This window comes from Pandoraea eparura (assembly GCF_902459725.1).
Classification (GTDB): domain Bacteria; phylum Pseudomonadota; class Gammaproteobacteria; order Burkholderiales; family Burkholderiaceae; genus Pandoraea; species Pandoraea eparura.
In genome coordinates this window covers 345889-572381 of record NZ_CABPSH010000001.1, presented here as the reverse complement: position 1 = coordinate 572381, position 226493 = coordinate 345889, and the positions used below count along the sequence as shown (strand labels likewise).

The window sequence follows — 226493 nt, the reverse complement described above, 5'->3', positions numbered from 1 at the left end:
CCCAATCACGTTTCCCGCATGATTTCCCACCGTGCCTTGCGCCTGGCACTTGCCAGCGTACTCAGTGTTTGCGCCTTGATCTCCGGCGCCGCGCATGCGTTCTCGTTCGACGACGTCGCCAAGCAGGCGCGCACGCTCGCGAACAATCGCTATAAGCCGAAGGATCCGAATCTGCCCAAGGCGTTGCAGAATCTGACTTACGACCGCTATCGCAATATCCGTTTCAAACCCGAAAAGGCGTTGTGGCGTGCGCAGAAGCTGCCGTTCGAGCTGATGTTCTTCCATGAGGGCTCGTATTACGACCGTCCGGTGAAGATCAACGAACTGGCCGGCAACCGGGTGCATGAACTGCGCTACAGCCCGGACATGTTTGATTTCGGTGCGCTGAAGGTCGATCCGAAGCAGTTGCGCGGCCTTGGCTTCGCGGGTTTTCGCATCCACTTCCCTGTGAACACCCCGAAATACAAGGACGAAGTGATGGTGTTCCTCGGCGCGAGCTATTTCCGCGCGCTGGGCAAGAACCAGACGTATGGCCTGTCCGCGCGCGGGCTGGCGCTCGACACCGCGCTCAATTCCGGCGAGGAGTTTCCGCGCTTCACCGAGTTCTGGATCCAGCGCCCGGCGCCCGGCGCCAAGGAACTGACAATCTACGCGTTGCTCGATTCGCCGCGCGCGACGGGCGCGTATCGCTTCACGCTGCGCCCGGGCGTCGATACGACGGTCGATGTGAAGGCCGAGCTGTTCCTGCGGGAGAACGTCACCAAGCTGGGCATCGCGCCGCTCACGAGCATGTTCTTCTATGGGGAGAACCAGCCGGCGGCGGTACCCGACTATCGTCCTGAAGTGCATGACTCGGATGGCCTGTCCATCCAGTCCGGCACCGGTGAGTGGATCTGGCGCCCGCTGGTCAATCCGAAGCGTCTGCTCGTGTCCTCGTTCGCCCTGTCGAATCCGGCCGGGTTCGGGCTGCAGCAGCGCGACCGCGACTTCGGCGACTACCAGGACCTGGACGATCGCTACGAATCGCGCCCGAGCGCGTGGGTCGAGCCCAAGGGCAAGTGGGGGGCGGGTCGCGTGGAGTTGGTGCAGATTCCCACGCCCGACGAGACCAACGACAATATCGTGGCGTATTGGGTGCCCGATGCGCCGCCCAAGCCCAAGCAAGCGTATTCGATCGAATACCGGCTATCGTGGCAGAAGGAAAATGACAAGCGTCCGCCAATGGCGTGGGTGTCGCAAAGCCGACGGGGACACGGCTACCGGGGCAAACCCGACGACAGTCTGCTGTTCGCGCTGGATTTCGAGGGCCCCGCGCTCAAGAAACTGCCGGAGGATGCCAAGGTCGAAGGGAACGTATCCATCGACGGCAATGGCAAGATCCTTGAAGTGCAGACGCAACGCAATGACGTCACGGGCGGCTATCGCGTCATGCTCCGCATGCGCCGTGTCGATGCCGAAAAACCCGTCGAAATGCGCGCTTATTTGCGCAACGGCAGTAATACCCTATCCGAAACGTGGAGCTACCTGTTACCCCCCGAATGAGCGACCGTTCCGATATTCCGGTCGATGAACTGTACGTCGACCGGCTACCTCTGCCCGCCGAGAAACGTCGTGCCCTGCTGGCTCAAGCCAGGCGTGACGGTGGCGATTCGCTTGACGTCCTCACGCGCTTGCAGCGCCTGCTCGCCGCGCGCGCCATGAACGGCGCGGGCGATGTGTCGCCCGGCGCCGGCGAGACGACAGCGGACGCCGTCAATGCGATGTCCGACGCGGCTGCCGGGCTGGCCGGCGCGCCCGTCACCACTGCAGCCACGACCACCGCGACCACTGCGACCACTGCGACCACTGCGACCACTGCGACAACTGCGGCTAACGCGACTAACGCGACTAACGCGACCGCAACGGCAGCAACGACCACCACGACCGCCACGACCGCCACCGTGGCGAGCGCCGCATGGCGCGCACACGATATTGCCGAGATCGAATCCGGCAGCGACGCGGTGCTGGCCTCGCAACCGGTGCGTCTCGCGCTCACGGACGGCGGCTCGCTCGCCGCCGCGGCCGGATTGCGCGACGTGCGCGGCGTACAGACCCTGCGCATCGCGCCGCCGGTGCGCCGCACGTCGCTCATTCCGCGCGTCTGGTCGCTCAATCCGCTCGCGCGGCTTTGGCGCAAACTGACCGGCCGCCCAGATCCCGATCCGCTCATGCGCGACGCCCCCGATCCGAAGGGCCGATGGTCGCAAGCGGGGCGTCGTCGTCGCTGGATGCTGCTCGCGCTGATGATCGCGCAGACCGCGCTGGCGACGCATTTCATGGCGTCGGTGCTGCCGTATCACGGGGCCGATCCGCTGGAATTCTCCGTCCTGGTGCTGTTCGTGCTTCTCTTCGGCTGGGTCTCGGCCGGGTTCTGGACGGCGATCTTCGGCTTCTTCGTGTTGCTGTTCGGTGGCGAACGTCACATGATCTCGAAGATGGCCGCCGGCGATGCGCCGATCGCGCCCGACGCGCGCACCGCGCTCGTCATGCCGATTTGCAATGAAGATGTCGGCCGCGTTTTCGCGGGGTTGCGCGCGACCTACGAATCGCTTGCCAAGACCGATTCGCTCGAACGCTTCGATTTCTTCATCCTGTCCGATTCGAACGAGGCCGACAACTGCACGGCCGAAGTCGACGCGTGGCAGGCGCTGTGTCGCGAGGTCGACGGCTTCGGCCGCATCTTCTATCGCCGTCGTCAGCGCCGCGTGAAGCGCAAGAGCGGTAACCTCGACGACTTCTGCCGCCGCTGGGGCAGCGATTATCGCTACATGCTCGTGCTCGACGCCGACAGCGTGATGAGCGGGGAATGCCTGACGAAGCTGGTGCGCATGATGGAGGCGCATCCGAGTGCCGGCCTGATTCAGACCGCGCCGCTCGCGGCCGGCCGCGAAACGTTTTACGCGCGCCTGCAGCAGTTCGCCGGTCGCGTGTACGGCCCGCTGTTCACGGCCGGCCTGCACTATTGGCAATTGGGCGAATCGCACTACTGGGGGCACAACGCGATCATTCGCATGGCGCCGTTCATGGCCCATTGCGCGCTCGCCCCGCTGCCGGGCAAGGGCGCGATGTCCGGCGCGATTCTGTCGCACGACTTCGTTGAGGCGGCCCTGATGCGGCGGGCCGGCTGGGGCGTGTGGATTGCCTACGACCTGCCCGGCAGCTACGAGGAAATGCCGCCGAATCTGCTCGACGAACTCAAGCGCGACCGTCGCTGGTGTCAGGGCAACCTGATGAATTTCCGGCTGTTCCTCGCCGAGGGCATGCATCCGGTGCACCGCGCGGTGTTCGTCACCGGCGCGATGGCGTACGTGTCCGCGCCGCTGTGGTTCATCTTCCTGATTCTCTCGACCTGCCTGCTCGCCAAGCACACGCTCGTCGTGCCCGAATATTTCACGGCGCCGCGACAACTGTTCCCGGTCTGGCCGGAGTGGCATCCCGAGCGCGCGCTCGCGCTGTTCTCGGCCACGGCAACGCTGCTCTTCCTGCCGAAGATACTGGCCGTGGTGCTGATCTGGGCCAAGGGGGCGAAGCGTTTCGGCGGTGCGTTCGCGGTAACCGTGAGCATGCTGATCGAATTGGTGTTCTCGGCCGTGCTCGCGCCGGTGCGCATGCTGTTTCACACGCAGTTCGTGCTGGCGGCGCTCACCGGCATCGCGATTCAATGGAAGTCGCCGCCGCGCGAAGACGCCGAGACGCACTGGGGCGAAGCGATTCGCCGCCACGGCCTGCATACGTTGATCGGACTGGGGTGGGGCGGCGTCGTCTACTGGCTCAATCCAGACTTCATCTGGTGGCTGATGCCCATCGTCGGCTCGATGGCGATCTCGATTCCCGTGTCGGTATTCTCCAGCCGGGTGTCGCTGGGGCGCGCGCTCAAGCGGGCACGGCTGTTCCTGATCCCGGAAGAGTCGTGGCCGCCCAAGGAGCTGCGCATGACGCAGAAGTACACCGAGGCGTCGGGCAAGTACGTCGATTTCGTCGACGCCGTGGTCGATCCGATGGCCAACGCCCTCGTGGCCGCAAGTGTCGTGCCGACCCTCGACGACGCGAAGCGTGACGCCCGGCGTGCCGGTCGTGTCGAGACCGCGCTGCTCAAGGGGCCGGCGAAGCTGACGAACACGCAGAAGTGGGAGTTGCTCAACGATCCGCGCGCGCTGGCCGCCCTTCATCTGCTCGTGTGGACGGATCCGCGGGCGCATCGCGATTGGCGCGACGCGCGCACCAACGGACTGTCGCAGGGCTTTCTCGCGTCGGCCTGAGGGCCAAACGACGTCAGACGGACAATGTCATGAGAAAACGGCAAGGCGAGGCGCCTTGCCGTTTTTGCTTTTGCGGTGCTCGCCCGCGGCGACCGACGCGGCGATGAGCGCCGCGGGTCAACGCGAAGGCAGGAAGTCGCGCGGATTGAACGGCGTGCCCTTCTGACGCACCTCGAAGTGCAGCTTGACGGTGCCATGCGAATCGGTGTCGCCCATCTCGGCAATCTTCTGGCCCTTGCTGACCGACGCCCCTTCCTTGACCAGAATGGCGCGGTTGTGCGCGTAGGCGGTGAGGTACCCGTTTTCGTGCTGCAGCATCACCAGGTTGCCGTATCCACGCAAGCCGCTGCCAGCATAGACCACCTTGCCGGCAGCCGCTGCGTAGATGGGATCGCCGGACTTGCCGCCAATGTCGACGCCCTTGTTGCTGCTGCCGTTGTAATTTGCCAGCACCGGGCCGTTGGCGGGCCAGACCATCGGAATCTTGTTGGTTGCGGCGCGCGGTGCGGGCTCGACCTTCGGGGCGGGCCGGGCTGGTTGCGGTCGGGGTCTGGCGGCGCCGGACGAGGTAACCGCAGCGCCCGATGCCCCGGCGGGCGGCGCGACGCGCAGCACCTGGCCAACTTCGATCTTGTCGGGATCGGCCAGGGTGTTCCAGCGCACCAGATCGGCGGTACTGGCATTGTTGGCGCGCGCAATACCATAGAGCGTGTCGCCGGACTGCACGCGATAGCTGCCGGCGGGCACCGGGCCATAGGTCGGCGAGCCGGCGCAGGCGGCAAGCGTCAGGCAAACGGCCAGGCCGAGCGCATGCGTGCGGCAACGGGTGAGCCAAGCCGATGGGCTTGACGGACGAACGTCAGACGGCGACGGCGAGGGTCGCATGAGGCGAATAGGCTCCATCCGTAGGCAGGGGGTGGGGTAAGTGGCGCGCGATCGGATGCCTGACATGGCGGCAGGGGTATGCACCGGACAATGCGCGTTGACTAGGGGAAAATCACCTGAAAACGGCGTTGGGCAGTACAAAACACGAGCCGGATGTGCGGCAAGGGTACGAGCGCGGGACAAAACGCCCATTGTACGGGCAGCGACCCCGGCGCGAACAGCCGAAGCGTGCCCAAATTCCGCGTCGCGCTAAGAAATGGTGACTGGATTTGCCGTATTTACCCTGTTGACAAGCGACGTATCTACACGTATAAAACCAACTGCAGATTGTCAAGCCGCGAAGTTGTTGTCAGACGTAGTTTTCCTGCTTCTCGCTGGTTTCTAGTCCTTCATTTTCCCTTGATTGTCAGCGTTCACGGGGTCATTCCGACTCCAAGCTATTGTTTTATTAGGAAAAAACATGGAAACCGGTATTGTTAAGTGGTTCAACGACGCAAAGGGCTTCGGCTTCATCACCCCGGACGCCGGCGGTGAAGACCTGTTCGCTCACTTCTCGGAAGTGAAGGTTGACGGCTTCAAGTCGCTGCAAGAAAACCAACGCGTGTCGTTCGAAGTCAAGACTGGCCCGAAGGGCAAGCAAGCTGCGAACATCAAGCCCATCTAATTGGCTTGACCGCATTCCCGTGATGCCGCGCCAGCCTTAGGGCGAGGCGGCGTCCCGAGATCAACAGGCCCGATGACGAGAGTCATCGGGCCTGTTTGTTTTTGCCGTCCGTTTATTTGCCCTCCGTTTTGATTCGCAGGAGACGTGCACGCAGGCGATGCGACCGCCACGGTTCAACGCTACAATGCCTGATCGAATTCGCGTGAGCCCTCGCGTGAGTCTTTTTTCGAGGCAATCATGAGCCTGCAAACGTGGTGGCTTTACGTCGTCACCGTCTTTTTCGTCTCGGCGACGCCGGGACCGAACATGCTGCTCGTCATGACGCATGGCGCGCGTCACGGGCTGCGTCCGTCGCTCGGGACGATGGCCGGTTGCATGACGGCACTCATCGCCATGATGTCGATTTCCGCGGCCGGACTCGGCGCGGTGCTCAGGGCGTGGCCGATGGTGTTCGATACGCTGCGCTATGTCGGCGCGGCGTATCTCGTTTATCTCGGCTACAAGAGCTGGCGCTCGCCCGTGGATACGAACGCCGCCGCGGCCTCGCTCGGTGAGTCGGCCATTGCGGTTGATTCGAGCTTCGGCAAGCTCTTCAAATCGGGCTTCCTGGTGGCAGCCAGCAACCCGAAGGCCATTCTCTTCGCCGCTGCCTTCCTGCCCCAGTTCATCGATCCGACGGCTGCCAAGCTGCCGCAGTTCGCGATGCTGCTCGGCACGTTCGCCGTGATCGAGGTGAGCTGGTACCTGGTCTACGCCACGGGCGGTCTGCGCATCGCACCGTACTTGCGCGAAGCGCGTGTGCTCAAGGCATTCAACCGCATCAGCGGCGGCGTGTTCATGGGCTTCGGCGCGTTGATGGCCGCGGTGCATCGCTGAGTTGACCGTGGCATGCGGCAAAGGCCCGAGGGCGTGTCCGGGGTGTGGCGCGCGATACGGGTGGCCGCAGGTTTGTGTGCCGGAGCCCTCAATATTTCCGCCGCGCGACCGTTAACGATTCTGACCAGATACATGAGACGGTGCGCGAGCGCCGACAGGCACGCATTCGCGCAGTGACGTTCCGAGACGTCACGCGTTGCAAAGGCTTTATTACGTACGGCTTGCGCCGCCCGGCGCGGTCGTCACGGGGACAATTAGAAGATCAGGTATGGAAACGACAGAACCGCAGGTGACACCGGCGCCCACGGACAACGAAACGCAACTGCATGACTCGTATCGCATCAGCAATCCGCTGGAGATTGGCGGCGTGCTGCGCCATCTGGCGACCCGCGGCGATTTCATGACAGTCTACTTCTCGAACGGCCAGCGTCAGCTCGTCACGCGCCTGCTCAAGGTCGAGCCGCAAGCGCGCGGCTTCTATTTCGATTGGGGCGGGGTGGAGGCGGAGAACCGGGCGCTGTTGGCCAACAAGCGTGCGTTATTCGTTGGCGTGCCCGAAGGCATTCAGGTGCATTTCCCCATCGGCGATGTCGAAGAGCGCGAGTACGAAGGTTATCCCGCGTTTTATGCCTCGTATCCGGAAACGCTCGTGCGTTTGCAGCGCCGCGATTACTTCCGCGTGAAGACGCCGATTCTCGATCCGTACCCGTGCACGGTCAAATTCCCCGACGACACGCCGATGCGCCTATCGGTGTTCGACCTCTCGCTTGGCGGCGTCGGCTTGCGCACGAAGGCCGAAGCCGCAGCCGAGATCCCGAAGGGCTCGATGCTCATGCACGTCGAGATCGAATTGCGCGACTACGGCACTGTCCAGGTGGATCTCGAAGTCTGTGCCATTCGCACCGTACCGCTGGCGAAGGACGTCGAGTATCACATCGGCTGCCGCTTCATCGCCCTCTCGCGTACGGCCGAGTCGCGCCTGCAAAAGCTCATCACACAACTCGAACTCAATCGCAAGGCATTCGCGCGCGGGTGAGCGTTCGGTGTGATGCAATCAACCCGGCACGGGGATCCGCAGCGCCGGGATCGTTGCCGACACGCCCGTGGCCGCCGGTGCCTGCAAATGGCGCGTGCGGGCAGCGATGCCGCGAACATCAATCGCGCATCAATCGTCGCGTCGCTGCGCGGCAGCGTGAGGCGGTTCGCCACGGGCTTCGCGCACGCCGTCGGGATAGATGCGCACCAGCACGATGCGCGGCCCCTGCATCTTCTTGACGACGACCGAGAAGCCTTCGAAGTCGACCTTCTGGCCCTCGTGCGGCAGATAGCCCAGCGCGTTCATGATCAGGCCCCCCACCGATTCCGCATGCTCGCTCGGAATCTCGATGCCCAGCGAGCGTTCCAGCGTCAGGATGGGCAAGCTGCCGCGGCCGATAAGCGTGCCATCTTCCATGCGCGTCCAATCGTCTTCCGTCTGACGGAATTCGTCGCGGATCTTGCCGACCAGCGCTGAGAGCAGGTTGTCGAGCGTCAGGAAACCGATGGGCTTCTGGTCTGGCCATCCCACCACGGCAAAGTGCGGCGCGCCCCGGCGAAATCGACGGAACAGCTCGCGCGCCGGCATGTCGGGCTTCACGCGTTCCACCGGCCGCGCCATGGCGCCCAGATCCTCGATCGACTGGCCGTGGTGCTCCGCGAGGAACAGGTCTTTCAGGTGCACCACGCCAAGCAGGGTTTCGCCGTCGTTGTCGAAGAACGGATAACGGCTGTAGCGGTGACGGTAGGCGGTATCCATGTTCTGCGCGAAGGTCGCATTGCGGCGAAAGGCGGCGACTTCGCTCATCGGATGCATGAGATCGGAGACGCTCAGATCGCTGAAGTCGATGGCATAAGCGACCACGTTCCAGTCGTCGCGCGACAGTTTTTCGCTCGATGCCCCGCGGCGCATGATCAGCTTGATTTCATCGGCGGAATAATGCGCATCGTTGCCGTGCGACGGGTCGAGTCCGGTCCAGCGCAGCAGGCGGTTGGCGCTGTGGTTGAGGATCCAGATCGCCGGATACATCAGCCAGTAAAAACCGTAGAGCGGGGCGGCCGTCCAGACGGAGATGGCTTCCGGCATGCGCAGCGCCATCGACTTTGGCGCGAGCTCGCCCACGACGATGTGTAGATAGGAAATCGTGAAGAAGGCGATGAAGAAGGCCAGCGCGTGGATCAACTCCGCCGAGCTGACGCCCAGCGCGGCGAACAGCGGCGTGAGAATGCGCGCGAACGCAGGCTCACCGATCCAGCCCAGACCGAGCGAGGCGAGGGTGATGCCGAGCTGGCACGCCGAGAGGTAGGTATCGAGCTGACCGTGCACCCTGGCCAGGATACGGCCGCGCCAACCGCGTTGGCGGGCAATGACATGAACGCGCGTCTGGCGCAGTTTGACGAGGCCGAATTCCGCCGCCACGAAGAAGCCGTTGAGCAACACCAGCAGCATCGCGGCGACGATCAGTAAAAGGTTTTCCAAAATAAATGAAATGAGACATCAGGCCCGTCAGTATAAGTGACATTCGCCCGAGACCAGAAATCACGGAGACGTTCCGGTGTTTTGTCTGCCGGTTGCCGGGGATTCGCGGGGCTTTCGCGGCGGATGCAGGTAAGCCCGTTCCGCTCAGCGGCGGTCGATGGCCCGCCAGCCAGGCATGGCGAAGGCGTCGACGAGAAAGTCGATAAGGGCGCGGACCTTGGCGCTCAGGTATTTGCGGGTGGGATAGACAACATAGACACCCATCTCGCCCTGCGTGTACTCGGGCAGAAACTCGACGAGCTGGCCGTCGCGCAGGGCATCCTGAACGAGAAACGCCGGTTGCAGGACGATGCCCGATCCAGCCACGGCGGCGGCCAGACAGGTATCGCCGTTATCGGCGATGAGTCGCGCACGGGTACGCACGGACACGGGGCCGTCAGGACCGTCGAAGCGCCATTCGCGCCGGTGCGAGAAATAGCTGTAGCCGACCGTCTCATGATGCGCGAGTTCGCTGGGGTGCTGCGGCGTGCCGTGCTGCGCGAGGTAGTCGGGCGAGGCGCACAGCACCAGCCGCGTCCCCGCGAGTCGGCGATGCACGAGCGACGAATCGGGCAGACGCGTGATTCGGATGGCCAGGTCGTAGCCTTCGTCGACGATATCGACGAGACGATCGCTCAGCGTGATATCGAGCGAGACTTGCGGATGCCGCGCGAGAAACGTCGGCCAGAGCGGCGCGAGGTGCAGCACGCCGAAGGTGTGCGGGGCATTGATGCGCAGCGGCCCGGCGGGCAGTCCATCCTGCTCGCCCGCCATGGCGTCGGCCTCGTCGAGTTCCGTGAGGATCTGACGGCATCGCTCGACATATCGCTGACCCGGCTCGGTGAGCGACAGGCGCCGGGTGGTGCGCTGGAGCAAACGCGTACCCAGACGTGCCTCGAGATCGGCGACATAACGCGAGATGGCGGTCTTGGAGATGCCCAGCGTCGAGGCGGCCTTCACGAAGCTGCCCGACTCGACCACGGCGATGAAGCTTTCGATCTCGCGAAGTTTGTTCATGCCGGGGCGTTGCTCCTCAGGAATGCGCCGTGCGATGCGCGAACAGGCCGGTGGCCCGACTAACGTCTAACGTCTGCGACGACTGCGATCACTGCGATCACTGCGTCGAGGGGGATGCGGCGGCCTTCCCGCCGCGTCACCCCCGGTGCCAATGTCGTTATTGTGCCAGCGCGTTCACGTCGGCGAGCGACGGGGCGGCATTGCCGAACGCGAAGGCGTCCATGCGCAGCGCGCCGTAGGTGGCGCCGGTGTCGAAGTGCGTCTGGCGCCCGGCGTTGTCGGCCGCCCCCAGCGCAATGTAGAGCGGCAGCAGATGCTCGTCGGTCGGATGGGCGCGTTCGGCATACGGGGCGCGAGCACGATAGTCGAACAAGGCATCCAGATCCATCGCCGCGAGATGCTCGGTGAACCACGCGACAAACTCGGCCAGATAAGGCGCTTCGGCCCGGTCTTCCGACGGGGCGCGAAACACTTCATGCAGGTTGTGCGTAAAGCTGCCCGACGCAATGATAAGTGTGCCTTCCTGAGCGAGCGGCGCCAGAAGCTGTCCGAGTCGATATTGCGTCTCGGGACGCGCATGCCGTTGCAGCGATAACTGGGTGACCGGCACATCGGCGTCCGGATACAGATAGCGCAGCGGTACCCACGCGCCGTGATCGAGGCCCCACTGGTCGTCGGTGGCCGCGGGCAGGCCCGCGTCGCGCAGGATTTGCACCGTGCGCTCGGCGAGTTCCGGCGCGCCGGCGGCCGGGTATTCCAGCGTATACAACTCGCGCGGGAAGCCGCCGAAATCGTGGATTGTGCGCTGTTGCACCAGGTTGCCCACGCGCGGTGTCGGCGTCGACCAATGCGGCGAGATCACAAGGATCTCCCGCGGACGCGGCACCGCGCGCCCCAACGCCGTCAACAGCGGGCCGGTGCGGCCCGGATCGACCGCGAGCAACGGTGAGCCGTGAGAGACGAACAGGGTCGGCAGGGCAGACATGGCGATGACTCCGGCAAAAGAACGCTAACGAGAAACCGATGGGGCGATCAGGCGGTGCGCGCGCGGCGAATCGCGCAGGCGCCGTCGCCGAGCAGGGCCACGACGAGCAGCGCCACCAGCCAGAACGCCGGGAATTCCCAGCCGCCGCCCTTGTTGGCGAACATCCAGCCGTTGTGGCCATGCACCGAGACAATGGTGCCGAGCATCAGCGCAGCCAGCGGCAGCGCCGCCCAGCGCGCGTAGAAGCCCGTGATCAGCATCAGGCCGCCAATGAGTTCCAACGCCATCGTGACATAAGCCACGAACGGCGGCAGACCCAGCGAGCCCATGAAGCCCACGAAGCCGGGGACGGTAAACACGAACACCTTGAGCGACAGGTGCGCGAGGAAGAGGATACCCAGCGACACGCGCAGCAGCAGTGCGGCGTAGGGGGCGGTTTTGGTGTCGATCATGACAGGCTCCGGTGAAGGAATCGAAGTAAGGGGCGGCTCAGCCGTCGATGCGACGACTGACTTGACCTCGATTCTAGGGAGCGCCATCGTTTAGATAAACGGGCAGATCGGGGATTGATTGTCCCTTTTATCAGGACAATCAATCGGATTCGCGGACGTGCGTGCGGTGACCGGTGTTCTCGCTCAGGTCGACGCAATCATGCGGTCGAGCAGTTCGATCCAGTGGTGAACCGGGGCGTGATCGCGTGCGTGCTCGCCCTTGGCAGTGGCCTGCAAATGGCAGATGCAACCGACATTGGCCGAGACGACCAATTCGGGTTCGAGGGCGTCGAGCGACTTCCACTTGGCATCGCGCAGTTGATGCGACAGCGCCGGCTGTGTGACGGAATAGGTGCCGGCGGAGCCGCAGCAGATATGGCTGTCCTGCGGCAGCACGACGTTCACGCCCACGCCGGCGAGCACCTTCTCCACCACGCCCTTGAGCTGCTGCCCGTGCTGCAGCGTGCACGGCGGATGGTAGGCGACCTTGCCGGTCTTGCGGCTGGGCACGCGTTGCTGCAAGGCTTCCAGGTTGTCGAGCAGCACTTCGGACAGATCGCGTGCGAGTTCCGAGACGCGTTGCGCCTTGCCGGCGTATTGCGAATCGTGACGCAGCAGATGGCCATACTCCTTGACCGTCGCGCCGCAGCCCGACGCGTTGATCACGATCGCTTGCGCGCCTGCTTCGATCTCGGGCCACCAGGCGTCGATGTTGCGACGCGCGTCGTCGAGGCCACCATCCTGATAGTTCAGGTGCAGTCGGATAGCGCCGCAGCAGCCGGCCGCTGCCGGGCGCACCATTTCGATGCCGAGGGCGTCGAGCACGCGCGCGGTGGCCTTGTTGACGTTCGGCAGCATGGCCGGCTGTACGCAGCCTTCGAGCATCAGCATGCGACGCGTGTGCGTGCCTTGTGGCCAACTGCCCGAGCGCTGGCGATGCGGCACCTTCTCGCGCAGCGCGCGCGGAAGCACCGACCGGAATTGCTGCCCAAGACGAAGGGCGGGCGAGAACAGTGTGCGATTGGGCAGCACGCGGGCGAGCGTCCAGCGCAGCGCACGCTCGCCGGCGGGGCGACCGACCTTGGCGTCGACATGACGACGGCCGATCTCGACCAACCGGCCATATTGCACCCCCGACGGGCAGGTCGACTCACAACTGCGGCAGGTCAGGCACCGATCCAGGTGACGCTGCGTTTCGCGCGTCACGGGTTGGCCCTCGACCATCTGCTTGATCAGATAGATCCGGCCGCGCGGCCCGTCGAGTTCATCGCCCAGTAACTGATAGGTCGGGCACGTGGCAGTGCAAAAACCGCAATGCACGCATTTGCGGAGGATGGCTTCGGCTTCGTCGCCGTCCGGCGTCTGACGGAGAAAGTCTGCGAGGTTGGTTTGCATCGTCGTCTTTAGCGGTACAGCCGTTGGCGGTTGAAGATGCGGCTCGGGTCGAACGCGTGCTGCAAACGCTCGCCGATAGCGCGCAGCGCGGCCGGTGGCGGGGTAAATACGCCGGCCAACTTGTCGCCATGGCGAAACAGCGTAGCATGCCCGCCCGCCGCTGCGGCAATCGCGCGCACATCGGCGGCGGCGCGCGGCGTGATCCACCAGCGTTGCGCACCCCCCCATTCGATCAGGTGCTCGTCGCTGTGGGCGAGCGGCGGCGTGGTCGGGGGTACCGACAAGCGCCAAAGGGGTTGGCCGTCTCCCATGAGCGGCGCATTCGCGAAGAACGGGTGCGACTGCTCGCGCAGCGACTGCCAGAACGCGTGGGCCTCCATGGCATCGACGGGCTCGCCGCCCAACGTGGCGCGTGCAGCGGCGACGGCCGCCGCGGCACCACCAAGGCGCACGTGCAGCACGCCGTCATGCCAGGCCGAACCCATGAGCGGCAGCGGCTGCCCGCCCCAGCGGTTGAGCTGCTCGATCGCTTGCGCCTGCGGCAGCGCGAAGCGCAGCGTCGCCTCAGCCACCGGACAGGGCAGCACCTTGATCGAGAGTTCGAGCAGCACGCCCAGCGTGCCGAGCGCGCCCGCCAGCACGCGAGAGACGTCGTAACCCGCGACGTTCTTCATGACTTGCCCGCCGAAATGCAGCACTTGTCCCTGACCGTTCATGATGACGGCGCCAAGGACGAAGTCGCGCGGTGCGCCGACGTGTGGCCGGCGAGGGCCGGCCAGGCCGGCCGCAATGCAGCCGCCAAGCGTTGCGCCAGGGCCGAAGTGCGGTGGCTCGAACGGCAGGATCTGACCGCGCTCGGCCAGGGTGGCTTCGATTTCCGCGAGCGGCGTGCCCGCGCGGGCGGTGATGACAAGTTCGGCCGGATCGTACGACACAATGCCCCGATACATGCGCATGTCGAGCGGCTCGCCGGCGGGCGTCTGCCCGTACCAGCGCTTGGTGTTGCCGCCCTGGATATCCAGGGGCGTGCCGCGGGCGGTGGCGGCGAGCACACGCTCGCGAATCGTGGCGAGCGCCTGGGCGGCCGCTGGCGTATCCGCGTCGGGCGAAGCGAGGAAGACGGTAGAGGAGGGGGCTGACGACATCAGAACCTCGGCAAATCGGGGTGAGGCAGCAGGCCGCCGCGCACGTGCATCTTGCCGTACTCGGCGCAGCGCGCACGCGTGGGAATGCCCTTGTCGGCGTTGAGCAGGCCGGCGGGGTCGAAGGCGCGCTTCACGCCAAAGAACGCATCGCGCTCCTCGGGGGAGAATTGCACGCACATCGCGTTGATCTTTTCGATCCCGACGCCATGCTCGCCAGTCACCGTGCCCCCCAGCGCCACGCAAGCTTCGAGGATGTCGCTGCCGAACGCTTCGGCGCGGTGCCACTCGTCCAGATCGTTGCCGTTGAAGAGAATGAGCGGGTGCATGTTGCCGTCGCCGGCGTGGAAGACGTTGATGCAGCGCAGACCGTATTGCACTTCCATCGCCTCGATGCGCTTGAGCAGCGTGCCGATGGTCCGGCGCGGGATCGTGCCGTCCATACAGTAGTAGTCCGGCGAGAGGCGTCCGGCGGCGGGGAAGGCGTTCTTGCGTCCGGACCAGAAGCGCAGACGTTCGGCTTCCGATGCGGACACCTGGATGCGGGTGGCGCCCGACGCGCGCAGCACGGCCGAGACCCGGGCGATTTCTTCCGCGACTTCTTCGGGCGTGCCATCGGACTCGCACAGCAGGATGGCGGCGGCGTCCAGGTCGTAGCCTGCGTGAACGAACGCTTCCACCGCCTGAGTGGCCGGCTTGTCCATCATCTCGAGTCCGGCGGGGATGATGCCCGCGGCGATGATCGCCGCGACGGCGTCGCCGCCGGCCTCGACGTCGTCGAAGCTCGCCATGATGACCTGCTGTACTTGCGGCTTCGGCACGAGCTTCACGGTAATTTCCGTGACCACGCAGAACATCCCTTCGCTACCGATGAACACGGACAGCAGGTCGAGGCCCGCGGCATCGAGGGCGTGCGAGCCGAATTCCACGATCTCGCCGTCCATCGTCACGGCGCGCACCCGCAGGACGTTGTGCACCGTCAGGCCATATTTCAGGCAATGGACGCCGCCCGAGTTCTCGGAGACGTTGCCGCCGATGGTGCAGGCGATCTGCGAAGAGGGGTCGGGGGCGTAGTAAAGCCCGTAAGGCGCAGCCGCTTCAGAGACGGCGAGGTTGCGCACGCCGGGCTGCACGGTGGCGGTGCGGGCGTAAGCGTCGACGTCGAGAATGCGTTTGAATCGGGCGAGCGAGAGCACGATGCCGTCGGTGATCGGCATGGCCCCGCCGGACAGCCCGGTGCCCGCCCCGCGTGGCACGACGGGCACGTTGTGCGCGTGGCAGGCCCGCAGGATGCGGCACACCTGGTCCTCGTCGGCCGGCAGTACCACGGCAAGCGGCAGCTTGCGATAGGCGGCAAGGCCATCGCATTCGTATGGCGTGATCTGTTCGCGGTCGGTCAGCCACTGGGCGTCAGGCACGGCGGCACGCAGTGCCGCAAGCCGGGCGGCGCGCGTGGCGTCGTCAATCGTCTCGAAGACGGGCTCGTCGGCAACGCGCACGGGCGTCGGCGGCGAGGATGACGGCGACGACGGGACCGGGTGCGGCGGACTCAGCGACGCGGCGGAGGAGGGGGTCGGAGAAGCGGCCGGAGAAGGGGGCAACGCATTCGATGTCATCAGGTGGCCTCTCGGACAATCGTTGACGTGTCGTGGTGTTTCACTGATCGGTGGTCTACTGGTAGACTGGTCGACCAGATGTCGAATGATGCTATCGTAAAGGGAATGATCCGATTTGGGTTACCGGGTTAACCCGTGTTCCGAGGGGAATCCCCTGACGATGGTGGGCATCGGGGCATGCGTCTGCCCTGAGCGGGGCGTCATCCTGTATCGTCGTACCTGTGATTTTTTCGTCGAGAACCGAAGCCGACATGTCGTCCAACGAGTCGTCCTTGCCTATGTCTTCCTTACCCACCAGCGAATCTCCGGGCGCCGTCGCGAGTTTTGCGCCGGTCACGCCGCCGCCGCGTCTGCGCCTGTCCGACATGGTGTACGAGCAACTGGAGACGATGGTCGTCGAAGGCCGGCTCGCTCCGGGCTCGGCGCTGCCGTCCGAGCGCGATCTGGCGCAGCAGATGGGGGTGTCGCGTCCATCCCTTCGCGAAGCGTTGCTGCGGCTGGAGTCGCGCGGTCTGATCGTCGGCCGCGCCGGGGGCGGGTACTTGGTCGCCAATGCCAGCCAGCCGCTGCTCGCCGAGCCGCTGTCGCAATTGATGTCGCGCCACAGCAAAACCGTTGACGATGTTCTGGAGATGCGCGAAGTGCTCGAAGCCAAGGCCGTGGAACTGGCGGCCGCGCGCGCAACGCCAGAGGACATCGCACGCCTTGCGCAGGCGCTCGAAGCGCTCGAGCTCGCCTACGCCGCAGGACGGGACGGTCTGGATGGCGAGGGCGACGCGCGGGGGCAGTCACTGCTCACCCGAGTGCCCGAGCTCGACGCGCATTTCCATCTGGCGCTGGCGGAAGCGACGCACAACCTCGTGCTGGTACACCTGATGCACGCGATCTTCGAGCTGTTGCGCGGCTCGGTGGTCGACAACTATCGCGCCATCGTCGGCCATGGTGCCGATCTGGCCGAGCTGATTGACCAGCACCGCCGCATCTTCACGGCCGTGGCATCGCACGACGCCACCCTCGCGCAACGCTCGCTGCGTGAACATCTGACCTTCATCCGCAACCACTCAGGCGACGTCGAGCCAGTCTGACCGGATTTTTCCGGTCAACGAAGGCCCCTGCTGACGGCCAACAATCTCTGCGTGAAACGTCATCGTTTTCCCTGAGCCGGCCCCCGGCGGCGAGAGGCCGCTGGCGCACGCCTGGCATTCCGTTCTGGTGCAAAACATCCCGCAATGGCCTGATTTCCTTACGTTTGCCGGTTATCGGACGCTTACCTCGATCCCGATCCGGCGGTCTTCCCGTCGCCGACGTCAACTGGAATGCGGGCGCTCTCGGGTTGACAGTGACCCGGTCATGGACTAATTTTGGAACCATAAAAATACTTAATTCGATATATTGAATCTTGTATATCAGAAGAAAAGCGGCGAGCCGACCTTAACAAGACCTGCGAATTTGCGCGGGCAAAGGCCGAGTCGACGCAGTATTTACTGGAGACATTCGTTGGGTAAGCACGCATTTCCTTTCGGGCAGCATTCGTGCGACGGTTCATCAGTACCGGCTGCCCTGTCGTATCCGCCGTTGGCGTCTGAGGTTGTGGGTCAGCGCTGCGGTGTTCCTCATCTCCCTGCCGCCTGTTGCGGGCGGGCGATCCGGCGATCACGCGTCTGCGAGGCGCGCTCGCCTGAGTGATGGGATATGGCCTGCGATGAGACTCAAGGGAATCCATCGCGACCCTCTGACAGCGCAAGCCGTTCCCCACTCGAATCGATTTACCCGTCACCCTTCGGCAGCCGGCAACTTGCCGGCGCGGGCCTAAAGCCTGCGTCGCCGCGCCGAAGCGGGGGCCGGAAGTGTCCTTTGGCGCTTCCGAAAGTCAGTCAGCCGGGGCTCGAGCCCTGCGAGCGCGCCGCCAGGCAGCGTTCCGTGATCAAGCGGCCACGCATGAGCCGCATGTAACGCCAGGAGGCGTGCCGTATGCGCGATTCCCCCACGGTGGGGCGCGAGTCGACACGCGATGACGGCGGGTACCGCACAACGAAGCGCGGACCGGCGTCAATCGTCTGACAGGAACAGGAGGCAAGTCATGCAAGCAAATGGACAACCGGAGGAGAAGACCTCTTTTCTGGGAGGGCGCTGGTCACAACTGGTGATCGGCATCATCTGTATGGGCCTGGTGGCCAATCTGCAGTATTCGTGGACGTTGTTCGTCGAGCCGATGCAGGCGAAGCACCACTGGGGCATCGCCGCCATTCAGGTGGCGTTCTCGATCTTCATCGTGGTGGAAACCTGGCTCGTGCCCATCGAAGGTTGGCTGGTCGACCGCTTCGGGCCGCGGCCGGTGGTGGCAGGGGGCGCGATTTGCGTCGGGTTGTCGTGGATCATGTATTCGTATGCCGAAACGCTCGCGGTGCTTTACACGGCGGCCGTGATCGCCGGTGTCGGCGCCGGTTGCGTGTACGGCACCTGTGTGGGTAACGCACTCAAGTGGTTCCCGGACAAGCGCGGTCTGGCTGCCGGTCTGACGGCTGCCGGCTTCGGTGCCGGTGCCGCGATCACCGTGATTCCGATTGCCAACATGATCCGCGGGTCGGGTTACGAGGCTGCGTTCTTCAACTTCGGCATTGTGCAGGGCGTCGCGATCTTCATCCTGGCGCTGTTGCTCGTGAAGCCGCGTACCCCGAAGGGTGTGACCGTGTCGCGTCGCAATCTGGCGACGAAGGTGGACTACACCTCGGGTCAGATGGTGCGTACGCCGGTGTTCTGGGTGATCTACGTGTGCTTTGTCGCCGTGGCCGCGGGTGGTCTGATGGCAACGGCGCAGATCGGGCCGATCGCAAAGGACTATGGCATTGCTTCGATGCCGATGACGCTCTTCGGTGCGACGTTGCCGCTGCTCACGATGACGCTGTCGATCGACAACCTGTGCAACGGCTTCACGCGCCCGCTGTGCGGATTCGTCTCGGACAAGATCGGTCGTGAGAACGCCATGTTCATCATCTTCCTGGGTGAAGGACTGGCAATGCTGGGTCTGATGCACTTCGGCCAGAACCCGTACATGTTCGTGTTCTTCGCTGCGATGACCTTCCTGTGCTGGGGCGAGATCTTCTCGATCTTCCCGGCGCTGTGTGCGGATACGTTCGGCAGCAAGAATGCCGCGTCCAACGCGGGCACGCTGTACACGGCCAAGGGCACGGCATCGTTGCTGGTTCCGCTGGCATCGGTACTCGCCGTTGGCGGTCACTGGGATCGTGTGTTCATCGCGGCGGCCGTAATCAGCATTGCGGCGGCGATCGCTGCGAAGTTCGTGCTCGCGCCGATGCGTCGCCGCTGGATCGAGAGCGTGAACAGCAACGAGGGGCAAGCGTCTGTGAGCCGTTCGGTCGCGATGGGGGCACCCGCCAGCGAGTAAGCCAGCGAATGGGCAAGTGGTTCAAGAGGTAACAGAGCGGGGTGCTGGCGACGGCACCCCGTTTTGGTTTGTACGTACGGTGGGACGGGGACGGGGCACGGAAGCGGCGGGAACGTTCGACGTGATGTCGTGGCCGGAAACAAAAAAGCCTCGCCGATTGGCGAGGCTTTTTGCGTTTTGGCTCCTCGACCTGGGCTCGAACCAGGGACCTACGGATTAACAGTCCGGCGCTCTACCAACTGAGCTATCGAGGATCAAACTTGGGTGCCGCGCATCGCTGTTACGATGCACCGACGAAAACAAAAGCCTCGCGTGCGCGAGGCCATCGCTTTGAAATGCTTGGCTCCCCGACCTGGGCTCGAACCAGGGACCTACGGATTAACAGTCCGGCGCTCTACCAACTGAGCTATCGGGGATCAAAAGAGAAAGCGATTATAGGGGTGGCTTTCGCACACTGTCAACACTCGGGTGTATTTTTTCTACGCCCAGCGCGCGACATTCGCCCCTCGCGTCCGACGCTCAGCGCTCGAGCAGGTGAAGCTTTTCGGTGACGTCCTTCCACTGATCCGCGTCGGGCAGCGACGGCTTGGTCTTCGTGATGCTCGGCCAGTTCGGGGACAGTTCGGCGTTCAGGGCAATGAAGGCTTGCTGGTCGCCCGGCACGTCCTCTTCGGCATAAATGGCGTTCACCGGGCACTCGGCCACGCAGACGGCGCAATCGATGCACTCGTCCGGATCGATCGACAGAAAGTTCGGGCCTTCGCGGAAGCAGTCCACGGGGCAAACGTCCACGCAATCGGTGAATTTACATTTGATGCAGCTTTCGGTGACAACGTGCGTCATGCCAACAACTCCAGAGTAGGGCGCGAAACGGCTTCGAGCGGCCGTTAAAGCCGCTATTGTAACGCAGCCCGCGGCGCCCGGTGCGAGCGCCGAAGCGCATCCCCCACACCCCGCGCACACCCCAGGCACAGCCCAAGCTCACCCCGCGCACACCTCACGCACACCTCACGCACACCTCACGCACACCTCACGCATGCCCTGGCGGCACCCGGTGGCACCCGGCATCCGGCACAGTTGTCATGCGTGACGCCGCTTTGCGGTACGATGATCGCTCTTCCCGTGCGCTGCCGCGTGGCTGCCTGGCCGATTGGTAGCGTGCGCTGCTTACCGTTGCGTGTTCCTCGCGAAGTCTGCCGTCATGATCATCACGTCGCTGCTCGATACCGATCTCTACAAGTTCACGATGATGCAGGTGGTGCTGCATCATTTTCCCGCAGCGCAGGTCGAGTATCGCTTCAAGTGCCGCACCGAAGGCGTGGACCTCACGCCGTATGTCGATGAGATTCGCGACGAAATCCGCCTGCTGTGCGGGCTGCGCTTTACCGACTCCGAGCTGCGTTATCTCGGTGCGATGCGCTTCATCAAGAGCGATTTCGTCGACTTTCTCGACCTCTTTCATCTCAACGAGAAGTACATCACGGTGCAGCCCTCGCCCAAGGCCAACGGCGAAATCGACATCACCATTCGCGGGCCGTGGCTGCATACGATCCTCTTCGAGATTCCGGTGCTCGCCATCGTCAACGAAGTGTATTTCCGCAATACGCAGCGCAAGCCGGCCTATGAGGAAGGTCGGCAACGGCTCAAGGACAAGATCGGCATGCTCGCCGGTCGCGCCGATTATCGCGACTGCAAGATCGCCGATTACGGCACGCGGCGCCGCTTCTCGAAGGAGTGGCACGAGGAAGTCATTCTTACGCTGCGCGACGAACTGGGCGAGCAGTTCGCGGGTACCAGCAACGTGTACTACGCGTTGAAGCTCGGTCTCACGCCGCTCGGCACGATGGCCCACGAGTATCTTCAGGCGTGTCAGGCGCTCGGGCCGCGCCTGCGCGACTCGCAGATCTTCGGCTTCGAGACGTGGGCGAAGGAATATCGTGGCGACCTCGGTATCGCGCTCTCGGATGTCTACGGCATGTCCGCCTTCCTGCGCGACTTCGATATGTATTTCTGCAAGCTCTTCGACGGTGCGCGCCATGATTCCGGCGATCCGTTCGCCTGGGGCGAGCGCCTGCTGGCGCATTACGCGCAAAACCGTGTCGACGCGCATACGAAGACCATGATCTTCTCCGATGGCCTGGACATTCCCAAGGTGCTTCAGCTTTTCGAACGGTTTCGCGACCGTTGCAAGCTTGCCTTTGGCGTGGGAACGAACCTCACCAACGACCTGGGCTATCAGCCACTGCAGATCGTCATCAAGATGGTGCGCTGCAACGGTCAGCCGGTGGCGAAGCTCTCGGATTCGCCGGGCAAGAACATGTGCGAAGACGATGCCTATCTGGCCTATCTGCGTCAGGTATTCGAGATCGCACCGGAGCCGGCGGCCGGCGCTTGATCGCGTGATGCCCGCCGCCGGCGACGTCGTCCGAGCGGCAGGGCAGACCATTCCGATAGTGCGCGAACGTGCGTCGCGCCCGTGGGGGCAGCCGCTATAATTGCGCATCGCCCGCCGGATTTGCACTGGCGGCCTTTCGAGAGACGATCAGCGACGACGTCGGCCGTAGACCGGCACGTCGGCCTCACAGGACAGCCCATGGATACCTCCGACGCCCGCAAGCGCATCTTTGCCCGCATTCGCCATGCCCAGCATCGTCCCGATGCCGCGCGCGCGAATGAGCTGGCGGCGGCCGAGGACTACCTGGCACGGCATCCGCAGGGGCCGCGTCCGGCCATGTCGGCCGATCTCATCGCCACGTTCATCGACAAGGCGCAGGCGCTCTCGACCACGATCGCGCGCGTGCCGGGCATGACTGACGTGCCGTCTGCGGCAGCGACCTATCTGCAGGCCAACGGTCTCACCGTTCAGGCGGTGGCATGGCCCACATTGCGCGAACTCGACTGGGTGGGGGCGGGGTGTCGCGTGGAATTCCGCAAGCCGCAGGGCGACGATCTGGTCGGCATCACCGGTTGTTTCTGCGCCATTGCCGAGACCGGCGCGCTGATGATGATGTCGGGGCCGGAGACCTTTGCCTCGGCCACCCTGCTGCCCGAGACACACATTGCGGTGGTGCCCGCGTCGCGCATCGTGGCCGGGCATGAGGACGGCTTCGCGCTCATGCGCAGCGAACGCGGTCAACTCGCTCGCGCGACCAACTTCATTGCCGGGCCATCCCGTACTGCCGATATCGAACAGACGCTGGTACTGGGTGCCCATGGCCCGTACCGCGTGCACCTCATCATCGTCGACGGCGTCTGAAGCAAGACGCTGTCAAGTCGACCCGCGAGCGCGGGTCATCACCGAAAGACGCCTGGCACCAGCGCGTATTCCGATTCGCGATGGCGGGAAGGCTTTCGAGAATCGACTGCGGGCTTCGGTATTTGATCTTCCAGGCGGTGTGCGGCCTTGGTTTGAGATATTTCCCAAGGTTGCATGACTTCGGGCACTCCTGCGCCGGGGACGACTCGTAAGTCGTCGACTATCAATCAACAGGAATCAAGAACAATGCACAAGGGGATTTTGGGCGCGTTGGGGGCGGTAGGGTTGACATTGGCAAGCCCTGCGGCGTTCGCGGCCGGACCGGACGGCGCACAACTCGTCGCCTGGTGGGGCGTGCCGTTTGCCGGGTTGCTGCTTTCGATCGCCGTCGGGCCGCTGCTGGCACCGGCCTTCTGGCATCACCATTTCGGCAAGATCGCGGCGTTCTGGGGGGCGGCGTTCCTGCTGCCGTTCGCGCTGGTGTTTGGGGTGGGCGCGGCCTGGTACGGCGCGGTGCATGCCGTTGTTGCGGAGTACATTCCGTTCGTCGTTCTGCTCACCGCGTTGTTTACCGCCGCCGGCGGCATCTGCGTGCATGGCAACCTGCGCGGCGGGCCTTGGCTGAACACCGGGCTGCTGGCGCTGGGCACCGTGCTCGCGAGCATCATGGGCACGACGGGCGCGGCGATGTTGCTGATCCGCCCGCTCATCCGCGCCAACGACAACCGCAAACACAACGTGCACGTCGTCGTGTTCTTCATCTTCCTCGTGGCGAACGCCGGGGGCTCGCTGACGCCCCTGGGCGATCCGCCGCTCTTCCTCGGCTTCCTGCAAGGGGTCGACTTCTTCTGGACGACAGCCCACCTCTGGCCCGAGACGCTGTTTGTCTGCTCGTTGCTGCTGGTAACGTTCTTCCTGATTGATGCTTACTATTTCTGGCAGAAGGAGGAGCGTCGGATCGACGCGCTGGACCCGACCCCACATGCCGTGCCGCTGCGACTCGAAGGCAAGCGCAACTTTGTGCTGCTCGCCGCCGCTGTGGGGCTTGTGCTGATGAGCGGGGTCTGGAAGCCGGGCGTCGAGTTCGATGTTTTCGGCACGCCGGTTGCCTTGCAGAACCTGGCACGCGACGTGGGACTGATCGTGGTGACACTGATGTCGCTGGCCATCACGCCGCGCACGGCGCGTGAGGGTAACAGTTTCAATTGGGAGCCGATGAAGGAGGTCGCCAAGCTGTTCGCCGGCATTTTCCTGACGATCATTCCGGTGGTCGCCATTCTGCGCGCGGGCGAAGCCGGGGCGCTTGGCTGGGTGATTCGTCTGGTCACGGGGCCGGGCGGGGTGCCGGACAACGTCATGTATTTCTGGGCGACGGGTCTGCTCTCGTCATTCCTCGACAATGCGCCGACCTACCTGGTGTTCTTCAATACGGCCGGCGGCGACGCCACCACGCTGATGACCAGCGGTGCCGCAACGCTGGCGGCGATTTCGGCCGGCGCGGTGTTCATGGGCGCGAACACTTACATCGGTAACGCGCCGAACTTCATGGTCAAAGCCATCGCGGAGCAACGCGGCATTCGCATGCCGAGCTTCTTTGGCTATATGCTGTGGTCGGGCGCTATTCTGCTGCCGCTGTTCGTAGTGATGACGCTGATATTCTTCTGAGCCGCGAAATCGTGACGCGGTCAACCTTTGCGAGACAACTGGTGAAACCGAAGATCCTGGTAGCCCGAGCCATTTTCCCCGACGTGATCGAGCGTCTGGCGCAGTATTTCGATGTCGAGCGCAACGACGCCGATACGGTGTATTCGAGCGACGAACTGCGTGCGCGTCTGGCTGACAAGGCCGGCGCAATCACCACGGCGAGCGAGCGCATCGATGCGTCGGTGCTCGCCGGCGCGCCGCATTTGCGCGTGGTGGCCAACATGGCCGTGGGCTACAACAATTTCGATATCGAGGCGATGACCGCCGCCGGCGTCATGGCGACGAACACGCCCGATGTGCTCAACGAGACGACCGCCGACTTCGGCTGGGCGCTGTTGATGGCGACGGCGCGTCGCGTGACCGAGTCGGAACGTTGGTTGCGCGAAGGGCATTGGGATAAGTGGGCGTACGATGGGTTTCTCGGCGCCGACGTACATGGCAGCACGTTGGGCGTTGTCGGCATGGGGCGTATCGGACAAGCGATTGCGCGCCGTGCGATGGGCTTCAACATGCGCGTCGTGTATCACAACCGCTCGCGTCTCGATGCGGCAACGGAAGCGGCCTGCCAGGCGAGCTACGTCGACAAGGACACGCTGCTGCGTACAGCGGATCATGTGATCCTCGTGTTGCCCTACTCGAACGCAACGCATCACACAATCGGCGCCGCCGAGCTGGCCGTCATGAAGTCGACGGCAACGCTGGTCAATCTGGCGCGCGGCGGCATTGTCGACGACGCGGCGCTCGCGGTTGCACTTGCGAACCGGCAGATTGCGGCGGCCGGTCTCGACGTCTTCGAGGGCGAGCCGAAGGTGCATCCCGATTTGCTCAAGGTGCCGAACGCCGTGCTGACGCCGCATATCGCGAGTGCGTCCGTGGCGACGCGTCGCGGCATGGCCAGTCTGGCAGCCGACAATCTGATTGCGGCCTTGGGATTCGGGGCGGCGGCGGGCAAGCCGCCCTGTCTGCTGAATCCGGCCGCGCGCCAGTCGTAGCGGCACAGGGCCGGTACAAGGCAGGTACAAGGTGGGCACAAGGTGGGCGCAAGGTGAGCACAAGGTGAGCACAAGGTGAGCACAAGGTGGGCACAAGGTGGGCGCAAGGTGAGCACAAGGTGAGCACAAGGTGAGCACAAGGTGAGCACAAGGCCGGCACAAGGCCGGTACAAGGCCGATACAACGCGGGCGCGAGCCCGGCGCAAGGCGGGCGTCGGTAGGCGCAGCCAGCAGGATCAAAAGGTGTCAACGGGAGTCGCAACGCGATGGTAGAGATGGGACTGGTGGCGCTGGCAGCGCTGAATTTGTTGGTGTTGATCGCGATTGCGGTGAAGGTCTGGCAGCGTGGCGGCGACACGATGTTGCGCGAGACGCTCGTCGACACGCTGACCCACGTCCGGGACGACTTGCTGCAGGCCGCGGATCGTAGCGAGCGCGGCCTGCGCCAGGAGTTCGCGGAAACGGCACGCGCCGGGCGCGGGGAACAAAGCGCCCAGATGGCGCAGTTCCAGCAGACGCTGGCCGCGCAGATGACGAGCGTGGCCACGGTGCAGAACACCCAGATCGACGGGTTTGCGCAGCAACTGGCAAAGCTGACCGAGACGAACGCGGCCCAACTCGACGCGGTGCGTCAGAGCCTGGTGCTCAACGGCCAGCAGATGCGCGAAGAGCAGTCGTCGACGTTGCGCCGCTTCGGTGAGGCGCAGCACCAGCAACTCACGCAACTGGCCGAGGGCAACGAACGGCGGTTGGCCGAAGTGCGCGCCACGCTCGAACAGAAGCTCAAGGACATCGAGGTCAACAACGCAGCGAAGCTCGAAGAGATGCGCCGCACGGTTGACGAGAAGCTCCATGCCACGCTGGAGCAGCGACTCGGCGAGTCGTTCAAGCTGGTCTCGGACCGCCTGGAGCAGGTGCATCGCGGCCTGGGTGAGATGCAGACGCTCGCCGCCGGCGTGGGCGATCTCAAGCGCGTGCTGACCAATGTGAAGACGCGAGGCATCTGGGGCGAAGTGCAATTGCAGGCGTTGCTCGAGCAACTGCTCACGCCCGACCAATTTGCCAAGAACGTTGCGACCAAACCGGGCAGTGCCGAGCGGGTGGAGTTCGCGATTGCGCTGCCAGGTCAGAATGGCGACAGCAATACGCCGGTCTGGCTGCCCATCGACGCCAAGTTCCCGCGGGAGGATTACGAGCGTCTGCTCGACGCGCAGGAGCGTGCCGATCCGGCAGCGGTGGAGGAGGCATCGAAGGCGCTGGAGACGCGCATCCGCCTGGAGGCCAAGACCATCGCAGACAAGTATCTCGCGCCGCCGCACACGACCGACTTCGCGCTGCTGTTCCTGCCGACGGAAGGGTTATACGCCGAAGTGCTGCGGCGTCCGGGACTCTCTGACCTGCTGCAACGCGAGTATCGCGTGACGGTGGCGGGCCCGACAACGTTGACTGCCTTGCTCAACAGCCTGCAGATGGGTTTTCGCACGCTTGCCATCGAACGCCGTTCCAGCGAGGTGTGGCAGGTGCTTGGTGCCGTAAAAACGGAGTTCACCAAATTCGGTGACGTACTCGCCAAGACCAAGGCGCAACTGGAGACGGTGACCCGTTCGATCGACAAGGCCGAGGTGCGCACGCGCGCGATGGCGCGTCAGCTCAAGTCCGTGGAAGCCCTGCCCGGTGAGCAGGCGGTCGAACTGCTCGGTGTGGAGATGGAGACCGACGACGAGGCGTGAGTGCCGGTGGGGGTAGTCGCTTACGGGAACTTGGGGACTCAGGACGCGCCTGACCGTCCCGACGTAAAGGGCGTTCGTTGCGCTCCCGAATGTCCTGCCCCGTTGCATGCTCAAGGCACTCAAGGCACTCAAGGCACTCAAGGCACTCAAGGCACTCAAGGCACTCAAGGCGCTCGGAAAGCTCAGAACGCTCAGAACGCTCAGAACGCTCAGGGCGCCGGGGAGTCGTCGCGATTGGCGAACCGTTTGAGTGCCTCGCCAGTCATGCGAACCACACGCCAGTCGGGCAGCACCGTCGCGCCCTGCGACGTATAGAAGTCGATTGCCGGCTGGTTCCAGTCGAGCACGGTCCACTCGAAGCGTCCGCAGCGCCGTTCGACGGCGATGCCGGCCAATTCACGCAAAAGCGCCTGCCCCACGCCCTTGCCGCGCATCGACGGTTGCACGTAGACGTCTTCGAGATACAGGCCACGCCGACCGAGGAACGTCGAGAAATTGTGAAAGTACAGCGCGTAGCCGACTGCCGCGCCGTCCCATTTCGCCATCAGGCACTCGGCTGCCGGGGTAGGCCCGAACAGCGCCTCGTGCACGCTGTGAGGCGTCGCTTCGAAAATATCGAGCAGCTTTTCATAAACGGCCAGTTCTCGCATCAGGCCGTAAATCGCGCCGACGTCGTCAGCCTTGGCGGCACACAGGGTCAGGGACATGGGGGACAAGATAATTAGGAGACAGTAAGGTTGAGGGCTGGTGGCGCTGGGTGCAGCATATGCATTAGATGCACCCGATGCACCCTACGCACCCGATACAGCCGATACAGCCGATGCACTCAATGCAGCCGATGCAGCCGATGCAGCCGATACACCCGATACACTCAATGCAGCCGATGCGCTAAATGCCCGGGCTCAAGCGATCGCTGGTGCGAACGTCAGCACTCTTCTTCGGGGACGTCGCCCAGTGCGACTTCGATGCCGCCAAAGCGCTCGGCGACCCAATTGTAGGCATGGCAGGCGATCCAAAGCAGCACGAAACCGACGATGGCGTTCAGGACCAGCGCGGAAATGAACGCGAGACCCGGCAACTCGCCGTAACGCAAAAACGCGGCCAGGAAGGCGAGCAACACCAGCGGAATACTGAAAGTGAGATAGACCAGCACCAGCGCTTTGGCCGTCTGGCCGGGACTGATATACGTGATCTGTTTTCTTGTTGTCATTGACGTGTGTTTTCGGTTGGGTGCCGATGTCGTCGAAGCGCCAACGCCGGCTATATTTTGCAACTTCGCTGCTTCGCTTTGGGGGGAATCCAGTAGGGCTCGCGCTACACCAGTCCGTCGAAGGCAATGACGTCGACCAGTTCACCTGCCGCGACATCGCCGCGCGCCGTGCCGAGCGTGACAAAGCAGTTCGCTTCGCTCATCGTGCGCAGAATACCGGCACCTTGCGCATCGGCCACCGTCACCCGCCAGCAGCCCTGTGCGTCCGCCGCAAGAATCCCACGCAGGAATTCGGTGCGGCCGGGGCGCTTGGCAATGGCTGTCGTCGTCGGCACGGGCAGGCTCGGCGTGACTTGCGGTTCGGCGCCCATCAGTGCGAACAGGCCGTCGCGCACCAGATGGTAGAACGACGCCATCACGGCGGCCGGGTTGCCCGGCAAGCCAAAGAGCAGCGCGCGATGACCGTCGGCCTCGAGTTCGCCGAAGGCGAACGGGCGGCCCGGGCGCATCGCCATCTTCCAGAAGACGACGTTGCCCAGGCGCGTCATCATCTCGCGCGTGAAATCGGCTTCGCCGACGGAGACGCCGCCGGACGTGATCACGGCATCGGCGTCGCGGCAAGCAGTGCGCAGGGTGTCCTCGATTGCTTGCGGGTCGTCGCGCACGACGCCCAGATCGAGCACCTCGGCGCCCAGCCGTTGCAGCATGCCGAACAGCGTGTAGCGGTTGCTGTCGTAGAGGTTGCCCGGCGCGAGCGACTCGCCGACCGAGCGAAGTTCGTCGCCCGTCGAGAAGAACGCGACGCGGATGCGACGACGCACCGGCACTTCGCCGATGCCCAGCGAGGCGAGCAGGCCAAGCGCGGCCGGACGCAGCCGCTTGCCCGCGTGCAGTGCCGTCTGGCCGGCGGCCAGATCCTCGCCGATGTGGCGCACATGGCGGCCGGGCGAGACGGCGTTGGCCGCAAAGGTGACAATCTCGGTGTCGCCTTCGCGCTGCACCTGTTCCTGCGGGATGACGGTGTCGCAGCCCGCGGGCAGCAGGGCGCCGGTCATGATGCGCACGCACTCGCCGGGTGCTGCCGCGCGCTGGAACGGATGGCCGGCGAACGAGCGGCCTGCCACGCGCAAACGCACGTCGCCACCGGTGGCCAGGGCGCTGCCTGCGAAGGCATAGCCGTCCATGGCGGCGTTGTCGAAAGCGGGAACATCGAGCGCAGAGATGACGTCGCGACCAAGCACCCGGCCCAGCGCGCTGCGCACAGCAATCTGCTCGACGGCGGATACCGGCCGCGCGGTGCGCGCAATGATGGCGCGCGCCAATTCGACCGTCATGTGGTCGGGGTCGTAGTCCGGCAAGCCGGCCAGGGCTTCGTCAAGTGTTGTCATCGGTGTGGCGTCGTCATCCGGCATGTCCCCGGCGTGAATCCCGTAACAGCGGTGGCGACGGATCGGGCCGCGTCGGTGCCCGGAAGCTCAGGGCACGCGCGGCGTATCGGATATCTCGGATGTATCGGGTTGGAGGTCGTCCAGCGTGTTGATATTGTAAAACGGACGCTCGTCACCGAAGTGAACTTGTACTGCCCTGTGGCGCGCCAACCACGCCCGCACGCGATGTTCCCCGGCCGCGAGCGTGGCGGCAAGATCGTCGGCGAGCGAGCGATGCAAGAGGGCGAAGACCGGATGCGGCCCCTGTGCCGTGACGGCATAGGCCGCGAGCGGCGGGCAGGCGGCGTCGCCGATCGCCGCGGCCAGGGCCGCCGCCAGCCGCTCGCCAAGGTCCTCGGGGAGGTAGGGCGAGTCGCACGGTGCCGTGAGGAGGTAGTCCGTGTGCGTCACCCGAAGACCCGCCAGCATGCCGGCAAGCGGGCCGGCGAACGCCTGCGTCTCGTCGCTCACCACGGGCGCGCCGAAGGCCGCATAGGCATCGCGATTCCGATTGGCACTGATGAGCAGCGTCTCGACCTGCGGCCGCATCCGTTCCATGACGTGTTCGGCAAGCGCTCGTCCGGCCAGGCGCTGCAAGCCTTTGTCACGTCCGCCCATGCGCTGGCCCCGGCCCCCCGCGAGCACCAGGCCGGTCATGGCACTACGCGGGATCGGCAAGGCAGTCATGAGCGCTGGGTTCCAGGTCGGTAGGCGGGCAAGAGACAGGCTAGGAGCGGTTCAGCGCGATGACCCGGCCAGACGCATCGAACCAGACGGCGCCCTCGCCGAGCATCACGCCCTGGTCGCGTGCGAACATCAGTCGGGGCACGGCAGCGCCAATGGTGCGCACGTACGCATCGGTGAATATCTCGTTGTATCGCGCGAGCAGCGACTTCGGGTTCCGAAGCATCAAGGTTTTGCCGTGCAACGATACGCGCAGCGGATAACGCATCGACTGCGCGACAACGTCGCGACGGTCGTCGAGTACGCCCTTGCGGAACTGGGTGGCCGCTCGGTTGAGCGTGTCGTCGTCGCTCACGCCGGCAACGCCGTAAAGATGATCGATCTTCCCAGACTGGATGCTGGCGAGCGCCAGCTCGAACGGCACCGAGCGGCCATTGCGCAGGTCCTTCCACTGACCGGAAATGACTTCGCAACTCGACGCTGCACCACGCTGACGGTTGACGTCGTCGTTGGCGGTGAAATCGCCTTCGAAGGTCGCCCGCGGCATGCCGCCCGCATCGAATTCGGTCAAATGCAGGCGCGACTTGTTCTCCAGCTTGCCCGTGAGGTACGTATCACTCAGCGATGAGGCATTGGCATAGCGGCCTTCGAGTTTGCCGCCCGACGACGGGCGCAGCACCAGCCGCAACGGATTGCGCTCGCCGAGCTGGCCGGTGTAGGTCATCAGACGGTTCGCGATATCGCGGCCGGCGGGATCGCAATCGGCACGCGCCATCGACGGGGCGAGGGCGGTCAACAGCAGCGTCAGGGTGCTCAGGCTGGCGACAATAACGCTCCGCGCGACAAGGCGCGAGCGCAGGGGCGAGACACGCCGGGAAGTCTTCAGGGAGTCTCGGACGCCATCAACGTCCGGGGCGGTAAAAATCATGAGTCGAGTGAGAATTCGATAGTACGAAAGCGTACGGACGAGTGTTCGGGCAGCGCGCCCGGAACGCTCAACCGCCGATGTAGGACATCTCCACTTTCGGGGGGGCGTTTTCGGGCAGGCCGGTGGCCGCCGTGCGCATGGCGGAGTAACGGTCGGTGCGACCCTGCCAGATGTCGCCGATGACGGTCGAGATCTGTGCGTCGCTCGCGCCGTTGCGCAACAACGTGCGCAAGTCGTACCCGGCGCTCGCGAACAGGCACAGATACAGCTTGCCTTCCGTAGACAGGCGGGCGCGTGAACAAGTGCCGCAAAAAGCGCGCGTGACCGACGAAATGACACCGACTTCGCCGCCACCGTCGCGATACCGCCAGCGCTGCGCCGTCTCGCCGGGATAGTTCGGTTCGAGCGGTTCGAGCGGCAGGGCCTCGTTCAGCCGGGCGATGACGTCCGCCGACGGCAGCACTTCGTCCATCCGCCAGCCGTTCGACGTGCCGACGTCCATGTATTCGATGAACCGCAACATGACACCGCTGCCGTGAAAATGCCGCGCCATGGGCACGATGTCGGCATCATTGGTGCCACGTTTGACCACCATGTTGACCTTCACGGGGCCAAGGCCGACGTGTTGGGCTTGCGCAATGCCTTCGAGCACCGTGTCGACTGGGAAGTCGACATCGTTCATCTGTCGGAAGATCGTGTCGTCGAGGCTGTCCAGGCTGACCGTCACGCGCGTGAGCCCGGCGTCCTTGAGCGATTGCGCCCGGCGCGCCAGCAGCGACCCATTGGTCGTGAGCGTGATGTCGAGCGGTTTGCCCGACGGCGTGCGCAGGCGGGCCAGCATCTCGATCAGACGTTCGATGTGCTTGCGCAGCAGCGGTTCGCCCCCCGTGAGTCGCAACTTCTCCACGCCGTGTTCGACGAACAGGCGCGCCGCGCGCTCGATTTCTTCGAACGACAACAGGGACGATTGCGGGAGGAAGGTGTAGTCCTTGCCGAACACGTCTTTCGGCATGCAGTAGACGCAGCGGAAGTTGCAACGATCCGTCACCGAAATCCGCAGGTCGTGCAGCGGCCGTGCCAACGCATCTTCGAGATGGCCGGTGGCGGTGCGCACCTGTGCGGGCGCCTGCGGGGAATACGTCGCATATCGTGCGTCGCTACGCAGATCAGTCAGTCGGATGATCGTTTCGGTCATGGTGGGGTCTTGGCTTGCGTCTCCATTCTAACGAATTGGCCGGTTGGCCGCCCACGCCGACGAAACAGGCATCGGATATCGGTACCCAAACCTTCGTTGCGGGACGTCAAACCCGTACTTAGCGACACGTTACGGGGTGGGCCGGGGGGGACACAAGTCGGGACAACGCGGGGTTCGATGCGAAACACGCGGTGCCTATTGGCAAAAAAGGAGGCCGGAGCCTCCTTTTTCGACGTCATGTCAGGCGGATGGTCTGGGCCCGCCGCCTGAGCGTCACGTTATGCCACGCTGTCGCGCTCAAGCCGTGTGATTCGATGAATCGCGCGTTTCCACTTGCTCCATCGGCCCACTGTTGAGAGGCGTCGACGGACGGCGCTCACGCGCCACGCGCGGTGCCGGGGCGACCTGCGCGGCCGCTTCCTTGGCGGCGCGGTGTTTGTCGGCGTCCGTGTGGACCCAGACCAGACCGGCGCTTGCCAGCGTCGACTCAAGCGCGCTGCTTTCCAGCGTCGGCGCGGGGGGCGTGGCAGGTTGCGACGTCACGACTTCCGTTGCGGCCGGCACGGCTTGCGCCGCAACGACCTGGGCCGGGGCCGGTGCATGCACCGGTGTCGCCGTTTCCACCCTCTGGGCCGGCGTCGCCGACGCGGCAGTCGCCGGCGCCGGGCTGACTTCGGCCGGGGTGCTGGCGATCACGGCCGTGGCGGCAATCTCGGTCAGCGCTTCGGCCGGCACGACGGGCTGCGCCGGAATTTGCGTGGCCGCAGGTAGCGGTGCGCTGACCGGCGGGACCACCGGAGCGGCGACTTCGGCGGCGGGCAGCGGTGCCACGTTCACCGGGGCGACCGGCTCGGCGATCACCGGCGACGGAATTTCCGGCAGTGCTGCCGGTGCCGCTTCGGTCACGCTTGCGATCGGGGCTTCGCTGACCGGGGCTTCCGCCGGCTCGGCGTGAACCGGGACGGGCGTCGACTCGACGCCCACGGCGGGGGCTTGGGCCACCGTCGTGGCGGTTTCCGGAGCGGCCGGCGCTGCTGCATAGGCCTGGTCATCGGCGGCTACGGTGTCGACGGCTTCGTTCGTCGGCACTTGGGCATGCGCGATTTCCCCATCGGTCGACGTCGCGCCTTCGGCCGGCTCGCCTTCGACATGGAGTTGCTGCTCATTGGCTTCACGCTCGCGACGGCCACCGCGACGACCGCGACGACGGCTGCGGCGGCGCTCTTCACCCCCTTGCTCGCCTTCTTCGCCTGCCAGAACCGGGGCGCCTTCGACCTGCGCGGTCAGACGATCCTGCTCAAGATCCTCCGACTCGGCGACGAGCGGTGCCGCGGCCTGGGCGACACGCTGCGGCACGGCTTGCTGGCCGTCTGCCCCCTCGGGTTGACGACGCTCACGACGCTCGTTGCGATCGCGACGGCCACCGCGTTCGCGGCCTTCGCGCGGCTCGCGACCTTCTTCTGCGCGGACGTCCTGCGCCGGCTGACGCTGCTGCGCCTCGTCGCGCTCACGCTTGTCGCGACCTTCCTGACGCTCATTGCGATCGCCACGTTCGCCGCGTTCGGCCCGCTCACCACGATCCGCACGCTCGGCGCGTTCCGGACGGGCGGCACGACCCTCACGACCCTCGCGCGCCGGTTGGCCGGCGGTGTCCTTGCCCGCCTTGTTCTCGTCACGGGCATTGCCGCGACGATTACGGTTTTGCTGATGCGGACGTTCGTGGCGCTCACGCGGCGGGCGTGCGGTCGGCTTGGCCGGCGCTTCCTCCTTGACCGGTGCCGGTGCCGCGGGCTCGAGACCCAGCAGGCGCTTCACGAAGCCGATGAAGCCACCGCTGCGTGCAGGGGCTGCGACGGCCGGTGCGGCGGCGACGGGTTCCGGGCGCGGTTGCGCGGCCGGTGCCGGCTGCTCGGGCGTGATGCCCTTGACGGCGGCTTCCTGGCGCGGACGGGCGTCTTCCTTCTTCTTGCTGTAAGCCGCCGGATCTTCTTCCAGGGCACGCGCGGCTTCTTCCGCGAGGGCGTAGCTGGCTTTCGGGGTATCCAGGCGCGGATCGTCGAAGCGCAGGCGCTCGAGCTTGTAGTGCGGCGTCTCGAGGTGCTTGTTCGGGATCAGCAGCACGCCGACCTTGAAGCGAGCCTCGATCTTGTTGATTTCCTGGCGCTTTTCGTTGAGGAGGAACGCGGAGACTTCGACCGGCACCTGGCAGTGGATGGCTGCCGTGTGCTCCTTCATCGCCTCTTCCTGGATGATACGCAGGACTTGCAGCGCCGACGATTCGGCGTCGCGGATATGGCCGGTGCCGTTACAGCGCGGGCAGGTCACGTGCGTGCCTTCCGAGAGCGACGGGCGCAGGCGCTGGCGCGACAGCTCCATCAGGCCGAAGCGCGAGATCTTGCCCATCTGGACGCGGGCGCGATCGTGCTTGAGCGAATCCTTGACGCGTTGTTCGACTTCACGCTGGCTCTTGGCCGACTCCATGTCGATGAAGTCGATCACGATCAGGCCGCCGAGGTCGCGCAGACGCAGCTGGCGCGCAACTTCGTCCGCCGCTTCCAGGTTGGTGCGAAGGGCCGTTTCCTCGATGTCGGCGCCCTTGGTAGCGCGCGCCGAGTTCACGTCGATCGACACCAGCGCTTCGGTGTGATCGATCACGATCGCGCCGCCCGAGGGCAGCGGCACCTGACGCGAGTATGCCGTTTCGATCTGATGTTCGATCTGGAAACGCGAGAACAGCGGCACGTCGTCGCGATATTGCTTCACGCGATTGAGGTGATCGGGCATGACCACCTGCATGAAGTTACGTGCCTGCTCGGAAATTTCTTCCGTATCGATGAGGATTTCACCGATATCGGGTTGGAAATAGTCTCGGATCGCGCGAATGACGAGACTCGACTCGAGATAGATCAGCGCCGAGTCACGCGGCAGTTCGATATTGGCAGCGGCGCTTTCGACGGCGTGCCAGAGTTGCAGCAGGTAGTTCAGGTCCCACTGCAGTTCTTCGGCCGAGCGGCCGATGCCGGCGGTGCGGGCAATGATGCTCATGCCTTCCGGCAGTTCGAGCTGGCCCATCGTCTCGCGCAGTTCCTGGCGGTCTTCACCCTCGATGCGGCGCGACACGCCACCGCCACGCGGGTTGTTCGGCATCAGCACGAGGTAACGGCCGGCCAGGGAAATGAAGGTCGTGAGGGCGGCGCCCTTGTTGCCGCGCTCTTCCTTTTCGACCTGAACGATGAGTTCCTGGCCTTCGGAGAGGGCGTCCTGAATGCGCGCATTGCGCACATCGGCGCCTTCGCGGAAGTACGCACGGGCGACTTCCTTGAACGGCAGGAAGCCGTGGCGGCCTTCGCCGTAGTTGACGAAGCAGGCTTCGAGGGAAGGTTCGATACGGGTAATAATACCCTTGTAGATATTGCCTTTACGCTGTTCGCGGCCGGCCGTCTCGATATCGATATCGATGAGTTTCTGCCCATCGACAATTGCCACGCGCAGTTCTTCCTGCTGCGTGGCGTTGAACAACATGCGTTTCATGAAAACGACTCCCACCCGCCGCAGTTGCCAATGTGCAGTGCGTCGGGCACGTATCACTCGAGTTATCCAACACGCGAGGTTCGAGCCGGGGGTGGAAGAATTGCCGGGGGGTCCGGGCGATGAGGCCGACGGACGCAATGGCGCCAGCGAATACGTTATCGCGCTCACCCGAATCCGCCGAGACACCGGAAAATTCCGGCCCGGCGCGGATCACTTCGGGCTTGCAGTCCCTACCAAGAGATACTGGACGAGAAACTTCATCAGTGTTTTCTCGGGGCGCCTGCCGACACTTTTTCTTCTTGTGACGGCGCCTCACCAAGACTCTTGCGCGAACGATATTCAGCAAAGCGATCAGCCCGGACAATCGAACCCGGGCTGACCGCCAAAAAATTCTATAACCACCAACTCTATCCGCATCCCGCGCGCTGCGACCGAAGCGGCCTGTGGGCCCACTTCCTGCCGACGCTGCGTGATGTGCGTGCGCTCGCTGCTCCAGGGTCACCGGACGAGCAGCCTGTCCGGGGTGCAAGTAAAATACCGTTTTGAGGTAAGCACCGACAGAGGCGCGGATTTGGCATGATTCCCGCTACCGCCACCTCTGTAGGGCAAATTATATTCATAATGAATGAGTTAGGCAAAAATCGGCAGAAAATGGTTTCGCCGGCGTCCGCGCCGCAGGTTCGACTCGTCGAGGTCGACGACGGCTCGGCCGGTCAGCGGATCGATAATTTCCTCTTGCGCGAGTGCAAAGGGGTGCCGAAAAGTCACATTTACCGCATTTTGCGTAGCGGCGAGGTGCGCGTGAACAAAGGACGGATAGACGCGGCCTATCGACTCGTTCTTGGTGATGTGGTACGGATTCCGCCGGTTCGCGTGGCCGCGCCGGCCGCCGACGCGCCGACGCATGTGCCCGCCGCCACCTTTCCCGTGTTGTTCGAAGACGATTACCTCATGGCGATCGATAAGCCTGCTGGAGTGGCCGTGCATGGCGGCAGCGGGGTGTCGTTCGGCGTGATCGAGCAACTGCGCCGGGCCCTGCCGCACCTGAAGTTTCTTGAGTTGGTGCATCGGCTCGATCGCGAAACGTCTGGCATTCTGCTGCTTGCGAAAAAGCGCTCGGCGCTCGTCGGCATGCACGAGCAGATCCGGCACAACCGGATGGACAAGCGTTATCTGGCCTGTGTCACGGGGGAATGGCGGGATCGTCAGCGCGCGGTCAAGGCGCCGCTGTATAAGTATGTGACGGCGGAAGGCGAGCGCCGTGTGCGGGTGCAGGAAGACGGTCAGGCGTCGCATACGGTATTTCGCATGATGGAATCGCATCCGCCCTATACATTGCTCGAAGCGGAACTGAAAACGGGGCGAACCCATCAGATCCGCGTTCACCTGGCGCATTGCGGTACGCCGATCGTCGGCGACGACAAGTACGGCGACTTCACGCTGAACAAGACACTTGCCCGTCCCGGCACCCGTCCTGGCATCAAGCGAATGTTTCTGCACGCATGGCGCCTGAAGTTCAACCATCCGGTTTTGGATACGCCGATTGCGTTGGAAGCAGCGTTACCGCCAGAATGTGAGCAATTTCTGAACCAACTTCGAGGCGCTTCTGCCGATGCCAAGCCCTGAGTTCGACCTGGTCGTATTTGACTGGGATGGGACGTTGATGGACTCGACGCCCACCATTACCCGCTGCATTCAGGCGGCCTGCCGTGATCTGGGGCTGCCCGTGCCGTCTGACGAGATTGCGAGCCACGTGATCGGCCTCGGCCTGCGCGACGCCTTGCAAATGGCCGTGCCGTCGCTCGACCCGGCCCACTATCCGCGGCTGTCAGAGCGCTATCGCTTCCATTATTTGATAGGTGACAAGGAAACCGTGCTGTTCACGGGGATTCGTGAGCTGCTCGAAGCCTTGCGCGCGCGCGGCCGTTTTCTCGCCGTCGCGACGGGCAAGTCCCGGGTTGGCCTGAACCGGGCGCTCGAAGCCGCTGGCCTGATGCGGATGTTCGATGCGACGCGTTGCGCCGATGAGACATTTTCGAAGCCGCATCCGGCGATGCTGCAAGAACTGACGCGCGAACTGGGGCAGGACCTGCGTCGCACGGTCATGATTGGCGACACCACGCACGATTTGCAGATGGCCCGCAGCGCCGGAGCGGCTGCCGTTGGCGTCGCCTATGGCGGTGCGCATCCGCGAGAGCAACTGGTGGCGCTGGAGCCCGCGTATTGCGCGGGGAGTGTGACGGAGCTGCGCGACTGGCTACTGGAGCGCGTGTGAGCGATTGCGCCGTGCCGTTGCCGATCTGCCCGGGGGCTGCGCTCGAGGATGGGGGGCGCGGCGTGCGTTTCGAGGTGTCCGTCAGCGGTCGTCGCACCCCGGCATTCGTGATTCGCTACGGTGGCCACGTCTACGGATATCTCAATCAGTGCGCCCATGTGCCGATGGAACTCGACTGGTCGGAAGGTCAGTTCTTCGAGACGTCCGGCTTATACTTGATGTGCGCGACGCATGGCGCGACCTATGAGCCCGACACCGGGCACTGCATCGGCGGTCCGTGCCGCGGTGGTGCCCTGCAGCCCGTGCGCGTCGAGGAGCGGCTGACCGACCCGGACGGGGGCGACGCCACTCGCACGACCGTCGTCTGGTGGCCCGACGCGTATATCGAAGCGCCCGAACCGCCGGCGCACTGACGGCACGGCATCCCGAATTCGATCGCTGTTTTCGCCTTTTACCCCAAGTTCTCTGGATACCCTATGGCCGACGCTCTGCCGCCCGATTCGCCCCGCACCGAACCCGGTTTTCCTCCGCCCGGCGGGCGGTCGTCGTCGGCCGCGGCGGGTGGCGTCGGTCGCGATGCCGGCGAGGTCAAGCCCTGGGAGCGCGAAATGCTGGAAAAGGTGTTGATGGCCGGCATTCGCGAGCAACGTGCGTCACGTCGCTGGAAAATCTTCTTCCGGCTGCTGGTGTTGGCGATCTTCGCGCTCGTTGTCTGGTCGATTTCCGATTTTGACGGCGGCCCGACGACGGTCGGTGCCGCCAGTGGCAAGCACACCGCGCTGGTCACGCTGAGCGGCGAGATTGCGCCCGACGGTCAGGCGAGCGCCCGGAAGATCAACGCCGCGCTCGAATCGGCGTTCGACGATGCGTCGGCGGCGGGCGTGATTCTGCGCATCAACAGCCCGGGTGGCAGTCCGGTGCAGGCAGGCATGATCTACGACGACATCATGCGCTTGCGGGCGAAATACCCGAAGAAGCCGTTGTATGTGGTGGTCGAGGAAATTTGCGCCTCCGGCGGCTACTATGTCGCGGCGGCTGCCGACAAGATTTACGTCGACAAGGCGAGCATCGTCGGCTCCATCGGTGTGTTGATGGACGGCTTCGGCTTCACCGGGCTGATGGACAAGCTCGGCGTGGAGCGGCGGTTGCTGACGGCTGGGCGCAACAAGGGATTCCTCGACCCGTTCTCGCCGCAGACGGACCAGCAAAAGGCGTACGCCCTCGATATGCTCGAACAGGTCCATCAACAGTTCATTGGCGCCGTGAAGAAGGGGCGTGGCAATCGACTGAAGGACGACCCGGATCTGTTCAGCGGTTTGTTCTGGACGGGCCAGCGCTCGATCGAGCTGGGCTTGGCGGATAGCCTCGGGACGGTCGACTCGGTGGCCCGCGACGTGCTCAAGGCGCCCAATCTGGTCGACTACACCGTCAAGGAAAACTTGCCTGAGCGGGTGGCGCGACGTTTCGGTGCGGCCGTGGGTACCGCCGCGATGAAGACGATGATGATCGGGGCGTCCCTGTCGTTCAAGTAACGCTGCGTCGCGCTGCGTCAGCGCAAAACGCGACAACGCCACGGATGATCTCCGTGGCGTTGTCGCTTGCCGACGCCGATTTTGGGCGTTACTGGCCCAAAAACAGGAAAATGGCGGGGCGCTTGTGCAGATCGACGCGCGCCTGAGGCCATCCCTTGACCCGATGCGTGACGATCTGCTCGGCCTCCTGTGTGACGTCGACGGCGACGCAAAGCAGGGTGGCAGCGTCGCAGGTTTGCAGCAGCGCGTCGAGCATGGCCTTGTTGCGATAGGGCGTCTCGATGAAGATTTGCGTCTGCTTTTCCTTGCGCGAGCGTTGTTCGAGTTCGCGCAAGCGCTTCGCACGCTCGGCGGCGTCCGTCGGCAGGTAGCCGTGGAAGGCGAAGCTCTGGCCGTTCAGTCCGCTCGCCATCAAGGCCAGCAGAATTGAACTCGGTCCGACGAACGGCACCACGCGCACGCCTTTCTCGTGTGCCCGCCGCACCAGCAACGCTCCAGGGTCCGCCACGGCCGGGCAGCCGGCCTCCGAGACGAGCCCGCCATCGGCGCCGGCCAGCAGGGGGGCAAGCAAGGCGTCGATGGCCGCTTCCGGCGTGTTGACGTTCAATTCGCGGATATCGATTTCCTGGATCGGCGTGCTCACCCCGACCCGTTTCAAAAACGCCCGCGTGCTCTTGGCCTGCTCGCCGACGAAATACTTCAGGCCGGCCGTCACGTTGCGGACGTCTTCGGGCAGCACTGCCGGCAGACCGCCGCGAGTGTTCGCGCCAAGCGTATTCGGGATCAGATACAGGGTGCCGCTCATGCCGTTGCTCCTGTTGCGCCAGGCCCAGGCAGGGAAATGCCTGCGTGCATCAGCATGGTCGTGAGCGCAATCAGCGGCAACCCGATGAGCGCTGTCGGGTCATCGTTCTCGATGGTGTCGAGCAGCATGATGCCGAGCCCTTCGGATTTGGCGGCGCCGGCGCAGTCGTAGGGAGTCTCGGCAAGCAGGTAGGCGGCCAGCACGTCGTCCGGCAGGTTGCGGAACTTCACCCGCGTCACGACGTCTCTGGCCTGGCTTTCGCCGTTGCGGGCATCAAACACGCACAGGGCGGAGTGAAACTCGACAATCTTGCCGCGCATGTCGCGCAACTGCGTCATGGCGTTCTCGAAATTGCCGGGCTTGCCAATCTGGCGGCCTTCGAAGGTCGCGACCTGGTCGGAGCCAATGATGAGGGCGCCCGGTTGGCGATCGGCGACCGCTTGCGCCTTCTGGCGGGCCAGGCGCAGTGACGTGTCGTGCGGCGTTTCGCCAAGGGCGGGGGTTTCGTCGATGTCCGGGACGTCGACTGAAAACGGCAGGCGCAGGCGCGCGAGCAGTTCACGTCGATAGCGCGATCCGGAGGCCAGGATCAACGGTGGCGGGGGCTGTACGGTCATCGGGTTTAAGTGTTTGACGAGAAACGAAAAACTATTTAGAATTCACGGCTTTTGCAATCTGGCGCTCGGTCCCGCCAGTCTGCGCGGTACTGGTCAAAACGCCCGGAAATGGCGTCGGATCAAGGCGCTGCGAGTGGCAGGGAACGTTGAAAACGCGCGCAGATGCGCCAAGGCAAGGATGAGCGTGATGAACGAATATATCGTCGATCTGTTCGAATTCGCGCGTACCGGCCGGGTGGCGGAAGGTGACGTGCAACTTGCGGCATTGCCGCGCATGGTAACCGAAGTGCCTGCCGAAGTCTCGGCGTCCGGACGTGCCCAGGGTGTGTTCCACTGGCGCGCCGAAGGCATCGAGAAACAGGTGCTGCGCGCCGACGGAAAACCCACGGTGGCGCAGTTCCTGACGCTGTCGGTCGAAGGTCCGATGTGGCTTGAATGTCAGCGATGCCTCACGCCGTACCAGGAGCCGCTCGACTCGGAGACCACCTTCGAGATCGTGCGCGACGAAGCGGCCGCGGAAGCCCGCCCCCTCGATGAAGACGAATTCGAGGCGCTGGTCGGCACCAGACATTTCGATCTGCGCGAGCTGATCGAGGAAGAATTGCTGTTGGCTTTGCCAATCGTGCCCAAGCATGAGGTTTGTCCGAGTGTGCACGAGAGCCTGGCCACGGGCGACGATGGGTTGACTGAACCGCCCCCGCCGCCAGAAGAAGAGGATAAGCCGTCTCCGTTCGCGGCGCTGGCAGCGCTCAAGCGCTCGCCGGACAAGGACGGAAAGTAATGTGCGGCCGGGTTTCCGGCTCACCAAAGTACATGTTTGCGTTAGTCGCACAGGTCGGGCCGACAGGCCGACACCGTAGGGCGGCGCTCGAACTGTGTTAAAATTTCGCGATATTTTGAGGAGTTATCATGGCCGTTCAACAGAACAAGAAGTCGCCGTCGAAGCGCGGCATGCACCGTTCGCACGATTTCCTGACCGCACCGTCGACCGCCGTCGAGCCGACGTCGGGTGAGACGCACCTGCGTCACCACATCTCGCCGAACGGTTTCTACCGTGGTCGCAAGGTCATCAAGACCAAGAACGACTAACTCGGCCCTCCAGGCGATACGCGCCCAGCATGGCGCCGTTTGATCGTCCGATGTGGCAAAAGCGGCACTTATCCTGCCGCTTTTTTTGTTACCTGAACCGCAAGCCAATCACGTCGACATGACAGTCACCCTGACGATCGATTGCATGGGCGGAGACCACGGCCCATCGGTGACGGTGCCGGCCGCGGTTCACTTCGTGCAATCCACCGACGATGTCGAACTTGTGCTGGTCGGACAGCAGGAGATCATCAACGCGCAGCTTGCGAAGTTGCGCGCGACGGATCACCCACGCCTGTCCGTGGTCAACGCGACCGAAGTCGTCGCGATGGACGACTCCGTCGAGACCGCCCTGCGCAGGAAGAAAGACTCCTCGATGCGTGTGGCGCTCAACCTGGTCAAGGACGCGCGCGCGCAGGCCTGCGTGTCCGCCGGCAATACCGGTGCGCTGATGGCCGTCTCGCGCTATGTGCTCAAGACGCTGCCGGGCATCGAGCGGCCGGCGATCGCCACGGTGTTGCCGAACCAGAAGGGCGGCTACACCACGATGCTCGACCTCGGCGCGAACGTCGATTGCGAGCCGACGCACCTGCTGCAATTCGCCGAGATGGGCCATGCGCTCGTCGCGGCGGTCGATGGCAAGGAGCGTCCGTCGATCGGCCTGCTCAACATCGGCGAAGAAGTCATCAAAGGCAACGACGTCATCCGGCAGGCGGGTGAACTGCTGCGAGGCTCCACGCTGAACTTCTACGGCAACGTGGAGGGCAACGACATTTATCGCGGCACGACCGACATCGTCGTGTGCGATGGCTTCGTCGGCAACGTCGCCCTCAAGACTTCCGAAGGCCTGGCACAAATGCTCGGCGACATGATCCGCGAAGAATTCACCCGCACTTGGTGGACGAAGGTGATCGCTGTCGTTGCGCTGCCGATTCTCACGCGCTTCAAGAGCCGCGTCGATCACCGTCGTTACAACGGGGCGGCGTTGCTCGGGTTGCGGGCGCTCGTCATCAAGAGCCACGGTTCCGCCGATGCCTACTCGTTTGAATGGGCCATCAAACGCGGCTATGATGCAGTTCGCAATGGCGTGCTCGACCGTTTGTCGCACGCCATGCAAGAGAATCAGACCCAGCTCCAGGACAACAAGCCGGTGGGCGTCATTCCGGCGCTCTGACGCCGGCAGCCTCGCTCCGGCGCTCTAACCGATCATAAGATGACTCAGTCCGCGATTCATTCCCGCGTCGTTGGCACCGGCAGCTACCTGCCGGCGCGCCGCGTGACCAATCAGCAGTTGGCCGACGAGCTGGCCACCCGTGGCATCGAGACGAGTGACGAGTGGATCGTCGCTCGCACCGGTATCCAGGCCCGCCATTTCGCCGCGCCAGACCAGACGAGCAGCGACATGGCCGTGGAAGCCGCCAAGCGCGCGCTCGACATGGCGGGTTTGAGCGCCGACCAGCTCGACCTCATCATCGTCGCCACGTCGACGCCCGATTTCGTGTTTCCGAGCACCGCCTGCCTCGTGCAGAACAAGCTCGGCATCGACAACGGTTGCGCGGCCTTCGACATTCAGGCGGTTTGCTCGGGCTTTGCCTACGCCATGGCAACGGCCGACAACTTCATTCGCTCTGGCGCGTATCGCAATGTCCTCGTGATCGGTGCCGAAACCTTCTCGCGTATTCTCGATTTCACCGACCGCACGACGTGCGTGCTGTTCGGAGACGGCGCGGGCGCGGTGGTCTTGCAGGCGTCCAGCGAGCCGGGCATCCTGGCGAGCGCGCTGCACGCGGACGGTAGCCACGCGAACATTCTTTGCGTACCGGGCAATGTGAACGGCGGCGCGGTGCAAGGCGAAGCGTTCCTCTACATGGACGGCCAGGCCGTGTTCAAGCTGGCGGTGCGGGTGCTGGAAAAAGTGGCCAACGAGGCGCTCGAGAAAGCCGGATTGGCGTCGTCGGCGATCGACTGGCTGATTCCGCACCAGGCCAACCTGCGCATCATGACGAGCACGGCCCGCAAGCTGGGGCTCCCGGAAGAGAAGATGGTCGTGACCGTCGACCAGCATGGTAATACGTCGGCCGCGTCGATTCCGCTGGCGCTCGATGTCGCGGTTCGCGACGGGCGTATCAAGCCCGGCCAGAACGTCATGATCGAGGGTGTGGGTGGCGGCTTTACGTGGGGCGCGGTGCTGTTCCGCATGTAAGCCGGCGCGGCGCACGGGCGCCGCGCGCATTTGACGGTGGACCTTCGGGGCGCCGCGGTGGTCATGCCCTCGCCCCTCAAGTCGGTGCGCAACATAGGCGCCGCAATGTTTCTGAATCTGACTGCAAAACCAGGCGCTATGACATTCGCTTTCGTTTTCCCGGGACAGGGTTCCCAATCGGTGGGCATGCTCGATGCCTTCACAGACAACGCTGTTGTGCGTGAGACCCTCGCCGAAGCTTCGGATGCCCTCGGGCAAGACATGGCCAAGCTGATTGCCGCTGGCCCGGCCGAAGACCTCAATCTGACGACCAACACGCAGCCGGTGATGCTCACGGCCGCGTACGCGATGTATCGCGCTTGGCTGGCCGAGGGCGGTGCCCAGCCTGCGTTCGTCGCGGGCCACAGCCTGGGTGAATACACGGCGCTGGTCGCCGCGGGCGTGATCGCGTTCAAGGATGCCGTGCCGCTCGTGCGTTTTCGTGCGCAGGCCATGCAGGAGGCCGTGCCCGTCGGGCAGGGCGGCATGGCGGCGATTCTGGGCCTGGATGACGACACCGTTCGCAATGTCTGCGCCGAAGCCTCGGCGGCGGGCGTCGTCGAGGCCGTCAACTTCAACGCGCCGGCGCAAGTGGTGATCGCGGGCGCGAAGGCGGGCGTGGAAAAGGCCTGCGAACTGGCCAAGGCCGCGGGGGCGAAGCGTGCGCTCGTGCTGCCGGTGTCGGCGCCGTTCCACTCGTCGCTGCTCAAGCCGGCGTCCGATCGTCTGCGCGAATATCTGGCCGACGTGACGTTCAGCGCGCCGCAGATTCCGCTGGTCAATAACGTCGATGTCGCTGTCGAGACCGACGTGGCCCGCATCAAGGATGCGCTGGTGCGTCAGGCCGCCGCGCCGGTGCGCTGGGTCGAATCGGTCAAGTGGCTCGCGGCACAAGGCGTGACGCAAGTCGTCGAGTGCGGTCCGGGCAAGGTGTTGAGTGGCCTGACCAAGCGTATCGACGGCACGCTCACGGGGCTCGCGATTACCGACCCGGCGTCGCTCGCCGACGTGCGCGCGCAACTCTCGTAAGACACCGTACACAGTCAAGGGTATTTCTCTCATGAGCAAGCAACTCGACAACCACGTGGCGCTGGTGACCGGCGCTTCGCGCGGCATCGGTCGTGCCATTGCCCTCGAACTCGCGCGCCAGGGGGCGACAGTCGTGGGCACCGCCACCAGCGAAGCCGGTGCGCAAGGCATTTCAGCGTATTTCACCGAAGCCGGTGTGGCGGGCAAGGGCATCGTCCTGAATGTGACCGACGCCGAAGGCGTGGCAGCAGCCCTCGACGACATCCTCAAGCAGTACGGCAAGCTCGACATCCTCGTCAATAACGCGGGCATCACGCGCGACAATCTCGCGATGCGGATGAAGGACGACGAGTGGGATGACGTGATCGACACGAACCTCAAGGCGATCTTCCGTTTGTCGCGCGCAGTCATCAAGCCGATGATGAAGGCGCGCAGCGGCCGCATCATCAACGTGACGTCGGTCGTCGGGTCGGCGGGCAACCCGGGGCAGGCCAATTACGCGGCCGCCAAGGCCGGCGTTGCCGGGATGGCTCGTTCGCTCGCCGCCGAGATCGGCAGCCGGAACATCACCGTCAACTGTGTCGCGCCGGGCTTCATCGACACCGATATGACCAAGGCACTGGGCGAAGCGCAGCATGAGGCGCTCAAGGCCCGGATTCCGCTGGGCCGCCTCGGTGCGCCGGAAGACATCGCCAATGCGGTGGCGTTCCTTGCCTCGCCGCAGGCCGGCTACATCACCGGCACGACGCTGCACGTGAACGGTGGAATGTTCATGAATTAAGGGAATTTCGTGACAATTGTGCTGGAATTGTGCAATTTTGAGCGATATTGAACATTATTTGGCGCAGGCTAACTTTGCTTGGCAAACCTGTTAAAATGCGCGCACTTGTCTGAACTAACTACCCCGGAGGGTTTGAATGGATAACATTGAGCAACGCGTCAAGAAGATCGTCGCCGAACAACTTGGTGTGAACGAAGCTGACGTCAAGAACGAATCCAGCTTTGTGAACGATCTCGGCGCCGACTCGCTCGACACGGTTGAGCTGGTGATGGCACTGGAAGAAGAGTTCGAGACGGAAATCCCGGACGAGCAAGCTGAAAAGATCACCACCGTGCAGCAGGCCATCGATTACGTTCAAGGCAATTCCAAGGCCTAAGAGGCCCGCGGAGAGTCGCCTGGACGGCTGGGGTGCCGACCGGTTCCCGGCGCCAGGCATGCCTGTCAGCCGCAGGGAGCGCAGGGTCGAACCCTGTCGCCTCTGTGGCTTTTGTTTTGTAAGACCCAGCAGAAGAAGGGGAGTATCGTGAGTCGTCGTCGCGTCGTCATTACCGGTCTGGGCCTGATCTCGCCGGTCGGCAACACTGTTGCCGAGGGTTGGGAGAATCTGGTCGCAGGCCGTTCGGGCATCGCCAACATCACGAAGTTCGATGCGAGCGAATTCAAGGTGCAATTCGCCGGCGAAGTCAAAAACTTCGAGACCGAGAAGTATCTGTCGGCCAAAGAAGCGCGCCGTATGGATACCTTTATCCATTACGGCCTCGCCGCAGGCATTCAGGCGTTCGAAGACAGTGGCCTCGTCGTCACCGAAGCGAACGCGGAACGTATTGGCGTGCTGGTCGGTTCGGGCATTGGCGGTCTGCCGATGATCGAAGACACGCATGACGATTTGCTCAAAGGCGGTCCGCGCAAGATCTCCCCGTTCTTCGTGCCGGGCTCGATCATCAACATGATCTCGGGCCACCTGTCGATCAAGTACGGCCTGAAAGGCCCGAACCTCGCGATCGTCACCGCCTGCACGACCGGTCTGCACTGTATCGGTCAGGCCGCGCGCATGATCCAGTACGGCGACGCCGACGCGGTGCTCGCCGGGGGTGCCGAGTCGACCGTGTCGCCGCTGGGCATCGGCGGTTTTGCCGCCATGACCGCGCTGTCCACGCGCAACGACGATCCGGCGACGGCGAGCCGTCCGTGGGACAAGGATCGTGATGGCTTCGTGCTGGGCGAAGGCGCCGGCGTGATGATGGTCGAAGAGTACGAGCACGCCAAGGCGCGCGGTGCGAAGATCTACGCCGAGTTGACGGGCTTCGGCATGAGTGCCGACGCGTATCACATGACCGCCCCGTGCGAAGACGGCGACGGCGCCCTGCGCGCCATGACGAACGCGCTGCGCGATGCCGGCATCAATGCGGACACCGTGAACTATGTGAATGCGCACGGCACGTCGACCCCGTTGGGCGATATCGCCGAGACGGTTGCCGTCAAGCGCCTGATGGGCGATGCGGCCCGGAACGTCGTGGTGAACTCGACCAAGTCGATGACCGGTCACCTGTTGGGTGGCGCGGGCGGCCTGGAGTCGGTGTTTACCGTGCTGGCCGTCCATCACCAGAAGTCGCCGCCGACGATCAACATCTTCAATCAGGATCCCGCCTGCGACCTGGATTACTGCGCAAACGTCGCGCGTGACCTGAAAATTGATGTCGCATTGAAGAACTCTTTCGGATTCGGCGGGACTAACGGCACGCTGGTCTTCCAGCGCGTCTAAGTTTGCGGGACGCCGCGCAGGTGTCCCGTTCCGCTGACCCACGCTCCGGCGCGTGTGCCCCGGGCGTGCGGCGTCAAAGACACTGTTCGCTGCGGTGGCATGGGCTGCCGTGGCGCCATCAGGCCCGACCGGGGCCTGGCCGCCAGAGAAAATACGGATCCCAATCAGGTGAGTGAACGAGAAATCGACCAGGCGCTCGTCGAGCGCGTGCAAAAAGGCGACAAAGCCGCCTTCGAGTTGCTGGTCGCGAAATATCACCGCAAGATCATCCGCCTCGTATCGCGGCTCGTGCGCGACGCCGCCGAGGTCGAGGATGTGACGCAGGAGGCCTTCATCAAGGCCTACCGTGCCTTGCCGCAGTTTCGCGGCGAGTCGGCGTTCTATACCTGGCTGTATCGTATTGCTGTGAACACGGCGAAGAACCACCTGGCAACGCAGGGGCGTCGTGCACCGACTTCGACGGAAGCGAACGCTGAAGAAGCGGAAACTTTTGCCGAAGCCGATCAACTAAGGGATATCAACACGCCCGAGTCGATGCTGATGAGCAAGCAGATTGCTCAAACGGTCAACACGGCGATGGAGGCTTTGCCCGATGAGCTTCGAACGGCGATTACCCTGCGAGAAATCGAAGGGTTGAGCTACGAAGAGATCGCCGAAGCCATGGGGTGCCCGATCGGAACGGTCCGTTCGCGAATTTTCCGGGCGCGTGAAGCGATTGCCAGCCGGCTCCGGCCGCTGCTGGACACGCCTGACGGCAAGCGCTGGTAAGCGCGCCGCCGGGGAAGTCATTTTCGTTAGGGGATATCATGGGATCAGCGACGGTGCAAACGCAGCGGGGGCTGCAAGCCGAGCGAATTTCCGCGTTGGTGGACGGGGAATTCGATTCGGACGAGCTGGCTGCCCTGCTGGATGAGGCTGACACCTCTGGCCGGCCTTTGTGGGACGACTACCACCTGATCGGGGACGCCCTGCGTTCCGATGAACTGACCTTGCCGCGCTCCGAGTCGGCTTTCATGGCGGCCTTCGCGGCACGCCTTGACGCTGAGCCGCACCTGCTCGCGCCGACCGCACTGGCCGACGCGCAGGCAAGCGCCGCACAAGCTGCCAGGTCCGCCGGCGCACGCGTCACCCGTATCAATCCGTTCCTGCGCGTGCGCCGCGTGCTGCCGACGGCAGCGGCGGCGGCGGCCGTGGCGGCGCTGTCATGGGTCGTGGTGCCGCGTCTGCAGGATCATCCGGCCGGCGGCGCGCAACCGCAGGTGCTGGCCCAGGCGGCAACATCGGCTACGCCGGCCACCGGGGGCAGCAATCTCACGCGCGTGACGCTCTCGCAGTCGCCGCAAGCCGCCGTCGCGGCCAATGGGGCCAATGGGGCCAACGGGGCCAGCGCCGGCGCGCCGAATGATCTGATCGTGCTGCGCGATGCGCGTCTCGACCAGTACCTGGCGGCGCACCAGCAATATGCGCCGACGCCGATCGGTCAGGGCGTTTCGCCCTACATGCGAGCCTCGGCGCAAGCGGACGAATAAATGCAGCGCCTGAGTATCGAATCCTTGCCGCGTGCGCCCATCGGGCGCACTGTCTTCCTGTTCGCTTTGCTGCTGGCGACCACGCTGCAATCGCAGGCGTGGGCGCAGGTGTCCGCGCCGTCCAACGATCCGCTGATCGAGCGGCGTGAAGTCGGCGCCTGGCTCACCAAGATTCACCGCGCGGCGCAGACACAAAACTACATCGGGACCTTTGTTTATCAGCGTGGTTCGACCATGCGCTCGTCGAAGATCAGTCACTTCGCCGACAAGGGCAACGAGTATGAGGCGCTCGAGACGCTGGACGGCCGTCAGCGCCGTATTCTGCGCCAGAACGACGATGTCTACACGCTCATCCCCGAGCAAAAGACCGTGTTCCTGGAAAAGCGCGAGAGCAAGGATTCGTTTCCTGCCTTGCTCGCCACGCCCAATCGCGATGTGCTCGACTATTACGCCCCCAAGGTGCTGCCGAACGAGCGCATGGCGGGCTTCGACTGCATGGTGATCGAACTCACGCCGAGGGACGAATACCGTTTCGGCTACCGGTTGTGGGCCGATCGCAATACGGGCCTGTTGCTGCGCGCACAGACCCTCGATGCCGAAGGCCATCTGCTCGAGCAGGCGGCGTTTTCGCAGATCTCGATCGGCGTGCCAAGCGAGAAGGCGCGCATTGTGCACGCCATCCAGGCAACGCACGGCTGGCACGTGATCAAGCCGCAAATCGTCCCCACACATGTGGCGGATGCCGGTTGGCGCATCGACGTCGACAAGAAAGTACCGGGGTTCAAGGCGGTGCGTGAAGTGCGCCGCACGATGCGCTCGAGCGCCGACGGCAAGCCGCTGGAAGTCCAGCAGGTGGTATATTCAGACGGCATGGCCGGACTTTCGGTATTTATCGAGCCGGCCACGCGCGAGCGCAAGGAAGGCCACGGCAGCGCCGGCGCGACGAACATCCTCATCAAGCGCTATGGTGATTACTGGCTGACCTTGCTTGGCGAAGTGCCGCAGGCAACGTTGGAGCAGTTCGCTTCCAGCGTCGAGTACAAACAGCCGGCGAAGTGACCGGCTGTCGGGTGGGCCGCAACCGGTGACGGTGCGGTCCAGGCAGCGAGGCGCCGACAGACGCGATGCCCTGTCGGGGGGCCAGACTGCCTTCAAGCATTCCGAGACTATCGCGCACCACGATCTTCCAATGAAGAAGACCTTCCTGCTTCGTGTCATCCTTGGCGGCGCCATTGCCGCGCAATTGGCGGGAGCGCCCGCTGCCTTTGCCGCACCGGCGTCGGCGGCGCCGGCGCCGCTCGTGAGCAATCTTCCCGATTTCACCCAATTGGTCGACCGTGTCGGCCCGGCCGTCGTCAACATTCGGACGACCGAGCGCGTCAGCCGCAGCCAGAGTGGCTTGCCGCCCGGCATGGACGGCGACATGGCCGAACTGTTCCGCCGCTTTTTCGGTGTGCCGCTCCCGCAGCAGCCGGGCCCGAAGGGCGGTACGCCGCGACGCAGCCAGCCGCAGCCCGACGAAGAGCAGAACAGCGGCGTCGGGTCGGGCTTCATTGTCTCGGCCGACGGCTATATTCTGACCAACGCGCACGTGGTCGATGGCGCGGACAGCATCTACGTCACGCTCACCGACAAGCGCGAGTTCAAGGCGAAGCTGATTGGCGCGGACAAGCGCACCGACGTCGCCGTGGTCAAGGTCGACGCCAAGGACCTGCCGACCGTGCCCGTGGGCGACTCGAACAAGCTGCGCGTCGGCGAATGGGTGGTGGCTATCGGCTCGCCGTTCGGTCTCGACAATACGGTGACGGCCGGCATCGTGTCGGCCAAGGGGCGCGATACCGGTGATTACCTGCCGTTCATCCAGACGGACGTGGCCGTGAATCCCGGCAATTCGGGCGGCCCGCTCATCAACATGCGCGGCGAGGTGGTGGGCATCAATTCGATGATCTACAGCCAGACCGGCGGCTTCATGGGCATTTCGTTTGCGATTCCGATCGACGAAGTCATGCGCGTGGCCGATCAGCTCAAGAAGAGCGGCAAGGTGGTGCGTGGGCGCATCGGCGTGGCCATCAGCGAAGTCAGCAAGGAAGTGGCCGATTCGCTGGGGTTGCCGCGGGCGCAAGGCGCGCTGGTGCGCAGCATTGAGCCCGGTAGCCCGGCCGAGAAGGCGGGCGTGCAGCCGGGTGACATCATCATGAAGTTCGAGGGCCGCGCCGTCGATCACGCGACCGACCTGCCGCGCATGGTTGGCGAGACCAAGCCGGGGTCGAGCGCGATGCTGCAGGTGCTGCGCAAGGGCAAGAACCAGGACTTGCGCGTCACGATTGCGGAAGCCGATACCGATACGCCGAAAGCGTCGAAGGCGCAGAGCGGCAGTGCCGACATGCCGCACCCGAATGCGCTGGGCCTGGTGGTTTCCGACCTGACCGAATCGCAGAAGAAGGACATGAAGTTGCGTGGTGGCGTGCAGGTGGAGCTGGCGGAAGGCCCTGCGGGCCGCGCCGGTTTGCAGCAGGGCGACATCATCCTGCGCGTGGGCGATGCCGACATCGTCAGCGCGAAGCAATTCGAGGACGTGGTCAAGGCGCTCGATCCGAAGCGCCTCGTGCCGATTCTCGTGCGCCGCGGCGACGCCACGCAATTCGTGCCGCTGCGCCCGCGCGCGCCCGGCAAGTAACCGGGCTGTCTCATGCCTGTGCCGGCGCTGACGCTCTATGGCCGCAAGTGGTGTCATCTTTGCGATGACATGCTTGCGGCGCTCGAAGCCATGCGTCCGGCGTGGGATTTCTCGATCACGGTCATCGACGTCGACAGCGACCCGGCGCTGGAGGCGCAATACGACGAGATCGTGCCGGTGCTGGCGCTGGGCGAGCGCGAGTTGTGCCGGTATCGGCTCGACGCGGCGGCGGTTGCTGCCGCCTTGCAGTCGGGTTGACGTTTCGCCCGCGCCTCTGTCTGCCACGAACGACGCCCGAGCCTTTCCGCTTCCCGCCATTTTCGATGGACTGCCGCGATGCATGCGATTCCGGACGGTATCGCCACGCTTTCGGCTAAAATATCGTGTTTGCCGATTCTCTCGAAAGTCGCTGCCGAGCCGAATCCGATGGCACCGACTCTTCTCTAGCCCGCCTCATGGACCATATTCGCAATTTTTCGATCATCGCCCACATCGACCACGGGAAATCGACCCTGGCCGATCGCATCATCCAGTTGAGTGGCGGTCTGTCCGATCGTGAAATGGAATCCCGGGTCCTCGACTCGATGGATCTCGAGCGAGAGCGTGGCATCACCATCAAGGCGCAGACCGCCGCGCTGGAATACAAGGCGCGTGACGGCAAGGTCTATAACCTGAATCTCATCGATACGCCGGGGCACGTCGACTTTTCGTACGAGGTGAGTCGCTCGTTGTCCGCATGCGAGGGCGCGCTGCTTGTCGTCGACGCCTCGCAGGGCGTGGAAGCGCAGACCGTGGCGAACTGCTACACGGCGATCGAGCTGGGCGTGGAAGTCGTGCCGGTGCTCAACAAGATCGACCTGCCGTCGGCGGAACCGGAGAACGCGATCCAGGAAATCGAGGACGTGATCGGTATCGAGGCGACCGACGCCGTGCGTTGCTCCGCCAAGACCGGTTTCGGCGTGGAAGACGTGCTCGAAGCCCTCATTGCCAAGGTGCCACCGCCCAAGGGCGACGCCACCGCCGCGCTGCAGGCGCTGATCATCGACTCGTGGTTCGACAACTACGTAGGCGTGGTCATGCTGGTGCGTATCGTCAACGGCACGCTCAAGCCGAAGGAAAAGATTCAGTTGATGGCCACGGGCGCGACCTATCCGGTCGAGCAAGTGGGGGTCTTCACGCCGAAGTCGCAGTCGCGTCCGTCGCTGTCGGCCGGCCAGGTGGGTTTCATCATCTCGGGCATCAAGGAATTGGGCGCCGCGAAGGTCGGCGACACTGTCACGCATGCGCTGACGACCACGACCAAGCCGGCTACCGAACCGCTGCCGGGCTTCAAGGAAGTCAAACCGCAGGTGTTCGCCGGCCTCTACCCGGTCGAGGCGAACCAGTACGACGCACTGCGCGAATCGCTCGAAAAGCTCAAGCTCAACGACGCCTCGCTGCAATACGAACCGGAAGTCTCGCAGGCGCTGGGCTTCGGTTTCCGTTGTGGCTTCCTGGGGCTGCTGCACATGGAAATCGTGCAGGAGCGCCTGGAGCGCGAGTTCGACATGGACCTCATCACCACGGCACCGACCGTGATCTATGAGGTGGTCGAGCGCGATGGCACGGTCACCACGGTGGAAAACCCGTCGAAGATGCCGGATCCGGGCCGCATTGAAGAAGTGCGCGAGCCGATCGTCACGGTCAACCTGTACATGCCGCAGGAGTATGTCGGGTCGGTGGTTACGCTGTGTCAGCAAAAGCGTGGCGTGCAGATCGACATGCAGTACCACGGCCGTCAGGTGCGCCTGATTTACGAAATTCCGATGGCCGAAATCGTGCTCGACTTCTTCGATCGTCTGAAGTCGGTGTCGCGCGGTTACGCGTCGATGGACTACGAGTTCAAGGAATACCGCACGTCGGACGTGGTTAAGGTCGACATGCTCATCAACGGCGACAAGGTCGATGCGCTGTCGATCATCGTGCACCGCTCGGAGAGCCGCCGCCGTGGCGCACAGGTTGCTTCGAAGATGCGCGAGATCATTCCGCGCCAAATGTACGACGTGGCGATTCAGGCGGCCATCGGCGCGAACATCATTGCCCGTGAGAACATCAAGGCTTTGCGCAAGAACGTGCTGGCGAAGTGCTATGGTGGCGACATCTCGCGCAAGAAGAAGCTGCTTGAGAAACAGAAGGAAGGCAAGAAGCGCATGAAGCAGGTGGGGAGTGTCGAGATTCCTCAGGAAGCGTTCCTTGCCATTTTGCAAGTCGAAGACAAATAACGTAGCGACAGGTCCCGCATGAATTTCGCCCTGATTCTTTTGATCCTGGTGCTGGTGACCGGGGTGGCCTGGGTGGCCGACAAGTTGGTGTTTCAACCGGCGCGCCGCCGGGCAGCGCAGCACGCCCTGGCGCAATTCGATCAACAGCAGCTTGCCATGCAGGGCGCCGGCGTCCAGGGCTCCGGCACGCAGGAAGGCGGCGCGCTCGCCAGCGCGCGCGCCAAAGTGCGCGACGACAAGCTGCGTCAACCGTGGTGGCTCGAGTATTCCGCGAGCTTCTTCCCGGTGATCCTCGCGGTGTTCGTGCTGCGCTCGTTCGTGGTCGAGCCGTTCAAGATCCCGTCGGGCTCGATGATTCCGACGCTACTCGTTGGCGACTTCATCCTCGTGAACAAGTTCGATTACGGCATCCGCCTGCCGGTGATCAATACGAAGATCGTTTCGCTGGGTGAGCCGAAGCGGGGTGACGTGATGGTGTTTCGTTACCCGAAGGATGAGTCGATGGACTACATCAAGCGCGTGATCGGCGTGCCGGGCGACGTGGTGGCGTATGAGAACAAGAAGCTCACGGTGAACGGTCAGCCGGTGCCGGAGACCGCCATGCCAGACTACTTCGACGAGGAGCACATCGCCTACTTCAAGCAGTTCGAAGAGACGGTGGGCGGGGTGAAGCACCGCATTCTGAACGACCCGAACGTGCCGCCGTACATCCTGGGCGCCGACGACTTCCCGAACAAGCAGAACTGCCAGTACAACAGCGAGGGTGTGATCTGCAAGGTACCGCCGGGCAACTACTTCATGATGGGCGACAACCGCGACAACAGCGCGGACAGCCGCTACTGGGGCTTCGTGCCCGAGAAGAACATCGTGGGTCGGGCATTCTTCATCTGGATGAACTTCTCGAGCCTAAAGCGTCTGGGCCGCTTCCAGTAAGCCTGCCGGCCAACCGGGGCGGTGATCTTCCTGGGCAGCCCCGTCTGATTGATGCGGAAATTGGCGATAAAACGCTGATTTCCGCATTATTATTTTGTGAATTGAATTAATTGGCGCGACTGACCGGAGGCGCTGAGGCGTTCGATGCCTCGTCGCCTCGGAAATGTCCGATCCCCCTGTCCCGCGAGTCCGAAAAGCCCGTGGGAAGGCGGTCAAGCCCGTCGTTTCTTGGCGACGACGCGCGCCGGGGCGGGAGCGTCGCGCTATACTTGCGCCATGCCTCAATCTCTGAACCCACTGGAAGAACGTCTCCAGTACCGCTTCCACGATGCGGAATTGCTTTGCCAAGCACTGACGCACCGTAGCCATAGTGCCGCCAATAACGAGCGGCTGGAGTTTCTCGGCGATTCCATCCTCAACTGTTCGGTCGCAGCGATTCTGTTCCGTCGCTACGGCAAGCTCGACGAAGGCGACCTCTCGCGTGTGCGCGCCAATCTCGTCAAGCAGCAGTCGCTGTACGAAATTGCGCAGACGCTCGGCATCTCCGATTTCCTGCGTCTGGGCGAAGGCGAACTCAAGAGCGGCGGTTTCCGCCGCCCGTCGATTCTGGCCGACACGCTGGAGGCACTGTTTGGTGCGATGTACCTCGATGGTGGGTTCGAAGCGGCGTATGCCGTGATCGAGCGCTTGTACACGCCGGTGCTTGAACATGTCGATCCGAAAACGCTGGGCAAGGACGCCAAGACATTGCTCCAGGAGTACCTGCAAGGCCACAAGATCGCGCTGCCTCAATACACGGTGATCGCGACGCACGGCGCCGCACACAACCAGCAGTTCGAGGTCGAGTGTACGGTTCCGAAGCTCGATATCAAGGCGGGCGGGTCGGGGGCGAGCCGACGGGCGGCAGAACAAGCGGCCGCCAAGAAGGCGCTTGAGGAAGTGCAGAAGATGCCGGCACTTGCCAAGCCGAAGGCCGCGAAGAAGCGCGCGGCGAAGGCGGCGGCATCCGAGGCAAAAATGGCCGAGCCTGCCGGGCAGGCGAGTGCCGCGCCGGCCATGACGGCGTCTGTCGGCAATGGTGTGGCTCGCCCGCCGGCTGCGCCCGCGGAAAAGACCGCCGAGAAGGTTGCCGAAAAGCCTGCCGAGAAGTCCGACGCCGCCAAACAACCCCCGGCCGCCGCCTGAGCCCCATTCAAGGGGAGGGCGCGATGCGCCGGCCCCCTTTCAAGAGAGTTTCCAAACATGAACGATAAGACGGATTTTCGCTGCGGGACCGTGGCGATCGTCGGGCGTCCGAACGTCGGCAAATCGACGTTGCTCAATGCCCTCGTCGGTCAGAAGATCAGCATCACGTCGCGCAAGGCGCAGACGACGCGGCATCGCATTACCGGCATTTGCACCACGGACGACGCGCAGTATATCTTCGTCGATACCCCGGGCTTTCAGACGCGTCACGCCACGGCGCTGAACCGGTCGCTCAATCGCGCGGTGACGTCCACGCTCTCCAGCGTCGATGTCGTGCTGTTCGTCATCGAAGCGGGCAACTTCGGCCCGGACGACGAGAAGGTGCTCAAGCTCCTGCCTGAGAACACGCCGGTGCTGCTCATCGTCAACAAGCTCGATCGCATCACCGACAGAGCGGAAATGCTGCCGTTCCTTAAGCAGGTCGGCGAGGTGCGCGACTTCCGCGAAATCGTGCCGCTGTCGGCGAAGCGTGCGGATGACATCAAGCGTTTGCTCGGCGTGTTGCGTCCTTACCTGCTCGAAGGCGAGCCGATCTACGGTGAAGACGATCTGACCGATCGCAGCGAGCGGTTCATGGCGGCCGAAATCCTGCGCGAAAAGGTGTTCCGCTGGACGGGCGACGAGCTGCCGTACACGAGCACCGTGATCATCGACAAGTTTGAGCAGGAAGGCAATCTGCGCCGGATCTTTGCGACGATTCTGGTGGATCGCGATAGCCACAAGGCGATGATCATCGGCAACAAGGGGGCGAAGCTCAAGCAGATTTCGACCGATGCCCGCCTCGATATGGCGAAGCTCTTCGACGGGCCCGTGTATCTGGAAGTCTGGATCAAGGTCAAGGGCGGCTGGGCCGACAACGAGGCCGGCCTGCGGGCATATGGCTACGAGTGAACCCGATACCCTGCGTGACGATATTGCGGCGTCAGGCGTCGCGTCGGCGGCCGCTGCTCCGCTGACGTCGCTTGCCTCGACCCCTTCGAAATCTTCGACCTCCTCGGTCTCTGCGTCGACTTCATCCGCTTCGCATACCCCGCACGCCGGGGCGGTCGGGGCCCGGCCGGCGCGCCAGGCACGCGGCACCCGCGCGCGGAGCGTGGACGACGAGGCGTCGGAAGCGTTCCAGCACGCCGACGTGTCCCCGGAGACCGTCAAGCGCGACGCCAAACGCGCGCGTCGTGCGCCGTCGCCTGCCCGGGCGGCCGAGCGCGAGCAGAGCCGGGTGACCGAACAGCCCGGCTTTGTGCTGCACAGCTATCCCTACCGCGAAACCAGCCTGATCATCGACGTTCTCACGCGCGACCACGGTCGCGTTGCACTCGTGGCGAAAGGTGCCAAGCGTCCGCATTCGGCGTTGCGCGGTGCGCTCCAGACCTTCCAGCCGCTCTCGCTGGCCTGGCTTGGCAAAGGGGAACTGCGCACGCTGACCAAGGCCGAATGGGTTGGCGGGCTGCGTCCGCTCGAAGGCGACGCGCTGCTCTCCGGCTTCTATCTGAACGAATTGCTGGTGAAGTTCTGCGCGCGCGACGACGCCCACGACAAACTGTTCCAGCACTATCTGACTACGCTGCATCATCTCGCGCATGGCGAGCCGGCGGGCATCATCCTGCGCGCGTTCGAGCGCGTGCTGCTGCGCGAGACCGGGTACGCCGTGGCGTTCGACCGGTGCACGCAGACGCGCGGCAAGGTCGCGCCCGAGCGCCACTACGTGTTTCATCCCGACCGGGGGGTGCGTCCGGCAGGAGGGGACGAGCCGTCCGACTGGCCGGTCGTCAGCGGGCAGACACTGCTCGACATGGAGCAAGACGATTATTCCCGGGCGCAGACCGTGCAGCAAAGCAAACTGCTCATGCGCTTTCTTCTCAACCATCACTTGGGCGGCGTTCCGCTCAACACGCGGCAGATCCTGCTCGATCTGCAAAAACTATGAGCCTCTTCTTTCACGGCAACCCCATCGACCTCGGGGTGAACATCGATCACGTCGCAACGGTGCGCAACGCGCGCGGCACGGCTTATCCCGACCCGATCAAGGCGGCGCTGCTGGCCGAAGCGGCGGGGGCCGATGTCATCACGCTGCATCTGCGTGAGGACCGTCGCCATATTCGCGACGACGATGTGACGAATCTGCGCGACAAGCTGCTCACGCGCATGAACCTCGAGTGTGCCGTGACCGACGAGATGCTGGCGATTGCGTGCCGCGTCAAGCCGCACGACGTCTGCCTGGTGCCGGAGCGTCGTCAGGAACTGACGACCGAAGGCGGGCTGGATGTCGTGGGTCTGTACGACCGCGTGGCCGCGGCGACGCACCAGCTAGGCGAGGCGGGCAGTCGCGTGTCGCTGTTCATCGATCCGGATGAAGCGCCGATTCGCGCGGCGGCTCGCATGGGCGCGCCGGTGGTCGAGCTGCACACGGGCCGCTACGCACAGGCGCACGACGAGGCAACGCGTGAGGCCGAGTTTGCGCGCATCGAACGCGCCGTTGTCCTTGGTCTGTCTCTGGGACTGCGCGTCAACGCCGGGCACGGCTTGCATTATGAAAACGTGCAGCCGATCGCCGCCATCGAAGGCATTTCCGAACTGAACATCGGACACGCGATCGTGGCCCACGCCCTCTTTGCGGGCTGGGAGAACGCCGTGCGCGAGATGAAGGCCATCATGGTCGCAAGCCGCATCGCGGCGCGCGGCTGAGTCGCGACCGTCCCATCCCATCATCAGGCGCCGCCCCATGAGCGATCCGACGTTGCCGTCGCCTTCGTCCCCTTTGTCCCCATCGCCAGCTTCGACTGCCGACGTGCCGCCGACCGGCGGGCAGGCCGTTGCACCCGCGTCAGGGGCCACGGTCATTTACGGCGTGGGCACGGACATCCTCCAGATCAGCCGCGTCGTCGGCGTCATGACGCGCACCGATGGGCGCTTCGCCGAGCGCGTGCTGGGGCCCGAGGAACTCAAGGTTTATCACGCGCGTCAGAGCCGATCCGCCGTGCGCGGACTCGCCTACCTGTGCACGCGCTTCGCCGCGAAGGAGGCCGTGTCGAAGGCCATTGGGCTCGGCATGCGCTGGCCGATGACGTGGCGCGCCGTGCAAACGCTCAACGCGCCGTCCGGCAAACCGGTCGTGGTGGCATCGGGCGAGTTGGTGCAGTGGCTGGCCGAGCGACAACTGTCGATCGAGATTTCGATCACGGACGAAAAAGAGTACGCGGTCGCCTTCGCGATCGCGTCACGTAATGTAGGCAACATTCGCAATATTGCATCGGAGAAAACGCAATGACGAAGCGCAGGCCGGGACCGGTGATGCTGGACGTCGTCGGGCTGACCCTCAGCGAGGACGACATCCGTCGCATCGACCATCCGCTGACCGGGGGTGTCATCCTGTTCGCCCGCAACTTTGACGATCGCGCGCAGTTGTGCGCGCTCACGAAGCAGATTCGCGACGTGCGCGACGACATCGTGATCGCCGTCGATCATGAAGGCGGGCGTGTGCAGCGCTTTCGTACCGACGGCTTCACGCATCTGCCCGCGATGGGCAAGCTGGGCAAGCTTTGGCACGACGACGTGTTCCAGGCCACGCGTGTGGCGACGGCCGTGGGCTATGTGCTGGCGGCAGAGTTGCGCGCGTGCGATATCGACCTGAGCTTCACCCCTGTGCTGGATCTCGACTACGGGACGTCCGCGGTGATCGGCGACCGCGCCTTCGACGCCGATCCGCGTGTGGTGGCCATGCTGGCCAAGAGCCTCAATCACGGTCTGCTCCTCGCCGGCATGGCGAACTGCGGCAAGCACTTCCCGGGGCATGGTTTCGTGGCGGCCGACTCGCACCACGAGATCCCGATCGATGAGCGTTCGCTCGACGAGATTCTCAGCGTCGATGCTCAACCGTATGACTGGCTCGGCATGTCGCTGGCGGCGGTCATGCCGGCGCACGTGATCTACCCGCAGGTCGATCCGAACCCGGCGGGGTTCTCGGCCAAGTGGCTCAAGGAGATCCTGCGCGGCAAGTATGCGTTCGACGGCGTGATTTTCAGCGACGACCTGTCGATGCAGGGCGCGAGCGCGGCGGGCGATGTCGTGACGGCGGCGCATGCCGCGATGGCGGCGGGCTGTGACATGGTGCTCATCTGCAACAGCCCGGAAAAGGCGGACCGATTGCTGCATGAAATGACGTCGGTGCCCGATGCCGCGTCGCAGCGTCGCATCAAGCATCTGCAGGGCCGCGGTAAGGTGCACGGCTGGGAGAAGATGCTCGCGCAGCCGGAGTATCAGGCGGCGAAGCGTTTGATCGCGCAGACGTTCGGCGCGTAGTTCCGCGTGGGATTCGGCGGGTGAGGACGCACCAGAACGCACCAGGACGCGTACGTAAGGACGCATAAGGACGCATAAGGACGGGCAAGGACAAGTCGGCCAGATGCCCGGCCTCCCGCGACGCGCCCGCCAAACAAAAAGCGCTCGACCCTGACGGGAAGAGCGCTTTTTTGTTGTCTGGCAATCGCATCGCGCCGCGTCGTCCGTGGACGGCGCGGGCGGTGTCGCAATCGCTTAGACGCGGCTGCGGTACTCGTCGGTACGCGTATCGATTTCGATCTTGTCGCCGGTGTTGACGAACAGCGGCACCTGGATTTCCAGAAGATCGTTGATCTTGGCGTTCTTCAGCACGCGGCCCGACGACGTATCGCCCTTGACGGCCGGTTCGGTGTATTCCACAACGCGCACGAGCGAGGTCGGCAGGTCGACCGAGATGGCCTTTTCATTGTAGAAAACGACTTCGCACTGCATGCCGTCTTCCAGGTACTTGATCGCGTCGCCCATGTTTTCGGCTTCGACTTCGTACTGGTTGTAGTCGGCGTCCATGAACACGTACATCGGGTCGGCGAAGTACGAGTAGGTGACTTCCTTCTTGTCGAGCACAACGACGTCGAACTTGTCGTCCGCCTTGTAGGCGAATTCGCCGCGGCCTTCGCCCATCAGCTTCTTGTACTTCATCTTGACGACGCTGGAGTTACGACCCGACTTGACGTATTCGGTCTTCAGCACGACATTGGGCTCACCGTCGATCATGACGACGTTACCGACGCGGAGTTCTTGAGCGGTTTTCATAAAAAACGAGATCCTGTGACGAAATAAGCGATTTGCCGCTTGTTGAGCGCTTCCATACGCCCATTCGCCGCTTGATTCCCGCGCCCGCCTGGAAACGGTCCGGTGCAGCAGGTTCAGCAGCAAAGCGTTGAAAAACCAGCTATTTTACCTGATTTTCGGTGAAGCTTGCCAACTGTCGCGCGAGGTCCGGCAGGCCCGCCTGCGCGCTCGCCCACGCTTGGGCGTGGCGAGTCAGTGCGGGCAGTGCGGCGGCCAGCGCCGGCCAGTCGGGCGGCGTGCTGGCGTAGCCGTTCCAGAGATGCCAGAAGGTGCGCAGCGCCTCGCGTGCGTCGCGCGCCAGCGGCCTGGCGTCCGGCGTGTCGGCGGGCCCGGGCCGATCTCGCAGGTACCGGTCGAGAAACGCGTCGAGCTTTACGTGGTGGGCGTTGTCGTCTTGCGGGTAGATATGCCAGACGAGCGGTTTCGCCGCCCATTGCGCGCGCACGAATGAATCTTCCCCACGCACGAAATTGAGATCGCACGCCCACAACAGCGCGTCGAACTCGACTTGCGGAACGAACGGCAGCCCGTACACCGTCAGCGCACCCTGCGTTGCGCATTCGCGCGGCGCGAGCGCCTCGCGGCCAAACCACGCCCCGACCAACGGGGCAACGCGACCTTGCGGCACCAGGCAGACGATGGGCGTCTGACTGGCGGCCCACTGGGCCAGCAACGCGGGCAGCGCGACATTTTCATAGGCGAAGAGCGATACGACCAACGCGCCCTTCGGGGCCGCCGGCAGTCCGAGCGTGCGCTGCCACCAGGCGTCGCGAAGCTCGGGGGACGCCAGGAAAGCGTCTCGCCGCGAGAATAGCTCCCGCTCTCGCGCAAGCCCGCCCGTGCGTTCCGTGAAGCCCGGGAAGAAGAACGTTTTGACGAGCCCCAGTTGCGGATGTAGCGATTTTTGCAGATGACATCCCTCGACCCAATCTTCGGCGCTCAGGTACTCGAGGTTGATCCAGACCGGTGGGTTGCCCGCCAGCTTGCGCGCATGCATCGCCTGAACGCAGGCGTCGGGAATCTGGCAGGCAAATGCTTCGATGACGATATCGCCCGGTGCATTGTCGTCGGTGATCGGGCCGAAGTCGGCATCCCAGCGGCGCACCTCCACACCATCGCAGCGTTGCCGAGCCAGCGAGGCATCGAGGTCGGGACGCAGGTGCCGAAAGCTCGCGAGATCGTCGACCCACAGCCGCACCGACCAGCCGTGTTCGCGCACGAGTTGCCGCGCGAGCCGCCAGCACACACCGATGTCACCGAAATTGTCCACGACGGTGCAGAACAGGTCGCAGCGTGGCACGAGGGGCAGGGCGCTGGCGGCGGGAGAGGCGGAAGTGGGCAGGGACATTGAGAAGCGGCGACGCGGATTGGTCTAAACTTCGGATTCTAGTCCCTGCGAGCCCGCCTGCGATGTGCGACGTTGCCTTCGCGCATGGTGTGCGAGCGGCCGCGACCGCACGGTTTCGCCGCCGGGACGCTCCGATGCCAGAGTTCATGACCGAAGACGCCCACGACGTCCCGCCGCCGCGCAAGCCCCGCAACGCCAGGTCCGCCACGACTGGCACGGCTGCCACAGCCACCACCGCAGCCACCGGAGCCACCGGAGCCACCGGAGCCACCGAGACCACCGGAGCCTCCGAGACCACCGCTACCGATAACGCGGCCACCGTCGCCGCTACCAAAGCCACCAAAACCACCAAAGCCACCAAAGCTACCGCCTCAGCCGCGGAGGTTGCTCCGCCCTCGACGCAGACGCCGCCCGAGCGTGCGGCGTTCGACGCTCGCAAGGCACTCGCCCAGTTGCCGAACCTGCCCGGCGTCTATCGCTACTACGACGCGACGGGCAGCGTGCTGTACGTCGGCAAGGCACGCAATCTGAAGAAGCGCGTGTCGAGCTACTTCAACAAGACGCAGCTTTCGCCGCGCATCGCGCTGATGGTCGCGCGCATCGCCAAGCTGGAGACGACCGTCACGCGCTCGGAAACCGAGGCGCTGCTGCTTGAGAACAATCTGATCAAGGCGCTGCATCCGCGCTACAACATCCTGTTTCGCGACGACAAGTCGTATCCGTTTCTCAAGCTCACGCAGCACAAATATCCGCGCATGGCGTATTACCGCGGCTCGGTGGATCGTCGTGGACAGTATTTCGGCCCATTCCCCAGCGCGTGGGCCGTGCGCGAGAGCATTCAGATCCTGCAGAAGGTGTTCCAGTTGCGCACCTGCGAGGACTCCGTCTTCACGAACCGCACGCGTCCGTGCCTGTTGCACCAGATCGAGCGGTGCAGCGCGCCGTGTGTCGGCGCCATTCAGGATGAAGACTACGCGCGCGATGTGAGCAACGCGGCGGCGTTTCTGTCGGGACGTCAGAAAGAAGTCCTGAGCGCGCTCGAAGCGAAGATGATGGCGTACGCCGAGGCGCTCCAGTTCGAGCAGGCCGCCGTGGTGCGCAATCAGATGCAGGCGCTCTCGGGCGTGCTCCAGCAGCAGTCCGTCGAGACCGCCGGGGACGTCGACGCCGATATTCTCGCTGTCGCGTACGCGGGCGGCCGCGCGTGTGTGAATCTCGCGATGGTGCGTGGCGGACGCCACCTTGGCGACAAGGCGTATTTCCCGGCGCACGTGGAGCGCGGTGTCGAAGGCGGGATTGCGGATGAATTCGAGCAGGACGCGGCGCTTGCGTCGGCAACGTCCGAGCCCAACGTGAACGATGCGGCTCCCGCAGCCGACGAGATTGCCAACGACATACCGTCGGACACCCCGTCGGCATCGCTCGAATCGCGTCTGCTCGAAGCCTTCGTCGCGCAGCACTACCTGGGACAGTCGGTGCCACCCGTGCTGGTCGTGAGCCATGCCTTGCCGAGCGATGAGTTGCTCGCGGCGTTGTCCGAGCAGGCGGGGCGGCGCATTGCAATGGTGCGTCAACCGCAGGGACAACGGCGCGCCTGGCTCGACATGGCGCTGCAGGGCGCGCAGCTTGCGCTCACGCGCCTGTTGACGGAGCAGGGCAGCCAACAGGCCCGCACGCGCGAGCTGGTGCAAACGATCGGGCTCGACATCGACGATCCGGCGCGCCTGCGGGTGGAATGCTTCGACATCAGCCACACCCAAGGCGAGGCGACGCAGGCGTCGTGCGTGGTGTTCCATCATCACAAGATGCAGACGAGCGAATACCGGCGCTACAACATCGCGGGCATTACGCCGGGCGACGACTATGCGGCGATGCGCCAGGTGCTTACGCGCCGCTATGGCCGCTTGATGGAAGCGGCTGCCGCGCACGTGAGCGATGCGGCCGATCCGTCGTCTGTGGCGGCCGATGTGGCGCGTGCCGAAGCCGAGACGCGCGTGCTGTCGGACGACGGGGCGGCGCTGCAAGCTGGCGAGTCTGCCGATGCCGGCGGTGCGTCGGCCGCAACCGAAGCGTCCGACGGCGAAGCGAATTTGCCGCAATTGGTGCTGATCGACGGCGGCAAGGGACAGGTCGAGGTGGCGCGTCAGGTGTTCGTCGAACTGGGGATCGACATTGGCCGGTTGGTCGGCGTGGCGAAGGGCGAGGGCCGTAAAGTGGGGCTCGAGACGCTGATCTTTGCCGATGGACGCGCGCCGCTGGAATTGGGACGTGAGAGTGCGGTGCTGATGCTGATCGCGCAGATCCGCGACGAGGCGCACCGATTTGCGATCACGGGCATGCGGGCCAAGCGTGCAAAGGCGCGTCAGACCTCACGGCTCGAGGAGATCGAAGGCATCGGGGCGAAGCGCCGTCAGCGGTTACTGATGCGGTTCGGTGGATTGCAAGGGGTGGCGTCGGCCAGCGTCGACGAACTGGCCAGCGTCGATGGCATCTCGACGACGCTGGCCGAGCAAATCTACCGTCAATTGCACTGACGCGCGAGGTGCTTCGCGTACCGCTATGGCATCGCAGGCGCATCATGGCCAGCGGCGACGGCATCTCGACGACATTCGCCGTGCAAATCTACCGTCAACGGCACTGACGCGCGGGGCGTTTCACGTATCGCCGTGGAACAGCAGGCGCATCACGGTCTCGTTGTCGACCGTCTCGCCCGACAAGGTCCGGGCGAGTAGCTCGCCGCCGACGACGGGCGGCGCGAAAATCATGTCGGGCTGAACCCGTTTGAGCTTGCTCAGATGCTTGCTGTCATTGACTGACGCGATGGTGCGCACCGTCGGCGCGATCTCCTTCGCGGCGAGCACGATAAAGGCGTTCTCAGAATCGTCGGCACGCAGGGCAAGCACGGCCTTGGCGTGTTCGATCCCGGCCTGGGTGAGCACGGTGTTGTCGCTGGCGTCGCCATGCACGACATCCGCTTCTTCCGGAAATGGGTTGTCCCCGCCGCTCGCGATGATGACCGTCACCAACCAGCCGCGCTTGGTGAGTTCATGGTGCACATTGATGGCGAGCGGCGAGGCGCCGGCCACGATGAAGTGGTTCTTGCGGATCACGTGTGTGAACCTCCCCGAGAGAATTTTCCTAAGGTTGCCGCCGACGAGCGGGCCGATGACGACGGTCAGTGACGTCGCGAACACACTGATCCCGAAAATGATGAGCGACGCGGTGAAGAGTCGCGCATCGGTGCTTTGCGGCACGATGTCGCCGTAGCCGACGGTCGCCATCGTGACGATGGAGAAGTAGAACGCCGTGGCCAGGTCGGTGACGGGCGGCACGAACTCGTGGCCGAGGTACATCGTGCCGAATGTGGCGTAGACGAGCAACGCGAACGCCGCCACCAGCGTGTAGAGCGTGGCGGCAGCGAAGCTCACGCGGTCGAATTCGCGCCAATACCAGAGCAGCAGCGCAATGCACGCGAGCGAGAGCGCGAACATCAGGTCAAAGCGGATGTTCAGGTGGAAATTGATGGCAGCGGCCAGCACGAGCATGACGAGCGTGAAGGCCCAGGCGGTGCGCGCGCGGATGACGAGTCCGCAAGCGAGCGCAACGAGTGTCAGGCCGGCGAGCGCGCGGGGCAGGTGCGAGAAGTCGATGCGCTCGATGGCGTTCAATCCGAAGAGCAGCCGGGGCAGGTGACTGGCTTCGATGCGCCCGAGCGCCGAGAGGTCACCGTGCACGAAGAGATCCATGAGCAATGAGCCTGGCACGCGCAGCAGCACGGACGCGACGAGCAGGAGACCATCCATCCCGACCAGTGCCGCGATGAGGATGTGGGGGGGCAACAGCGGTCGTCGCGGTGCGGGCAGGGGCCAGGGCAGTTTCACGAGATCGGCGCGAATGGCGGAGGGTTGCAAGCAAGATAGGGGCACACCGGCGCACATGTCAACCGCTGCGCGGGGCCTCGGCCTTGTCGCTGCGGGGCAGACACGGCACAATGCGGGTCTGGTACGGCTGCCGAGCGCGCCGTGTGTCGACCGCCGTTTGCCGAACTCATGCTGCCATGCCTTTTAACGTCCCCATCTTTCTGACCTGGCTCCGGATCGTGCTGATCCCGCTGGTGGTCGGCGTCTATTACCTGCCGACGACCTGGCTGTCGCCAGTCGAGATGAATTGGGTGGCGAGCGGCGTGTTCATATTGGCGGCGCTGACCGACTGGTTCGACGGGTTTCTGGCGCGGCGCTGGAATCAGACGTCAGCGTTTGGGGCGTTCCTCGATCCGGTGGCGGACAAGCTGATGGTGGCGGCGGCGCTGCTGATGCTGTTGCAGATGGGGCGGATCAATGCGTTGGTGGCGTTGATCATCATTGGCCGGGAGATTACGATTTCGGCGTTGCGTGAGTGGATGGCGCAGATTGGCGCGTCGCGCAGCGTGGCGGTGCATCAGTTGGGCAAGGTCAAGACAGCGGCGCAGATGGTGGCGATTCCGTTGTTGCTGTTCAACGGCACGGTGGCCTGGGGGGGATGGCGCATCGACTCGCGGTTCTGGGGAACGTGGCTGATCTACGTGGCGGCAATTCTCACCTTGTGGTCGATGCTGTATTATCTGCGCCGCGCGTGGCCGCAGATTCGCGAACGCGGCGCGGGCAAGATGTGAGCATAAGGGCCTGAAGGCGCGGGATTTGCGCGGTGGCGGAGAAAAATCTTCACATATTTTCAGTGCAGGTGCTTGACACTGAATCCTGGTTTGGACATAATCTCCTTCTCGCTGCTACGGCGCTAGCCCGGCAGCGAAGTTTTAAGAAGCGGTTGGATTGGTAGTACGCATGACAATGCGGGAGTAGCTCAGTTGGTAGAGCGCAACCTTGCCAAGGTTGAGGTCGCGAGTTCGAGACTCGTCTCCCGCTCCAAATCCAGAGGGAAGCCTGGCTTCCCTTTTTATTTGCCGAAAAGCCCACGGCGATCGATCCGACGGGCGCCCTCGATGGCAACAGCGAGCGGTTACAATGCGGCATATCCCAATGGCGGGATGGCAGAGTGGTCATGCAGCGGCCTGCAAAGCCGTGTACGCCGGTTCGATTCCGACTCCCGCCTCCAAAATTCAAAAGCCCTGACTTGTCAGGGCTTTTTCTTTTTCCGCGTCAACGTCGATTTCCGGTTTCCCGCGAGTGGCGCCAGCGCCATATTCAGGACTTCAGCGCATTGTGGGTTGTGTTCATGCACGGGCAGCGCCCGATCTGGCTGCCCGGAATGTGGCTCGATGCCGATGGCGGAACCTCCGAGCCTGTGGCCGCTCGGGCTGACATTTTGGCGAAGGGAAATTAAAGATTTTGCATTTCCGTTAGTTGTGCGCACGCAAAAATAGCGGTGCCGTACGGCCATTTCGGCAACTTTTGCCCATGGCATGTCACGGCGACATTCAACCGCAAACCACAGCTACACAGGAATATACATGCACCTTCAAAACTACCCCTCGTGCCGCCCGTTCCACGAAGCCGGGAACATGTCGCAACTGGCCGCGTACTATGAAGAAAGCCGCAACATCATGTGGATGATGCTTCGTGCCGACCCCCGTCCTTGCTTCAATCAGGGACTCCTCTCCGAAATCATGCATCTTGCGCGAACCGCGCGCGAATCCGGACTGCGCTTCGATTTTTGGGTCACCGGATCGCTGGTTCCCGAGCTGTTCAACGTTGGCGGCGACCTCAACTTCTTCGCCGATGCGATTCGCACGGGGCAGCGCGACACGATGATGGCTTACGCGCGCTCGTGCATCGATTGCATCTGGGAGATGTACAACGGTTACGGGACCGGTGCGATCTCGATCGCGATGGTCGAGGGCAGTGCGCTTGGCGGCGGACTCGAGGCCGCCCTCGCGCATCACTACATCCTTGCGCAGAACGGCGTGAAGCTCGGCTTTCCGGAGGTCGCGTTCAATCTGTTCCCCGGCATGGGCGGCTATTCGCTGGTCGCCCGCAAGGCCGGCATGGCCGTGGCCGAAGCCCTGATCAGCACCGGAGAATCGCATACGGCCGAGTGGTTCGCGGAGAAAGGGCTCGTCGATCAGCTATTCGAGCCCGGAGAGGCGTTCATCGCGACACGCACGTTTATCGACGTGATCCGGCCGAAGCTGAATGCGATGCGGGCGCTGATCCGCACGCGTCAACGCGTGCTGCCCTTGTCCCGCGCCGAGCTGATGGACATTACCGAGGACTGGGTCAACGCGACGTTCACGATCGAGGCGAAGGATCTCGCCTACATGGAGCGCCTGGTGACGCTTCAGAACCGCCGTGTTTCCAAGTTCCGCACGGTCTCTTGAGGCACGGCGAGCGTAAGGTGATTTAGCGAACCGGGAAAGCTCAGGCAATCAGCCTGAGCTTTCTTTTTTCGAGTACCCAGGCCTCGAGGTCCTGTGCGGGCATCGGTTTCGCATAGAGGTAGCCTTGCGCATATCCAATCCCGGCCTGCCGAATGAAGGCCGCCTGCGCGTTGGTCTCGACGCCTTCCGCCACCACCGAAAACCCCAGTGCTTTTGCCAGCGTGAAGACTGAGGACACCAGTGCCTGGGCACTCGTGTCGCTGTCGACACCGGTCACGAAACTGCGGTCGAGCTTGATCACATCGAAGGGCAGTCGTGCGAGCTGCGCCAGCGACGAATAACCGGTGCCGAAGTCGTCGAGATAAATCCGCGCGCCGAGCTCTCGGAACTGCTCCATCAGCCGCCGCACGCGGCCTTCGTCCTCGATGAAGCAACTCTCGGTCAGCTCGATGTCGAGCAGACCCTGTGCCAGTCCGGCGCGCTCGCAGATCTCGCCAAAATGGTTCGCGACGTTCCCGTCGCTCAACTGACGCGCGGACACATTGATCGATACGCGCATATTCAGGCCCTTCGCCTGCCACCGGATGATCTGATTCGCCGCCTCTTCCATCACCCAGCGTCCGAGCGCCCCGATCAGGCCGAATTCCTCGGCATGGCGAATGAACTCGACAGGCCCGACCAGTCCACGTTCCGGCGATTGCCAGCGGATCAGGGCCTCGACACTCTGTATGTCGCCCGTCGCGACGTCGACGAGCGGCTGGTAGTGCAAGACGAACTGCTTTTCCTCGAGCGCCTTGCGCAGATTCGTATCGAGCCACATCGCCTTCGCGACCTTCTGGTTCATCTCCTGTGTGAACACGCGATACGTATGCTTGCCGGCTTCCTTCGCCACGTACATCGCCGTATCGGCGTTGCGAATCAGCGTCTCCATGGTGTCGCCGTGTTGCGGATGCATCGTGATGCCGATCGAGCAACTCGTGTAGACCTCCATCAGGTCCATGCGAACCGACGTGTCGAACCGGTCGATGATCGTCTTCGCAGTGGCTTCGAGCAGATCGAGCGTGGCGTCCTCGAACAGCACCAGGAATTCGTCGCCGCCGAGACGCGCGAGTGTCGCGCATTCGGGTAAGCAACTTCTGACGATCTCGGACACCTGAGACAGCAGGCGGTCCCCGGTGATATGTCCATAGTGATCGTTCACGTGCTTGAAGTTGTCGAGGTCGAGAAACAGGATGCCGACCTGCCGCGGTGCCTCGTTCGCGCCGCTGGCCAGCGCGTCGCGGATCATCTCCGTGACGGCATGCCGATTCGGCAGCCCTGTCAGCACGTCGGTATTCGCGAGCACGGTCAGGCGCTGCTGCGCGTTGCGCTCCTCGGTGATGTCGACGCCCGAGCAGATCAGAAACCGCTCGTCGACGCCGCTGCCGCTCTGTACGAACTTGTTGCGAAACTGATACAGGCGCGGGCCGTTGACCGTATTGATGTAGCGCTCGACCGCGAAGGGCTTGTCGTTCTCGAAGAAACCCTTGATGTTTTGGCTCGACTTCTCGCCTTGCTCTGCGGTCATGAACAGCTCGAAGGCGCTCCGGCCGATGACGTCCTCCTCGCGTTTGCCAAGCACCTCTTCGGCTAGGCGATTGAAACGCTGGAGGATGCCGTGGCGGTTGAGCACCACGACGAGCGAATTGACTTCGGAGACGACTTGTTCGGCAAAGGCGAGGCCTTGCGCGAGGTCGCGCGCGACGGCACGGGTATCCGAATAGGCAGAGGCGGTGCCAGCCCAATGGGTGGCATCGAGTTTCTTGCCGACCATGTGCAGGCGCAGCCGGTCGCCGAACAATGCGATTTCGAGTTCGAAGGACGATGTGACGCCGGTCAAGGCGCGAATCGTGGCGGCCTGAGCGGAATCGAGCGCCACGGCGACGTTCGTCAAACCGCGAACGGCGGCAAGCTCGAGCGCGTTGCTGTCGATGCCCAGGCGCCAATAAGGACTGCGCGTGCCTAGATGGACTTCGAGTATTTCACCGTCGGTGTCGTCATGCATGGGCGAGACCCGCCAATAAATCGCATAAGTGAGACGGCGCTCGATGACAGATACCCATTGCCGCGCCGGACCATACGCTTCGCCGTTCGCGGCAAAGCTCGATGCGCATCTGTTCGCGCCGGATGGCGGCCCGGCTCGCGCCGACCGGGCAGTCGCGCAGGTGCATTGAACAATTACGTTTTTTCGATCTTATCAAACTATATCTGTGGGTTTCAATGTCGGAATACGAACCGCGACGGCGGCGCAGGGTCGGCGCACGCCATCGTTCGTGGACGGCATGGACGCGGCATGATCGAATATGGATTCCAATCCGACGTATACCGCATTTTTAACGCACATCGGCGCGGCTTGCCGGGGGAATCGGGCGCCCCTTTCGGGGCGGGGAGACGATGCTGGCGGTGGAGGGCGCTAATCGGGCATCCTAAGCGCTGGCCTGGCGCCGCGCGCTTGCTCCCGCCGATCGTTCGGGGGGGGGGGGAGGGCTGCGCGTGTCATCGCCGCCGGGGCTCAGCGCGAGATGACGGCGTTGGCCACGATCTCCACGCGCATCCCGGGCACAACCAGGGCTTTGACTGCAGCACTCGAACGATTGGGATAGGGTGCGTTGAAAAACTCCCGGTAGACGCTGTCAATCACTGGCATGTCCGCGATGTCGATCATCTGAATCAACACTTGCACGACATCGTCAAGGGAGCCTCCCGCGGCGACCATCGCACGCTCGAGATTCGCGAACGTCAGGCGTGCCTGGTCTTCGATCGGCCCCGTGTCGATCGAGCCATCACGACGCACCGGTCCGTGCGCCGTGAACACCATGCCGCCCGCCCGCACCGCCCATGAAAACGGCTGGCCCGGCGCCGGCAATCCTACGTCGATGACTTCTTTCATGAGCGCTCTCCGTTCATCATGTTCTCCAAAGCGTGATACCAGGGGCTATGCGGATCCCGCAGCATAAGGTGAGTGTCGAAGTGGTCACGGCCTTTCTCCACGTGGCGAGTGACGGATGCCGACTGGCAGGCGAGCAGCGCGGCCAGACGACGATTCGATCGGATGACCCGGGGCGAATCGTTTTCGCCGTAGGTCAGTACAAATGGCACGCGGTTACCGGCTGTCCAGCAGATGGGGCTGAATATGACGTCGTCGTCGGCTTGCCTGAGCACCATGTCGTACACGCGAGCCTCCAGACTCTCGGGCGCCGGTTCGGGATGGGATAGGTCCATGATGCCGCTGATGGGGGCGCAGCCACGAATGACGATGTCGTCGCATTCTGCTGTGCCCGCGTGCCGGAAGCGCAATGCCGTCAACGCCGCCAGATGCCCCCCAGCCGAATGCCCGCCGAAGTAGACGTTGCGCATATCGCCGGAAAATGACGGCGACGCCGCCAGCGAACGGAGCAGCAGGAGGCCGTCATCGAACGCGGCAGGCATGCGATGCGCCGGGGCGAGACGATAGTTGGGCAGAACCAGCGCGGCGCCAAGACGCGTGACATGCTCCGCCATGAACCAACTCCATTCCTTGAACCCGTTCGTCCACCCCCCACCATGCCAAAAGATCACGACGGGCACACGATTCGCGTTCTGCGGATAAAAAACGTCATACGTTTGTTGCCGATCCGGCCCGTACGGGACATTGCGCGCCGAGCAAAGTGGCTCGGGCACCTGCGTCGCCCACGACAGCACGATGCTGGCATAGCGCTGGGCGGCCACAGTCGGCAAAGGCATTTGCTCCGCCAACTGAAAAATCTCCTCTCTCACTTGAACTCCCAAGGTCACCGTGGACGCTCGACGCACGTCGAACGGCGCCACCGAGTGGGCGCCGTTTCATCATAAAACACATCATATTTTATATAAATATAAAAATTTATATTGACGAGGATTTTTTACGAGCGAAGAATGATTGTCATGCGCAAGCCGGTGGCCGCGGGCGGGCTGCAGCGATGCACCCGCCTGGCGGCGACGTAACCGCGCCGGAAGACCAATCAACTGCTTCAGGAGACATCGATGGATCAACCTTTGGGCACGCGCGTCATGCGCAAAGTGACGCTCAGGATCGTGCCGCTGCTTTTCGTGCTGTGGCTCGTGAATTTTCTGGACCGGGTCAATATCAGCTTTGCCGCGCTCGATATGACGAAAGCGTTTCATTTCACGCCCGAGGTCTATGGCTTTGGCGCAGGCATCTTCTTCATCGGATACATCCTGTTCGAGATTCCGAGCAATCTTGCGCTGCAACGGTTCGGCGCGCGCGTGTGGCTCACGCGGATCATCGTCACATGGGGCATCGTGTCGGGGCTGCAGGCGTTCATCTTCAACGAGACGAGCTTCGTGGCCGTTCGCTTTCTGTTGGGCGTCGCCGAGGCGGGATTTCTGCCGGGCGTTTTGTACTACCTGACGCGATGGTTTCCGACGGAACAGCGCGCACGGGCGATTGGACAGGTTATGTCTGCCAATATGATCGCCGTGGTCATCGGCGCGCCGCTGTCAACGCTGGTGATGTCGATGAACAACGTCGGCGGGCTGGCCGGATGGCAGTGGGTGTTCATCATCGAAGCGGTACCGGCGGTCATGCTTGGCGTGTTCACGTATTTCTTTCTCGCGGGCGAACCGGCGAATGCCAGGTGGCTGCACAACGATGAGCGTGAATGGTTGCTCGCTACCATGAAGCGCGACAGCGAGCAGGCTGCCTCCATGGGGACGGAGAAGTTCGGCGTCGCGCTGCGTCAGCCGATTGTGTGGCTGCTGGGCTTGCTGTACCTGCTGGTCGGGATTGGGTTCTTTGGCATTACGTTGTGGCTCCCGCAGATCATTAAGCAAATCTCGGGAATGTCGACACTCAGGGTCGGCATGTTGAGCGCGCTACCGTTCTTGCTGGGGGCGGTATCGATGGTCCTGAACGGCCGTCACTCGGACCGGACGCTCGAGCGCCGTTGGCATCTGTCGCTGCCGCTTGCGATTGGCAGTGTGGGACTTGCCGCGAGTGCCATGGGCCATTCCGCCATGATGGAACTCGCGTGGGTGTGTGTCGCGCTGGTGGGGATCGGCGCCTCGCTCAGCGTCTTCTGGTCAATCCCGTCGTCGTTTCTGACAGGCCGCGCAGCCGCGGGAGGGCTCGCGCTGGTCAACGTTATTAGCGGATTCTCCGGCTTCCTGGGGCCCTACGCCATCGGCTGGATTCGCGGACATTCCCCCGATTTTTCAAACGCCCTGTTCTTCATGGCCGCCAGCGTCGCCACGGCCGCGGTACTGGCCGCGACCCTTCCGTTTCCGGACGTCCGACGTCAGCGCATCAAGACCGAACCTCGTTCGGTCAGCTAGCGGATCAGACGACCGTCAGGCCGACGGTCGTCGGACGGTCGGTCAATTGGTCGGTCAATCGGACGGTCAATCGGTCAGGCAATCGGTCAGGCAATCGGTCAGGCAATCGGTCAGGCAATCGGTCAGGCAATCGGGGGGCGCAGCCGCCCCCTTCCTGGTTCACGGACCTTATTCCAGGAATTGCGACACGGCCCGCGCGGTCTCGTCGATGTGTGCCAGCAGCAATGTGCATGCGCGCTCGGTGTCGCGGCTCAGCGTCGCATCCATCAGCTCCTGGTGCTCCCGCACGATATCGCGCGCCAAAACATCGTGCGGCAGCGGCCCGGCGATTCGCATGCGGCGGTAGCGTTCAGAGTGTCGAACCAGTTGTTCATCGATACGGCGCAGCCAAGTGGAGCGCGCGGCACTCAGTAATGCGAAATGGAAACGCCGATGGGCCAGTTCCCATCGATGGGCCGACGGGATGTCGTCGGGCACCGGCAGCGGGGTATGCACCAGCTTGTAGAACGCCGCGGTAATCTGCGCACCCCATTCGTCGTCGCCATGCTGGATGGCGTCGGCAAGCAGTTCCGTTTCGATCTTCTTGCGCGCGTCGAGGATGTCCAACAGATCTTCGCGGGACGCTTCGGCCACCCGGAAGCCGCGCTGGCCTTCATTGGTGACCAGGCCATCACAACTGAGCAGCATGAGCGCCTCGCGGATGGGGCTGATCCCTACCCCATATCGCTCCTGCAATGCCTGAGGCCGTAACTTCTCGCCAGGCGAAAAGAGCCCGGCAAGCAGGTCGTTCTGCAGGTACTCGTACGCCTGTTCCGAAAGGGTCGCTTTCGGCGTCTCCACCCGCGTGCGTTGTGCCGCGTGCGCCTTCTGATTCATGTTTCCGCCTCCACGATGCCGTCTACGCTTGCCAGCCAAGTATACACATTTGGCTCGTCATCAGGGAAAACGCGAGTTTTCATTAAAAACACATAATTTATATAGACTATAAATTTTATAAAGTTTACTGTTCGTCATGAAGTGACGCCGTGGGGGCGCCAACTCGACGATCAAGGGGAAGGGGAATGAAACGTTGTTTGCTGCTGTCTTGCGTAACATTGGTTATGGCGGGGCCTGTGTGCGCCCAGAACAGTGTGACGCTGTACGGCGTACTTTCCGAAGGGGTGATGTACACCAACAACGCTGGCGGGCACTCGCAGTGGCAGTTGGCGAGCGGCATTCAGCAATCGCCGCGCTTTGGACTGACAGGGAGTGAAGATCTGGGGGGCGGCAATCGCACGATCTTTACGTTGGAGAGCGGGTTCAGTCTGGGCAACGGCACACTGGGTCAAGGCGGACGTCTTTTCGGCCGACAGGCATTCGTCGGCCTGGCAAACGACAGGTGGGGACAGGTGACGATCGGTCGCCAAATCGACACGATGGCGCAAAGCCTGGGGCAATATGAGGCCGCGGTGCAATTCGCGACGTATGGACCGCCTATTGGCGACAACGACAACGTCTTTCCCACTTTCCGCCTGAGCAACGCCGTCCAGTACAAGAGTGTGAACATCGCTGGCGTTCAGGTGCTGTCGCAATACGCGTTCGCCAACACGGCCGGCAACTTTTCCAACAACCGGGACTTCAACGCCGCATTGACGTACGCCAACGGGCCGCTTAGCGCAGGGCTGGCCTATCACGTTGTCAACATGCCGAACAGCGCCACGAATACGGCTGGCGCGGTGTATGGGGACTACGGTTTCAGCTCACCGTTCGTGACCAGCGGGACAGGCGCGTCGGTCAGCAAGCAGCAGATGTATGGGGTGGGCGGTTCGTATGCCCTGGGCAAGGCAAAGTTCTCGCTCATGTTCACGCATTCCCAGTTCGACTATCTCGATGCGTCGAGGCTGGGTCTGAGCAACTACGAAGCCACGGCGACCTATTTCGTGACGCCATCGCTGCTTGCGGGTCTCGGCTATATCTTTACGGACGGCCACGATTCGCCGACAGGTAAAAAGCCGCAGTGGCATCAGGTGGACGTGGGCCTCGACTGGTACCTCTCGAAGCGAACCGACGTGTTCATCGTCGGTATTTTCCAGAAGGCCGCAGGGGACGCGAAGGTCGCGCAGATCTACTACAACTCGCCGTCGAACTCACGCCAGCAACTGTCTGCGTCGATGGGGATCCGGCATAAATTCTGAGTCACGCCGTATCGGCATGTGAGGCAGACGGTCAGATTGAAGCGCGCTGCGCCCGATCTGACCGCCGCGCCTGACCACCGGCACCGATCGATCGAGCGTTGCTTGCCCGCGGTACCGCTGTCTCGAAGAATAGGTTCACGAACGCTGCCACCGTGACCCTGCGCGTCAAGTCCCCCTGCCGTTCGCAAAAGTGTGGATTCCACGGATGCCACGCCCAGTAAAACCTGCACAGGCGTTGTGGCGAGCGCGAAGGCTTCAGCCGGCGATTTCATCTTCCGGCATTGAGCGGTCAATACCCCTTTTGAACTCATATCCGTACCCCTTGCGACAGGGACTGCAGACTTTCGCCTCAAGTTTGATTTCATTTTGTCGTTACATATATGGGTAGACGTTTCGCCAGTAAGACAAATGGCGACCCGTCACATGTCACAACCTGGGGCACCCGAGAACGGCAGAAGGCGGACATCCATATGAGTGAGACATCGATTTCTCGGACCATTGCTGCGGAAGGCATTCTTATCTCGCGCACGGACCTGAAAGGCAATGTGACGTATGTCAGCGACGCGTTTGCGCGTGCGCTGGGATACGACGTGGCGGATCTGATCGGCCAACCTTATGCAAAGCTCGTCCCCCCGGAAAGTCCGCGCGCCGCGTTCATGGACGTGCGCAAGACCATCGACGCCGGCAAGCGCTGGGAAGGGGTGGCCGTCAACCTGTGCCGCGATGGCCAGCGCCTGTGGACGATCACCAGCGTGGCGCCCCGCTGGCTCGACGGTCGACTGATCGGCTTCACGTCGCTTCGCACGCCCGTGCCGTCGTCGATGGTCGAGCAGACGCAGCACATGTTCGACACCCTGAACGGGCCGGGCGGCGACAAGTACTTCATCGAGCAAGGACGTCTCGTCAGGAAGGGGTTCCCCGCTCGCTGCGCGCGCTGGCTGATCGGTGCGCTCGGGCGCGCGAAACGAAGCGCTTCACTGTGGATGGTTGCGGTCTGCTTTCTCGCGGCGCTTGTCGCGCTCACGCCGGGCGTTGTTCCGTGGGCCGAGGGACATGCGCCCGGCGAGCCCGTGTCTGCCGCAGCGGTCGCGTTCGCCTGGGGAGCCTTCCTCTGCGCGATGATCGCGCTTGTCCTGCACAGTCGATCGCTCGCGCGGCAGTTTGTGCTTCCCGTCACGCACATCACGGACCACCTTTACCGGATCGCTTCCGGTGATTTGCTGGCGCAGTTCGACATGCGCGTTGCCGACGTCTTCGCACCGTTCGTGCGTGCGCTCAACATGACGCGCGCGAGCTTTGTGCAGATTGTCTCCAGTATCGATCGCGGGGCGCGGGAGCTGACGTCGGCCATGGCGCAGGTTGCGTCGGGCAACGATGACCTGTCACAGCGCACGGAAAAGACGGCGTTGGCCTTGCAGTCTTCGGTCGCCGAACTACGCGCGCTGACCGATGCGGTCGAGAGCAATACCGCGCTCGGTCAGGACGCGAGGCGAATCTCCAACGACACCGCGGCGATGGTCCGCGAGGGCGGCAAGCAAATGGCCGATGCGATTGCGGCAATTCGGTCGGCCGCCGAAAAATCGGGAAAAATCGCTGAGATCTCGCATCTGATCGACGGCATCGCCGCGCAGACGAATATCCTGGCGATCAACGCCGCCATCGAAGCGGCTCGGGCGGGGGAGTTGGGGCGAGGTTTCGCCGTCGTGGCGGCGGAAGTCCGGGTGCTGTCACAGCGAACGGCGACGGCCGCACGCGAAATCGCGGCGCTGATCGCCCACGCATCGGCGCAAGTGGAGGAGGGCCGAACGCGCGTGGAGCGGGCAGGTGAGGCGACCCGCTCGATCGGGGAGTCGGTCGAGCGCGTCAACGACCTGATACTGAACATCACCGATGCCTCGGAGGCACAGAACAGCGGCCTGCAACGCATCAACGGGTCGCTCGGTTCGATGGACGCCGACGTACAGCAAAACGCGGCCCTCGTGGAAGAGGCGGCGGCGGCAGGACAGTCGTTGAGCGAGCAGTCGATCATGCTGCAATCGACCGTCGAGATTTTCGATTTGGCCCCGGCAAGCCAGGGCGCTTAGCGTGAATGGTTGCCGGGGGACGACGTGAACGTCGAGCGCCCCGCCCGACACGATGTCATCCTCGTTGCTCGACATGGCGCCTGCGGGGCAGGTTCTGGGTGGTTCGCATCGTGATTCGCGTTCACCCCGCCATGGCTTCAACGGTTTGACGGACGTGCCGCGCCGCGTCGCGACAACAGCAGGAGCACCGTCAGCACGCAAAAGCCTGCGCCTGCGTAAAAGGTTGCCATGGCGCCAACGCGATCCCACAGCATGCCGGCAATGACGCTCGACCCGAGCGTGACGATGCCACTGACCAGATTGAAAATGCCGAAGGCCGTGCCCCGCAGTTGGGCCGGGGCCGCGTGGGCGACCATCGTGGCCAGCAGTCCCTGGGTCATGCCCATATGCAATCCCCACAGGGCGACGCCGATGAGCAGTACCGTCCAATGCGCGCCATGGGCGAGCACGATGTCGGACGCGAACAACATCACGAGACCGGCGATGAGCAATCGGGTGTGGCTCATTCGGTCGGCGAGTTTCCCGAAGGGATAGGCCGACAGCGCGTAGACGGCGTTCATCGCCACCATCACCAGCGGCACCCACGCCACAGGCACGCCGCTGCCCATCGCCCGCAATACAAGGAATGCCTCGCTGAACCGCGCCAGCGCGAAGACGCCACCGATGCCGACCACCCACCAATATGGGCGTCCGAGCTGTTTTGCGTTCTCCCAGCGAACCGGATTGACACGCTTGGCGCGGGTGTCGTGCGCGGGTTCTGAAATGCCGAACGTCAGCAGCGCGACCGCGAGCATGCCGGGAATCACGGCCAGCCAGAAGGCGAGCCGAAAGTTGTCCGATCCGGCGAGCATGATGACAACCGCCAGCAACGGTCCCAGGAACGCCCCTACCGTGTCCAGTGCCTGCCGCAAGCCGAACGCCGCGCCGCGCAGTTGGGGCGGCGTGATGTCGGCCACCAGCGCGTCACGCGGTGCGCCGCGCACGCCCTTGCCAACACGATCGAGCACGCGCGCGGTTACGACAACGCCAATCGTGGGGGCGATGGCAAACAACGGTTTGCTGATCGCCCCGAGGCTGTACCCCGCGACCGCGAGCCACTTGCGGTTGCCCAGATAGTCGCTGAGCGTTCCGGAGAACACCTTCACGATCGGGGCGGTCGCTTCGGCAATCCCTTCGATGACACCGATCGCCGTTGCACTGGCGCCAAGACTCGCCATCAGAAACATCGGCAGGAGGCTGTGGATGATTTCGGATGAAATATCCATGAACAGACTCACGAAGCCGAGTATCCACACACTGCGGGGGATTTGATGAAGGATCTTCGTTCTCACGTTGGTTGACATGGACCTTTTTCCTGGGAGCGCGGGATAAGGTGGACGCCTGATCTCGCTCATCGCGTACACCCTCCGTAGGGTAGAGGGGTGGCGCGCTTTCGGCCAATGCCATTGCCGGAATTTCCGCGCCACCCTAGGTGCGAGTGGGCGTGCGAGTGGGCGTGCGAGTGGGCGTGCGAGTGGGGGTGGGGATGGGAGTGGTTGTGGGTGCGCGGTTGCCGTCGGATATCTTTGAACAAGTCCGCACGGCGCTTCGCCTCGGGACAGGCGCGGCCAATCGTCCCGACTAGTTTGTCTGTGAACTCTTCTCTACAATGAAAAACCTCTATTCAGGGCCGGATCCCGACGCTGGCTGGTCCCACACGACACAACCCGCATGAATTCCCACACCGTCTACCTTGTCCTCGACCTGATCGGGACCTTTGCCTTCGCGCTGAGTGGCGCGGTCGCGGCGCGCCAGCGGCGGCTCGACCTCTTCGGCATTGCCGCGGTCTCGTTCATGGTGGCGTGCGGCGGCGGTATTCTGCGCGATGTCTGCATCGGCGCGATTCCGCCCACCGGACTCTCCAACTGGCGCTATCTCGCGGTGTCGTTGCTGGCGTCCGCCCTGGTGATTGTCGCCTACGCGCCGGTGCGCCGGATGCGCCACCCGGTGCTCTTCTTCGACGCGATCGGACTCGGCCTGTTTGCCGTCTCGGGCGCGCAGAAAGCGCTGGTCTTCAGTCACAGTGCCGAGTTGGCGATGCTGATGGGGATCGTGAGCGCGGTCGGTGGCGGCGTGATGCGCGATGTCCTGCTATCTCGCGTGCCATCCATCCTGGACCGGGAAATCTACGCCTCGGCGGCACTCGTCGGCGCGGGCGTGCAAGTCGGCTTCTTCTATGCGGGATGGACGGACTGGTGGACGCCGTGGTTTGCCACGTTTGCCTGCGTCGCGTTGCGTCTCGCGTCGCTGCGCTTCGGCTGGGGACTGCCGGTATTCGGCAAGCCACGGGCGGCCGAAGGCCCGGACGGCGAGTAGCAAGTAGCGAGTCACCTGTTAGCAATTGGCGGCGAACGGGCGCGGCGGAACTACCACGAGGCGCGCGAGCGAAGATCCCCCGTCAAACGCGCCGCGCCCGCGTGCCAGGCCCGCGACGTTACCCTTGCGTGCCGGCCGATTCCTGGGCGCGACGCAGACGCTCGCGGCTGTTGGTGAGGTGTGTGCGCATGGCCGCACGCGCCGCTTCCGGATCGTGCCGCGCGATGGCGTTGTAGATGTCTTCGTGCTCGCGATTCACGCGATTGAGATACGACACCTGGTCGTCGTCGGCGAGCTCGGCGGAATTCACGCGCGTGCGCGGAATGATCGTGTTGCCGAGCTGCTCGAGAATGTCGTGGAAATAGCGGTTGCCGGTGGCGTTCGCCACTTGCAGATGGAAGGCGACGTCGGCCGTCACCGCATTGCCCGTACGTTGGCGCACGTGCATCTCGAAGTCGTCCAGTGCCTGGCGCATCAGCTTGAGCTGCGTGTCGGTGCGGCGATTCGCCGCCAGCCCCGCCGCTTCGGTCTCCAGCGAAATACGCAACTCCAGGATCGCCATCACGTCGAGCATCGTGAGGATGCGATTGGTGTCGACCTGTAACGAGTTCTCACGCGGGGCTTCGAGCACAAAGGTGCCAATGCCGTGACGCGTTTCCACCAGTTGCGCGGCTTGCAGTCGCGAGATCGCCTCGCGGACCACCGTGCGGCTCACGCCCAGGCTTTCCATGATGGCCGACTCAGTCGGCAGCTTGTCGCCGGGGCGGAACGTCCCGCTGCGAATCTGCTCGGACAAGGCGCTCACAACCTCTTCCGTGAGGCTGCGAGACTTGCGGCGAGGAAGTGCGGGCAACGGGCTGGTCATGGGCATGGTGTGGGTTGGAATGATGGGTGACGACAAAACACCCTCAGTTTACCTTATCGCCGGTCGCATACATACGACAACCGATAAGAATCGACCGCCAATGCCTTGCCCCAATCGATACCGGGCATTGGCGGCCGGAAGTACATCCTCGTGCGACTTCTCGCGACCACTCATGACTGTCCGGACCGGCACGCGCACGGCGCCGCCCCGGACAGCTTTCCTACCGGCGGACCGGCGTCAGAAATCGACGCGGATCCCCAGCATGCCGACCACCTGCGAACTTGTCGCCGACGGCGTGCTGTTCTGCGAATCGCCGACGGCCGGGCCGGCGTTGATGATGCTCGCAGCATTGGCCGAGAGCGACTTGCCATTGGCGTGCTGCCAGGCTTCGAGTGCGTACAGCGAGGTGCGCTTCGAGAGCGAGTACACCTGTGCGAGCGAGACCTGATGGTACGTCGCGGCATCGGTGATGCCGTTCGCCTTCGAGGCCGCCGTGTAGCTGTACGCCGCCGCCAGACGCCACTGCGGAGACACGACCCACGACGCGTGCACGCCGGCCGTGTTGAAGATGGCGGTGTCATGGAACAGCGACGCCGCGCCCGGCTTGTACTGCACGTTGCTGTAGGTCGCGCCGACCGTGACTTTGCCGATCGTGTAGATACCGGCCACGGCGATGTGTTGCAGCACGTCGGCGGTGACATAGCCCTGGTTGAGGGAAGACGTGCCCGGCGTGCCGGTCGAGGCACCGTTCCACGTCGCCCCGCTGCCGCCCACGTTGTTCAGGCGCAGATACCCGGCCGCCAGCGAGAGCGGGCCGCCGTCGTAGCGCAGCGCGCCGGAATACGTGTTGCCCTTGCTGAACGCCCCGGCCTGGCCACCGAAGCCGTATTGCAGGCTGGCCGTCACACCCCACATCACCGGCGATGTATACGTCACCGAGTTGTTGATGCGGATGGTGGTGTCGAGACCGTCGATATCGCCCGGGTGTGCGCCGGTCGCGCCCGTCACGTAGGTCGTCGGGCCGAGGGTGCCGACCATCATGTAGTACGGCGTGTACTGACGGCCGATCGTGACCGTGCCGAGCCGATCGTTCTTCAGGCCGACGAAGGCCTGACGATTGAACATCTGGCCCGACGAGCCGAATGCGCCGTTGTTGATGTCGAAGCCGTTTTCCAACTGGAACAGCGCCTTGGTGCCGCCGCCGAGGTCTTCGGTGCCGCGCAGGCCCCAGCGGCTACCCGCCAGGTTGCCGCTGCGCAGATAGGTGTTCGACTTGCCGTTCTGGTTGCTGCTGTAGGCCACGGCGTCGTCAACGATGCCGTACAGCGTTACGCTTGTCTGCGCAAACGCCGGGACGGCGCCAGCGGCGAGTCCGGCCAATACAAGCCCGGCAAACAATTTCGAATGTCTCACGACTTCTCCTCTTGTGGTGTGTTTTCTTGGACTTCGCTTGAAACGGGGTGACATGCTCACGGGGACTGGAAACGGGGTGCCCTGCCGCTCCAGTCGGGTTGGTATTTGCGCATCTGGAGGGTGTCGTTGCGGGTGCGCAGTCCGCAACGCAGATACTGTTCGTGCAACTTAGCCAACTGGTCCTGATCGATCTCGAGACCGAGCCCCGGGGCCTGGGTCACGGCGACCGCGCCGTTGCGAATGGCGATCTTGCCGCCGCGCACAACTTCCTCGTCGGGGGCCTGCCACGGGTAATGCGTGTCGCAGGCGTACGACAGGCGCGGCACGCTGGCGGCCAGGTGCGTCATGGCCATCAGGCTGATGCCGAGGTGCGAATTGGAGTGCATCGACAGGCCGAGATCGAACGTCTCGCACATGCGCGCGAGCAGTTGCGTGTCGCGCAACCCGCCCCAGTAGTGGTGATCGGAAAGAATGATCTGCGCGCCGTTGAGCCGCACGTTCTCGCGGAATTGGCGAAGGTCGGTCACCACCATGTTCGTGGCGAGCGGCATGCCCGTGGCGCGATGCAGTTCGGCCATGCCTTCGAGCGTGGGCGTGGGATCTTCGTAGTACTCGAGATCGCCGGCGAGGTCGCGGCCCATCGCGATCGCGGTGGCGAGCGACCAGTTGCCGTTCGGATCGATACGCAACGGCTTGTCCGGGAAGGCGCGCTTGAGCGCCTTGAGGCACTTCACTTCTTCCGACGGCTCGAGCACCCCGGCCTTGAGCTTGATACTGCCGAAGCCGTGGGCGTCGATCATCGTGCGTGCCTGGGCGACGAGTTGCTCGGCGCTCAGCGTTTCCCCCCACGGGTCGAGCGGATAGTCGGTGGCCGGCATGTCGATATGCTGCGCGTACTTGAAGAACAGATACGCGCTGTAGGGCACCTCCGGCCGGACGGCGCCGCCGAGCAGTTCGACCAACGGAATGCCCAGATGCCGCGCCTGCAGATCGAGGAAGGGCACCTCGAACGCGGAGTAGATCTTCTCGGCGTCCTTGCGCGGATCGGTGCCCGGCGCGAGTTCATATTCCACGCGCTCGCCGCGCACGCCTTGACGTACCATCGCCGCGACGCGCGCGCGCAGGCCGTTGGTGTCGAACGGATCCATGCCGATCAGATGGGCTCGGGTGCTTTCCAGCAACGCCAGGACCGGCGCATCGCCGTAGGTTTCGCCCAGTCCCACGTGACCGTTATCGGTCTCGATCTCGAGGATCGAGCGCAGCGCATACGGCTCGTGAATGCCGGCCGCGTTGAGCAGCGGCGGGTCGCGAAAAGCGATGGGGGTGATCGTGATACGGTGAATTTTCACAGCGACTCATCCTCCGGCTCCGGGGGAGCAGGGCAAGGGACGGAAACGCAAAATTGCGTTCTGTGGACTACTTTTACGTCATCGTATGACTGGTCGTAATTTAGGTGACGGGAGGGGCGTTTCTCTATCGGTGAAATCCCTGACGAATGACCGGAGATTCTATTGGAATCGCGAAAAAATGCGCCAATAAACAAGTGAATAGGCATCACTTAGGGAAACCTCTGGGGTGTTTCAGCGTGTCTCCTGATTGCAAATTCACCCCTCCAGTCATATGATGACTTACGAGAAATTCAACACAACTAGGAGACAGCATGGCCTTCAGTCGCAGAGGATTTTGGCAACGCACGCTTGGCGCAGTGGCATGTGCGGCCGTATTGGGAAGCATCGCGAGTACGGCAAGCGCGGCGCCGGTCGCGCTGAACGTTGTCGACGTCGCCGGCAATCTCGCACTTACGCAGAAGGGCTTCGAGGCCTTCCGCGACAAGTACCCGGATCTCGTGTCCAGGATCACGTTCACCAACGCGCCCGCACCGCAACTGCCGGGCAAGATCAAGGCCATGCAAGCCGCGGGTCGTTCCGACATCGACATCGTGCTCACGGGTACCGATGCGCTTGCCGCCGGCATTCAGCAAAACCTATGGCAGCGTCTGTTGCCCGACTACAGCGCAAAGCTGCCGGGCGTACTCGACAAGTACTCGCCTAACGTGCGTGCGATGCAGGAGCTCTCAAAGGGCTACGGTCTTACCGTGACGTATAGCCCGGGCGGACCGCTCATTGAATACAACCCGGCCAAGGTAAGCCATCCGCCGAAGACGGCCGCCGAACTGCTTTCGTGGTGCAAGGCCAACCCGGGAAAGCTGATTTATGCACGTCCGGCCAACTCGGGGCCGGGCCGCGCATTCCTCATGGGGTTGCCGTATCTGCTGGGCGACAAGGATCCGCACGATCCGATCAAGGGCTGGGACAAGACGTGGGCTTTCCTGAAGGAGCTCGATTCGTGCATTCCCTATTACCCGGGCGGCACGTCGGCGGTGATGAAGGAACTGGGTGAGGGTAGCCGCGACATGACCGTGACCATGACGGGTTGGGACATTAATCCGCGAGCCTTGGGCATCGTGCCGGCGAGCTTCAAGGTGCAGGCGTTCGACAAGTTCACATGGGTCAATGATGCGCATTACATCGTCGTGCCCAAGGGCGTTGCCAAAGACAAGATGGACGTCATTCTCAAGCTGATCAACTTCATGCTTGAACCTGCACAACAGGCCATGACCTACGACGACGGCTACTTCTACCCGGGCCCCGCCGTGAAGGATGTCCCGCTGTCCGCTGCGCCGGCGAAGAGCCAGGAAGTGATCGCGAAATACGGCCGTCCGGAATACGCGAAGCTCATCGCCGAATTCCCGCATGCCGTGCCGCTCGACGCGACCGCGATGGTCGCCGCATTCCAGAAGTGGGATGCCGAGATCGGCTCGCTGAAATCGAAGTGACCGGAGTGATCGGAGTCGTCCATGAAGCACAACTTTCAACACCTGCGCCTCGATAACGTCGCGCGCGCTTTCACCAACGCGGAAGGGCAGTCCGTGGCCGCCCTGAACGGCCTGGACCTGACCATCGAGCGAGGCGAATTCATCGCGCTGCTGGGGCCTTCGGGGTGCGGTAAATCGACCGCGCTCAACTGTATTGCCGGACTCACGCCGCTGACCGGCGGCGCCATCTGGCTCGACGACGAGCGCATCGACGTGCTGCCCAGCGAGAAGCGCGGCTTCGGCATGGTCTTTCAGAACTACGCGCTGTTTCCGCACATGAGCGTGCTCGATAACGTGGGCTTCGGCCTGCGCATGCGCGGCATGCCGCGTGCGGAGATCGAGACGCGAGCCCGTGCGGCATTGCAACTCGTGCAGCTTGTCGGGCACGAGCGCAAGCTGCCGGGCCAGCTCTCGGGCGGGCAGCAGCAGCGCGTGGCCATCGCTCGCGCCATCGTGATCGAACCGCCCGTTGTGCTGATGGACGAACCGCTCTCGAACCTCGATGCGAAGCTGCGCATCGAGATGCGTGCCGAGATTCGTCGCATTCACGGCGAACTCGACCGCGCCACGATCTACGTGACGCACGATCAGGACGAAGCGCTCTCGATGGCCGACCGCATCGTGGTGATGAAGGAGGGCGTCGTGCAGCAGATCGGTGCCCCGCGCGACGTCTATTGCCGCCCGCGCAATCTGCATGTGGCGCGCTTCATGGGCTATCGCAACGTGTTCGACGTGTCGATCACCTCAGCACAGGGCGATCACGCGCGCGTGTCGAGTGGCGGCGCGTCGTTCGACGGTGTGCTCATGGAGTCGCCGGGCAGCGAGGGCAAGGTCAGCGTGGCGATTCGTCCCGATGACTTCGAGCGTGCGCAGGCCGCTAACGACAACGCCTTCGATACGGTCGTGGAGACCGTCGAATACGGTGGTCGCGATTCGTTGCTGCGCGTGGCGTCGCCCTTCGGCCCGCTGTACGCGCGCCTGCCTGGCGACTATGCCGTCGGCGAGCGCGTGCCGCTTTGCGTGCCGGCCGAGCGCACGCTCGTCTACGCCGGAGAACGCGCATGAGTGCCGCCGCGTCTTCCCCATCGCTTGCGCCGGCCGCGCGCTTCGACGGGCGCGGGTGGCTGGTCGCCCCGGCGCTCGTGTGCCTGCTCGCGATGTTCGTGTATCCGTTCGCCTACGGCCTGTTCCTGTCGTTTCAGCCGATGGAGGGCGGTGTCTTCGCGAACTACCTGAAGTTCTTCACCGATCCGACACTGTGGCCGACCGTGCTCATCACGCTCAAGCTCGCCGTGCCGGCCACCTTGATCAACGTGGGCGCGTCGATTCCGGCCGCCTTCGCGCTGCGCAAAAGCACCCGCGCGTCGAAGTTCGTGACGATGCTGCTGGTGGTGCCCGTCACGCTAGGCACGGTGCTGATCGCCGACGGCATGCTGACGTACTATGGGCCGAACGGCTGGTTCCCGCAGGCGTTGCACGCGCTGCATCTGTACAGCGACGAAGTGCGTCTGACGCACAATTATTGGGGCGTGCTGATCTCGCTGGTGATTTCCGGTTTCCCGTTTGCGTTCCTGCTGATCCTGTCGTACGTGACGGGCATCGATCCGACGCTCGCGCGTGCGGCCGGCACGCTCGGCGCCGGGCCGTGGCAACAGTTCCGGCTGATCTATCTGCCGCTGCTGGTGCCGGGATTGACGATGGCGGCGTGCCTGTCGTTCGTGCAAGCCTTCTCGGTGTTTCCGTCCGCAGTGCTGCTCGGTGTGCCGGCCGGCGCCACGCGCGTGGTGTCGATTGCGGCGTATGAAGCGGCGTTCGAGAGCTATGACTACTCGCTGGCGTCGTGCGTGGCGATCGTGATGGGCTTTGTGCAGTTGCTGATCGTGGCAGGCATGCTGGGCGCCCGCCGCGCGTTTTATAGCGGTCCGACCACGGGAGGCAAGGGATGAACGCCACCAACAAGCCTTTGGCCGGAACCCTGGCCGCGCAGAACGGAGATTTCATGACGACGCCTTCGCCCGTGAGTTCGCCGGCGGCTGCTCCCACGACGCGACGCAAGATGCGCCGCGAAGGACCCGGCTCGCGGCTTTGGCGCGTGCTGGTGTGGGGCGCGATGATCTTCTTCCTCGTGAACGTGGGGCTGATGATCGCTACCGTCACGATGAACTCGCTGGCGACCCGCTGGTTCGGCACGCCGCTGCCGGAAGGCTTCACGCTGCATTGGTATGCGCAGGCGTGGCGCGACTTCCAGCTCGGCGACGTGCTGTGGGTCACCATGGAGGTTGTGGGCGCGGTCGTGCTGCTGTCGATTGCGCTGGGCGTGCCGGCCGCGTATGCGCTGGCCCGTGCGCAGTTCCCCGGCAAGAAGCTCGCGATGCTGGTGTTTCTGTTGCCGTTGATGGTGCCGCCGGTCACGTACGGCATTCCGATGGCGACGGTGCTCTACAAGGTCGGGCTGGGCGGCACGCTCACGGGGGTGATTCTCGCGAACCTCGTGCCGTCGCTGCCGTTCGTGATTCTCGTGATGACGCCTTTCATTGAGCAGATCGATCCGAATCTCGAAGCGGCCGCGCGTATCTTCGGGGCCAACACGTTGAAGTATTTCCGTCACGTGTTGCTGCCGCTGCTGGTGCCGGGGATTCTCGCGGCGGGGTTGCTGGTGCTCGTGCGCACCATCGGCATGTTCGAGCTGACGTTCTTCACGGCCGGTCCCGACACGCAGACGCTCGTCGTCGCGCTGTACTACGCAGTGTTCTCGACCGGCGTGCGGGCGCCGCAGTCCATCGACGCCATGGCCATGATCTATATGGCGATCACGCTGTTGTGGGTGCTCATCGCGCTGCAATTCGTGAGCCCGACGCAGCTCGTGAGCCGCGTCAAGGAAGCGCCGAAGGGAGAGTAAGCCGTGCGGGTGCCGCCATCGCCTCGGTCGTTCCAGGGGGATGCGCGGCACTTGCGGCTGCCCTTGCCGCACCCGCGTCTTCCACGGCCATTTTCCGCGCTTCCCGCATTTCCCGCCTCTCCCACGTCTTGCCGTCGGCTTTCCTCGCGGTTCCGTCGCCGCTTCCTGTCGGACTTGTCGCCTCCTTCCTTCGCCGTGTTGCGACGCACCAATAAAATTGCCGGCATCCGACGGAATAAAGTATCGCGACCGGGTGTTCTGAGAGTGTCGTCCCCGACACATTTCACTCAGGAGCCAATGTCATGAACCAACGTCAATCGATGTCTTCCGTGCTTGCCGCGCTCGTGGCCGCTGCCGGTCTGTTCGCCGCGGCCGCCGCCCATGCCGAAACCCCGCTCAAGGCGATGGGCGGCATGATGGTCGACAGCCAGAACCGCACCGTCTATTCGTTTGACAAAGATGTGGCCGGCAGCGGCAAGAGCACCTGCAACGGCCCGTGCGCCGACGCCTGGCCGCCGGTGATGGCGGCGCCGGGCGCGAAGGCGGAAGGCGATTACACCGTCATCACGCGTGACGACGGCACCATGCAATGGGCCTACAAGGGCAAGCCGATGTACCGCTTTGCGAAGGACACCGCCCAGGGCGACCAGAAGGGCAACGGCTTCAAGGATATTTGGCACGTCGTCAAGCCCTGAGCGGGCGCGCAAGCCGATCCGACAGGGAGCGAGGGGTGTTGGCGGTCTGGCCGGCCACGCGGCGCAGTGCAAAGTGGCGCCGGCTCAGTATAATTTCGCGGCAAGCGCCGGCGGTTTTCGTCGGCGATGCTTCGGACTGGCTTGATGCCAGACACCCTCCGCCAGGACATTCGCCGATGACCGGTCAGGATTTGCCCAGCTTGCTCCCTGGCTTGCTCCCGCGCCTGTGGGCATTCGCTCTGCGCGTCACGGGCGATCGCCACGATGCCGAGGATCTCGTGCAACGCGCTTGCCTGCACGGGCTCGAGCGCGTACATCAGTGGCAGCCCGGCACCTCGGCGTTGAGCTGGATGTACCGCATCGTGCATACCACGTGGATCAACGAGATCCGTGCGCGTCGTGTCCGCTCGCGCGGCAGTCTGGCCTGGGACGATGCCGACGTCGAAGCGATTCCCGACCTTCAGGCGTCGACGCCTGAAGACCTGGCCAGTTATCACCAGGTGTTCGGCGCCGTCGACCGGCTGCCCGAAGCGCAGCGGCTCGTGGTGCTGCTCGTCGCCGTCGAAGGGCTGAGCTACCAGGAGGCGGCGCTCGTGCTCGACGTGCCGATCGGTACGGTCATGAGCCGCTTGTCGCGCGCACGCCGAACGGTCGGCGACCAGTTCCGTCAACCCAAGGGGCAACCCCGCCGTGCCGACAGTGTCGGCCCTGTCTCCGGCGCACGTGAGGAGGATGCGTGATGAACGAAGACGATATCCGCCTGCTCGCGTACGTCGACGAGACACTCCCCGCTGCCGAGCGGGCGCAGGTCGAAGCGGCCATTCATGCGTCGCCCGAATTGGCCGACGCGGTCGAATCGTTGCGCGCGTCGCGCCTGCCGTATCGGGAGACGTTCGCCGCACAAGTCATCCCACCCGTGCCGGCCAGCCTGAGCGCGAACCTCGAGGCACTGCTGCGCGCGCATGCGCAGCGGCATACGCCAGCGACGCAGGACGATGCCCATGCCGCGAAACCGGTGGATCCGACGCGCACAGTGCATCTGGGGAGTCCGGAGCGACCGATGAATTCGGAGAATCCGGAGCGTTCGGAGAGCCCAGAGAGTCTGGAGCGCCCGATGAGTCCGGTGAATCCGGTGAATCCGGTGAATCCGGTGAGTCAGATGAAGTTGGAGAGTCAGGTGAGTTCCGTCTCGCCGGCCGCGTCCGTGCGTGTCGATGAGTCGCGTCGCCCGTCCGCGGCGAACGATGCGCCTGCCGGACGCCGCGTGCGCGCCGGTTGGCTCGTTGCCGCGTTTGCCGCGGGCGTGACCGTCACCGCGATCACCTTGCCCTGGTTGCCGGGTGCACTGAACCGATCGGGCGCTGGCGGCGGCGGACTGATGACGGCGTCGGTGACGGCCCCGCCGAAGTCGCCGCAAGGCACGACGTGGGTGCGCGCCGCAGCCGAATACCAGCAGCTCTATGTGCGCGACACCATTGCGTCGGTGCGGGTGGACGAGGGCGACATCGCGCGCACCGTGAGCGATATTCGTCAGGACGACAAGCTCGATATCAGCGTGCCCGACTTGCGCGCGCAGGGACTCACCTTCAAGGGTGTGCAACGTCTGCGCTGGCAGGATCGTACGTTGGTGCAGATGGTGTACTTGCCGGAGACGGGCGATCCCGTCGCGCTGTGCGTGGTGCGAGATCCGCGTCCGGACCAGGACGTGGCGGCGCAGCAGATCGATCGGATGGGCGTGGTGACGTGGCGCAAGGGACAGATCGGCTACGCGCTCATCGGGGCGCCGGGGTCGGTCGACCTGAAGGCGGTGGCCAAGGGGTTGGCGCACGGACAAACCACACCGTTGTACGGTCTGGTGACACTGCCCTCGCTCACGCGTGCGCACGCGGCGTCATAGTGATGTCCCGTGCGTCGCGCCCAAAAAGCTAACGCCCCAGAACTGAAATGCCCCCAAGGGTTGGCGTGATGTCCAACGCTTGAGGGGCAGTGCAAACCGAGGGCGTTTGTCGTTGCTGCGCTCGCGTTTGCTATGCGCCGGGTCTGCGTGTCATGCCTGCGACATGGCGCCGTCGCGAAGTCGCCACAAGCCCAGCGGATTGCTTTCCTGAAGGGCTTGCGGCAACAGCGTGTCGGGCAAGTCCTGATAGCAGACCGGGCGCAGGAACCGGTCGATGGCCGTGGCGCCCACCGACGTGAACATCGCGTTCGACGTGGCCGGGAACGGACCGCCGTGAACCATCGCGTGACACACCTCGACACCGGTCGGGAATCCATTGGCGAGAATGCGCCCGGCGCGACGCTCCAGACTCGGTAGCAGGCGGCGTGCCGACTCGATATCGCCGGCATCGAGCTGCAACGTTGCCGTCAGTTGTCCTTCCAGACGCTCGGTGATCGCGATCATTTCGTCGACGGTATCGCAGGCAATTACGACCGATGCCGGGCCGAAGACTTCCTCATGCAGTGCCGGTGTGGCGAGGAATTCGGCGGCCGTCGTGCGGAAGAGCGCGGCCTGGCCCTGACATGCGCCCCCGGCCTGACCCCGCGCGAGCAGTGTCACGTTTGGCTCGTCGACCAGTCGCGTCACGCCTTTGTCGTAGGCCTGATGAATGCCGGGCGTCAGCATCGTGCCCGCGGCTTTCGCGCCGAGGGCTTCGGTGGCCGTGCGGCAGAAGCGATCGAGTGCGTTCCCCGCGATGCCCAGCACCATCCCCGGGTTCGTGCAGAACTGACCGACGCCCATCGTCAGCGAATCGACGAAGCCCTTGGCGATGGCGTCGCCGCGCGCGCTGAGCGCCTCGGGCAGCAAATACACCGGATTGATACTGCTCATCTCGGCATAGACCGGAATCGGCACGGCACGTGACTGCGCAATGCGTTGCAGCGCGAGACCGCCGGTGCGCGAACCGGTGAAGCCCACCGCGGCAATCGCGGGATGTGCGACCAGCGCTTCGCCCACGGCGCGTTCGCCGACGAGCAGCGAGAACACCCCTTCCGGCAGGCCAAGTGCCTGCACTGCCGACCGAATGGCGCGCGCCACGAGTTCCGACGTGCCCAGGTGCGCCGAGTGTGCCTTCACGACCACCGGGCAACCCGCGGCAAAGGCCGATGCGGTGTCGCCGCCCGCCACCGAGAACGCCAGCGGGAAGTTGCTCGCCCCGAACACGGCCACGGGGCCGAGACCGATCTTGGCCAGACGCAAGTCGCTGCGCGGCAACGGTTCGCGCGCCGGCTGCGCGGGATCGACGGTGGCGTCGAGAAAGTGTCCGTAGCGCACCACACGGGCGAACAGGCGCAGTTGGCCGACGGTGCGCCCGCGCTCGCCTTGCAGGCGGGCGATGGGCAGTCCGGTCTCGGCATGGGCGCGCTCGACGAGGGCGTCGCCCAGATCGAGAATGGCCTGGGCGACGGCTTCCAGGAACTCGGCGCGTTTGGCGAGCGGCAACGCGCGGAACGGATCGAACGCGGCGCCGGCCAGCGCGCAAGCGCGTTCGACGTCCTGCACGGTGCCCGCGCCGAACGCGGGCGTGAGCCGCTCGCCGCGCGACGGATCGAATGCCTCGAGCGTTCCCGCGCTACCCCTCACGTCGGCCTGGCCGATCAACATCTCACCGGTAATTTGCATGCGTGGGCTCCTTAGCCTTCGACCTTCTTGATCAGCGCGTCGAGCATTTCAAGCTCGTTCGGCAGCAGGTCGGTCAGCGGCGCGCGCACCGGACCGGCATCGTGGCCGACGAGCCTCGCGCCCGCCTTGACGATACTCACGGCGTAGCCGGCGCGGCGGTTGCGGATTTCCAGGTACGGCAGGAAGAACGTGTCGAGCAGGCGGCCGATCGTGGCCTCGTCGTTCTGGCACACGGCGTGATAGAACGCCATCGCCGTCTTCGGAATGAAGTTGAAGACCGCCGACGAGTACACCGGCACGCCCAGCGCGCGGTAGGCGGCGGCATAGACTTCAGCCGTCGGCAGGCCACCCAGATAGGAGAAGCGCTCGCCCATGCGGCGGCGGATTTGCACCATGCGCTCGATATCGCCCACGCCGTCCTTGAAGCCGATCAGGTTCGGGCACGTCTCGGCCAGACGCTCGAGCTGGTCGGCGCCGAGCTTCGAATTGGCGCGGTTGTAGACGATCACGCCGATGTTGACCGAGCGGCAGACCTGCTCGACGTGCGCGGCAATCCCGTCCAGGCTCGCTTCCGTCAGGTAGTGCGGCATGAGCAGCACGCCCTTGGCGCCAAGGCGCTCGGCTTCCTGAGCGTATTCGATGGCCAGACGCGTCGGGCCGCCGGCACCGGCCAGAATCGGCACCTTGCCTGCGCAGGTGTCGACGGCCGTCTTGATCACCGCGCTGTAATCGCGCGGGGTGAGCGAGAAGAATTCACCCGTGCCGCCCGCCGCGAACAGCGCCGTCGCGCCAAACGGTGCCAGCCACTCCAGGCGGGCCGCATAGCCGCGCGCATTGAAGTCGCCGTTGGCGTCGAAGTCGGTGACGGGGAAAGACAACAAGCCGTCGGAGACGATCTGCTTGAGTTCTTGAGGAGCGGTCATGTCAAGAGTTCCTGTCGGCCACAGAGCCGGATTCGATAAGGGAAGAAGGGACGCAAACCAGCGCTCGGCGCTTAGTTATATGTCATCGTATAACATGTCGTGAGGTCGGGCAAGAGGCTGTCGAAAAGAATGTCAGTGGGATAAACCCGGACACAGATTGAAAAGGGCTCTTCCCGGGTTTTTCCCGATTCTCACGGCAGCCATGAGGGCTACGCATGGTGCAAATCTAGATGTATGATGACGCATAAGTAACGGAGTGCCGCGCCAACGTCGATATTCACCGCCGTTTTGCGCGATAGTCTTTAGCGTCGATGGCGAATCGCAGGTGTCAATCCGTGCGGGCGTCGCCTCTCATCAGGAAACAGGAAGGAGTGAGCAACATGGCATCAATGACGGACGCGGGCCGCACTGCCGCCGCGGGAGCATCCGGGGCGGGGGCGAGGGATGTGCCGCGCTATATCCGGATGCAGGCTGACGACAACGTCGCCATCGTCGTGAACGACGGCGGGTTGCCCGCCGGCAGCCGGTTTGCCGACGGGCTCACGCTCGTCGACGCCGTGCCGCAGGGCCACAAGGTCGCGCTGACCGATCTGGTCGAAGGCGCACCGGTGATTCGCTACGGCGTGGTGATCGGCTACGCGGCGCGTGCGTTGCCTGCCGGGAGTTGGGTGAACGAGCGCAACCTCAACATGCCGGAGGCGCCGTCGCTGGATCGCCTGCCGATCGGCACACGCGTCCCCGCGACGTTGCCGCCGCTCGAGGGCTTCACCTTTCAGGGCTATCGCAACGCCGACGGGTCGGTCGGCACCCGCAACATTCTGGCGATCACGACCACGGTGCAGTGCGTGGCCGGCGTGGTCGAATTCGCCGTCAAACGGATCAAGGAGACGTTGCTGCCGCAGTATCCGAACGTCGACGACGTGGTCGGGCTGGAGCACACCTACGGCTGCGGCGTGGCCATCGATGCGCCGGATGCCGACGTGCCGATTCGCACGCTGCGCAACATCTCCACGAATCCGAATTTCGGCGGCGAAGTGATGGTCGTGAGCCTGGGTTGCGAGAAGCTTCAGCCCGAGCGTCTCTTGCCGGCGGGCAGCATTCCCATCGGCAGTGCCAACGCGGACGGCAAGCCCGATACCGTCTGTCTGCAGGACGACGCGCACGTCGGCTTCCTGTCGATGATCGATTCGATCCTGGCAACGGCGCGCACGCATCTGGAACGGCTCAACGCGCGCCAGCGTGAGACGGTGCCGGCCTCGGAGCTGGTGGTGGGCGTGCAGTGCGGCGGCAGCGATGCGTTCTCTGGCGTCACGGCGAACCCGGCGGTGGGCTTCGCCACGGATCTGCTCGTGCGCGCAGGTGCGACGGTCATGTTCTCCGAGGTCACCGAGGTGCGCGACGGGATCGATCAGCTCACCTCGCGCGCGGCGACGCCCGAAGTGGCCGACGCGATGATTCGCGAGATGGCCTGGTACGACGCCTATCTCGAGCGCGGCCGCGTCGATCGCAGCGCCAACACCACACCGGGCAACAAGCGCGGCGGGTTGTCGAACATCGTGGAAAAGGCGATGGGATCGATCGTGAAGTCAGGCACGGGCCCGATTCACGGCGTGATTGCACCGGGCGCCAAGCTCGACCGCACGCGCCAGCGCGGGCTGATTTACGCCGCCACCCCGGCGAGCGATTTCATCTGCGGCACCTTGCAACTCGCGGCCGGGATCAATATGCACGTCTTCACAACCGGTCGCGGCACGCCTTACGGGCTGGCCGAGGTGCCGGTCGTCAAGGTGGCGACGCGCTCCGATCTGGCGCGTCGCTGGCATGACCTGATGGATGTCGACGCCGGGCGCATCGCCACGGGCGAGGCGAGCATCGAAGACGTGGGCTGGCAGCTCTTTCACCTGATGCTCGCCGTAGCGAGCGGCGAGAAGACCTGGGCAGAGCGCTGGGGTCTGCACAACGCGCTGGTCCTGTTCAACCCGGCGCCGGTGACCTGATTCGGCGGCAGCAACTCAGAGGTCGGCTGGCGCGCGCGCCAGCCCGAACTCGAGCATGGCCGGGACAAAGCAATGATTAAGCGTGTCGCGTCGCGAGAGCTTCGCGAGCACGTAGCGCCGGAACGGCGTGAGCGTGGCCCAGTCGCCCACGTCGGGCGGCAGCAGGTCGGCCAGTTCGCATTGCCTGAGCAGTCCCGGCGGCAGCGCATTCGTGTCCTGCCAGGCGGTGGGGGCTGGGTCGACACTTCGCGCCACCGCTTGCCCGAGATGGTCGCGGGCGGCGTCATCGAGACGCGCGGCAAAATCGTCGTCGCCCGGCCGGCATGACGCCAGCGCTTCGCGCGTCGCCTGGGGCAGCCGTTGCCAGTCGGCCAGCGATAGGTGCTGGCCATTGCGATCCAGATTGAAGCGAATCGCCATCGTGATGAACTTCAGGTTTTCGCAGGCTTCGATCTCGAAAACGAAGATCGGCAGACGCTGATAAAGATGCATGAGAGTCACTCCCCGTGGCGCAGCATCGGAAACGGTCATGGTACTTCAAGTGAACGAACGCTTGTGCGTGGCGCTGAGTCGCTCGCGTCGCGGCGCCGAGCGTTCGGTCTGACCGGTAGCCACACCCCACCGGCCGACGACGCTACGAGGAAGACGTGCGGCCATGACATCGCATCCCGGTATCAACGCCCCCAGTTCTTGGGAAAAGTCTTGAATTTGCGTGTTTGAGCGGCGTTGTCCGCATTTGCCGTTCACGATGGCGGCCGACGTCGAATCGTCGTCATCCCTCGGGCCGCGGCCGGTCATTCGCGTCGCGTTGGCGAAGAGGCCGCGGTGCGAAGTGACTACGTTGATTGCGCAGTTCTAGAGTCGCGATTCTTTTTCGTATCCCGAAGGGATTCCTAAGGTAGATGTTTGGCCCGCAGGCGTTTGCGTTCATGCCCGGCATGGCATGCGCGGCCTGCGCGACCGTCTTGCACGAGGCGCGGGTGTCCGCGCCCCCGAATTTCGAAAGGAGCCGACATGCCGTCCAATGCGCCGCCGTCACCGTTTCCTTTTCTTCCTGTCGTCCTTGAGTCGCCCGTCGGGGCGCAAGGCCGCGCCATGTCCCCGCCCGACGGCGCCGCTCGCGCGCCCGAGACGGCCTCACGCCGATTGACGCGTGGCGCCACGGACACGTCGCGGGGCAAAGGGCGCGCCGCGTGCCGCCGTCATGCGGGCGCAATGCAGCACGTGCCGGGCCTGTCGCCGGGCGATGACGGGGAGGCACTTCGCGCGGAGGTCGTCAGGCGCATCGATCCCGCGCGGGTGGCGCTGCTTGGGGCCATCGTCCGATGAGTGCGCCGATCGCGTCGCCCGTCGCTGCTTCCGTTGCTTCTGACGCCGCTCCGTCGACTGCCGCACCGCGCGCGCCGCAGGCCACCGACGCGTGCAACGCGCCCGTCTGGGTCATCACCTCGCCACACGCGCGATGGACGACCGAGGCGAAGGCCGTCGCCGTGTCGTCGTACGAGGTGTCCTGCACGTTGCACGGCGCGCCCGCCGAGACCGCGATGTGGCTCGACAGGATGCGCCATGGCGTGTTGCTTGCCGAGGCGCCGTCGCCGGGCACCTGGCTCGCCACGCTGGTCGACGAAGCGCTGGTGCAGGTGCTGCCCGCCACGCAGGGCGAGATGGTGCCGGCGTTCGGGCGGATTTGCGACGACTGGGTGCGGGGCATTTTCGCTGCGCCGTTCTGGGCCCGCTTTCTTGCGGGCGAATCGAGCGACATCCAGGTGCTGGCGTTTCTTGCGCAGCACTACCATCGCGCGGCGGGCGCGGATGTGCACAATCGCATCGCGGTCGAGCGCTGCACCGATGCGGCGCTGCGACCGTTGCTGTTGCGCCAATACCGCGAGCAGCGCGGGCAGGCGACGATGCTCGCCGCTGGGCTGCTGCGCTGCGGCCCGGCGGCGCGCACCTTCCTCGACAGCGGTGCGTTCGACGCGACGCACGCGCTCATCGACTTCATCATTGGCGCGGCGGGCGACATGCCCGCCTATGTGGGTTGCTGCGCACTCAGTCAGGCCCCGGCCACCGTGCGCGCGGCCAGCGAGATCGAGGCGCAGTTCGACGCGCTGGCACAGCGCTATCCGTCGGCCGCCGAGGGGTTTCGGGCGGTCGGTGCGCACGCGCGGCACGATGCAAGCGTCTGCGGCGCAACGTCGTTGCTCTCGCAATGGGTGGAGGAGGCTGGTGAGCCCGATGTGGCGTCGCGCTTGCGCATGCTGCGCGGGGCCTATGGCGTTGCGGCGGCCTATCGGGTCATGTTCGACGCCCTGCATCGTCTGGACGAGGATATCTGAGGTCAGCGCACGGCCCATGCCCCCCAATGGGGCATGTGACTCGTATAATGGCGTCCGATCGGCGGGGGCGGTGGCGCCTGTGCGCCGTCTGTCCCCTGACCATGACAACCCAACTCGCCTACCTCGCCGCGCTCGGTGCGGCCCTTTGCTGGGCCTTCAGCGGCATGATCGCCATTACGCCCGTGCGCCGTGCGGGTTCCTTCCCCTTCAATTACGCCCGCATGCTGCTGGTCTTCGCGATGTTGCTCATCGCGGTGGCGGTGCTGCGCGGCTGGCCGTCGCTCACCTCGGAACAGTGGCTGCGGCTCACGGCGTCGGGACTGATCGGCATTCTCGTGGGCGACACAATTCTCTACACGTCGCTCGGCCGTCTCGGGCCTCGGCGCAACGCCATCCTCTTCGCGACGAACGCCCCGATGACGGCCGTGCTCGGCTATGTCTGGCTCGGCGAGGCGCTCGGCTGGCGAGCGGTCATCGGGGTGGCGCTGGTCACGGCGGGGGTGGCGCTTGCGGTCGCGTTCGGTGGCCGGCGCGAGGACGCCCATCACTGGGAGTCCGTGCGCGGCGATATGCGCGTGGGCGTCGCCATCGGTTTGACGGCGGCGCTGTGCCACTCCGTCGGAACGCTCATCGCCAAGCCGGTCATGGCAGCTGGCGTCGATCCGGTGAGCGCGTCGGCGGTGCGCGTGGGCGTGTCTGCGATCGGGCTGACGATGCTCGCGGCGAGGCGCGGGCGCGCCGTCTTCTCGGGGTTCACGCCGGGCACGTTGGCGCTGACGGCACTGTCGGGCTTCGTCGGCGTGGCGCTCGGCATGACGCTGCTGCTCTATGGCATGGGGCACGGCAACACCGGTGTCATTGCCACGCTCTCGGCGACCACGCCTGTCGTGGTGTTGCCGCTCATGTGGATTCGTACCCGGCAGCGTCCGGCGGCGGGCGCCTGGTGGGGCGCGCTGATCGCGAGCGCGGGCGTCGCGTTGATTTTCAACCGATGAGCGAGGACGGGGCAGGCGCTTGGGCGCGGCCCGGTCGTCAGCGCGTGAGGGGCGGTTGCAGGGAGTCGGGGTTCTGGCGTGACGCGTCCGTCCCCATGCCGGACGGCGGGGCTTGCGTCGCCACGGCCGGGCGTGGCAGGGCCGGCGTGAGCAAGCGCCGCAGCCAGGCGGCAAGTCGCTCGAAGATGCCCGGGTCGTCGTTGAACAACTCCGGGCGTAGCACCCGCAGGTAGTCCAGAATCTGTTCGGCTTCCTGAGCACCGACCGACCCGTAGATCACCGCGAGATCGAGCAGCGCGCGCAGCTCGCCGAGCCGCTCGCGCGCCTGTAACGAACGAGCGGTCTCCACGCTGCGCTTGGCGTCGAATACGCGCTCGCGCAGCACGGAGGCGGCGCGCCACGCCGGCGTCTGCAACGACGCTTCCAAGGCGCGCAGGTCTTGCGCCGAGCTGACAATTTGTCCCGCGAGCGATTCCACGATGCGTTCCTCGCCCTTCGCTTCGCGCACGATCCCTTCGGCCCAGCGGCTCGCCTGGCGCGACATATCCTCGCGCGTCCATTCGGGGCGGGAGACGAAATAGAACCCGTGTTGACGCGCCTGGTTCAGGATGATCGAGACGACGTCCGGGAACTGCTTGTCGAACGTGCGCTTGGCCCACGCGTAATGACCGCCGGCGAGCAATTGGGCGACGGCGGCTTCGGTGAGCGGTACGGTGCTGTCGAGCAGGCGGGCGCGCAGGAAGTCGTCGAAGGGCGGCGGTGTGAAGTGGCGGTCGACGGCGGCGGAGATGCGCACGAACGCGTCGAAGTCTTTTTTCAGATCCGCCAGCGCGATGTCGGAGAGGGTTAGCGAAATGCGGCTCATCGCGGCGCGCTCCCAGGCGCCGCGACGACGACGCAAAGCCGATGCGGGTGCGCTTGAGCGCGAGCCAGTCGTGTGTCCGTGCCCGTGCCGCGAGCCCCAGGCGCTGTCGCCGAAGCTCGTGCCACGTGCCTCTCCAATGCGCGTGAAGTCATGTGCAGCGATACGTGTCAACGGTGCGCTGCGGTCGTGGCCGCGCGCTGTGAAGGTGGCCCTTGAGGAAACGCGTGCCTGCCTCTCGGCGTGCCGCATCCCATGGCGTTTATGGCGGCGATTCTAGCGTAACCAAGGTTGGCGAACCCCCGCGTCTCCATCATCCCCCCATGAAATTCACATTTCGGAGGGTGGGCAGCAGGAGTCTGCATGCATCAACGGCATGGCGACGCCAAAACTTTAGGTTGGCGAGGCGGACTATTTACATGGTGTCGTGCGCGGTGGCCTGCGCGGTGTCAACTTCCCGTGGCCGGGCGCAGCAGATAGACGGCGAAGCGCGCACGCGCATCGAGCCAGACACGCTCGACATCCCACCCCGCGGAGCTTGCCAGGGCACGAAACTCGGTTTGGCCGTACTTGTACGAGTTCTCCGTGTGGATGGATTCGCCTGTTGCGAAGTCGAAGCCGTGGCCGAGCACACTCGCCCGGAAAGGGCGCTGCGCGACGAGATGCATTTCGATGCGGCTGGCGCCCGCGTTGAAACGGGCTTCGTGGCGGAAGGCGTCGAGCGGCAGGTCGCCGTCGAGTTCGCGGTTGATGCGTGCGAGCACGTTCAGATCGAACTGGGCGGTCACGCCGCGTGCATCGTCGTAGGCGGGCAGCAGTACGGCGGGGTCCTTGCAGGCGTCCACGCCGACGACCATGCGGCGGCGCGGGCCGAGCATCTTGCCGACGTGAGCGAGAAACGCGGCGGCCTGGCCGGGCGCGAAGTTGCCGATCGTCGAGCCGGGAAAGAAGCCCAGGCGCGGCCCTTGCGTGGCCTGCAACTGCGGTGGCAGACGGAACGGCCGGGTGAAGTCGGCGCGCACCGGCAGCATGGGAATGCCCGGGCAGCGGCGGGCCAACGTGGCGACGGCGTCGTCGAGAAAGTCGTCGGCAATATCGACAGGCACATAGGCGCGCGGTGTGACGAGCGCGTCGAGCAGCAGCGGCGTCTTGCGGCTCGAGCCGCTGCCAAATTCGACGACCACGGCATCGGGGCCGATGACATCCGCGATGGCGGCGGCGCATTCGCCGAGCAGGGCCGTTTCGGTGCGGGTCTGGTAATACTCATCCAGGCCGGTGATGGCTTCGAACAGCTCGCTGCCGCGCCGGTCGTAGAGCCAGATGCTGGGCAGCGACTTGGGTGTGTGGCCGAGACCGGCGAGCACGTCGGTTGCGAAGGCGTTATCCGGCAGTGACGGACAGACGAACGGTGTGGCTTGGGGGGCTTGCGACATCAACGATCCTCCGCGAGCCTCAGGCCGCAGAATTGCCAGCGCTGATGCGGGTAAAAGAAGTTGCGATAGGTGGCGCGCGCGTGCCCCGGCGGCGTGGCGAGCGATCCGCCGCGCAGCACGAATTGTCCGCACATGAACTTGCCGTTGTATTCGCCGACGGCCCCCGCCGCCGTCCGGAATCCCGGATAGGCAACGTATGGGCTGGCGGTCCATTGCCATACCGGGCCAAAGCGTTGGGTCATCGCGGGCTGAGACGACGCAGCGGCCCTTGCCGCGACCTCCCATTCGTATTCTGTCGGCAGACGCTTGCCGGCCCATCGCGCGAAGGCGTCCGCTTCGAAATAGCTCACGTGCCGCACGGGGGCGTCGTCGTCGATCGGTTGCATGCCGGCGAGTGTCATCGATTGCCATTCGCCGTCGTGAAACTCCCAGTAAAGCGGATGTCCCCATCCGTCGCGTTGCACCGTCGCCCAGCCATCGGACAGCCAGAGTCCCGCCGTGCGATAGCCGCCGTCGTCGATGAACGCGCACCACTCGCCGTTCGTCACCACGCGCGACGCGATCGCGAAGGGGCGGAGCAAGACGTCATGCGCGGGGGTTTCGCAGTCGAACGCAAAGGGTCCGCTCGATTCGCTCTCGTGCCCGACGCGATGCTGCCCGCCGCTGTGAGCAATCCATTGCAGCGGCCCGGCGATGTCGCCCGCGCAGGCCGGTTCGCGATGCGCGGGGCGCAACGGATTTTGCGCGAACAGATGCAACAAGTCGGTGTGCATCAGCTCCTGGTGCTGTTCCTCGTGATGCAGACCGAGGGTGATCAGGGCGAGCACGTCAGGCGACAGGTCGCCATGGAGCAGGCGTTCGTGCATGGCGGCGTCGACATGGCGGCGATAGCGCAGCACGTCATCGAGTGTGGGGCGCGTGAGCAAGCCGCGTTGCGGGCGAGGGTGACGCGGACCGGCGGCTTCGTAATAGGAATTGAAGAGGTAGGCGAAGCGCGGATCGTAGGGGCGGTAGTGGCTGTCGGCCAGGGCGTCGCACTCGTTCAGCAGGAAGGTTTCGAAGAACCACGTGGTGTGTGCGAGATGCCACTTGATGGGGCTGGCGTCGGGCATCGACTGCACGGTGGCGTCGGCGTCGGAGAGGCCTTGGGCGAAGGCGACCGAGGCGGCGCGTACGGTGTCGTAACGCGCGTGCAGCGGTTTCGGCAAGGGCGTGACGAGACCCGTCGTGCCATCGCGTTCGGTGTGCGGGCGGAGCAGACTGGTGGAGGTGGCGGAGGGCGCCTCGGCTTGCGACGTACAACAGGGGAGGGCCATGGGGGGACGCGCCGTGTTGTGAAACGTGCTGCCTATTGTAGACCCGTTGCGTGCCCCTCGTGCGTCGTGGGGCTTCGCGGCGGCGAAGTCACGATTGCCCGTTGCCGGTGGGGCCGTGGAGTTCGTGTTCGAGGCGGACGACTTCCTGGGCGACGAGCGCGATGGCGTTGCGAATTTCCATGAGCGCGGTGTAGAGGGCTTGCGCGTTCTGGGGGGATTGCATGGCGAGGTCGCGGGCGGCGGCTTCGATGGCGTCGAGCGACAGGGCAATGCGGTCGAGATTCTCCAGCATGGGGCGATCTCCGATGGCGCGCGCAGCGCGTGCGTGGTCCTATGATACCCAACTGACGTATCTCGTTGGGGATGTTAGAATGCGTGCCCCTGCCGGGGTGATGAAATTGGTAAACATAGCGGACTTAAAATCCGCCGCCTTCGGGCTTGCCGGTTCAAGTCCGGTCCCCGGTACCAGTCGTTCCCCACATCAGAAGCCCTGACGCGTCAGGGCTTTTTGTCTTCCGGTGGCCCCCCGACGCCTTCCCGCACCTATCGTCGCCAAATCTGGTACTTTTTAAGTCTCTGTGCCCGGATGCAAATCCGATTGTCTGGTTTCATGCAACGTAAGGAGCGAGAAATGGATAGCAATAGCGCGAGTTCTTCCGGCAAGTGTCCGGTCATGCACGGTGGTGTCACGTCCGTGGAGATGTCTCACATGGATTGGTGGCCCAAGGCGCTGAACCTCGACATCCTGCACCAGCACGACACCAAGACCAACCCGATGGGGATGTCCTTCAACTACCAGGAAGCCGTCAAAACGCTCGACGTCGACGCACTCAAGAAGGATCTCACGGCCCTGATGACCGACAGCCAGGACTGGTGGCCTGCGGACTGGGGGCACTATGGCGGCCTGATGATTCGCATGGCCTGGCACTCGGCAGGCACCTACCGCATTGCCGACGGACGCGGCGGTGGCGGCACGGGCAATCAGCGATTTGCCCCGCTCAATTCCTGGCCTGATAACGCCAATCTCGACAAGGCCCGCCGTCTGCTGTGGCCGATCAAGAAAAAATACGGCAACAAGCTGAGCTGGGCCGACCTGATCATCCTCGCCGGCACGATCGCCTACGAGTCGATGGGGTTGAAGACCTTTGGCTTCGGGTTTGGCCGTGAAGACATCTGGCACCCGGAAAAGGATATCTACTGGGGATCCGAGAAGGCGTGGCTCGCACCCACCGACAACCCCAACAGCCGCTACTCCGGCGAGCGTGAGTTGGAGAACCCGCTGGCGGCCGTCATGATGGGGCTGATCTACGTGAACCCGGAGGGCGTGGATGGCAAGCCCGATCCGCTGAAGACGGCCCGCGACGTGCGCGAGACCTTCGCGCGCATGGCGATGAACGACGAGGAAACGGTCGCCCTGACCGCGGGTGGACACACCGTCGGCAAGACGCACGGCAATGGAAACGCGGCCAATCTTGGCCCGGCGCCGGAAGGCGCGGATGTCGACGCGCAGGGCCTGGGCTGGATCAACCAGGTCAGTCGAGGCGTGGGTCGCGACACGGTCACCAGTGGCATCGAAGGCGCCTGGACTACGCACCCGACGAAGTGGGACGGCGGCTATTTCGAGATGCTCCTTGGCCATGAGTGGGCATTGCAGAAGTCGCCCGCCGGCGCTTGGCAGTGGCAGCCGGTCGACATCGACGAAGCGGCGATGCCGGTGGATGTCGAAGACCCGTCGATTCGCCACAAGCCGATCATGACCGACGCCGACATGGCGATGAAGATGGATCCGGAATATCGCAAGATAGCCGAACGATTCCATCAGGATCCGGCATATCTCTCGGAAGTTTTCGCGCGCGCGTGGTTCAAACTGACCCATCGCGACATGGGGCCGAAGTCCCGCTACATCGGTCCGGATGTGCCGAAGGAAGACTTGATCTGGCAAGACCCGGTCCCCGCAGGCCGCAAGGACTACGACGTGGCCGCCGTGAAGGCCAGGATCGTCGCCAGCGGCCTCGGCATCGGTGATCTGGTGATGACGGCATGGGACAGCGCCCGCACCTTCCGTGGTTCCGACAAGCGCGGGGGCGCCAACGGTGCGCGCATCCGTCTGGCTCCGCAGAAGGATTGGGAGGGCAACGAGCCGGCGCGTCTTGCCGGCGTGTTGGCCGTGCTCGAGAAGATCGCCGCCGAGACGGGGGCCAGCGTGGCCGATGTGATCGTGTTGGCAGGTAACGTCGGTGTGGAGCAGGCCGCCAAGGCGGCAGGCTTTGATGTGACCGTTCCTTTTGCCCCGGGGCGTGGCGATGCCACGCAAGCGCAAACCGATGTGGCGACGTTCGACGTGCTGGAGCCCGTGGCGGATGGTTTCCGCAATTGGCTGAAGCAGGAGTACGTGGTGAGCCCTGAGGAACTGCTGCTCGATCGCGCCCAGTTGATGCGGCTGACGGCGTGCGAAATGACCGCTTTGTTGGGGGGCATGCGCGTATTGGGCACCAACCACGGGGGCACTCAGCACGGTGTGCTCACGAACCGTGTTGGCGCGTTGACGAATGACTTCTTCGTCAACCTGACCGACATGGCGAACATGTGGAAACCGGCGGGTAACAACCTGTACGAAATCCGCGATCGAAAGTCCGGTGCGGTGAAATGGACGGCCACGCGCGTCGATCTGGTCTTCGGCTCGAACTCGGTGCTGCGTGCCTACGCGGAGGTCTACGCGCAGGACGATAACAAGGAGAAGTTCGTGCAGGACTTCGTTGCCGCCTGGACGAAGGTCATGAACGCCGACCGGTTCGACCTGGCGTAATATCTCGCGCGGCATTCCCCGTAGCCCGGACGCGGCTGCGGGGGATCGCCCGGTCGTCACCAACGTCGTTCCCTCGAATGCGCTCGTCGGCGGAAATCCGGCAGGGGCGCTTCCCCTTGATCGTCAATTGCGGACCGACGGAAATGGGGGCGGGAAGAGTGGGAAGGGCGGGGAGAGGGTATGGCGGAAAGGGCGCGTCATTGCCACGTTGGGCGAGCGATCCAGGCCGCCGCATTACACTGCTATCCATGCGCTCAGACTTTCCACAACCTCACATCCAAGACCACCTCACCTCATATTTCTGGCGTGGCGACGTCATCCGCAGCCGGCGCGTGAGCGACGTTGTGCTGTCAGGCACGGTCGACGTTCCCGAACTGCCGGCGCGGCTGCTCGCGGATTGGTCGCGGGAGATATCGTTGCGCATGACGCTGGACGCGGGGGATGTCGAGGTGATGCCGCTGGCACGCGCGCGAGCGCGCTGGCCGGACTACTCGCACTGCGTGCAGGCCGTGTCCGATTGGACGAACTCACTAGGGTTGCCCGAGGCGCTCGCCTCGACGGACGTGGCGCTCATGGCGTGCCGTGGCGCGAGGTATCACCACGACGGAGAACAATACGGCGGCGCGGCCTTCTGTAATTTGTTCCTGAGCGAAGACAAGGGGCAGGACGTCCATTTCCCGGCGTTGGGCCTTCGAATCCCGCTGAAGCGGGGGACGGTGCTGATATTCGATACCTGTCAGCCGCATGGGGTGATTCAACGCGGAAGCCATGCCTTCGACGCGAACGATTTCCCCGCCGACGACAATGGCACGCAGGTCTTCCTGACTTGGGAGATTCCCATCGAGGTGGCGCATGTCGCAAGAGCGCTCAACGTCGCCTTCGACGTCGCCCCGTCGACCGCGATGACGGTGAATGAGGCGCAAGTGCAGCGCAACGGCGAAAGGGTCGGTGTCTGCCCGGCATCAGGTCGGTGGCGCCGCGCCGACGCATCGGGTCAACCGTTGGACGCCGGCGCGAAGTGACCTTCAGGGCAGCCTGTTGAGCGCTGCCGTGTGCCAGTGACAGCGCTGCTCACAGCGGGATGTCTTCGATCAAGGCCAGGCGCAGTGCGCGTATCCGTCTGTCGACGAAATAGCCGCCGCCTTCCGTGTAGCGCAGATACAGCCGTGCGCACGACAGGCATTCCCACACACTGCAACGGTTATACGGGAAATAGCGCGGGGCGATCGGCGCGTCGTTCGACCAATACGTCGTCTTGCCTGGCAGGTATTCGGCAACGGTCGGCTCCGGATCGTCTTCCGTGAGCAGGGTGCCGATCTCTCGCAACTGCGTTTCGTCGAGGGAAATCGGCTGGGATTGCCAGCCGTCGAGCGGTGTTCTCGTGCACGCGCACGGACCGGGCGCGCTGGCCTCCGCGCGCTGTGCAAGATCGATCAGGGTGGCGGTGTCCAGAGCAGCGGGCATGGCAGGTGTCGTCGAGTCGTTCAAGCGGCAAACGCGCCATCATGCGCGCGTTCGCCTGGGTTCGGCAAGTTGTCAGATCATCGCCCCGTCGATGCGAACCGCCGACAAGGCCGGATGCCCCGGTGCAACTGTGCTCACCGCGATCCTCGCACCCTCCGTTCAATCAGCAACGGGACAACATTGGTGCACCTCATGATATATGACGTCATATGTATTAGTGTCGGGAAAACCCGTATTTTCGACCCGTTTTCCCTAATTTATCCTTCCAACATATAGGACATCAGACAACATTGTGGAGACGAATGTGGAAAATGGCGTGACCCGGGCAGCGCTGACCCGAAATGAGGCGAGTGGCAAGGCGGCCACGACGGCGGGCGGCGTCGACAGTCGTTATGCGGGGCGCAGCCGGGCGCGGTATCTGGTCGTCTTCATGCTTTTCCTGATTACGACGGTCAACTACGCCGACCGCGGAACGCTTTCGATTACGGGCACGGCCATACAGCACCAACTCGGCATTTCGCCGGTTGCGATGGGCTATCTGTTCTCGTCGTTCGCGTGGGCCTATGTCGCCGCGCAGATCCCCGGCGGCTGGCTGCTCGACCGCTTTGGCACCAAGCGGGTGTATGCCTGCAGTATCTTCTTCTGGTCGCTGGTGACGGCGCTGCAGGGGCTGGTCGCGGGGCTGCCGGTCGCGATGGCCGTCATCACGCTGTTCGCGCTGCGCTTTTTCGTGGGCGCGGCCGAGGCGCCGGCATTCCCGGGCAACTCGCGCATGACCGCGACGTGGTTCCCGACGGCCGAGCGCGGCACGGCGTCGGCGATCTTCAATTCGTCGCAATATTTCGCCGCCGTGCTGTTCACGCCGCTCATGGGCTGGATCACGCATGCGTATGGATGGCAGTACGTGTTCTATGTGATGGGCGCGCTGGGGATCGTGCTCACCGGCGTATGGCTCAAGACCATCTATGCGCCGCGCCAGCATCCGCTCGCGAACGACGCCGAAGTCCGTTTCATTGCCGATCACGGCGCGATGATCGACCTCGAGGACAAACAAGTCGCCGCGCAGCATCGCGCCGAGGCGGCGGGGTCGAACGGCGGTGCGCAGGGTCGCAAGATCTTCTCGCAACTGCTCAAGAGCCGCATGATGCTCGGTGTGTTCATCGCGCAATACTGCATCACGACGCTGACGTACTTCTTCCTGACGTGGTTCCCGATCTACCTCGTGCAGGAACGCCACATGTCGATTCTGAAGGCGGGCTTCGTCTCGTCGATCCCGGCCATCGCCGGTTTCCTCGGCGGCTTGCTCGGCGGCGTGGTGTCGGACCGGATGTTAAAGCACGGCTTCTCGACGTCGACCGCACGCAAGGTGCCGATCGTCGTCGGGCTGCTGCTCTCGACGTGCATGATCGCCTGCAACTACGTCGACAACCAGTGGGTCGTGGTCGGCATCATGGCGGCGGCGTTCTTCGGCAAGGGCATCGGAGCGCTGGGCTGGGCCGTTGTGTCGGATACGGCGCCGAAGCAGGCGAGCGGACTGTGCGCGGGGCTCTTCAATACGTTCGGTAACACGGCCGGCATCACGACGCCGATCGTCATCGGCTATCTCGTGCAGGACACCGGCTCGTTCGCGGCGGCACTGGTCTTCGTGAGCGCCAACGCGCTGATTGCGATCGTGTGCTATCTGTTCGTCGTCGGCAAGATTCAGCGCTTCGAGCTGGCCGAGTAACGCGTACGCGCCGCCCCGGTCGCCCCCATGGCAAGGAGAGCCGCGTGAGCACGCCCCGCGGATTGCACGAGCCAGCGCTGTTCATCGAGGCGGCGGCGATGATACGGACGGCAACCTGTGGTGCGGTTGGGGCTGGGATGGCGCTGCCGGCGTCAGTTCCGCCGACCTCGACGGTGTGACGGTTTTCAATGCGAGCGGTCAGGCGATCGGCTTCATCCGCCTGCCGGAACGTTGTGCGAACCCGACGTTCGGCGGCCCGAAGAACAACCGGCTGTATATGGCAAGTTCGCATTCGCTTTATTCGCTTTACGTGGAAGCCGAGGGCGCCGTCTGATCGTCACGACGCTCGCCGGCTTCCCTCAACTACTGGTACTTCGTTCATGTCTACGACTCTCACTCGCGTCAACGCTACGCCCACCGTCACCGAACTGCGCGTCATCCCCGTCGCCGGGCGTGACAGCATGCTGATGAATCTCTCGGGCGCGCATGGCCCGTTCTTCACGCGCAACATCGTGATCCTCACGGACAGCGCAGGGAACACGGGCGTAGGCGAAGTGCCGGGTGGCGAGAGCATCCGCAAGACGATCGACGACGCGCGTGACTACGTCGTCGGCCAATCGATCGGCAACCTGCAAGCCATCCTGAATCGCGTGCGCACGGCCTTCGCCGATCGCGACGTCGGCGGTCGCGGTCTGCAGACCTTCGACCTGCGCACGACGATCCACGCCGTCACCGCGCTCGAAGCCGCGCTGCTCGACCTGCTCGGCCAGCACCTTGGCGTGCCGGTCGCCGCCTTGCTCGGCGAAGGCCAGCAGCGCGACGAGGTCGAGATGCTCGGCTACCTGTTCTACGTCGGCGATCGCACCAAGACCGATCTGCCGTACGTATCGGGCGCGCAAGGGCGCGACGACTGGGAGCGTCTGCGTACCGAAGTCGCCCTGACGCCGGAAGCGGTGGTGCGTCTGGCGCAGGCTGCGAAGGCGCGCTACGGCTTCAACGATTTCAAGCTCAAGGGCGGCGTGCTCTCCGGCGACGCGGAAATGGAAGCGGCCACCGCGCTCGCCGAGTGCTTCCCGGAAGCGCGTGTGACGCTCGATCCGAATGGCGCGTGGTCGCTCGCCGAAGCGATCCGCCTGTGCCGTGACAAGCACGACGTGCTCGCCTACGCGGAAGACCCGTGCGGCGCCGAGAACGGCTATTCGGGCCGCGAAGTGATGGCCGAGTTCCGTCGCGCCACCGGCCTGCCGACGGCGACCAACATGATCGCGACCGACTGGCGTCAGATGGGCCATGCGATTCAACTGCAATCCGTCGACATTCCGCTGGCCGATCCGCACTTCTGGACGATGCAGGGCTCGGTGCGCGTCGCGCAGATGTGTAACGACTGGGGGCTCACGTGGGGCTCGCACTCGAACAATCACTTCGACGTGTCGCTGGCGATGTTCACACACGTCGCGGCAGCCGCGCCGGGCAAGATCACCGCGATCGACACACACTGGATCTGGCAGGACGGCCAGCGCCTCACGCGCGATCCGCTGCAGATCGTCGGCGGCAAGGTGAAGGTGCCGGAAGTGCCGGGCCTCGGCGTCGAACTCGATATGGACGAAGTCGAGAAGGCGCACGCGCTGTACCAGCAGCACGGCCTCGGCGCGCGCGATGACGGCGTCGCGATGCAGTACCTGATTCCGAACTGGACGTTCGACAACAAGCGTCCGTGCCTCGTGCGCTGAGTCGCTTGTGTCGTGAAGGACTGTCGTGAATCCGTGAGAAAACACCGGGGCTGGTAAAATGCGCGTCCCCTATGGAACGTCATTTTATGAAGTCTCAAACGCTTCGGGAGCAGTGGCTCCCGAATCTCCCCGGTAACGTACTTGCCGGTCTTACCACGGCGTTCGCGCTGGTGCCCGAGTGCATCGCGTTCGCGCTGGTCGCTCAAGTCAACCCGCTTATGGGCCTCTATGGGGCCTTCATCCTGTGCGCGCTCACCGCCATCTTCGGTGGTCGCCCGGGCATGATCTCGGGCGCTGCCGGATCGATGGCGGTGGTCATCGTCGCCCTGGTCGTCCAGCACGGTGTGCAATACCTGCTCGCGACCGTCGTGCTGGGCGGCGTGCTCATGATGCTCTTCGGCCTGCTGCGTCTGGGCAAGCTGATTCGCATGGTGCCGCACCCGGTGATGATCGGTTTCGTGAACGGGCTCGCGATCATCATCGCGATGGCGCAACTGGAGCATTTCAAGCGCGCCACCCCGCAAGGCGAGGTCTGGCTTCAAGGCGCGCCCCTGGTGATCATGTGCGCGCTGGTCGCGCTTACGATGCTGATCGTCTACGGGCTGCCGCGCCTAACGAAAGCCGTGCCTCCCGCGCTGGTCGCCATCGTCGGCGTTGGGCTCCTCAGCCAGGCGCTGCATCTGCCCACGCGCACGCTCGGCGACATGGCGCACATTGCCGGGACGCTGCCGTCCCTGCATCTGCCGCAGGTGCCGTTCGATCTGGAGACGCTGCGAATCGTCTTGCCCTATGCAGCGCTCATGGCGATGGTGGGTCTGCTGGAGACGCTGCTCACCTTCAACCTCACCGACGAAATTACGCAAACGCGCGGGCGCCCGAATCGCGAATGCCTCGCACTCGGCGTGTCCAACGTGGTGTCGGGGATGTTCGGGGGCATGGGCGGCTGCGCGATGATCGGCCAGACCATGATCAACCTGAGTTCGGGCGGCCGCAGCCGCGTCTCGGGGGCGACGGCCGGCATCATGATTCTGCTGTTCGTGCTGTGCCTGTCGCCGCTCATCGAGCGGATTCCGCTGGCGGCGCTCGTCGGGGTAATGTTTGTCGTCGCCCAGCAGACGTTCGCCTGGGGCTCGCTTCGCGTGCTGGGCAAAGTGCCCCGCAACGACGCTCTCGTGATCGTCGCGGTGACGGTCATCACGGTCTTCACCGATCTGGCCGTTGCGGTGATGTGCGGCATCGTCATCGCCGCGCTGAACTTCGCCTGGCAACATGCCCGCGAGATTCGCGCGGACGTGCAGGAGAGCGGCGATGACGCCCGCACCTATGTCCTGCATGGCACGCTGTTCTTCGCGTCGACCGCCCATTTCCAGGACCTGTTCCAGCCGTTGACGGATGTGTACCGCGTCGTCGTGGATTGCCGCCATTTGCACGTGGCGGATCACTCGGCGATCGTGGCGTTCGAGGCGCTGCGCGAGCGCTATCGGACGTCGGGCCGAAGCCTGCGCTTCGTCAATCTCTCGCCGCGCAATCTGCATCTGCTCGAGCGCGCCGGCGTCAGTCTCGTCGAGGCCTGACGCGCTCGTCGGCGGGCCGCATCCCATCACTTGAACGTGTGCAGGTAGGCCAGCAGGTCGGCCACCTTGCGCTCGTTGCCGATACCCCAGAAGCGCATCTTCGTGCCTGGCACCGTGTTGCCCGGGCTGGCGATGAATGTGGCGAGTGTCTTGTCGTCCCACACAATGCCGGACTGCTTCATCGCCGTCGAGTAATCATAGTCCGGCAGGCTGCCCGCGCGGCGGTTGAAAATGTGATTGAGTTGCGGGCCGAAGCCCGATGTCGCCATCGGTCCGACCGCATGGCACGACGCGCAGCGTGCCGCAAACAATGTCTTGCCCGCCTCGACGTCGCCTGCGGCCATGGCCGGCGCGGCGCGCGGGGTCAATGGGGTGAGCGCGCAGAGCAGCGCGAGCATCGTCGCACCGCGCCAGCGGCGTGCGGCACGTGTGAGGGGAGAGCGGTACACAGTCGGGAAAACGGAGCGGGCGGTCATCGTTGGGGCGCAGCGGGGGACGTGTCGAAGGCAAGCCGCTAAATTACCGCGTTCCGCCCGGCGCGACCAGCGATTCCCATGCGACGACGGTGCGACATCGTGTCGCGACCGTCGTGCGATGTTCCGCGGCGCATGGCCGGTCGACGCACGCGCATCGACGGCCAGGTGCTGTTGGCGGCAGCCGTCTTACGCGGCGCCCTTGATCACACTCTCCGGCAGATCGCGACCGTGGTACTTCTTGTAGATCGCGTTGAGCTTGCCATTCTTAAGATTGGTCTTCACCCAGTTGTTGATCCACGCCTTGAGCGCCGGCTGATTCTTGTTGAGCGCGATGCCCAGATTGAATTCCGTCTGCGCAAACTTCAGTTCGAGATGCTTGTCCGGTGCGCGCTTTTGCATTTCGCCGAGATTCGACGGGGTGCTCGAGAAGATATCGACCTGACCGGTCACCATCGACGTAATGAGCGTGGCGTCGTCTTCGTAGCGCACAATCTGCGCGCCCTTGGCGTTCTGCGTGGTGAGCGTGTCGTTGACGGTCGCGCGGGTAAGGCCGATGCGCTTGCCGTTCAGGTCGTCATAGCCTTTGATCACCATGCTCTTGGGGGCGCCGACGATGATCGAGATGACCGCGTACGGCATCGAAAAATCGATCACCTTCTCACGCTCCGGCGAGATGGCGAGATCGGCCACCACAATATCGGCGCGGTTCGATTGCAGCGTCGGGATGCGCGCCGCGTTCGTCACGGACACGATATCGAGCTTCACGCCCAGATCCTGCGCCAGCAGCTTGGCCGTTTCGACGTCCGAGCCCACCGGTTGCAGATTGGCATCGGCATAGGAGTACAGCGGCGTGCCCATGGCGATGGCAATACGGATCTTGCCCGCCTTCTTGATGTCGTCGAGCTGATCGGCCATGGCGGCGTGCGCGATGGCGCCAAGCATGACGGCGGCGCAGGCCTGGGTGAGGAACGTCTTGAGTTTCATGCAGCAGTCTCCTTGGAGTAATCGATTGTCTTGCGTGGTCGGGTTACAGGCCGTTGGCGAGGAACGCACGCAATTCGGGCGTTTGCGGGTTGTCGAGCATGTCGCCCGGACCCACTTCCCACACCTTGCCCTGATGCATGTAGATGATCTGGTCGGCGACGCGCTTGGCGAACGCCATCTCGTGCGTGACGAGCACCATCGTCATGCCGTCCGCCGCCAGGTCTTCCATCACGCGCAGCACTTCGCCCGTGAGCTGCGGGTCGAGTGCCGACGTCACTTCGTCGAACAGCATGACCTTCGGCGACATGGCAAGCGAGCGGGCAATCGCTACGCGCTGCTGCTGGCCGCCCGAGAGCTGCTCGGGATAGCTGTCGGCCTTGTCGGAGAGGCCAACCTGGGCGAGCACGCGTTTGGCGACCTCCTGCGCTTCGCCGCGCGCCATGCGCTTGACGTGCCGCAGCGCGAGCATGATGTTCTCGCGCACGTTCAGATGGGGAAACAGGTTGTAGCTCTGGAAGACGATGCCGACTTCGCGACGCAGTTGATGCAGGTCGATGTGCGGGTCTTCCACGCGAATGCCGCACACTTCGATCGAGCCTTCGTCGATGGTTTCCAGGCGATCGATGCAGCGCAGCGCCGTGCTCTTGCCGGAGCCGCTGGCGCCAATGACCGCCACCATCTGGCCGCGCGCCACTTCGAACGACACGCCCTTGAGCACCGGGTTGTCGCCGAAGCGCTTGTGAATCTGGTTGACCTTAACGATTGCCGACATTGAGCTTGTCCTCCAGTGATGCGCTCCAGCGCGAGAGCGGGTAGCACAGCACGAAATAAAACACCCCGACCAGCGAGAACACGAGGAAGGGTTGGAAAATCGAGTTGTTGATGATCTGTCCGGCACGCGTGAGCTCCACGAAGCCGATCACCGACGCGAGCGACGTCATCTTGATGATCTGCACCAGGAAGCCGATGGTCGGAGGCAGCGACAGGCGCACCGCCTGCGGAATGATGACCAGGCGCAGCGTCTGCCAGCGCGAGAGCGACAGGCACTCGGCGGCCTCCCATTGCGCCCGTGGCATTGCTTCGACGCAGCCGCGCCAGATGTCGCCCAGGTAGGCGCTGGTATAGACCATCAGCGCCAGCGCGGCCGCCACGATGGCGGGCAGCTCGAAGCCATAGACGGACAGGCCGAAGTAGACGATGAACAGCAGGATCAGCAGCGGAATACCCTGAATCGCCTCGATGAACACTTGGGCCGGCAAGCGCAGCCACCGGCGCGGCGAGATGCGTCCGAGCATCACGAGAAAGCCCCCCGCACTGCCGAGAACGAAGGCGATGAGCGAGAGCACGAGCGTCCAGCCAATGGACTGCACCATGTAGCTGAAATAGGTCCAGGAGAAGTTGCCGATCATGAGGCGCTCCGTTGCGCGGCGTGGGTGCCGGATTGGCCGGACGCGCCCGGCGTTCCAACGTTGCCGGCATTGCCCGGGGCATTCGGACCGGCGGCGCGCGACACCGCGGCCCGTCGGCGTGCCGCCTGCGCGGTCTGCGCCGCGGCGCGTCGCACGATGCGGCGGCGCTTGAAGAAGTACTCGCCGGCGGCCCACGCCACGAGCTTCACCAGCAGCGAGAGGCAAAGATAAAGCGCGGCCACGACGATGTAGGTCTCGAGCGAGCGGAACGTGTCCGACTGCACGGTGTTGGCCACGGCCGTCAGTTCTTCGGCCGAAATCTGCGAGGCCATGGCGGAGGCCTGCATCATCAGGATGAACTGGGTGGTGAGCGCCGGATACACCTTCTCGATGGACGGTTGGAGCATGACGTGCCACGCGATGCGCCATGTCGACAGCCCCAGGCACTCGGCGGCCTCGATCTGGCCGCGCGGCACCGATTCGAGCCCCGCGCGAATGATCTCCGCGGCGTACGCGCCGATGTTGATCACCATCGCAATGACCGACGCGGCGAACGTCGGCATGTGCACGCCCACGCTGGCCAGGCCGAAATACAGCAGGAAGATCTGGACGAGGAACGGCGTGTTGCGTACGGCTTCAATATAAATGCCGCACAGGCGGGCGAGCCAGCGGTGGCGGCTGCGCTTGGCGAAGGCGATCAGCGTGCCGACGACGGTGCCGATGACGACCGCGATCACCGTCATCTTCAGCGTGAGCCACGCGCCGTCCAGGAACACCGGCCAATAGGGAACCAGCGGGGCGAAATTCAACGAGAAATGCATGGCAAGCGCCTGTCTCCGGTGACGTTCGGGGCCGACGCGCCAGGCAGTTCGTTGCGGTCATGACATCCGCAATCGCCGTGAACGGTCTTTCTTGTACGTCGTCATATAAGTGATGCGATTTTGCGCATCGAGGATCGGCATTGTCAATAGTGGGGGATTGGGGGGATACCCTTGTATATCGCCTTGTCGGGGAAGGGGTTAAAGGGTGTTTGGGCGCGTGGGAAAAGCCGTCGCGGGCGGCGTGAAGCGATCTCAACGACGGGTTGATGGCGACGGATTGGGTCCGTGCGTCATCGTATCTCTTGCTGCCAGCCATTGAGGGGAAGCGTCTGGCGCGGCGGTGCGGTTCTATAATCGCGCTTGACCAATCCGACCGTAACAATCAAGGCGAAACCCGATGACGCTGTCCGCGACCGCACTCGACGAACTCGACCGCCACTTGCTTGCCCTGCTGCGGGTGAATGCGCGCGAGAGCACGGCCAATCTGGCGCGTCGGCTCGGTGTGGCGCGAACGACCGTGGTGGCCCGCCTGGCGCGGCTCGAGCAGGCGGGCGTGATCGCCGGCTATACGGTGCGACTTGGGCAGGACGCCGCCGGCGGCGGGTTGCAGGCCTGTGTCGGCATCAGCGTGCAGCCTCGCTCGGGGCGCGACGTGTTGCGCCGCCTGAACAAGATGCCGGAGATTCACCTGCTGTGCACCGTCAGCGGCGAGTTCGACTATGTGGCCTGGCTGCATGCGGCCTCGCCAGACCAGCTCGACGCGCTGCTCGACACCATTGGTGAGATCGACGGCGTCACGCGCACCACGACGTCAGTCGTGCTCGCCCGCAAGATCGACCGGGGCGGCGTGCTGCCCTGAGCGTCGCTCGGTAATTTTCCGTAACCAGTGACCAAGAATCGGGCCGCACCCCCGCCGGCGCTCGCGCCGTCAGCGAATTTCCCCCCATTTCCCTGTGGGGTCTTGACGTCGTGCGTTTGTCGGACGAATACGTTAGTGCTAAAATTACTGAGAATTGTTTGCATTAACTTCTTTGTCTCTCTGGAGTGCGTATGCGCGTGAAATCCCTCGTGGCCGTGGCGCTGTTTGCCGGTGCCGCCACCCTGGCGAATGCCGCCGAATTTCCCATCGGAAAGCCGCTGAATGTGGCGGGTATGGAAATCAACACGGTGTATCTCCAGCCGATCACGATGGAGCCGGCCGGCATGATGCGCGACGCCGCCAAGTCGGATATTCACCTCGAAGCGGATATTCACGCGATCGCCAAGAACCCGAATGGGTATGCCGAGGGCGATTGGGTTCCCGGTCTGGAAATCACGTACAAGCTGCAAAAGATGAAGAGCGACGGCAAGACCCCGGATGGCGCGCCCATCGACGGTCTGATGATGCCGATGGTCGCGAGCGATGGTCCGCACTATGGCGACAACGTCAAGCTGGCCGGCGTCGGCAAGTACAAGCTCACGATGGTCGTGAACGCGCCGGGCACGCTGCAGGAATTCGGTTGCAAGATGGGCAGCATGCCCGCGGCCGGTGCCCACGCGGCGCACGGCGGCATGGGGCCATGGTGCTTTGGCCGTCACGTCGACAAGGAAACCGGCGTGGGCCCGTGGTTCAAGCCGATCACCAAGGAAGTGGATTTCACGTTCTCGGGCATCGGCAAGAAGGGCGGGTACTAAGCCGCCCGCGTCACCTTGACTCGGCGTTGGCCTTCGGGCCGGCGCTGTTTTCGTTTGGAGCAGAAGGATGAATCAGCGCATCGCGCGCCTGCTGGCGTCGATGACCGCCGTGGTGGCGACCTTGTTCGTGTTGGGCGGGCCGACTCTCGCCCGCGCGGATGACTTGCCCACCTTCCGGCTGGAGATGAACAACGGCAAGCTCAACCCGGCCCGCATCGAGGTGCCGGCCGGCAAGCGCATCAAGATCGAGGTGCACAACACCGGCACGAACGCCGTCGAGTTCGAGAGTCTGCAGCTTCGCAAGGAGAAGGTGCTGGCACCGGGCGCGCAGTCGTTTGTGGTGATCGCGCCGATGCAACCGGGCGAGTACAAGTTTTTCGACGATTTCCATCAGCAGGCGCAAGGCGTGATCGTTGCCAAGTAAGCCGGCCGAAGTCGTTCTGGACACACAGTAAGACACGCATCACGAGAGGAATCACACGATGGGTCAGGTCATGTTCATCGTCTGGCGCGAAAGCGTCGAGGCATTGCTGGTTGTCGGCATTCTCCATGCCTGGCTGGCCAACCCGGAGCACGGAGCCAAGCGCGGCCTGCCTTATCTGTGGGGCGGTGTGGTGCTCGGGATCGCGGCGGCGGTGGCGCTGGGGGCCGCGCTCGTCGGCTTTACCGAGGTCCTCTCGGGCGACGCGCAGGACTACTTCCAGACCGCCATGGTGCTGGTCGCCTGTGTGCTGATCGTGCAAATGGTCTTCTGGATGAAGCGTCACGGCCGAACGCTCAAGCGCGACATGGAATCGTCGCTGCGCAGGAATCAGGATCAGGGCACCTGGTGGGGTGTGCTCGTGTTGGTGGCGCTGGCCATCGCCCGCGAAGGTAGCGAGACGACCATTTTCCTGTACGGCATTGGCTTCGGTCAGCAAGGCAGCGTGCCGCCGTCGATGTGGCTCGCGGTGCTGATCGGCTTCGCGCTGGCGCTTGCCACGTTCTGGCTGCTGCAACTGGGCGGCAAGATCTTCTCGTGGCGCCTGTTCTTCCGCGTGACCGAAATCATGCTGCTGTTCCTCGCCGCAGGGTTGCTGGAGTCAGGGCTCGATCGCCTGATCTCGCTCGATCTGGTGCCGACGCTGGTCGATCAACTGTGGGACACGTCCGCACTGCTAGACGACGCCAGCCCGTTCGGTAGTCTGGTCGCCACGCTGACGGGCTATCGCGCGCATCCGGCCGGCATGAACCTGGTGGTGTATGGTGCGTACTGGCTGTTCATCTGGGCGCTGCTCAAGCGGGCAGACGGGCCCGCCAAGCAGGTCAAGCCCGCCTGAGCGGGCCGCGTGCACCGGGGGCGTGAATTGCCCGCCGGTGCACCACAACGGTCTGTCCGGACCGGCACGTGCCAGCGTCACAAGCGCCCCGGCATCGACACGATCCGACAGCCTGACAAGGTTATCCCCCGACGTACGAGTTGAGCATGAGCATCGCCATACCTGTCCCGAACCGACTGGCCCGTGCAGGGCTTTGGATGCAACGTCACGGCAAGCTGATCCGTGGCGTGCAGTGGGGCATCGTGCTCGTGTACGTGTTCCTCATCGGCGTGCCGGTCATGCTGCCGCTGCCCGACGAGACGGCGCACATCCTCAATAACCTCACCGTCTTCGCGCAGTTCACGTTCTGGGGCATCTGGTGGCCGTTCGTGCTCATCAGCATGGTCTTGATGGGCCGTGTCTGGTGCGGCGTGCTGTGCCCGGAAGGCACGCTCTCGGAATTTGCGAGCCGTCACGGACGCGGGCGCGCCATTCCGCGCTGGATGCGCTGGGGCGGCTGGCCGTTTGTGGCCTTTGCCGGCACCACGCTCTACGGCCAGATGGTCAGCGTGTATCAATATCCGAAGGCGGTGCTGCTGGTGCTTGGCGGCTCGACCCTCGGCGCGATGGTGATCGGTTATTTCTACGGCCGCGACAAACGCGTGTGGTGCAAGTACCTGTGCCCGGTCAATGGCGTGTTCTCGTTGCTCGCGCGTCTGGCGCCATTTCACTTCAAGGTCAACGAAGACGCCTGGCGTCGGTCGTATCACACCAACGGCCACAAGATCATCCCGGTCAATTGCGCGCCGCTCGTGCCGCTGCGCAATATGAAGGGCGGCGCAGAGTGCCATATGTGCGGGCGCTGCGCCGGGCACCGCGACGCCATCGCGCTCACGAGCCGCTCGCCGAGCGACGAGATCGTGAAGTTCGGGGCGACCGAGAACAACAGCGTGTGGGACAGCGTACTCGTCATGTATGGCCTGCTCGGCGTGGCCATCGGCGCCTTCCACTGGACGGCGAATCCGTGGTTCGTGGCGACCAAGACGATGCTCGCCACGTGGCTCATCGATCACAACATCATGTGGCCGTTCGAGACGAACGCGCCGTGGTTCATCTTCACCAACTACCCCGACCAGAGCGATGTCTTCTCGTGGCTCGACGGCGGCATGGTCGTCACGTACATCCTCGGCAACGGCCTGCTGCTGGGCTTGGCTTTCACGCTGATCTTCGCGCTGGCGAACCGGGCGATGGGGCCGTGGCAGACGTCGCGCTTCAATCACCTGGTGCAGTCGCTGATTCCGATTGCCGGGGCTGGGGTGTTCATCGGTCTTTCGGCCACGACGATCAGCCTGCTGCGCGCCGAGCATCTGCCGGTGTATTGGGCGAACGACGTGCGCGCGACGATTCTCGCCGCGACCACGCTGTGGAGTCTGTGGCTCGGCTGGCGTGTGACCGGACGGCATGCGCGCACGCTGGGGCGGCGTCTGGCCGGGATGGTCGGCATCGTGGCGGCGCTGGCGCTGGTCAACTGGCTCTGGCTGTTGATGTTCTGGATCTGGTGACGCCCGGCGCGCGCGCATTGGCGCGTTGCAGCCCGTGGCCTACAATGTCGCCACAAGTCTTTCTGTGTGACGCCCATGTTGCTCGCTCAACGTCTCCCGCTGTATTTCCGCCTCGTTCGTCTCGACAAGCCGATCGGCACCGTGCTGCTGCTGTGGCCAATGCTTGCGGCGTTGTGGATCGCGTCCAACGGGCATCCTGGCCTCTGGCTGTTGGCGATCTTCACGCTCGGCACGTTCCTGATGCGCTCAGCGGGCTGTGCCATCAACGATTACGCCGACCGCGACTTCGACAAGTTCGTCAAGCGCACGAAGGACCGGCCGATCACGTCGGGACGCATTCGCGCGTGGGAAGCCGTGGCCGTGGCGGCCACGCTTGCCCTGGCGAGCTTTCTGCTGATTCTGCCGCTCAACGCGCTGACCAAGTGGCTCTCCATCCCGGCATTGTTCGTGGCGGGCACCTATCCGTTCACCAAGCGCTTTCTGGCGATTCCGCAGGCGTATCTTGGCGTGGCCTTCGGCTTCGGCATTCCGATGGCCTTTGCCGCGGTGCAGAATCAGGTGCCGGTCATCGCGTGGGTGCTGCTGCTCTCGAATGTGTTCTGGTCGGTGGCCTACGACACCGAATATGCGATGGTCGATCGCGACGACGATCTCAAGATCGGCATCAAGACGTCGGCGATCACATTCGGCCGTTTCGACGTGTCGGCGATCATGCTCTGCTACGCAGGCGCGCTCGGCATTCAGGCGGGCGTGGGCGTGTATCTCGGCTTCGGCTGGCCGTTCTGGCTCGGCATGGCGGTGGCGGTGAGTTTCGCCGTCTACCACTACTTTCTGATTCGCGGACGCGAGCGCATGCCGTGCTTCGCCGCGTTCCGTCACAACAACTGGCTCGGTGCCGCCGTGTTCGCGGGCATCGCCGGGCACTACCTGCTGAGCGCGCAGGGGTAGTTTTTGGCGTAGGCGCGCACGCCGAAGCGGACGTTTGCCGATGAAATGACAACGGACCGCAGGTGAACCGAACCCCCGAAGTGGGGCGGCTCACCTGCGGTCCGTTTGTCGTTACGAGGGCCAATCAATGCGATCAATGCGACCAACGCGACCAACGCGACCAACGCGACCAACGCGACCAACGCGACCAACGCGACGGATGCGTCCGATGTGACAGATCTGACGGATCTGACGGATTCGACCGATGCGGCTGGCGCGACTGGCCGCCGATCAGGCGTCGCCCAATTCGTCGCCGAGTTCCTTGGCGCGGGTATTGGCCGCATGCACACCGCGCACGATGGCTGCCTTGATGGCGTCGCGCTCGAACGAACTGAGGGCGGCAAACGTCGTGCCGCCCTTGGACGTCACACGCTCGCGCAGCACGCTCGCGGGTTCACTCGACTGCGCCGCCAGTTGCGAGGCACCGGTAAATGTGGCGATGGCCAACTGCCGTGCCTGCTCGGACGAAAAGCCCAGCTCATGCGCGGCTTGCTCGAGCGCTTCGATGAAATAGAACACGTACGCCGGACCGCTGCCGGAGATGGCCGTTACGGCGTCGAGCTGACTTTCCTTCTCCACCCAGACAATCTGACCCGCGGCGCCCAGCACGGTCTCGGCGCGCTTGCGCTGGTCCGAATCGACCCCCGAGAGGGCCGCCAGACCGGTAATGCCCATGCCGATCAGGGCGGGCGTGTTCGGCATGCAGCGCACGATCTGATTGTGACCGCCAAGCCAGCGCGCCAGGTCGGACGCGCGAATGCCCGCCGCGATGCTGATCACCAGTTGACCGTTCAGGTGCGGCTGGAGCGCTTGCGCGACGTCCTTGAGCACCTGCGGTTTGACGGCCAGCACGATCGTATCGTAATCGCGCAGGCGATCGTTCGGGGCGCTGGCGGTGTCGACGCCATACTGCTTGACGAGGCCGTCGCGGGTCGATTCGTTGACGTCGATCGCGAGAATGTCGCGCGGGGCCGTGCCGCGCTTGACGAGTCCGCCGATCAGGGCATTGGCCATATTGCCGCCGCCGATGAATGCAATTCTCATAACCATCCTTTGCGTTGCGTAAGTCGTTGCCGACGTGTCTGACGTTACCGTCGTTCCCTCTTGCCCCGGCGAGCCGTCAAGGGACGCTCGCCGCCGGGCACGCCACGATCAGGCTCGAGAGCCGTAATCGCGTGCGCCGAAAATCGCAGTGCCGATACGCACCATTGTCGCACCCTCGGCAATCGCCGCTTCGAGATCGCCGGACATGCCCATCGACAGCGTATCGATCGCCAGGCCGTCGGCGCGCAAGGCGTCGAACAAGTCGCGCACGGCCTTGAACGGCGCGCGCTGGCGCGCCGGATCGTCCTCGGGTTCGGGAATCGCCATCAGGCCGCGCAATTGCAGATTCGGCAGCGCCGCGATGGCGCGCGCCACGGCGGGCACGTCTGCCGGCGCCACGCCGCTCTTGCTTGCTTCGCCGCTGATGTTGACCTGCAGACACACCTGCAAGGGCGGTAGATCCGTCGGGCGCTGCGCACTCAGGCGCTCCGCGATCTTCAGACGGTCGACCGAATGCACCCAGTCGAAGTGTTCCGCCACCGGGCGTGTCTTGTTACTTTGCAGCGGGCCGATGAAATGCCATTCGAGCGGTTCGCCGTGAACGCTCTCGCTGGACAGCGCGGCGATCTTGTCGAGCGCCTCCTGCACATAATTCTCACCGAATGCCCGCTGGCCGGCCGCCAGCGCATCGCGCACGGCATCGGCGCCGAAGGTCTTCGAGACCGCGAGCAAGCGCACGCTGCCCGCTGGTCGGCCAGCAGCGTCGGTGGCACGGGCAATCCGGGAAAGCACGTCGTCGAGATGAGCGGCAATGGTCGACATGAGGCGGGTTCGAGCGTCGGTGAGGCGGTGTCGTTGGCGCGGGGCGCATGGCAAAGACGTTGCAGGTCAATGATTATAGCCGTGCCCGCACTTGAGGTGCTACCCGAGAAAAATCGAGGTGCTACCCGCGCCGGCGCGCCGACCGGGCAGGCCCGGCGCACGCTGACCCGCCCCGGCGCGCGGCTTGTGGCAGACTGCGCGGTGCCAACCTTCACTCGGAGCCAGAGATGCGCGCGAATTCGCAGCAAGTGTACGATTTTTCCGTCCAGACGCTCGCGGGCGAGACCGTCAGTCTGTCGCAGTATCGCGGCAAGGTGCTGCTCATCGTCAACACGGCGAGCGAATGCGGATTCACGCCGCAGTACGCCGGCCTGCAAGCGCTATACGAACAGCTCGGCCCGCGCGGCTTCGAAGTCCTCGCGTTCCCGTGCAATCAATTCGGCAAGCAGGAACCGGGCGACGCGCAGGCCATTCGCAGCTTCTGCGATCTGCGCTTTCACGTCACGTTTCCGATGTTCGCCAAGGTCGACGTCAAAGGGCCGAATGCCGCGCCGCTCTATGCCTACCTGACGCAGGAGAAGCCCGGCGTGCTGGGCACGAAGGCAATCAAGTGGAATTTCACGAAGTTCCTTGTCGATGCGACGGGGCAGGTCGTGGCGCGCTATGCCCCGACGGCGAAACCCGAAGACATTCGCGCCGACATCGAAAAGCGGCTTCCCGCCTGAGCGTTGGCACGGTCTGACGGCGCCGCCCCCGTCAGACCGTTGTGCGGATCGACTCAGAAGCCGAAACGCTCGCACATCTGTCGCCAACGACGCATGATGTGGCCCTGCGGCTCGGCAAGACGACGCGTCGGGTTCGCGTCCTCGCGCAGGGCGATCTTCGCGCCGGCGTCGCTGGTCAGCGCCAACCAGCCGGACGTCTCGACCACATACACCTGCCCCGCCGTCAGCGCGACGGCGTCTCGCCAAACGCGCCCCGACAGCCAGCGCGGTGCGAGCCTGAACGCGACCCGACCTTGCTGGACATGGAACACCGTGTCGCGGCTTGCATAGGCATGGAACGATTGCCCGCGCGCCAACGTAAGCGGCGCGGCTCGCGTGCCCGACGTATCGCCGTGTGTGCCGGCCGGGCGAGGGGCGGTTCGGGGGAGGGCAATGCATCCGCTGGACGATTCAGCCTCGACGTGACGTCGCGCGAGCCCGACATCGGAAGACGCGGGCGGCAGCGAGGACAGCGAGGACAGCGAGGACAGGGTGGGCAACGACGGCAGCGGGGGCGTGGAGGGCTTGGTCATGACGGACTCCGGGGCGTTGAACGGGTGAGTCAAGCGTATCGGTCGCTGGTCCGCCCCGGTAGGCACACAGGGGACCCGTTTCGCCCGCAACAGAGCGGCACCGGGCAATCTGTTACGATCCCAATTCATCGAATCTGTATCTGTTATGGTCGCGTGCCATACCGGATCATTGGCGCATGAATGCCGTCACACTCCCCTTGGTTGCTTCGGACGACACGCTGCCGCTGAGCGCGGGCGATCCGATGGCCCCGCCTGTCGCCGTCCCGCAGGAGCGCGCGCCGCTCTACCGCCAGCTCGCCGGTCATTACCGTCATGCCATCGAGGCGGGCACGCTCGCGCCGGGCGACCGCATGCCGAGCGTGCGCATGTTGATGGAGCGGCACCAGGTCAGCCTGTCGACGGCGTTGCAGATGTGCCGTCACCTGGAGGCACAAGGCCTGCTCGAGGCGCGTCCCCGCTCGGGTTACTTCGTGCGTGCGCCGGCCCGGGCGAGTCTCGTGCCGGTGGCCGAGCCGCGGCCCTGGGTGCCCGACCTGAGGCAATACGTCGGCATCAATCAGCGGGTGTCGTCGATCCTTGCGCGAGGGCTGCAGGCCGAGGTCAAGATCAACCTCGCCGTCGCCCACGGGTCCCCGTCGCTTTATCCGGTCAACGCGCTGCGCCAGGCCACGATTCGCGCGTTGCGCGATCATCCGCTGCTCTACGGCACGCCTCCGCCGGGCGGCGGCGAGGCGCGGTTTCGCGCGGCGATTGCCCGCCGTGCCCTGGACGCGCGCATGAATATCAATCCCGAGGAGATCGTCGTCACGCACGGGTGTATCGAGGCGATCAATCTCGCGCTGCGGGCGGTGGCCGGCACTGGCGACGTCGTGGCCGTCGAGTCGCCGACCTACTACGCGCTGCTGCAGACGCTGGAGAGCATGGGCATGCGGGCGCTCGAAATTCCCACCAGTCCGCAGACCGGCATCTCGCTCGAGGCGCTCGAGTTGGCGAGCGAGACCTACGAGAACATCAAGGCGGTCATCGTCGTGCCGCATTTCCAGAATCCGCTCGGGTCGGTGATGCCGGATGCGCACAAGGCGCGGCTCGTGAGGTGGGCGGCATCGCGCGGCATCGCAATCATCGAGGACGACACCTATTCGGCGCTTGGCGACGACGGCAATATCCCTGCCGCGGTTCGCTCATGGGACACAACCGGCAACGTGATTCATTGCGCATCGCTGCACAAGACCCTGGCGCCGGGCATGCGCCTGGGCTGGATAGCGGGCGGCAAGTGGCAGGGGCGTGTGGAGATGCTCAAATATGCGCAGACGCGGCCCAACGAAGTGCTCGCCCAGATGGCGATGGGGGAGTTCATCGACTCGCCCCGTTACGATCGTCACCTGCGTCGTCTGCGCGCCCAGTTGCGCGAGCATCGCGCGGCGATGGCCGAAGCGATCGCGACCTACTTCCCGGCGGGCACGCGCCTGACGTTGCCCGCGGGCGGATTGAGTCTGTGGGTGGAGATGCCCGGCGGCGTCAGCTCGGAGCGACTGTTCGACGCGGCGCTCGCCAAGGGGATTCGCGTGGCGCCGGGCAGTCTGTTTTCCAACTCGGCGCGCTACGATCACTTTCTGCGCATCAACGGCGGCCAGCCATTCACGCGCGAGATCGACTCAGCGGTGCGCACGCTCGCGACCGAGGTCACACGCCTGCTGGACGCGAAGCGCTGAACGCTCGGGCGTGAGTGATGCCGCTACGCCCGGCCAAGCCAAGCGCCGCGCCATCGGGTTCAGAACTCGGGATACATCCGTCCCGGGTTGAAGATGCCGGCGGGGTCGAATACCGACTTCAGATTGCGGTGAATGCGCATGACCGGTGCGGGGAGCGGCGTGAAGACGCTCACGCCAGGCTCGCCGTAGCGGAAGAGCGTGGCATGCCCGCCGTCCTGCCGCGCCGCCGAGCGCACGATTTGCGCGTCGGCATCGGTGATCCACCAGCGCTGCGCGCCGCCCCACTCAATCAGTTGCTTGCCCGGCAGCCGGTGCGGCTCGGCCGTCGACGGCACTGCCAGGCGCCACAGCGCCTGCCCCGGTCCCGCGTCGGCGAAGAAATTGTCGGTCTGCTCACGGATGGCATGCCAGAACTTGGCGGCATGTATGGCATCGACCAGCTCGCCCCCCATCTTCACGCGCGCGGCCTTGATCGCCGCCGACGCCCCCGCCAGACGAATCACCAGCAACTCGTTGCGCCACGCACTGCCGGTGATCGGCAGCGGCTGCCCGCCCCATTCGTTGAGCTTGCGCACGGCATCGATGGCGTTCATCTCGAATTGCAGCGTCAGCTCGGCGAATGGCAGCGGCAGCACCTTGATCGACACCTCGAGAATCAGGCCCAGCGTGCCGAGCGAGCCGGCGAGCATGCGCGAGACGTCGTAACCGGCGACGTTCTTCATCACCTGTCCGCCGAAGTTCAGCACGTGACCCCGACCATCCATCAACTTGGCACCGAGCACAAAGTCGCGCACGGCGCCCACGGCGCTGCGACGCGGCCCGGCAAGCCCGGCGGCCACCGCGCCGCCGAGGGTGGCGCCATGACCGAAGTAGGGCGGCTCGAACGGCAGCAACTGATTGCGTTCGGCGAGCGCCGCTTCGACGTCGGCCAGTGGCGTGCCGCACCGGGCGGTGATGACCAGTTCCGCCGGGTCGTAGGCGACGATGCCGCTGTAGGCGCGTGTGTCCAGCACGTCGCCCACGCGTTGCTGGCCGTACCAGGCCTTGGTACCGCCGCCGCGCAGTTGAAGCGGCGCGCGGTGCGCCGTGGCGTGCTCGATGACGGCGCGGAAGTGCTCGAGTGTGTCGTTCGTATCGGTCATCAACTGGGTTCTGGTGGCGGTGGCGGGTCGGATTGATAGGGCCCCAGCTCGCTGCCGCAATCCTTGCAGTAGCGGGCATCGGGGTCGTGCCCTTCGGTGTGGCACTGTTGGCAGGTGCGTGTGGTGATCGCTCGCTTGCGCATCGCCGAATGAATTTCGGCACCCATGATGCCGGTGGGAATCGCAATCACGCTGTAGCCGAGCAACATGACGAAGCCGGTGATCGCCTTGCCCAGTGCGGTGACGGGTACCACGTCGCCATAGCCGGTGGTCGTGAGCGTGACGATGGCCCAGTAGATGCCCACGGGAATGCTCGTGAAACCGTGCTCCGGTCCCTCGATGATGTGCATGAGCGTGCCAAAGATCACTACGATGATCGAGATGAACCCGAGAAACACGAGGATCTTGCGGCGTGCATTATAGAGCGCAACGCTGAGTACCCCGGCTTCGTTCACATACGCCGTGAGCTTGAGAATCCGGAACGCGCGCATCAGGCGCAGCAGGCGCACGTCGATCAGGCCGTGCAGCTCGGGCACCAGAATCGCGAGGTAGGTCGGCAGGATCGCCAGCAGATCGATGACGCCGTAGAACGACAGTGCGTAACGCACCGGCCGGTGCGCGCTGAGCAGTCGCGCGAGGTACTCGGCGGTGAAGAGCAGCGTGAAGAACCACTCGAGAATCGCCATCGGCAGCGAGGCGGTAGCCTGCACGGCCGGCACGCTCGACACGATGACCGTGAGCACCGACAGCACGATGGCGATGAGCAGTGCGATGTCGAACAGGCGGCCCTGGCGCGTGTCGGCCTCGAAGATGATGACGTAGAGCCGCTGCCGCCAATCGTGCGGCAGCCATTCCGACAGCGCGCGCATGTCAGAACCTCGGCAGGTCGGGATGCGGTAACAGACCGCCGCGCACGTGCAGCTTGCCGTATTCGGCGCAACGCGCGCGCGTGGGAATGCCCTTGTCGGGGTTGAGCAGTCCGACCGGGTCGAACGCGCGCTTCACCCCGAAGAACGCGTCGCGCTCGTCGGGCGAGAACTGCACGCACATCGAGTTGATCTTCTCGATGCCCACGCCGTGTTCGCCTGTGATCGTGCCGCCAAGTTCAACACATGCTTCGAGAATGTCGCTCCCGAACGCCTCGGCGCGATGCCACTCGTCGAGGTCGTTGCCGTTGAAAAGAATGAGTGGATGCATATTGCCGTCTCCCGCATGAAAGACGTTAATACAGCGCAACCCGTACTGTTGTTCCAGACCCTCGATGCGTTTGAGCAACGTCCCAATCGCGCGGCGCGGAATCGTGCCGTCCATGCAGTAATAGTCAGGCGAAATGCGTCCGGCGGCGGGGAATGCGTTCTTGCGTCCCGACCAGAAGCGCAGGCGCTCTTCTTCGCTGCGGGAAATCTGCAACCGCGTCGCGCCCGAGGTGCGCAGCACATGGGAGATGCGCATGATTTCCTCGGCGACCTCTTCCGGCGTGCCATCCGATTCGCACAGCAGGATGGCGGCGGCGTCGAGATCGTAGCCGGCGTGGACAAACGATTCGACGGCCTGGGTGGCCGGCTTGTCCATCATTTCGAGCCCCGCCGGGATGATGCCCGCCGCGATGATGGCGGCCACGGCGTTGCCGCCGGTCTCCACGTCGTCGAAGCTCGCCATGATGAGCTGTGCCGTCTGCGCCTTGGGCACCAGCTTGACGGTGATTTCGGTCACCACGCCGAACATGCCCTCGCTGCCGATGAAGACCGAGAGCAGGTCGAGACCGGGGGCGTCGGGGCCGAGCGAGCCGAACTCGATGGCCTCGCCGGACATCGTGATGGCGCGCACGCGCAGCACGTTGTGCACGGTCAACCCGTACTTCAGGCAGTGCACACCGCCGGAATTCTCGGCGATGTTGCCACCGATGGTGCAGGCGATCTGCGACGACGGATCAGGCGCGTAATACAGGCCGTACGGCGCGGCGGCTTCGGAAATCGCCAGATTGCGAACGCCGGGCTGCACCGTGGCGGTACGGGCATAGGGATCGACTTCAACGATCTTCTTGAACTTGGCGAGCGAGAGCACCAGGCCGTCGGCGATGGGCATTGCCCCGCCGGAGAGGCTGGTGCCCGCGCCACGCGGCACGACCGGAATGCCGAGCTGATGACAGGCCTGCAGAATGCGCTGCACCTGCGATTCGGACTCGGGCAGCACGACGGCGAGCGGCACGCGTCGATACGCAGCGAGACCATCGCACTCGTATGGCGTGGTGTCCTCGCGTCGATGCAGAATGCAATGCGGCGGCAGAATCTGCGAGAGCGCGTCGAGCAAGTGACGCTGACGCGTGTTCAGGGCGTCGGCGTCATCGGTCGCGGCACCCGCCGGAAGCGGGCCGGATTGTCCGTGCGGGGTGGCGGGAGCATTCATGCGGCGTTCAGTCCGCCGGGTGCAACTGGAAAATCTTGCCCGGATTGAGCAGATTGTGCGGATCGAGCGACAGCTTGATCGCACGCATGACGTCGATGGCGCCTTCCCCGTGTTCGGTGACGAGAAAGCCCATCTTGTGCAGGCCCACGCCGTGTTCGCCGGTGCACGTGCCGCCCATGCGAATCGCGCGCTCGACAATGCGCCGGTTGAGCCGCTCGGCCTCCTCGATGTCGTCGGGCTTGTCCGGGTCGATCAGGATCGCGACGTGGAAATTGCCATCGCCCACGTGACCGACGATCGGGCAGGGCAGGCTCGACGCCCGCAGGTCCTGTTCGGTCTCGCCCACGCACTCCGCCAGGCGCGAGATCGGCACGCAAACGTCTGTGGTGACTGCGCGGCAACCCGGCCGGAGTTGCAGCATCGCAAAGTACGCGTTATGCCGCGCGCTCCACAGGCGGTTGCGGTCTTCGGTGCGGGTGGCCCATTCGAAGCCGGTCCCGCTGTTTTCCTTGGCCAGGGCTTCGACGGTCTCCGCCTGCTCCTTCACGCCGGCCTCGCTGCCGTGGAATTCGAAGAACAGCGTTTGCGTCTCGGGCAACGTCATCTTGGAATGCTTGTTGATGGCGCGCACGGCCAGCGCGTCGACGAACTCGACGCGCGCAACCGGCACGCCCAACTGAATCGTCTGGATGACGCAATTCACTGCATCGGTCATGGTGGGGAACGCGCAGATCGCGGCCGACACGGCCTCGGGCTGCGGATACAAACGCACCGTCACCTCGGTAATGATGCCCAGCGTGCCTTCGCTGCCGACGAACAGGCGCGTCAGGTCGTAGCCGGCCGAGGACTTGCGCGCGCGCGTGCCGGTATGGATCACGCGGCCGTCAGCGAGCACGACGGTCAACGCCAGCACGTTCTCGCGCATGGTGCCGTAGCGCACGGCATTGGTGCCCGACGCGCGCGTGGCGCACATGCCGCCGATGCTGGCGTCGGCGCCCGGGTCGATCGGAAAGAACAGGCCCGTGTCGCGCAGCGCTTCGTTGAGCGCCTTGCGCGAGATGCCCGGCTGTGTGGTGACGGTCAGGTCTTCCGCGTTGATCGAGACGACCTCGTTCATCTCCGAGAGGTCGAGCGACAGGCCCCCCTCGACCGCGAGCAGGTGCCCCTCGAGCGACGATCCCGCGCCGTACGGAATGATGGGGACGTGGTATTTGGCGCACAGCTTGACGATCTGCGAGACCTCGTCGGTACTGTGCGCGAAGGCGACGGCGTCGGGCAGCATGGGGTCGAACGGAGACTCGTCCCGGCCGTGGTGTTCGCGCAGCGCCGTCTGGGTGCTCACGCGCTCCCCCAGCAGCGCTTTCAGCTCGGTGAGCAGCACGTCGGGAAACGCACGCTTGGCGGCGAATGGCAGATGGGGGTGATTCACGGCTTTCTCCTTCGGGTCTCCGGGCGGCCAGCGCCGATCAGCGGCGGCCGTCTCCAAGTCAGGGGCGAGGTCTCGGGCATGGCCTGGAGCAACATGATGCCGGGGCGCACGTCCTGACGTCTTATGAGCGGGGATTTTACGCTGTGGCGGCGTTTTTCCCCACCCTTTGCGTCATATCATACGGACTTGCCGCGACTGCGCGACATCGGAATTGCCCGAAAAGCAGGCATCCGGGGTGTGTGCGGTCCATTTCAATCAACGCAGGCAGGTCGGTCCGCGCCCGGATGGCGGGCTGGCGGGCAAGCCGTGCCGCGAAGGGTAGGGATCAGAAGATGGGGAATCGTTTGAGCAAGATCGTCACGCGTACGGGCGACGGGGGCAAGACCGGTCTTGGGGACGGCGCACGCGTCGACAAGTTCAGCACGCGTATCGTCGCCATCGGCGAGATCGACGAGACCAACTCGCACATCGGCGTCCTGCTGTGCGAAGCCCTGCCGCCCGACGTGCACGCCGTGCTTCTCGAGATTCAGCACGATCTGTTCGACCTTGGCGGGGAACTGAGCATGCCGCGTCATACGCTGATCGGCGACGCTCAGGTGGCCAGACTCGACGATTGGATCGCGCAATACAACGCCGATCTGCCGTCGCTCAAGGAGTTCATCCTGCCGGGCGGCACGCGCGCGGCGGCGCTCGCGCATGTGGTCCGAACCGTGGCCCGGCGCGCGGAACGCGCCATGGTGGCGCTCGGCGCCGAGGAAACGGTGGCCCCCGCGCCGCGTCAGTACGTCAACCGTCTGTCCGATCTGATGTTCGTGCTCGCGCGGGTGCTCAACCGGGCCGGCGGCGGCACCGACGTGCTGTGGCGGCACGACCGAGCCGAGGGCGGGGCGTAATCAAGCGACCGGACACGGGCACACTCGACCGCCCTGCGCGCTGGTTACGGTCAGGCGGGGAAATCTGGCGGCCACTGGCCGCCCATGCCCGGCATTGCCTGCGCCTTAGTTGCCTGCGCCACGTGCCAGACGGCGCGCCCGCACGGCCTCGGCCAGCGTATCGAGCACCTTCAGGCTGTCTTCCCAGTCGATGCAGGCATCGGTGATGCTCTGGCCGTAGGTCAGAGGCTTGCCCGGCACGTGATCCTGGCGCCCGGCCACAAGGTTCGACTCGACCATCACGCCGATGATGCGGTCGTCGCCCGCGGCGATCTGGCGGGCAATGTCCTCGCAGACCGGGATCTGGTTCTCGTGCTTCTTCTGGCTGTTCGCGTGCGACGCGTCGACCATCACGCGCGCGGCCAGGCCGGACTTGGCGATGTCGTCGCAGGCGGTTTGCACGCTGGCGGCGTCGTAGTTCGGCGTTTTGCCGCCACGCAGGATCAGATGGCAGTCCTCGTTACCTGCGGTCGACACGATGGCCGAATGACCGCCCTTCGTCACCGACAGGAAATGGTGCGGCTGCGACGCGGCCTTGATGGCGTCGACGGCGATCTTGACGTTGCCGTCGGTGCCGTTCTTGAACCCGACCGGGCACGACAGGCCCGACGCCAGTTCGCGGTGCACCTGCGATTCGGTGGTGCGCGCGCCGATGGCGCCCCACGACACGAGATCGGCGATGTACTGCGGGCTGATCATGTCGAGGTACTCGGTGCCGGCGGGCAGACCCAGTTCGTTGATCTGGGCCAGCAGGTCGCGCGCGAGGCGCAGCCCGTCGTTGATCTTGAAGCTGTTGTCCATGTGCGGGTCGTTGATCAGACCCTTCCAGCCCACCGTCGTACGCGGCTTCTCGAAGTACACACGCATCACGATTTCGAGTTCGCACTTCAGGCGCTCGCGCTGTTCGACCAGACGCGCCGCGTATTCCATCGCGGCTTTCGGATCGTGGATCGAGCACGGGCCGATGATGACGACGAGACGGTCTTCCATGCCGTGCAGCACGCGGTGAATGGCGCCGCGCGAGCGATGGATGAGGTCCGCGCTCTTGTCCGAGCACGGGTATTCGCGAATCAGATGCGCCGGCGGCGTCAGTTCCTTGAGCTCGCGAATACGGACATCATCGGTGTTGTGGGGAGGCATGGTATTTCTCCTGGGCAGTTCGAGCTGCGGTTCGTTTCTCGGGATTCGGGTCAAAAAAAAACCGCCAGACTGGCTGGCGGTTTTTCAGGATTCGTTTCGGTGCTTACTGCTGCAACTGCCCCTCTCCTTCCGCCAGCGGTGTGAGAATCGCAAAAAAATAAAAGTAAAACGAATGGGCGGTCATGAGAGGCGTCTTCGACATTGCATTGCACGCGTTTGCCGTGCACAGGAACCACTTTATACGCCTAATCGAATGGCGCCGCAACCGCGATAGCCGCTATCTGACCGGAAAACGCGCAGAATTTCCGCATTCCGATATCAAGAATTGCGTTGAATAACTGTGTTTTTCAAAAAATGCGCGAAAACGCCCGGTTTGAGCCGGGCGCTTTGCTATGCTTGACGCATTTTTTGCGGTGCGCCATCCGACGCGTGACACGGCACGCGCCGCAGGCCTTGCTAACGCTGCAATGTGCTGCGTTGTGCATGGACCATGCCGGTGTCAGGCCGTACCGCCGACCGTCATGTTCTCCATGCGCAGCGTGGGCTGTCCGACGCCCACCGGCACGCTCTGGCCTTCCTTGCCGCAAACGCCCACGCCTGAGTCCAGCGACATGTCGTTGCCGATCATGGTGACGTCCTTGAGCGATTCCGGGCCGTTGCCGATGAGCGTGGCGCCCTTGACCGGATACGTGATCTTGCCGTCCTCGATCATGTAAGCCTCGGACATCGAGAACACGAACTTGCCGTTGGTGATGTCGACCTGACCGCCGCCGAAGTTCACGGCATACAGCCCGTGCTTGACCGACGCGATGATCTCCCCGGGATCCTTGTCGCCGCCGAGCATGTACGTGTTGGTCATACGCGGCATCGGCAGCGCGGCATACGATTCGCGGCGGCCGTTGCCCGTCACCGGCATCTTCATCAGACGCGCGTTCAGGCTGTCCTGCATGTAGCCGCGCAGAATCCCGTCTTCGATGAGCGTGGTGCACTGCGTCGGATTGCCTTCGTCGTCGATGTTCAGCGAGCCGCGACGGTTGGAGAGCGTGCCGTCGTCGACCACCGTGACGCCCTTGGCGGCGACACGCTCGCCGAGGCGTCCGGAGAAGGCCGACGAGCCCTTGCGGTTGAAGTCGCCTTCCAGGCCGTGGCCGATGGCTTCGTGCAGCAGCACACCGGGCCAGCCCGGGCCGAGCACGACGGTCATCGCGCCGGCCGGCGCCGGACGGGCGTCGAGCTTGACGATGGCGCCGTCGACCGCTTCCTTGACGTATTTTTCGAGCAGATCGTCGGTGAAGAACGCGTAGTCCAGCCGCGCACCGCCGCCGCTGTTGCCCATTTCACGGCGGCCGTTGGATTCGACGATGACCGTGACTGACACACGCACCAGCGGTCGCACGTCGGCGGCGATCACGCCGTCGCTGCGCGCGACCAGCACGACGTCGTACTCGCCGGCCAGTCCGGCCATCACCTGCGACACGCGCGGATCGCGCGCGCGGGCGAGCTTTTCGATGCGTTCGAGCAACGCCACCTTGCCATTCGCGTCGAGCGAGGCGAGCGGATCGGACGGCAGGTACAGCCCGTGACCGCTGGTATTCGAGAGCTTGCTGCCGACTTTCACACGCCCGCGCCCGGCCGTGGCGATGCTGCGCGTGGCGGCGGCGGCGTCCTTGAGCGCGATGTCGGAGATGTCGTCGGAGTAGGCGAACGCGGTGCGGTCGCCCACGATGGCGCGCACGCCCACGCCCTGATCGATCGAAAACGAACCCGATTTGACGATGCCTTCCTCGAGGCTCCACGCTTCGCTGCGCGTGTACTGGAAGTACAGGTCGGCGTAGTCCACGCGGTGCGTGAAGATGTCGCCCAGCGCGCGTTGCAGGTGGCTTTCGTCGAGGCCGTACGGCGTGAGCAGCAGCTCACGGGCGGTGGCCAGGTTCTGGATGCCGGTGTCGATGATTTTCATGCGGTGTCAGGCCAAGGAAATGTATTCGGTAGATGAGGGCGAAAGCGACGAAATCAACCCTGCGGCACGCGATGCCGCCCGGCGCGCGCACGCGCCTGTGGCTCGGCGTCTCGGTGGCCCCAGCGTACCGCAACCGATCGCCGTGCGCGCGGCCCGTCGAGCAGACGCGGGCGGCGGGTACGACGTCGAGCGTACCGTCGCCCGTGACACGGGACAACTCGGGAAAACGCAGGTCGTCGTTGTCCGACACGCCCGACACGCCCCCCGGCAAGCCCGGCTGGCCCACGCGGCCATCCGGCGCGCCGGCAAGGAGCGCTTCCAGTGTCCGTCTGGCATCGCCGCAGCGGTGGCGGACTTGGTGGCGGATGGCGTGTCGAAACTCGTCATGTCAGGGGTGGATTCAGTGCGGAACCGAGTATCGGCATATCGGACATATCGGGCATATCGGTCATGTCGGTCATGTCGGTCATGGCGGTCATGGCGGGCACACCAAACGCGTCAGGCGTATCGAATCGACCCTCAATTGCCGCGCAAGCCGCCCGGCTGCGCGATATTTTGCGCGCTGGGCCGGGTTTCCAGGGATGCATCGATCTTACTCTTATTGCTGTCGACCTGTTCGATGACGGGATTGTCCCAGGAGCCGCTCACGCGATAGGTCGTCGAGAGCGTGCGCGAGAGCTGCTCGCCCAGCGCCAGTTGCGCGAAAAACGAACCGATGCCCAGTGCCGGGTTGACAATCGCCCACGCGAGCGAGGCCGACGCCGCATTGATCTTCGGCAGCACCAGCACGTTCAGGTCCTGCGTCTCGCGCGCGAGGTCGGTATGGCCATCGATTCTGATGGTCGCCGCATTGGCGTTGATCGTCAGATCGGTGGTGTTGGCCACGCCGCCCTGCATTGTGGCGTTCCCGTCGATGCTGTCGAACGGCAGGCCGCTGCCGATCACGCTGTTGAAGTCGAACGTCAGGATCTTGGCGAGCGTTTGCACCGACAGAATGCCCAGCAGCTTGGCCAGTCCGGGGTCGGCCTTCAGGATCTGCCCGCGCTTGAGGTCGATCGCCACGCGGCCACCGAGCGTCGGATAATCGATCGCATCGGGACCGCCGCGCCAGCCGAAGCGGCCCGAGACCGTGCCCGAGCCGTCCTTGAGCGTTTTGGGCAGCCCCAGGCGGTCGAGCAGGCCGCCGGCATCCTTCACGTCGAGATGGAAATCGAGCACGGTGCGGCGCGGCACGACATCGCTGCCCGCGGCGGCCGCGCGGCGACGCGAGGTCCGCCAGTTACCTTTGACGTTGAGCGTGGCGGCGCTGTTGCTCAGCGACAGTTGGGTGAGCTGCCACACGGGCACGCCGTCCTCGACATCGTTGTGTGCATTCAACTCCAGCCGGCCCAGCGGCTTGTCGCGCAGGACGAAATCGTTCGCCACGACGTCGATGGCCGGGAATTCGTCGCTCGGTTCGTCGAGCACTTGCGTGAGGACGTCGTTGCCGTGGTCCTCGCGCGGAATCACCAGCTTCGCGAGCCGTGCGCGCACGGTGCCCGATGGGTTCTTTGCATCGGGCGCATGCCACTCGGCGAAACCGGAAACGAGATCGGAGGCCAGGCTGACCTGCCAGTCGCGATCGTCGCGCTGTGCGCCCAGCACCAGTTCTGGCCACTGGCGCGACATCAGCCGCACCTGCTTCGCATGCAGCGCGATACGCGTCGGCAGGTACGGCGTGAGCGCGCCGAATTCGTCGCGTGCCGTCGTGGCTGTGGCTGACGCGGCCGCCGGCGCGGGGGATGTGCTGCCGCTACCTACAGCGCCGTCAGTGCCCTTGGGGTCTTGTGCGCTGGCCGTTCCGGCGTCGCTGCTGAGCGACGCGATAACGCCGCGCCAGGCGTCAACGTCGAGCGTATCGAACTGGGCCGCCGCCTGTACGCCCTCGCGCGGTGCGGGCACGGGCTGATTGATGCCGATGCCGCCACGCAGTACCTCGACGCGTGCGCCACTCCCTGCGCTTCCCCCGGTGCGCTGCTGTACGTAATTGCCCTGAACGCTGCCGATGGCGAAGTCGAGCGTCTCGATGCGTCGGCCGCCCGGGTTGGCCAGGGGGCGCAGCGTGAAGCGCGCGGGCAGTGAGGTCTCCGCGCTCTTGCCGAGTGGCGCGGGCAGGCTCACGGCCAGGCCGGTGAGCGTGGATTGCACGGCCACCTCGGTCATCCCCTGACGTACCGTGACCGTCGCCGTGTAGGGGGTGCTGCCCGTCATGCGCTTGGCCAGTTGCGCGACCGACGCGCTCTCCCGATTGTCACGCAGCCCTTGCGCGGTCAAGGCGCCAGCGATGTTCAGCGCGATGGTGCCGTCGTCGCGGCTGCCGCCTGAGGCGCGCACGTCGCCGCCCAGGAATGTGCCGCGCAGATTGTTCAGCGTGATGCCGCGCTCGGTGAATGCCAGGTCGCCGTCTACCGCACCGAAGGTCGGCAAGCCGCTCAGCAGCGTGATGTCGTTGCGCAAAAAGCGTGCGCGTCCGGTGACCTTCGATCGATCGGTGTGATCGAGCGGCATCGACAACTGCAACGCGAGCTGTGTGGTGCCGCTCGCGCGGGTCTCGTCGGTAAAGTCGCCGATCCAATGCCCGACCGGGCTGCCGTTCAGGTACTTCACGAAGTCCGCCGCGGGGCCGCGGGCGTCGCCCTTGAGCGTGAGCACGGAATCGTCCTGGCCGATGTCGTTGATGTCGCCCACTACCTGCGTGAGCGTCACGCCGAAGACCGTGCCGCTGTCGATGGCGATGTGCAGCTTGTCGGCGTTGAAGCGCAGATTGCCGCGCACCTTCTCGAAGGCCGGCCAGACTTCGGTATGGCCGGGACGCAGCGGCGACGGGTTGAAAGTGACGTCCGCGAGCGGTATGTCGATGCGGAACTTGCCGCCGCCCTTGGGGTAAGGGAAGTCGTCGAGGTCGCCCTGCACCTCGAACGGCGCGTTCTGCACCGTGCCCGCGAGCAGCGCGCGTTGCAGGTAATCGCGCACGCTCGCGCCGATGTCGGTCGGCAGGTAGCGCGGCACCGCGCTGGCGTTCGCGCGCACGATGTTGCCTTTCAGGTCGACGATGCCGTTGCCCTTGCCGCCGTTATGCCACGTACCGCTCACATCGCCCGTCAGCTCGGCATTTTGCAGGTGCAGGGCGTCGACGCGCACCTGCACGTTCGCCGGGGCGTCGCGCTGGGTCGCCGAGTGCGAGACGCGCCACGAGGTGCGCGCGGTGAGCGAGTCGAGGTCGATGCGCGGCTGGTCGAAGCGGCCGGGGAAGTCGAGCGAGGCGTGCTTTGCATCGAGCGTCAGGCTGCCGCGCGACTGGTCGGCATCGATGTGTCCGCCCAGATGGGCGAAACCGGGACGCCCGGCATTGGGCGACCCCGGATCCGCCGGCGGATGCGTACTGGGCGCGCTATCGATGCCGAGATCATCGAAGTCGGCGACCACCCGGTAGCGTTCGCGTTCGGGCGGCAGTTGCCGGATCCCCGGCAGGTCGCGCCAGTTGCTTGGGCCGTGGGGCTTCGGGGCCTGGTAGCTGATGTCGAAATTGGCCAACCGGCCGCGCGGCTGGAAGCTCGCGAGCGCATCGCGCGTTTGCGCATCGAGCGGCAACGACGGCACCAGCGCCATCGCGGCGCCGATGTCGAAGCGCTGGCCCGCGAAGGCAACGTGAAGGCCGTGTTCGGTCGTGGCCGGCGCGTAGGTGCCACGTAAATCGGGCACGTCGAGCGTCGGGCGCCCCGCGGCCTGCAAGGTCAGATCGCGGGCGCGCAGTTGCCAGCCGGCGTTGGACTGCGGCCCCGCGCGGGTGACGTCGATGCGTCCCTGCGTGGCGTCGAAGGTCAGCGGCGGCAGATTGTCGGCCAACTGGACCGACGTGTTCGCGCCCGCGGCGCGCAGCGTCGCCCCCGTGATCGCGCCGCCGTCGAAGTCGACCCATGCCCGAGCGGCAATGCGACCGCGTGAGTCCTTGCCCGGCAAGTCGACGTAGCGGGCCAGTTCGGTCAGGTCGAGCGTGCCGACCTCGCCATAGAGCTGACCGCGCCAGCGCTTGACTTCGCCGGGGCGCGCAAACAGCGCATGGGTGAATCGCGCGCGAATGTCGAGCGGTGCCACGACGCCCGTCGGCGGCGTCGCCTGCATGCCGAAGCGATGCTCGAAGCCGCGATTGCGCAGCATGGCGTTGACCTGCGTGACGACGACATCGGGCGCATCGCGCGTGGCATCGCGCCAGCGCAGGGTGCCGTTGCGAATCACGACGCGCGACTGACGCATGAGCCAGTCGGCGGGGGTCGAGTCGGTCGTGCCGCCGCTGCCAGTCACCGGCATGCCCGCGACGAGGATCGTGCCATCGGCGAGGCGCTCGATGGTCAGATCGGGTTCAGATAGCGTGAGATTCGACAGGCGCACGTCGAGGTGGATCAGACTGGTCCACGAGAGCACCGCGTCGAGCCGGTGAAGCGTCAGGCTGGGCTCGGCGGGCGGCGGCGCGCCGGGCGGCGTGTTCGGCGCGTTCGGCGCGTTCGGCGTGGCACGTGCGGGGTTCGTCGCACGCGTTGCCTGCGCCGCGCGGGAGGCGAGTGAAGCGAGTGACGTGATGGCGGGCGCGTGCGCGGGGCGTGCCGGTCGTGTAATACGAACGTCTTCGAGCGTCAGGTAGGGGTGCCAGCCGTGCCAGACGGCGTCGATGCGGCCGATGGTGACGGGCAGGCCGATGGCGCGCGAGGCGGCCGCTTCGATCTGCGGGCGGTAATCCGACACCCGGGGCAGGATGACATAGCGGGTCGTGAGGACGACGGCGCCGAGTCCGAAATAGACGATGACGACGAGCGCCAGCAGCCATTCCAGGCCCAGTCGCAAGCCACGCGGCAGTGACGAGAACCAGGACCGGTTGCCGGTGGACGAGGCGGGCGGCTTACGGTCGGTCATGCTGCGCGTCTACGAGGGAATGTGGTAGTTTCTGTGGCAAAGACTGTAACACAAGCCCAAGGCCGCCCGACGGCCCGGCCGTAGGAGAAACAGACGGGTGATCCGGCGTTATCTCGCGCACGGGTAAGCCTTCGAAAGTCTCTTCATTCTCATTGCTGACCGGAACCCCGCCAGTGAGTTCACCCGAAAACCCGATCGACATCCCGTCCGATATCCGATCCGCTAGCCGATCCGCTAGCCCCGCTGATATCGCGTCCTACTCGCGCTATGCCGCGCGCATGCTGGCGAGCCGTCCCGCGCTCGCCGAGGCATTGCCCGCCCTGGCCGAGCACCCCGTGGACGCGCGCTGGCTCGCGCATCGCTTCGAAGCCATCACCGGCGCGCAGCTCTCGCCGCCCGAGCAACCCTCGGGCGCCGCGGGTGTTGACGAGGCGGGCCTGGCCCGCGCGTTGCGCGTGCTGCGCGCCGAAGCGCTGTGCGCGGTCATGCAGCGCGACCTGGACGGCCGCGCCGAGTTGTCCGAGGTCACCGAGGCCATGACAGCGCTTGCCGAGTTCGCCGTGCAGGCGGGCATCGCCGTGCTCTCGCGCGAGCTCGAAGCCATCCACGGCGTGCCGCGCAATGCGGAAGGGCAGCGCCAGACGCTCGCGGTGGTCGGCATGGGCAAGCTGGGCGGGCGCGAACTGAACGTCTCGTCGGACATCGACCTGATCTTCGTTTATGAAGACGACGGCGACACGTCGGCCCCCGACGACGCCGATCCGGCGACGGCGAGCCGCCTGCGAGTGCTCTCCAACCACGAATTCTTCACCAAGCTCGGCCGCAAGCTGATCGGCATGATTTCCGAACTCACGCCGGACGGCTATGTGTTTCGCGTGGACATGCGCCTGCGCCCCAATGGCGATTCGGGGCCGCTCGTGTGCAGCCTGCCCATGCTCGAAGAGTATTTCTATGTGCAGGGGCGCGAGTGGGAGCGCTACGCGTGGATCAAGGGGCGGCTGGTGTCCGAGGTGGCAAGCGAGCCGGGCAAGCGCATCGAGCGCCTGCTCGCGTCGCTGGTTCAGCCGTTCGTGTTCCGCCGGTACCTGGATTACGGCGTGATCGGCGCGATTCGCGCGCTGCACGAGCAGATTCGTCACGAGGCGGAGCGCCGCGCGCGCGCCAAACCGGCACGCATCAACGATATCAAGCTTGGGCGCGGCGGCATCCGTGAAGTGGAGTTCTCCGCGCAAGTGTTCCAACTGATCCGCGGCGGGCAGGAGCCGGAACTGCGCGTGCGGCCGACGCTCGCCGTGCTGGGCGTGGCGGCGCGACGCGGCTGGCTCGCGCAGAACGTGGCCGACGAACTGGCCAACGCCTACGTCTTTCTGCGCAAGCTCGAACACCGCATCCAGTATCTGGACGACGCGCAGACGCACATCCTGCCGGCTCCCGGCGACGATCGTCTCGCGGTCGCGCGCGCCATGGGCTTCCCCGACGAGGCGAGCTTCATGACGGTGCTCGACGAGCATCGCGAGTTTGTCGCCGCGCAGTTCGACGAGATCTTCGCGGACAAGGCGGGCGGCAGCGGGCGCACGGCCGCGTCGGGCGCGGGCGATTGCGAATGCCCGTCGGAATTGTGGAGCGAGTGTCTGGCCGACGAGACGCAGACGGGCGATCTCGGCAATCAACTCGCGCGCCTCGGCTTCGCCGACGCCGACGGCGCCCTCGACCGGCTGCGCGCCGTCTGGACGTCGTCGCGCTACAAGGCGCTGGGCGAGACCAGCCGGCGTCGCTTCGATCAACTCGTGCAGCGCGCCGTGCAGGGAGCGGCGGGCACGGGTGAGGCCGATGCCGTGCTCGCGCGCATGCTCGATCTGCTCGCGACCATCAGCCGCCGCAGTTCGTATCTGGCGCTGCTCACCGAGTATCCGCGCGCGCTGGAGCGCGTCGTCAAGGTGCTGGCCGGCTCGCGCTGGGCGGCGGGCTACCTGATCCGTCACCCGCAATTGCTCGACGAACTGCTCGACGACGAAGCGCTCGCCGCGCCGTTCGACTGGGCGTCGTTCAAGACGCAGTTGCTGCTGAGCCTGAACGCCTCGGGCGCGGCCGGCAACGTCGAAGTGCAGATGGACATTCTGCGGCGGGCGCATCACGCCGAGGTGTTCCGCATCCTGCTGCTCGATTTGCAGGGCACGCTGTCGGTCGAAGCGATCGGCGACCGGCTCTCGGAGCTGGCGGACATCATCGTTGACGTGACGATCTCGACGGTCTGGCCGCACGTGGCCACGCGTCACCGCGAGGTGCCGCGCTTCTCGGTCATCGCGTACGGCAAGCTGGGCGGCAAGGAGCTCGGTTATGTGTCCGACCTCGATCTGATCTTCCTCTACGACGACGATGACGACCGCGCGCCCGACGCCTATGCCGCGCTCGCCCGCCGGTTCGTGACGTGGCTCACGACACACACGGGAGCGGGCACGCTCTTCGACGTTGATCTGCGCTTGCGGCCGAACGGCTTGTCGGGCTTGCTGGTGACGAGCGTCGAGAGTTTCCGTCAGTACCAGTTCCGCGAGGGCAATGCGAACACCGCGTGGGTCTGGGAGCACCAGGCGCTCACGCGCGCGCGCTTCTGTGCCGGCGACGAAGCGATCGGTGCGACGTTCGAGAAGATCCGTGCGCAGGTACTCGCCACGCCGCGCGAGGCACTGCCGCTCGCGCAGGAAATCGTGGCGATGCGACGCAAGGTGCTGGAAGGGCATCCGAACCCGACACCGCTCTTCGATCTGAAGCACGACCGCGGCGGCATGGTGGACATCGAGTTCACCGTGCAATACCTGGTGCTGCTGCATTCGGGGGCGCATCCGTCGCTGCAGCGCAATGCGGGGAACATCGCGCTGCTGCGCGAAGCCGCGCAGCTCGGGCTGATCGACGCGACGCTGGCCGACGGTGCGGCCGCCGCTTATCGGACTTATCGCAAGCGCCAGCACAAGTTGCGGCTCGATGGCGTGGAAGCGGCGCGCGTGCCGGCCGACGATGTCGCGGCCGAACGCCATGCGGTCATGGCGCTGTGGGATTCGGTGTTTTCCAGCGCAGGGCCGGTCTGATGGGGGTCGCGGGCGGCCGATGATGCGCCGCCCGTCATTGCCCTGCGTGCGGTCGGTGCACGACGCGTGCCCGATCGGTGGACATGAAGGGCGCTCAGAGCGCGAGCATTTCCCGTGCGTGCTTGCGCGTCGTCGCGGTGATTTCCACGCCGCCGAGCATTCGGGCGATCTCCTCGACGCGTTCGGTGCGGCCGAGCGGTTCGATCTCACTCATGGTCGTATCGCCGTCGCTGCGTTTCTTCACACGCAGATGCTGGTGGCCGAGCGCGGCGACCTGGGGCAGGTGGGTGACGCACAACACTTGCCGTCCCTGACCCAATTCCCGCAGCAGACGGCCGACCACTTCCGCCACGGCGCCGCCGATGCCGGAATCGACTTCGTCGAAAATCAGGGTTGGCGTGAGGCTCACGCTGCTGGCAATCACCTGCAATGCCAGGCTGATACGGGCCAGCTCGCCGCCCGACGCCACCTTCGCCAACGGCCGCGTGGGCACGCCCGGGTGACCCGCGACGAGAAATTCGACCGTCTCCAGACCGAACGACTGTGGCTCGGGCGTCGGACTCAGGGCGACTTCGAAGCGTCCGCCCGGCATCGAGAGATCCTGCATGGCGCGCGTGACTTCGCGTGAGAGCGACGCCGCCGCCGCCGCGCGCGCCTTCGACAATGCCGCCGCCAGTCTCAGATAGGTCGCGTGTGCGGCGTCGGCTGCCGCCTGCATGGCCGCCGTGTCCTGCGATGCGGTCAGTTCTTCCAGTTGGGCACGGCGTTCGGCCTGCTCGGCGGGCAGTTGCTCGGGAGAGACGCGGAACTTGCGGGCCGCGGAATGCAGCGCATCGAGACGTTGCTCGACCACCGCCAGGCGTTCGGGATCGAGATCGATGCGTTGCGCGTAATGCGTGAGCGAGTGGACGGCTTCACGAAGCTGAATTTCGGCCGGCTCCAGCGCGGCGAGCGCGTCGGCCAGCCCGGCGTCGATCTCGGCCAGCTCGCGAATCTGGTGCACCACGTGTCCGAGCGACGGGACGATCGCGCCGTCGGCTTCCGCGAGCACGTCGAGCGCGCCCTGCACACCGTTGATGAGGCTGGCGGCATGCGACAGGCGACGATGCTCGGCGTTCACGTCGTCCCATTCGCCGACCTGAGGATTGAGCTTGTCGAGTTCGGCCGTCTGCCATTCGAGGCGTTCGCGCTCGAGCTGCAACTCGCGGTCGCGCCCGTGGGCTTCTTCACAACGTTTGACGAGACGCCGCCATTCCTTGTGCGCCGCCGCCGTGTCTGCCGTGAGCGCGGTGGCGCCGGCATGGGCGTCGAGCAGACGGCGTTGCGCGTCGGGGCGCAGCAACTGCTGATGGGCGTGCTGCCCGTGAATGTCGACCAGCATCTCGCCGAGTTCGCGCAGTTGGGCGAGGGTGGCGGGCGTGCCGTTGACAAAGGCGCGCGAGCGTCCGCCCGAGTCGAGCACGCGGCGCAGCAACACGCCGCCGTGTTCTTCGAGCGTGAGCGCTTGCGCCTGAAGCCAGGCTTCGAGATCGGGACGGGCCGCGGCGTCGGCGGCGAATTCAGCGGTGATGTCGGCGCGCGTCTGTCCGGCGCGCACCATGCTGGCGTCGCCGCGCTCGCCCATCGCCAGCGCCAGCGCGTCGATCAGAATCGATTTGCCTGCGCCGGTCTCCCCCGAGAACACGGTGAAGCCGGCGGAGAATTCCAGGTCGAGACGATCGACGATCACGAAATCGCGAATCGAGAGACTGCGTAGCATGGGAGGTCGGAGAGGGCGTGAAGTCAGGTCTGCGGCGAATCTTCGTCGGAGATATGCTCGTTCCAGTGCAGTTTGCGGCGCAGCGTCGCGTAGTAGTTGTAGCCGACCGGATGCAGGAACGTCACCTGGTGTTCGGAGCGGCCCAACAGAATGCGGTCGCCCTGACGCAACTCGGCAAACGACTGCATGTCGAAGTTGGCGCCGACTTCGCGCCCGCCGGTGATCGTGATGACGATGTCGCTCGAATCGGGGAGCACAATCGGGCGATTCGACAGCGCGTGCGGGGCGATCGGCACGAGCACCACGCCGCCAAGGCGCGGATGCAGGATCGGGCCGGTGGCCGAAAGTGCATACGCGGTCGAGCCGGTGGGCGTGGCGACGATCAGGCCGTCCGAGCGCTGCTTGTACATGAAGCGCCCGTCGACATCGACGCGCAGCTCGACCATGCCCGAGATGCCCGAGCGGTTCACGACCACGTCGTTGAACGCGAGTGTCTCGAACAGCGTCTGGCCGTCGCGCTCGATGCGCGCGGCCAGCAGCGTGCGCTGCTCGGCTTCGAAATGCCCTTCGAGCATGGCCGGCACGACCTGGCGCATCTCGTCGAGCGGAATATCGGTGATGAAACCGACGCGTCCGTGGTTCACGCCGATGAGCGGCACCTTCGACGCGGCGAGCTGGCGGCCGACGCCGAGCATCGTCCCGTCGCCGCCGATGACCACTGCCACGTCGGCCTGCGTACCGATCTCCTGAATATCGAGGGGACGGTAAGGATCGGCGGCCGCGCCGATGTTGTGCGCCGTATCTCGCTCGAACACGACGTGATGCCCCCGCTGGGCAATGCAGGCCGCCAGCGTGAGCAACGGTTCGGCGACGCCGTCGGCATGGTACTTCCCGACGAGCGCCACGGTCTTGAAGGGGCTCCCTGTTTTCATGCCGCCATTACACCATAAGTCGATGACAGCAACCATCGGCACGCGTGGCCTTGCCAACCCCGTCGGGGTTTGCCGCACGCCGTGGTTGTACATTTCGCGTTACAATTTTCGCCATGCTAGATCAACGTGCGCAAACGCTACTCAAAACCCTGATCGAACGGTACATCGCCGATGGCCAGCCGGTGGGGTCGCGCACGCTTTCCCGATACTCCGGGCTCGACCTGTCGCCGGCGACCATTCGCAATGCGATGGCCGACCTCGAGGCGCTCGGTTTCGTGGCCAGCCCCCATACGTCTGCCGGACGCATCCCCACGCCGCGCGCCTACCGGTTGTTCGTCGACACCATGCTCACGGTTCGCCCGCTTGGCGATGCCGCACATCAGTTGGCGTCGCAGGTGCAGACGCGGCTGCAGCCGGCGGGACCGCAGCAACTGGTCGCCTCGGCCGCGGAAGTGCTCTCGAATCTCTCGCAGTTCGCGGGCGTGGTGCTGACGCCGCGCCGCAGCCAGACCTTCCGGCAGATCGAATTTCTGCGGCTCTCGGACAAGCGCGTGCTGCTGATCATCGTCACCCCCGACGGCGACGTGCAGAACCGCATCATCCTGACGGAAAAGGATCATTCCCCGGCGCAACTGGTCGAGGCGGCGAACTATCTGAACGCCCATTTCGGCGGCCAAAGCTTCGATGAGGTGCGCGCGTCCTTGCGCGGCGAACTCGATGCCCTGCGCTCCGACATGAGTGCCCTGATGCAGGCGGCCGTTCAGGCCGGCAGCGACGCCATGGCCGACACCTCGCGCGAGAGCGTGCTGATCTCGGGCGAGCGCAATCTGCTGGGCGTGGAAGATCTGTCGTCGAACATGGCGCGCCTGCGCAAGCTGTTCGACGTGTTCGAGTCGAAGACCGGCCTGCTGCAGTTGCTCGATGTCTCTAGCCGCGCGCAGGGCGTGCAGATTTTCATTGGCGGCGAGTCGAGTCTCGTGCCGATCGAGGAGATGACGGTCATCACGGCACCTTATGAAGTCGACGGCGAAGTGGTCGGCACGCTGGGCGTGATCGGCCCGACCCGCATGGCCTACGAGCGCGTGATTCCGATCGTCGACATCACGGCCAAGCTGCTTTCCAACGCGCTCAGCCAGCACTAGGCGGCATCGCCTCGGCGATGCCGGCACCGGCCTTCGTTCAGAGGTGCCGAGTCGGCGCGCCGGCGGTGGGGCGCGGCACCCTCCGCCCGCCTTGCGGTAAAGTACGCTCCATGCGCTTCGATCCCGAACCCATTTCGCATGGCCAGACCGGCAAGACTGCCGTTCTGCTGATCAACCTCGGCACACCCGACGAGCCGCGTCCCGCGGCCGTGCGCCGCTATTTGCGCGAGTTCCTGTCGGATCCTCGCGTCGTGGAAATTCCCCCGCTGATATGGCAGCCGTTGCTGCGGCTGGTGATCCTGCCGTTGCGCTCGCGTCAGTCGGCGCGGAAATACGCGACGATCTGGAGCCGCGACGGCTCGCCGCTCAAGGTCAACACCGAGTACCAGACGAACGCGTTGCGCGCCTTGCTGCATGCCAACGATTACGACGTCGTCGTCGACTACGCCATGCGCTATGGCAATCCGTCGATTCCGGAGCGCATTCGCGCGCTGCGGCAAAACGGGGTGGAGCGCATTCTGGTGCTGCCGCTCTATCCGCAGTATTCGAGCAGTACGACCGCCACCGCGACCGACGCCGTGTTCCGTGTGCTCGGCCGGCTGCGCAATCAGCCCGACGTGCGCACGGTGCGCGACTACCACGATCATCCGGCGTACATCGAGGCACTGCGCCAGCAGGTGGAAGGCTATTGGCAGCAGCATGGCCGGCCCGACTTCTCGGCGGGCGAGCGGCTGTTGCTGAGCTTTCACGGCGTGCCGCGCCGCACGCTCGACCTGGGCGACCCGTATCACGACCAGTGCGTGAAGACCGCGCGTGCGCTGGCCGCCGCGCTGGGCCTCGACGAGACGACCTGCCGCCTCACCTTCCAGTCGCGTTTCGGCAAGGCCGAATGGCTGCAGCCGTACACGGCGCCCACGCTCGAAGAGTTGGGCCGTGGCGGTACGCCGCGGGTCGACGTGTTCTGCCCGGGCTTCACCTCCGACTGTCTCGAGACGCTTGAAGAAATCAATATGGAAGGCCGCCAAGCATATCTGTCCGCCGGCGGTAAGGCGTTCCACTTCATTCCGTGTCTGAACGGTGCGAGCGCCTGGATCACGGCGCTTGGCGAAATTGCGGCGCGCCACCTGCAAGGGTGGCCGGTGCTGACGCCCGAGGGCGCGGCCCAGGCCTCGGCGGCGGCGGTGGCCTCGACCCGGCAGCGGCAAGTGGCGGCCGTGGCGGCGTTCGACGAAGCCAACGCCGCGGCGGCTGCATCGGTGGCATCGGCCGCATCGGCACCGGGCCAGCCGGGAGCGAGCACATGACGGTCAAGGTCGACGATTCTCCGCAGGCCGCCACGCGCATCGACAAATGGTTGTGGGCGGCGCGTTTCTTCAAGACACGCTCGCTCGCCACACAGGCGGTGGATCGTGGTCGAGTGCTGTGCAACGACGCACGCGTCAAACCGGCGCGCGACGTCCGCCCGGGAGATCTCGTCACGGTGGACAACGGCAGCACGCGCTGGGAAGTGCGTGTGAAAGCCATCGCGGAAGTTCGGGGCTCGGCCCCGGTGGCACAGTCGCTGTATGAAGAGACCGACGCCAGTCGGCGCGCGCGTGCCGACGAGAGTGAGCGTCGGCGTCTCTTTCAGGAGCCCGCTGCGCAACTGCATGGGCGACCGACCAAACGGGATCGGCGGCGTCTCGGCGGCGTTGGCGAGTAGGGGACGTGGCGTAATGGGGCGCAGCGTGGGAGGACGTGCGAGAGCGCTGGCCTGTCGCTGCGACGGCCGCGCTCTCGGGTGACTAGCGCGAAGGAATGCCGGTATTGGACGAATTCACCGGAACGCCCGGCATTTCGAAGTCGTGATACAGCACCGCCCGTACGCCACCGTACTCGGTATCGCGGGGCGTGACTGCGCCGGACAAGCAGATCGTAATCGTTACCGTCGTCACCAACGCAAGGATGAAGACAACAGCCAGTGGCAGCTTCATGATGCGCTCCTGAGAGAACACTCGTGCGAACCGGGGATGTCCGGCGAGCGGCCGGGTTCGGCGCGGCACATGCATTCGCCAAACCGTATTTCATGTTAGGTCGCAGCAACGGCCGATACAATAGCGGACTCGTAACGCGTGTAACCGGATGTTTGCCGGCACGCGGCGCGCACCGGTATGGCGCACAACATGCCCGCCAGCCCTTGAAATCGGTGTGAACGCCCCTACTATGCAAAGGGATTTGAACCGGTGGCGCATCGTCGTGGTGCGCCGCAAGAACCTTTTGACGACTCAAGCTCATGACTGAACCGCAAAACACCCCCGATCAGCCGATTCCGTCCCAGGCCGAAGCGGCCCCGACCGACGCTGCGGGCGCGAACGACGCGCTGCCCTCGGTCGAGGCGCAACTTCTGGCGGCACAGGCCGAGGCGGCTGCCCTGCGCGACGACGCCCTGCGCGCGCGCGCCGAGATGGAGAACGTCCGCCGCCGTGCGGAAGAGGATGTGGCGAAGGCCCGTAAATTCGCCGTCGAGAGCTTCGCAGAGAACCTGTTGCCGGTGATCGACAGTCTGGAAGCTGCCGCGGCCGACCAGAGCGGCGACGTGGCCAAGCTGCAGGAAGGGGTTGCCCTGACGTTGCGCCAGCTCGTCTCGGCGCTCGAGCGCAGCCGGGTGACGGTCATCGACGCGGCCGGCGTGAAGTTCGATCCGCATCAGCATCAGGCCATCTCGATGGTGCCCTCCGAGCAAGAGCCGAACACGGTCGTGACGGTGCTGCAAAAGGGGTACCTGATCGCCGAGCGCGTGCTGCGCCCGGCGCTCGTGACCGTCGCCGCGGCCAAGTAATTCACGGCGCCGGGCCGGCGTCGAGCGCCATGACATCATGGCAAGCTTCGACGTTCCGGCAGGCGGCACGACCGGCGGGACCCCGGCGCTGCACGGGTTTCCCGCGGATGGCGACGTCGGCACGGGGCGCTGCAAAACCGGACGACAAGAAGGGTCTTGAAATGGACCGGGCTGCACCCATATGACGTGCAGATCAACGATTTAAGCGGGCTACAGGCCCCACGGAACGACGCAAAGGACGCTAGGAGAAATAGTCATGGGCAAAATCATCGGTATCGACTTGGGCACCACGAACTCGTGCGTGGCCGTCATGGAAGGCAATCAGGTCAAGATCATCGAGAACGCGGAAGGTGCCCGCACCACGCCGTCGATCATCGCCTATATGGAAGACGGCGAGATTCTGGTCGGCGCGCCGGCCAAGCGCCAGGCGGTGACCAATCCGAAGAACACGCTGTACGCCGTCAAGCGCCTGATCGGCCGTCGCTTCGAAGAAAAGGAAGTGCAGAAGGACATCGGCCTGATGCCTTACAAGATTGTCAAGGCTGACAATGGCGACGCCTGGGTGGAAGTGCGCGACCAGAAGCTGGCCCCGCCGCAGATTTCCGCCGAAGTGCTGCGCAAGATGAAGAAGACCGCCGAGGATTACCTGGGCGAGCCGGTCACGGAAGCCGTGATCACGGTGCCGGCCTACTTCAACGACAGTCAGCGTCAGGCGACGAAGGACGCGGGTCGTATCGCCGGTCTGGAAGTCAAGCGCATCATCAACGAGCCGACCGCTGCCGCATTGGCATTCGGTCTGGACAAGAAGGAAGGCGGCGACCGCAAGATCGCGGTGTATGACCTGGGTGGCGGCACGTTCGACATTTCGATCATCGAAATCGCGGATGTGGACGGCGAACACCAGTTCGAAGTGCTGTCGACCAACGGCGACACGTTCCTCGGTGGCGAAGACTTCGACCAGCGCATCATCGACTACATCATCGGTGAGTTCAAGAAGGAACAAGGCGTCGATCTGTCGAAGGACGTGCTCGCGCTGCAACGCCTGAAGGAAGCTGCCGAAAAGGCCAAGATCGAGCTGTCGTCGAGCCAGCAGACCGAAATCAACCTGCCGTACATCACGGCTGACGCCTCGGGTCCGAAGCACTTGAACCTGAAGATTACGCGCGCCAAGCTCGAAGCGCTGGTCGAAGAGCTGATCGCCCGCACGATCGAGCCGTGCCGTCTGGCCATCAAGGATGCCGGCGTGAAGGTGAGCGACATCGACGACGTGATTCTGGTCGGCGGTATGACGCGCATGCCGAAGGTGCAGGAGAAGGTCAAGGAGTTCTTCGGCAAGGAACCGCGCAAGGACGTGAACCCGGATGAAGCCGTGGCGGCAGGCGCCTCGATTCAGGGCTCGGTCCTCTCGGGCGACCGCAAGGACGTGCTGCTTCTCGACGTGACGCCGCTCTCGCTGGGTATCGAAACGCTCGGCGGCGTGATGACGAAGATGATCACGAAGAACACCACGATTCCGACGAAGCACTCGCAAGTGTTCTCGACGGCCGACGACAACCAGCCGGCCGTGACGATCAAGGTGTATCAGGGTGAGCGCGAGATGGCCGCCGGCAACAAGTCGCTGGGCGAGTTCAACCTCGAGGGCATTCCGCCCGCCGCACGCGGTACGCCGCAGATCGAAGTGACCTTCGACATCGACGCCAACGGCATTTTGCACGTCGGCGCGAAGGACAAGGCGACGGGCAAGGAAAACAAGATCGTCATCAAGGCGAACTCGGGTCTGTCGGACGCCGAGATCGAGCAGATGGTCAAGGATGCCGAGCTCAATGCCGAGGAAGACAAGAAGGCGCGCGAACTGGCCGACGCCCGCAATCAGGGCGACGCCCTGGTCCACAGCACCCGCAAGGCGCTGACCGAGTACGGCGACAAGATCGAAGCCTCGGAAAAGGAAGCGATCGAATCGGCCATCACGGCACTGGAAGATGCGCTGCGCGGTTCGGACAAGGCAGACATCGATGCCAAGGTCGAGGCGCTGGGCACGGCCAGCCAGAAGCTCGGCGAAAAGATGTATGCCGACATGCAGGCGCAAGCCGGTGCTGCGGGTGCCGCGGGCGCCGAGCCGGGCAAGCCGCATGACGATAACGTCGTCGACGCCGAAGTGAAGGACGTCACCGACAAGAAGTAAGGCGTGCATGGCGCGCGACGCACGCGAGTGTGCGTCGCGTGTAGGCCGGGTATCGAAGTTCTCTGCCAAGGGAATCTCGACCCGGCTTTTTGCCTGATGGCGACATGCGCCAACATTGGAAAGACTTATGGCCAAACGTGATTACTACGAAGTGCTTGGCGTTGCCAAGAACGCCGCCGACGACGAAATCAAGAAGGCGTATCGCAAGCTGGCGATGAAGTACCATCCGGACCGCAATCCGGACAGCAAGGACGCCGAAGAGAAGTTCAAGGAAGTCAAAGAGGCTTACGAGATGCTCTCCGAGCCGGAGAAGCGCGCTGCGTACGACCAGTACGGTCACGCGGGCGTCGACCCCAATATGGGCGGCTTCGGCGGGGCGGGCGGACAGGGCTTCGGCGGCTTCGCGGACGCGTTCGGCGATATCTTCGGCGACATCTTCGGCCAGGGTGGTCCGGGCGGTGCGGCCGGCCGGGGTGGTCGCGGCGGTCCGCAGGTGTATCGCGGCGCCGATCTGCGCTACAACATGGAGATTACGCTCGAGCAGGCCGCGAACGGCTTCGACACGCAGATTCGCGTGCCGAGCTGGGACGAATGCGAGATCTGCCACGGTAACGGCGCGAAGCCGGGCACGAAGCCCGAGACCTGTCCGACCTGTAACGGATCGGGCGCGGTGCGCATGTCGCAGGGCTTCTTCAGCATTCAGCAGACCTGCCCGAAGTGTCACGGCACCGGCTCTTACCTGCCCGACCCCTGCACGAACTGCCACGGCTCGGGCAAGATCAAGAAGACCAAGACGCTGGAGATCAAGATCCCGGCGGGTATCGAAGACGGCATGCGCATCCGCTCGGCCGGCAACGGCGAGCCGGGCGTGAACGGCGGTCCGGCGGGCGACCTGTATGTGGAAATCCACATCAAGGCGCACAACGTGTTCGAGCGCGACGGCGACGACCTGCATTGCCAGATGCCGATTTCGTTCGCGACGGCGGCCCTCGGCGGCGACATCGACGCGCCGACGCTGCACGGCAAGGCGACGTTCGAAGTGCCGGAAGGCACGCAGACGGGCAAGACGTTCCGCCTGCGGGGCAAGGGCATCAAGGGCCTGCGCGCGAGCTATCCCGGCGATCTGTACGTGCATGTGCAGGTGGAAACGCCGGTCAAGCTCGACGACAAGCAGAAGCAAATGTTGCGCGACTTCGACACGGCACTCAAGGCTGGCGGCGCTCGCCACAGTCCGCAGACGAAGGGTTGGTTCGACCGCGTGAAGCAGTTCTTCGAGTAATTCCATGTCATGTGAAGCCCCCTTGGCCGCGTTCGCGCTGTTGGACGACAGCGCGGATCCGGCCGGCGGGGCGCGTCTGTATACCGGGCTCGTACGCGAGGTGACTTGCGACGAGCCCGATTTGCTTTCGGACGCGCTTCGCGAAGTGGAAGACGCCACGCGCCACGGCCTGCATGCCGTGCTGCTGGCCGACTACGAATTCGGTGTACGCCTGGCCGGCGTGCACACGGTGGCGACGCGCCGCGCGCGGGGACGATTGCGCACCCTGCTGTTTCGTGAGTTGCAGCGGCTCGACGCCACGCAAACGCAGGCCTGGTTGTCGCAGCGCGAAGCGGCGGATGCCGGCGACGCGGCGGCGGCAGCGGCCGGAAGCTATGGCACCGGCAACGGAAGCGGCAACGGCAAGGGCAACGGCAACGGCGATGGCATCGCAACGCCTGGCGTGGCGGGCGTCGCGGCGCTGCACAGCGATGTGAGCGACGCCGCCTTCGACGACGCCATCGCCCGCATCCACGACTGGCTCGCGCAAGGCGAGTGCTATCAGATCAACTACACCTACCGTCTCAATTTCGACGCGTTCGGCTCGCCGGTCGCCTTGTATCGCCGGTTGCGTGCGCGTCAGCCGGTGCCGTACGGCGCGCTTGTGATGCTACCCGGCGCGTCGGGCGTGGCCGGCCGGGCGATTCTCTCGCTCTCGCCGGAACTGTTCCTGCGCCATTCGTGCGGCGAGATGGAAGCGCGTCCGATGAAAGGCACGGCGCCAGCCAGCGGCGACGCATCGGTCGACGCCGAACGCAGTGCCGCGCTCGCGGCCGACGAGAAGAACCGCGCCGAGAACGTGATGATCGTCGATCTGTTGCGCAACGATCTCGGACGCCTCGCAATCCCCGGCTCGGTCAAGGTGCCGAAGCGCTTCGAGGTGACGCGCTTCGCGAGCGTCCTGCAGATGACATCGACCGTCACGGCCACGCTGCCGCCGGCGGCAACGTTTGCCGACGTGCTGCGCGCGCTGTATCCCTGCGGGTCGATTACCGGCGCGCCGAAACATCGGGCGATGCAACTGATCGGCGAACTCGAGGCGTCGCCGCGCGGGCTCTACACCGGCGCGATCGGCTGGCTCGATGCGCGGGAAGACGACCCGCAGGCGCTCGGCGACTTTTGCCTGTCCGTCGCCATCCGCACGCTCGAACTCGAGGCCCCGGACGCCAGCGGACTGCGGCGCGGACGGTTGGGCGTCGGGGCGGGTATCGTGCTCGACAGCCGGGCGGACGAGGAGCGCGAAGAGTGCAAGCTCAAGGCGTGCTTCCTGAGCGCGCTCGATCCGGGCTTTCAACTCTTCGAGACGATGCAGGCCACGCAGGCGTGCGGCGTGGCCCATCTTGGACGGCATCTGGCGCGCCTGGCGGCGTCAGCGAAGTGCTTCGGCTTTCGCTTCGACGAAGCGGACTTGCAGGCGCAGATCGACGCGGTCGTCGCCACGCTGGGCGAAGAAGGCGTTCACCGTGTGCGTCTCGCGCTCTCGCATGACGGCACGGTCGCGATGACGCACGCCGTGCTGGCACCGCTACCGGGCGACCCCGTCAAGGTGTTGCTGGCGGCGGCCAGCGATCCCGCGTGCACGACGCGCGCGAACGACCTGTTCCTGCGACACAAGACAACGGTGCGTGCGCGTTACGATGCGGCGTGGAAGGGCGCAGAAGCGAAAGGGGCGTTCGACGTGCTGTGCTTCAATGAGCGTGGCGAGCTCACCGAGGGCGGGCGCAGCAATGTGTTCGTCAAGCGAGACGGCATCTGGATGACGCCGCCGCTGTCGTGCGGCGTGCTGCCGGGCGTGATGCGCGGCGTGATGCTCGATGACCCGAAGTGGTCGGCGGTGGAAGCCGTGCTCACGCGCGACGACGTGCTGAGCGCGCAGGCGATCGTGGTGTGCAATGCGCTGCGCGGGCCGCTGCCTGCGATGCTGCTGGCGGATTGATTGACGCCGTCATCGATGCCGCTGACGGCGACGACGCTGACAACGCCAATGACGCCAATGACGCCGCTGCCACCGACGACGATGCGGACGACGACAGCGACGATAGCGACGACGACACCGTCAACAGGGACACCGACGACGGGAAGCGACAGACGCATGGCGGCGCCAAAATGCGCCGCCATGCGTCATGCCATCAACTGCCCTGACGCGCGGCCATCTGCGGTACGAACAGTTCGTTCCACTTCGACGGACGCGTCTTGATCGTGCCCGCGCGGCTCATGAACTCGACATACTGCATCAGGCCATTGGGCGTGGTGGTGAACTTCATGCCCGGGTCGGCCAGAATCTGCTCGATGTCGGCTTGCGGCACGTTCATCTTCGACACACGCAGGTACGTCTGCGCGGCACCGACGCGATCCTTGGCGATGTACGCGGCGGCTTCATCCTGAGCGTCCAGGATTGCCTGCACCAGCTTCGGATTCTGCACGGTGAACTGCTTCGGCGCGAATACCACGTCGATGGTGATGTTGCCGAGCACGTCGGTGGAATTCAGCACGCGCTTGATGCGCGGGTCCTTCAGTTCCTGGTACGAGAATGGCGGCGAGGTGAAGTGCGCCGTGATTTCCGTCTTGCCGGAGAGCAGGGCGCTGACGGCTTCGGGATGGCTCAGGCTGACCGTGAGCGGATCGAGCTTCGCGTAGTTCTCGATGCCGAAGGCTTTGGCCGCCGCCATTTGCAGCAGCACGGCGGACAGCGACGTCTTGATGCCCGGAATCGCGATCTTGTCCTTCGCGGTGAAGTCCTTGAGCGACTTGATGTTCGGGTTGTTCGTGTTGAGCCAGAGCGGGCCGCTCGAGAGGGCCGACAGACCGATCACTTCCGAGCGCGGAATGCCGTGTGCCTTCGACCACAGCGTGACGAAGCCCGGCGCGCCCGTACCCGCGACATCGAGATTGCCGGCGAGCATGGCGTCGTTGATGACGTTGCCGCCGTCGAGAACGGTCCACGTCGTCTTCACGTCGCCCAGGCCCAGCGCTTTCGCGTGCTTCTCCACGAGATGCTGGTCACGCATGACCATCAGCGGCAGATAGAGAATGCCGTAGCCGTGCGACAAGCGCACGGTGCTCGCTTCGGCGTGCGCCACGTTGCCGAGCGTGGAGAGGGCGGTCGTGGCGGCGAGCGTCAGCGCGCTTGCCCAACGGGTGAAATGGCGTCGATTCATGGTGTTGTTGTCTCCGGATAGTTGGAATTATTCATACCCCCGAAGGGGCGTCAATCAGACACAGCCGCAAAAAATCGTGGGTGAACGGTGCGTAAATCGTGCTTGATCCGTCTTTGCACCGTGTGTCAGTGCTGCATGCCCCAGCGGTGCAGGGTGCGCTTTTCGATGCGGGCGAACAGCAGGTTCTCGACCGCGAGCCCGATCAGAATCACAAAGAACAGCCCGGCGAACACATTGGCCGTCTCCAGCGAGTTGCGGTTCTCGAAGATGTACCAGCCAAGACCGCCCGACCCCGACGACACGCCGAACACCAGTTCCGCGGCGATCAGCGTGCGCCACGCAAACGCCCAGCCCACCTTCAGCCCGGTGAGAATGCTCGGGAACGCGGCCGGGATGAGCACATGCCGAACCAGTGCGAAACGCTTGAGCCCGTAGTTTTGCCCGACCATGCGCAGCGTTTTCGATACCCCGCGAAAGCCGCTGTGCGTGTTGAGCGCCACGGCCCACAGCACCGAGTGCACGAGCACGAAGATCACACTGCCGTTGCCGAGGCCGAACCAGATCAGCGCAAGCGGCAACAGCGCGATGGCCGGCAGCGGGTTGAACATGGCGGTGAGCGTCTCGAGCAGGTCGTTGCCGATCTTCGAGCTGATGGCGACGGTGGTGAGCACCGCCGCGAGCCCGATGCCGATGCTGTAGCCGATGAGCAGTGTTTTGAGCGAGACAGCCGCGCGCAGCAGCAGCACACCGCTCGTCAGCCCGCCGGCGAAGGCGGTGACCGTGTCGGTGAAACTCGGGAAGAGCAGCGCGTTGTCGAGCCAGCGGCCGTAGATCTCCCAGATCAGGGCGAGCACGCACAGGATGAGGGTCTTGCGCAGCCAGCTCAGGCGATACAGCGTCTCGAAGGTCGAGAGCGGACGCTGAATCGAGGACAGCTCGGCGGGCGTCGGTTCCAGCACGAATTCCGGACGGTAGACCGGTTCGAGGGGCGCCTCAAGGGCAGCTTCAAGGGGCGCTTGCGGGGACGAAGGGGAGTGTTGCGAGGTCATGGCGTTCATGGCCGTCTCCTCAGTGGGCTGCGAACAGCAGTTGATCGATGCGCGTCTCGAGCGCGCTCTGGTGCGCCGTGCCGAGCTGCTCGGGGGCGATGCTATTGAGTTCGGCCTTCACCTGGCCAGGGTGCGGCGAGAGCAGCAGAATGCGCGTGCCGATGCGAATCGCTTCGTCGATGCCGTGCGTGACGAACAGCACCGTGAAACGCGTGTCGTCCCACAGGCGCAGCAGCTCGTCCTGCATCTTGCGGCGGGTGAGGGCGTCCAGCGCGGCGAAGGGCTCGTCCATGAGCAGGACGTCGGGCTCCATCGCCATGCCGCGCGCGATGGACACGCGCTGCTTCATGCCGCCCGAGAGCGTATGCGGATAGCTGTCGATGAACTTCGCGAGTCCGACCTTTTCGATGTAGTGCGCAGCGCGCTCGGCGGCTTCGCGTCGTTTGAGGCGGCCGCTGGCGATGAGCGCGAACTCCACGTTCTGGCGCACGGTCTTCCACGGCAGCAACTGATCGAATTCCTGGAACACCATCATGCGATCGGGGCCGGGCTCGGCGATCGTGCGGCCCTTGAGGCGAATCTCGCCGTGGACCGGCGGCAGATAGCCGCCGATCGCCTTGAGCAACGTCGATTTGCCGCAGCCCGACGGGCCGAGCAACACGAACCGGTCGCCCGGATAGACGTTGAAGCTCACTTGCTGCGCGGCGGTTACCAGGTAATCGTCGGTCTTGTACTGCAGCGTGACGCCGTCGATTTCGAGCAATGGCGGCACCGAGGACGCAGCGGTCCCGGTGGCGCCCGCATGGGGGGCGTTGTGCATTGCGTGTCTCCTGAGGGATGCTTTTATAATCGGTTCCCATGCTAAGCAGCGAAGCTGTAGCGAAGCTGACATGCCGGGCGCGTGGCGCCCAAAGTCAGGGGAAACCCCGAGGAAGTCGCCGACGATTTCCGAGAGAATCCCGAGACCATCACGGACATCCGCCGGGCAATCGCAGGCAATAGCGGGAACTACCGGGCCGTCCGTGATCACCATCGAAGGAGACTCAGGAACCATGCGCATCATGCTGGTGGAAGACACCGCCGATGTCGCCGAAGCGATTGCCACCCAGTTGCGCAGGCTCGGCCACGCGCTCGATTGCGAGACCGACGGCGCGGCCGCCGCGGCACGCATCGGCGACGATTACGACCTGTTGATCCTCGACGTCATGCTGCCGCACATCGACGGCTTCGAGTTGCTGCGACGCGTGCGCGAGCGCGGCTTGTCCACGCGCGTGCTCATGCTTACCGCCTGCGCGGAGATCGAAGAGCGAGTGCGCGCGCTCGATCTCGGGGCCGACGATTACCTCACCAAGCCGTTCGATTTTCGCGAGCTGGAGGCGCGTGTGCGTGCGCTCATGCGTCGCACCGGGCAGGACGCCACGAACCGGCTGACGTGCGCCAATCTCACACTGGATCGCAAGAGTCGCGGCGTCGAAGTCGATGGGTTGCCGATCGAACTCACGCGCCGTGAGGTGACACTGCTTGAAATTCTCGCGGCGCGCCCGGGACGCATCTTCGGCAAGGACGAACTCATGGATCGCCTGTATGGCGACGAGCCCGCGCCGAACGCCAATGCCATCGAGCAATATGTGGCACGCCTGCGCAAGAAGCTCGCCGGCGCGCAATTCCAGATCCGCACGTTGCGCGGACTGGGCTATCAGCTTGTGCTGTCATGATCGTCCCTGGCCGTTCCCTGTATCTGCGACTGGTCGTGCGCATGGGCGCCGTGCTGGCGCTCGCCGTGGCGGCCGTGCTGCTCGGCATCTGGTTCTCGACGCGTGCGGCCGTCGACCGCGCGTACGACCGCTGGTTGCTCGGCAGCGCGCTGCAGGTCGCGGAAAACACGTGGTATCAGAACGGTGAGGTCAACGTCGACGTGCCGCTCGCCGCCTTTTCCGCCCTCGCGCCCGGCGATCAGATCTTCTACAACGTGCTCGATCCGAACGGCCGCTCGGTCGCGGGCGATTCGGAGTTCCGTCCCGACATTCCGTGGGACAAGCTGGCCGACGGGCCGGTCGTGGTCGACGGCACCTACCAGGAGATGCCCATCCGCATCGCCATCGTCGGGCGTCGCATGCCGGTGACGGCGCCGCATCCGTGGGCCGTGGTGGCGCTGGCGCACACGCAGAATGCGCGAGTGCGGTTCACGCGCGGCCTGGCGGACAACACGCTGCTCATCACCATCGCCACCGGCGTGCTGACGATGCTCGCGGCGCTGTGGACATTGCGTCAGGCGCTCGCGCCGCTCAAGCAGATCGAGTCGGCGATCCGGGCGCGCGATTCGAACGACCTTGTGCCGCTGGCGGTGACGGCGCCGGCCGAGACGCTGGCGCTCGTCGGGGCGATCAACGACTTCATGCAGCGGCTGGCCACCTCGCGCGCACTGATGCGTCGTGTCATCGGCGACGCCGCGCATCAATTGCGCACGCCGGTGACGGCGCTCACCGCGCAAGCGGAAATGCTCACGCAGACGCAGGACGAGGCGGCGCGTCAGGCGCATATCGCGCGCATCCAGAAGCAGGCGCGGGGGCTGGGCGGACTCATTCACCAGTTGATCAATCACGCGATGGTGCAGCATCGCGCCGACAGCGTGGCGCCCACGCCTGTCGATCTGAACGCGCTGTTGCCGGAGGCGATGCGCGAGACGCTCTCGTATGCGACCCGCGATATCGATGTTGCCCTTCACGCACCCCCGACGCCCTGCATGATCGTCGGGGATGCCCTGAGCCTGCGTGAAGCGATCAAGAACGTGCTGGTCAACGCGCTGGCGTATGGCGCACCGCATCGACTTCATGTCGACGTGACGGGCGTCGACGATCAATGGCGCGTGCGGTTCTTCGACGATGGGCCGGGCATCCCCGAGTCGGAATGGCAGCGTGTGCGCACGCCGTTCTCATCGCGCGCCGACGGTCGCGAAGGGGCGAGCCTGGGCTTGGCGATGGTGGCCGAGGTGATGCTTGCGCACGGCGGAGCGATGACGTTCGAGCGCGGGCACGACGGGGGATTCGCCGTCGTATTGACGCTGCCGATGGCAGGATGAACGCGACGGGAGTGCGGAAGGGGGCGGACGACGGGCTGACGACGTGCGAAAGGATCGCGGAAGGGGGCGGACGACGGGCTGACGACGTGCGAAAGGATCGCGGAAAGGCGGCGGACGAGCGGCTGACAGCGTGCGAAAGGATTGCGCAAGGGGGACGAGGGGCTGACGCCGCGGGGAAGGATCGCGGGACGTTCGTGCGCGAGTGGAAATGCAGCGCGGACAGCGGCAGCGGCTCGTCGCCGAGCCGCCGGTTTGTCATCGCGAGCGAGGTGTTCGCTCGCTCAGAAGCAATGCGCTTGGGCCGGGAACGTGCCGTGCTTGACCGCTTGCACGTACGCTTCGATGGCGGCCGCAATGCTCGGTTGGCTTTCCATGAAGTTCATCGAGAACTTCGGCGACTTGCCGGGGAACACGCCCAGCATGTCCTGCAACACCAGCACTTGTCCGTCGCAGTCGGGACCGGCTCCGATGCCGATGGTCGGCATCGTCGGCACTTCCGGCGTGACGCGTGCCGCGACGGCCGCCGGAATCGCTTCGAGCACGACCAACTGCGCGCCTGCGGCTTGCAGCGTACGGGCATCGTCGATCAATTGCGCTTGCGCGGCATCCTCGCGCGCCTGAACCTTGAATCCACCGAACGCATGCACCGACTGCGGCGTGAGCCCCAGGTGCGCGCACACGGGGATACTACGCTCCACCAGAAAGCGCACGGTCTCGGCGAGCCACGCGCCGCCCTCGATCTTCACCATTTGCGCGCCGGCCTGCATGACGGTCACGGCGCTCTGATACGCCTGTTCCTTCGTGCCATAAGTGCCGAACGGCAGGTCGGCCAGCACCAGCGCCTTGTCGACGCTGCGCGCCACGCATTCGGTGTGATAACAGATGTCGCGCAACGTGACGGGCAACGTCGTGCGCTGGCCTTGAATCACATTGCCGAGCGAGTCGCCGATCAGAATGGCATCGACGCCCACACGGTCGAGCAGCGCGGCGAAACTCGCATCGTACGCGGTGAGCATGGCGATCTTCTCGCCCCGCTCGCGCATCTGGGCAAGGCCGGGAACGGTCACGGCCTTGCGATTGGATTCTTGCAGATAACTCATGTCAGCCTCGGTTCATGAGGTGTCGCCCGTGCGCCCGCGCCGGGCGGGAGACGATCAGGGGCGAGCGCCCTTGACGAAGACTTCCTTGCGTCCGCGCATCTGATCGATGCGCTCCACCAGCAGGGCGAAGTCGTTGTCGTTATGCGCCGGATCGAATTGTTCCGTATCGACGGTCAACACCGGCGCAGCGGCGTAATGATAGAAGAATTCACCGTAGATGTCGCACAGCGCGCGCAGATACGTGTCGGGAATTTGCTGTTCCATCGGAATGGCGCGTTTCTGAATGCGCGCGAACAGCGTTTCGGGACTCGCCTGCAGATGAATCACGAGGTCCGGCGCCCGGTGCGGGCGCTCGATGTGCGTGACCAGCTTGCGATACAGATCGAGTTCGTCGGCCGCGAGCGTGAGGCGCGCGAACAGACCGTCCTTCTCGGGAAGGAAGTCGGTGAAGATCGGTTTGCCGTCGATCTCGCGGCGGGCGATTTCCGTCGCTTCGTCCACCCGCTGCAAACAGAACGACAACTGTGCGGGCATCGCGTAGCGCGCGCTGTCGCGGTAAAAACGTTCGAGAAAGGGGTTGCGCGTGGGCTGCTCGAGCATGACGTCGGCACCGGCGGCGTTGGCCAGGCGTTGCGCCAGCGAGGTCTTGCCCACGCCGATCGGGCCTTCGACCGCCAGGTATCGAAAACGCCCGAGGGCGGGCGATCTCATGAGGCGACGGCGCGCTTCGTCGGGCAGCAGCACTGCGCGACGCGCTCGATGCGCTGGTCGGCGACGTCCAGCAGCAGGGCGCTCACACGCCCCATGCCAGGGATGTCGAGTTCGGGGGCCAGATCCGCGAGCGGGCGCAGCACGAAGGCGCGCGAGGCCATGCGCGGGTGCGGGACGATCAGGTCGGGTTCGGCGATGCACTCGTTGCCGTACAGCAGCACATCGAGATCGAGCGTGCGCGGCGCATTCTTGAACGGCCGCTCACGGCCGAAATGCAATTCGATCTTCAGGCACAGCGCGAGCAACTGACGCGCGCTGAGGCTCGTCTCGACGGCGACGGCGCAATTGAGATAGTCGTCGCCGCTCGATTCGATAGGCGCCGTGCGATACAGGTCCGACTTGCCAATGATGGTGACGCCGATCTGCTGCGCCAGGCAGACGATGGCGTCCTTGATCGATTGGCGGGCGTCACCGAGATTCGCGCCGAGCCCGATGTAGGCAACAGTCATGAAGCACCTTCGGAACCATGCTGTCGCGATGATACCCGCTTGCCCTGATTCTCGCTCGTCGCGGTCTCATTGCCGCTTGCGCCGTCGCCACGTTCGCCACCGCCGGAGCCTTCAACGCTGCCCGAGCCTTCGCCACCGCGTCCGCCGGTCGGCTTGCGACGACGGCGGCGGCGCTTGGCGGCGGGCGTGGTGCCGGGGCCGCTGCCCTGGGAAAGCAGGGCATCGCGTGCGGCGGCGTCGCCTTCGAGGAAATCCGTCCACCACTGGCCGGCTTCGGCCGGGACTTCACCGGATTCGCAACGCAACAGCAGGAAGTCGTAACCGGCGCGAAGGCGCGGATGCTCGAGCATGCGCAGCGGCGTGCGGCCCACGCGTTTGTCCAGACGCACCTGCAAGCCCCAGATTTCTTTCATGTCGGCGACAAATCGGCGCTGGATCGCCAGCTTGCCGGTTTGCGCATCGAGCACGTCGTCCATCGCGAGATGCAGCGCCGGAATCGGATACTCGCCGGCACTTTGATAGGCCTGCCACTTTTCGAGCACGAGATGCCAAAGCAGGGCGGCGAACAGGAAACCCGGCGAGACCGGCTTGCCCGCGCGAATGCGCGCATCGGTGTTGGCCAGCGCCAGCATGACGAATTTCTCACCCAGCGGCTGCTCCAGCACCACGTCGAGCAACGGCAGCAGGCCGTGATGCAGGCCCTGCTCACGCAGTTGCTGCACGCAGGCCCACGCGTGGCCCGAGAGCAGCAGCTTGAGCATTTCGTCGAACAGACGCGCTGCCGGCACATTGTCGATGAGCGGCGCGAGCTGCGGAATCGGTGCGGCCGTCGCGTCGTCGATCTTGAAGCCGAGCTTTGCCGCGAAACGCACCACACGCAGCATGCGCACGGGGTCTTCGCGGTAGCGCGTGGCCGGGTCGCCGATCATGCGCAGCACGCGCTTCTGAATATCTTCCCAGCCGTGGTGGTAGTCGTGCACCGTCTGGGCTGCCGGATCGTAATACATGGCATTGACGGTGAAGTCGCGCCGAGCGGCGTCCTCTTCCTGCTCACCCCAGACGTTGTCGCGCAGCACGCGGCCCGATTCGTCGGTGACGTGCGTCTTGCGGTCGAGTTCGCCCTTTTTCGGACGACGTGCGCCGATCTGCTCACTGTCGACGGCATCGACCAGCGCCCGGAACGTGGAGGTCTCGATGATCTCCTGCCCGAACTGCACGTGCACGATCTGGAAGCGCCGGCCGATGATGCGCGCGCGGCGGAACAGGCGCTGAACCTGTTCGGGCGTGGCGCTGGTGGCGACGTCGAAGTCCTTCGGGGCAATGCCCAGCAGCAGATCGCGCACGGCGCCGCCGACGATGAAGGCCTCGAACCCGGCTTGTTGCAGCGTGTCGGTCACGCGCACGGCGTTCTTCGAGAGCAGGCTCGGATCGATGCCGTGGACCGAGACGGGAATGACGACCGGCTTGCCGGTCGGGGGCAGGCTGCCTGCGCTGCCTTCGGCCTGGCTGTCTTTGCCAAGCAGTTTTTTGATGAGTTTGCGGATCACTGGAACAACTCGAGAATGGGCCAGCGACGCGCCAGCGCGATATCGCGCAGCGCCTCATCGGGGTTCGTTGCCACCGGATGATTCACCTTCTCCATCAGGGGGACGTCGTTGGCGGAATCGCTATAGAAAAAGACGTGGTCGAAATCGTCCCACGTCTTGTCGAGGCTGGCGAGCCAGGCTTCGGTGCGCGTGATCTTGCCTTCGCGGAAGCTTGGCGTACCGACGTAGTCACCGGTATAGCGTGCGTTCGGCGCGTTCGGATCGTCGCCGGCCACTGCCGGCTCGGTGCCGATCAGATGGTCGACGCCGAATGCCCGGGCGATCGGGCGCGTGACGAACGTGTTGGTGGCCGTCACGATGGCGCACAGGTCGCCCGCCTGGCGGTGCGTGTCGAGCAGCGCGAGCGCTTCGGGACGAATATGCGGCAGGATGGCTTCTTCCATGTACTGCGTGTGCCACGCGTCGAGCTGGTCGCGCGGATAGCGCGCGAGCGGCGCGAGGCAGAAACGCAGATAGGCCGGCATATCGAGCCGGCCGGCGCGGTAATCCTGGTAGAACGCCTCGTTGGCCTGCGCGTACGTATCACGCTCGACGGCGCCCTGGCGCACGAGGAAACGGCCCCACTCCTTATCGCTGTCCGTGGGCAGCAGAGTGTGGTCGAGATCGAAGAGGGCTAAATTGGTCATTGCGCGAATTTTACCTGAAGCTACGGCCTGCTTACCTGAACCGACGCAACACCGGTCAGTTTTTCCCGTCGGAGGCGCCCGGATCGGTGTGGGTGAGCATCTGGCGCAGCAACGGCAGGGTCACCGCGCGCTTCTGCTCCATCGAGAAGCGGTCGAGGCGGTCGAGCAACGCCATCAGGCTCGACATGTCGCGCTCGAAGTGCGTGAGCAGATAGGCGGGCACGTCGCTCGCCAACTGCAAACCGCGCTCGCGGGCGGCATTCTGCAACGCCTGTTTCTTGCCGTTATCGTCGAGTCCCACAATGTGAAACACGAGGCCCCAGCCGAGGCGGGTGCGCAGGTCTTCGCGCAGCGGCATGTCGACGGGGGGCTGCGCGCCGGCGGCCACGAAGGCGCAGTGCGGGCGGGCGCGCGTCTCGTTGAACAGGTTGAAGGCGGCGATCTGCTGGGTGGGCGAGAGATGGTCGCAGTCGTCGACGCAGTAGACCGTGCTCGCGTCGTCGAACGTGAAGGCGGCCAGCGGGCTGTTCGGGCGCAGATAGCGCGCGCTCGGGCCGATGGCATGGCACAGGGCTTCCATCAGGTGGGTGCGGCCCGATCCGGCCGTCCCCCAGAGGTAGATGCCGCGGTCGCGCGCCGTGCCGGCCGAGAGTTCGGCGGGCAGGCCGGCGAGCGTTTGCGCCGCCTCGCGATTGGGCCCGACAATGAAATTGTCGAACGTGGCGGGCGGCGGTGTGCCGAGGTCGAGAAACAGTTGCTGGATCACGAACGATGAAAAGCCGGCAGAAGGCCGGCGGAGTACGGTTTGCAGGGCACGCCGGCGTCGGCTGGCGTCCGATATCCGGTTTGCGTGCCGAAAGGTCACGCGCATCGGGTAAAATCGCATTTTACCGAACCTTGATGCATTCCCGTCATGTCACACCCTAACGAAACTTCCGGCCTTTCCTATCGCGACGCTGGCGTCGACATCGAAGCGGGCGACGCATTGGTCGAAGCGATCAAGCCGTTTGCCAAAAAAACCCTGCGCGACGGCGTGCTGGGCGGCATTGGCGGCTTTGGCGCACTGTTCGAAGTGCCCAAGCGCTACAAGGAGCCGGTGCTCGTTTCGGGGACCGACGGCGTGGGCACCAAGCTCAAGCTGGCCTTCACGCTGAACAAGCACGACACGGTCGGCCAGGATCTGGTGGCCATGAGCGTGAACGACATTCTGGTGCAGGGTGCCGAGCCGCTGTTTTTCCTCGACTACTTCGCCTGCGGCAAGCTCGACGTGGCCACGGCGGCCACCGTTGTCAAGGGCATCGCCCAGGGCTGTGAGCTGGCGGGCTGCGCCCTGATCGGCGGCGAGACGGCCGAAATGCCGAGCATGTACCCGGACGGCGAGTACGATCTGGCCGGCTTCGCCGTCGGCGCGGTCGAGAAGAGCAAGATCATCGACGGCACGACCATCGTGCCGGGCGACATCGTGCTGGGTCTGGCGTCGTCGGGCGCGCACTCGAACGGTTATTCGCTGGTGCGCAAGATCATTGACGTCGCCAAGCCGGATCTGGACGCCGACTTCCACGGCCAACCGCTGCGCGACGTGCTGATGGCCCCGACGCGCATCTACGTCAAGCCGCTGCTGGCTCTGATGCAGACGCTGCCGGTCAAGGGCATGGCCCACATCACGGGCGGCGGTATCGTCGAGAACATTCCGCGTGTGCTGCAGGACCACCTGACGGCCGACATCCAGCAAGACGCCTGGACGCTGCCGCCGCTGTTTCAGTGGTTGCAGCAGCATGGCAAGGTGGCCGACGCCGAAATGCACCGCGTGTTCAACTGCGGTATCGGCATGGCGGTGATCGTGTCGGCCGCCGACGCCGATGCAGCCGTCAAGCACCTCGAAGCCTCGGGCGAGACGGTCTACCGTCTGGGCACGATCCGCGAGCGCAAGGAAGGCGAAGCGCAGACGATCGTGTCGTAAGCGGCCAGCGAGGGCGGTCGCGCCCTCGCAGCAAGCCCTCGCAGCAACGTACCCTAGCAAGCCCGCCGGCGCATCGCCCGGCGGGCTTTGCTTTTTGTGTGGCGCGTTCGGTGGCCTTATCCCTGCATCCAGCCTGCATCCAGCCTGCATCTGGGGTTCACGTGGCCTTCGTGTGACCTTCAGGCGGCCTTCATGCGCGCCTCCACGGCCCGCAGCACATCCTCCAGCGTGGTTTCCATCACGCGCACGAGGTCGTCGAGTTGCGCGCTGGGGGCGGCGGCGCGTGGCGTCACCCGCAGCGTGTGGAATGGCATCGACGGCTCAAAGCGGCGCAACACCAGATCGGAGTCGAGGAAGTCGTACGCCGACACCGGATGCAGCCAGCCGATACCGACGTTTTCCTTGACCATCGTGCCGATGTTGATCGAATAGCGCGCCGTCGCGACCACCTGTTGATGCAGATTGCCCTCGGCGAAGAGTTGATCCATGCCCCAGCGCACCATGTCGGTCGGCTCGTATGACAGGATCGGCTGCCCCTTCAGATCGGCCAGGCGAATCACCTTCTTGCGCGCGAGAGGATGACCGGCAGGCAAGGCGCAGATCGCGTCGAGCTTGGCGAACGAGACGGCATCGGTCGCGGCCACGTCGATGGTGTTGGTCACTAGACCCAGCGCGAGCTGATGCGTGACGACCTGATCGCGAATGAGATCGGAGGCCCCGGTGGTCAGCGCAAGCTGCACGCTCGGGTGCATCGCCCGGAAGCCGGCCATCACGCGCGCGAAGAAGCCGAGGCCGAACGATACGACCGACCCCACGCGTATGACGGCCTTGTCGGGGTTGCGCAGATTGAGGGCGAACTCGCGGATGTTGTCGAGGCCGGCGTAGCGGCGCTCGACTTCCTCGAACAGCGCGAACGCCTCGGCCGTGGGTTCGAGCCGACCGCGCGCGCGATCGAACAGCGTGAGGCGCGTCGAGCGTTCGAGATCGGCCACGAGACGGCTGACCGCGGACTGCGACGTACCGAGCACCTGCGCCGCCTTGGTGGTCGTGCGCGTGAGCATCAGCGCCCGAAAGGCGTCGATGTGCCGAAAATCCATCGATTCTCCACGGAAGGGTTAGCTGTCGGGGCCCTTGCGCATGGGGCCTACAGCGCGAAAGCGTGGATTCTACCGCCCTTCATCACCATCGGAATCCGCTCGCCCTGACCGAGCAGACAGTCGAGCGATGCGAGCGGATTGCCGTCGACGATCAGCACGTCGGCGTGCGCACCGGGCACGATCTCGCCCAACTGTCCCGATTGGCCGAGCACCTCGGCGCCGATAAGCGTCGCGCTGCGCAGAATCTCCGCCGGCGAGAGCACTTCGGCGCGCAGGCGGAATTCGTCGCTTTGCAGACGCTGCGACTCGCCCAGCAGATCCGAGCCGTACCCCATCTTCACCCCGGCCTCGCGGAAGATCTCGAGCGAGCGCAGGCCCGCCGCGTGGACGTTGGCGATCTTCGCAACGCTATCGTCAGGCAGCCCGAGCGACTTGCCTTCGTTCGCGAGGGCATCGTAGGTCACCAGCGTGGGGACCACGTAAGCGCCTTGCTCGGCCATGTAGCGCGCGGTGGGAACGTCGACGAGGTTGCCGTGTTCGATGGTGCGCACTCCGCAGCGCACCGCGCGCTCGATGGCCGATGCCGTGTAGGCGTGGGCGAGCACATACGTGCCGCGTGCGCGCGCTTCCGCGACAATGGCGCGGATTTCGTCTTCCGAGTAGCCCCAGGCACCGACCGGATCGGTGGGCGATGCCACGCCGCCCGAGGCCATGATCTTGATCTGATCGGCGCCCATTTGCAGCTCTTCGCGCACGGCGCGTCGCACTTCGTCGACGCCATCGGCCACGCGTGAGAGGGCGCCGACGCGCACGCAGCACGGGCAGGGGCCGTCGGTGCCGACGTAGTCGGTGCGCGCGCGTCCGTCGCCGTGTCCGCCGGTCTGGCTGATCGCTCGACCCGACACGAACAGGCGCGGCCCTTCGGCCAGTCCACTTTCGACCGCGTGCTTGATGGCGTGTCCCGCGCCGCCGGCGTCACGCACGGTGGTGAAGCCGCGGCGCAGCATACCCTGCAGAATCGGCACCGACTTGAGCGTGACAAGCACGTTCGGCAGATGGGCCTGTGCGGCCAGATCGAGCTGCGTGGCGTGGACGTGCACGTGCAGATCGATCAGTCCCGGCATCACGGTGCGCCCGTGCGCATCGATCTCGCGCGCGGACGCTGCGCGAATCGGTTTGTCGGACACCTCCTTGATGCGTCCGCCTTCGATGAGCACGGCGTGGTCTTCGCGCAGCTCGCCCTTGACCGGGTCGAGCAGCGCGCAATTCGACAACAGAATCGACTCCATGACCTCTCCTCCAGGATGGTGTGTCCGGCGTTGCCCGGGGCGCCGGGCAACCCTGTCTTGTGTTCAATCGATGGTGGCGTGGGCGAGCGTGCGCGGTGTGCGCGTGAGCATCTCGGGGGTGTCGCCGGTGACGACCGAGTCGTCCAGACGGAAGCCGCCGAGGCCGTAGACATAGATGCCGGGCTCGGCAGAATAGACCTCGTTCGCGAGCAGCGGACGATGGTTGAACGCCATGTCGTCCGGGTACTCATGACCGATGATGCCCATGCCATGACCTGTGCGATGTCGGATGTACTCGCCGCACCCGGCCTTCTCGATGACGGCCTGCGCGGCGGCGTCGATCCCCGAGACGGGTTTGCCGGTCACGGCGGCGTTCACTGCGGCTTCATTGGCGGCGCGTGCGACCTCGTAATAGCGCGCCTGATCGCTCGATGGCTTGCCGCAGAACCACGTGCGTTCGTTCTCGATGACGAGTCCGTTCAGTCGCGGAATCACGATGTTGACCATGCCGTCGCCCGCGCTGATGCGCGCGCCGCACGAAGCGCCATCGCCATGCGGCGAGGCCGAGGCGGGGCCGGAGAGCGTCCAGCAGCGCATCACTTCGAGGTTTTCGCCAGGGAAGCGCTTCGCCCCTTCGGTGACCATCAGCGCAGCCATTGCGTAGTCGAGTTCCTGCACCAGGCGCCCCGGGCGAATGTTCTCGCGATATCGGTCCTGCACCCAGTCGGCCAACTCGGCGGCGGCGCGCATGATGGCGATCTCCTCGTCGTGCTTGACCCAGCGCAGGGCGCGCATCTCGGCGAGCATGGGCACGAGCTTCGCGTCGGGCAGCAGGGTGCCTGCGCGCGCCAGCGGACCGCCGGCCGCATCGACGCCGATGCGCGAGGTGGCCAGGCCGGCGGCGCGCAGCGTGTCGGCCATCAGCGCCGGGACTTCGGCGAGCAGCGGCTGGCGTTGCGTCACGCGCGGATGCTCGGCGTAGAGGGTGACGCGATCGAGATCGAGCCAGAGATGACCGCGCTCGCGCGCCATCATCAGATGGTGGGTGGACAACTCGTTCATCACCGCGAAAGGCTCGCCGTTACGCGGCACACAAATGGCAATGGGGCGCTCCCACGTCTGAACATCGACGTGAAAGTTCGTGGCCCACTGGAAGAAGTCGGCGGCGGTGAACACGAGCGCATCGACACGCGCGCGGTCCATGAGGTCGTTCATCAGGCCGCGGCGGTACTGACGTGTGGCATGAGACAGTGTCGGCATGGCGAAATCCTTATCGGCAATGTGTTGCGTAATGTCGGTGAATGTCAGCCGGCGCAAGCGCGACGCCTGCTGCGGCATCGCGCGAGCGGGCCGCACGCGTGGCGAGTGCACTTGGGCGCGTCAGGTCATCATCGTCTTCGCATAACGGCGATGGATGATCCAGTGCGAGGCGATGGCGAGCACGAACGTCACCACCATCGAGACGATGGAGAGCACCGCGCCGAACGGCCAGTTGTTCGCCTTCGCGATCTGGTCGTAGATCGTGGGCGTCATCATCGTGATGCCGGTGCCGCCGAGCAGCACCGGCGTGGCATAGGCGTTCATGCACAGAATGAACACGAGCATGGTGCCCGCCGCGATGCCCGGTGCGGCCATCGGCAGAATCACGCGCGTGAGTGTCTGGCGGAACGTGGCGCCCAGATTGCGCGCCGCTTCTTCGACGGAGAAGTCCATGCCTTCGAGCACGCTCTGCAACGTGAGAATCATGTACGGCAGCACCACGGCGGTGGTCCCCACCACGACCGCGAACGGCGTGTACAGCAAACGAATCGGCTGGGGCACGATATCCAGCGACACCAGCAACGAGTTGACGAAACCGGCGGTGCCGAGCATTACCATCCAGCCGGCCGCGCGCACGACGTTGCCGACCAGCAACGGGAAGACCAGCAGCATCACCAGCAGGCTCTTGAAGCGCGTTTGCGTGCGGGCGAGCACGTAGGCGACAGGAAAGCCGAACACGAGCGCGAGCGCGGTGCACAGCGAGGCGACCTTGATCGTGGTCCAGAGCACCGACAGGTAGTACGGATCGGTGAAGAACTTGACGTAGTTCGCGCCGGTCAGGGCCGCCTGCATCATGTCGACGGGATCGAACCGGTTGAAGCTGTAGCGCACCAGTTGCAGCCCGGGCAGCACGATCACGAGCAACACCACGAGCGTGGCGGGCGTGGCGAGCGAGCCGCCGGTGAGCGCGCCGCGCACCGCGCGTGCGGTGGCGGCCCGGGTGGATTCGGAGGCTTCGGCGGCTTGGGAGGCTGGCGTTTGCGGCGTCATCGCGGGCTCTGGGGTGTCGGCAAGGGTCACAGCCCCACCTTGAATTCCTTGTTCCAGAAATCGAGCAAGGCGGGCTTGTCGGCGGTAAAGCGCGCGTAATCGAGCTTGACCATGCGATCGAGTTCGGCGCGGGTGAAGCCCACGCTTTCCTGCAGCGACGGCGGCAGATTCGCGTTCGTCACGGTCGGCGCATAGCCCATCGTCTCCGCAAAGCCGATTTGCGCGCGCGGGTCGAGCATTGCGTTCAGATAGTTGAAACCACACAGTTTGGACTGCGAATTCTTCGGCACGGCGGCCTCGAACGTCACCGGTACGGCGCCTTCCTTGGGCACCACATAGTCGATCGGCACGCCCGCCTTCTTCCATTGCAGCGCGCGCGCTTTCCACATGCAGGTGAACCAGATGTCGCCGCTCTTGAGCGCGGAGGCCACGGCTTCGTTCGACGGATACACCTTGGGCTGCTGCGTCTTGCGCAGCTCACGCAGGAATTGCACGCCACCGGCCATGTCGCCGTCCTTGTGGCCGGCCGCGAGCGAGCTGCTCACCACGTTGAAGTTATAGAGGATGTCGGAGAAGCCCACGCGGCCCTTGAGCTTGGAGTCGAGCGCGGCGGTAAACGAGTCGGGTTTCGTGCCGAGCTTCTCGGGGTTGTAGACGATCACCATCGCGCTGAAGATGTGCGGGATCGAGTACGGACGGCGCAGCGCCTCCAGCGCGTTCACCAGGTTCGGGACGACCTTGGCGTCGACCGCTTCGAGAATGCCCGAGCGGTTGATGTCGTACATATCGAGATCGGCCAGGCAGGCGACGTCGAGCGAGCCGCGCCGCGACGCCTTCTCGGCACGCAGCTTCGTCATGCGCTCGACCTGCCCGGCAGAGTCGTAGGTCACCTTGCCGCCGGCGGCTTCGATGATCGGCTTGCCGATGTTCTGTTCGAGCAGATTCAGATAGTCGCCCCCCCACGTGCCGACGACCACGTTCGGGCACGCGGCGGCCGCGTGGGCCGAGAGCGCATCGAGGCCGAGCGCGGGGGCGATCACCAGACCGGAAGCGGTCTTCAGAAACGAGCGGCGGTTCAGAGCATGCGTCATGTCGTCATCCTTCAAAACGTTGGCCGTGAGGTTGGCCAATCCATGGGCCGAAGCGGGTGGGAGTGAGGCAGTATCGTCAGGCGTTGAAAAACAGGCAGTCCGTGCTTGCGAAGCACGCGTTGAGCGCACGACCCGGCGCGTAGCGGCCGACGTCGTCGCGCGCAGTGTTCTGCACGTGCGCGACAAGCGTCTCACCTTGTGGGCTCTTCAGACGGAGTTCGAGTGTGGAGCCCAGGTAGATCGTCTGATCCACCGTGACCGGCATGGCCGTCTCGTCGCGGGCGGGGGCGTCGCTCAGGCGCAAACGCTCGGGGCGAATGCCGAGCGTCGTGGCGTCGGGGGCGGCACTCGGCAGTGCCAGACGCTCGCCTTTGGCGGTCACGAAATGGCCGTCGGTCATTCGCCCGGCGAGGAAATTCATTTTGCCGAGGAAGTTCGCCACGAACGGATTGGCCGGGCGCTCGTAAAGTGCGTCGGCGGTGCCGATCTGCTGCACGCAGCCGTCGTGCATCACGGCCAGACGGTCGGCAATCGCCAACGCTTCTTCCTGATCGTGGGTGACGAAGATCGTCGTCAGGCCAAGCCGACGCTGCAACGCGCGGATCTCTTCGCGCACGTCGGTGCGCAGCTTGGCGTCGAGGTTGGACAGCGGTTCGTCGAGCAGGAAGACGTCGGGACGAATCGCCAGCGCGCGGGCAATCGCCACACGTTGCTGCTGCCCGCCGGAGAGCTGACGCGGATAGCGATCCGCGAGCGACGTGAGGCGCACCATGTCGAGCGCTTCGCGAATTCGCGTGACGCGCTCGGCGCTGGACACGTGTCGCATTTCGAGGCCGAACGCCACGTTCTCGGCCACGGTCATGTGCGGAAAGAGCGCATAGCGCTGGAACACCATGCCGGTGTTGCGGCGATGCGCGGGCAGGCGCGAGACCTCCTTGCCGCCGATCCAGATTTCGCCGGCTGTCGGCTCGACGAAGCCCGCGACCATGCGCAGCGTCGTGGTCTTGCCACAGCCGCTCGGGCCGAGGAAGGCGACGAGTTCGCCGTCGGCGATCTCCAGTGAGAAGTCCGCCACGGCAGCGGCGTTGCCGTATTGCTTGCGCAGGTTGCGCAACGAAACGTTGGCCATGTCAGATCACCTGGCTGAGTTTGACGAAACGATCGGTGATCAGCATGACGATGCCGAGCAGGACGATCTGCGCCGCGGAGACGGCGGCAATCGTCGGATCGAGGTTGAATTCGAGGTACTGCATGATCGCGATGGGCAAGGTGGTCTTGCCGGGGCCCACCAGCGGCAAGGTAAGTTCGAGGTTTTCGAACGACACGATGAAGCTGAACAGCCCGGCCGCCACGACGGCGGGGCGCAGCATCGGCAGCGTGACGCGCCACAGCGTGCGCCACGGGCCCGCGCCGAGATTGCGGGCGGCTTCCTCGATGGTGCCGTCGATCTGCGCCAGGCTCGCGCCCACGAGACGCATCGTCCAGGGAATGGTCAGGCAGATGTGCGCGATCACGAGACCGCCGAAGGTGCCGACGATGTCCATGTCGAGCGCGTTCTCGGCGCGCAGGTAGAAGAGGTAAGTGGCGATGCCCGCGACAATGCCCGGGACCACGAGCGGCAGCAGCAACACATTGCCGAGTGTGCGGCGCCCGGGGAAGCGATAACGCGCGAGGGCGAGCGAGGCGGCGACACCGAGGATCACGCCGCCGATGGCCGCGCAGGCGGCGAGTTGAAGCGAGAGCAGGAAGCCGTCGGCGAACGCGGCGTTGCGCCATGCATTCAGGTACCACGAGACCGTGTAGCCACTGGGCGGGAACGTGATGATCGCGTCTTTGAAGAAGCTCAGCCAGACGACGAAAATCAGCGGGCTGAGCATGAACAGATAGATCAGCGTGACCCCGGCGCGCACCGCCCATTTCGCGACGGGTACGCGCCGCGCACCGCCTGTCGGACGCCGCAGCCCATCACCCGCCACCCCACTTGGCTCCATCGAAGTCTGCGTCATTGGCGTCCTTCCCGGTATCGTGGATTCGATGCAAATTTGCATTGCATGAAACGTTGATATGCAAATTAGCATATCAAAATCGTCATGCAAACCGGAAAGCTGTCAGGGTTTCAACGGAGGCCGCGGGTGGTCGATGGCGGTCGATGGCGGTCGACAGCAGTCGACAGCAGTCGATGGCGATCGACGGTGATCGGTAGCGGTCGATGCGGTCGATGCGGTCGATGCGGCGATGCGGTCGATGCGGCGATGCGGTGAGGCGATGCGGGTTTCGATACGCGCGACGGGCGGGGCCGTGAAACGCTTCGTCGGCGGGGTGGCGAAGCGTTGTCGGGCACGAGGGCAGCGGGGGATGGCCGCGTGCTCAGACCTGCCAGAGCGCACGCACGGTCGCGAGGGCGTGCTGCGAGGCGTTGGCGGCCGTGCAGTCGACGATGTGACGTTCGGGCATCGAGCGCAGCCACGTGAGCTGACGCTTGCACAACTGACGGGTCGCGAAGATGCCCTTGTCGCGCATCGTGTCGTAATCGATCTCGCCGTCGAGGTATTCCCACACCTGGCGATAACCGACGCAGCGCATCGACGGCAGACTCGGATCGAGATCGCCACGTGCGCGCAGGTGTTCAACTTCCTCGACGAAGCCTGCGGCGAGCATGAGACGAAACCGCTCGGCGATACGCGCGTGCAACACCGCGCGCTCGCCCGGCTCCAGCGCGACCGGCACGAACGTGTGGGCCGGTGGCGTGGCCGGCGTCCGGGCTTGTTCGGCAAGCCATTGCGACATCGGCTTGCCCGACAGCAGGAAGATTTCCAGCGCGCGCTGAATGCGCTGCGCGTCATTCGGCGCGAGACGGGCCGCGGTCACGGGATCGACGCTTGCCAGCCGTGCGTGCATCGCCGGCCATCCCTCGCGTGCGGCGTCTTCGTCGAGCTGGGTGCGCACCTCGGCATTGGCCGACGGCAGCGGCGAGAGGCCCTGCGTAAGTGCCTTGTAGTACAGCATCGTGCCGCCGACGAGCAGCGGCCGGCGACCGCGGGCGGCGATCTCGTCGACAAGACGCAGTGCGTCTTCCCGGAACTGCGCGGCGGAATAGACGTCGCGCGGATCGATGATGTCGATCAGATGATGGGGGACGGCCGCGAGCTCGGCCGCGCTCGGCTTGGCCGTGCCGATGTTCATCTCGCGATAGACGAGCGCGGAGTCGACACTGATGATCTCGAGCGGGGTGTCCTGTGCCAGCGCGAGGGCGGCCGCGGTCTTGCCGGATGCCGTCGGGCCCAGCAGGCAGACGATCGGGGGAGGTGACTTCATGACCGGCTCAACGTCCCCGCATGAACAATTTGTCCAGATCGCCGAGCGTGAGCTGGTACCAGGTGGGACGCCCGTGATTGCACTGATCGGCGCGCTCGGTGGCTTCCATCTGGCGCAGCAGTGCGTTCATTTCCTCGTGCGTGAGACGCCGATTCGCGCGCACGGCCGTGTGGCAGGCCAGCGTGCCGAGCAGTTCGTGCTGGCGCTCCGTGAGCACGCGCGACCCACCGTACTGGCGCAAATCGGCGAGCACGGCACGGGCCAGGGCTTGCGCGTCGGCCCCGTCGAGCAGGGCGGGAATCGCGCGCACGGCGAGCGTGGTCGGCGACATTGCCGCAAGGTCGAAGCCCAGCGCGGTGAGCGTCTCCTGATGCTCTTCCGTCGTGCCGATTTCCACCGGATCGGCGAAGAAGGTCACAGGGATGAGCAGCGGCTGCACCGGCACGCTGCGCTCCACCAGAGCCTGCTTGAAGCGTTCGTACAAAATGCGCTCGTGCGCCGCGTGCATGTCGACGAGCACGAGGCCGTAAGCGTTCTGCGCAAGGATATAGATACCGTGCAATTGGCCGAGCGCGAACCCGAGCGGTTGCTCCAGCGCCATAGCGTCGGCCGTGCTGCTGCCGTTGGCGCCGGACGGCAAGGCGTCGAGGCCAACGGTGAGCGTCGTGCCGTCTTGTGCTGTCCCGGCACTGCCGTACGTCGGTGGGGGCGCATCCGTCACGCCCGGCTGACCATACGGACGCGGGGCCGGGGGCGCAGTGCGGCCGAACAGGTTGTCGTAGACGGACAGCGGTTGCGCCACCGGCAGCGTGCCTTGCTGCATGCGCGGGCTCCAACTGCTGCCGCCCGGCGCACCGAATCCGCCGACGCCACCGACGCCAGCGGCCGGGCGCGCGGCCATCATGCCGCCGCCCAAGGAGGCACCCGGCCCGGCGGCGAGACCACCGCCGTCGGTCAGGTGGGCGGCGTGCGTTGCGCCGCCACTGCCCGCCGCGCGGGCCAGCGCACGTTGCACGACGTGGAACACGAACTGGTGGACGCTGCGGGCATCGCGAAACCGGACTTCGATCTTCGACGGGTGGACGTTGACGTCAACCAACTGCGGCGGCAGTTCGAAATACAGCACGTAAGCGGGATAACGGTCGCCGTGAAGCACGTCTTCGTAGGCGGCGCGCACGGCGTGGGTGAGCAGCTTGTCGCGCACAAAGCGGCCGTTCACGAAGAAGAACTGCTGGTCGGCGCGGCCACGGCTGGCGGTGGGCAACCCGACGAAGCCCGACAGGCGCAGCTCGGCCGCGCCTTCGTCCAGCGCCAGATGGGCGCCGGCAAAGTCGTTACCGAGCACGCGCGAGACGCGTGTCGCGGCGTCGGACGCATTCCAGTGCTCCACCGCCCGGTTGTTGTGCAGGATCGAGAAGCCGACATCCGGGCGCGCGAGTGCGCTGCGGCGAATGACGTCCATGCAATGACCGAATTCGGTCTGCTCGGTCTTCAGGAATTTGCGGCGCGCGGGGGTGTTGAAGTACAGGTCGCGCACGTCGACCGTCGTGCCCACGGGGCCCGCGGCAGGCGTGAGCGCACCGGTATTGCCGTCGATGGCGCTCGCGTGCGGGGCATCGGCCCGGCGGCTCGACAGTGTGATCTGGGCCACCGACGCGATGGAGGCGAGCGCTTCGCCCCGGAACCCCAGCGTGAGTACTGATTCCAGCTCGTCGAGCGTGCGAATCTTGCTCGTCGCGTGGCGCGTGAGCGCGAGCGGCAACTGCTCGGCGGACATGCCGCCGCCGTCGTCGGTGATCGCGATGCGGCGCACGCCGCCTTCTTCGAGCTTGATCTGGAGGGCTCGGGCGCCGGCATCCAGCGCGTTTTCGAGCAATTCCTTGACGACGGACGCCGGGCGTTCCACCACCTCGCCCGCGGCGATCTGGCTGATCAACTGGTCGGGAAGGACCTGGATGGCACGTTGCGGGGCGAGGCCCGCCGGCATGGGGCCGGGACGGCGCTCGGGGGCGTCGGTGAGCGCGCGGTCGGGCACGCCGGCCGGGGCGTGTTCAGAGGGGGCGGGGGTCGGGGTCGCAGACATGGGAACCATTATAAAGGTAGCCCTCAAAGACATAGGTTGACCCACGTTTTAGCCCGTAAGACTCGCTCGGGCACTCACACAGGCAGCCGCGCAGGCACCTGCAGCGGCACCTGAAGTGGCACCTGAAGCGGCGCGACCCATTCCTGTCATGGGAAGGTCGTAGGCTTGAGGTGGGATTCGACACACCCGGGCGGAGGAATTTCGACCGTCACGGGGACTTCACGACGCCCGACGTTTGCGCTGGTATCATGCGATTCGTCGCATGCCCGCGGGGATGGGCCGGCGTCCTTTATCTTGAGGAATCGACTTGGATACTTTGGTGCAATTGCTGGAGATGGTGCTCCATATCGATAAACATCTGGGGGTGTTTATCGATCAGTACGGAAACTGGGTGTATCTGTTCCTGTTCATGATCGTGTTCGTGGAAACAGGGCTGGTGCTCTTTCCGTTCCTGCCGGGCGATTCCCTGCTGTTCATCGGCGGCGCGTTTGCGGCGACCGGGGCCATGGATCCGTGGTTGCTCGGCGTACTGCTCTTCATCGCGGCCGTGACCGGCAACACGCTCAACTTCTGGATCGGCTCGAAGATCGGGCCGAGAGTGTACGAGAAGAACTGGCGTTTCCTCGACCGCGATGCCTTGCGCAAGACCCACGACTTTTACGAGCATCACGGCGGCAAGACCATCGTGATCGCGCGTTTCGTGCCGGTCGTGCGCACATTCGCGCCGTTCGTGGCAGGCGTGTCGGCCATGTCGTGGGGGCGCTTCCAGCTTTATAACCTGCTCGGCGCGCTGATCTGGGTGACGCTGCTCGTGGGCGGCGGCTACCTGTTCGGCAACCTGCCGGTCGTCAAGCAATACCTGAACGTCATCGTGCTGGTGGGCATTTCGGCGGCGGTGGTGCCGATTGCGCTCGGCGCGCTGTGGAAGCTCGTCACGCGCGGTCGTCGCCGCGTGGCGCAAGGCCAGAGCGAGTAAGCTCGGCGCTCGGTCGGCCAACCAGACTGTCGATTTGGCCGATTCGATGAACAATGGCGCGTCCGGGTGACCGGGCGCGCCATTGTTGTTTGGGCTGACGTCTGTCGCCCGTTGTGAGGCGGCTTCAGGCCGTTCGATTCTTCGCGAGCGGCGGATTTTTGGCGAAGTAGGCCTTGATGCCCTTGAGCAACGCGTTGGCGAGCCGCTCCTGGTAGGCCGGATCGTTCAACGACTGCTCTTCCTTGGGGTTGCTGATGAAGGCCGTCTCGACGAGCACCGACGGGATGTCGGGCGCCTTGAGCACCGCGAAGGCTGCCTGTTCGACGTACTTGCTGTGCAGCCGGTCCGCGACAGTGCCGATCTCGGCGAGCAGCGCTGTGCCGAACACCTTGCTGTCGCGGATCTGCGCCGTCGTCGACATGTCGAGAAGCGCATGCGCCACGGCGCGGTCGTTGGTCTTGATATTGACGCCACCGATCAGGTCGGAGGCGTTTTGCGTTTTCTCGAGCAGACGCGCTGTCGCGCTCGTGGCGCCGCGCTCCGACAAGGCGAACACCGAAGCCCCGTTCGCCGACGGCGACGTGAACGCATCGGCGTGAATCGACATGAACAGATCGGCGTCCACGCGACGGGCCTTCTGCACCCGTACACCGAGCGGCACGAAGAAGTCGGCGTCGCGCGTCATCATCGCCCGCATATTGGGTTGCGCATCGATCTTCTCGCGCAACCGTTTCGCGATCTGCAACACCACCACTTTCTCATACGTGCCGCTGCTGCCGATCGCACCCGGGTCTTCCCCGCCATGGCCGGGGTCGAGGGCGATGGTGAGCAGGCGAGCGGTCTTCGGGCCGCGTGACGGCAGCGTGAGCAACCCGTCGTCGTTGCGTTGGGCAAGCGACGGCATTCTGTCGCCCGCAGGGGGCGACGCGGGGCGTGAGGCTCGCGGCCCCGCGTCGCGCTGCGCGTAACGCTGGAAGAACGCTTCGCTCTCTTCCGTGCTCGGCGTGCCGGTGCCGGATGAGGGGCGCGAGGGCGGCGTGTTCTGCGCCAACGCTTCGGCCTTGTGACCGGATTTGGCGAGCAGTTCCATGAGCGGATCGGGCTCGACGGCCGGATACAGGTCGAACACCGTGCGGTACTTGTAGCCCGCGACCGGCGGCAACGTGAAGGATTGCGGCTTCACACCGGCCTTCAGGTCGAAGACCATGCGCACGACGCCGGGCTTGAACTGCCCCACGCGCACCTGCATGATCTGCGGGTCGTTCGGCTGAATCTTGGACACCAGATCGCGCAGCGCCGGACTCAGATCCACTTCGTCCAGATCGATGACGAAACGGTTCGGACTCTCCATGAGTTGCTGCTGGAACTTGACCGGGTTGTCGGTCTCGAGCGTGACGCGGGTGTAGTCCCTGGCCGGCCAGACGCGCACGGCCACGATGGCATTGGCGAAGGCAAGGCGAGGGCCCGTGAGGGCGAGGACGAGCGTCGATGCACCGGCGCGCAATGCGCGGCGGCGGCCGGCATTGGGCGATGAGGCGTCGTCGGAACGGGCGAAGCGTTTGATCAGCATGAGTTCAGGCAAGCAAGACCGGCCGGCGTGTAGGCGCTCGTCGTCAGACGGCGGCTGTTGCCAACAGGTTCCAGCCAAAGGCCCAAATCGGGGGGGCCCAGGAGACCTTCGGCTTTCTCCGGCCACTCGACGAGGCACAGGGCGTCGCCTGCAAAGTGCTCCCGAAAGCCCGTGTCGTGCCATTCGGCCGGATCGGCAAAGCGGTACAGGTCGAAATGATAGACCGGCAACACGCCTCGTGGGGTATCGATGTTGTAAGGTTCACACAACGCGTACGTGGGGCTTTTCACGCGACCCGTGTGGCCCAGCGCGCGCAGCAGGGCGCGCACGAGGGTGGTTTTCCCTGCGCCGAGGTCGCCCGAGAGCTGCACGTGCAGGCCCGCGTGTGCCGCGTCGGTGTGGGCCGCGCGCTCCATGATGGCGCGCGCGAGTGCGCCGGCGAAGGCCTCGGTGGCGGTTTCGTCCGGCAGCGCAAAGATGCGCTCGCCCAGGGGCGACGGCGTCGATGAATCTGGCATTGCGTAAAATGGAGTCGATGAAAGCTTCCGTGATTTTCCCCGCTACCGCCGCACAAGTCGAGTCAACGGCCCCTCCGAATGCCTCGGAAGTGTCGCCCTCGCGCGACAATGCGACGTCTCCTGCCCTCGATACCGAGCGCCTGGCGGCGCTTGCCGGTCAGATTCGCGTTTGGGCGAGTGAACTCGGCTTCGACCGGGTCGGTATCACGGACATCGATCTCTCGCACGCCGAAGCGGGGCTGCAACAGTGGCTCGACGACGGCTGTCATGGCGATATGGACTACATGGCGGCGCACGGCATGAAGCGCGCGCGACCCGCCGAACTGGTCCCCGGCACGGTGCGCGTCATCAGCGCCCGCATGAACTATCTCCCGAACGATACCGACAAGGCGAACTGGCGTGCGCGCGAAGCCGCGCGCGCGGCGATGCCCGCCGAAGCGGTCGTGTCGATCTATGCGCGCGGACGTGACTATCACAAGGTCATCCGCCATCGGTTGCAACAGCTGGCCGAGCGCATTACGCAGGCTATCGGGCCGTTCGGCTACCGCGCATTCACCGATTCCGCCCCGGTGCTCGAAGTCGAACTCGCGCAGAAGGCCGGACTGGGCTGGCGCGGCAAGCACACCCTGTTGCTCTCGCGCGACGCGGGATCGCTCTTCTTTCTCGGCGAGATCTTTGTCGACGTGCCGCTGCCTGTGGATGTCGACGACGGGCGAGCGTCGGGCCATGCGCACGACGACAACGGGCCGGGCCGCGGCCTGCAACGCGGCGAGCACTGCGGGCAATGCCAGCGATGCCGCGAGGTCTGTCCGACCGGCGCCATCACCGAAGCGTTTCGCGTCGATGCGCGCTTGTGCATCTCGTATTTGACGATCGAGCACAAAGGCGCGATTCCCGAGGACTTGCGCGCGAAGATGGGCAATCGCATCTATGGTTGCGACGACTGTCAGCTCTACTGCCCGTGGAACAAGTTTGCCCAGCCGTCGCCGCTCGCCGATTTCGCTGCGCGCAACCGACTCGATTGCGCTTCGCTCGTCGAACTGTTCGCCTGGAGCGAGGCGCAATTCATGGACAAGCTGGCCGGCAGTCCCATTCGTCGCATCGGCCATGAGCGATGGCTGCGCAATCTGGCCGTCGGGCTCGGCAACGCGCTGCGCGACACGGCGGACGCGGCCGCGCGCGCGCCGTTGCGCGATGCCCTGTTGGCGCGACGCGATCATCCTTCGGCGCTCGTACGCGAACATGTTGAATGGGCGCTGACCCAGGAAGGAGACACGGCTTGAGCAAGGACACCCCCGCCGCGCGCGACGACCTCGACGATCCCGATACGGTAGACGACTCGTCGTCGACGCTCACCTTCGATCCCGACGGCGCGACCTACGTGCGCAGCACCACGCTCATCGACCAGTTCTGCGACACGATCTGGCTCGAAGACGGTCTTTCGCGCAACACGCTCGACGCTTACCGGCGCGATTTGCGCCTCTTTGCGCAGTGGCTTGCCGCCAAGCGCGAAGCCTCACTCGACGGCGTGGACGAGGCGGCGCTCGTCGCCTATCTGGCGTGGCGTCGCGAGAGTCTGGCGAGCAGCGTCAACCGCCGTCTGTCGGTCTTCAAACGGTTCTATCAATGGGCGCTGCGCGAGCACGTTGTGCACACCGATCCGTGTTTGCGCATCGCATCGGCCAAGCGCGCCCAGCGCTTGCCTTCGACGTTGTCCGAGGCGCAGGTCGAAGCACTGCTGGCCGCCCCCGATCTGGCCCAGCCGCTCGGGTTGCGCGATCGGGCGATGCTCGAATTGATGTACGCGAGCGGTCTGCGCGTGTCGGAACTGGTCGCGCTCAAGACGATTGAAGTGGGATTGAACGAAGGCGTGCTGCGCATCTTCGGCAAGGGCGCAAAGGAGCGGCTGGTGCCGTTCGGCGAGGAGGCCAACGCCTGGCTCACACGCTATCTGTCAGAAAGTCGTGGTGTGCTGCTCGCCGGTCGCGCCTGCGACACGCTGTTCGTCACGCAACGGGGCGAGGGGATGACGCGGCAGGCGTTCTGGTATCTGATCAAACGCTATGCGTTGCAGGCGGACATTCGTGCGCCGCTCTCGCCGCATACGCTGCGTCATGCCTTCGCGACGCATCTGATCAATCACGGCGCCGATCTGCGCGTGGTGCAGTTGTTGCTCGGTCACGCCGATATCTCCACCACGCAGATCTACACACACGTCGCGCGCGAGCGCCTCAAATCGCTGCATGCGCAACATCACCCGCGTGGGTGAGCGCGATGTGCCACGCCAGTGCTGGCTGTGCGTGCTGCGCTACCTCGGGCGATCCGCGCGCGAGGTAGTCGATAGACGGGCAGCGACGCGACGGCTTCAAAGCAGTGCTTTGAGCTTGTGCTTGAGCACCTTGCCCGTCGATGCTGCCGGCAGGGCGTCCAGCACGCGAATCTGTGCCGGCCGCTTGTACGGCGCAAGCCGCGTCGCCGCCCACGTTGTCAGCGCGGCCACGTCGATGGCATGGCCGGGGCGCGCTTCCACGAACGCGATCACTTGCTCGTTGCCGTTGTCGGCGCGACCGAGGACGGCCGCCTGCAGCACATCCGGATGACTCGCCAGCGCCTGCTCGACTTCGAGCGGATAGACGTTGAAGCCGGAGTGGATGATGAGTTCCTTGGCGCGTCCTGCGAGAAAGAGCGCGCCGTCGGCGGCGCGGCGTGCAAGATCGCCGGTGCGCAGCCAGCCGTCTTCGGTCACGGCGGCGGCCGTGAGCGCCGGCGCGCGGTAGTAACCGAGCATCACGTTCGGGCCGCGCACCCAGAGTTCGCCGACCTCACCGTCCGGCAGGTCATGCCCGTCGCCATCGACAATACGTACCGCCACGCCGGGAATGGCCGGCCCCACCGCGCAGTCGTCGCGCGGGGCGTCGAGCAGCGTTTGCGAGACCGTCGGGCTGCTCTCGGTCAATCCGTACCCGTTGTGAATCGGCAGGCCATAGAACGCTTCGACACGCGTCTTGAGCGCCGCGTCGAGAGGCGAGCCGCCCGAGTAGACGAAGCGCAGGCGCGGTGCGATGAGCGGCCGGTTTTGCGCTGACACGTACGCCATCAGGCGCGCGTGCATGGCGGGCACCCCTTGCAGGATCGTCAGCCCGTCGTGGGCGAGCGAGTCGAGCACGGCCTCGGGGGTGAAGCGCGCGGCAAGCCGCAACGTGCCGCCGGCGTACAGCGTGCCCAGACAGACTGACGTCAGGCCATAGACATGCGAGATCGGCAGCACGCCGTAGGCAATATCGTCGGCACCGACGCGTCGCAGTGTGCTCGACACCGCGGCGATGAACATCAGATTGCGATGCGAGAGACGAACGCCCTTGGGCGTACCGGTCGTGCCGGTCGTGTAGATGAGCGCCGCGCATTGCAATGCCGGATCGGCGAGCACCGGCTCGGCCAGGCTGTCGGGATCGGCGTCGGACACCGCCACGGCACCGAGCGCGAGATCGGTCCAGGCAATCTTGGCGGCGTCCACCCGGGCGTGCGCTGCGGCGTCGGGCGAGGCGTCGACGGTGTAGATCGCGCAGCGCGGCTGGGCGTGATCGCGGATCACGTTCAATTCCGTGCCGGAGAGCCGTGCGTTGCACAGCAGCGGCCAGGCGTCGAGGGCGGCCACGGCAAGTAACAGCACCACGTAGGCGATGCCGTTCTCGCCGACGATCATCACCCGATCGCCGCCTCGCACGCCGTGAGCGCGCAGGCGCTCGGCGCATGCGCTCACGGTATTGGTCAACGCGCCGTAGGTCAGGCGGCCGAAGTCATCGATCAGGGCGATGCGCGTGGGCGCGTGCGCGGCGATGCGCGCGGGCAGCGTGTCGATGCGTGCGGGCAGCGTCGCAAGCAAGCAGTCGGCGACGCTGCCCGCAGACGAGGGGGCAGGAGAGGCGATCATGGCGGCATTGTAATGCGCTCGCCGTCCTCGGGCAGCGCAAAGGCCGCCCCGGCCGGCGGCAGTGCGCGCATTCCGGGACCGCAGTTCCCGAGCGTTTCATTACAATAGGCGCCCATGAGCAAGACCAAACATGTCTCGGAAACGCCGGCCACGCAGTTTCTGAAGCAAAAGAAAGTGGCCTTCACCGAACACATCTACGAGTACGTCGAGCATGGCGGCACCGGCGAGTCGGCACGCCAGTTGGGCGTGCACGAGCATGCCGTCGTCAAGACGCTTGTCATGGAGGACGAGAAGGCCCGGCCGCTGATCGTGCTCATGCACGGCGACCGGACCGTCTCGACCAAGAACCTCGCGCGCCAGATCGGCGCCAAGCGGGTGGAGCCCTGCAAGCCGGAAGTCGCCCAGCGTCATTCGGGATACCTGGTGGGCGGCACGTCGCCGTTCGGCACCAAGCGGGCGATGACGGTGTATGTGGAGGCGTCGATTCTCGATCTGCCGCAGATCTTCATCAATGGGGGGCGGCGCGGGTACTTGATCGGCATTGCGCCGCAGGTGCTGCTCAACACGCTGGCCGCCAAGCCGGTGTCGTGTGCGCTGAGCGACGAGTAGGCATCACCGCGGCGCGGTCGCTTCGATCCCGGCGCAACCCGTGTTTGCCAGAATGGGGGGACGAGGCCGGTCAAGTAGAATGGCGGCCATTACACATTCTGCTCACGCTCGAAGTTCATGGCCACACTGGTTTTTATCGTTCTCGCGTACCTGATCGGCTCGTTGCCGTTTGCGGTGATCGTCAGCCGCACGATGGGTCTCGCCGATCCGCGCAGTTACGGCTCGGGCAACCCGGGCGCCACAAACGTGCTGCGCTCCGGCAACAAGAAGGCCGCCGTGCTGACGCTGATCGGCGACGCCCTCAAGGGCTGGCTCGCGGTATACCTCGCCCAACGCTTCGCCGATACGTGGGGCGTTGGTGACTTCGGTCTGGCGGCCGTGGCTCTCGCGGTCTTCCTCGGCCATCTGTACCCGGTGTTCCTGCGCTTCGCGGGCGGCAAAGGCGTGGCGACAGCGGCCGGCGTGCTGTTCGCCATTCACCCGGTGCTGGGGCTCGCCGTGCTCGCCACGTGGCTCATCATCGCGGTCTTCTTCCGCTATTCGTCGCTCGCCGCACTGGTGGCGGCCGTGTTCGCCCCGCTTTACTACGTCTTCATGTCCGGCTTCGGGCCGTATGCCCCGGCGGTGATCGTCATGGCGATCCTGCTGGTCTACCGGCACCGCGCGAACATTGGCAAGCTGATGACGGGCAAGGAAAGCCGCATCGGGCAGAAGAAGTAAGGTCGAGGTCGCAGCGTGGCTACGTGGCGGCGCAGTAGCGGCGTGTTGCAGCGGCGATCGCCTCAAGCGTGAACGAAAAGGGCTGCGTCCTGTGCAATACAGAACTCAGCCCTGTCACTGTCAGCCTCAGCCTCTCCGACCGTCCAACGGGATGGCGTCAGTGCCGGTCTGCGGATCGGGTGTGGGCTTGCCGCGCGCGCTCAGTCGCGGAAGTTGTTGAAGTCGAGCGGCGTGTCGGTCACGTCCTTGCGCAGCAGGGCCATGGCGCTTTGCAGGTCGTCGCGCTTGGCGCCCGAGATGCGCACGCTGTCGCCCTGGATGCTCGCCTGCACCTTCATCTTGCTGTCCTTGATCAGACGCACGATCTTCTTGGCCAGGTCGCCTTCGACGCCTTTCTTCACCTTGACGACCTGCTTGACCTTGTCGCCGCTGACCTTTTCGACCTTGCCGTAATCGAGGAAGCGCACGTCCACGTTGCGCTTGGCCATCTTGCTGATGAGCACCTGCGTGACCTGCTCGAGCTTGAAGTTGTCGTCGGCGAAGAGCGTGAGTTCCTGCTCCTTGTGCTCGACGCGCGAGTCAGACCCCTTGAAGTCGAATCGCGTCGAGATTTCCTTGTTGGCCTGCTCGATGGCGTTCTTGACCTCGACCATGTTGGCTTCGCTAACCACGTCGAACGATGGCATCTGGCTCTCCTGAAATGTAAAGGGTTCGTGAAAGGGCACGCCTGGCGTGTCCTGCGAGGGGACGGCGGTACCGTCGCATGCGCGCAGCACGGGCCTCGGCCACGCGGCCGTTATAATGGTGCGCAAAATTCTTTCGCCCGATATTGTAATTCAGCCACCGGTCCCGCGTCCCTTCCTGACGCTGGGGGGCGGCGGCGCCCACGGATCACCCACGGACTTCTTCCGAGACTTCATGCCTCAGTTGCAACGCGACGTCAGCCTGCGCGAATTCAATACCTTCGGCCTGCCCGCCACCGCCCGCTTCGTCGTGACGATCGATAGCGAGGCGGCGCTTCTCGATGCGCTCGCCATGCCCGAACTGGCGGGCCTGCCGCGTCTCGTGCTCGGCGGTGGCAGCAACGTCGTGCTCACGCGCGACTTCGACGGCGTGGTGTTCCGAATGGCGATTCGCGGCCGCGAGCGACTCGCGCACGACGCCCACGCGCGTTATGTGCGCGGCGGCGCCGGCGAGGTCTGGCACGACTTCGTCGACTGGACGCTTTCGCAGGACTGCCCGGGCCTGGAGAACCTCGCCCTGATCCCCGGCACCCTCGGCGCGGCGCCCATTCAGAATATCGGCGCCTACGGGCTGGAACTGGCCGAGCGCTTTGCCGAGGTGCGCGCACTCGATACGGCCACGGGCACGTTCGTCTTGCTCTCGCGCGAGGCGTGCGCGTTCGGCTATCGCGATTCGTGCTTCAAGCGCGAGCCCGGGCGCTACATCATCGTCTCGGTCACCTTGCGGCTGCCGCAGCCGTGGCAACCCGTGACCGGCTATGCGGACGTGTCGCACATGCTTGCCCAGGCAGGCATCGCGCAGCCGAATGCGCGGCAAATCTTCGAGGCCGTCGTGGACATTCGCCGTCGCAAACTGCCCGATCCGGCCGACCTCGGCAATGCCGGAAGCTTCTTCAAGAACCCCGTGGTGGATGCCGCAAGGTTCGCCGCGCTGCGCGAGCGTTGTCCGCAGGCGGTTGGCTATGTCCAGCCGGACGGCACCTGGAAAGTCGCGGCGGGCTGGCTCATCGACCAGTGCGGCTGGCGCGGCAAGTCGCTCGGCCACGCGGGGGTGCATGAGCGTCAGGCACTGGTGCTCGTCAATCGCGGCGGCGCGAGTGGCGCGGAGATCGTGGCGCTCGCGCGCGCCGTGCAGGACAGCGTGCAGGCACGCTTCGGCATCGCGCTCGAACCCGAACCGCTCATGCTTTGATGGCGGTGGCGTCGGGCAGACGTTGCAGGTAGTCGCGCCGCAAATCGACGGTGGAGCGGACACCGACGTCGGCGAAATGCGCCTCGAGCCAGCGGCTCGCCGCCTCGCGGCCGCGGTCGCGCAACGTGGTGAGGAAATGCCAGTCGGTCACGAATTTCGTCGATGACGACAAGTCGTACAGTTCCTTGTCCGCGCGAATCGAGTGAATCAGCGGGTATTTCAGGCGCTTGCGAAACTCGGGCTTGAGCCATCCTTCGTCGATCAGTTTGTGCACGAAGGAAATGGCGCGGAATTCGCGCTGCAACGACGCGTTGAACGTGATCTCGTTCACGCGGTTCATGATCTGCCCCGGCAGCACTGGCTTCTCCTTGCGCTCGATCGGATTGATGTGAACGATCAGGATGTCGCTCGTGAGCGTCTCGTAATAGAACGGGTAGAGCGGCGGGTTGCCGAGATAGCCGCCATCCCAGTAAAAGTCCTCGTCGATTTTCACCGGCTTGAAGAGCCACGGCAGGCACGCCGACGCCATCGCGACGTCGAGCGTGATTTCGTGCGTGCGGAAGATGTGGATGTTGCCGGTGCGCACGTTGGTCGCGGAGACGAACAGACGCGTCGCGGTGCTCTCGCGCAACCGTTCGAAATCGACCTGCGCTTCCAGCACGGTGCGCAGCGGGTTGATTTCCGCCGGGGGCTGCGAGAACGGCGCCATCAACTGCTGCATGCTCTGCATCCAGTCGTGCCAGACGGGGTACTCGGTCGGACGGCCGTTGAGCCAACTGAAGACGGTCTGCGCCCAGGCGGTCGCCGAGGAGCCCGCCTGCGACACGCCGAGCCAGAAGCTGTGCAGCGCCTCACGCGCCTTCTCGCGCGGATCGACGCCTGGGCGGTCGAGCAGGCCGTGCGCCAGGACCACGGCATTCATCGTGCCTGCGGAGGCGCCGCTGATGCCCTCGAACTCCAGACGTCCGTCTTCCAGCAATTTGTCGAGCACGCCCCACGTATAGGCGCCGTGCGCACCGCCCCCTTGCAGTCCGAGGTCGATGCCTTTTCGCTTCGGCTGGCGGCGTCGGCTGGGTTTCGTGGACTTCGCGGGGGCACGCGAACGGGGAGCCTCGGGTGTTTGTGCGCCGCCTTTTGCCGTGATGGCATCGCTGGCGTCATCGGCGCTGACGGACGTGCGCTTGCGTGCATGAGGGGCAGCGGACTGCTTTGCCACGTTGCCGGTACGTGCCGGGCGGGTGAGGCCATCCGGCGGGAGCAGGGGGACATCGCTCGGCTCGAGATCGGTGCTCGTGCCATTCACCGCGGTGGCCGCGGATTCCGACGGACTGGCCGATGCGGTCGGTGCAGTCGATGAAGGCGAAGAGGTCGAAGAGGTCGAAGAGGTCGATGGGGGCGCCGCAGCGGTGGGCTGCGCATCGGCAGGTGCGACAGAAGATCGGTTGCCGGTAGCATCGTCGACGGATTCGGGGGGCAGACGCGACATAGTGGGTAGCGGCGCCGGGCCGCGCTGAACCGGCCGAGAGGGCGATGGCGCGGGAGATCCCACGCCGTCGCAATGCTGGGCTGGTCGGTTAGCCGTAATGGCAGACGTAATCGAGCGTCTCCACGACCTCGATATCGAACTTGCTGTTGCCTGGTACGGAGAACTGCTGACCGGCGGCGTATTCCTGCCACTCGGCCTCGCCGGCCAGACGGATGCGGCAGCGGCCGCCCGTGACTTCCATGATTTCGGGGGCATCGGTGCCGAACTGGAGCGTGGCCGGGAAGATCACGCCCAGCGTCTTGCGGGTGCCGTCCGGGAACAGCACGGTGTGCGAAACGCACTTGCCGTCGAAATAGGTGTTGGCGCGCTTGATTACGGAAACGTTGTCGAACTGCGTTGCGTTTTGCGTCATGACCGAATGCGGAGTCGAATGCGATGGAAAGTCGCGATGATGGGTCGATAGGCCTGTCCCGACGGGGCAAGCGTGAAATCATGCTAGCACGTTTCGAACGTCCACCCGTTTGCCATTTGTGCAATGCACAACAAATTTGCCCCGTCGTGGTGCAAATTGCGAAATGTTCTGACGGAGGGTACGAACTGCGGCGTGCGGCGATGAAGCGCGCGTCTACGAGGGACGCCTGCGCGTCAGCGATGATAGCGGAACGCGACTCGCGGTGGGGGAAGCGGCGGCGAGGTACACGGTGGCGGAGTAGGGCGGCGCCAGCAGATCGGCCGCGATAAGGGGGGAGGAAAAGGGGGCGATAACGCCCGGACGGCGTTGTGCCGGTCCGGGCGTGGTGTGATCTGTGCCGCGTTACACGCGACCCAGCATCAGGTACTCCATGAGCGCCTTCTGCACGTGCAGACGGTTCTCGGCTTCGTCCCAGACAACGCTTTGCGCCCCGTCGATCACGTCGGCCGACACTTCCTCGCCACGGTGCGCGGGCAGGCAGTGCATGAACAGGGCGTCGGGTTTGGCGCGTTGCATAAGGTCGGCGTTCACGCACCACTGGGCGAAGGCCGCTTTACGCGCCTCGTTCTCCGCTTCGTAACCCATGCTCGTCCAGACGTCGGTCGACACGAGATCCGCGCCTTCGCAGGCCTCGCGCGGGTCGTCGAACTCTCGCACGAACGGACGGCTCGACTCGGCCACCATCGCCTGATCGAGCCGGTAGCCCGGCGGCGTGGAGATGTTGAACTGGAAGCCGAAGATCTCGGCGGCTTGAATCCACGTGTACGACATGTTGTTCGCGTCGCCGATCCACGTTACGGTCTTGCCCTTGATCGGGCCACGATGCTCGTAGTACGTGAAAATGTCCGCCATCACCTGGCACGGGTGATATTCGTTGGTCAGCCCATTGATCACCGGCACGCGTGAATGTTGCGCGAAGCGCTCGATGATCTCCTGGCCGAACGTGCGGATCATAATGATGTCGGTCATGCGCGAGATCACCTGGGCCGCGTCTTCGATGGGCTCGCCGCGGCCGAGTTGCGTGTCGCGCGTGTTCAGGAACACAGCATGGCCGCCCAACTGGTGAATGCCGGCTTCGAACGACAGTCGCGTGCGTGTCGAGCTTTTCTCGAAAATCATCGCCAGCGTGCGGTCGTGCAGCGGATGGTAGGTCTCGTAGTTCTTGAATTTCTTCTTGAGGATGCGGGTGCGCTCGAGCACGTAGTCGTACTCGTCGAGCGTCAAATCCGAAAACTGAAGGTAATGCTTGATGGGTTTGGCGGTGGTCATTTGGATGTTCTGCTGGAGGCCGATAGCGCGGCAATTCCAAGGGAACTTGCACGCTTGCGGCACGACGAACAAGCCTTGAGGCCTGTCCCCCGGTCAGGCGCATGAAGGTGTTCTACCGGTTGCTGGCATCAGGGGAACAGGCCCTAGTCTACCAAATCGTTTTGCCGTCACACGAAAAGCGTATGATCGAGCGCGATGCTGCACAGCCAAAAACGGCTGGCAAGACCGAAAAAAACACCGGCAGCGTGGGTGGGGGACAGGTTTGAGTCTTATATAAGATATAATACTGGCTCTGTCAGCGACGCTACCCGCGTATGGCTGTCCAGGTGTTTTTTGAGGTGATTGAGCGATATGACCGACCAGGTTCCCGCGCGCGAGTATTTCATCCAGGGGCTCACCCGGGGTGGCAGGAAGTTCCGTCCGAGTGACTGGGCGGAGCGTCTGTGCGGCGCCGTGTCGTTCTGTGGCCGGAGCGATACCGGCCCGAACGCATACATGCAGTACTCCCCCTATGTGCGTCCGATCATGGTGGGCGACGTCAAGTGTGTCGTCGTTGACGAGCGGTTGCGCGACATCGAGCCGATGGCGTTCGATTTCGTGATGAACTTCGCCCGTGACAACGACTTGCAACTGACCGAAGCCTGCTTCGTTCCCGACGTCAAGTAATTCCCCCATGGCCGTTTTCCGGCCAGACGTGAGTGCCGGGCCTTTGGCCCCGACTCACCGTCGATCTCCCTGTCGTTGGCCGTTTCGTGGCGACTGTCGTCGTGGTTCTCATGATTCTCTTTGCTGTTCTCGTCGCCGTCAGCGTCTTCGTTCCCAATGTTTCTCGCCGCGCCGCAATGCCGCAGTGACTTGCGCTCGCGTCGCGTGGGCGTGGATCGACGTTGCATGGCATGGAAAAGAAAAAGCCCGCATAAAGCGGGCTTTTCTTGTGTTCCGACCGGAGTCGGAACCGGCAAGCAATGGCGTCTGCTTGACAGCTTGCGCTGTTAGGCAGCTGCCGACATCGCCTTGATGGCGGCCGACAGGCGGCTCTTTTGGCGAGCCGCGGTGTTCTTGTGAACGATCTTCTTGTCGGCAATGATGTCGATCGTCTTGGCCGACGTGCGCAGCACTTCCTTGGCGGCCGCTTGGTCGCCAGCGGCGATGGCCTTGCGAACGGCCTTGACTGCCGTGCGCAGACGCGAGCGCAGTGCCGAGTTGTGGGCGTTGATCTTAACGGTTTGACGCGCGCGCTTGCGTGCTTGTGCGGTATTTGCCATGTTCGGTGAATTCCTTGAATTGCTCCGCCTGATGCGGCTTCTATGCAGTTTGGCTCGGCTCCCTGGGAGACACGGTGGCCAGGAAGCAATCCATTGACTTCGAAACCGTCGATTATAGCCGAACGCCAATGGAAATTGCAACTTCTTTGCTGCAAGGCTGTGCGTATAATACGCGCAACATGAATTTGCTCAAAGCTCTCGCTACGGTCAGCGGTTTCACGATGCTCTCGCGCATCACCGGTCTGGTCCGTGAAATCCTTATCGCGCGCATGTTCGGTGCCGGTCCCATGACCGACGCGTACAACGTCGCGTTCCGCATTCCCAACCTGCTGCGCCGTCTGTCCGCCGAAGGCGCGTTTTCGCAGGCATTCGTGCCGATTCTGGCCGAATTCAAGTCGCAGCGCAGTCATGAGGAGACGAAAACCCTCGTCGATTCCGTGACCACCGTCCTGTTCTGGGGATTGTTGGCCATCACGATTGCTGGGGTGCTCGGCGCGTCCGGGGTCGTCTACGCCGTGGCGACGGGGCTCTCGCGCGAGAACGGCACGTTCGACTCGGCCGTCTTCATGACCCGTGTGATGTTCCCGTACATCACGCTCATCTCGATCACGACGCTCGCCGCCGGGGTGCTCAACACCTGGCGACAGTTCTCGATGCCGGCGTTCGCGCCCGTGCTGCTCAATCTGTGTTCGATCGTCGCTGCACTGTGGGTCGCGCCGCACTTGGCGAAACCGGTCTACGCGCTGGCCTTCGCGGTGATCGTCGGCGGTGTGCTGCAATTGCTCATCCAGCTCCCGGCGCTCGCGCGCATCGGCATGTTGCCGCGCATCACGATCAATATCGCGGCGGCGCTGCGCAACAAGGGGGTGAAGCGGGTGCTGGCGAAGATGGTGCCCGCCACGCTGGCCGTGTCGGTGGCGCAGGTGAGCCTCATCATCAACACGAACATCGCGTCGCGCCTCGCGCAGGGCAGTGTGTCGTGGCTGGCGTATGCCGACCGGCTGATGGAGTTCCCGACGGCGTTGCTCGGCGTGGCGCTGGGCACCATTCTGCTGCCGAGTCTCTCGCGCGCTCACGCCGACGGCGACGCCACCGAATATTCCGCCCTGCTGGACTGGGGCCTGCGCCTGACGTTCCTGCTGGCGATGCCGAGTGCCGTCGCGCTGTTCGTCTACGCCGAGCCGCTGACCGCAACGCTCTATCAATATGGGCGATTCGACGCGACCGACGTCGCGATGACCGCGCATGCGCTGACGGCCTACGGCGTCGGGTTGGTTGGCCTGATTCTCATCAAGATTCTGGCGCCGGGCTTCTATGCCAAGCAAGACATCAAGACGCCGGTGAAGATCGCCGTCGTGGTGCTTGTGGCGACGCAGCTCTCCAACCTGCTCTTCGTGCGCTGGTTCGCCCACGCGGGGCTGTCGCTGTCGATCGGCGTGGGTGCGTGCATGAACGCGGCGCTGCTGTTCGCGGGGCTGTACCAGCGCGGCATCTATCGGCCGGCGCCCGGATGGCGTCTGTTCTTCGTGCAATTGCTGGCCGCGTGTCTGATTCTGGCGGGCTTGTTGTTGTGGTTCACCCAAAGTTTCGACTGGGTGGCGATGAGCGCGCGCCCGCTCTCGCGCATTGCGCTGCTTGGCGCCAGTCTGGTGCTATGCGCCGTGGTGTATTTCGGGGCATTATTCCTCATGGGTTTCAACTTCTCGTTCTTCCGTCGCCGCACCCGCTAGCGATTCGCTCGCGGGCCGCCACCGCCACGGCAGACTTCACGGATCGCGCATGGCGAATCGATTTCTCGAGTACTTTGCAGCGCTGGTCGCATCCGACGATGGTTTGCCGCTGACCGAAGCGGCCATCGCCATCGCGCAGGATGTCTATCCCGATCTCGACGTGCAGGACACGCTGACCCGGATCGACGCGCTTGCCGCGCGTCTGGCCAAGCGCCTGCCGCCCGATGCCGGGCCGCTGCAGAAGCTGCAACTGCTCGATCACTTCTTCTTCCGCGAACTTGGGTTCTCGGTCAACCAGAACGATTACTACGACCCGGACAACAGTCACCTGCATGTGGTGCTCGACCGGCGTCGCGGTATTCCGATTTCGCTGGCTGTGCTGTGCATGGAAATCGGCAACCAGATCGGCCTGCCGCTGCGCGGCCTGTCGTTCCCGGGGCATTTCCTGCTACGGCTTGCCGTGCCGGCCGGCGATGTGGTCATCGACCCGATCTCGGGCAATTCGCTCTCGCCGCAGCGACTGCTGGAAATGGTCGAGCCGTATTTGAAGCACTACCGCGACGAGAGTGCCGAGCCAATTCAGGAGCTGGCGCTGTGGGCGTTGCTGCACCCCTTCCTGGAGCCGGCGACGCCGCGCGAAATCCTGGCCCGGATGCTGCGCAATCTGCGAGCGATCTACACGCAAAGCGAGCGATGGGAGCGGGTGCTGTCCGTGCAGGAGCGCATGGTGCTCGTCTTGCCCGACCAACCGGTCGAAAAACGAGATCGCGGGTTGGCGTATGCACGTCTAGGACTGGTGCGTCCGGCGCAGGACGATCTGGAGGGTTATCTGGGGGCGCGTCCCGACGCGGAAGACGCCAACGCGATTCGTCAGATCCTCGACGATCTGAGCCGTCGCCCAGGCAGTCACGGATAACGGCCGGTCCCGCTCGTTTTTCAATGTCTTGAATGCGCAGCGCCAGCCAATTCGGCTGGCGTTGCGATGTCGCGCGTCGTTCTTCGGAAGCCGTGCGCGATCACGCCGACTGCGCCGCCAATTCCTGAACTCGCCGCTGCAGCCCGGGTTTGTAGCCGAAGTGAAAGAACACCTCCGCCATCAGGAACATCGGGGCGATAAAGAGCTGGAAGAGGTTGTCGAGCAGCGCGGGCTTGCGTCCTTCGAAATGGTGACCGATCAATTGGATGATCCAGCCGCCGACGAACAGCACGCCGAAGACGCCCAGCGCCCACGGCCATGACAACGTCGCCAGGTGCTGGGTAATAGCCAGCAATACCGCAAAGAAAGCCGTCATGGCGAGCGCCAGCGGGACATCGAGCAGGAAGTAGTACGTGAGCAGCACCAGCACGGTCACATGGGCGACGTTCAGGCCGCTCGGGCCGAGCGGCAGCCAGGAAAGCGCCTGCATCACTGCCAGGATGATCATGGGAACGCCGAAGAAATGGGTCAGGCGATTCTTGGCACTGCGGTGATACCGCTGGTAGAACGACATCTGTTGCGCCAGTGATTTCATGCGAGCCTCCTGCCTTGGGGACGGGGGGAATGCGGGTTTGCCACCGACAGCGTCGGCGACCGCGCCGACCGCAAGCTGCGCTCGGCACTCCATTGTAGTCATCGCCGGCACGACAATTTGCTGCGCCGCGACAATCTGACTCGGCAACCACGGACGCTTCACGAACGGCATCGCCTGCCACTGGCAAAAAAGGCGGCCCAGCATGAACTGGCCGCCTTTTTCAACACTGTCGCTCACGTCGACCCGTCCTCGGGCACAGCGAATGCCGAGCTAGGGCAACGGGACGACGAAGCAACGATAACGCGCTTACTTCAGTGCGTCGAACACGCGCGCACGGATTTCGTCCACGCTGCCCTGGCCCGAGATCTTGCGATACTGCGGTGCCGCGACGCTCGCGCCCGGGCTGCCGTGCTTCGCCCAATCCGAGTAGTAGGCCACGAGCGGCTTGGTTTGCGATTCGTACACGGTCAGGCGCTTCTTGACGGTCTCTTCCTTGTCGTCGTCACGCTGCACGAGCGGCTCGCCGGTGACGTCGTCCTTGCCTTCGACCTTGGGCGGGTTGAACGTGACGTGATAGGTACGGCCCGACGCCGGATGCGTACGACGACCGCTCATGCGCGTGATGATTTCGTCGAACGGCACGTCGATTTCGAGCACGAAGTCGATGGCGACACCGGCGTCCTTCATGGCTTCGGCCTGCGCGATCGTGCGCGGGAAGCCGTCGAACAGGTAGCCGCTCTTGCAGTCGTCGGCGGTGAGGCGCTCACGCACCATGCCGATGATGACCGCGTCCGGCACGAGGTCGCCCGCGTCCATGTAGCGCTTGGCTTCGAGGCCGAGCTGGGTGCCTTCCTTGATCGCGGCGCGCAGCATGTCGCCGGTCGAGATTTGCGGGATGCCGAATTTCTCTTTGATGAAAGTGGCTTGGGTGCCTTTGCCGGCCCCGGGTGCCCCCAACAAAATCAGACGCATCAATGACTCCTGAAAGTTTGTGATTTGTGAATGCTGTGCGTGCGGCAGGCAGGCGCGTCTTCGGTACTCTGCGGCGATTGCGGGTCCAGTGACCGGCCAACCGCGCGGCGCGCCGGCAACGCGCCGGCAGGGCGCGTCGCGCGCGACCGAAGGGGCTGCTCGCGAGAATCAGAGCGATTATGCCACGATGAGTCCGCCTGGCGGCGTTTTGCCGACCGATGCGCGTCGTACCGGTGCGATTTCCGAGACACACCTGCCGGCCATCGGCTGGCGCGTCAACGCCCGAATTCGCGCGGGATCGGGCGTTAGCTTCGCAGCAATGCGCGAACGCGTTCGAGATCTTCCGCCGTGTCGACCCCCGGCAGCGGCGCGTCGGCGGTCACGAGCACGGCAATGCGTTCGCCATGCCAGAGCGCACGCAGTTGCTCGAGCGACTCGGCGGTCTCGATCGGGGCCTGCGGCAGGCTCGGATAGGTGCGCAGGAATTTGGCGCGATAGGCGTAAAGCCCGATGTGTCGAAAGACGGGGGTGCTCGCCGCGGGCAGGGTTGCGCGATGAGCCAACCCGGCGGACCACGCATCGCGCGACCATGGAATGGGCGCGCGCGAGAAATAGAGCGCGCGGCTGTGCGCGTCGAGCACGACCTTGACCACGTTCGGCGAGAAGATTTCCGCGTTGTCGGTGATCGGGTGCGCCGCCGTCGACAGGGCGCATTCCGGATGTTCGGCCAGATGCGCCGCCACCGCGTGCACAAGGCGCGGATCGATGAGCGGCTCGTCGCCTTGCACGTTGACGACGATGGTGTCGTCGGACCAGCCTTGCTGGACGGCCACCTCGGCCAGACGATCCGTGCCCGTTGGATGATCCGTTCGCGTCAATGCGACATCGAAGCCATGCGCGGCCACGGCATCGGCCACGCGCTGCGCGTCGGTGGCGACAACCACCTGACTGGCCCCCGACTCGCGCGCCCGCTCCGCGACGCGCACGACCATCGGCTTGCCGCCGATATCGGCGAGCGGCTTGTTCGGCAGCCGCGTCGAGGCAAGGCGCGCCGGCACCACGGCAACAAAGTCGACGGTGTTCATCGCATCGCTCACGATGCCGGCTTGTCGCCGCTCAGCGGCACGGGCGTGCCTTCGACGGACTGACGCGCCTCATCGGCCAGCATGACGGGGATGCCGTCGCGAATCGGGTAAGCGAGCTTGTCGGCGTGGCAAATCAGCTCCTGGGCTTTCTTGTCGTACTCCAGGGGGCCCTTGCACAACGGGCAGACGAGAATCTCAAACAGTCGGTTGTCCACGCAATTTCTCCACTACCAGGGATACGAGGCGCGCATCGAGCGCTGCCTCCGCAGGCACGGCCCACACGCGCGGGTCGGACCAGGTGACGCATTTTACTGCATCCTTTTCGGTGATCAGGATGGCATCGGCGGCGACGCCGTCGAACGGATTCGTCGCAAAGTCGTAATGATCGGGCAAGGCCAGCGTCGCGATCTGCAGGCCGGCGGCACGCAGCGCGGCGAAGAAGCGTTCGGGCGCGCCGATACCGGCCGCAGCCAGGACGCGCTTGCCCGAGAAGTGCGTTAGCGCCCGCGTCAGGGTTGGCTGGCTCACGCACCAGGCGTCGCCGAGCGTGAGCGTGAGCCGCCAGGTGTCGGGCCAGTCGGGGAGCGTTCTGCCGTAGGGATCGTTGATCAGATTGGCATCGCGTCGGCGCGACAGCGGCTCGCGCAACGGCCCGGCGGGCAGCAGGAAGCCGTTGCCGCCCAGCCGGTGGTCGAATACGGCGATCTCGACGTCGCGCGCCAGCGCGTAATGCTGCAGGCCGTCGTCGCAAACGATGACGTCGCATGCCGGATGCGCGGCCAGCAGCGCGCGCCCGCCCTCGACGCGGGACGGCCACACCCACACCGGTACGCCCGTGCGCCGGGCGATCAGCAGCGGCTCGTCGCCGACCGCGTCGGGGCGCGCCGTTGGACTGACTTCGGTCGGACGTGACAGCCTTGCCCCATAGCCTCGCGACAACACGCCGGGCGTATAGCCGAGCGCGCGTAGTGCGCCGACGAGCGCAATGACGGTGGGCGTCTTGCCGGTGCCACCGACGGTGAGATTGCCGACGACCACGACAGGCACCGGCAGGCGCGTCGACTTGCTCCATCCTCGACGAAAGCTCAGGCGCCGCCAGGCCGCCATTGCGGCAAACAGCCACGACACGGGCCACAGCAGCCAGGCAAGGAGCCCACGTCGCTGCCATTGCGCACTGACCCAATGTACGAGCGAGCCCGATAGCCGCGGCACCAGTGCGCGCGAGCGCACGCCGTCGGTAGCGCTCGGACGTGACGAGGGCGTTGTCATCGGGGCGGTTGACCGGCGGCGCCATGCGCCGTCGTCGAGCGGGCGGCGAAGGTCAGCCGCGACAAGCCGGCCTCGCGGGCGGCTTCCATGACGTTGATGACCGACTGATGGGCGCTCTTGGCGTCGGCGTTGACCACGACGACCGGCGATTCCGCCTCGCTGTTGACCGTACCGGCCGCCTGACGCAGCGCTGCCGTGAGGCTAGCGACATCGCGTTGTGCAAGTGCATGCCGGTCAATGGCGTAACTGCCGTCGGCACCGACCGAGACGACAATCTGACGCGGCGGCACGACGGCCTTCTGCGCATCGGCCGTCGGGAGGTTGACCTTCAGCGCGGTGTAACGCGTGTAGGTCGTGGTGACCATCAGGAAGATCAGGATGACGAGCAGCACATCGATGAGCGGGATCAGATTGATCTCCGGCTCGTCGCGCGTGGAAAGACCTCGACGGAAATTCATCGTGCGTCTCTCGGATCAGTGCCGCGGCAGCGTGGCATCGAGAAAATGGACCGCCTGCGTCTCGAGTTCGACCAGAAACGCGTCCACGCGCGTGCGGTAGTAGCGATAAAAGATCATCGCGGGAATCGCGATCATCAGGCCGAAGCCCGTGTTATAGAGCGCGACCGAAATACCGTGCGCCAACTGCGCGGGATCCGTGCCCGAGGCGTCCTGGGCGCCGAAGATCTCGATCATGCCGACGACCGTGCCGAACAGGCCCATCAGCGGGGCAACCGACGCGATCGTGCCCAGCGCGGGCAGAAACCGCTCCAGTTCGTGCGCGACGGCACGCCCGGTCTCTTCGAGTGCTTCCTTCGCGCCATCGCGGGGCCCCTGCGGGTTGTGCGCGACATAGCGAACGCCCGTGGCGAGCACGCGCCCGAGCAACGAACTGCGCGCGAGCGCTTCGGTCGCGTCCTGTTTGGCCGAACCGCGTCGGGCGAGGGTGATGGCGTTTTCGAGCACACCGCTCGGCAGCACACGCGCCCGGCGCAGCGACAGGGCGCGCTCGACAATCAGGGCGAGTGCGAAAACGGAGGCGATGAGAAGTGGCCAGATGGGCCAGCCGGCGGCCTGGATGACGGCAAACAAAGACGACCTCTTACTTATTGCGGGGGATGGGGCAAGCGAGTCCGAACTGTAGCGTGCAGGGGGGGGATGGGCAAGCACCGTTTTCCACACGACCGGCGCACAAGGATGTGGACAAGCTTGGGATACCTTGGGCAACTGATTGACTCGCCATGACTTTTTCCTCCGTGATGAAAAAATAAGCAGGAAAACGTTTCAGAAATGAACACATCCGCAAACTCAAGCATCCCATCGAATAGACGACAGCCTGTGGATAACTATGTGTACATGTCGGTCCGTTGGGACCTAATCTCACGAAGTCATTGAAATGGCTTCGCTGAACCGTCACGAAGTGCTTCGTAAGGGCCGATAAATCAAGGGTTTGGCATCCGGGGGCAGGAAAAATGCGGCGACCGGTCGAGAAAACCCTTAAATTAGCGGGCCTGTGGACAGATTTTTGCCAGCCAACACGCATGAACCTATCTTTCGACGACGTTCGGCCCACCGGTGGCGCGGATCGCGTGCTAAGTGTTTCGGATTTGAACAAAGCCGTGGCCGGCGTGCTGGAGCGAAGCTTTCCGCTGGCGTGGGTCAGCGGCGAAATTTCGAACTTCACGCGCGCGGCCAGCGGCCACTGGTATTTCTCGATCAAGGACGCCCAGGCGCAAATGCGCTGCGTGATGTTTCGCGGGCGTGCCCAACACGCCGATTTCTCGCCGAAGGAGGGCGATCGGGTGGAAGTTCGCGCGCTGCTCTCGATGTATGTGCCGCGCGGCGAAGTCCAGCTCAATGTCGAAGCGATCCGCAGGGCCGGGCAAGGCAATCTGTATGAGGCGTTTTTGCGACTCAAGGAGACGCTCGCTGCTGCCGGGCTATTCGATGCGGCACGCAAACGCGCGTTACCACGATACGCCCGCCGTGTGGGCGTCGTGACGTCATTGCAGGCGGCGGCTTTGCGCGACGTGCTCACGACGCTTGCCCGACGCGCGCCGCACGTCTCGGTGGTGGTGTATCCGGCGCCGGTGCAGGGCGCCGATGCCGCCACGCGACTGGCCGCAGCGCTCGACACGGCCAATGCGCGCCGCGAGGTCGACACGCTGCTGCTGTGCCGGGGTGGTGGCTCCATCGAAGACCTGTGGGCGTTCAACGAGGAAGTGCTGGCCCACGCGATCGCCCGCAGTGAACTGCCCGTGGTGTCCGGCGTGGGGCATGAAACCGATTTCACAATTGCCGACTTCGTGGCGGACGTCCGGGCGCCCACGCCCACGGCAGCGGCTGAGCTGATCAGCGCGTCGCGCGACGAGTGCCTGCGCGAGGTCGACCGCGAGCGCCAGCGTCTGACGCGGGCCATGCGGCGCACACTCGAGCAGCGCGCCCAGCAACTCGACAGCCTGTCGCGCGCCCTGGTGTCGCCGCGTGAGCGTCTGGCCCGCCAGCGCGGCGAGCTGGCGCATCTGAGCGACCGGTTGCGTCACGCGCTCGAACGCCCGTTGGCCCAGCGCCGCAGTCGTTTCGAGATGCTGCGTCTGCGCCTGGCGCGCGCGGTGCCCGATGTCGCCCCGCAGCACGAGCGTGTCGCACTCCTCGCGCAGCGCCTGCAAAACGCGATGTCGCGCCGTGCGGAGCGCTCGGCACAACGGCTGACCGACGCCACGGCGCAACTCGAATTGCTCAACCCGCGCCGCACGCTGCAGCGCGGCTATGCCGCCGTGCTAGACGCCAAGGGGCAACCGTTGCGCGACCCGCGCAAACTCCAGCGCGGCCAGCACGTGACGATGCATCTGGCCGACGGCGCCGCCGATGTGGGCATTGGTGACGTTCAGGTCAGGCTAGACGATACTTTTTAGCCGCGTCGATTCGATAATGCGGGCCAATCGCGGGCATCGTGCATCGATCAGGCGATATTGGCCAGCAATCGCCACCTGGGCGCAGGCACGTGCGGGCCAGCGAGTACCCGTGCGGTTTGCGGGGTTATCGCATCTGCCCTAGAATCGATGGCTCCGGATAACGCAAAATCGGGTTCCCCTCAGAGCACAAAGGACAATTGCCATGGAACACAAGCTCCCTGAACTGCCGTACGCCATCGATGCACTGGCGCCGACCATCTCCAAGGAAACGATGGAGTATCACTACGGCAAGCATCACCAAGCCTATGTGACCAACTTGAACAACCTGATCAAGGGCACCGAATTCGAAAACGCCAGCCTTGAAGACATCATCAAGAAGTCGTCGGGTGGCGTGTTCAACAACGCCGCGCAGGTGTGGAACCACACGTTCTTCTGGAACACGCTGTCGCCGAATGGCGGCGGTGCGCCGTCGGGCGATCTGGCCAAGGCCATTGACGCGAAGTTCGGCTCGTTCGACGCCTTCAAGGAAACGTTCTCGAAGTCGGCCGTGGGCAACTTCGGTTCGGGCTGGACGTGGCTCGTGAAGAAGGCCGACGGTTCGGTCGACATCGTCAACACCAGCAACGCCGCCACGCCGCTCACCGGCGCGGACAAGCCGCTGATCACGATCGACGTGTGGGAACACGCGTACTACATCGACTACCGCAATGCCCGTCCGAAGTTCGTCGAGGCATTCTGGAATCTGGTCAACTGGGACTTCGCCGCGAAGAACTTCGCGTAATCGAGGCACCCGGATGTTGCCGCTCGACGCAGTCGGCACAGTGGATGCCGGCGACGCGTCACCCAGGTGACGTCAGGCGCCCAACCCGAGCGTCCGGCGTCGCCGGCAAGACAAAAGCCCATCGCTTGCGATGGGCTTTTGGTTTTCAACGGTTACCGGATGGCAGGCGTCTGCTGCCGGCTTGATCGCGATCAATATTTGCGGGCTTGCGCGTCGTTAGAGTGTGCGCTTCAAACCGATCGAACGACGTATGCCCGACCCTGCATCATCGCGCGCTATCCGCTTCGCCATCTCCCCCGGCGCCCGCGATGCCTCGCGTCAAGCGCCCTGCAACGATACCTTCCATGACGGCACGCGACACGGCTCGCCCCGTCATTGGCTTGCCGACGCCCGTCTCATGCGCAGCCTGCCCCCAGCGGCGTGGACACTCTTTCGGCTGGCCGAACACAAGCGTGGCGGTACGGCCACGCATATGTGGCGTGTCGGTGCGCTTACCTGGCGTTTCGCCCAAGCCCTGGGAATTCGCGCCGTCGAGGCGCAGGCCCTCGGGCTTGCGGCGGCGTTGCACGACACCGGCAAGCTGTGTGTGCCGAACACGATACTGGAAAAGCCGGGCAAGCTGACGCCCGATGAGGTGCGCGTGATGCGCTCGCATCCGCGAGTGGGGGCCGAGATGCTCAGCGCGCTCGGAGGCGCGGCATGTGAGCTGGCCGCGACCGTCGCCTGTACACATCACGAGCAATACGATGGTGGCGGCTATCCGAGAGGGCTGTCAGGCAATCGTATTCCGTTGGCCGGACGCATCGTGGCGCTGGTCGATGTATTCGACGCACTCGCCAGTCACCGTCCGTATCGCGCGGCGCTCAGTCCCACGCAGATCGTCGAGGCGATGCTCGCCGAGCGCGGGCGTCACTTCGATCCGTGGTTGTTGGATCGCTTTCTCGAGCGCTCACTCGGGCCGGCATTGGCGCTATCGAGCGGCGCGTACTGAACGCGACGCGTCGGTCGCTGCGGGAGCGACCAAGAACGCTCAAGGACGCTCAGCGCGGCAGGCCGGAGATCTTTGCGCCCGGGCCGATGTGCTTGCTCTTGAACCAGCCCTGATTCATTTCCAGTGCGTAACGCACGGCGGCGCGCGGGCAATGGTTGTCTTCGGTCTGCGGTGCCATGTCTTCGATGTTGACGATCGTGCCGTCGTCGGCCAGAAACGCAATCGACAGTGGCAGATCGGTGTTCTTCATCCAGAAGCAGTGGCCGGCGCGTTGTTCGAACACGAAGAGCATGCCGGCGTTGGCGGGCATCGAGGTGCGATACATCAGGCCCTGTTCGCGGTCGGCCTCGTTGGCGGCGACCTCGGCCTTGATGAGATACATGCCGGCGGAGAGCTGGAGGGTCGGGAACTGCCCGGCCTGCTTGATTTGCGCCGCGGCGCTGGCCGGCGCAAGGGCCATGACGGCAGCGATGGCGGCAAACGTGGTGCTGGCGGCGAGCGCGGCCAGTTGACGTGGAATCCGGATCACAAACGGCTCCTGGAAAGATCGGGGGAACGTCAGATTCGTGGCGAGCCATTGTAGCCGCCGGGCGAAAAAAAAGCAGGCTGCGTGAGCAACCTGCTTATTACCATGCGTTGCGCAGCCAGGCTGCGCGACGTGGCACTTACTTGCTGGCAGCGGCCGGCGCTTCGGCAGCAGCAGCCTTCTTGTGCGACTTCTTGTGCGACTTCTTGTGGGCCTTCTTGTGAGTCGACTTGGCAGCCGGCTTCATGGCAGCTGCCGGAGCAGCAGCGTCAGCGGCCGGAGCCGAAGCTTGGGCGAACACGCCCGTTGCGAACAGGCCAGCGACCAGGGCAGCGATCAGTTTTTTCATGAGATTCCTCGTTGAAGCTCGATGTTGGGGTGATGTACTCGTTGACCCGCGAAGTGAGTCATTTCCTATAACGCCCGTTCAGGACATCGGTTGACAACCCACTCGCGGATTTTCTCGATGAAACGTATTACGGCTTGTTACCGACGGCCGGTTGCTTGGTGGCCGGATACTTGTGGTGATACTTCTTGTGGTGCGACTTCTTGTGGTGACGTGTCTTGTGCTTGGGAGCCATTTTTGCGGGGGCTGCGTGATCCGCCACCGGTGCCGCCGCCGGTGCCGCCATCGCGGGCGCCGCTGCTGCGGGTGCCGCTGCTGCGGGTGCCGCCGGTGCGAGGGGCGCCGTGGCCGGCGCCGATTGTTGGGCCATCGCGGCGCCGGACACAATCAGGCCGGCGCTCAGGGCAAGCAGCAGTTTGTTCATGACTTGGTTTCCTCGTTTCGGTGTGGTGCGTATGTTGCGCACCTGTTCCCTCAACGGGGGGCGCGACGGCTTCGTTGACCGGGAAGTGTAAGTATTTGTTGCGGCAATTCGCACCATTGCCCCGGGGCGAGCTTCAACGAAAAGACGTCGACCGGTCCGATCGCAATACGAACCAGTCGCAGCGTCGGTTTGCCGATGGCGGCGGTCATGCGTCTGACCTGGCGGTTCTTGCCTTCGACGAGCGTGATTTCGAGCCAGTGGGTCGGAATGCTGGCGCGATAGCGAATCGGCGGGTGACGTGGCCAGAGGTGGGCGGGTTCTGCGATCTCACGCGCCTCGCACGGCAGCGTAACGAAATCGCCCAGATCGAGGCCGGCGCGCAGACGTGCGACGGCCGCCTCGTCGTACTCGCCCTCGACCTGCGCCCAATACGTCTTCGGCAATTTGCGTTCCGGCTCCGCGATGCGGGCCTGCAGACGACCGTCGTCGGTGAGCAGCAGGAGTCCCTCGCTGTCGGCGTCGAGCCGTCCGGCCGGATAGACGCCCGGGCGCGTCACGCACTCGGCGAGCGTGGGACGCGTCGGATGCGGCGAAAACTGGCAGATCGTGCCGAAGGGCTTGTTGAGTGCGAGAAGTGTCATACCGAAGGAAGAGAATCGAAAGTCGCCGATGCCGTCGGGCGCGATCGGCGCTCGACAGGCGCTCGACCCGGGCTCGACCCCATGGCGCTACACCCGCCGAGCGCGTGCGGCGCTGGTCAGCCCCGTCATGTTAATGCATAATCGAGAGCGTCAGTCTTATGTCTTATATAAGACTTGATTTGCGTCAACGCGCCATAGAACGCTGTGACTACAATAAAGCCGTATTGCGGCGAGCGGTGGCATCCTTCGTCCCGTTCGACGCGCACAGTCCGATTCATCCCATTGGAGCCCACCATGTCGTATCAGCACATCAAGGTCCCGGCAGGCGAGAAGATCACGGTCAACCAGGATTTCTCCCTGAACGTGCCGGACAATCCGATCATCCCGTACATCGAGGGCGACGGCACCGGCGTGGATATTACGCCGGTGATGCTCAAGGTCGTCGACGCGGCGGTGGCCAAAGCGTATGGCGACAAGCGAAAGATCCATTGGATGGAAGTCTACGCCGGCGAAAAATCGACGCGGGTCTACGGGCCGGATGTATGGCTGCCCGATGAAACGCTTCAGGTTGTCAAGGACTACGTAGTATCGATCAAGGGGCCGCTGACGACCCCCGTGGGCGGTGGCATTCGATCGCTCAACGTCGCGTTGCGCCAGCAGCTCGACCTTTATGTGTGTCTGCGCCCGGTGCAGTATTTCAAGGGCGTTCCGTCGCCGGTGCGTCAACCCGAGAAGATCGACATGGTGATCTTCCGCGAAAACTCCGAGGACATCTACGCGGGCATCGAGTGGGAGGCGGAATCGGCCGGCGCGAAAAAACTGATCGCCTTCCTGCAGGACGAGATGGGCGTGAACAAGATTCGCTTTCCGAAGACGTCTGGCATCGGTATCAAGCCGGTCTCGCGCGAGGGCACGGAGCGATTGGTGCGCAAGGCCATTCAGTATGCGATCGACAACAACCGCGACTCGGTGACGCTCGTTCACAAGGGCAACATCATGAAGTTCACCGAGGGGGGGTTCCGCGATTGGGGATACGCGCTCGCCAGGAACGAATTCGGCGCGACGGAGATCGACGGCGGTCCGTGGTGCAAACTGAAGCACCCCAAGACGGGCAAGGAGATCACGATCAAGGACTCGATCGCGGACGCCTTCCTGCAACAAATTCTGCTGCGACCGGCGGAATATGACGTGATCGCCACGCTCAACCTGAACGGCGACTACATCTCCGATGCGCTCGCCGCGCAGGTGGGGGGCATCGGAATCGCCCCGGGGGCGAACCTGTCCGACTCGGTTGCGATGTTCGAAGCGACGCACGGCACGGCGCCGAAATACGCGGGCAAGGACTATGTGAATCCTGGGTCGGAGATTCTCTCGGCCGAGATGATGCTGCGGCACATGGGCTGGACGGAAGCGGCGGATCTGATTATCGCGTCGATGGAAAAGTCGATCCTGTCGAAGCAGGTGACCTACGACTTTGCCCGTCTGATGGAAGGGGCGACGCAGGTGTCGTGCTCGGGCTTCGGCAACGTGATGATCGCCAACATGTAACGCACCGCGGGCTTGCCGCTGATGTGCCGCCGCTCGCCTGGCAACGCTGACGCTTCCGTCTGGGAGCGCTCGGCCTAATGCACGACGATAGTGGTGCTCACGCGGTGATCGCCGGTGCTCGGCACACGGCTCGTCAGTTCGCGCGGAAAGCCGACGGTCCAGACGACGGTGTCCGTGCCCGGCGACGATCCCGCCTGGTACCAGACGACCATGCCGGGAAAATGCATCGTCTCGCAGCGTTGTCCGTCTGGAACCACGTAGTCGATCCATTCCGGCGTGACTTCACCCAGTGCGGGCGTCGAGTCGAGTTCGAACGTCGGCTGGCCCATCGAGCGGCAAAGCACGCTGAAATTGGGTTGCACCCAGATCGCCACCTTCTCGCCGACGCCCACGCTCACCGCGAGGGTCGGCGGAGGATACGCTGACTGTGCATGCGTCGCGCCCGCCGTCAGCAGGCACGCGATGAGCACCATGGCTCGCCATGCGGTTGTCGTGGTGTCCATGCCGGACCTCCCAACCCCCTTTCGCGGCCGACAAGTGGGCGTTCTCCGCGCCCGCACAAGCCGTCGGCACAACGCTTTCATTACAGTGCATGCGTACGCGTAACGCAAGGGACGGGCGCGTCGGGTCTTTGTGCCACGCTTTTTCGCGAGGGGCCGCGCAGCGCGCCGACGTGCGCGACCCGCTGGGTCTTCGACTCGGTAGCCTCACGCACGGCTGGTTGCAATGCGCACGAGGGAGCGATGCTGCCGAGGCCACTCACCGCCCGTCGAAATACGCGGCGAGGCGTTGGGTTTCGAACGCGTGGACAACGTGATCCACGAACACGCGTGTGCGCAGCGGTAGCTGCTTCTTGTTCGAATAGTAGATGGACACCCCACCGTATTCCTCGAACCAGCCCGGCAACAGCCGTTGAATGCGACCGGACGCGAGCAGGGGCGCGGCATGCGGCATCGGTAGCAACGCCACGCCATAGCCCAGCGCGACGGCATGCGCCATCGCCTCCGGGTCGTCGAAAATCATGCGGGTTCGCGCCTCGACGTTGACCCGCTCACCGATTGCGTTTCGCAAATCCCATGCGCGCAGCCGGCCCGACGTTCCGGAGCGGCGGACGATCGCGTCGAACGTGGCGAGTTCGGCGGGATGCCCCGGTACCTGACGCGCGCGCATATAGTCGGACGACGCGCAAATCACGGCGTACGTCGGTGCCAGCCGCCGGGCAATGACGCCGGGGGTGAGTTCGATGCCACCGCCTATCGCGGCGTCGAAGCCCTCGCTCACCACATCCACGCCCCGGTTATCGAATCGCCAATCCGGCACGACATCCGGATAGCGGGCAAGAAAGTCGCCCAGCAGGGGCACGAGATACTGGCGGCCGAAGGCATGGGCCACGCTCACCTTGAGGACACCGGACGGGGTGCCCTCACGCTCGGCGGCGCGTGAAAAGGCGTCGTTCAGGGCCGCGAACGGGCCTTCGACGTCCAGCAGGAATCGCTCGCCGCCCGCCGTCAATGTCAGGCTGCGAGTGCTGCGGTGAAACAGCCGCAAGCCGAGCTGCCCCTCCAGCCGCGCCACATTCTTGCTCACCGCTGCAGGGGTCATCCCCAGTCGCCGCGCGGCTGCCGAGAAACTGCCCGCACGCGCACTCAGGACAAATGATTCGATCAGATGCAAGGCGTCCATCGTTCATCTATTCCATGAAGTTGAAAGTGATGATAGGGATTATGGTCTAGTTCAGGCGTAATTTGCCCGCGATACTGGCTTCACCTCTTAACCGAATGGAGCAATGAGATGGCAACGAACTTTCAAGGCAAGGTGGCTTTCGTGACAGGCGGCTCGCGCGGTATCGGCGCGGCGATTGTGCAGCGGCTCGCGCATGGCGGTGCGGCGGTCGCGTTCACCTATAAGGGATCGAAGGCTGCGGCGCAGGATCTGGTCGAGCGCATTCAGGCGTCCGGCGGGCGCGCCATGGCCTTGCATGTGGATGCAGCAGACGCCGCCGCCCTGACGCAGGCAATCAACGACGCGGCCCACGCGCTCGGCAAGATCGACATTCTGGTGAACAATGCCGGCGTGTTTTCGATGGCATCGGTGGCCGACCTTGCGCTGGAGGAATTCGACCGCATGCTAGACGTGAACGTGCGCGCTGTGTTCGTGGCCTCGAAGGCGGTGCTCGCGCACATGGGCGAGGGCGGTCGCATCATCAATATCGGCTCGTGCAACGCGGAGCGCATGCCGTTTGCGGGCGCCGCGACGTATGCGATGAGCAAGGCGGCACTGGTCGGCCTCGTCAAGGGCATGGCGCGTGACCTTGGGCCGCGCGGCATTACGGTCAACAACGTGCAGCCGGGCCCGACGAATACCGACATGAATCCCGCTACCGGGGATTTCGCGGCGATGATGCACGACCTGATGGCGCTCAAGCGTCATGCGCATCCCGAGGAAATCGCAGCGATGGTGGCTTATGTCGCCAGCGACGAGGCGGGTTTCGTGACGGGTGCCAGCCTGACCATCGATGGCGGTTTCAACGCGTGATTCGGAACGGGGCGGCGGCTCGCCGCCTCACTCCGAGAACAGCTCGAACAGTAGCGCGCGCATCCACTGGCTTGCCGGTTCGCGGTGATAGCGCGCGTGCCAGAACAGGTTGATCTGCACGTCGGGTAGGTCCAGCGGATGGTCGACGTAACGCAAGCCGAAGTGCTGCGCGCTGCGCTGGGCAAATTTCTCCGTCACCGTGGCGATGAGATCCGTGGCGTGCAGAATGTCGGCAAGCGCGACGAAGTGCGGCACCCGCAGCCGGATGTTGCGCTGTACGTGAGCGCGCGCCATGAAATCGTCGACCCGGCCGTGCCCGGTCCCGGCGGCGACCACCATCACCTGCTCGGCGTGCTCGAAATCCTCGAGGGCCATCCGCGCCATTCGCGACTTGGTCGGCCGGTCGAGCGGATGCCCGGGGCGAAACATGCACACATATTTCTGGCGGAACAGACGCCGCTGGAAAAACTCGGTCGTCAGATCCGGCAGATGCCCCACGGCAAGATCCACCTGACCCGCCGCCATCTCCTCCTGCAAGTTGACCGCCGTGTTGCGCACCGTGCTGATCGTAATGCCGGGGGCCCGCTCGCCCAGCGCGTGCATGAGCTTCGGCAGGAAGTGCACTTCACCGATGTCCGTCATGGCGATTTGAAACGCACGCTGGCTCGTTGCCGGATCGAAGGCAAGCTCACGATTGAAGACCCCGTGTAGCGCATCCAGCGCCGCGGCGACCGGTTCGGCCAGTTCGATGGCCATTGGGGTCGGCAGCATGCCGCGCGATGTGCGGATGAACAACTCGTCGTTGAACAACTTGCGCAGACGCGCGAGCGAATTGCTGATCGCGGGTTGCGTCACGCCAAGCGTCTCTGCCACGCGAGACACGCGTCGAGCGTTGTACAGATGTTGGAAGACCACCAGCAGGTTCAGGTCGACGGAATGCAGGTCCATGGGGAGGAACGCGTCTCGATGCTCGGTTAAATCACTGAAATTTATACGACATATAAATTGAATTCTATTGGTTTATAACGCGGCTTGCGCGATGCTTCTTGCAAACGGCGTCCTAACGCCACACGCGGTGCCCTAGGCGGGTGCCGTCAGAACGGAGACTATCCCCATGCAAGTTCACGTGCAGCCACTCGGCAAACGCTTCGAGGTCGCGCCCGGCGACAATTTGCTGAAAGCCCTCATCGATCGTCAGATCCCGGTGTCGCACAGTTGCCTGTCCGGACGCTGCGGCACCTGCCGCTGTCGCGTCGTTTCGGGGGAGGTGCGCGAAGCCGAAGGCGTCGAATATCGTCATCACGATGGCAATGGCAATGGCAATGGCAATGGCAATGGCAATGGCAATGGCCCGGCGGGGCAGGCGGAAAGCACGCCATCGCCTGCGCGTTACGTGCTCGCATGCCAGTCGACTGTCCACGGCGACTGCGAGATCGCCTTGCCGGAAGTCGATGAAGTGGTCGTGCATCCCGCGAAAATTCTCAAGGCGACGGTACTCGCGATCGAGCCGTTGACCCACGACATCAAGCGCCTGCTGCTCAAGCCGGCGAAGCCGCTCAGCTTCTCGCCCGGCCAGTACGCCACGCTGCAATTCACCCCCGCGCATATCCGGCCGTATTCGATGGCGGGACTCGACGCCGACGACACGCTCGAATTCCATATCCGCCGGGTGCCCGGTGGGGCCGTGACCGGCTATGTCGACGAACAGCTCAAGGTCGGCGATGCCGTGCGGGTGTCGGGCCCGCTGGGCACGTCGTATCTGCGCACGCGGCACGACGGGCCGATGCTTTGCGTCGCCGGCGGCACCGGCCTGGCGCCGGTGCTGTCGATCGTGCGCGGGGCGCTCGCCCGTGGCATGACCAACCCCATCGACATCTATGTCGGCGCGCGCTCGCCAGCGGACGTGTATGGCCTTGCGTGGCTGCGCGAACTCGCGTCGCGTCACGACGGGATTCGCCTGCAAGTCGTGACGACGACCGACGCCGCGGATGCCCCGGGCGCACCCATCACATCCATTGCATCCGGCGCCTCCGCTGCCTCCGAAGCATTCGGCGCACCCGGCGCACCCGGTGCACCCGACGCACCCGAGGCACTGAATCCGGGGTTCCGCCTTGGGCACGTCACGGATGCGCTCGCTGCCGATTACGCCGCCCCCGAAGCGCTTTCGGGCTGGCGCGCTTATCTGTGCGGCGCGCCGCCGATGGTCGACGCCGCCACCCGGCTGCTGCGCGAGCGCGGTATCGATGCCGCCCATATCTACGCCGACGCGTTTTACGCGAAGGCAGCATGACCGCCGGTGAAGTTCCAGCCGGCAGCGCACTGGCACCTGCCCGGCCTCCCCGGCCTTCCCCGCATCCCCCTCAGGAGACGATCATGAGTACCACACCGCAGACCGCCGAGTTCGACCCGGCGCTGTGCGCCGGCGCGCGGCCGTCGGACGTCTGGCCCGCCGAGGGCTCGAGCCGCATTCCCTTTCGCGTTTATACGGACGCGGAACTGTATCGGCGCGAGCTGGACGCGTGCTTCTACCGCAACCACTGGAACTACGTCGGGCTGGAAGCCGAAGTGCCGAATCCGGGCGATTTCAAGCGCACGGTGATCGGTGAGCGCTCCGTCATCGTGACGCGGGATGCCGCGGGCGACATCAACGTCGTCGAAAACGTCTGCGCGCATCGCGGCATGAAGTTCTGTCGCGAGAAGCGCGGCAACCGCACGGACTTCCACTGCCCGTATCACCAGTGGAACTACGACCTGAAGGGCAATCTGCAGGGCGTGCCGTTCCGGCGGGGCGTGAAGCAGGACGGCAAGATCAACGGCGGCATGCCGAAGGACTTCAAGCCGGAAGATCACGGCCTCACCCGACTCAAGATCGCCACGCGCGGGGGCGTGATCTTCGCATCGTTCGATCACGACATCGAATCGCTCGAGGACTTTCTCGGGCCGGAAATCTGCGCCTACTTCGATCGTCTGTTCAACGGGCGAAAGCTCAAACTGCTCGGCTACAACAAGCAGCGCATTCCGGGGAACTGGAAGCTGATGCAGGAGAACATCAAGGACCCTTACCACCCGGGGCTGTTGCACACGTGGTTCGTCACGTTCGGATTGTGGCGCGCCGATAACCAATCGCGTCTGGTGATGGACGCGCACGGGCGTCACGCCGCGATGGTGTCCACGCGCGGGCAGGGCGGCGGCGGGGAAGTGACCTCGGGGGTGTCGAGCTTCAAGGCGTCGATGTCGCTCAACGACACGCGCTTTCTCGACATCGTGCAGGAAGACTGGTGGAAAGGGCCGACGGCCGTGCTCATGACGCTCTTCCCCAGCGTGATCCTGCAGCAGCAGGTCAATTCGGTCTCGACGCGCCACATCCAGCCGCGCGGCCATGATGCGTTCGATTTCGTGTGGACGCATTTCGGCTTCGAAGACGACACCGAGGAAATGACGCAGCGCCGTCTGCGTCAGGCGAACCTGTTCGGCCCGGCCGGCTTCGTGTCGGCCGACGACGGCGAAGCCATCGAGTGCTCGCAGGAAGGGTTTGCGCAAAAGCCCTGGCACCGCGCCCTCGCCGAGTTGGGCGGCACGGGGGTGGAGAACACGGAACACATGGTGACGGAGACCCTGATTCGCGGCATGTACGCCTATTGGCGCCGTGTCATGGGCGTTTGAGGAGACAACGCGATGGTGGATTTTGCAACGTTTCAGGCCGTGATCGAGCTCAATGCCGCTTATGCGGCGGCGCTCGATACGCAGCAGTGGGATGCCTGGCCCGACTTCTTCCTGGACGACTGCGTCTATCGCGTGCAGCCGCGCGAGAACTTCGAGATGGGCCTGCCACTGGCGACCCTGTCGTTCGAGAGCCGGGGCATGCTGCGCGATCGCATCTACGGCATTCGCGACACGCTGTTCCACGATCCGTACTACCAGCGCCACGTGATCGGACTGCCGGCCATTCGGCGACTCGACGACGACACTCTGCAGGTCGAGGCCAACTACGCGGTATTTCGCACGAAGCCGGACCAACTCACCGACATCCTGTCGGTCGGGCGCTATCTGGACATCGTCAAACGAACGGGCGACGGATGGAAATTCGCGTCGCGCCAATGCATTTTCGACAGCGAGATGATTCCCAACTCGCTGATCTATCCGATCTGAAACGAGGCACATCATGAGTGGCAACTGGATGGAGGCGGCGTCGCGCGACGCCATTCCCGAGGACGACGTGATCGGGGTGCTCGTGGGTGGGCGGGAGATCGCCCTGTACGACGTGAACGGCGAGGTGTTTGCGACAGACAACGCCTGCACGCATGGCAACGCACGCCTGTGCGATGGCTTTCTCGATGGGCACGAGATCGAGTGTCCGCTGCATCAGGGGAAGTTCGACGTGCGAACCGGCGAGGCGATGTGTGCGCCGCTCACCGAGGCGGTGAGACGTTATCCGATCCGTATCGAGGCCGATAAGGTTTACGTCGATCTGGGCTGACACCGCCGCCGCGACCGATGCGTTGCCCCATCTTGGGGTAGCGCATCCCTATGGGCCGCCTATCGAACTTGAGAGGGTTCGGGCGGCCCGTCGCATTTTCACGACAGGACGCACGCGCCGGCGAACCGACGAACCGACGAACCGACGAACCGGCGAACCGACGATGTGGGGGATGTGGGGATGTGGGGAGGCGGCAAAGCCGCGATGTGGCGGCGTGGGGATGCGGTGATGCGGCGGTGTGGCGGTGTGGCGGTGTGGTGATGTGGTGATGTGGTGATGTGGTGATGTGGTGATGCGGTGATGCGGTGATGCGGTGAGGGGGAGGTAGGTCGGCAGAGAAGTTCGCCAGTCAAACGATGGAGAATCATTTGTTTCATGAAAAATTCGCGAGAAACAAACGTTATTCATGCGTGATTCGCATGGCTGCACTGGATTCCGTGGGTCGACGCGTTAAACAATACATTCTTTCCGATGCTTAACTCGCGCCTATCGGGCATCGGTTGACCGGCCGGCTGCGTAGAATACTGAGCCAAATAAGCAGGGTGCGTAATGGATTTCCGCAGTACAAGATTGCGGAGTGACATTTTAATAACGGAGTGGAATATATCGACGAAGCAAACTGGATAAGGGATTAAGCGCCGATAAATTTCATAAAACTTTTACGAGCGAGTGGAAACTGGCGTCGCTTTTGGCATTCCGGAATGGATCCCAAAAAATGTATCGGCACACGATGCATTGCTGCGGCGCAATAAAAAACCCGGCCGAAGCCGGGTCTTCAATGCGTCGAACGGCGCTACCTCAGGCAGGTGCCTGGATGTTCGAAGCCTGCTTGCCCTTCGGGCCCTGGACGACCTCGAACTGGACCTTTTGACCTTCCTTGAGGGTCTTGAAGCCGTTCATCTGGATTGCCGAGAAGTGAGCGAACAGATCTTCGCCGCCCTCATCCGGCGTGATGAAACCAAAACCCTTGGCGTCGTTAAACCATTTGACCGTACCGGTTGCCATACTAACTTCCCCTCAACAATTACGACTACTACACATCACCGCAACAACGAGCACATCTGAAAATCCCGCCGGCTGGCGGCGGCTTCTTAGGCTCACCCAGGCATCTTTTCTTTTAAAACGCTTATAGAGGAAAAGCGCCACGATGATTGTTTTCGCTAACTACCAACAGTGTCAAGCCCTTTTTGAACGATAGAAGTTGTGCTCGATCAGGTTTTACCCTGATGTCCGAGCGGGCGTCGGGCGTGCGGAGACACGCCCTTGAAATTTGGGTTAAGCTGACTCATATGGGTGTGGCACGTCCCGGTGGTCGGGGCTGCGGCGCCTTGCTGGACAACGCGCGCGACGATCGACGAGTGTTGGCATTCCGGTGGACGACCGGACGGCAGGCGGCAATAGGGGCTCCGATTGCTTCCTGCACCCGGGAGTTGTTTAGAATCCACGTATGGCAACCTTACCGACAACGCATGACGACACCGTACAGGAGCGGCAAGAGCAGCAGCTCAAGCCGCCATCGATGTACAAGGTGGTACTGTTGAATGACGATTTCACCCCGATGGAATTCGTGGTGATGGTCATTCAGGAATATTTCAATAAGGACCGGGAGTCTGCCACGCAGATCATGCTCAAGGTTCACCGCGAGGGCAGGGGAGTTTGTGGGGTCTTTACGCGCGACGTCGCGGCGACCAAAGTTGAGCAAGTTGTTAGCCATGCAAGGCAGTCCGGGCACCCGCTGCAGTGCGTGATGGAGGAAGCATGATTGCCCAGGAATTGGAAGTCAGCCTGCACATGGCGTTTATGGAAGCGCGCCAGGCACGACACGAGTTCATCACGGTCGAGCACCTGTTGCTCGCCCTGTTGGATAACCCGACCGCTGCCGAAGTGTTGCGCGCCTGCGCCGCAAATCTTGAGGATTTACGGCAGAACCTGCGCAACTTCATCGCGGACAATACGCCGACGGTGCCGGGAAGCGACGAGGTCGACACACAGCCCACGCTCGGGTTCCAGCGCGTGATTCAACGCGCCATCATGCACGTGCAATCGACGTCCAACGGCAAGAAGGAAGTGACGGGCGCCAACGTGCTGGTCGCCATCTTCGGCGAGAAGGATTCCCACGCGGTCTATTACCTGCAGCAGCAGGGCGTGACGCGTCTGGACGTCGTCAATTTCATCTCCCACGGCATTACCAAGACGGGCGCGCCCGGCGAGTCGGCCAAAGCTGGCGAAGGCAGTGCCGAAGGGGAAGAGGGCGCCAACGCGAAGGAAAGCCCGCTCGCGCAGTACACCCAGAACCTCAACCAACTGGCGCGCGACGGCAAGATCGATCCGCTCATCGGGCGCGAGGCAGAAGTCGAGCGCGTGGTGCAGGTGCTGTGCCGCCGCCGCAAGAACAATCCGCTGCTTGTCGGCGAAGCCGGCGTGGGCAAGACGGCCATCGCCGAAGGCCTCGCCTGGCGCGTGACGCGTGGCGAAGTGCCCGAGATTCTGCAGGACGCCGCCGTCTACTCGCTGGACATGGGCGCGTTGCTCGCCGGCACGAAGTATCGCGGCGACTTCGAGCAACGCCTGAAGGCGGTGCTCAAGGAACTCAAGGAGCGCAACAACGCGATCCTGTTCATCGACGAGATTCATACGCTGATCGGCGCGGGCGCCGCATCGGGCGGCACGCTCGACGCCTCGAACCTGCTCAAGCCGGCGTTGTCGTCGGGGCAGCTCAAGTGCATCGGTGCCACGACTTTCACCGAGTATCGCGGCATCTTCGAGAAGGACGCCGCCCTGTCGCGTCGCTTCCAGAAGATCGACGTGAATGAGCCGACCATCGAGCAGACGGTGCAGATTCTGCGCGGGCTGAAGTCGCGTTTCGAAGAGCACCACGGCGTGAAGTACTCGTCGAGTGCGCTGTCGGCTGCCGCCGAGCTGTCCGCCAAGTTCATCACCGACCGTCACCTGCCTGACAAGGCGATCGACGTGATCGACGAGGCCGGCGCCGCCCAGCGCATCCTGCCGAAGTCCAAGCAGAAGAAGACGATCGGCAAGGGCGAGATCGAGGACATCGTGTCGAAGATTGCGCGCATTCCGGCGCAGAGCGTCTCGGCGGATGACCGCGGCAAGCTGCAGACGCTCGACCGCGACCTCAAGAGCGTGGTGTTCGGGCAAGACCCGGCCATCGATGCCTTGTCGGCCGCGATCAAGATGTCGCGTGCCGGGCTGGGCAAGACGGACAAGCCGATCGGCGCGTTCCTGTTCTCGGGCCCGACCGGTGTCGGCAAGACCGAAGTCGCGAAGCAGCTCGCCTTCACGCTGGGCATCGAGCTGATCCGCTTCGATATGTCGGAGTACATGGAACGTCACGCGGTGAGCCGTCTGATCGGTGCGCCTCCGGGGTATGTGGGGTTCGACCAGGGTGGTCTGCTGACCGAAGCCGTCACGAAGAAGCCGCATTGCGTGCTGCTGCTCGACGAAATCGAGAAGGCACATCCTGACATCTTCAACGTGCTGCTCCAGGTGATGGATCACGGCACGCTTACCGACAACAACGGTCGCAAGGCGGATTTCCGTAACGTCATCGTCATCATGACGACGAATGCGGGCGCCGAGACGATCAACCGTGCGAGCATCGGCTTCACGAACGAGCGTCAGGCCGGCGACGAAATGGCCGACATCAAGCGCATGTTCACGCCGGAGTTCCGCAATCGTCTGGACGCGATCATCAGCTTCAAGCCGCTCGACGAGCAGATCATCCTGCGCGTGGTCGACAAGTTCCTCATCCAGCTGGAAGACCAGTTGCACGAGAAGAAGGTCGAGGTGGTCTTCACCGACAAGCTGCGCGCGTTCCTGGCGAAGAAGGGTTTCGATCCGCTCATGGGCGCGCGTCCGATGCAGCGTCTGATCCAGGACACGATCCGTCGTGCGCTGGCCGACGAATTGCTGTTCGGCCGTCTGACCAGCGGCGGGCGCGTCACGGTGGATCTGGACGAGCACGATCAGGTGCAACTGTCCTTCCCGCAGGACGGCAACGCCCGTGCGGAACCGGAAGCCGCCGAAGTCGAGTAATTGGCCCGCGTCACCCAATGAAAAAGCGCCGCTTCATGCGGCGCTTTTTCGTGTTTCCGTGTTTCCGTGGTTCTCTTGGCCTGTTCGCACTGCGGCGACGCTGCAAGGCCGCGCCGGCGTGACGTCAGTGCTTGCCTGTGCTGCCGAAGCCGCCCGCGCCGCGATCGCTCTCGGGGAATTCGTCGACGAGGTTGAACGTCGCCTGCACGACCGGAACGATCACCAGTTGCGCCAGACGCTCGAACGGATTCAGCACAAACGGTGCATGGCCGCGATTCCAGGTCGAGACCATCAGTTGGCCCTGGTAATCCGAGTCGATCAGCCCAACCAGGTTGCCGAGCACGATGCCGTGCTTGTGGCCGAGACCCGAGCGCGGCAGGATCAACGCGGCGTAGCCCGGATCGGACAGATGGATCGCCAGCCCCGTCGGCACGAGCACCGTCTGGCCGGGTTCAATCGTCAGCGGCGCGTCAAGGCATGCGCGCAGATCGAGTCCGGCGCTACCCGGTGTGGCATAGGCGGGCAACTGCGAGCGCAGGCGCTCATCGAGAATCTTGACGTCGAGGTTCATGGTCTTGTGGCGATGGTTGGAGGGATGGCAGTCGAAAAATGCAGCCGGAGACGCGGCGGGCTCAGGCGAGCGTCTCAGGTGCCCGTATCAGTCGGCGCTGCGCAACGAAAACGCTTGCGCGAGCAATTCGTGTGAGCGCAGCCGGGCGCGATAACTGCCGGCCACGGTCAATACGACGATTTCGTCGGCCTCGAACTGTTCCTGCAATGCCAGTACGCGCTCCGTCACGCGCTCCGGGGTGCCGATGATACTACGCGGCTTCTCGCGCGCAATCACCGACAATTCCCGTTCACGATACTGTGCCGTGGCCTGCGCGCCCTGTTCAAGGCTCGGAATCGGTTCGTTCATGCCATAGGCCATCTGCACGCGGCGCAGGTCAACGCCGGCTTCCAACGCTTTCGCCTCGGCGTCGGTGTCGGCGCAGATCACGAAGAGCGCCACTGCGCAATAGGGCTTGCCAAGCGTGGCCGGGGTAAAGCGCTCGCGATACGCCTGCGTGACGCGATGGCCGTCATGGGCATTGATGAAGTGGGCGAAGCAGTAGCGCAGGCCGAGCTGCGCGGCCAGCAGGCCGCCGAACTCGCTCGAGCCCAACACCCACAGCTCGGGGCGCGTTGTCACTGCCGGTTGCAGCAGCACGCCACGCAATGGGTGATCGTCGGCCAGCGTGTCATCGAAGAGGCCAGCCAGTTCGGCCACCTGTTGCGGAAAATGCTCGCCGGCATCGTAAGGCCCCTTGGCAACGGCGCGCGCCGTGCGCATGTCGCCGCCGGGTGCGCGTCCGACGCCCAGGTCGATGCGATTCGGAAACAGCGCCTCGAGCATCAGAAACTGCTCGGCCAACTTGAACGGACTGTAATAGGGCAGCATCACACCGCCCGAGCCGACCCGCAGGTGTTTCGTCACGCTGGCGAGGCGCGCGATCATGACCTCCGGTGCCGGATTGGCCACGCCGCGCAACCCGTGATGCTCTGCGCACCAGTAGCGCGTGTAACCCAGGTCGTCGGCGGCCTGCGCCAGCTCGACGGTGGCCGCGATGGCATCGGCCACACTGTGACCGTGAATCACGGGTGTTTGGTCGAGGATCGACAGCTTGATGCGTGCCGTTGCCGTAGGCGTCATGAGTGAGGGGCTCCAGGTCGACGACACGGCGTCGTCGACACGTCATTGTGTCGGTCAGTGGCCGCTGCCGGCGGACGAGTCCACCGGCGTGGCCACCGGGCCTGCATGCGGCAGGCGTGCAATCATCAGAATCGCGACGATGCCGCCGAGGGCACCGCACAGGAAGATCGACGCATAGCCGAAATAGTTGGCGACGAGTCCGGCCATCGGACCGATCAGCCCAAGCGCCAGATCGAAGAACGCCGAGTAGGCCGCCAGCGCCGCGCCGCGGTTTTGCGGTGGCACCTGGCGCAGGGCTTCCACCCCAAGCGCCGGGAACACCAGCGAGAAGCCCACGCCGGTGAGTCCCGCGCCCACGAGGGCCATATCCGGGTTCACCGCGCCCCACAGCAGAAACTGGCCGATGGCGCTGAACACGAGCGAGGCCATCGCGACACGGCGTCCGCCGAAGCGATCGACGGCGTGCGCCAGCACGATCCGCATACCGATGAAACAGGCGCTGTACAGCGTGAGCGCGAAGGCGGCGCCCGACCAGCCGTGACTCGCATAGTAGAGCGTGATGAACGCGGCGATAACGGCGTAGCCGATGCTGCCCAGCGTCATCGCCAGCCCGGGCCGCCACACCAGCCCCACGACCCGGAAGAACGGCAGCCGATGGCCGCCCACGGGCGCGGCCGCCGGCAGACGCAGCGCGATCGCGAAGGCGATGGCGGGCAGGGCGATGTTCACGAGCGAGACCGCCGTAAAGCCCGCCGCTTGCAGCAGATACGCCCCGAACGGCGCGCCGATGGCGATCGCCGTGTACATCGACACGCCCTGCCACGAAATCGCCTTGCTGGCGTGGGCGGCGCCGAGCAGGCCGATGCCCCACGACATGCCACCGGTCAGGATCAGGCTTTCGCCGAAGCCGAGCACGACGCGCCCCGCAATGAGGATGCCCAGCGCGAGCGCCGGGTTCGGCACCATCGACGCGGCCAGGTACAGCACACCCGCCGCGCCGCAGCCGCACAGGCCGGTCAATACGGCGCGGCGCGGGCCGCGAGTGTCGACGGTGCGTCCGGCGTAAGAGCGCAGCAGCAGCGTGACGACCGACTGGATGCCGATGGTCACCCCGACCACGAACGAGCCGTAGCCGAGCGTTTCATGCACGTAGACCGGCAGGACGGGCAGTGGCATGCCGATCGTCATGAAGCCGAAGAACATGATCGCGGCGAGCATGCTCAGTGTCCCGTAGACACTGACGGCGGGTCGCGCAGGGGTGGGAGGTTGCGTCATTGGGCTTGTTATCGTTTGCGATGGCCTTCGAGACTCAATGGCCGAAGTACCGAAGTACCGAAGTACCGAAGTACCGTAGGGCTGAGGCCGTGACGTCGAGCGTCGCCGCCAGTCTGCCAGCGTCGCCGGACAACGACGATGACAGACGAGACACCGATGAGACGGTGTGCGCCGTGCGGTTTGGCGCAGACGGCCGTCAGCCTGGCGCGCGCGACGGAAGGCGGGTCGCGATTTCAGCGATCAGGCGTTGGGCGAGCGACGCCTTGTTGGCGCGCGGCAGGCGTTGCTGCCCGGCCTCGTCGAACAGGATGACTTCGTTGTCGTCCTGCCCGAACGTTGCCGGCCCGAGATTGCCGACGAGCAACGGCACCTGCTTGCGTTTGCGCTTCTGGGCGCCGTGCGTTTCCAGATCGCCCGATTCGGCAGCGAACCCCACACAGTAGGGCGGCGTCGGCAACTGCGCGACGGCCGCCAGGATGTCGGGGTTCTGCACAAATTCGAGCGTGGGCACGTCGGCGTCGCCCGCCTTCTTGATCTTGTCGCGGGCCACATCGCGCACGCGCCAATCGGCGACGGCAGCCACCGCAATGAAGATATCGTGGTGCGGCCCGTGTGATAGGTCGGCCATCACGGCGTCGTACATTTGCTGCGCGGTCTGAACGTTGCTGCGTGTCACGCCGTAGGGCGTCGCCAGTGCACACGGGCCGGCAATCAGATGCACATCGGCACCGGCCTGCGCCGCCGCGCGCGCGAGCGCAAAGCCCATCTTGCCGCTGGACAGGTTGGTCAGGCCGCGCACTGGGTCGATGGGCTCGAAGGTCGGGCCGGCGGTAACGAGCACACGACGCCCGGCGAGACGCTTCGGCTGAAAGAAGCCGGCGAGCGCCTCGAAGAGGTCTTCCGGTTCGAGCATCCGCCCGTCGCCGATTTCGCCGCAGGCCTGCTCGCCGCTGCCGGGGCCGAGGATCGTGACGCCGTCGCCGCGCAGCGTCGCCGCATTGCGCTGGGTCGCCGGATGGGCCCACATCTGACGGTTCATCGCGGGCGCTACCAGCAGCGGGCAATCGCGCGCCACGCACAGCGTCGAGAGCAGATCGTCCGCCATGCCGTGCGCGAGCTTGGCGAGGAAGTCGGTGGAGGCCGGGGCGATGAGAATGGCGTCGGCCTCGCGCGAGAGGTCGATGTGCGCCATGTTGTTGTCGATGCGCCCATCCCATTGACTGGTGAAGACCGGGCGGCCCGAAAGCGCCTGCATCGTGAGCGGCGTGATGAATTGCGTGGCGGCCTCGGTCATCACGACCTGCACCGTCGCACCGGCCTTGATGAGCAACCGGGTGAGTTCGGCCGACTTGTAGCAGGCGATGCCGCCGGTCAGGCCGAGAACGATGGTCTTGCCCGCAAGTTCACCGTGTTCCATAGGGAGTGTCCCCTCCAAAGTGCTGCGCGGCGCCTCCTGGGCGCCGCGACGGTGTTTTTCCTCGATCCGCGCCCCGCGCCGTGGCGTCGGGGCGGGTCGCGCCGCAGGGAGCCCGCGGCGCACGGCGCCAGGCGCTACTTGCCGCGCCTCACGCGGCGCAACTCGTCGATCACCAGCAGGACCGCGCCCACGCAAATGGCCGAGTCGGCGACGTTGAACGCCGGCCAGTGCCAGCCGCCGACATGAAAGTCCAGAAAGTCGATCACGTGGCCGTAGATCACCCGATCGATCACGTTGCCCAACGCGCCGCCAAGAATCAGCGAGAGCGACAGGCAGAACATCTTCTGGCCGTTATGACGCTTGAGCAGCCAGATGATCACGGTTGCCGCGACCAGGCCGAGCAGCGTGAAGAACCAGCGCTGCCAGCCGCCCGCGGCCGCCAGGAAACTGAACGCCGCGCCCTTGTTGTACACCAGCACCAGGTTGAAGAACGACGTCAGCGGATGAAACTCGCCGTACTGGAATGTCTTCAGGACCGTGAGCTTGGTGACCTGATCGAGCAGGATCGCAATGACCGCAACCCCGAGCCACGGGGCCAGACCAAACGTGGCGCCGCCACGCGCGCCACCGTTGCCATTGCTGCGACGTGCCCCCGTACGGGCACCTGCTTTCGTTGCCATTATGCCGCGCTCCGGTGTTCGCCGCTGCCGAACAGATTCGACACGCAACGGCCGCAAAGGGTGGGATGGGCGGCGTCTGCGCCCACGTCTTCACGATAGTGCCAGCAACGCTCGCACTTCTGGTGCGAGGACGGTGTGACCACCACGCCTTCGTCGGCTTCGGTCGCCACCTGCGTGACCGCCGCCGCCGACGTGATCAGCACGAAGCGCAGATCGTCGCCGAGGCTGGCCAGCACCTCGTACTTGCGTCCCGAGACGCGCACGTCCACTTCGGCCTGCAGCGACGAACCGATCTGTTCCGCCGCGCGTGCCTCTTCGAGTGCCTTGGTGACGTCGCCGCGCACCGTGCGCAGCAGGTACCACTTCTCGAGCAGGCGCGAGCCTTCCGCGACGTCCGGATAAGCGTAGTACGTCTCGGTGAAAATCGTGTCGTTGCCCGGCTGGAACACTTGCCACGCCTCCTCCGCCGTGAACGACAGGAACGGGGCCATGAGCTTGAGCAGGCCGTGCGTGATGTGGTAGAGCGCGTTTTGGGCGGCGCGGCGTGCCGGGGCGTCCGGCGCGCTCGTGTACAGACGATCCTTCAGGATGTCGAGATAGAAGCCACCGAGATCCTCGGAGCAGAACGTCTGGAGCTTGGCCACGACCGGGTGGAACTCGTAGCGGTCGTAGTGGCCGAGCACTTCGGTCTGCAGCGACTGGGCCAGCGCCACGGCATAGCGGTCGATCTCGAGCCATTGATCTGTCGGCATCGCGTGCTTCGCGTGGTCGTAATCGGCCAGGTTCGCGAGCAGGAAGCGCAGCGTGTTGCGAATACGGCGATAGCTCTCGACCACGCGCTTGAGAATCTCGTCCGAGATTGACAATTCGCCCGAATAATCGGTCGATGCCACCCACAGGCGAATGATTTCCGCGCCGAGCTTGCCCGCGACTTCCTGCGGGACGATGGTGTTGCCCACCGACTTCGACATCTTGCGGCCCTGGCCGTCGACGGTGAAGCCGTGCGTGAGCAGCGCCTTGTAAGGCGGGCGGCCGTCGAGCATCGACGCGGTGAGCAGCGACGAATGGAACCAGCCGCGATGCTGGTCCGAGCCTTCCAGGTACAGGTCGGCGGGGAACGCCAGTTCATGCGCGTGCGAGCCGCGCAGCACGTGCCAGTGCGTGGTGCCCGAGTCGAACCACACGTCGAGCGTGTCGCGGTTCTTCACGTAATCGTTGGCTTCGTCGCCGAGCAGTTCGACTGGATCGAGCGTCTGCCACGCTTCGATGCCCTCGGTTTCCACGCGCTTGGCCACGGCTTCGAGCAGTTCGGGCGTGCGCGGATGCAGCGCGCCGGTTGCCTTGTGCACGAAGAACGCCATCGGCACACCCCACTGGCGCTGACGCGAGAGCGTCCAGTCCGGGCGGTGCGCGATCATGTTGTGCAGACGCTGCTTGCCCCACGACGGGAAGAACTCGGTGGCCTCGATGCCGGCGAGCGCGATTTCGCGCAGGGTCTTGCCGCCGCCCGGCGCGCCGTCGACCGGCTTCACGTCCATGCCCGCGAACCACTGGTTGGTCGCGCGAT

General features: G+C 64.6%; 202 protein-coding genes, 5 tRNA genes and 2 pseudogenes (1 of these 209 running past the window's edge). 105 read left to right on the top strand and 104 right to left on the bottom strand.

Annotation, left to right across the window (positions count from 1 at the left end; translation table 11 throughout):
• Positions 1-18: 18 nt before the first annotated feature.
• Positions 19-1542, top strand: coding sequence for a glucan biosynthesis protein G (locus tag PEP31012_RS02550; RefSeq protein ID WP_150587754.1), 1524 nt, complete (start codon positions 19-21; stop codon positions 1540-1542).
• Positions 1543-1760: 218 nt separating this feature from the next.
• Complete coding sequence (gene mdoH / locus PEP31012_RS02545; protein ID WP_150588058.1) at positions 1761-4298, top strand: glucans biosynthesis glucosyltransferase MdoH; 2538 nt, start codon at positions 1761-1763, stop codon at positions 4296-4298.
• A 117-nt stretch (positions 4299-4415) separates the two neighbouring features.
• On the opposite strand, the gene PEP31012_RS02540 is transcribed toward mdoH, so the two are convergent.
• Positions 4416-5183, bottom strand: a complete 768-nt coding sequence (locus PEP31012_RS02540; RefSeq protein WP_150587753.1) for a peptidoglycan DD-metalloendopeptidase family protein — start codon at positions 5181-5183, stop codon at positions 4416-4418.
• Positions 5184-5643: 460 nt separating this feature from the next.
• Here PEP31012_RS02540 and PEP31012_RS02535 point away from each other — a divergent pair, with 460 nt between their 5' ends.
• The 3 genes from PEP31012_RS02535 to PEP31012_RS02525 all read left to right on the top strand — a co-directional run bounded on the left by PEP31012_RS02535 (position 5644) and on the right by PEP31012_RS02525 (position 7759).
• Positions 5644-5847: a cold-shock protein gene (locus PEP31012_RS02535; protein WP_010805153.1), complete on the top strand. Its 204-nt coding sequence runs from the start codon at positions 5644-5646 to the stop codon at positions 5845-5847.
• 237 nt (positions 5848-6084) lie between these two features.
• Positions 6085-6723, top strand: coding sequence for a LysE family translocator (locus tag PEP31012_RS02530; protein ID WP_150587752.1), 639 nt, complete (start codon positions 6085-6087; stop codon positions 6721-6723).
• 268 nt (positions 6724-6991) lie between these two features.
• On the top strand, positions 6992-7759 hold the full coding sequence (locus PEP31012_RS02525; RefSeq protein WP_150587751.1) for a flagellar brake protein: 768 nt from the start codon (positions 6992-6994) through the stop codon (positions 7757-7759).
• Positions 7760-7888: 129 nt separating this feature from the next.
• On the opposite strand, the gene PEP31012_RS02520 is transcribed toward PEP31012_RS02525, so the two are convergent.
• The 7 genes from PEP31012_RS02520 to PEP31012_RS02490 all read right to left on the bottom strand — a co-directional run bounded on the left by PEP31012_RS02520 (position 7889) and on the right by PEP31012_RS02490 (position 15806).
• Positions 7889-9208, bottom strand: a complete 1320-nt coding sequence (locus PEP31012_RS02520; RefSeq protein WP_425494916.1) for a hemolysin family protein — start codon at positions 9206-9208, stop codon at positions 7889-7891.
• A gap of 174 nt (positions 9209-9382) precedes the next feature.
• Positions 9383-10294: a LysR family transcriptional regulator gene (locus PEP31012_RS02515; RefSeq protein WP_150587749.1), complete on the bottom strand. Its 912-nt coding sequence runs from the start codon at positions 10292-10294 to the stop codon at positions 9383-9385.
• Positions 10295-10451: 157 nt separating this feature from the next.
• On the bottom strand, positions 10452-11279 hold the full coding sequence (locus PEP31012_RS02510; protein ID WP_150587748.1) for a dioxygenase family protein: 828 nt from the start codon (positions 11277-11279) through the stop codon (positions 10452-10454).
• A 47-nt stretch (positions 11280-11326) separates the two neighbouring features.
• Positions 11327-11731, bottom strand: coding sequence for a DoxX family protein (locus PEP31012_RS02505; RefSeq protein ID WP_150587747.1), 405 nt, complete (start codon positions 11729-11731; stop codon positions 11327-11329).
• A 183-nt stretch (positions 11732-11914) separates the two neighbouring features.
• Entirely contained in the window at positions 11915-13165 is a 1251-nt protein-coding gene (gene glcF, locus PEP31012_RS02500) for a glycolate oxidase subunit GlcF (RefSeq protein ID WP_150587746.1), read from the bottom strand.
• Positions 13166-13173: 8 nt separating this feature from the next.
• On the bottom strand, positions 13174-14310 hold the full coding sequence (glcE, locus tag PEP31012_RS02495) for a glycolate oxidase subunit GlcE (protein ID WP_150587745.1): 1137 nt from the start codon (positions 14308-14310) through the stop codon (positions 13174-13176).
• A complete protein-coding gene (locus PEP31012_RS02490; protein WP_425494907.1) occupies positions 14310-15806 on the bottom strand; it encodes an FAD-linked oxidase C-terminal domain-containing protein in 1497 nt (498 codons plus the stop codon). The genes glcE (PEP31012_RS02495) and PEP31012_RS02490 overlap by 1 nt, the downstream gene beginning before the upstream one ends.
• A 395-nt stretch (positions 15807-16201) precedes the next feature.
• On the opposite strand from PEP31012_RS02490, the gene PEP31012_RS02485 reads away from it, so the two are divergent.
• Together PEP31012_RS02485 and oxlT are read left to right on the top strand one after the other, a co-directional pair.
• Entirely contained in the window at positions 16202-17008 is an 807-nt protein-coding gene (locus PEP31012_RS02485; RefSeq protein ID WP_174978076.1) for a FadR/GntR family transcriptional regulator, read from the top strand.
• Between the two features lie 995 nt (positions 17009-18003).
• The gene (gene oxlT, locus PEP31012_RS02480; protein WP_150587743.1) at positions 18004-19329 is read left to right on the top strand and encodes an oxalate/formate MFS antiporter; all 1326 of its coding nucleotides are present in this window, start codon (positions 18004-18006) and stop codon (positions 19327-19329) included.
• Positions 19330-19507: 178 nt separating this feature from the next.
• On the opposite strand, the gene PEP31012_RS02475 is transcribed toward oxlT, so the two are convergent.
• From PEP31012_RS02475 to fdxA, 3 genes are all read right to left on the bottom strand, one after another.
• Positions 19508-19583, bottom strand: a tRNA-Asn gene (locus tag PEP31012_RS02475).
• Positions 19584-19669: 86 nt separating this feature from the next.
• Positions 19670-19745: transfer RNA gene (locus PEP31012_RS02470), tRNA-Asn, on the bottom strand.
• A gap of 103 nt (positions 19746-19848) precedes the next feature.
• Positions 19849-20172, bottom strand: a complete 324-nt coding sequence (gene fdxA / locus PEP31012_RS02465) for a ferredoxin FdxA (RefSeq protein WP_150587742.1) — start codon at positions 20170-20172, stop codon at positions 19849-19851.
• A gap of 358 nt (positions 20173-20530) precedes the next feature.
• Here fdxA and pncB point away from each other — a divergent pair, with 358 nt between their 5' ends.
• The 5 genes from pncB (at position 20531) to PEP31012_RS02440 (ending at position 27011) form a co-directional block, all read left to right on the top strand.
• A complete protein-coding gene (pncB, locus tag PEP31012_RS02460; protein WP_150587741.1) occupies positions 20531-21724 on the top strand; it encodes a nicotinate phosphoribosyltransferase in 1194 nt (397 codons plus the stop codon).
• A 198-nt stretch (positions 21725-21922) separates the two neighbouring features.
• Positions 21923-22585, top strand: coding sequence for a LutC/YkgG family protein (locus PEP31012_RS02455; RefSeq protein ID WP_150587740.1), 663 nt, complete (start codon positions 21923-21925; stop codon positions 22583-22585).
• A gap of 246 nt (positions 22586-22831) precedes the next feature.
• Positions 22832-24250 carry a sodium:proton antiporter gene (locus tag PEP31012_RS02450; RefSeq protein ID WP_150587739.1) on the top strand — a complete coding sequence of 473 codons (1419 nt, stop codon included), beginning with the start codon at positions 22832-22834 and terminating at the stop codon, positions 24248-24250.
• Between the two features lie 38 nt (positions 24251-24288).
• Complete coding sequence (locus PEP31012_RS02445) at positions 24289-25281, top strand: 2-hydroxyacid dehydrogenase (RefSeq protein WP_150588056.1); 993 nt, start codon at positions 24289-24291, stop codon at positions 25279-25281.
• Positions 25282-25547: 266 nt separating this feature from the next.
• Positions 25548-27011 (top strand): DNA recombination protein RmuC, encoded by a 1464-nt coding sequence (locus PEP31012_RS02440; protein WP_174978075.1) that lies wholly within the window; start codon positions 25548-25550, stop codon positions 27009-27011.
• A gap of 209 nt (positions 27012-27220) precedes the next feature.
• On the opposite strand, the gene PEP31012_RS02435 is transcribed toward PEP31012_RS02440, so the two are convergent.
• The 7 genes from PEP31012_RS02435 to PEP31012_RS02405 form a co-directional block, all read right to left on the bottom strand.
• Positions 27221-27718, bottom strand: coding sequence for a GNAT family N-acetyltransferase (locus tag PEP31012_RS02435; RefSeq protein ID WP_150587738.1), 498 nt, complete (start codon positions 27716-27718; stop codon positions 27221-27223).
• 218 nt (positions 27719-27936) lie between these two features.
• Entirely contained in the window at positions 27937-28221 is a 285-nt protein-coding gene (locus PEP31012_RS02430) for a hypothetical protein (RefSeq protein WP_150587737.1), read from the bottom strand.
• Between the two features lie 104 nt (positions 28222-28325).
• Positions 28326-29609, bottom strand: coding sequence for a molybdopterin molybdotransferase MoeA (gene moeA, locus PEP31012_RS02425; RefSeq protein ID WP_150587736.1), 1284 nt, complete (start codon positions 29607-29609; stop codon positions 28326-28328).
• A gap of 87 nt (positions 29610-29696) precedes the next feature.
• Positions 29697-30335 (bottom strand): molybdenum cofactor guanylyltransferase MobA, encoded by a 639-nt coding sequence (mobA, locus tag PEP31012_RS02420; protein ID WP_174978074.1) that lies wholly within the window; start codon positions 30333-30335, stop codon positions 29697-29699.
• 40 nt (positions 30336-30375) lie between these two features.
• Positions 30376-31260 (bottom strand): hypothetical protein, encoded by an 885-nt coding sequence (locus PEP31012_RS02415; protein ID WP_150587735.1) that lies wholly within the window; start codon positions 31258-31260, stop codon positions 30376-30378.
• A gap of 67 nt (positions 31261-31327) precedes the next feature.
• The gene (moaA, locus tag PEP31012_RS02410; protein ID WP_150587734.1) at positions 31328-32455 is read right to left on the bottom strand and encodes a GTP 3',8-cyclase MoaA; all 1128 of its coding nucleotides are present in this window, start codon (positions 32453-32455) and stop codon (positions 31328-31330) included.
• Positions 32456-32752: 297 nt separating this feature from the next.
• Positions 32753-35986, bottom strand: a complete 3234-nt coding sequence (locus PEP31012_RS02405) for an Rne/Rng family ribonuclease (RefSeq protein ID WP_150587733.1) — start codon at positions 35984-35986, stop codon at positions 32753-32755.
• Between the two features lie 621 nt (positions 35987-36607).
• Here PEP31012_RS02405 and PEP31012_RS02400 point away from each other — a divergent pair.
• From PEP31012_RS02400 to PEP31012_RS02385, 4 genes are all read left to right on the top strand, one after another.
• Complete coding sequence (locus tag PEP31012_RS02400; RefSeq protein ID WP_150588053.1) at positions 36608-37612, top strand: RluA family pseudouridine synthase; 1005 nt, start codon at positions 36608-36610, stop codon at positions 37610-37612.
• Positions 37599-38261, top strand: coding sequence for an HAD-IA family hydrolase (locus PEP31012_RS02395; RefSeq protein ID WP_150587732.1), 663 nt, complete (start codon positions 37599-37601; stop codon positions 38259-38261). The genes PEP31012_RS02400 and PEP31012_RS02395 overlap by 14 nt, the downstream gene beginning before the upstream one ends.
• Positions 38258-38674, top strand: a complete 417-nt coding sequence (locus tag PEP31012_RS02390) for a Rieske (2Fe-2S) protein (protein WP_150587731.1) — start codon at positions 38258-38260, stop codon at positions 38672-38674. Before PEP31012_RS02395 ends, PEP31012_RS02390 begins: the two co-directional genes overlap by 4 nt.
• A gap of 63 nt (positions 38675-38737) precedes the next feature.
• Entirely contained in the window at positions 38738-39793 is a 1056-nt protein-coding gene (locus tag PEP31012_RS02385) for a S49 family peptidase (protein ID WP_150587730.1), read from the top strand.
• Positions 39794-39881: 88 nt separating this feature from the next.
• On the opposite strand, the gene PEP31012_RS02380 is transcribed toward PEP31012_RS02385, so the two are convergent.
• Both PEP31012_RS02380 and PEP31012_RS02375 read right to left on the bottom strand, forming a co-directional pair.
• Positions 39882-40598: an SAM-dependent methyltransferase gene (locus PEP31012_RS02380; RefSeq protein WP_150587729.1), complete on the bottom strand. Its 717-nt coding sequence runs from the start codon at positions 40596-40598 to the stop codon at positions 39882-39884.
• The gene (locus tag PEP31012_RS02375) at positions 40595-41215 is read right to left on the bottom strand and encodes a Maf family nucleotide pyrophosphatase (protein ID WP_150587728.1); all 621 of its coding nucleotides are present in this window, start codon (positions 41213-41215) and stop codon (positions 40595-40597) included. The genes PEP31012_RS02380 and PEP31012_RS02375 overlap by 4 nt, the downstream gene beginning before the upstream one ends.
• 178 nt (positions 41216-41393) lie before the next feature.
• Between PEP31012_RS02375 and PEP31012_RS02370 the strand changes: the two genes are divergently transcribed.
• The 21 genes and pseudogenes from PEP31012_RS02370 to nagZ all read left to right on the top strand — a co-directional run bounded on the left by PEP31012_RS02370 (position 41394) and on the right by nagZ (position 61059).
• A complete protein-coding gene (locus PEP31012_RS02370; RefSeq protein WP_150587727.1) occupies positions 41394-41996 on the top strand; it encodes a YceD family protein in 603 nt (200 codons plus the stop codon).
• A 128-nt stretch (positions 41997-42124) separates the two neighbouring features.
• Positions 42125-42304, top strand: coding sequence for a 50S ribosomal protein L32 (gene rpmF, locus PEP31012_RS02365; protein ID WP_023594409.1), 180 nt, complete (start codon positions 42125-42127; stop codon positions 42302-42304).
• 118 nt (positions 42305-42422) lie between these two features.
• Entirely contained in the window at positions 42423-43475 is a 1053-nt protein-coding gene (plsX, locus tag PEP31012_RS02360) for a phosphate acyltransferase PlsX (RefSeq protein WP_150587726.1), read from the top strand.
• A 39-nt stretch (positions 43476-43514) separates the two neighbouring features.
• Positions 43515-44504, top strand: coding sequence for a beta-ketoacyl-ACP synthase III (locus PEP31012_RS02355; RefSeq protein WP_150587725.1), 990 nt, complete (start codon positions 43515-43517; stop codon positions 44502-44504).
• Between the two features lie 138 nt (positions 44505-44642).
• Positions 44643-45572 (top strand): ACP S-malonyltransferase, encoded by a 930-nt coding sequence (gene fabD / locus PEP31012_RS02350; RefSeq protein WP_150587724.1) that lies wholly within the window; start codon positions 44643-44645, stop codon positions 45570-45572.
• A gap of 31 nt (positions 45573-45603) precedes the next feature.
• Positions 45604-46353 (top strand): 3-oxoacyl-ACP reductase FabG, encoded by a 750-nt coding sequence (gene fabG / locus PEP31012_RS02345; protein WP_150587723.1) that lies wholly within the window; start codon positions 45604-45606, stop codon positions 46351-46353.
• Positions 46354-46489: 136 nt separating this feature from the next.
• Positions 46490-46729: an acyl carrier protein gene (gene acpP / locus PEP31012_RS02340; RefSeq protein WP_017232505.1), complete on the top strand. Its 240-nt coding sequence runs from the start codon at positions 46490-46492 to the stop codon at positions 46727-46729.
• A gap of 147 nt (positions 46730-46876) precedes the next feature.
• Positions 46877-48115 carry a beta-ketoacyl-ACP synthase II gene (gene fabF, locus PEP31012_RS02335; protein ID WP_150587722.1) on the top strand — a complete coding sequence of 413 codons (1239 nt, stop codon included), beginning with the start codon at positions 46877-46879 and terminating at the stop codon, positions 48113-48115.
• 168 nt (positions 48116-48283) lie between these two features.
• Positions 48284-48883: an RNA polymerase sigma factor RpoE gene (rpoE, locus tag PEP31012_RS02330; RefSeq protein WP_010805230.1), complete on the top strand. Its 600-nt coding sequence runs from the start codon at positions 48284-48286 to the stop codon at positions 48881-48883.
• 38 nt (positions 48884-48921) lie between these two features.
• Entirely contained in the window at positions 48922-49644 is a 723-nt protein-coding gene (locus tag PEP31012_RS02325) for a sigma-E factor negative regulatory protein (RefSeq protein ID WP_150587721.1), read from the top strand.
• Positions 49645-50703 carry a MucB/RseB C-terminal domain-containing protein gene (locus PEP31012_RS02320; RefSeq protein WP_150587720.1) on the top strand — a complete coding sequence of 353 codons (1059 nt, stop codon included), beginning with the start codon at positions 49645-49647 and terminating at the stop codon, positions 50701-50703. It begins immediately after the preceding gene.
• Between the two features lie 130 nt (positions 50704-50833).
• Positions 50834-52321: a DegQ family serine endoprotease gene (locus tag PEP31012_RS02315; RefSeq protein ID WP_150587719.1), complete on the top strand. Its 1488-nt coding sequence runs from the start codon at positions 50834-50836 to the stop codon at positions 52319-52321.
• 12 nt (positions 52322-52333) lie between these two features.
• Positions 52334-52579 (top strand): glutaredoxin family protein, encoded by a 246-nt coding sequence (locus PEP31012_RS02310; RefSeq protein ID WP_150587718.1) that lies wholly within the window; start codon positions 52334-52336, stop codon positions 52577-52579.
• 197 nt (positions 52580-52776) lie between these two features.
• The gene (gene lepA, locus PEP31012_RS02305) at positions 52777-54582 is read left to right on the top strand and encodes a translation elongation factor 4 (RefSeq protein WP_150587717.1); all 1806 of its coding nucleotides are present in this window, start codon (positions 52777-52779) and stop codon (positions 54580-54582) included.
• An 18-nt stretch (positions 54583-54600) separates the two neighbouring features.
• Positions 54601-55515, top strand: a complete 915-nt coding sequence (gene lepB, locus PEP31012_RS02300; protein WP_150587716.1) for a signal peptidase I — start codon at positions 54601-54603, stop codon at positions 55513-55515.
• A gap of 276 nt (positions 55516-55791) precedes the next feature.
• Positions 55792-56694, top strand: a pseudogene (gene rnc, locus PEP31012_RS02295) (ribonuclease III); the annotation flags it as partial.
• 63 nt (positions 56695-56757) lie between these two features.
• Positions 56758-57651: a GTPase Era gene (gene era, locus PEP31012_RS02290; protein ID WP_150587714.1), complete on the top strand. Its 894-nt coding sequence runs from the start codon at positions 56758-56760 to the stop codon at positions 57649-57651.
• Positions 57652-57892: 241 nt separating this feature from the next.
• On the top strand, positions 57893-58687 hold the full coding sequence (gene recO, locus PEP31012_RS02285) for a DNA repair protein RecO (RefSeq protein ID WP_174978101.1): 795 nt from the start codon (positions 57893-57895) through the stop codon (positions 58685-58687).
• Complete coding sequence (gene pdxJ, locus PEP31012_RS02280; protein ID WP_150587712.1) at positions 58684-59445, top strand: pyridoxine 5'-phosphate synthase; 762 nt, start codon at positions 58684-58686, stop codon at positions 59443-59445. Before recO ends, pdxJ begins: the two co-directional genes overlap by 4 nt.
• 37 nt (positions 59446-59482) lie before the next feature.
• Entirely contained in the window at positions 59483-60028 is a 546-nt protein-coding gene (gene acpS / locus PEP31012_RS02275; RefSeq protein ID WP_246171107.1) for a holo-ACP synthase, read from the top strand.
• Complete coding sequence (gene nagZ / locus PEP31012_RS02270) at positions 60025-61059, top strand: beta-N-acetylhexosaminidase (RefSeq protein WP_150587711.1); 1035 nt, start codon at positions 60025-60027, stop codon at positions 61057-61059. Before acpS ends, nagZ begins: the two co-directional genes overlap by 4 nt.
• Before the next feature lie 234 nt (positions 61060-61293).
• Here nagZ and efp read toward each other — a convergent pair whose 3' ends face one another.
• On the bottom strand, positions 61294-61851 hold the full coding sequence (gene efp / locus PEP31012_RS02265) for an elongation factor P (RefSeq protein ID WP_150587710.1): 558 nt from the start codon (positions 61849-61851) through the stop codon (positions 61294-61296).
• Positions 61852-61990: 139 nt separating this feature from the next.
• Positions 61991-63232 (bottom strand): elongation factor P maturation arginine rhamnosyltransferase EarP, encoded by a 1242-nt coding sequence (gene earP, locus PEP31012_RS02260; protein ID WP_174978100.1) that lies wholly within the window; start codon positions 63230-63232, stop codon positions 61991-61993.
• Positions 63233-63384: 152 nt separating this feature from the next.
• On the opposite strand from earP, the gene uvrC reads away from it, so the two are divergent.
• Entirely contained in the window at positions 63385-65772 is a 2388-nt protein-coding gene (gene uvrC / locus PEP31012_RS02250; RefSeq protein ID WP_246171106.1) for an excinuclease ABC subunit UvrC, read from the top strand.
• Between the two features lie 120 nt (positions 65773-65892).
• Here uvrC and kch read toward each other — a convergent pair whose 3' ends face one another.
• Positions 65893-67119, bottom strand: a complete 1227-nt coding sequence (gene kch, locus PEP31012_RS02245; RefSeq protein WP_246171105.1) for a voltage-gated potassium channel protein — start codon at positions 67117-67119, stop codon at positions 65893-65895.
• Positions 67120-67295: 176 nt separating this feature from the next.
• Between kch and pgsA the strand changes: the two genes are divergently transcribed.
• From pgsA to PEP31012_RS02225, 4 genes are all read left to right on the top strand, one after another.
• Positions 67296-67889 (top strand): CDP-diacylglycerol--glycerol-3-phosphate 3-phosphatidyltransferase, encoded by a 594-nt coding sequence (gene pgsA / locus PEP31012_RS02240; protein ID WP_150587706.1) that lies wholly within the window; start codon positions 67296-67298, stop codon positions 67887-67889.
• A 177-nt stretch (positions 67890-68066) separates the two neighbouring features.
• A tRNA-Gly gene (locus PEP31012_RS02235) sits at positions 68067-68142 on the top strand.
• Between the two features lie 113 nt (positions 68143-68255).
• Positions 68256-68329, top strand: a tRNA-Cys gene (locus PEP31012_RS02230).
• A gap of 355 nt (positions 68330-68684) precedes the next feature.
• Positions 68685-69551, top strand: coding sequence for a crotonase/enoyl-CoA hydratase family protein (locus PEP31012_RS02225; RefSeq protein WP_150587705.1), 867 nt, complete (start codon positions 68685-68687; stop codon positions 69549-69551).
• Positions 69552-69591: 40 nt separating this feature from the next.
• On the opposite strand, the gene pdeR is transcribed toward PEP31012_RS02225, so the two are convergent.
• Positions 69592-71595, bottom strand: a complete 2004-nt coding sequence (gene pdeR / locus PEP31012_RS02220; protein ID WP_150587704.1) for a cyclic di-GMP phosphodiesterase — start codon at positions 71593-71595, stop codon at positions 69592-69594.
• A gap of 43 nt (positions 71596-71638) precedes the next feature.
• Between pdeR and PEP31012_RS24110 the strand changes: the two genes are divergently transcribed.
• The gene (locus PEP31012_RS24110) at positions 71639-71764 is read left to right on the top strand and encodes a hypothetical protein (protein ID WP_281355401.1); all 126 of its coding nucleotides are present in this window, start codon (positions 71639-71641) and stop codon (positions 71762-71764) included.
• 338 nt (positions 71765-72102) lie between these two features.
• On the opposite strand, the gene PEP31012_RS02215 is transcribed toward PEP31012_RS24110, so the two are convergent.
• Entirely contained in the window at positions 72103-72480 is a 378-nt protein-coding gene (locus PEP31012_RS02215) for a RidA family protein (RefSeq protein WP_150587703.1), read from the bottom strand.
• Positions 72477-73397: an alpha/beta hydrolase gene (locus tag PEP31012_RS02210; protein WP_150587702.1), complete on the bottom strand. Its 921-nt coding sequence runs from the start codon at positions 73395-73397 to the stop codon at positions 72477-72479. The genes PEP31012_RS02215 and PEP31012_RS02210 overlap by 4 nt, the downstream gene beginning before the upstream one ends.
• Before the next feature lie 195 nt (positions 73398-73592).
• Here PEP31012_RS02210 and PEP31012_RS02205 point away from each other — a divergent pair, with 195 nt between their 5' ends.
• Positions 73593-74903, top strand: coding sequence for an MFS transporter (locus PEP31012_RS02205; protein WP_217427099.1), 1311 nt, complete (start codon positions 73593-73595; stop codon positions 74901-74903).
• Between the two features lie 168 nt (positions 74904-75071).
• Here the strand turns inward: PEP31012_RS02205 and PEP31012_RS02200 are convergent, their stop codons facing one another.
• Positions 75072-75779, bottom strand: coding sequence for a GntR family transcriptional regulator (locus PEP31012_RS02200; protein WP_150587701.1), 708 nt, complete (start codon positions 75777-75779; stop codon positions 75072-75074).
• A gap of 185 nt (positions 75780-75964) precedes the next feature.
• Between PEP31012_RS02200 and PEP31012_RS02195 the strand changes: the two genes are divergently transcribed.
• Together PEP31012_RS02195 and PEP31012_RS02190 are read left to right on the top strand one after the other, a co-directional pair.
• Positions 75965-77077: a porin gene (locus PEP31012_RS02195; protein ID WP_150587700.1), complete on the top strand. Its 1113-nt coding sequence runs from the start codon at positions 75965-75967 to the stop codon at positions 77075-77077.
• Between the two features lie 470 nt (positions 77078-77547).
• Positions 77548-79161, top strand: a complete 1614-nt coding sequence (locus PEP31012_RS02190) for a methyl-accepting chemotaxis protein (protein ID WP_174978073.1) — start codon at positions 77548-77550, stop codon at positions 79159-79161.
• Positions 79162-79298: 137 nt separating this feature from the next.
• Here the strand turns inward: PEP31012_RS02190 and PEP31012_RS02185 are convergent, their stop codons facing one another.
• On the bottom strand, positions 79299-80504 hold the full coding sequence (locus PEP31012_RS02185; RefSeq protein ID WP_150587698.1) for an MFS transporter: 1206 nt from the start codon (positions 80502-80504) through the stop codon (positions 79299-79301).
• Positions 80505-80871: 367 nt separating this feature from the next.
• On the opposite strand from PEP31012_RS02185, the gene PEP31012_RS02180 reads away from it, so the two are divergent.
• On the top strand, positions 80872-81516 hold the full coding sequence (locus PEP31012_RS02180; protein WP_150587697.1) for a trimeric intracellular cation channel family protein: 645 nt from the start codon (positions 80872-80874) through the stop codon (positions 81514-81516).
• A gap of 118 nt (positions 81517-81634) precedes the next feature.
• Here PEP31012_RS02180 and PEP31012_RS02175 read toward each other — a convergent pair whose 3' ends face one another.
• From PEP31012_RS02175 to PEP31012_RS02165, 3 genes are all read right to left on the bottom strand, one after another.
• The gene (locus PEP31012_RS02175) at positions 81635-82381 is read right to left on the bottom strand and encodes a FadR/GntR family transcriptional regulator (protein WP_217427105.1); all 747 of its coding nucleotides are present in this window, start codon (positions 82379-82381) and stop codon (positions 81635-81637) included.
• A 237-nt stretch (positions 82382-82618) separates the two neighbouring features.
• Entirely contained in the window at positions 82619-83794 is a 1176-nt protein-coding gene (locus PEP31012_RS02170) for a porin (protein WP_246171104.1), read from the bottom strand.
• A 56-nt stretch (positions 83795-83850) separates the two neighbouring features.
• Positions 83851-85143 carry a glucarate dehydratase family protein gene (locus PEP31012_RS02165; RefSeq protein ID WP_150587695.1) on the bottom strand — a complete coding sequence of 431 codons (1293 nt, stop codon included), beginning with the start codon at positions 85141-85143 and terminating at the stop codon, positions 83851-83853.
• Positions 85144-85454: 311 nt separating this feature from the next.
• Between PEP31012_RS02165 and PEP31012_RS02160 the strand changes: the two genes are divergently transcribed.
• The 7 genes from PEP31012_RS02160 to PEP31012_RS02130 all read left to right on the top strand — a co-directional run bounded on the left by PEP31012_RS02160 (position 85455) and on the right by PEP31012_RS02130 (position 92160).
• On the top strand, positions 85455-86630 hold the full coding sequence (locus tag PEP31012_RS02160; RefSeq protein WP_150587694.1) for an ABC transporter substrate-binding protein: 1176 nt from the start codon (positions 85455-85457) through the stop codon (positions 86628-86630).
• A 21-nt stretch (positions 86631-86651) separates the two neighbouring features.
• Complete coding sequence (locus PEP31012_RS02155; RefSeq protein WP_150587693.1) at positions 86652-87734, top strand: ABC transporter ATP-binding protein; 1083 nt, start codon at positions 86652-86654, stop codon at positions 87732-87734.
• Positions 87731-88615, top strand: a complete 885-nt coding sequence (locus tag PEP31012_RS02150) for an ABC transporter permease (protein WP_150587692.1) — start codon at positions 87731-87733, stop codon at positions 88613-88615. Before PEP31012_RS02155 ends, PEP31012_RS02150 begins: the two co-directional genes overlap by 4 nt.
• Positions 88616-88668: 53 nt before the next feature.
• Positions 88669-89568: an ABC transporter permease gene (locus PEP31012_RS02145; protein ID WP_343039874.1), complete on the top strand. Its 900-nt coding sequence runs from the start codon at positions 88669-88671 to the stop codon at positions 89566-89568.
• A 302-nt stretch (positions 89569-89870) separates the two neighbouring features.
• Positions 89871-90263 (top strand): COG4315 family predicted lipoprotein, encoded by a 393-nt coding sequence (locus PEP31012_RS02140; protein ID WP_174978072.1) that lies wholly within the window; start codon positions 89871-89873, stop codon positions 90261-90263.
• Between the two features lie 176 nt (positions 90264-90439).
• Entirely contained in the window at positions 90440-91003 is a 564-nt protein-coding gene (locus PEP31012_RS02135) for an RNA polymerase sigma factor (protein ID WP_150587690.1), read from the top strand.
• Positions 91003-92160, top strand: coding sequence for an anti-sigma factor family protein (locus PEP31012_RS02130; protein ID WP_150587689.1), 1158 nt, complete (start codon positions 91003-91005; stop codon positions 92158-92160). The genes PEP31012_RS02135 and PEP31012_RS02130 overlap by 1 nt, the downstream gene beginning before the upstream one ends.
• A 150-nt stretch (positions 92161-92310) precedes the next feature.
• On the opposite strand, the gene PEP31012_RS02125 is transcribed toward PEP31012_RS02130, so the two are convergent.
• Positions 92311-93885 (bottom strand): aldehyde dehydrogenase (NADP(+)), encoded by a 1575-nt coding sequence (locus tag PEP31012_RS02125; RefSeq protein WP_150587688.1) that lies wholly within the window; start codon positions 93883-93885, stop codon positions 92311-92313.
• An 11-nt stretch (positions 93886-93896) separates the two neighbouring features.
• Positions 93897-94808 carry a 5-dehydro-4-deoxyglucarate dehydratase gene (gene kdgD / locus PEP31012_RS02120; RefSeq protein WP_150587687.1) on the bottom strand — a complete coding sequence of 304 codons (912 nt, stop codon included), beginning with the start codon at positions 94806-94808 and terminating at the stop codon, positions 93897-93899.
• Between the two features lie 389 nt (positions 94809-95197).
• On the opposite strand from kdgD, the gene garD reads away from it, so the two are divergent.
• On the top strand, positions 95198-96805 hold the full coding sequence (garD, locus tag PEP31012_RS02115) for a galactarate dehydratase (protein WP_150588047.1): 1608 nt from the start codon (positions 95198-95200) through the stop codon (positions 96803-96805).
• 15 nt (positions 96806-96820) lie between these two features.
• Here garD and PEP31012_RS02110 read toward each other — a convergent pair whose 3' ends face one another.
• Positions 96821-97297 (bottom strand): nitrate reductase associated protein, encoded by a 477-nt coding sequence (locus PEP31012_RS02110; RefSeq protein WP_174978071.1) that lies wholly within the window; start codon positions 97295-97297, stop codon positions 96821-96823.
• An 833-nt stretch (positions 97298-98130) separates the two neighbouring features.
• Here PEP31012_RS02110 and PEP31012_RS02105 point away from each other — a divergent pair.
• Together PEP31012_RS02105 and PEP31012_RS02100 are read left to right on the top strand one after the other, a co-directional pair.
• Positions 98131-99141, top strand: a complete 1011-nt coding sequence (locus PEP31012_RS02105) for a hypothetical protein (protein ID WP_150587685.1) — start codon at positions 98131-98133, stop codon at positions 99139-99141.
• Between the two features lie 101 nt (positions 99142-99242).
• Positions 99243-100136 carry a DMT family transporter gene (locus tag PEP31012_RS02100; protein ID WP_150587684.1) on the top strand — a complete coding sequence of 298 codons (894 nt, stop codon included), beginning with the start codon at positions 99243-99245 and terminating at the stop codon, positions 100134-100136.
• Positions 100137-100173: 37 nt separating this feature from the next.
• On the opposite strand, the gene PEP31012_RS02095 is transcribed toward PEP31012_RS02100, so the two are convergent.
• The 4 genes from PEP31012_RS02095 to PEP31012_RS02080 form a co-directional block, all read right to left on the bottom strand.
• Entirely contained in the window at positions 100174-101001 is an 828-nt protein-coding gene (locus PEP31012_RS02095; RefSeq protein WP_150587683.1) for a DUF4088 family protein, read from the bottom strand.
• A gap of 446 nt (positions 101002-101447) precedes the next feature.
• Complete coding sequence (gene egtD / locus PEP31012_RS02090; RefSeq protein ID WP_150587682.1) at positions 101448-102431, bottom strand: L-histidine N(alpha)-methyltransferase; 984 nt, start codon at positions 102429-102431, stop codon at positions 101448-101450.
• On the bottom strand, positions 102431-103747 hold the full coding sequence (gene egtB / locus PEP31012_RS02085) for an ergothioneine biosynthesis protein EgtB (RefSeq protein ID WP_246171103.1): 1317 nt from the start codon (positions 103745-103747) through the stop codon (positions 102431-102433). The genes egtD and egtB overlap by 1 nt, the downstream gene beginning before the upstream one ends.
• 88 nt (positions 103748-103835) lie before the next feature.
• Positions 103836-104039, bottom strand: coding sequence for a hypothetical protein (locus tag PEP31012_RS02080; protein WP_150587681.1), 204 nt, complete (start codon positions 104037-104039; stop codon positions 103836-103838).
• Between the two features lie 91 nt (positions 104040-104130).
• Here PEP31012_RS02080 and PEP31012_RS02075 point away from each other — a divergent pair.
• From PEP31012_RS02075 to PEP31012_RS02065, 3 genes are all read left to right on the top strand, one after another.
• Positions 104131-104215, top strand: a tRNA-Leu gene (locus tag PEP31012_RS02075).
• A 163-nt stretch (positions 104216-104378) separates the two neighbouring features.
• Entirely contained in the window at positions 104379-106553 is a 2175-nt protein-coding gene (katG, locus tag PEP31012_RS02070; RefSeq protein WP_150587680.1) for a catalase/peroxidase HPI, read from the top strand.
• 248 nt (positions 106554-106801) lie between these two features.
• Positions 106802-107575, top strand: coding sequence for a hypothetical protein (locus PEP31012_RS02065; RefSeq protein ID WP_150587679.1), 774 nt, complete (start codon positions 106802-106804; stop codon positions 107573-107575).
• 49 nt (positions 107576-107624) lie between these two features.
• On the opposite strand, the gene PEP31012_RS02060 is transcribed toward PEP31012_RS02065, so the two are convergent.
• The gene (locus PEP31012_RS02060; protein ID WP_150587678.1) at positions 107625-108017 is read right to left on the bottom strand and encodes a hypothetical protein; all 393 of its coding nucleotides are present in this window, start codon (positions 108015-108017) and stop codon (positions 107625-107627) included.
• A 430-nt stretch (positions 108018-108447) separates the two neighbouring features.
• On the opposite strand from PEP31012_RS02060, the gene PEP31012_RS02055 reads away from it, so the two are divergent.
• The 4 genes and pseudogenes from PEP31012_RS02055 (at position 108448) to PEP31012_RS02040 (ending at position 113047) form a co-directional block, all read left to right on the top strand.
• Positions 108448-109743, top strand: coding sequence for an MFS transporter (locus PEP31012_RS02055; RefSeq protein WP_246171131.1), 1296 nt, complete (start codon positions 108448-108450; stop codon positions 109741-109743).
• Positions 109744-109843: 100 nt separating this feature from the next.
• Positions 109844-110077: pseudogene (locus PEP31012_RS02050) on the top strand (SMP-30/gluconolactonase/LRE family protein); the annotation flags it as partial.
• Between the two features lie 46 nt (positions 110078-110123).
• Positions 110124-111473, top strand: a complete 1350-nt coding sequence (gene gudD / locus PEP31012_RS02045) for a glucarate dehydratase (RefSeq protein ID WP_150587677.1) — start codon at positions 110124-110126, stop codon at positions 111471-111473.
• An 86-nt stretch (positions 111474-111559) separates the two neighbouring features.
• A complete protein-coding gene (locus tag PEP31012_RS02040; RefSeq protein WP_150587676.1) occupies positions 111560-113047 on the top strand; it encodes a SulP family inorganic anion transporter in 1488 nt (495 codons plus the stop codon).
• A 26-nt stretch (positions 113048-113073) separates the two neighbouring features.
• Here the strand turns inward: PEP31012_RS02040 and PEP31012_RS02035 are convergent, their stop codons facing one another.
• The 5 genes from PEP31012_RS02035 to PEP31012_RS02015 all read right to left on the bottom strand — a co-directional run bounded on the left by PEP31012_RS02035 (position 113074) and on the right by PEP31012_RS02015 (position 116737).
• Entirely contained in the window at positions 113074-113523 is a 450-nt protein-coding gene (locus PEP31012_RS02035) for a c-type cytochrome (RefSeq protein ID WP_343039873.1), read from the bottom strand.
• Between the two features lie 186 nt (positions 113524-113709).
• Entirely contained in the window at positions 113710-114507 is a 798-nt protein-coding gene (locus PEP31012_RS02030; protein WP_150587675.1) for a transporter substrate-binding domain-containing protein, read from the bottom strand.
• 43 nt (positions 114508-114550) lie between these two features.
• Entirely contained in the window at positions 114551-115279 is a 729-nt protein-coding gene (locus PEP31012_RS02025) for an amino acid ABC transporter ATP-binding protein (protein WP_150587674.1), read from the bottom strand.
• Positions 115263-115916, bottom strand: a complete 654-nt coding sequence (locus PEP31012_RS02020) for an amino acid ABC transporter permease (protein ID WP_150587673.1) — start codon at positions 115914-115916, stop codon at positions 115263-115265. Before PEP31012_RS02020 ends, PEP31012_RS02025 begins: the two co-directional genes overlap by 17 nt.
• Positions 115913-116737: an amino acid ABC transporter permease gene (locus PEP31012_RS02015; protein ID WP_150587672.1), complete on the bottom strand. Its 825-nt coding sequence runs from the start codon at positions 116735-116737 to the stop codon at positions 115913-115915. The genes PEP31012_RS02020 and PEP31012_RS02015 overlap by 4 nt, the downstream gene beginning before the upstream one ends.
• A gap of 397 nt (positions 116738-117134) precedes the next feature.
• Here PEP31012_RS02015 and PEP31012_RS02010 point away from each other — a divergent pair, with 397 nt between their 5' ends.
• The 6 genes from PEP31012_RS02010 (at position 117135) to ubiA (ending at position 122219) form a co-directional block, all read left to right on the top strand.
• The gene (locus PEP31012_RS02010; RefSeq protein WP_150587671.1) at positions 117135-117596 is read left to right on the top strand and encodes an Lrp/AsnC family transcriptional regulator; all 462 of its coding nucleotides are present in this window, start codon (positions 117135-117137) and stop codon (positions 117594-117596) included.
• A gap of 191 nt (positions 117597-117787) precedes the next feature.
• Complete coding sequence (locus PEP31012_RS02005; RefSeq protein WP_150587670.1) at positions 117788-118411, top strand: iron transporter; 624 nt, start codon at positions 117788-117790, stop codon at positions 118409-118411.
• Between the two features lie 100 nt (positions 118412-118511).
• Positions 118512-118835, top strand: a complete 324-nt coding sequence (locus PEP31012_RS02000; RefSeq protein ID WP_150588043.1) for a cupredoxin domain-containing protein — start codon at positions 118512-118514, stop codon at positions 118833-118835.
• Between the two features lie 58 nt (positions 118836-118893).
• Positions 118894-119730: an FTR1 family iron permease gene (locus PEP31012_RS01995; RefSeq protein ID WP_150587669.1), complete on the top strand. Its 837-nt coding sequence runs from the start codon at positions 118894-118896 to the stop codon at positions 119728-119730.
• 197 nt (positions 119731-119927) lie between these two features.
• Complete coding sequence (locus tag PEP31012_RS01990) at positions 119928-121271, top strand: 4Fe-4S binding protein (RefSeq protein ID WP_150588042.1); 1344 nt, start codon at positions 119928-119930, stop codon at positions 121269-121271.
• A 75-nt stretch (positions 121272-121346) separates the two neighbouring features.
• Positions 121347-122219 (top strand): 4-hydroxybenzoate octaprenyltransferase, encoded by an 873-nt coding sequence (ubiA, locus tag PEP31012_RS01985; protein WP_150587668.1) that lies wholly within the window; start codon positions 121347-121349, stop codon positions 122217-122219.
• Positions 122220-122489: 270 nt separating this feature from the next.
• Here ubiA and proC read toward each other — a convergent pair whose 3' ends face one another.
• Positions 122490-123302, bottom strand: coding sequence for a pyrroline-5-carboxylate reductase (proC, locus tag PEP31012_RS01980; protein WP_150587667.1), 813 nt, complete (start codon positions 123300-123302; stop codon positions 122490-122492).
• Positions 123303-123410: 108 nt separating this feature from the next.
• Positions 123411-124124, bottom strand: a complete 714-nt coding sequence (locus PEP31012_RS01975) for a YggS family pyridoxal phosphate-dependent enzyme (protein ID WP_150587666.1) — start codon at positions 124122-124124, stop codon at positions 123411-123413.
• A gap of 227 nt (positions 124125-124351) precedes the next feature.
• Between PEP31012_RS01975 and PEP31012_RS01970 the strand changes: the two genes are divergently transcribed.
• Positions 124352-124849 (top strand): glutathione peroxidase, encoded by a 498-nt coding sequence (locus PEP31012_RS01970; RefSeq protein ID WP_150587665.1) that lies wholly within the window; start codon positions 124352-124354, stop codon positions 124847-124849.
• A 53-nt stretch (positions 124850-124902) separates the two neighbouring features.
• Here PEP31012_RS01970 and PEP31012_RS01965 read toward each other — a convergent pair whose 3' ends face one another.
• Entirely contained in the window at positions 124903-125421 is a 519-nt protein-coding gene (locus PEP31012_RS01965) for a hypothetical protein (protein WP_150587664.1), read from the bottom strand.
• A 242-nt stretch (positions 125422-125663) separates the two neighbouring features.
• On the opposite strand from PEP31012_RS01965, the gene PEP31012_RS01960 reads away from it, so the two are divergent.
• The gene (locus tag PEP31012_RS01960; RefSeq protein WP_150588041.1) at positions 125664-127133 is read left to right on the top strand and encodes an aminotransferase-like domain-containing protein; all 1470 of its coding nucleotides are present in this window, start codon (positions 125664-125666) and stop codon (positions 127131-127133) included.
• A gap of 59 nt (positions 127134-127192) precedes the next feature.
• Here the strand turns inward: PEP31012_RS01960 and glcE (PEP31012_RS01955) are convergent, their stop codons facing one another.
• From glcE (PEP31012_RS01955) to PEP31012_RS01940, 4 genes are read right to left on the bottom strand one after another with little or no spacing between them, the layout of a single operon-like run.
• Complete coding sequence (glcE, locus tag PEP31012_RS01955; RefSeq protein WP_150587663.1) at positions 127193-128275, bottom strand: glycolate oxidase subunit GlcE; 1083 nt, start codon at positions 128273-128275, stop codon at positions 127193-127195.
• Positions 128275-129144 (bottom strand): ion transporter, encoded by an 870-nt coding sequence (locus PEP31012_RS01950; RefSeq protein WP_150587662.1) that lies wholly within the window; start codon positions 129142-129144, stop codon positions 128275-128277. The genes glcE (PEP31012_RS01955) and PEP31012_RS01950 overlap by 1 nt, the downstream gene beginning before the upstream one ends.
• A gap of 1 nt (position 129145) precedes the next feature.
• Positions 129146-130681 (bottom strand): FAD-linked oxidase C-terminal domain-containing protein, encoded by a 1536-nt coding sequence (locus PEP31012_RS01945; protein ID WP_246171102.1) that lies wholly within the window; start codon positions 130679-130681, stop codon positions 129146-129148.
• A gap of 7 nt (positions 130682-130688) precedes the next feature.
• Complete coding sequence (locus tag PEP31012_RS01940) at positions 130689-132110, bottom strand: FAD-binding oxidoreductase (protein WP_150587661.1); 1422 nt, start codon at positions 132108-132110, stop codon at positions 130689-130691.
• Positions 132111-132442: 332 nt separating this feature from the next.
• Here PEP31012_RS01940 and PEP31012_RS01935 point away from each other — a divergent pair, with 332 nt between their 5' ends.
• A complete protein-coding gene (locus tag PEP31012_RS01935) occupies positions 132443-133003 on the top strand; it encodes a cob(I)yrinic acid a,c-diamide adenosyltransferase (RefSeq protein WP_150587660.1) in 561 nt (186 codons plus the stop codon).
• 105 nt (positions 133004-133108) lie between these two features.
• Here the strand turns inward: PEP31012_RS01935 and aroG are convergent, their stop codons facing one another.
• From aroG to PEP31012_RS01920, 3 genes are all read right to left on the bottom strand, one after another.
• A complete protein-coding gene (aroG, locus tag PEP31012_RS01930; protein ID WP_150587659.1) occupies positions 133109-134182 on the bottom strand; it encodes a 3-deoxy-7-phosphoheptulonate synthase AroG in 1074 nt (357 codons plus the stop codon).
• 499 nt (positions 134183-134681) lie between these two features.
• A complete protein-coding gene (gene tldD, locus PEP31012_RS01925; RefSeq protein ID WP_150587658.1) occupies positions 134682-136142 on the bottom strand; it encodes a metalloprotease TldD in 1461 nt (486 codons plus the stop codon).
• Between the two features lie 519 nt (positions 136143-136661).
• Positions 136662-141089 (bottom strand): YhdP family phospholipid transporter, encoded by a 4428-nt coding sequence (locus PEP31012_RS01920; RefSeq protein WP_150587657.1) that lies wholly within the window; start codon positions 141087-141089, stop codon positions 136662-136664.
• A 194-nt stretch (positions 141090-141283) separates the two neighbouring features.
• On the opposite strand from PEP31012_RS01920, the gene glnE reads away from it, so the two are divergent.
• Positions 141284-144172 carry a bifunctional [glutamate--ammonia ligase]-adenylyl-L-tyrosine phosphorylase/[glutamate--ammonia-ligase] adenylyltransferase gene (glnE, locus tag PEP31012_RS01915; protein ID WP_484549313.1) on the top strand — a complete coding sequence of 963 codons (2889 nt, stop codon included), beginning with the start codon at positions 141284-141286 and terminating at the stop codon, positions 144170-144172.
• A gap of 94 nt (positions 144173-144266) precedes the next feature.
• On the opposite strand, the gene recN is transcribed toward glnE, so the two are convergent.
• Both recN and PEP31012_RS01905 read right to left on the bottom strand, forming a co-directional pair.
• Complete coding sequence (recN, locus tag PEP31012_RS01910) at positions 144267-145931, bottom strand: DNA repair protein RecN (RefSeq protein WP_150587656.1); 1665 nt, start codon at positions 145929-145931, stop codon at positions 144267-144269.
• A gap of 23 nt (positions 145932-145954) precedes the next feature.
• Positions 145955-146863: an NAD kinase gene (locus PEP31012_RS01905; RefSeq protein ID WP_150587655.1), complete on the bottom strand. Its 909-nt coding sequence runs from the start codon at positions 146861-146863 to the stop codon at positions 145955-145957.
• 113 nt (positions 146864-146976) lie between these two features.
• On the opposite strand from PEP31012_RS01905, the gene hrcA reads away from it, so the two are divergent.
• The 3 genes from hrcA to PEP31012_RS01890 all read left to right on the top strand — a co-directional run bounded on the left by hrcA (position 146977) and on the right by PEP31012_RS01890 (position 149707).
• Positions 146977-148005 carry a heat-inducible transcriptional repressor HrcA gene (gene hrcA / locus PEP31012_RS01900; protein WP_150587654.1) on the top strand — a complete coding sequence of 343 codons (1029 nt, stop codon included), beginning with the start codon at positions 146977-146979 and terminating at the stop codon, positions 148003-148005.
• Positions 148006-148115: 110 nt separating this feature from the next.
• A complete protein-coding gene (gene hemH, locus PEP31012_RS01895; RefSeq protein ID WP_150587653.1) occupies positions 148116-149309 on the top strand; it encodes a ferrochelatase in 1194 nt (397 codons plus the stop codon).
• Positions 149306-149707: an RNA-binding S4 domain-containing protein gene (locus PEP31012_RS01890; protein ID WP_150587652.1), complete on the top strand. Its 402-nt coding sequence runs from the start codon at positions 149306-149308 to the stop codon at positions 149705-149707. Before hemH ends, PEP31012_RS01890 begins: the two co-directional genes overlap by 4 nt.
• An 82-nt stretch (positions 149708-149789) precedes the next feature.
• Here the strand turns inward: PEP31012_RS01890 and PEP31012_RS01885 are convergent, their stop codons facing one another.
• A complete protein-coding gene (locus PEP31012_RS01885) occupies positions 149790-149978 on the bottom strand; it encodes a hypothetical protein (RefSeq protein ID WP_343039872.1) in 189 nt (62 codons plus the stop codon).
• A gap of 299 nt (positions 149979-150277) precedes the next feature.
• Here PEP31012_RS01885 and grpE point away from each other — a divergent pair, with 299 nt between their 5' ends.
• From grpE to PEP31012_RS01865, 4 genes are all read left to right on the top strand, one after another.
• Entirely contained in the window at positions 150278-150823 is a 546-nt protein-coding gene (grpE, locus tag PEP31012_RS01880; protein WP_150587651.1) for a nucleotide exchange factor GrpE, read from the top strand.
• 256 nt (positions 150824-151079) lie between these two features.
• Positions 151080-153005: a molecular chaperone DnaK gene (gene dnaK / locus PEP31012_RS01875; RefSeq protein WP_150587650.1), complete on the top strand. Its 1926-nt coding sequence runs from the start codon at positions 151080-151082 to the stop codon at positions 153003-153005.
• Positions 153006-153132: 127 nt separating this feature from the next.
• Positions 153133-154284 (top strand): molecular chaperone DnaJ, encoded by a 1152-nt coding sequence (gene dnaJ, locus PEP31012_RS01870; protein WP_150587649.1) that lies wholly within the window; start codon positions 153133-153135, stop codon positions 154282-154284.
• A gap of 4 nt (positions 154285-154288) precedes the next feature.
• Entirely contained in the window at positions 154289-156259 is a 1971-nt protein-coding gene (locus tag PEP31012_RS01865) for a chorismate-binding protein (protein WP_150587648.1), read from the top strand.
• A gap of 193 nt (positions 156260-156452) precedes the next feature.
• Here the strand turns inward: PEP31012_RS01865 and PEP31012_RS01855 are convergent, their stop codons facing one another.
• The 3 genes from PEP31012_RS01855 to PEP31012_RS01845 all read right to left on the bottom strand — a co-directional run bounded on the left by PEP31012_RS01855 (position 156453) and on the right by PEP31012_RS01845 (position 159350).
• Complete coding sequence (locus PEP31012_RS01855) at positions 156453-157481, bottom strand: ABC transporter substrate-binding protein (protein ID WP_150587646.1); 1029 nt, start codon at positions 157479-157481, stop codon at positions 156453-156455.
• A gap of 125 nt (positions 157482-157606) precedes the next feature.
• Positions 157607-158539: an ABC transporter permease gene (locus PEP31012_RS01850; RefSeq protein ID WP_246171100.1), complete on the bottom strand. Its 933-nt coding sequence runs from the start codon at positions 158537-158539 to the stop codon at positions 157607-157609.
• Positions 158540-158549: 10 nt separating this feature from the next.
• Positions 158550-159350, bottom strand: a complete 801-nt coding sequence (locus PEP31012_RS01845; protein ID WP_150587645.1) for an ABC transporter ATP-binding protein — start codon at positions 159348-159350, stop codon at positions 158550-158552.
• 232 nt (positions 159351-159582) lie between these two features.
• Here PEP31012_RS01845 and PEP31012_RS01840 point away from each other — a divergent pair, with 232 nt between their 5' ends.
• Together PEP31012_RS01840 and PEP31012_RS01835 are read left to right on the top strand one after the other, a co-directional pair.
• Positions 159583-160245, top strand: coding sequence for a response regulator transcription factor (locus tag PEP31012_RS01840; protein WP_150587644.1), 663 nt, complete (start codon positions 159583-159585; stop codon positions 160243-160245).
• Positions 160242-161609 (top strand): sensor histidine kinase, encoded by a 1368-nt coding sequence (locus PEP31012_RS01835; protein WP_150587643.1) that lies wholly within the window; start codon positions 160242-160244, stop codon positions 161607-161609. Before PEP31012_RS01840 ends, PEP31012_RS01835 begins: the two co-directional genes overlap by 4 nt.
• Before the next feature lie 281 nt (positions 161610-161890).
• Here the strand turns inward: PEP31012_RS01835 and panB are convergent, their stop codons facing one another.
• The 6 genes from panB to hda are packed head-to-tail and all read right to left on the bottom strand — an operon-like array spanning position 161891 to position 166928.
• On the bottom strand, positions 161891-162709 hold the full coding sequence (gene panB / locus PEP31012_RS01830; RefSeq protein WP_150587642.1) for a 3-methyl-2-oxobutanoate hydroxymethyltransferase: 819 nt from the start codon (positions 162707-162709) through the stop codon (positions 161891-161893).
• 54 nt (positions 162710-162763) lie between these two features.
• Complete coding sequence (locus tag PEP31012_RS01825; protein WP_150587641.1) at positions 162764-163420, bottom strand: deoxynucleoside kinase; 657 nt, start codon at positions 163418-163420, stop codon at positions 162764-162766.
• The gene (folK, locus tag PEP31012_RS01820; RefSeq protein ID WP_150587640.1) at positions 163417-163929 is read right to left on the bottom strand and encodes a 2-amino-4-hydroxy-6-hydroxymethyldihydropteridine diphosphokinase; all 513 of its coding nucleotides are present in this window, start codon (positions 163927-163929) and stop codon (positions 163417-163419) included. Before folK ends, PEP31012_RS01825 begins: the two co-directional genes overlap by 4 nt.
• Positions 163926-165476, bottom strand: coding sequence for a polynucleotide adenylyltransferase PcnB (pcnB, locus tag PEP31012_RS01815; protein ID WP_150587639.1), 1551 nt, complete (start codon positions 165474-165476; stop codon positions 163926-163928). Before pcnB ends, folK begins: the two co-directional genes overlap by 4 nt.
• Positions 165473-166162, bottom strand: coding sequence for a histidinol-phosphatase (locus PEP31012_RS01810; RefSeq protein WP_150587638.1), 690 nt, complete (start codon positions 166160-166162; stop codon positions 165473-165475). Before PEP31012_RS01810 ends, pcnB begins: the two co-directional genes overlap by 4 nt.
• A gap of 55 nt (positions 166163-166217) precedes the next feature.
• A complete protein-coding gene (gene hda, locus PEP31012_RS01805) occupies positions 166218-166928 on the bottom strand; it encodes a DnaA regulatory inactivator Hda (RefSeq protein WP_150587637.1) in 711 nt (236 codons plus the stop codon).
• A gap of 147 nt (positions 166929-167075) precedes the next feature.
• Between hda and purM the strand changes: the two genes are divergently transcribed.
• Entirely contained in the window at positions 167076-168122 is a 1047-nt protein-coding gene (gene purM / locus PEP31012_RS01800) for a phosphoribosylformylglycinamidine cyclo-ligase (protein ID WP_150587636.1), read from the top strand.
• Positions 168123-168301: 179 nt separating this feature from the next.
• Here the strand turns inward: purM and PEP31012_RS01795 are convergent, their stop codons facing one another.
• From PEP31012_RS01795 to mutL, 9 genes are all read right to left on the bottom strand, one after another.
• The gene (locus PEP31012_RS01795; protein WP_150587635.1) at positions 168302-169219 is read right to left on the bottom strand and encodes a LysR substrate-binding domain-containing protein; all 918 of its coding nucleotides are present in this window, start codon (positions 169217-169219) and stop codon (positions 168302-168304) included.
• 47 nt (positions 169220-169266) lie between these two features.
• On the bottom strand, positions 169267-170508 hold the full coding sequence (locus PEP31012_RS01790; RefSeq protein ID WP_150587634.1) for a metal-dependent hydrolase family protein: 1242 nt from the start codon (positions 170506-170508) through the stop codon (positions 169267-169269).
• Between the two features lie 63 nt (positions 170509-170571).
• Positions 170572-171768 carry a M24 family metallopeptidase gene (locus PEP31012_RS01785; protein ID WP_150587633.1) on the bottom strand — a complete coding sequence of 399 codons (1197 nt, stop codon included), beginning with the start codon at positions 171766-171768 and terminating at the stop codon, positions 170572-170574.
• 120 nt (positions 171769-171888) lie between these two features.
• Positions 171889-172848: an ABC transporter permease gene (locus PEP31012_RS01780; RefSeq protein ID WP_246171099.1), complete on the bottom strand. Its 960-nt coding sequence runs from the start codon at positions 172846-172848 to the stop codon at positions 171889-171891.
• A complete protein-coding gene (locus PEP31012_RS01775) occupies positions 172845-173909 on the bottom strand; it encodes an extracellular solute-binding protein (protein WP_150587632.1) in 1065 nt (354 codons plus the stop codon). The genes PEP31012_RS01780 and PEP31012_RS01775 overlap by 4 nt, the downstream gene beginning before the upstream one ends.
• Positions 173910-173985: 76 nt before the next feature.
• On the bottom strand, positions 173986-175038 hold the full coding sequence (locus PEP31012_RS01770; protein WP_150587631.1) for an ABC transporter ATP-binding protein: 1053 nt from the start codon (positions 175036-175038) through the stop codon (positions 173986-173988).
• Position 175039: 1 nt separating this feature from the next.
• Positions 175040-175915, bottom strand: coding sequence for an ABC transporter permease (locus PEP31012_RS01765; protein WP_150587630.1), 876 nt, complete (start codon positions 175913-175915; stop codon positions 175040-175042).
• 361 nt (positions 175916-176276) lie between these two features.
• Positions 176277-177224 (bottom strand): tRNA (adenosine(37)-N6)-dimethylallyltransferase MiaA, encoded by a 948-nt coding sequence (miaA, locus tag PEP31012_RS01760; RefSeq protein WP_150587629.1) that lies wholly within the window; start codon positions 177222-177224, stop codon positions 176277-176279.
• A gap of 7 nt (positions 177225-177231) precedes the next feature.
• Positions 177232-179211: a DNA mismatch repair endonuclease MutL gene (gene mutL, locus PEP31012_RS01755; RefSeq protein WP_150588035.1), complete on the bottom strand. Its 1980-nt coding sequence runs from the start codon at positions 179209-179211 to the stop codon at positions 177232-177234.
• A gap of 403 nt (positions 179212-179614) precedes the next feature.
• On the opposite strand from mutL, the gene PEP31012_RS01750 reads away from it, so the two are divergent.
• Positions 179615-180283, top strand: a complete 669-nt coding sequence (locus PEP31012_RS01750) for a VTT domain-containing protein (RefSeq protein WP_150587628.1) — start codon at positions 179615-179617, stop codon at positions 180281-180283.
• A gap of 124 nt (positions 180284-180407) precedes the next feature.
• On the opposite strand, the gene PEP31012_RS01745 is transcribed toward PEP31012_RS01750, so the two are convergent.
• Complete coding sequence (locus tag PEP31012_RS01745) at positions 180408-181865, bottom strand: N-acetylmuramoyl-L-alanine amidase (protein ID WP_150587627.1); 1458 nt, start codon at positions 181863-181865, stop codon at positions 180408-180410.
• A complete protein-coding gene (gene tsaE / locus PEP31012_RS01740; RefSeq protein ID WP_150587626.1) occupies positions 181847-182371 on the bottom strand; it encodes a tRNA (adenosine(37)-N6)-threonylcarbamoyltransferase complex ATPase subunit type 1 TsaE in 525 nt (174 codons plus the stop codon). The genes PEP31012_RS01745 and tsaE overlap by 19 nt, the downstream gene beginning before the upstream one ends.
• An 8-nt stretch (positions 182372-182379) precedes the next feature.
• Here tsaE and queG point away from each other — a divergent pair, with 8 nt between their 5' ends.
• Together queG and xerD are read left to right on the top strand one after the other, a co-directional pair.
• Positions 182380-183654: a tRNA epoxyqueuosine(34) reductase QueG gene (queG, locus tag PEP31012_RS01735; RefSeq protein WP_246171098.1), complete on the top strand. Its 1275-nt coding sequence runs from the start codon at positions 182380-182382 to the stop codon at positions 183652-183654.
• Positions 183621-184640, top strand: a complete 1020-nt coding sequence (xerD, locus tag PEP31012_RS01730) for a site-specific tyrosine recombinase XerD (protein ID WP_425494905.1) — start codon at positions 183621-183623, stop codon at positions 184638-184640. The genes queG and xerD overlap by 34 nt, the downstream gene beginning before the upstream one ends.
• A gap of 96 nt (positions 184641-184736) precedes the next feature.
• Here the strand turns inward: xerD and PEP31012_RS01725 are convergent, their stop codons facing one another.
• Entirely contained in the window at positions 184737-186302 is a 1566-nt protein-coding gene (locus tag PEP31012_RS01725; RefSeq protein ID WP_150587625.1) for a class I adenylate-forming enzyme family protein, read from the bottom strand.
• 114 nt (positions 186303-186416) lie between these two features.
• Here PEP31012_RS01725 and ybaK point away from each other — a divergent pair, with 114 nt between their 5' ends.
• Together ybaK and plsY are read left to right on the top strand one after the other, a co-directional pair.
• Entirely contained in the window at positions 186417-186911 is a 495-nt protein-coding gene (gene ybaK / locus PEP31012_RS01720) for a Cys-tRNA(Pro) deacylase (protein WP_150587624.1), read from the top strand.
• A gap of 117 nt (positions 186912-187028) precedes the next feature.
• On the top strand, positions 187029-187631 hold the full coding sequence (gene plsY, locus PEP31012_RS01715; protein ID WP_150587623.1) for a glycerol-3-phosphate 1-O-acyltransferase PlsY: 603 nt from the start codon (positions 187029-187031) through the stop codon (positions 187629-187631).
• 200 nt (positions 187632-187831) lie between these two features.
• Here plsY and PEP31012_RS01710 read toward each other — a convergent pair whose 3' ends face one another.
• Positions 187832-188317 carry a YajQ family cyclic di-GMP-binding protein gene (locus PEP31012_RS01710; RefSeq protein WP_150587622.1) on the bottom strand — a complete coding sequence of 162 codons (486 nt, stop codon included), beginning with the start codon at positions 188315-188317 and terminating at the stop codon, positions 187832-187834.
• Between the two features lie 232 nt (positions 188318-188549).
• Here PEP31012_RS01710 and murB point away from each other — a divergent pair, with 232 nt between their 5' ends.
• On the top strand, positions 188550-189566 hold the full coding sequence (gene murB, locus PEP31012_RS01705; protein ID WP_150587621.1) for a UDP-N-acetylmuramate dehydrogenase: 1017 nt from the start codon (positions 188550-188552) through the stop codon (positions 189564-189566).
• Here the strand turns inward: murB and PEP31012_RS01700 are convergent.
• From PEP31012_RS01700 to argF, 3 genes are all read right to left on the bottom strand, one after another.
• On the bottom strand, positions 189556-190869 hold the full coding sequence (locus PEP31012_RS01700) for a patatin-like phospholipase family protein (RefSeq protein WP_343039871.1): 1314 nt from the start codon (positions 190867-190869) through the stop codon (positions 189556-189558). The two genes, murB and PEP31012_RS01700, sit on opposite strands and share 11 nt — an antisense overlap.
• A gap of 271 nt (positions 190870-191140) precedes the next feature.
• Positions 191141-191464: a pyrimidine/purine nucleoside phosphorylase gene (gene ppnP, locus PEP31012_RS01695; RefSeq protein WP_150587619.1), complete on the bottom strand. Its 324-nt coding sequence runs from the start codon at positions 191462-191464 to the stop codon at positions 191141-191143.
• 402 nt (positions 191465-191866) lie between these two features.
• Positions 191867-192793: an ornithine carbamoyltransferase gene (argF, locus tag PEP31012_RS01690; protein WP_150587618.1), complete on the bottom strand. Its 927-nt coding sequence runs from the start codon at positions 192791-192793 to the stop codon at positions 191867-191869.
• Between the two features lie 101 nt (positions 192794-192894).
• Here argF and PEP31012_RS23525 point away from each other — a divergent pair, with 101 nt between their 5' ends.
• Together PEP31012_RS23525 and PEP31012_RS01685 are read left to right on the top strand one after the other, a co-directional pair.
• A complete protein-coding gene (locus tag PEP31012_RS23525; RefSeq protein WP_174978070.1) occupies positions 192895-193059 on the top strand; it encodes a hypothetical protein in 165 nt (54 codons plus the stop codon).
• 85 nt (positions 193060-193144) lie between these two features.
• The gene (locus PEP31012_RS01685; protein WP_150587617.1) at positions 193145-193459 is read left to right on the top strand and encodes a DUF3579 domain-containing protein; all 315 of its coding nucleotides are present in this window, start codon (positions 193145-193147) and stop codon (positions 193457-193459) included.
• A gap of 326 nt (positions 193460-193785) precedes the next feature.
• On the opposite strand, the gene rpsT is transcribed toward PEP31012_RS01685, so the two are convergent.
• Complete coding sequence (rpsT, locus tag PEP31012_RS01680; protein WP_039367301.1) at positions 193786-194058, bottom strand: 30S ribosomal protein S20; 273 nt, start codon at positions 194056-194058, stop codon at positions 193786-193788.
• 179 nt (positions 194059-194237) lie between these two features.
• Here rpsT and murJ point away from each other — a divergent pair, with 179 nt between their 5' ends.
• Entirely contained in the window at positions 194238-195788 is a 1551-nt protein-coding gene (gene murJ / locus PEP31012_RS01675; RefSeq protein ID WP_425494904.1) for a murein biosynthesis integral membrane protein MurJ, read from the top strand.
• A gap of 49 nt (positions 195789-195837) precedes the next feature.
• Positions 195838-196704: a SirB1 family protein gene (locus PEP31012_RS01670; RefSeq protein ID WP_150587615.1), complete on the top strand. Its 867-nt coding sequence runs from the start codon at positions 195838-195840 to the stop codon at positions 196702-196704.
• Positions 196705-196804: 100 nt separating this feature from the next.
• Here PEP31012_RS01670 and PEP31012_RS01665 read toward each other — a convergent pair whose 3' ends face one another.
• The 7 genes from PEP31012_RS01665 to PEP31012_RS01635 all read right to left on the bottom strand — a co-directional run bounded on the left by PEP31012_RS01665 (position 196805) and on the right by PEP31012_RS01635 (position 201713).
• The gene (locus tag PEP31012_RS01665) at positions 196805-197536 is read right to left on the bottom strand and encodes an Mpo1 family 2-hydroxy fatty acid dioxygenase (protein WP_150587614.1); all 732 of its coding nucleotides are present in this window, start codon (positions 197534-197536) and stop codon (positions 196805-196807) included.
• A gap of 69 nt (positions 197537-197605) precedes the next feature.
• Positions 197606-198271, bottom strand: coding sequence for an adenylate kinase (adk, locus tag PEP31012_RS01660; RefSeq protein ID WP_150587613.1), 666 nt, complete (start codon positions 198269-198271; stop codon positions 197606-197608).
• A gap of 305 nt (positions 198272-198576) precedes the next feature.
• The gene (gene kdsB / locus PEP31012_RS01655) at positions 198577-199356 is read right to left on the bottom strand and encodes a 3-deoxy-manno-octulosonate cytidylyltransferase (protein WP_150587612.1); all 780 of its coding nucleotides are present in this window, start codon (positions 199354-199356) and stop codon (positions 198577-198579) included.
• Positions 199357-199364: 8 nt separating this feature from the next.
• Positions 199365-199571: a Trm112 family protein gene (locus PEP31012_RS01650; RefSeq protein WP_017232748.1), complete on the bottom strand. Its 207-nt coding sequence runs from the start codon at positions 199569-199571 to the stop codon at positions 199365-199367.
• Positions 199552-200568: a tetraacyldisaccharide 4'-kinase gene (lpxK, locus tag PEP31012_RS01645; RefSeq protein WP_150588032.1), complete on the bottom strand. Its 1017-nt coding sequence runs from the start codon at positions 200566-200568 to the stop codon at positions 199552-199554. Before lpxK ends, PEP31012_RS01650 begins: the two co-directional genes overlap by 20 nt.
• Before the next feature lie 53 nt (positions 200569-200621).
• Entirely contained in the window at positions 200622-201083 is a 462-nt protein-coding gene (locus tag PEP31012_RS01640) for an ExbD/TolR family protein (RefSeq protein ID WP_150587611.1), read from the bottom strand.
• A 15-nt stretch (positions 201084-201098) separates the two neighbouring features.
• Positions 201099-201713, bottom strand: coding sequence for a MotA/TolQ/ExbB proton channel family protein (locus PEP31012_RS01635; RefSeq protein ID WP_150587610.1), 615 nt, complete (start codon positions 201711-201713; stop codon positions 201099-201101).
• A 449-nt stretch (positions 201714-202162) separates the two neighbouring features.
• On the opposite strand from PEP31012_RS01635, the gene xseA reads away from it, so the two are divergent.
• From xseA to PEP31012_RS01620, 3 genes are all read left to right on the top strand, one after another.
• Positions 202163-203536, top strand: coding sequence for an exodeoxyribonuclease VII large subunit (xseA, locus tag PEP31012_RS01630; protein WP_150587609.1), 1374 nt, complete (start codon positions 202163-202165; stop codon positions 203534-203536).
• Between the two features lie 202 nt (positions 203537-203738).
• Entirely contained in the window at positions 203739-204317 is a 579-nt protein-coding gene (gene sodB / locus PEP31012_RS01625; RefSeq protein WP_150587608.1) for a superoxide dismutase [Fe], read from the top strand.
• A 250-nt stretch (positions 204318-204567) separates the two neighbouring features.
• The gene (locus PEP31012_RS01620; protein ID WP_150587607.1) at positions 204568-205308 is read left to right on the top strand and encodes an HD-GYP domain-containing protein; all 741 of its coding nucleotides are present in this window, start codon (positions 204568-204570) and stop codon (positions 205306-205308) included.
• Between the two features lie 49 nt (positions 205309-205357).
• On the opposite strand, the gene PEP31012_RS01615 is transcribed toward PEP31012_RS01620, so the two are convergent.
• From PEP31012_RS01615 to PEP31012_RS01600, 4 genes are all read right to left on the bottom strand, one after another.
• Positions 205358-205837 (bottom strand): DUF192 domain-containing protein, encoded by a 480-nt coding sequence (locus tag PEP31012_RS01615; protein WP_150587606.1) that lies wholly within the window; start codon positions 205835-205837, stop codon positions 205358-205360.
• Between the two features lie 136 nt (positions 205838-205973).
• Positions 205974-206183 carry a hypothetical protein gene (locus tag PEP31012_RS01610; RefSeq protein WP_150587605.1) on the bottom strand — a complete coding sequence of 70 codons (210 nt, stop codon included), beginning with the start codon at positions 206181-206183 and terminating at the stop codon, positions 205974-205976.
• A gap of 127 nt (positions 206184-206310) precedes the next feature.
• Positions 206311-206604, bottom strand: a complete 294-nt coding sequence (locus PEP31012_RS01605; protein ID WP_217427098.1) for a hypothetical protein — start codon at positions 206602-206604, stop codon at positions 206311-206313.
• Between the two features lie 50 nt (positions 206605-206654).
• Positions 206655-207245: a pseudouridine synthase gene (locus PEP31012_RS01600; RefSeq protein WP_150587604.1), complete on the bottom strand. Its 591-nt coding sequence runs from the start codon at positions 207243-207245 to the stop codon at positions 206655-206657.
• A 294-nt stretch (positions 207246-207539) separates the two neighbouring features.
• Between PEP31012_RS01600 and icd the strand changes: the two genes are divergently transcribed.
• Positions 207540-208793 (top strand): NADP-dependent isocitrate dehydrogenase, encoded by a 1254-nt coding sequence (gene icd, locus PEP31012_RS01595; protein ID WP_150587603.1) that lies wholly within the window; start codon positions 207540-207542, stop codon positions 208791-208793.
• A gap of 74 nt (positions 208794-208867) precedes the next feature.
• On the opposite strand, the gene PEP31012_RS01590 is transcribed toward icd, so the two are convergent.
• Together PEP31012_RS01590 and PEP31012_RS01585 are read right to left on the bottom strand one after the other, a co-directional pair.
• Positions 208868-209296 carry a hypothetical protein gene (locus PEP31012_RS01590; protein WP_150587602.1) on the bottom strand — a complete coding sequence of 143 codons (429 nt, stop codon included), beginning with the start codon at positions 209294-209296 and terminating at the stop codon, positions 208868-208870.
• Between the two features lie 256 nt (positions 209297-209552).
• Entirely contained in the window at positions 209553-210476 is a 924-nt protein-coding gene (locus tag PEP31012_RS01585) for a LysR family transcriptional regulator (protein WP_150587601.1), read from the bottom strand.
• 108 nt (positions 210477-210584) lie between these two features.
• Between PEP31012_RS01585 and PEP31012_RS01580 the strand changes: the two genes are divergently transcribed.
• Complete coding sequence (locus PEP31012_RS01580; RefSeq protein WP_150587600.1) at positions 210585-211328, top strand: SDR family oxidoreductase; 744 nt, start codon at positions 210585-210587, stop codon at positions 211326-211328.
• A gap of 27 nt (positions 211329-211355) precedes the next feature.
• On the opposite strand, the gene PEP31012_RS01575 is transcribed toward PEP31012_RS01580, so the two are convergent.
• A complete protein-coding gene (locus PEP31012_RS01575; protein WP_150587599.1) occupies positions 211356-212276 on the bottom strand; it encodes a LysR family transcriptional regulator in 921 nt (306 codons plus the stop codon).
• 166 nt (positions 212277-212442) lie between these two features.
• On the opposite strand from PEP31012_RS01575, the gene PEP31012_RS01570 reads away from it, so the two are divergent.
• From PEP31012_RS01570 to PEP31012_RS01555, 4 genes are all read left to right on the top strand, one after another.
• Entirely contained in the window at positions 212443-213618 is a 1176-nt protein-coding gene (locus PEP31012_RS01570) for a 2Fe-2S iron-sulfur cluster-binding protein (RefSeq protein ID WP_150587598.1), read from the top strand.
• An 83-nt stretch (positions 213619-213701) separates the two neighbouring features.
• The gene (locus tag PEP31012_RS01565; protein WP_246171096.1) at positions 213702-214991 is read left to right on the top strand and encodes an aromatic ring-hydroxylating dioxygenase subunit alpha; all 1290 of its coding nucleotides are present in this window, start codon (positions 213702-213704) and stop codon (positions 214989-214991) included.
• 12 nt (positions 214992-215003) lie between these two features.
• Positions 215004-215477: an aromatic-ring-hydroxylating dioxygenase subunit beta gene (locus PEP31012_RS01560; protein WP_150587597.1), complete on the top strand. Its 474-nt coding sequence runs from the start codon at positions 215004-215006 to the stop codon at positions 215475-215477.
• 13 nt (positions 215478-215490) lie between these two features.
• Positions 215491-215805: a non-heme iron oxygenase ferredoxin subunit gene (locus PEP31012_RS01555; RefSeq protein WP_150587596.1), complete on the top strand. Its 315-nt coding sequence runs from the start codon at positions 215491-215493 to the stop codon at positions 215803-215805.
• Positions 215806-216603: 798 nt separating this feature from the next.
• On the opposite strand, the gene cspD is transcribed toward PEP31012_RS01555, so the two are convergent.
• Positions 216604-216810 (bottom strand): cold shock domain-containing protein CspD, encoded by a 207-nt coding sequence (gene cspD, locus PEP31012_RS01550; RefSeq protein WP_017232769.1) that lies wholly within the window; start codon positions 216808-216810, stop codon positions 216604-216606.
• A 442-nt stretch (positions 216811-217252) separates the two neighbouring features.
• Between cspD and clpS the strand changes: the two genes are divergently transcribed.
• Positions 217253-217567 carry an ATP-dependent Clp protease adapter ClpS gene (gene clpS, locus PEP31012_RS01545; protein WP_010807118.1) on the top strand — a complete coding sequence of 105 codons (315 nt, stop codon included), beginning with the start codon at positions 217253-217255 and terminating at the stop codon, positions 217565-217567.
• Positions 217564-219861, top strand: coding sequence for an ATP-dependent Clp protease ATP-binding subunit ClpA (gene clpA, locus PEP31012_RS01540; RefSeq protein ID WP_150587595.1), 2298 nt, complete (start codon positions 217564-217566; stop codon positions 219859-219861). Before clpS ends, clpA begins: the two co-directional genes overlap by 4 nt.
• Positions 219862-219985: 124 nt before the next feature.
• Here the strand turns inward: clpA and dut are convergent, their stop codons facing one another.
• From dut to ileS, 6 genes are all read right to left on the bottom strand, one after another.
• The gene (gene dut, locus PEP31012_RS01535; RefSeq protein ID WP_150587594.1) at positions 219986-220432 is read right to left on the bottom strand and encodes a dUTP diphosphatase; all 447 of its coding nucleotides are present in this window, start codon (positions 220430-220432) and stop codon (positions 219986-219988) included.
• Between the two features lie 87 nt (positions 220433-220519).
• Positions 220520-221554: an LLM class flavin-dependent oxidoreductase gene (locus PEP31012_RS01530; protein WP_150587593.1), complete on the bottom strand. Its 1035-nt coding sequence runs from the start codon at positions 221552-221554 to the stop codon at positions 220520-220522.
• Between the two features lie 54 nt (positions 221555-221608).
• The gene (locus tag PEP31012_RS01525) at positions 221609-222829 is read right to left on the bottom strand and encodes an MFS transporter (RefSeq protein ID WP_150587592.1); all 1221 of its coding nucleotides are present in this window, start codon (positions 222827-222829) and stop codon (positions 221609-221611) included.
• Between the two features lie 196 nt (positions 222830-223025).
• Positions 223026-224246, bottom strand: a complete 1221-nt coding sequence (coaBC, locus tag PEP31012_RS01520; RefSeq protein WP_150587591.1) for a bifunctional phosphopantothenoylcysteine decarboxylase/phosphopantothenate--cysteine ligase CoaBC — start codon at positions 224244-224246, stop codon at positions 223026-223028.
• Between the two features lie 134 nt (positions 224247-224380).
• The gene (gene lspA, locus PEP31012_RS01515; protein WP_174978069.1) at positions 224381-224926 is read right to left on the bottom strand and encodes a signal peptidase II; all 546 of its coding nucleotides are present in this window, start codon (positions 224924-224926) and stop codon (positions 224381-224383) included.
• A protein-coding gene (gene ileS / locus PEP31012_RS01510; protein ID WP_150587590.1) for an isoleucine--tRNA ligase crosses the window boundary here: on the bottom strand, positions 224926-226493 show its 3' portion. Its footprint extends 1270 nt past the window's final position; 1568 of the gene's 2838 nt are visible here — the last part of the coding sequence; the start codon falls outside the window, past its right edge — the gene reads right to left on this strand; the stop codon is at positions 224926-224928. The genes lspA and ileS overlap by 1 nt, the downstream gene beginning before the upstream one ends.

What these genes read in the sequence shown, in the direction of transcription:
- PEP31012_RS01855 (WP_150587646.1), bottom strand. Translation starts at nt 157,481, where the DNA reads ATGAATCGACGCCATTTCACCCGTTGGGCAAGCGCGCTGACGCTCGCC.
- PEP31012_RS02155 (WP_150587693.1), top strand. Translation starts at nt 86,652, where the DNA reads ATGAAGCACAACTTTCAACACCTGCGCCTCGATAACGTCGCGCGCGCT.
- sodB (WP_150587608.1), top strand. Translation starts at nt 203,739, where the DNA reads ATGGAACACAAGCTCCCTGAACTGCCGTACGCCATCGATGCACTGGCG.
- PEP31012_RS02435 (WP_150587738.1), bottom strand. Translation starts at nt 27,718, where the DNA reads ATGTCCCTGACCCTGTGTGCCGCCAAGGCTGACGACGTCGGCGCGATT.
- lspA (WP_174978069.1), bottom strand. Translation starts at nt 224,926, where the DNA reads ATGGCAACGAAAGCAGGTGCCCGTACGGGGGCACGTCGCAGCAATGGC.
- dut (WP_150587594.1), bottom strand. Translation starts at nt 220,432, where the DNA reads ATGAACCTCGACGTCAAGATTCTCGATGAGCGCCTGCGCTCGCAGTTG.
- folK (WP_150587640.1), bottom strand. Translation starts at nt 163,929, where the DNA reads ATGACTGTTGCCTACATCGGGCTCGGCGCGAATCTCGGTGACGCCCGC.
- PEP31012_RS02510 (WP_150587748.1), bottom strand. Translation starts at nt 11,279, where the DNA reads ATGTCTGCCCTGCCGACCCTGTTCGTCTCTCACGGCTCACCGTTGCTC.
- PEP31012_RS02150 (WP_150587692.1), top strand. Translation starts at nt 87,731, where the DNA reads ATGAGTGCCGCCGCGTCTTCCCCATCGCTTGCGCCGGCCGCGCGCTTC.
- PEP31012_RS01890 (WP_150587652.1), top strand. Translation starts at nt 149,306, where the DNA reads ATGACGGTCAAGGTCGACGATTCTCCGCAGGCCGCCACGCGCATCGAC.
- PEP31012_RS01785 (WP_150587633.1), bottom strand. Translation starts at nt 171,768, where the DNA reads ATGCCGACACTGTCTCATGCCACACGTCAGTACCGCCGCGGCCTGATG.
- PEP31012_RS01905 (WP_150587655.1), bottom strand. Translation starts at nt 146,863, where the DNA reads ATGAAAACAGGGAGCCCCTTCAAGACCGTGGCGCTCGTCGGGAAGTAC.
- mdoH (WP_150588058.1), top strand. Translation starts at nt 1,761, where the DNA reads ATGTCCGACGCGGCTGCCGGGCTGGCCGGCGCGCCCGTCACCACTGCA.
- PEP31012_RS02325 (WP_150587721.1), top strand. Translation starts at nt 48,922, where the DNA reads ATGGGATCAGCGACGGTGCAAACGCAGCGGGGGCTGCAAGCCGAGCGA.
- PEP31012_RS02055 (WP_246171131.1), top strand. Translation starts at nt 108,448, where the DNA reads ATGCTTTTCCTGATTACGACGGTCAACTACGCCGACCGCGGAACGCTT.
- PEP31012_RS01795 (WP_150587635.1), bottom strand. Translation starts at nt 169,219, where the DNA reads ATGGATTTTCGGCACATCGACGCCTTTCGGGCGCTGATGCTCACGCGC.
- PEP31012_RS02455 (WP_150587740.1), top strand. Translation starts at nt 21,923, where the DNA reads ATGGATACCTCCGACGCCCGCAAGCGCATCTTTGCCCGCATTCGCCAT.
- cspD (WP_017232769.1), bottom strand. Translation starts at nt 216,810, where the DNA reads ATGGCAACCGGTACGGTCAAATGGTTTAACGACGCCAAGGGTTTTGGT.
- PEP31012_RS02105 (WP_150587685.1), top strand. Translation starts at nt 98,131, where the DNA reads ATGAGTGCGCCGATCGCGTCGCCCGTCGCTGCTTCCGTTGCTTCTGAC.
- PEP31012_RS02145 (WP_343039874.1), top strand. Translation starts at nt 88,669, where the DNA reads ATGACGACGCCTTCGCCCGTGAGTTCGCCGGCGGCTGCTCCCACGACG.
- egtD (WP_150587682.1), bottom strand. Translation starts at nt 102,431, where the DNA reads ATGTCGCAAGCCCCCCAAGCCACACCGTTCGTCTGTCCGTCACTGCCG.
- PEP31012_RS02095 (WP_150587683.1), bottom strand. Translation starts at nt 101,001, where the DNA reads ATGAGCCGCATTTCGCTAACCCTCTCCGACATCGCGCTGGCGGATCTG.
- PEP31012_RS02530 (WP_150587752.1), top strand. Translation starts at nt 6,085, where the DNA reads ATGAGCCTGCAAACGTGGTGGCTTTACGTCGTCACCGTCTTTTTCGTC.
- PEP31012_RS01610 (WP_150587605.1), bottom strand. Translation starts at nt 206,183, where the DNA reads ATGAAAAAACTGATCGCTGCCCTGGTCGCTGGCCTGTTCGCAACGGGC.
- mobA (WP_174978074.1), bottom strand. Translation starts at nt 30,335, where the DNA reads ATGACTGCCTTGCCGATCCCGCGTAGTGCCATGACCGGCCTGGTGCTC.
- PEP31012_RS02060 (WP_150587678.1), bottom strand. Translation starts at nt 108,017, where the DNA reads ATGCCCGCTGCTCTGGACACCGCCACCCTGATCGATCTTGCACAGCGC.
- PEP31012_RS01965 (WP_150587664.1), bottom strand. Translation starts at nt 125,421, where the DNA reads ATGACCAAGCCCTCCACGCCCCCGCTGCCGTCGTTGCCCACCCTGTCC.
- clpA (WP_150587595.1), top strand. Translation starts at nt 217,564, where the DNA reads ATGATTGCCCAGGAATTGGAAGTCAGCCTGCACATGGCGTTTATGGAA.
- PEP31012_RS02025 (WP_150587674.1), bottom strand. Translation starts at nt 115,279, where the DNA reads ATGTCGGCAATCGTTAAGGTCAACCAGATTCACAAGCGCTTCGGCGAC.
- PEP31012_RS02180 (WP_150587697.1), top strand. Translation starts at nt 80,872, where the DNA reads ATGAATTCCCACACCGTCTACCTTGTCCTCGACCTGATCGGGACCTTT.
- PEP31012_RS01975 (WP_150587666.1), bottom strand. Translation starts at nt 124,124, where the DNA reads ATGTCGACCATTGCCGCTCATCTCGACGACGTGCTTTCCCGGATTGCC.
- PEP31012_RS02550 (WP_150587754.1), top strand. Translation starts at nt 19, where the DNA reads ATGATTTCCCACCGTGCCTTGCGCCTGGCACTTGCCAGCGTACTCAGT.
- PEP31012_RS24110 (WP_281355401.1), top strand. Translation starts at nt 71,639, where the DNA reads ATGACAGATACCCATTGCCGCGCCGGACCATACGCTTCGCCGTTCGCG.
- PEP31012_RS01970 (WP_150587665.1), top strand. Translation starts at nt 124,352, where the DNA reads ATGCGCGCGAATTCGCAGCAAGTGTACGATTTTTCCGTCCAGACGCTC.
- PEP31012_RS01775 (WP_150587632.1), bottom strand. Translation starts at nt 173,909, where the DNA reads ATGACGCATGCTCTGAACCGCCGCTCGTTTCTGAAGACCGCTTCCGGT.
- PEP31012_RS01865 (WP_150587648.1), top strand. Translation starts at nt 154,289, where the DNA reads ATGTCATGTGAAGCCCCCTTGGCCGCGTTCGCGCTGTTGGACGACAGC.
- PEP31012_RS02320 (WP_150587720.1), top strand. Translation starts at nt 49,645, where the DNA reads ATGCAGCGCCTGAGTATCGAATCCTTGCCGCGTGCGCCCATCGGGCGC.
- egtB (WP_246171103.1), bottom strand. Translation starts at nt 103,747, where the DNA reads ATGGCCCTCCCCTGTTGTACGTCGCAAGCCGAGGCGCCCTCCGCCACC.
- plsY (WP_150587623.1), top strand. Translation starts at nt 187,029, where the DNA reads ATGGCCACACTGGTTTTTATCGTTCTCGCGTACCTGATCGGCTCGTTG.
- argF (WP_150587618.1), bottom strand. Translation starts at nt 192,793, where the DNA reads ATGACCACCGCCAAACCCATCAAGCATTACCTTCAGTTTTCGGATTTG.
- oxlT (WP_150587743.1), top strand. Translation starts at nt 18,004, where the DNA reads ATGCAAGCAAATGGACAACCGGAGGAGAAGACCTCTTTTCTGGGAGGG.
- PEP31012_RS01590 (WP_150587602.1), bottom strand. Translation starts at nt 209,296, where the DNA reads ATGGACACCACGACAACCGCATGGCGAGCCATGGTGCTCATCGCGTGC.
- clpS (WP_010807118.1), top strand. Translation starts at nt 217,253, where the DNA reads ATGGCAACCTTACCGACAACGCATGACGACACCGTACAGGAGCGGCAA.
- nagZ (WP_150587711.1), top strand. Translation starts at nt 60,025, where the DNA reads ATGACGAAGCGCAGGCCGGGACCGGTGATGCTGGACGTCGTCGGGCTG.
- lepA (WP_150587717.1), top strand. Translation starts at nt 52,777, where the DNA reads ATGGACCATATTCGCAATTTTTCGATCATCGCCCACATCGACCACGGG.
- PEP31012_RS01570 (WP_150587598.1), top strand. Translation starts at nt 212,443, where the DNA reads ATGCAAGTTCACGTGCAGCCACTCGGCAAACGCTTCGAGGTCGCGCCC.
- PEP31012_RS01560 (WP_150587597.1), top strand. Translation starts at nt 215,004, where the DNA reads ATGGTGGATTTTGCAACGTTTCAGGCCGTGATCGAGCTCAATGCCGCT.
- PEP31012_RS01585 (WP_150587601.1), bottom strand. Translation starts at nt 210,476, where the DNA reads ATGGACGCCTTGCATCTGATCGAATCATTTGTCCTGAGTGCGCGTGCG.
- kdgD (WP_150587687.1), bottom strand. Translation starts at nt 94,808, where the DNA reads ATGACCGCTCCTCAAGAACTCAAGCAGATCGTCTCCGACGGCTTGTTG.
- PEP31012_RS02200 (WP_150587701.1), bottom strand. Translation starts at nt 75,779, where the DNA reads ATGAATCAGAAGGCGCACGCGGCACAACGCACGCGGGTGGAGACGCCG.
- PEP31012_RS02415 (WP_150587735.1), bottom strand. Translation starts at nt 31,260, where the DNA reads ATGATTTTTACCGCCCCGGACGTTGATGGCGTCCGAGACTCCCTGAAG.
- plsX (WP_150587726.1), top strand. Translation starts at nt 42,423, where the DNA reads ATGACAGTCACCCTGACGATCGATTGCATGGGCGGAGACCACGGCCCA.
- PEP31012_RS02020 (WP_150587673.1), bottom strand. Translation starts at nt 115,916, where the DNA reads ATGATCGGCAACTTCTCCTGGACCTATTTCAGCTACATGGTGCAGTCC.
- PEP31012_RS01835 (WP_150587643.1), top strand. Translation starts at nt 160,242, where the DNA reads ATGATCGTCCCTGGCCGTTCCCTGTATCTGCGACTGGTCGTGCGCATG.
- PEP31012_RS01580 (WP_150587600.1), top strand. Translation starts at nt 210,585, where the DNA reads ATGGCAACGAACTTTCAAGGCAAGGTGGCTTTCGTGACAGGCGGCTCG.
- xseA (WP_150587609.1), top strand. Translation starts at nt 202,163, where the DNA reads ATGAACCTATCTTTCGACGACGTTCGGCCCACCGGTGGCGCGGATCGC.
- PEP31012_RS02395 (WP_150587732.1), top strand. Translation starts at nt 37,599, where the DNA reads ATGCCAAGCCCTGAGTTCGACCTGGTCGTATTTGACTGGGATGGGACG.
- PEP31012_RS02505 (WP_150587747.1), bottom strand. Translation starts at nt 11,731, where the DNA reads ATGATCGACACCAAAACCGCCCCCTACGCCGCACTGCTGCTGCGCGTG.
- moaA (WP_150587734.1), bottom strand. Translation starts at nt 32,455, where the DNA reads ATGACCGAAACGATCATCCGACTGACTGATCTGCGTAGCGACGCACGA.
- PEP31012_RS02370 (WP_150587727.1), top strand. Translation starts at nt 41,394, where the DNA reads ATGAGCGTGATGAACGAATATATCGTCGATCTGTTCGAATTCGCGCGT.
- PEP31012_RS02485 (WP_174978076.1), top strand. Translation starts at nt 16,202, where the DNA reads ATGTCTTCCTTACCCACCAGCGAATCTCCGGGCGCCGTCGCGAGTTTT.
- ppnP (WP_150587619.1), bottom strand. Translation starts at nt 191,464, where the DNA reads ATGACGCAAAACGCAACGCAGTTCGACAACGTTTCCGTAATCAAGCGC.
- PEP31012_RS01920 (WP_150587657.1), bottom strand. Translation starts at nt 141,089, where the DNA reads ATGACCGACCGTAAGCCGCCCGCCTCGTCCACCGGCAACCGGTCCTGG.
- PEP31012_RS01845 (WP_150587645.1), bottom strand. Translation starts at nt 159,350, where the DNA reads ATGCACAACGCCCCCCATGCGGGCGCCACCGGGACCGCTGCGTCCTCG.
- queG (WP_246171098.1), top strand. Translation starts at nt 182,380, where the DNA reads ATGGAGTCGATGAAAGCTTCCGTGATTTTCCCCGCTACCGCCGCACAA.
- PEP31012_RS02430 (WP_150587737.1), bottom strand. Translation starts at nt 28,221, where the DNA reads ATGACAACAAGAAAACAGATCACGTATATCAGTCCCGGCCAGACGGCC.
- pncB (WP_150587741.1), top strand. Translation starts at nt 20,531, where the DNA reads ATGATCATCACGTCGCTGCTCGATACCGATCTCTACAAGTTCACGATG.
- tldD (WP_150587658.1), bottom strand. Translation starts at nt 136,142, where the DNA reads ATGAAAATCATCGACACCGGCATCCAGAACCTGGCCACCGCCCGTGAG.
- PEP31012_RS01530 (WP_150587593.1), bottom strand. Translation starts at nt 221,554, where the DNA reads ATGACGCCTACGGCAACGGCACGCATCAAGCTGTCGATCCTCGACCAA.
- PEP31012_RS01575 (WP_150587599.1), bottom strand. Translation starts at nt 212,276, where the DNA reads ATGGACCTGCATTCCGTCGACCTGAACCTGCTGGTGGTCTTCCAACAT.
- PEP31012_RS02205 (WP_217427099.1), top strand. Translation starts at nt 73,593, where the DNA reads ATGGATCAACCTTTGGGCACGCGCGTCATGCGCAAAGTGACGCTCAGG.
- ybaK (WP_150587624.1), top strand. Translation starts at nt 186,417, where the DNA reads ATGAGCAAGACCAAACATGTCTCGGAAACGCCGGCCACGCAGTTTCTG.
- PEP31012_RS02380 (WP_150587729.1), bottom strand. Translation starts at nt 40,598, where the DNA reads ATGAGCGGCACCCTGTATCTGATCCCGAATACGCTTGGCGCGAACACT.
- moeA (WP_150587736.1), bottom strand. Translation starts at nt 29,609, where the DNA reads ATGACAACACTTGACGAAGCCCTGGCCGGCTTGCCGGACTACGACCCC.
- PEP31012_RS01525 (WP_150587592.1), bottom strand. Translation starts at nt 222,829, where the DNA reads ATGACGCAACCTCCCACCCCTGCGCGACCCGCCGTCAGTGTCTACGGG.
- PEP31012_RS01765 (WP_150587630.1), bottom strand. Translation starts at nt 175,915, where the DNA reads ATGACGCAGACTTCGATGGAGCCAAGTGGGGTGGCGGGTGATGGGCTG.
- PEP31012_RS02355 (WP_150587725.1), top strand. Translation starts at nt 43,515, where the DNA reads ATGACTCAGTCCGCGATTCATTCCCGCGTCGTTGGCACCGGCAGCTAC.
- gudD (WP_150587677.1), top strand. Translation starts at nt 110,124, where the DNA reads ATGTCTACGACTCTCACTCGCGTCAACGCTACGCCCACCGTCACCGAA.
- PEP31012_RS02535 (WP_010805153.1), top strand. Translation starts at nt 5,644, where the DNA reads ATGGAAACCGGTATTGTTAAGTGGTTCAACGACGCAAAGGGCTTCGGC.
- PEP31012_RS02440 (WP_174978075.1), top strand. Translation starts at nt 25,548, where the DNA reads ATGGTAGAGATGGGACTGGTGGCGCTGGCAGCGCTGAATTTGTTGGTG.
- PEP31012_RS01685 (WP_150587617.1), top strand. Translation starts at nt 193,145, where the DNA reads ATGACCGACCAGGTTCCCGCGCGCGAGTATTTCATCCAGGGGCTCACC.
- PEP31012_RS01605 (WP_217427098.1), bottom strand. Translation starts at nt 206,604, where the DNA reads ATGAACAAACTGCTGCTTGCCCTGAGCGCCGGCCTGATTGTGTCCGGC.
- tsaE (WP_150587626.1), bottom strand. Translation starts at nt 182,371, where the DNA reads ATGCCAGATTCATCGACGCCGTCGCCCCTGGGCGAGCGCATCTTTGCG.
- PEP31012_RS01885 (WP_343039872.1), bottom strand. Translation starts at nt 149,978, where the DNA reads ATGAAGCTGCCACTGGCTGTTGTCTTCATCCTTGCGTTGGTGACGACG.
- PEP31012_RS02130 (WP_150587689.1), top strand. Translation starts at nt 91,003, where the DNA reads ATGAACGAAGACGATATCCGCCTGCTCGCGTACGTCGACGAGACACTC.
- adk (WP_150587613.1), bottom strand. Translation starts at nt 198,271, where the DNA reads ATGCGTCTGATTTTGTTGGGGGCACCCGGGGCCGGCAAAGGCACCCAA.
- PEP31012_RS02195 (WP_150587700.1), top strand. Translation starts at nt 75,965, where the DNA reads ATGAAACGTTGTTTGCTGCTGTCTTGCGTAACATTGGTTATGGCGGGG.
- aroG (WP_150587659.1), bottom strand. Translation starts at nt 134,182, where the DNA reads ATGCCTCCCCACAACACCGATGATGTCCGTATTCGCGAGCTCAAGGAA.
- PEP31012_RS01600 (WP_150587604.1), bottom strand. Translation starts at nt 207,245, where the DNA reads ATGACACTTCTCGCACTCAACAAGCCCTTCGGCACGATCTGCCAGTTT.
- efp (WP_150587710.1), bottom strand. Translation starts at nt 61,851, where the DNA reads ATGAAAACCGCTCAAGAACTCCGCGTCGGTAACGTCGTCATGATCGAC.
- PEP31012_RS02215 (WP_150587703.1), bottom strand. Translation starts at nt 72,480, where the DNA reads ATGAAAGAAGTCATCGACGTAGGATTGCCGGCGCCGGGCCAGCCGTTT.
- PEP31012_RS01620 (WP_150587607.1), top strand. Translation starts at nt 204,568, where the DNA reads ATGCCCGACCCTGCATCATCGCGCGCTATCCGCTTCGCCATCTCCCCC.
- PEP31012_RS02160 (WP_150587694.1), top strand. Translation starts at nt 85,455, where the DNA reads ATGGCCTTCAGTCGCAGAGGATTTTGGCAACGCACGCTTGGCGCAGTG.
- PEP31012_RS02015 (WP_150587672.1), bottom strand. Translation starts at nt 116,737, where the DNA reads ATGCATTTCTCGTTGAATTTCGCCCCGCTGGTTCCCTATTGGCCGGTG.
- PEP31012_RS02385 (WP_150587730.1), top strand. Translation starts at nt 38,738, where the DNA reads ATGGCCGACGCTCTGCCGCCCGATTCGCCCCGCACCGAACCCGGTTTT.
- purM (WP_150587636.1), top strand. Translation starts at nt 167,076, where the DNA reads ATGTCACACCCTAACGAAACTTCCGGCCTTTCCTATCGCGACGCTGGC.
- PEP31012_RS02375 (WP_150587728.1), bottom strand. Translation starts at nt 41,215, where the DNA reads ATGACCGTACAGCCCCCGCCACCGTTGATCCTGGCCTCCGGATCGCGC.
- pdeR (WP_150587704.1), bottom strand. Translation starts at nt 71,595, where the DNA reads ATGCATGACGACACCGACGGTGAAATACTCGAAGTCCATCTAGGCACG.
- PEP31012_RS02520 (WP_425494916.1), bottom strand. Translation starts at nt 9,208, where the DNA reads ATGCTGCTGGTGTTGCTCAACGGCTTCTTCGTGGCGGCGGAATTCGGC.
- PEP31012_RS02010 (WP_150587671.1), top strand. Translation starts at nt 117,135, where the DNA reads ATGACGCTGTCCGCGACCGCACTCGACGAACTCGACCGCCACTTGCTT.
- rpmF (WP_023594409.1), top strand. Translation starts at nt 42,125, where the DNA reads ATGGCCGTTCAACAGAACAAGAAGTCGCCGTCGAAGCGCGGCATGCAC.
- coaBC (WP_150587591.1), bottom strand. Translation starts at nt 224,246, where the DNA reads ATGGAACACGGTGAACTTGCGGGCAAGACCATCGTTCTCGGCCTGACC.
- PEP31012_RS01565 (WP_246171096.1), top strand. Translation starts at nt 213,702, where the DNA reads ATGAGTACCACACCGCAGACCGCCGAGTTCGACCCGGCGCTGTGCGCC.
- glcE (WP_150587663.1), bottom strand. Translation starts at nt 128,275, where the DNA reads ATGACCGATACGAACGACACACTCGAGCACTTCCGCGCCGTCATCGAG.
- PEP31012_RS02315 (WP_150587719.1), top strand. Translation starts at nt 50,834, where the DNA reads ATGAAGAAGACCTTCCTGCTTCGTGTCATCCTTGGCGGCGCCATTGCC.
- era (WP_150587714.1), top strand. Translation starts at nt 56,758, where the DNA reads ATGAACGATAAGACGGATTTTCGCTGCGGGACCGTGGCGATCGTCGGG.
- PEP31012_RS01670 (WP_150587615.1), top strand. Translation starts at nt 195,838, where the DNA reads ATGGCGAATCGATTTCTCGAGTACTTTGCAGCGCTGGTCGCATCCGAC.
- PEP31012_RS02005 (WP_150587670.1), top strand. Translation starts at nt 117,788, where the DNA reads ATGCGCGTGAAATCCCTCGTGGCCGTGGCGCTGTTTGCCGGTGCCGCC.
- PEP31012_RS01640 (WP_150587611.1), bottom strand. Translation starts at nt 201,083, where the DNA reads ATGAATTTCCGTCGAGGTCTTTCCACGCGCGACGAGCCGGAGATCAAT.
- PEP31012_RS01555 (WP_150587596.1), top strand. Translation starts at nt 215,491, where the DNA reads ATGAGTGGCAACTGGATGGAGGCGGCGTCGCGCGACGCCATTCCCGAG.
- acpP (WP_017232505.1), top strand. Translation starts at nt 46,490, where the DNA reads ATGGATAACATTGAGCAACGCGTCAAGAAGATCGTCGCCGAACAACTT.
- kdsB (WP_150587612.1), bottom strand. Translation starts at nt 199,356, where the DNA reads ATGAACACCGTCGACTTTGTTGCCGTGGTGCCGGCGCGCCTTGCCTCG.
- PEP31012_RS01950 (WP_150587662.1), bottom strand. Translation starts at nt 129,144, where the DNA reads ATGCGCGCGCTGTCGGAATGGCTGCCGCACGATTGGCGGCAGCGGCTC.
- PEP31012_RS01995 (WP_150587669.1), top strand. Translation starts at nt 118,894, where the DNA reads ATGGGTCAGGTCATGTTCATCGTCTGGCGCGAAAGCGTCGAGGCATTG.
- PEP31012_RS01770 (WP_150587631.1), bottom strand. Translation starts at nt 175,038, where the DNA reads ATGGCCAACGTTTCGTTGCGCAACCTGCGCAAGCAATACGGCAACGCC.
- acpS (WP_246171107.1), top strand. Translation starts at nt 59,483, where the DNA reads ATGAGCGATCCGACGTTGCCGTCGCCTTCGTCCCCTTTGTCCCCATCG.
- PEP31012_RS02065 (WP_150587679.1), top strand. Translation starts at nt 106,802, where the DNA reads ATGCGCTCAGACTTTCCACAACCTCACATCCAAGACCACCTCACCTCA.
- PEP31012_RS01810 (WP_150587638.1), bottom strand. Translation starts at nt 166,162, where the DNA reads ATGACCAATTTAGCCCTCTTCGATCTCGACCACACTCTGCTGCCCACG.
- PEP31012_RS02515 (WP_150587749.1), bottom strand. Translation starts at nt 10,294, where the DNA reads ATGAACAAACTTCGCGAGATCGAAAGCTTCATCGCCGTGGTCGAGTCG.
- garD (WP_150588047.1), top strand. Translation starts at nt 95,198, where the DNA reads ATGACGGACGCGGGCCGCACTGCCGCCGCGGGAGCATCCGGGGCGGGG.
- dnaJ (WP_150587649.1), top strand. Translation starts at nt 153,133, where the DNA reads ATGGCCAAACGTGATTACTACGAAGTGCTTGGCGTTGCCAAGAACGCC.
- PEP31012_RS02000 (WP_150588043.1), top strand. Translation starts at nt 118,512, where the DNA reads ATGACCGCCGTGGTGGCGACCTTGTTCGTGTTGGGCGGGCCGACTCTC.
- hemH (WP_150587653.1), top strand. Translation starts at nt 148,116, where the DNA reads ATGCGCTTCGATCCCGAACCCATTTCGCATGGCCAGACCGGCAAGACT.
- recN (WP_150587656.1), bottom strand. Translation starts at nt 145,931, where the DNA reads ATGCTACGCAGTCTCTCGATTCGCGATTTCGTGATCGTCGATCGTCTC.
- pdxJ (WP_150587712.1), top strand. Translation starts at nt 58,684, where the DNA reads ATGAGCCTCTTCTTTCACGGCAACCCCATCGACCTCGGGGTGAACATC.
- mutL (WP_150588035.1), bottom strand. Translation starts at nt 179,211, where the DNA reads ATGCCGGCGGGCCTCGCCCCGCAACGTGCCATCCAGGTCCTTCCCGAC.
- PEP31012_RS01710 (WP_150587622.1), bottom strand. Translation starts at nt 188,317, where the DNA reads ATGCCATCGTTCGACGTGGTTAGCGAAGCCAACATGGTCGAGGTCAAG.
- uvrC (WP_246171106.1), top strand. Translation starts at nt 63,385, where the DNA reads ATGACCGAAGACGCCCACGACGTCCCGCCGCCGCGCAAGCCCCGCAAC.
- PEP31012_RS02035 (WP_343039873.1), bottom strand. Translation starts at nt 113,523, where the DNA reads ATGACCGCCCGCTCCGTTTTCCCGACTGTGTACCGCTCTCCCCTCACA.
- PEP31012_RS02030 (WP_150587675.1), bottom strand. Translation starts at nt 114,507, where the DNA reads ATGAAACTCAAGACGTTCCTCACCCAGGCCTGCGCCGCCGTCATGCTT.
- katG (WP_150587680.1), top strand. Translation starts at nt 104,379, where the DNA reads ATGGATAGCAATAGCGCGAGTTCTTCCGGCAAGTGTCCGGTCATGCAC.
- PEP31012_RS01945 (WP_246171102.1), bottom strand. Translation starts at nt 130,681, where the DNA reads ATGAATGCTCCCGCCACCCCGCACGGACAATCCGGCCCGCTTCCGGCG.
- PEP31012_RS01840 (WP_150587644.1), top strand. Translation starts at nt 159,583, where the DNA reads ATGCGCATCATGCTGGTGGAAGACACCGCCGATGTCGCCGAAGCGATT.
- rpsT (WP_039367301.1), bottom strand. Translation starts at nt 194,058, where the DNA reads ATGGCAAATACCGCACAAGCACGCAAGCGCGCGCGTCAAACCGTTAAG.
- PEP31012_RS02175 (WP_217427105.1), bottom strand. Translation starts at nt 82,381, where the DNA reads ATGACCAGCCCGTTGCCCGCACTTCCTCGCCGCAAGTCTCGCAGCCTC.
- icd (WP_150587603.1), top strand. Translation starts at nt 207,540, where the DNA reads ATGTCGTATCAGCACATCAAGGTCCCGGCAGGCGAGAAGATCACGGTC.
- glcF (WP_150587746.1), bottom strand. Translation starts at nt 13,165, where the DNA reads ATGCAAACCAACCTCGCAGACTTTCTCCGTCAGACGCCGGACGGCGAC.
- PEP31012_RS01825 (WP_150587641.1), bottom strand. Translation starts at nt 163,420, where the DNA reads ATGAGATCGCCCGCCCTCGGGCGTTTTCGATACCTGGCGGTCGAAGGC.
- PEP31012_RS02100 (WP_150587684.1), top strand. Translation starts at nt 99,243, where the DNA reads ATGACAACCCAACTCGCCTACCTCGCCGCGCTCGGTGCGGCCCTTTGC.
- ubiA (WP_150587668.1), top strand. Translation starts at nt 121,347, where the DNA reads ATGTTGCTCGCTCAACGTCTCCCGCTGTATTTCCGCCTCGTTCGTCTC.
- PEP31012_RS01850 (WP_246171100.1), bottom strand. Translation starts at nt 158,539, where the DNA reads ATGAACGCCATGACCTCGCAACACTCCCCTTCGTCCCCGCAAGCGCCC.
- PEP31012_RS02525 (WP_150587751.1), top strand. Translation starts at nt 6,992, where the DNA reads ATGGAAACGACAGAACCGCAGGTGACACCGGCGCCCACGGACAACGAA.
- PEP31012_RS02040 (WP_150587676.1), top strand. Translation starts at nt 111,560, where the DNA reads ATGAAGTCTCAAACGCTTCGGGAGCAGTGGCTCCCGAATCTCCCCGGT.
- glcE (WP_150587745.1), bottom strand. Translation starts at nt 14,310, where the DNA reads ATGTCGTCAGCCCCCTCCTCTACCGTCTTCCTCGCTTCGCCCGACGCG.
- murJ (WP_425494904.1), top strand. Translation starts at nt 194,238, where the DNA reads ATGAATTTGCTCAAAGCTCTCGCTACGGTCAGCGGTTTCACGATGCTC.
- PEP31012_RS02190 (WP_174978073.1), top strand. Translation starts at nt 77,548, where the DNA reads ATGAGTGAGACATCGATTTCTCGGACCATTGCTGCGGAAGGCATTCTT.
- panB (WP_150587642.1), bottom strand. Translation starts at nt 162,709, where the DNA reads ATGAGTTATCTGCAAGAATCCAATCGCAAGGCCGTGACCGTTCCCGGC.
- PEP31012_RS02125 (WP_150587688.1), bottom strand. Translation starts at nt 93,885, where the DNA reads ATGCAAATTACCGGTGAGATGTTGATCGGCCAGGCCGACGTGAGGGGT.
- hrcA (WP_150587654.1), top strand. Translation starts at nt 146,977, where the DNA reads ATGCTAGATCAACGTGCGCAAACGCTACTCAAAACCCTGATCGAACGG.
- PEP31012_RS02140 (WP_174978072.1), top strand. Translation starts at nt 89,871, where the DNA reads ATGAACCAACGTCAATCGATGTCTTCCGTGCTTGCCGCGCTCGTGGCC.
- murB (WP_150587621.1), top strand. Translation starts at nt 188,550, where the DNA reads ATGCCTCAGTTGCAACGCGACGTCAGCCTGCGCGAATTCAATACCTTC.
- PEP31012_RS02450 (WP_150587739.1), top strand. Translation starts at nt 22,832, where the DNA reads ATGCACAAGGGGATTTTGGGCGCGTTGGGGGCGGTAGGGTTGACATTG.
- PEP31012_RS02225 (WP_150587705.1), top strand. Translation starts at nt 68,685, where the DNA reads ATGCACCTTCAAAACTACCCCTCGTGCCGCCCGTTCCACGAAGCCGGG.
- PEP31012_RS01990 (WP_150588042.1), top strand. Translation starts at nt 119,928, where the DNA reads ATGCAACGTCACGGCAAGCTGATCCGTGGCGTGCAGTGGGGCATCGTG.
- PEP31012_RS02310 (WP_150587718.1), top strand. Translation starts at nt 52,334, where the DNA reads ATGCCTGTGCCGGCGCTGACGCTCTATGGCCGCAAGTGGTGTCATCTT.
- PEP31012_RS01725 (WP_150587625.1), bottom strand. Translation starts at nt 186,302, where the DNA reads ATGATCGCCTCTCCTGCCCCCTCGTCTGCGGGCAGCGTCGCCGACTGC.
- PEP31012_RS02135 (WP_150587690.1), top strand. Translation starts at nt 90,440, where the DNA reads ATGACCGGTCAGGATTTGCCCAGCTTGCTCCCTGGCTTGCTCCCGCGC.
- PEP31012_RS02540 (WP_150587753.1), bottom strand. Translation starts at nt 5,183, where the DNA reads ATGCGACCCTCGCCGTCGCCGTCTGACGTTCGTCCGTCAAGCCCATCG.
- lepB (WP_150587716.1), top strand. Translation starts at nt 54,601, where the DNA reads ATGAATTTCGCCCTGATTCTTTTGATCCTGGTGCTGGTGACCGGGGTG.
- fabG (WP_150587723.1), top strand. Translation starts at nt 45,604, where the DNA reads ATGAGCAAGCAACTCGACAACCACGTGGCGCTGGTGACCGGCGCTTCG.
- grpE (WP_150587651.1), top strand. Translation starts at nt 150,278, where the DNA reads ATGACTGAACCGCAAAACACCCCCGATCAGCCGATTCCGTCCCAGGCC.
- proC (WP_150587667.1), bottom strand. Translation starts at nt 123,302, where the DNA reads ATGAGAATTGCATTCATCGGCGGCGGCAATATGGCCAATGCCCTGATC.
- PEP31012_RS02185 (WP_150587698.1), bottom strand. Translation starts at nt 80,504, where the DNA reads ATGTCAACCAACGTGAGAACGAAGATCCTTCATCAAATCCCCCGCAGT.
- dnaK (WP_150587650.1), top strand. Translation starts at nt 151,080, where the DNA reads ATGGGCAAAATCATCGGTATCGACTTGGGCACCACGAACTCGTGCGTG.
- PEP31012_RS01790 (WP_150587634.1), bottom strand. Translation starts at nt 170,508, where the DNA reads ATGGAGTCGATTCTGTTGTCGAATTGCGCGCTGCTCGACCCGGTCAAG.
- fdxA (WP_150587742.1), bottom strand. Translation starts at nt 20,172, where the DNA reads ATGACGCACGTTGTCACCGAAAGCTGCATCAAATGTAAATTCACCGAT.
- PEP31012_RS23525 (WP_174978070.1), top strand. Translation starts at nt 192,895, where the DNA reads ATGAAGGTGTTCTACCGGTTGCTGGCATCAGGGGAACAGGCCCTAGTC.
- PEP31012_RS01960 (WP_150588041.1), top strand. Translation starts at nt 125,664, where the DNA reads ATGGCCCCGCCTGTCGCCGTCCCGCAGGAGCGCGCGCCGCTCTACCGC.
- miaA (WP_150587629.1), bottom strand. Translation starts at nt 177,224, where the DNA reads ATGAAGTCACCTCCCCCGATCGTCTGCCTGCTGGGCCCGACGGCATCC.
- PEP31012_RS02405 (WP_150587733.1), bottom strand. Translation starts at nt 35,986, where the DNA reads ATGAAACGCATGTTGTTCAACGCCACGCAGCAGGAAGAACTGCGCGTG.
- PEP31012_RS02400 (WP_150588053.1), top strand. Translation starts at nt 36,608, where the DNA reads ATGAATGAGTTAGGCAAAAATCGGCAGAAAATGGTTTCGCCGGCGTCC.
- PEP31012_RS02110 (WP_174978071.1), bottom strand. Translation starts at nt 97,297, where the DNA reads ATGCATCTTTATCAGCGTCTGCCGATCTTCGTTTTCGAGATCGAAGCC.
- pgsA (WP_150587706.1), top strand. Translation starts at nt 67,296, where the DNA reads ATGCCTTTTAACGTCCCCATCTTTCTGACCTGGCTCCGGATCGTGCTG.
- fabD (WP_150587724.1), top strand. Translation starts at nt 44,643, where the DNA reads ATGACATTCGCTTTCGTTTTCCCGGGACAGGGTTCCCAATCGGTGGGC.
- xerD (WP_425494905.1), top strand. Translation starts at nt 183,621, where the DNA reads ATGGGCGCTGACCCAGGAAGGAGACACGGCTTGAGCAAGGACACCCCC.
- PEP31012_RS01935 (WP_150587660.1), top strand. Translation starts at nt 132,443, where the DNA reads ATGGGGAATCGTTTGAGCAAGATCGTCACGCGTACGGGCGACGGGGGC.
- PEP31012_RS02080 (WP_150587681.1), bottom strand. Translation starts at nt 104,039, where the DNA reads ATGCTGGAGAATCTCGACCGCATTGCCCTGTCGCTCGACGCCATCGAA.